Source organism: Devosia aurantiaca (assembly GCF_011058215.1).
GTDB classification, from domain to species: domain Bacteria; phylum Pseudomonadota; class Alphaproteobacteria; order Rhizobiales; family Devosiaceae; genus Devosia; species Devosia aurantiaca.
The window spans coordinates 901,037-1,127,992 of sequence record NZ_JAALFG010000002.1 but is presented as its reverse complement, the minus strand read 5'-3'; the positions used below and the strand labels follow the sequence as shown (position 1 = coordinate 1,127,992).

At 62.3% G+C, this 226,956-nt stretch carries 215 protein-coding genes, 2 tRNA genes, 1 other RNA gene and 25 pseudogenes (2 of these 243 only partly in view); 108 read left to right on the top strand and 135 right to left on the bottom strand.

All coding sequences use genetic code 11. The features are described 5' to 3' along the window. Positions 1-219 carry the 3' portion of an ATP-binding cassette domain-containing protein gene (locus G5575_RS13345; protein WP_164534707.1) on the top strand. Its footprint begins 414 nt before the window's first position, so the window shows 219 of its 633 coding nt (coding positions 415-633); its start codon lies off the left edge, out of view; the stop codon is at positions 217-219. Here G5575_RS13345 and G5575_RS13340 read toward each other — a convergent pair. Both G5575_RS13340 and G5575_RS13335 read right to left on the bottom strand, forming a co-directional pair. Further along, positions 216-2,189, bottom strand: a complete 1,974-nt coding sequence (locus tag G5575_RS13340; RefSeq protein WP_164534706.1) for a hypothetical protein — start codon at positions 2,187-2,189, stop codon at positions 216-218. The two genes, G5575_RS13345 and G5575_RS13340, sit on opposite strands and share 4 nt — an antisense overlap. 46 nt (positions 2,190-2,235) lie before the next feature. Beyond that, a complete protein-coding gene (locus G5575_RS13335) occupies positions 2,236-3,525 on the bottom strand; it encodes an adenylosuccinate synthase (protein WP_164534705.1) in 1,290 nt (429 codons plus the stop codon). Positions 3,526-3,693: 168 nt separating this feature from the next. On the opposite strand from G5575_RS13335, the gene G5575_RS13330 reads away from it, so the two are divergent. Both G5575_RS13330 and G5575_RS13325 read left to right on the top strand, forming a co-directional pair. Beyond that, positions 3,694-4,632, top strand: coding sequence for a DMT family transporter (locus tag G5575_RS13330; protein WP_164534704.1), 939 nt, complete (start codon positions 3,694-3,696; stop codon positions 4,630-4,632). A gap of 67 nt (positions 4,633-4,699) precedes the next feature. After that, the gene (locus G5575_RS13325; protein WP_164534703.1) at positions 4,700-4,843 is read left to right on the top strand and encodes a lmo0937 family membrane protein; all 144 of its coding nucleotides are present in this window, start codon (positions 4,700-4,702) and stop codon (positions 4,841-4,843) included. A 67-nt stretch (positions 4,844-4,910) separates the two neighbouring features. On the opposite strand, the pseudogene serA reads toward G5575_RS13325, so the two are convergent. From serA to G5575_RS13300, 5 genes and pseudogenes are all read right to left on the bottom strand, one after another. Then, a pseudogene (gene serA / locus G5575_RS13320) lies at positions 4,911-6,493 on the bottom strand (phosphoglycerate dehydrogenase). A gap of 158 nt (positions 6,494-6,651) precedes the next feature. Next, positions 6,652-7,824, bottom strand: a complete 1,173-nt coding sequence (locus G5575_RS13315; protein WP_164534775.1) for a phosphoserine transaminase — start codon at positions 7,822-7,824, stop codon at positions 6,652-6,654. A 129-nt stretch (positions 7,825-7,953) separates the two neighbouring features. After that, the gene (locus G5575_RS13310) at positions 7,954-8,172 is read right to left on the bottom strand and encodes a hypothetical protein (protein WP_164534702.1); all 219 of its coding nucleotides are present in this window, start codon (positions 8,170-8,172) and stop codon (positions 7,954-7,956) included. A gap of 107 nt (positions 8,173-8,279) precedes the next feature. After that, positions 8,280-9,023, bottom strand: coding sequence for a Crp/Fnr family transcriptional regulator (locus G5575_RS13305; RefSeq protein ID WP_164534701.1), 744 nt, complete (start codon positions 9,021-9,023; stop codon positions 8,280-8,282). Then, positions 9,016-9,411, bottom strand: coding sequence for a response regulator (locus G5575_RS13300; protein ID WP_164534700.1), 396 nt, complete (start codon positions 9,409-9,411; stop codon positions 9,016-9,018). The genes G5575_RS13305 and G5575_RS13300 overlap by 8 nt, the downstream gene beginning before the upstream one ends. 228 nt (positions 9,412-9,639) lie before the next feature. Here G5575_RS13300 and G5575_RS13295 point away from each other — a divergent pair. Then, a pseudogene (locus tag G5575_RS13295) lies at positions 9,640-10,939 on the top strand (PQQ-dependent sugar dehydrogenase). A 75-nt stretch (positions 10,940-11,014) separates the two neighbouring features. Here the strand turns inward: G5575_RS13295 and G5575_RS13290 are convergent. After that, complete coding sequence (locus tag G5575_RS13290) at positions 11,015-11,746, bottom strand: hypothetical protein (protein WP_164534699.1); 732 nt, start codon at positions 11,744-11,746, stop codon at positions 11,015-11,017. A gap of 156 nt (positions 11,747-11,902) precedes the next feature. After that, the gene (gene glmM, locus G5575_RS13285; protein ID WP_164534698.1) at positions 11,903-13,246 is read right to left on the bottom strand and encodes a phosphoglucosamine mutase; all 1,344 of its coding nucleotides are present in this window, start codon (positions 13,244-13,246) and stop codon (positions 11,903-11,905) included. A 351-nt stretch (positions 13,247-13,597) separates the two neighbouring features. Between glmM and G5575_RS13280 the strand changes: the two genes are divergently transcribed. After that, complete coding sequence (locus G5575_RS13280) at positions 13,598-14,977, top strand: sensor histidine kinase (protein ID WP_164534697.1); 1,380 nt, start codon at positions 13,598-13,600, stop codon at positions 14,975-14,977. Between the two features lie 3 nt (positions 14,978-14,980). After that, complete coding sequence (locus tag G5575_RS13275; protein WP_164534696.1) at positions 14,981-15,346, top strand: response regulator; 366 nt, start codon at positions 14,981-14,983, stop codon at positions 15,344-15,346. A gap of 109 nt (positions 15,347-15,455) precedes the next feature. Here the strand turns inward: G5575_RS13275 and ftsH are convergent, their stop codons facing one another. The 3 genes from ftsH to G5575_RS13260 form a co-directional block, all read right to left on the bottom strand. Beyond that, positions 15,456-17,387 carry an ATP-dependent zinc metalloprotease FtsH gene (gene ftsH, locus G5575_RS13270; RefSeq protein WP_164534695.1) on the bottom strand — a complete coding sequence of 644 codons (1,932 nt, stop codon included), beginning with the start codon at positions 17,385-17,387 and terminating at the stop codon, positions 15,456-15,458. 226 nt (positions 17,388-17,613) lie between these two features. Further along, positions 17,614-18,483, bottom strand: a complete 870-nt coding sequence (gene rpoH / locus G5575_RS13265) for an RNA polymerase sigma factor RpoH (protein WP_164534694.1) — start codon at positions 18,481-18,483, stop codon at positions 17,614-17,616. Positions 18,484-18,709: 226 nt separating this feature from the next. Further along, entirely contained in the window at positions 18,710-19,738 is a 1,029-nt protein-coding gene (locus tag G5575_RS13260; protein WP_164534693.1) for an RluA family pseudouridine synthase, read from the bottom strand. Between G5575_RS13260 and G5575_RS13255 the strand changes: the two genes are divergently transcribed. Then, positions 19,737-20,081, top strand: coding sequence for a hypothetical protein (locus G5575_RS13255; RefSeq protein WP_164534692.1), 345 nt, complete (start codon positions 19,737-19,739; stop codon positions 20,079-20,081). The two genes, G5575_RS13260 and G5575_RS13255, sit on opposite strands and share 2 nt — an antisense overlap. A gap of 5 nt (positions 20,082-20,086) precedes the next feature. Here the strand turns inward: G5575_RS13255 and G5575_RS13250 are convergent, their stop codons facing one another. Further along, positions 20,087-21,256, bottom strand: coding sequence for a coiled-coil domain-containing protein (locus tag G5575_RS13250; RefSeq protein ID WP_164534691.1), 1,170 nt, complete (start codon positions 21,254-21,256; stop codon positions 20,087-20,089). A gap of 148 nt (positions 21,257-21,404) precedes the next feature. Further along, on the bottom strand, positions 21,405-21,980 hold the full coding sequence (locus G5575_RS13245) for a DUF1134 domain-containing protein (RefSeq protein ID WP_207633120.1): 576 nt from the start codon (positions 21,978-21,980) through the stop codon (positions 21,405-21,407). A 124-nt stretch (positions 21,981-22,104) separates the two neighbouring features. On the opposite strand from G5575_RS13245, the gene G5575_RS13240 reads away from it, so the two are divergent. The 3 genes from G5575_RS13240 (at position 22,105) to G5575_RS13230 (ending at position 23,757) form a co-directional block, all read left to right on the top strand. Beyond that, positions 22,105-22,566, top strand: a complete 462-nt coding sequence (locus tag G5575_RS13240; RefSeq protein WP_164534690.1) for a YHS domain-containing (seleno)protein — start codon at positions 22,105-22,107, stop codon at positions 22,564-22,566. Positions 22,567-22,631: 65 nt separating this feature from the next. Beyond that, complete coding sequence (chpT, locus tag G5575_RS13235; RefSeq protein ID WP_164534689.1) at positions 22,632-23,297, top strand: histidine phosphotransferase ChpT; 666 nt, start codon at positions 22,632-22,634, stop codon at positions 23,295-23,297. An 88-nt stretch (positions 23,298-23,385) separates the two neighbouring features. Next, entirely contained in the window at positions 23,386-23,757 is a 372-nt protein-coding gene (locus G5575_RS13230; protein WP_164534688.1) for a response regulator, read from the top strand. A 4-nt stretch (positions 23,758-23,761) separates the two neighbouring features. Here the strand turns inward: G5575_RS13230 and G5575_RS13225 are convergent, their stop codons facing one another. The 3 genes from G5575_RS13225 to ctrA all read right to left on the bottom strand — a co-directional run bounded on the left by G5575_RS13225 (position 23,762) and on the right by ctrA (position 27,183). Continuing rightward, on the bottom strand, positions 23,762-25,081 hold the full coding sequence (locus G5575_RS13225; protein WP_164534687.1) for an RNA polymerase sigma factor: 1,320 nt from the start codon (positions 25,079-25,081) through the stop codon (positions 23,762-23,764). A 94-nt stretch (positions 25,082-25,175) separates the two neighbouring features. Continuing rightward, the gene (locus tag G5575_RS13220) at positions 25,176-26,354 is read right to left on the bottom strand and encodes a coiled-coil domain-containing protein (protein WP_164534686.1); all 1,179 of its coding nucleotides are present in this window, start codon (positions 26,352-26,354) and stop codon (positions 25,176-25,178) included. Positions 26,355-26,475: 121 nt separating this feature from the next. Beyond that, complete coding sequence (gene ctrA / locus G5575_RS13215) at positions 26,476-27,183, bottom strand: response regulator transcription factor CtrA (RefSeq protein WP_164534685.1); 708 nt, start codon at positions 27,181-27,183, stop codon at positions 26,476-26,478. A 425-nt stretch (positions 27,184-27,608) separates the two neighbouring features. On the opposite strand from ctrA, the gene fliI reads away from it, so the two are divergent. Together fliI and fliJ are read left to right on the top strand one after the other, a co-directional pair. Next, positions 27,609-28,937: a flagellar protein export ATPase FliI gene (gene fliI, locus G5575_RS13210; RefSeq protein ID WP_164534684.1), complete on the top strand. Its 1,329-nt coding sequence runs from the start codon at positions 27,609-27,611 to the stop codon at positions 28,935-28,937. A gap of 58 nt (positions 28,938-28,995) precedes the next feature. Beyond that, positions 28,996-29,406: a flagellar export protein FliJ gene (gene fliJ, locus G5575_RS13205; protein WP_164534683.1), complete on the top strand. Its 411-nt coding sequence runs from the start codon at positions 28,996-28,998 to the stop codon at positions 29,404-29,406. Between the two features lie 410 nt (positions 29,407-29,816). Here the strand turns inward: fliJ and G5575_RS13200 are convergent, their stop codons facing one another. The 4 genes from G5575_RS13200 to G5575_RS13190 all read right to left on the bottom strand — a co-directional run bounded on the left by G5575_RS13200 (position 29,817) and on the right by G5575_RS13190 (position 33,103). Further along, a complete protein-coding gene (locus G5575_RS13200) occupies positions 29,817-30,938 on the bottom strand; it encodes a PRC-barrel domain-containing protein (RefSeq protein ID WP_164534682.1) in 1,122 nt (373 codons plus the stop codon). A 360-nt stretch (positions 30,939-31,298) separates the two neighbouring features. Next, the gene (locus G5575_RS13195) at positions 31,299-31,757 is read right to left on the bottom strand and encodes a GNAT family N-acetyltransferase (protein ID WP_164534681.1); all 459 of its coding nucleotides are present in this window, start codon (positions 31,755-31,757) and stop codon (positions 31,299-31,301) included. Between the two features lie 219 nt (positions 31,758-31,976). Then, positions 31,977-32,171 carry a putative zinc-binding metallopeptidase gene (locus tag G5575_RS21825; protein ID WP_328766050.1) on the bottom strand — a complete coding sequence of 65 codons (195 nt, stop codon included), beginning with the start codon at positions 32,169-32,171 and terminating at the stop codon, positions 31,977-31,979. A 26-nt stretch (positions 32,172-32,197) separates the two neighbouring features. Then, positions 32,198-33,103: a zinc-binding metallopeptidase family protein gene (locus tag G5575_RS13190; RefSeq protein ID WP_328766048.1), complete on the bottom strand. Its 906-nt coding sequence runs from the start codon at positions 33,101-33,103 to the stop codon at positions 32,198-32,200. A gap of 66 nt (positions 33,104-33,169) precedes the next feature. On the opposite strand from G5575_RS13190, the gene G5575_RS13185 reads away from it, so the two are divergent. Beyond that, positions 33,170-33,364, top strand: coding sequence for a DUF2934 domain-containing protein (locus tag G5575_RS13185; RefSeq protein ID WP_164534680.1), 195 nt, complete (start codon positions 33,170-33,172; stop codon positions 33,362-33,364). A gap of 82 nt (positions 33,365-33,446) precedes the next feature. Here the strand turns inward: G5575_RS13185 and flhA are convergent. The 6 genes and pseudogenes from flhA to fliF form a co-directional block, all read right to left on the bottom strand. Next, positions 33,447-35,572: pseudogene (flhA, locus tag G5575_RS13180) on the bottom strand (flagellar biosynthesis protein FlhA). A 7-nt stretch (positions 35,573-35,579) separates the two neighbouring features. After that, positions 35,580-36,944 (bottom strand): annotated as a pseudogene (flbD, locus tag G5575_RS13175) (sigma-54-dependent transcriptional regulator FlbD). 13 nt (positions 36,945-36,957) lie between these two features. After that, positions 36,958-37,245 carry a flagellar motor switch protein FliN gene (gene fliN, locus G5575_RS13170; protein ID WP_235936009.1) on the bottom strand — a complete coding sequence of 96 codons (288 nt, stop codon included), beginning with the start codon at positions 37,243-37,245 and terminating at the stop codon, positions 36,958-36,960. 35 nt (positions 37,246-37,280) lie between these two features. Continuing rightward, positions 37,281-37,946, bottom strand: a complete 666-nt coding sequence (locus G5575_RS13165) for a FliH/SctL family protein (RefSeq protein WP_164534678.1) — start codon at positions 37,944-37,946, stop codon at positions 37,281-37,283. 3 nt (positions 37,947-37,949) lie between these two features. After that, complete coding sequence (gene fliG / locus G5575_RS13160; RefSeq protein ID WP_164534677.1) at positions 37,950-39,020, bottom strand: flagellar motor switch protein FliG; 1,071 nt, start codon at positions 39,018-39,020, stop codon at positions 37,950-37,952. Between the two features lie 5 nt (positions 39,021-39,025). Further along, positions 39,026-40,654: a flagellar basal-body MS-ring/collar protein FliF gene (gene fliF / locus G5575_RS13155; RefSeq protein WP_164534676.1), complete on the bottom strand. Its 1,629-nt coding sequence runs from the start codon at positions 40,652-40,654 to the stop codon at positions 39,026-39,028. Between the two features lie 181 nt (positions 40,655-40,835). On the opposite strand from fliF, the gene G5575_RS13150 reads away from it, so the two are divergent. Beyond that, positions 40,836-41,456, top strand: coding sequence for a glutathione S-transferase family protein (locus tag G5575_RS13150; RefSeq protein ID WP_164534675.1), 621 nt, complete (start codon positions 40,836-40,838; stop codon positions 41,454-41,456). Between the two features lie 214 nt (positions 41,457-41,670). Here the strand turns inward: G5575_RS13150 and sciP are convergent, their stop codons facing one another. The 4 genes from sciP to G5575_RS13130 all read right to left on the bottom strand — a co-directional run bounded on the left by sciP (position 41,671) and on the right by G5575_RS13130 (position 44,404). Then, positions 41,671-41,949, bottom strand: coding sequence for a CtrA inhibitor SciP (gene sciP / locus G5575_RS13145; RefSeq protein ID WP_035085775.1), 279 nt, complete (start codon positions 41,947-41,949; stop codon positions 41,671-41,673). Positions 41,950-42,139: 190 nt separating this feature from the next. Next, entirely contained in the window at positions 42,140-42,832 is a 693-nt protein-coding gene (locus G5575_RS13140) for a flagellar hook assembly protein FlgD (RefSeq protein WP_164534674.1), read from the bottom strand. Then, on the bottom strand, positions 42,819-43,253 hold the full coding sequence (locus G5575_RS13135) for a flagellar hook-length control protein FliK (protein ID WP_164534673.1): 435 nt from the start codon (positions 43,251-43,253) through the stop codon (positions 42,819-42,821). The genes G5575_RS13140 and G5575_RS13135 overlap by 14 nt, the downstream gene beginning before the upstream one ends. Positions 43,254-43,312: 59 nt before the next feature. Continuing rightward, a complete protein-coding gene (locus tag G5575_RS13130; RefSeq protein WP_164534672.1) occupies positions 43,313-44,404 on the bottom strand; it encodes a hypothetical protein in 1,092 nt (363 codons plus the stop codon). Positions 44,405-44,641: 237 nt separating this feature from the next. On the opposite strand from G5575_RS13130, the gene mnmA reads away from it, so the two are divergent. Continuing rightward, positions 44,642-45,793 (top strand): tRNA 2-thiouridine(34) synthase MnmA, encoded by a 1,152-nt coding sequence (gene mnmA, locus G5575_RS13125; RefSeq protein WP_164534671.1) that lies wholly within the window; start codon positions 44,642-44,644, stop codon positions 45,791-45,793. Between the two features lie 345 nt (positions 45,794-46,138). Here mnmA and G5575_RS13120 read toward each other — a convergent pair whose 3' ends face one another. Further along, entirely contained in the window at positions 46,139-46,324 is a 186-nt protein-coding gene (locus tag G5575_RS13120) for a hypothetical protein (RefSeq protein WP_164534670.1), read from the bottom strand. A 201-nt stretch (positions 46,325-46,525) separates the two neighbouring features. Between G5575_RS13120 and G5575_RS13115 the strand changes: the two genes are divergently transcribed. Genes G5575_RS13115 through G5575_RS21815 form a run of 3 tightly spaced genes read left to right on the top strand, consistent with a single transcriptional unit; the run spans position 46,526 to position 48,980 of the window. Beyond that, entirely contained in the window at positions 46,526-46,978 is a 453-nt protein-coding gene (locus G5575_RS13115; RefSeq protein WP_164534773.1) for an RNA polymerase sigma factor, read from the top strand. Further along, the gene (locus G5575_RS21820) at positions 46,975-48,036 is read left to right on the top strand and encodes a von Willebrand factor type A domain-containing protein (protein ID WP_328766035.1); all 1,062 of its coding nucleotides are present in this window, start codon (positions 46,975-46,977) and stop codon (positions 48,034-48,036) included. Before G5575_RS13115 ends, G5575_RS21820 begins: the two co-directional genes overlap by 4 nt. Further along, complete coding sequence (locus tag G5575_RS21815; RefSeq protein ID WP_328766033.1) at positions 48,000-48,980, top strand: vWA domain-containing protein; 981 nt, start codon at positions 48,000-48,002, stop codon at positions 48,978-48,980. Before G5575_RS21820 ends, G5575_RS21815 begins: the two co-directional genes overlap by 37 nt. 29 nt (positions 48,981-49,009) lie before the next feature. On the opposite strand, the gene G5575_RS13105 is transcribed toward G5575_RS21815, so the two are convergent. From G5575_RS13105 to G5575_RS13075, 7 genes and pseudogenes are all read right to left on the bottom strand, one after another. After that, a complete protein-coding gene (locus tag G5575_RS13105; RefSeq protein WP_164534669.1) occupies positions 49,010-49,174 on the bottom strand; it encodes a hypothetical protein in 165 nt (54 codons plus the stop codon). Positions 49,175-49,324: 150 nt separating this feature from the next. Continuing rightward, entirely contained in the window at positions 49,325-50,245 is a 921-nt protein-coding gene (locus G5575_RS13100; RefSeq protein ID WP_164534668.1) for a FecR domain-containing protein, read from the bottom strand. A gap of 150 nt (positions 50,246-50,395) precedes the next feature. Then, positions 50,396-50,472: transfer RNA gene (locus G5575_RS13095), tRNA-Met, on the bottom strand. Between the two features lie 64 nt (positions 50,473-50,536). Further along, the gene (locus G5575_RS21810) at positions 50,537-51,979 is read right to left on the bottom strand and encodes a UdgX family uracil-DNA binding protein (RefSeq protein WP_328766110.1); all 1,443 of its coding nucleotides are present in this window, start codon (positions 51,977-51,979) and stop codon (positions 50,537-50,539) included. A gap of 7 nt (positions 51,980-51,986) precedes the next feature. Continuing rightward, positions 51,987-53,221 (bottom strand): annotated as a pseudogene (locus tag G5575_RS13085) (putative DNA modification/repair radical SAM protein). 155 nt (positions 53,222-53,376) lie between these two features. Next, positions 53,377-54,895, bottom strand: a pseudogene (locus tag G5575_RS13080) (PQQ-dependent sugar dehydrogenase). Further along, positions 54,888-55,301 (bottom strand): DUF2231 domain-containing protein, encoded by a 414-nt coding sequence (locus G5575_RS13075; protein ID WP_164534667.1) that lies wholly within the window; start codon positions 55,299-55,301, stop codon positions 54,888-54,890. The pseudogene G5575_RS13080 and the gene G5575_RS13075 overlap by 8 nt, the downstream one beginning before the upstream one ends. A gap of 180 nt (positions 55,302-55,481) precedes the next feature. On the opposite strand from G5575_RS13075, the gene G5575_RS13070 reads away from it, so the two are divergent. Next, entirely contained in the window at positions 55,482-56,432 is a 951-nt protein-coding gene (locus tag G5575_RS13070) for a ring-cleaving dioxygenase (RefSeq protein WP_164534666.1), read from the top strand. 42 nt (positions 56,433-56,474) lie between these two features. Here the strand turns inward: G5575_RS13070 and G5575_RS13065 are convergent, their stop codons facing one another. After that, complete coding sequence (locus G5575_RS13065; RefSeq protein WP_164534665.1) at positions 56,475-57,230, bottom strand: Crp/Fnr family transcriptional regulator; 756 nt, start codon at positions 57,228-57,230, stop codon at positions 56,475-56,477. Positions 57,231-57,373: 143 nt separating this feature from the next. Between G5575_RS13065 and G5575_RS13060 the strand changes: the two genes are divergently transcribed. Then, positions 57,374-57,649, top strand: a complete 276-nt coding sequence (locus G5575_RS13060; RefSeq protein ID WP_164534664.1) for a DUF6894 family protein — start codon at positions 57,374-57,376, stop codon at positions 57,647-57,649. Positions 57,650-57,655: 6 nt separating this feature from the next. On the opposite strand, the gene G5575_RS13055 is transcribed toward G5575_RS13060, so the two are convergent. The 10 genes and pseudogenes from G5575_RS13055 to G5575_RS21805 form a co-directional block, all read right to left on the bottom strand. Then, a complete protein-coding gene (locus G5575_RS13055; RefSeq protein ID WP_164534663.1) occupies positions 57,656-59,362 on the bottom strand; it encodes a hypothetical protein in 1,707 nt (568 codons plus the stop codon). Further along, on the bottom strand, positions 59,359-60,495 hold the full coding sequence (locus G5575_RS13050) for a protein-glutamate methylesterase/protein-glutamine glutaminase (protein WP_164534662.1): 1,137 nt from the start codon (positions 60,493-60,495) through the stop codon (positions 59,359-59,361). The genes G5575_RS13055 and G5575_RS13050 overlap by 4 nt, the downstream gene beginning before the upstream one ends. Positions 60,496-60,502: 7 nt before the next feature. Next, complete coding sequence (locus G5575_RS13045) at positions 60,503-61,369, bottom strand: CheR family methyltransferase (protein ID WP_164534661.1); 867 nt, start codon at positions 61,367-61,369, stop codon at positions 60,503-60,505. 12 nt (positions 61,370-61,381) lie between these two features. Then, positions 61,382-61,840: a chemotaxis protein CheW gene (locus G5575_RS13040; RefSeq protein WP_164534660.1), complete on the bottom strand. Its 459-nt coding sequence runs from the start codon at positions 61,838-61,840 to the stop codon at positions 61,382-61,384. Positions 61,841-62,003: 163 nt separating this feature from the next. Further along, positions 62,004-64,088, bottom strand: coding sequence for a HAMP domain-containing methyl-accepting chemotaxis protein (locus G5575_RS13035; RefSeq protein WP_164534659.1), 2,085 nt, complete (start codon positions 64,086-64,088; stop codon positions 62,004-62,006). Next, positions 64,085-64,579 carry a chemotaxis protein CheW gene (locus G5575_RS13030; RefSeq protein ID WP_164534658.1) on the bottom strand — a complete coding sequence of 165 codons (495 nt, stop codon included), beginning with the start codon at positions 64,577-64,579 and terminating at the stop codon, positions 64,085-64,087. The genes G5575_RS13035 and G5575_RS13030 overlap by 4 nt, the downstream gene beginning before the upstream one ends. After that, on the bottom strand, positions 64,576-66,546 hold the full coding sequence (locus tag G5575_RS13025) for a chemotaxis protein CheA (RefSeq protein WP_164534657.1): 1,971 nt from the start codon (positions 66,544-66,546) through the stop codon (positions 64,576-64,578). The genes G5575_RS13030 and G5575_RS13025 overlap by 4 nt, the downstream gene beginning before the upstream one ends. Beyond that, entirely contained in the window at positions 66,543-66,911 is a 369-nt protein-coding gene (locus G5575_RS13020; RefSeq protein ID WP_164534656.1) for a response regulator, read from the bottom strand. Before G5575_RS13020 ends, G5575_RS13025 begins: the two co-directional genes overlap by 4 nt. Positions 66,912-66,923: 12 nt before the next feature. Further along, entirely contained in the window at positions 66,924-67,244 is a 321-nt protein-coding gene (locus G5575_RS13015) for an STAS domain-containing protein (protein ID WP_164534655.1), read from the bottom strand. Between the two features lie 406 nt (positions 67,245-67,650). After that, positions 67,651-68,699 (bottom strand): annotated as a pseudogene (locus tag G5575_RS21805) (HD domain-containing phosphohydrolase). 113 nt (positions 68,700-68,812) lie between these two features. Here G5575_RS21805 and G5575_RS13005 point away from each other — a divergent pair. Further along, positions 68,813-69,996, top strand: a pseudogene (locus tag G5575_RS13005) (TIGR03862 family flavoprotein). Here G5575_RS13005 and G5575_RS13000 read toward each other — a convergent pair. The 4 genes from G5575_RS13000 to G5575_RS20510 all read right to left on the bottom strand — a co-directional run bounded on the left by G5575_RS13000 (position 69,984) and on the right by G5575_RS20510 (position 73,364). Further along, on the bottom strand, positions 69,984-70,955 hold the full coding sequence (locus G5575_RS13000; RefSeq protein WP_164534654.1) for a cation diffusion facilitator family transporter: 972 nt from the start codon (positions 70,953-70,955) through the stop codon (positions 69,984-69,986). The pseudogene G5575_RS13005 and the gene G5575_RS13000 overlap by 13 nt on opposite strands. Positions 70,956-71,176: 221 nt before the next feature. Next, complete coding sequence (locus G5575_RS12995; RefSeq protein WP_164534653.1) at positions 71,177-71,488, bottom strand: ArsR/SmtB family transcription factor; 312 nt, start codon at positions 71,486-71,488, stop codon at positions 71,177-71,179. Further along, entirely contained in the window at positions 71,488-72,927 is a 1,440-nt protein-coding gene (locus G5575_RS12990) for an ABC transporter ATP-binding protein (protein WP_235935944.1), read from the bottom strand. Before G5575_RS12990 ends, G5575_RS12995 begins: the two co-directional genes overlap by 1 nt. Continuing rightward, entirely contained in the window at positions 72,816-73,364 is a 549-nt protein-coding gene (locus G5575_RS20510) for a hypothetical protein (RefSeq protein ID WP_235935943.1), read from the bottom strand. The genes G5575_RS12990 and G5575_RS20510 overlap by 112 nt, the downstream gene beginning before the upstream one ends. A 95-nt stretch (positions 73,365-73,459) precedes the next feature. Here G5575_RS20510 and G5575_RS12985 point away from each other — a divergent pair, with 95 nt between their 5' ends. Further along, entirely contained in the window at positions 73,460-73,831 is a 372-nt protein-coding gene (locus tag G5575_RS12985; protein WP_164534652.1) for a VOC family protein, read from the top strand. Between the two features lie 83 nt (positions 73,832-73,914). Here G5575_RS12985 and G5575_RS12980 read toward each other — a convergent pair whose 3' ends face one another. From G5575_RS12980 to ilvA, 3 genes are all read right to left on the bottom strand, one after another. Further along, positions 73,915-74,616, bottom strand: coding sequence for a pyrimidine 5'-nucleotidase (locus G5575_RS12980; RefSeq protein ID WP_164534651.1), 702 nt, complete (start codon positions 74,614-74,616; stop codon positions 73,915-73,917). An 81-nt stretch (positions 74,617-74,697) separates the two neighbouring features. Further along, positions 74,698-75,921 (bottom strand): hypothetical protein, encoded by a 1,224-nt coding sequence (locus tag G5575_RS12975; protein WP_164534650.1) that lies wholly within the window; start codon positions 75,919-75,921, stop codon positions 74,698-74,700. A 171-nt stretch (positions 75,922-76,092) separates the two neighbouring features. Next, positions 76,093-77,610 (bottom strand): threonine ammonia-lyase, biosynthetic, encoded by a 1,518-nt coding sequence (ilvA, locus tag G5575_RS12970; protein ID WP_164534649.1) that lies wholly within the window; start codon positions 77,608-77,610, stop codon positions 76,093-76,095. A gap of 203 nt (positions 77,611-77,813) precedes the next feature. On the opposite strand from ilvA, the gene G5575_RS12965 reads away from it, so the two are divergent. Further along, positions 77,814-79,304, top strand: a complete 1,491-nt coding sequence (locus tag G5575_RS12965) for a DHA2 family efflux MFS transporter permease subunit (protein ID WP_164534648.1) — start codon at positions 77,814-77,816, stop codon at positions 79,302-79,304. A 53-nt stretch (positions 79,305-79,357) separates the two neighbouring features. Here the strand turns inward: G5575_RS12965 and argB are convergent, their stop codons facing one another. Then, positions 79,358-80,260 carry an acetylglutamate kinase gene (gene argB / locus G5575_RS12960; protein WP_164534647.1) on the bottom strand — a complete coding sequence of 301 codons (903 nt, stop codon included), beginning with the start codon at positions 80,258-80,260 and terminating at the stop codon, positions 79,358-79,360. A 154-nt stretch (positions 80,261-80,414) separates the two neighbouring features. Here argB and G5575_RS12955 point away from each other — a divergent pair, with 154 nt between their 5' ends. After that, on the top strand, positions 80,415-80,966 hold the full coding sequence (locus tag G5575_RS12955) for a sigma-70 family RNA polymerase sigma factor (RefSeq protein WP_164534646.1): 552 nt from the start codon (positions 80,415-80,417) through the stop codon (positions 80,964-80,966). Then, complete coding sequence (locus G5575_RS12950) at positions 80,963-81,667, top strand: anti-sigma factor (protein WP_164534645.1); 705 nt, start codon at positions 80,963-80,965, stop codon at positions 81,665-81,667. The genes G5575_RS12955 and G5575_RS12950 overlap by 4 nt, the downstream gene beginning before the upstream one ends. On the opposite strand, the gene tilS is transcribed toward G5575_RS12950, so the two are convergent. From tilS to G5575_RS12925, 5 genes are all read right to left on the bottom strand, one after another. Then, entirely contained in the window at positions 81,664-82,938 is a 1,275-nt protein-coding gene (gene tilS, locus G5575_RS12945) for a tRNA lysidine(34) synthetase TilS (RefSeq protein ID WP_164534644.1), read from the bottom strand. The genes G5575_RS12950 and tilS overlap by 4 nt on opposite strands. After that, positions 82,923-83,858 (bottom strand): tol-pal system protein YbgF, encoded by a 936-nt coding sequence (gene ybgF, locus G5575_RS12940; protein WP_164534643.1) that lies wholly within the window; start codon positions 83,856-83,858, stop codon positions 82,923-82,925. The genes tilS and ybgF overlap by 16 nt, the downstream gene beginning before the upstream one ends. A 135-nt stretch (positions 83,859-83,993) precedes the next feature. Continuing rightward, entirely contained in the window at positions 83,994-84,446 is a 453-nt protein-coding gene (pal, locus tag G5575_RS12935; RefSeq protein ID WP_164534642.1) for a peptidoglycan-associated lipoprotein Pal, read from the bottom strand. Between the two features lie 232 nt (positions 84,447-84,678). After that, positions 84,679-85,704 (bottom strand): peptidoglycan -binding protein, encoded by a 1,026-nt coding sequence (locus G5575_RS12930; protein WP_164534641.1) that lies wholly within the window; start codon positions 85,702-85,704, stop codon positions 84,679-84,681. 3 nt (positions 85,705-85,707) lie between these two features. Next, entirely contained in the window at positions 85,708-86,469 is a 762-nt protein-coding gene (locus tag G5575_RS12925) for a flagellar motor protein MotA (RefSeq protein WP_328766015.1), read from the bottom strand. 51 nt (positions 86,470-86,520) lie between these two features. Between G5575_RS12925 and G5575_RS21800 the strand changes: the two genes are divergently transcribed. Continuing rightward, entirely contained in the window at positions 86,521-86,649 is a 129-nt protein-coding gene (locus tag G5575_RS21800; RefSeq protein ID WP_328766013.1) for a hypothetical protein, read from the top strand. Between the two features lie 253 nt (positions 86,650-86,902). On the opposite strand, the gene G5575_RS12920 is transcribed toward G5575_RS21800, so the two are convergent. From G5575_RS12920 to G5575_RS12900, 5 genes and pseudogenes are all read right to left on the bottom strand, one after another. Continuing rightward, complete coding sequence (locus G5575_RS12920) at positions 86,903-87,697, bottom strand: inositol monophosphatase family protein (protein ID WP_164534640.1); 795 nt, start codon at positions 87,695-87,697, stop codon at positions 86,903-86,905. A 12-nt stretch (positions 87,698-87,709) separates the two neighbouring features. Then, positions 87,710-88,951: a tetratricopeptide repeat protein gene (locus G5575_RS12915; protein WP_164534639.1), complete on the bottom strand. Its 1,242-nt coding sequence runs from the start codon at positions 88,949-88,951 to the stop codon at positions 87,710-87,712. Beyond that, entirely contained in the window at positions 88,948-89,532 is a 585-nt protein-coding gene (locus G5575_RS12910; protein WP_328766108.1) for a thiamine phosphate synthase, read from the bottom strand. Before G5575_RS12910 ends, G5575_RS12915 begins: the two co-directional genes overlap by 4 nt. 174 nt (positions 89,533-89,706) lie before the next feature. Next, positions 89,707-90,734 (bottom strand): annotated as a pseudogene (locus tag G5575_RS12905) (class I fructose-bisphosphate aldolase). 81 nt (positions 90,735-90,815) lie between these two features. Beyond that, complete coding sequence (locus tag G5575_RS12900; protein ID WP_328766011.1) at positions 90,816-92,018, bottom strand: phosphoglycerate kinase; 1,203 nt, start codon at positions 92,016-92,018, stop codon at positions 90,816-90,818. Positions 92,019-92,981: 963 nt separating this feature from the next. Between G5575_RS12900 and G5575_RS12895 the strand changes: the two genes are divergently transcribed. From G5575_RS12895 to G5575_RS12885, 3 genes are all read left to right on the top strand, one after another. Continuing rightward, positions 92,982-93,659: a hypothetical protein gene (locus G5575_RS12895; protein WP_164534637.1), complete on the top strand. Its 678-nt coding sequence runs from the start codon at positions 92,982-92,984 to the stop codon at positions 93,657-93,659. 329 nt (positions 93,660-93,988) lie between these two features. Further along, positions 93,989-94,288, top strand: coding sequence for a hypothetical protein (locus G5575_RS12890; protein WP_164534636.1), 300 nt, complete (start codon positions 93,989-93,991; stop codon positions 94,286-94,288). Positions 94,289-94,319: 31 nt separating this feature from the next. Beyond that, on the top strand, positions 94,320-94,901 hold the full coding sequence (locus tag G5575_RS12885; RefSeq protein ID WP_164534635.1) for a DUF6680 family protein: 582 nt from the start codon (positions 94,320-94,322) through the stop codon (positions 94,899-94,901). Between the two features lie 240 nt (positions 94,902-95,141). Here G5575_RS12885 and G5575_RS12880 read toward each other — a convergent pair whose 3' ends face one another. From G5575_RS12880 to tkt, 3 genes and pseudogenes are all read right to left on the bottom strand, one after another. Continuing rightward, entirely contained in the window at positions 95,142-95,666 is a 525-nt protein-coding gene (locus tag G5575_RS12880) for a putative glycolipid-binding domain-containing protein (protein WP_164534634.1), read from the bottom strand. 343 nt (positions 95,667-96,009) lie between these two features. Next, positions 96,010-97,016: pseudogene (gap, locus tag G5575_RS12875) on the bottom strand (type I glyceraldehyde-3-phosphate dehydrogenase). A 47-nt stretch (positions 97,017-97,063) separates the two neighbouring features. Beyond that, positions 97,064-99,036, bottom strand: a pseudogene (gene tkt / locus G5575_RS12870) (transketolase). Between the two features lie 236 nt (positions 99,037-99,272). On the opposite strand from tkt, the gene G5575_RS12865 reads away from it, so the two are divergent. From G5575_RS12865 to G5575_RS22270, 4 genes are read left to right on the top strand one after another with little or no spacing between them, the layout of a single operon-like run. Continuing rightward, positions 99,273-99,563 carry a DUF4164 family protein gene (locus G5575_RS12865; RefSeq protein ID WP_164534633.1) on the top strand — a complete coding sequence of 97 codons (291 nt, stop codon included), beginning with the start codon at positions 99,273-99,275 and terminating at the stop codon, positions 99,561-99,563. After that, on the top strand, positions 99,564-99,935 hold the full coding sequence (locus tag G5575_RS12860) for a cell division protein ZapA (RefSeq protein ID WP_164534632.1): 372 nt from the start codon (positions 99,564-99,566) through the stop codon (positions 99,933-99,935). 48 nt (positions 99,936-99,983) lie between these two features. Next, entirely contained in the window at positions 99,984-100,247 is a 264-nt protein-coding gene (locus G5575_RS12855; RefSeq protein ID WP_164534631.1) for a type II toxin-antitoxin system ParD family antitoxin, read from the top strand. Between the two features lie 2 nt (positions 100,248-100,249). Beyond that, complete coding sequence (locus G5575_RS22270; RefSeq protein WP_164534630.1) at positions 100,250-100,534, top strand: type II toxin-antitoxin system RelE/ParE family toxin; 285 nt, start codon at positions 100,250-100,252, stop codon at positions 100,532-100,534. Between the two features lie 4 nt (positions 100,535-100,538). Here G5575_RS22270 and G5575_RS12845 read toward each other — a convergent pair whose 3' ends face one another. Continuing rightward, positions 100,539-101,438 (bottom strand): lytic transglycosylase domain-containing protein, encoded by a 900-nt coding sequence (locus G5575_RS12845; protein ID WP_164534629.1) that lies wholly within the window; start codon positions 101,436-101,438, stop codon positions 100,539-100,541. Between the two features lie 91 nt (positions 101,439-101,529). Here G5575_RS12845 and ssrS point away from each other — a divergent pair. The 4 genes from ssrS (at position 101,530) to G5575_RS12825 (ending at position 103,922) form a co-directional block, all read left to right on the top strand. Then, positions 101,530-101,687, top strand: a non-coding RNA gene (gene ssrS, locus G5575_RS12840) — 6S RNA. 15 nt (positions 101,688-101,702) lie between these two features. Then, the gene (locus tag G5575_RS12835) at positions 101,703-102,290 is read left to right on the top strand and encodes a 5-formyltetrahydrofolate cyclo-ligase (RefSeq protein ID WP_164534628.1); all 588 of its coding nucleotides are present in this window, start codon (positions 101,703-101,705) and stop codon (positions 102,288-102,290) included. Continuing rightward, the gene (locus G5575_RS12830) at positions 102,287-103,108 is read left to right on the top strand and encodes a TIGR00282 family metallophosphoesterase (RefSeq protein WP_164534627.1); all 822 of its coding nucleotides are present in this window, start codon (positions 102,287-102,289) and stop codon (positions 103,106-103,108) included. The genes G5575_RS12835 and G5575_RS12830 overlap by 4 nt, the downstream gene beginning before the upstream one ends. A 67-nt stretch (positions 103,109-103,175) precedes the next feature. Next, positions 103,176-103,922, top strand: coding sequence for a YebC/PmpR family DNA-binding transcriptional regulator (locus tag G5575_RS12825; protein ID WP_164534626.1), 747 nt, complete (start codon positions 103,176-103,178; stop codon positions 103,920-103,922). Positions 103,923-103,966: 44 nt separating this feature from the next. Here G5575_RS12825 and G5575_RS12820 read toward each other — a convergent pair whose 3' ends face one another. Then, entirely contained in the window at positions 103,967-104,665 is a 699-nt protein-coding gene (locus G5575_RS12820) for a GGDEF domain-containing protein (RefSeq protein WP_164534625.1), read from the bottom strand. A gap of 478 nt (positions 104,666-105,143) precedes the next feature. On the opposite strand from G5575_RS12820, the gene ruvC reads away from it, so the two are divergent. The 7 genes and pseudogenes from ruvC (at position 105,144) to G5575_RS12785 (ending at position 109,519) form a co-directional block, all read left to right on the top strand. Continuing rightward, positions 105,144-105,650: a crossover junction endodeoxyribonuclease RuvC gene (gene ruvC / locus G5575_RS12815; protein ID WP_164534624.1), complete on the top strand. Its 507-nt coding sequence runs from the start codon at positions 105,144-105,146 to the stop codon at positions 105,648-105,650. Continuing rightward, positions 105,647-106,264, top strand: a complete 618-nt coding sequence (gene ruvA / locus G5575_RS12810) for a Holliday junction branch migration protein RuvA (RefSeq protein ID WP_164534623.1) — start codon at positions 105,647-105,649, stop codon at positions 106,262-106,264. Before ruvC ends, ruvA begins: the two co-directional genes overlap by 4 nt. Then, positions 106,261-107,297 (top strand): annotated as a pseudogene (gene ruvB / locus G5575_RS12805) (Holliday junction branch migration DNA helicase RuvB). The gene ruvA and the pseudogene ruvB overlap by 4 nt, the downstream one beginning before the upstream one ends. Next, positions 107,294-107,791, top strand: coding sequence for an NUDIX hydrolase (locus tag G5575_RS12800; protein ID WP_164534622.1), 498 nt, complete (start codon positions 107,294-107,296; stop codon positions 107,789-107,791). Before ruvB ends, G5575_RS12800 begins: the two are co-directional and overlap by 4 nt. Beyond that, positions 107,788-108,183 (top strand): tol-pal system-associated acyl-CoA thioesterase, encoded by a 396-nt coding sequence (ybgC, locus tag G5575_RS12795; protein ID WP_164534621.1) that lies wholly within the window; start codon positions 107,788-107,790, stop codon positions 108,181-108,183. Before G5575_RS12800 ends, ybgC begins: the two co-directional genes overlap by 4 nt. Positions 108,184-108,366: 183 nt before the next feature. Continuing rightward, positions 108,367-109,068, top strand: a complete 702-nt coding sequence (tolQ, locus tag G5575_RS12790; RefSeq protein WP_164534771.1) for a protein TolQ — start codon at positions 108,367-108,369, stop codon at positions 109,066-109,068. Position 109,069: 1 nt separating this feature from the next. Continuing rightward, positions 109,070-109,519, top strand: a complete 450-nt coding sequence (locus G5575_RS12785; RefSeq protein ID WP_164534620.1) for an ExbD/TolR family protein — start codon at positions 109,070-109,072, stop codon at positions 109,517-109,519. A gap of 41 nt (positions 109,520-109,560) precedes the next feature. Here the strand turns inward: G5575_RS12785 and G5575_RS12780 are convergent, their stop codons facing one another. Next, a complete protein-coding gene (locus tag G5575_RS12780) occupies positions 109,561-109,791 on the bottom strand; it encodes a hypothetical protein (RefSeq protein ID WP_164534619.1) in 231 nt (76 codons plus the stop codon). A 381-nt stretch (positions 109,792-110,172) separates the two neighbouring features. Between G5575_RS12780 and G5575_RS12775 the strand changes: the two genes are divergently transcribed. The 4 genes and pseudogenes from G5575_RS12775 (at position 110,173) to G5575_RS12760 (ending at position 113,509) form a co-directional block, all read left to right on the top strand. After that, positions 110,173-110,781: a hypothetical protein gene (locus tag G5575_RS12775; protein WP_164534618.1), complete on the top strand. Its 609-nt coding sequence runs from the start codon at positions 110,173-110,175 to the stop codon at positions 110,779-110,781. A 60-nt stretch (positions 110,782-110,841) separates the two neighbouring features. Next, a complete protein-coding gene (gene tolB, locus G5575_RS12770) occupies positions 110,842-112,152 on the top strand; it encodes a Tol-Pal system beta propeller repeat protein TolB (protein WP_164534617.1) in 1,311 nt (436 codons plus the stop codon). A gap of 195 nt (positions 112,153-112,347) precedes the next feature. Further along, a pseudogene (locus G5575_RS12765) lies at positions 112,348-113,236 on the top strand (SDR family oxidoreductase). Positions 113,237-113,245: 9 nt separating this feature from the next. Beyond that, a complete protein-coding gene (locus G5575_RS12760; protein WP_164533783.1) occupies positions 113,246-113,509 on the top strand; it encodes a hypothetical protein in 264 nt (87 codons plus the stop codon). A 15-nt stretch (positions 113,510-113,524) separates the two neighbouring features. On the opposite strand, the gene G5575_RS12755 is transcribed toward G5575_RS12760, so the two are convergent. The 12 genes and pseudogenes from G5575_RS12755 to G5575_RS12705 form a co-directional block, all read right to left on the bottom strand. Further along, entirely contained in the window at positions 113,525-116,668 is a 3,144-nt protein-coding gene (locus tag G5575_RS12755; RefSeq protein WP_164534616.1) for an efflux RND transporter permease subunit, read from the bottom strand. A gap of 3 nt (positions 116,669-116,671) precedes the next feature. Beyond that, positions 116,672-117,871, bottom strand: a complete 1,200-nt coding sequence (locus G5575_RS12750; protein ID WP_164534615.1) for an efflux RND transporter periplasmic adaptor subunit — start codon at positions 117,869-117,871, stop codon at positions 116,672-116,674. Between the two features lie 110 nt (positions 117,872-117,981). Further along, on the bottom strand, positions 117,982-118,587 hold the full coding sequence (locus tag G5575_RS12745; RefSeq protein WP_164534614.1) for a class I SAM-dependent methyltransferase: 606 nt from the start codon (positions 118,585-118,587) through the stop codon (positions 117,982-117,984). Then, positions 118,584-119,285, bottom strand: coding sequence for a PIG-L deacetylase family protein (locus tag G5575_RS12740; RefSeq protein WP_164534613.1), 702 nt, complete (start codon positions 119,283-119,285; stop codon positions 118,584-118,586). The genes G5575_RS12745 and G5575_RS12740 overlap by 4 nt, the downstream gene beginning before the upstream one ends. After that, complete coding sequence (locus G5575_RS12735; protein ID WP_164534612.1) at positions 119,282-120,364, bottom strand: acyl-CoA dehydrogenase family protein; 1,083 nt, start codon at positions 120,362-120,364, stop codon at positions 119,282-119,284. The genes G5575_RS12740 and G5575_RS12735 overlap by 4 nt, the downstream gene beginning before the upstream one ends. Continuing rightward, positions 120,354-121,349, bottom strand: coding sequence for a glycosyltransferase (locus G5575_RS12730; RefSeq protein ID WP_164534611.1), 996 nt, complete (start codon positions 121,347-121,349; stop codon positions 120,354-120,356). Before G5575_RS12730 ends, G5575_RS12735 begins: the two co-directional genes overlap by 11 nt. Positions 121,350-121,529: 180 nt before the next feature. Beyond that, positions 121,530-122,183: an MFS transporter gene (locus G5575_RS21795; RefSeq protein WP_328765999.1), complete on the bottom strand. Its 654-nt coding sequence runs from the start codon at positions 122,181-122,183 to the stop codon at positions 121,530-121,532. Beyond that, positions 122,168-123,070, bottom strand: a complete 903-nt coding sequence (locus tag G5575_RS21790) for a DHA2 family efflux MFS transporter permease subunit (protein ID WP_328765998.1) — start codon at positions 123,068-123,070, stop codon at positions 122,168-122,170. Before G5575_RS21790 ends, G5575_RS21795 begins: the two co-directional genes overlap by 16 nt. A 1-nt stretch (position 123,071) precedes the next feature. Then, entirely contained in the window at positions 123,072-124,190 is a 1,119-nt protein-coding gene (locus G5575_RS12720) for an HlyD family secretion protein (protein WP_328765997.1), read from the bottom strand. A gap of 4 nt (positions 124,191-124,194) precedes the next feature. After that, complete coding sequence (locus G5575_RS12715) at positions 124,195-124,707, bottom strand: MarR family winged helix-turn-helix transcriptional regulator (RefSeq protein ID WP_164534610.1); 513 nt, start codon at positions 124,705-124,707, stop codon at positions 124,195-124,197. Between the two features lie 78 nt (positions 124,708-124,785). After that, a complete protein-coding gene (locus G5575_RS12710; RefSeq protein ID WP_164534609.1) occupies positions 124,786-126,123 on the bottom strand; it encodes an HlyD family type I secretion periplasmic adaptor subunit in 1,338 nt (445 codons plus the stop codon). Between the two features lie 2 nt (positions 126,124-126,125). After that, positions 126,126-128,201: pseudogene (locus tag G5575_RS12705) on the bottom strand (type I secretion system permease/ATPase). Between G5575_RS12705 and G5575_RS12700 the strand changes: the two are divergent. Further along, on the top strand, positions 128,085-128,369 hold the full coding sequence (locus G5575_RS12700; RefSeq protein WP_164534608.1) for a hypothetical protein: 285 nt from the start codon (positions 128,085-128,087) through the stop codon (positions 128,367-128,369). The pseudogene G5575_RS12705 and the gene G5575_RS12700 sit on opposite strands and share 117 nt — an antisense overlap. A gap of 4 nt (positions 128,370-128,373) precedes the next feature. Here the strand turns inward: G5575_RS12700 and G5575_RS12695 are convergent, their stop codons facing one another. The 3 genes from G5575_RS12695 to G5575_RS12685 all read right to left on the bottom strand — a co-directional run bounded on the left by G5575_RS12695 (position 128,374) and on the right by G5575_RS12685 (position 132,073). Continuing rightward, entirely contained in the window at positions 128,374-130,125 is a 1,752-nt protein-coding gene (locus G5575_RS12695; protein WP_164534607.1) for a hypothetical protein, read from the bottom strand. Between the two features lie 17 nt (positions 130,126-130,142). Next, positions 130,143-130,409: a hypothetical protein gene (locus G5575_RS12690; RefSeq protein ID WP_164534606.1), complete on the bottom strand. Its 267-nt coding sequence runs from the start codon at positions 130,407-130,409 to the stop codon at positions 130,143-130,145. A 95-nt stretch (positions 130,410-130,504) separates the two neighbouring features. After that, entirely contained in the window at positions 130,505-132,073 is a 1,569-nt protein-coding gene (locus tag G5575_RS12685; RefSeq protein ID WP_164534605.1) for a hypothetical protein, read from the bottom strand. A gap of 424 nt (positions 132,074-132,497) precedes the next feature. Here G5575_RS12685 and G5575_RS19435 point away from each other — a divergent pair, with 424 nt between their 5' ends. The 8 genes from G5575_RS19435 (at position 132,498) to G5575_RS12650 (ending at position 139,638) form a co-directional block, all read left to right on the top strand. After that, positions 132,498-133,055: a hypothetical protein gene (locus G5575_RS19435; protein WP_207633118.1), complete on the top strand. Its 558-nt coding sequence runs from the start codon at positions 132,498-132,500 to the stop codon at positions 133,053-133,055. After that, positions 133,028-133,300 carry a response regulator transcription factor gene (locus G5575_RS12680; protein ID WP_328765993.1) on the top strand — a complete coding sequence of 91 codons (273 nt, stop codon included), beginning with the start codon at positions 133,028-133,030 and terminating at the stop codon, positions 133,298-133,300. Before G5575_RS19435 ends, G5575_RS12680 begins: the two co-directional genes overlap by 28 nt. After that, positions 133,297-133,782, top strand: a complete 486-nt coding sequence (locus G5575_RS12675; RefSeq protein ID WP_407924854.1) for a hypothetical protein — start codon at positions 133,297-133,299, stop codon at positions 133,780-133,782. Before G5575_RS12680 ends, G5575_RS12675 begins: the two co-directional genes overlap by 4 nt. A 99-nt stretch (positions 133,783-133,881) precedes the next feature. Then, positions 133,882-134,694 (top strand): AfsR/SARP family transcriptional regulator, encoded by an 813-nt coding sequence (locus G5575_RS12670; RefSeq protein ID WP_164534604.1) that lies wholly within the window; start codon positions 133,882-133,884, stop codon positions 134,692-134,694. Positions 134,695-134,814: 120 nt separating this feature from the next. Further along, a complete protein-coding gene (locus G5575_RS12665; protein WP_164534603.1) occupies positions 134,815-135,414 on the top strand; it encodes a carbohydrate-binding domain-containing protein in 600 nt (199 codons plus the stop codon). Positions 135,415-135,509: 95 nt separating this feature from the next. Continuing rightward, positions 135,510-136,979 carry a UDP-glucose dehydrogenase family protein gene (locus G5575_RS12660; protein ID WP_164534602.1) on the top strand — a complete coding sequence of 490 codons (1,470 nt, stop codon included), beginning with the start codon at positions 135,510-135,512 and terminating at the stop codon, positions 136,977-136,979. A 7-nt stretch (positions 136,980-136,986) separates the two neighbouring features. After that, a complete protein-coding gene (locus tag G5575_RS12655) occupies positions 136,987-138,477 on the top strand; it encodes a glycosyltransferase family 2 protein (protein ID WP_164534601.1) in 1,491 nt (496 codons plus the stop codon). A gap of 21 nt (positions 138,478-138,498) precedes the next feature. Next, positions 138,499-139,638 (top strand): NAD-dependent epimerase/dehydratase family protein, encoded by a 1,140-nt coding sequence (locus G5575_RS12650; RefSeq protein WP_164534600.1) that lies wholly within the window; start codon positions 138,499-138,501, stop codon positions 139,636-139,638. Here the strand turns inward: G5575_RS12650 and G5575_RS12645 are convergent. From G5575_RS12645 to G5575_RS12615, 7 genes and pseudogenes are all read right to left on the bottom strand, one after another. Beyond that, positions 139,635-140,663, bottom strand: coding sequence for an endo-1,4-beta-xylanase (locus G5575_RS12645; protein WP_164534599.1), 1,029 nt, complete (start codon positions 140,661-140,663; stop codon positions 139,635-139,637). The two genes, G5575_RS12650 and G5575_RS12645, sit on opposite strands and share 4 nt — an antisense overlap. 268 nt (positions 140,664-140,931) lie before the next feature. Then, positions 140,932-141,200 (bottom strand): annotated as a pseudogene (locus G5575_RS12640) (DUF2312 domain-containing protein). Positions 141,201-141,509: 309 nt separating this feature from the next. Continuing rightward, a complete protein-coding gene (locus G5575_RS12635) occupies positions 141,510-141,935 on the bottom strand; it encodes a hypothetical protein (RefSeq protein WP_164534598.1) in 426 nt (141 codons plus the stop codon). A gap of 10 nt (positions 141,936-141,945) precedes the next feature. Further along, complete coding sequence (locus G5575_RS12630) at positions 141,946-142,149, bottom strand: hypothetical protein (protein ID WP_164534597.1); 204 nt, start codon at positions 142,147-142,149, stop codon at positions 141,946-141,948. Positions 142,150-142,556: 407 nt separating this feature from the next. Next, positions 142,557-142,633, bottom strand: a tRNA-Arg gene (locus G5575_RS12625). 126 nt (positions 142,634-142,759) lie between these two features. Beyond that, positions 142,760-144,184, bottom strand: a complete 1,425-nt coding sequence (locus G5575_RS12620; RefSeq protein WP_164534596.1) for a sensor histidine kinase — start codon at positions 144,182-144,184, stop codon at positions 142,760-142,762. 42 nt (positions 144,185-144,226) lie between these two features. Continuing rightward, positions 144,227-145,654 (bottom strand): FAD-dependent oxidoreductase, encoded by a 1,428-nt coding sequence (locus G5575_RS12615; RefSeq protein ID WP_164534595.1) that lies wholly within the window; start codon positions 145,652-145,654, stop codon positions 144,227-144,229. Positions 145,655-145,879: 225 nt separating this feature from the next. Here G5575_RS12615 and rpmH point away from each other — a divergent pair, with 225 nt between their 5' ends. From rpmH to yihA, 5 genes are read left to right on the top strand one after another with little or no spacing between them, the layout of a single operon-like run. Further along, the gene (rpmH, locus tag G5575_RS12610; protein WP_164534594.1) at positions 145,880-146,014 is read left to right on the top strand and encodes a 50S ribosomal protein L34; all 135 of its coding nucleotides are present in this window, start codon (positions 145,880-145,882) and stop codon (positions 146,012-146,014) included. 14 nt (positions 146,015-146,028) lie between these two features. Beyond that, positions 146,029-146,226 (top strand): hypothetical protein, encoded by a 198-nt coding sequence (locus G5575_RS20500; RefSeq protein WP_235935939.1) that lies wholly within the window; start codon positions 146,029-146,031, stop codon positions 146,224-146,226. Beyond that, the gene (locus G5575_RS20495; RefSeq protein ID WP_235935938.1) at positions 146,223-146,426 is read left to right on the top strand and encodes a ribonuclease P protein component; all 204 of its coding nucleotides are present in this window, start codon (positions 146,223-146,225) and stop codon (positions 146,424-146,426) included. The genes G5575_RS20500 and G5575_RS20495 overlap by 4 nt, the downstream gene beginning before the upstream one ends. Before the next feature lie 3 nt (positions 146,427-146,429). Next, on the top strand, positions 146,430-148,286 hold the full coding sequence (gene yidC / locus G5575_RS12600; RefSeq protein WP_164534593.1) for a membrane protein insertase YidC: 1,857 nt from the start codon (positions 146,430-146,432) through the stop codon (positions 148,284-148,286). Between the two features lie 53 nt (positions 148,287-148,339). Next, positions 148,340-148,984: a ribosome biogenesis GTP-binding protein YihA/YsxC gene (gene yihA, locus G5575_RS12595; protein WP_164534592.1), complete on the top strand. Its 645-nt coding sequence runs from the start codon at positions 148,340-148,342 to the stop codon at positions 148,982-148,984. A 75-nt stretch (positions 148,985-149,059) separates the two neighbouring features. Here yihA and G5575_RS12590 read toward each other — a convergent pair whose 3' ends face one another. The 6 genes from G5575_RS12590 to G5575_RS12565 form a co-directional block, all read right to left on the bottom strand. Beyond that, positions 149,060-149,767 carry a type 1 glutamine amidotransferase gene (locus tag G5575_RS12590; RefSeq protein WP_164534591.1) on the bottom strand — a complete coding sequence of 236 codons (708 nt, stop codon included), beginning with the start codon at positions 149,765-149,767 and terminating at the stop codon, positions 149,060-149,062. 62 nt (positions 149,768-149,829) lie between these two features. Next, positions 149,830-150,000, bottom strand: coding sequence for a hypothetical protein (locus tag G5575_RS12585; protein WP_164534590.1), 171 nt, complete (start codon positions 149,998-150,000; stop codon positions 149,830-149,832). A 60-nt stretch (positions 150,001-150,060) separates the two neighbouring features. Continuing rightward, positions 150,061-150,540: a peptide-methionine (R)-S-oxide reductase MsrB gene (gene msrB, locus G5575_RS12580; RefSeq protein WP_207633145.1), complete on the bottom strand. Its 480-nt coding sequence runs from the start codon at positions 150,538-150,540 to the stop codon at positions 150,061-150,063. Positions 150,541-150,720: 180 nt separating this feature from the next. Continuing rightward, positions 150,721-151,281 carry a fasciclin domain-containing protein gene (locus tag G5575_RS12575; RefSeq protein WP_164534588.1) on the bottom strand — a complete coding sequence of 187 codons (561 nt, stop codon included), beginning with the start codon at positions 151,279-151,281 and terminating at the stop codon, positions 150,721-150,723. Between the two features lie 105 nt (positions 151,282-151,386). Then, entirely contained in the window at positions 151,387-152,757 is a 1,371-nt protein-coding gene (locus G5575_RS12570; protein ID WP_164534587.1) for a sigma-54-dependent transcriptional regulator, read from the bottom strand. Beyond that, positions 152,754-154,589 (bottom strand): ATP-binding protein, encoded by a 1,836-nt coding sequence (locus tag G5575_RS12565; RefSeq protein WP_164534586.1) that lies wholly within the window; start codon positions 154,587-154,589, stop codon positions 152,754-152,756. The genes G5575_RS12570 and G5575_RS12565 overlap by 4 nt, the downstream gene beginning before the upstream one ends. 186 nt (positions 154,590-154,775) lie before the next feature. Between G5575_RS12565 and G5575_RS12560 the strand changes: the two genes are divergently transcribed. The 3 genes from G5575_RS12560 (at position 154,776) to G5575_RS12550 (ending at position 157,796) form a co-directional block, all read left to right on the top strand. Beyond that, a complete protein-coding gene (locus G5575_RS12560; RefSeq protein WP_164534585.1) occupies positions 154,776-155,756 on the top strand; it encodes a tripartite tricarboxylate transporter substrate-binding protein in 981 nt (326 codons plus the stop codon). A 225-nt stretch (positions 155,757-155,981) separates the two neighbouring features. Then, complete coding sequence (locus tag G5575_RS12555) at positions 155,982-156,287, top strand: tripartite tricarboxylate transporter TctB family protein (RefSeq protein ID WP_164534584.1); 306 nt, start codon at positions 155,982-155,984, stop codon at positions 156,285-156,287. 3 nt (positions 156,288-156,290) lie between these two features. Beyond that, the gene (locus tag G5575_RS12550) at positions 156,291-157,796 is read left to right on the top strand and encodes a tripartite tricarboxylate transporter permease (RefSeq protein ID WP_164534583.1); all 1,506 of its coding nucleotides are present in this window, start codon (positions 156,291-156,293) and stop codon (positions 157,794-157,796) included. 137 nt (positions 157,797-157,933) lie between these two features. Here G5575_RS12550 and G5575_RS12545 read toward each other — a convergent pair whose 3' ends face one another. The 7 genes and pseudogenes from G5575_RS12545 to fgd form a co-directional block, all read right to left on the bottom strand. After that, positions 157,934-158,935 carry a TIGR03842 family LLM class F420-dependent oxidoreductase gene (locus G5575_RS12545; RefSeq protein WP_164534582.1) on the bottom strand — a complete coding sequence of 334 codons (1,002 nt, stop codon included), beginning with the start codon at positions 158,933-158,935 and terminating at the stop codon, positions 157,934-157,936. Positions 158,936-158,998: 63 nt separating this feature from the next. After that, positions 158,999-159,406: an ABC transporter ATP-binding protein gene (locus G5575_RS21185; RefSeq protein ID WP_207633117.1), complete on the bottom strand. Its 408-nt coding sequence runs from the start codon at positions 159,404-159,406 to the stop codon at positions 158,999-159,001. Then, positions 159,403-159,786 (bottom strand): ATP-binding cassette domain-containing protein, encoded by a 384-nt coding sequence (locus G5575_RS21180; RefSeq protein WP_207633116.1) that lies wholly within the window; start codon positions 159,784-159,786, stop codon positions 159,403-159,405. Before G5575_RS21180 ends, G5575_RS21185 begins: the two co-directional genes overlap by 4 nt. Then, positions 159,783-160,540, bottom strand: a pseudogene (locus G5575_RS19420) (iron chelate uptake ABC transporter family permease subunit). The gene G5575_RS21180 and the pseudogene G5575_RS19420 overlap by 4 nt, the downstream one beginning before the upstream one ends. Then, positions 160,432-161,850 (bottom strand): ABC transporter substrate-binding protein, encoded by a 1,419-nt coding sequence (locus G5575_RS12530; RefSeq protein ID WP_207633115.1) that lies wholly within the window; start codon positions 161,848-161,850, stop codon positions 160,432-160,434. Before G5575_RS12530 ends, G5575_RS19420 begins: the two are co-directional and overlap by 109 nt. 4 nt (positions 161,851-161,854) lie before the next feature. Then, positions 161,855-162,667 (bottom strand): coenzyme F420-0:L-glutamate ligase, encoded by an 813-nt coding sequence (gene cofE, locus G5575_RS12525; protein WP_164534581.1) that lies wholly within the window; start codon positions 162,665-162,667, stop codon positions 161,855-161,857. Next, entirely contained in the window at positions 162,664-163,656 is a 993-nt protein-coding gene (gene fgd, locus G5575_RS12520) for a glucose-6-phosphate dehydrogenase (coenzyme-F420) (RefSeq protein WP_164534580.1), read from the bottom strand. Before fgd ends, cofE begins: the two co-directional genes overlap by 4 nt. Positions 163,657-163,766: 110 nt before the next feature. Here fgd and G5575_RS12515 point away from each other — a divergent pair, with 110 nt between their 5' ends. The 9 genes and pseudogenes from G5575_RS12515 to G5575_RS12475 all read left to right on the top strand — a co-directional run bounded on the left by G5575_RS12515 (position 163,767) and on the right by G5575_RS12475 (position 172,144). Next, positions 163,767-164,717: a nucleoside hydrolase gene (locus G5575_RS12515; protein WP_164534579.1), complete on the top strand. Its 951-nt coding sequence runs from the start codon at positions 163,767-163,769 to the stop codon at positions 164,715-164,717. Between the two features lie 319 nt (positions 164,718-165,036). Beyond that, on the top strand, positions 165,037-165,963 hold the full coding sequence (gene ytfQ, locus G5575_RS12510) for a galactofuranose ABC transporter, galactofuranose-binding protein YtfQ (protein ID WP_207633144.1): 927 nt from the start codon (positions 165,037-165,039) through the stop codon (positions 165,961-165,963). Positions 165,964-166,038: 75 nt separating this feature from the next. Next, a pseudogene (locus G5575_RS12505) lies at positions 166,039-167,555 on the top strand (sugar ABC transporter ATP-binding protein). After that, the gene (locus tag G5575_RS12500) at positions 167,555-168,550 is read left to right on the top strand and encodes an ABC transporter permease (RefSeq protein ID WP_164534765.1); all 996 of its coding nucleotides are present in this window, start codon (positions 167,555-167,557) and stop codon (positions 168,548-168,550) included. The pseudogene G5575_RS12505 and the gene G5575_RS12500 overlap by 1 nt, the downstream one beginning before the upstream one ends. Next, positions 168,547-169,515 (top strand): galactofuranose ABC transporter, permease protein YjfF, encoded by a 969-nt coding sequence (yjfF, locus tag G5575_RS12495; protein ID WP_164534578.1) that lies wholly within the window; start codon positions 168,547-168,549, stop codon positions 169,513-169,515. Before G5575_RS12500 ends, yjfF begins: the two co-directional genes overlap by 4 nt. A 43-nt stretch (positions 169,516-169,558) precedes the next feature. Beyond that, on the top strand, positions 169,559-170,287 hold the full coding sequence (locus tag G5575_RS12490) for a FadR/GntR family transcriptional regulator (RefSeq protein WP_164534577.1): 729 nt from the start codon (positions 169,559-169,561) through the stop codon (positions 170,285-170,287). Between the two features lie 113 nt (positions 170,288-170,400). Beyond that, a pseudogene (locus G5575_RS12485) lies at positions 170,401-171,413 on the top strand (acetylxylan esterase). Further along, entirely contained in the window at positions 171,406-171,897 is a 492-nt protein-coding gene (locus G5575_RS12480; protein WP_164534576.1) for a YciE/YciF ferroxidase family protein, read from the top strand. The pseudogene G5575_RS12485 and the gene G5575_RS12480 overlap by 8 nt, the downstream one beginning before the upstream one ends. A 25-nt stretch (positions 171,898-171,922) precedes the next feature. Beyond that, a complete protein-coding gene (locus G5575_RS12475) occupies positions 171,923-172,144 on the top strand; it encodes a DUF2934 domain-containing protein (RefSeq protein WP_164534575.1) in 222 nt (73 codons plus the stop codon). Positions 172,145-172,291: 147 nt separating this feature from the next. Here the strand turns inward: G5575_RS12475 and efp are convergent, their stop codons facing one another. Next, positions 172,292-172,861 (bottom strand): elongation factor P, encoded by a 570-nt coding sequence (gene efp / locus G5575_RS12470; RefSeq protein ID WP_164534574.1) that lies wholly within the window; start codon positions 172,859-172,861, stop codon positions 172,292-172,294. A gap of 125 nt (positions 172,862-172,986) precedes the next feature. On the opposite strand from efp, the pseudogene epmA reads away from it, so the two are divergent. Together epmA and G5575_RS12460 are read left to right on the top strand one after the other, a co-directional pair. After that, a pseudogene (gene epmA / locus G5575_RS12465) lies at positions 172,987-174,044 on the top strand (EF-P lysine aminoacylase EpmA). Next, positions 174,041-175,078: a lysine-2,3-aminomutase-like protein gene (locus tag G5575_RS12460; RefSeq protein ID WP_164534573.1), complete on the top strand. Its 1,038-nt coding sequence runs from the start codon at positions 174,041-174,043 to the stop codon at positions 175,076-175,078. The pseudogene epmA and the gene G5575_RS12460 overlap by 4 nt, the downstream one beginning before the upstream one ends. Here G5575_RS12460 and G5575_RS12455 read toward each other — a convergent pair. From G5575_RS12455 to G5575_RS12435, 6 genes are all read right to left on the bottom strand, one after another. Beyond that, positions 175,075-175,278: a hypothetical protein gene (locus tag G5575_RS12455; RefSeq protein WP_164534572.1), complete on the bottom strand. Its 204-nt coding sequence runs from the start codon at positions 175,276-175,278 to the stop codon at positions 175,075-175,077. The two genes, G5575_RS12460 and G5575_RS12455, sit on opposite strands and share 4 nt — an antisense overlap. Before the next feature lie 51 nt (positions 175,279-175,329). Next, on the bottom strand, positions 175,330-175,971 hold the full coding sequence (locus G5575_RS12450) for a glutathione S-transferase family protein (protein ID WP_164534571.1): 642 nt from the start codon (positions 175,969-175,971) through the stop codon (positions 175,330-175,332). A gap of 153 nt (positions 175,972-176,124) precedes the next feature. Then, complete coding sequence (locus G5575_RS20485; RefSeq protein ID WP_235936000.1) at positions 176,125-176,706, bottom strand: flavin reductase family protein; 582 nt, start codon at positions 176,704-176,706, stop codon at positions 176,125-176,127. A gap of 182 nt (positions 176,707-176,888) precedes the next feature. After that, entirely contained in the window at positions 176,889-177,833 is a 945-nt protein-coding gene (locus tag G5575_RS20480) for a Rieske (2Fe-2S) protein (RefSeq protein WP_235935937.1), read from the bottom strand. A 180-nt stretch (positions 177,834-178,013) separates the two neighbouring features. Continuing rightward, positions 178,014-178,910 carry an aromatic ring-hydroxylating dioxygenase subunit alpha gene (locus G5575_RS12440; RefSeq protein ID WP_164534570.1) on the bottom strand — a complete coding sequence of 299 codons (897 nt, stop codon included), beginning with the start codon at positions 178,908-178,910 and terminating at the stop codon, positions 178,014-178,016. A 77-nt stretch (positions 178,911-178,987) separates the two neighbouring features. Beyond that, the gene (locus G5575_RS12435) at positions 178,988-179,764 is read right to left on the bottom strand and encodes an SDR family NAD(P)-dependent oxidoreductase (RefSeq protein WP_164534569.1); all 777 of its coding nucleotides are present in this window, start codon (positions 179,762-179,764) and stop codon (positions 178,988-178,990) included. A gap of 330 nt (positions 179,765-180,094) precedes the next feature. Here G5575_RS12435 and G5575_RS12430 point away from each other — a divergent pair, with 330 nt between their 5' ends. The 4 genes from G5575_RS12430 (at position 180,095) to G5575_RS21175 (ending at position 186,283) form a co-directional block, all read left to right on the top strand. Further along, positions 180,095-181,948, top strand: a complete 1,854-nt coding sequence (locus G5575_RS12430; RefSeq protein WP_328765984.1) for an autotransporter assembly complex protein TamA — start codon at positions 180,095-180,097, stop codon at positions 181,946-181,948. 42 nt (positions 181,949-181,990) lie between these two features. Then, positions 181,991-182,701 (top strand): hypothetical protein, encoded by a 711-nt coding sequence (locus G5575_RS20475; protein ID WP_235935936.1) that lies wholly within the window; start codon positions 181,991-181,993, stop codon positions 182,699-182,701. A gap of 175 nt (positions 182,702-182,876) precedes the next feature. Continuing rightward, entirely contained in the window at positions 182,877-185,855 is a 2,979-nt protein-coding gene (locus G5575_RS21785; RefSeq protein ID WP_328766104.1) for a translocation/assembly module TamB domain-containing protein, read from the top strand. Further along, positions 185,786-186,283, top strand: a complete 498-nt coding sequence (locus G5575_RS21175) for a translocation/assembly module TamB domain-containing protein (protein ID WP_164534566.1) — start codon at positions 185,786-185,788, stop codon at positions 186,281-186,283. The genes G5575_RS21785 and G5575_RS21175 overlap by 70 nt, the downstream gene beginning before the upstream one ends. Before the next feature lie 146 nt (positions 186,284-186,429). Here the strand turns inward: G5575_RS21175 and G5575_RS12415 are convergent, their stop codons facing one another. The 6 genes and pseudogenes from G5575_RS12415 to G5575_RS12390 all read right to left on the bottom strand — a co-directional run bounded on the left by G5575_RS12415 (position 186,430) and on the right by G5575_RS12390 (position 192,886). Continuing rightward, positions 186,430-188,280, bottom strand: a complete 1,851-nt coding sequence (locus G5575_RS12415; protein ID WP_328765983.1) for an extracellular solute-binding protein — start codon at positions 188,278-188,280, stop codon at positions 186,430-186,432. Positions 188,281-188,313: 33 nt separating this feature from the next. After that, positions 188,314-189,924, bottom strand: coding sequence for an ABC transporter ATP-binding protein (locus G5575_RS12410; protein ID WP_164534565.1), 1,611 nt, complete (start codon positions 189,922-189,924; stop codon positions 188,314-188,316). Continuing rightward, positions 189,921-190,385, bottom strand: a complete 465-nt coding sequence (locus tag G5575_RS12405; RefSeq protein WP_164534564.1) for a type II toxin-antitoxin system VapC family toxin — start codon at positions 190,383-190,385, stop codon at positions 189,921-189,923. Before G5575_RS12405 ends, G5575_RS12410 begins: the two co-directional genes overlap by 4 nt. Continuing rightward, the gene (locus G5575_RS12400) at positions 190,385-190,657 is read right to left on the bottom strand and encodes a hypothetical protein (RefSeq protein ID WP_164534563.1); all 273 of its coding nucleotides are present in this window, start codon (positions 190,655-190,657) and stop codon (positions 190,385-190,387) included. The genes G5575_RS12405 and G5575_RS12400 overlap by 1 nt, the downstream gene beginning before the upstream one ends. A gap of 34 nt (positions 190,658-190,691) precedes the next feature. Further along, positions 190,692-191,786, bottom strand: a pseudogene (locus G5575_RS12395) (ABC transporter permease). Beyond that, on the bottom strand, positions 191,783-192,886 hold the full coding sequence (locus G5575_RS12390; protein ID WP_164534562.1) for a microcin C ABC transporter permease YejB: 1,104 nt from the start codon (positions 192,884-192,886) through the stop codon (positions 191,783-191,785). Before G5575_RS12390 ends, G5575_RS12395 begins: the two are co-directional and overlap by 4 nt. A 244-nt stretch (positions 192,887-193,130) precedes the next feature. Here G5575_RS12390 and G5575_RS12385 point away from each other — a divergent pair, with 244 nt between their 5' ends. The 22 genes and pseudogenes from G5575_RS12385 to uxuA all read left to right on the top strand — a co-directional run bounded on the left by G5575_RS12385 (position 193,131) and on the right by uxuA (position 214,657). Next, a complete protein-coding gene (locus tag G5575_RS12385; protein WP_164534561.1) occupies positions 193,131-193,382 on the top strand; it encodes a hypothetical protein in 252 nt (83 codons plus the stop codon). Positions 193,383-193,487: 105 nt separating this feature from the next. Next, complete coding sequence (locus G5575_RS12380) at positions 193,488-194,135, top strand: AprI/Inh family metalloprotease inhibitor (RefSeq protein WP_164534560.1); 648 nt, start codon at positions 193,488-193,490, stop codon at positions 194,133-194,135. A gap of 176 nt (positions 194,136-194,311) precedes the next feature. Further along, a pseudogene (gene zapE, locus G5575_RS12375) lies at positions 194,312-195,441 on the top strand (cell division protein ZapE). 134 nt (positions 195,442-195,575) lie between these two features. Then, the gene (gene mdh / locus G5575_RS12370; RefSeq protein ID WP_164534559.1) at positions 195,576-196,538 is read left to right on the top strand and encodes a malate dehydrogenase; all 963 of its coding nucleotides are present in this window, start codon (positions 195,576-195,578) and stop codon (positions 196,536-196,538) included. Positions 196,539-196,628: 90 nt separating this feature from the next. Further along, positions 196,629-197,828 carry an ADP-forming succinate--CoA ligase subunit beta gene (sucC, locus tag G5575_RS12365; protein WP_164534558.1) on the top strand — a complete coding sequence of 400 codons (1,200 nt, stop codon included), beginning with the start codon at positions 196,629-196,631 and terminating at the stop codon, positions 197,826-197,828. 24 nt (positions 197,829-197,852) lie between these two features. Further along, positions 197,853-198,763: pseudogene (gene sucD / locus G5575_RS12360) on the top strand (succinate--CoA ligase subunit alpha). A gap of 423 nt (positions 198,764-199,186) precedes the next feature. After that, positions 199,187-202,186: pseudogene (locus G5575_RS12355) on the top strand (2-oxoglutarate dehydrogenase E1 component). 23 nt (positions 202,187-202,209) lie between these two features. Beyond that, positions 202,210-203,517, top strand: coding sequence for a 2-oxoglutarate dehydrogenase complex dihydrolipoyllysine-residue succinyltransferase (gene odhB, locus G5575_RS12350; protein WP_164534557.1), 1,308 nt, complete (start codon positions 202,210-202,212; stop codon positions 203,515-203,517). 144 nt (positions 203,518-203,661) lie between these two features. After that, complete coding sequence (locus G5575_RS12345) at positions 203,662-204,108, top strand: hypothetical protein (protein WP_164534556.1); 447 nt, start codon at positions 203,662-203,664, stop codon at positions 204,106-204,108. 41 nt (positions 204,109-204,149) lie between these two features. Beyond that, positions 204,150-204,542: an MAPEG family protein gene (locus G5575_RS12340; RefSeq protein ID WP_164534555.1), complete on the top strand. Its 393-nt coding sequence runs from the start codon at positions 204,150-204,152 to the stop codon at positions 204,540-204,542. 83 nt (positions 204,543-204,625) lie between these two features. Then, entirely contained in the window at positions 204,626-205,258 is a 633-nt protein-coding gene (locus G5575_RS12335; RefSeq protein ID WP_164534554.1) for a LysE family translocator, read from the top strand. 21 nt (positions 205,259-205,279) lie between these two features. Continuing rightward, positions 205,280-206,689: a dihydrolipoyl dehydrogenase gene (gene lpdA / locus G5575_RS12330; RefSeq protein WP_164534553.1), complete on the top strand. Its 1,410-nt coding sequence runs from the start codon at positions 205,280-205,282 to the stop codon at positions 206,687-206,689. Between the two features lie 181 nt (positions 206,690-206,870). Further along, positions 206,871-207,851: a TRAP transporter substrate-binding protein gene (locus G5575_RS12325; RefSeq protein WP_164534552.1), complete on the top strand. Its 981-nt coding sequence runs from the start codon at positions 206,871-206,873 to the stop codon at positions 207,849-207,851. Between the two features lie 53 nt (positions 207,852-207,904). After that, positions 207,905-208,429: a TRAP transporter small permease gene (locus G5575_RS12320; RefSeq protein ID WP_328765981.1), complete on the top strand. Its 525-nt coding sequence runs from the start codon at positions 207,905-207,907 to the stop codon at positions 208,427-208,429. Between the two features lie 5 nt (positions 208,430-208,434). Then, on the top strand, positions 208,435-209,715 hold the full coding sequence (locus G5575_RS12315) for a TRAP transporter large permease (RefSeq protein WP_164534551.1): 1,281 nt from the start codon (positions 208,435-208,437) through the stop codon (positions 209,713-209,715). A 4-nt stretch (positions 209,716-209,719) separates the two neighbouring features. Further along, the gene (locus G5575_RS12310) at positions 209,720-210,463 is read left to right on the top strand and encodes a FadR/GntR family transcriptional regulator (RefSeq protein ID WP_164534550.1); all 744 of its coding nucleotides are present in this window, start codon (positions 209,720-209,722) and stop codon (positions 210,461-210,463) included. Between the two features lie 9 nt (positions 210,464-210,472). Beyond that, complete coding sequence (gene kduI, locus G5575_RS12305) at positions 210,473-211,297, top strand: 5-dehydro-4-deoxy-D-glucuronate isomerase (protein ID WP_164534549.1); 825 nt, start codon at positions 210,473-210,475, stop codon at positions 211,295-211,297. After that, positions 211,297-212,057: pseudogene (gene kduD, locus G5575_RS12300) on the top strand (2-dehydro-3-deoxy-D-gluconate 5-dehydrogenase KduD). Before kduI ends, kduD begins: the two are co-directional and overlap by 1 nt. A gap of 3 nt (positions 212,058-212,060) precedes the next feature. After that, positions 212,061-212,396: a cupin domain-containing protein gene (locus G5575_RS12295; RefSeq protein ID WP_164534548.1), complete on the top strand. Its 336-nt coding sequence runs from the start codon at positions 212,061-212,063 to the stop codon at positions 212,394-212,396. A 56-nt stretch (positions 212,397-212,452) separates the two neighbouring features. Further along, positions 212,453-213,070: a trimeric intracellular cation channel family protein gene (locus tag G5575_RS12290; protein ID WP_164534547.1), complete on the top strand. Its 618-nt coding sequence runs from the start codon at positions 212,453-212,455 to the stop codon at positions 213,068-213,070. Continuing rightward, positions 213,067-213,414, top strand: a complete 348-nt coding sequence (locus G5575_RS12285) for a DUF4326 domain-containing protein (RefSeq protein ID WP_164534546.1) — start codon at positions 213,067-213,069, stop codon at positions 213,412-213,414. Before G5575_RS12290 ends, G5575_RS12285 begins: the two co-directional genes overlap by 4 nt. Before the next feature lie 29 nt (positions 213,415-213,443). Then, positions 213,444-214,657 (top strand): annotated as a pseudogene (gene uxuA / locus G5575_RS12280) (mannonate dehydratase). A 212-nt stretch (positions 214,658-214,869) separates the two neighbouring features. On the opposite strand, the gene G5575_RS12275 reads toward uxuA, so the two are convergent. From G5575_RS12275 to G5575_RS12260, 5 genes are read right to left on the bottom strand one after another with little or no spacing between them, the layout of a single operon-like run. Beyond that, positions 214,870-215,604 (bottom strand): ABC transporter permease subunit, encoded by a 735-nt coding sequence (locus G5575_RS12275; protein ID WP_164534545.1) that lies wholly within the window; start codon positions 215,602-215,604, stop codon positions 214,870-214,872. After that, positions 215,604-215,744: a hypothetical protein gene (locus tag G5575_RS19415; RefSeq protein ID WP_207633114.1), complete on the bottom strand. Its 141-nt coding sequence runs from the start codon at positions 215,742-215,744 to the stop codon at positions 215,604-215,606. Before G5575_RS19415 ends, G5575_RS12275 begins: the two co-directional genes overlap by 1 nt. Continuing rightward, a complete protein-coding gene (locus G5575_RS12270) occupies positions 215,681-216,415 on the bottom strand; it encodes an ABC transporter permease subunit (RefSeq protein ID WP_207633113.1) in 735 nt (244 codons plus the stop codon). Before G5575_RS12270 ends, G5575_RS19415 begins: the two co-directional genes overlap by 64 nt. A 48-nt stretch (positions 216,416-216,463) precedes the next feature. Further along, positions 216,464-217,216 carry a transporter substrate-binding domain-containing protein gene (locus G5575_RS12265; RefSeq protein ID WP_164534544.1) on the bottom strand — a complete coding sequence of 251 codons (753 nt, stop codon included), beginning with the start codon at positions 217,214-217,216 and terminating at the stop codon, positions 216,464-216,466. 60 nt (positions 217,217-217,276) lie between these two features. Next, positions 217,277-218,074: an ABC transporter ATP-binding protein gene (locus tag G5575_RS12260; RefSeq protein WP_164534762.1), complete on the bottom strand. Its 798-nt coding sequence runs from the start codon at positions 218,072-218,074 to the stop codon at positions 217,277-217,279. A 146-nt stretch (positions 218,075-218,220) separates the two neighbouring features. On the opposite strand from G5575_RS12260, the gene G5575_RS12255 reads away from it, so the two are divergent. Both G5575_RS12255 and G5575_RS20460 read left to right on the top strand, forming a co-directional pair. Then, complete coding sequence (locus G5575_RS12255; RefSeq protein WP_235935933.1) at positions 218,221-218,748, top strand: YdcF family protein; 528 nt, start codon at positions 218,221-218,223, stop codon at positions 218,746-218,748. Further along, positions 218,691-219,008 (top strand): YdcF family protein, encoded by a 318-nt coding sequence (locus G5575_RS20460; protein WP_328765980.1) that lies wholly within the window; start codon positions 218,691-218,693, stop codon positions 219,006-219,008. The genes G5575_RS12255 and G5575_RS20460 overlap by 58 nt, the downstream gene beginning before the upstream one ends. Before the next feature lie 54 nt (positions 219,009-219,062). Here the strand turns inward: G5575_RS20460 and G5575_RS12250 are convergent, their stop codons facing one another. Both G5575_RS12250 and G5575_RS12245 read right to left on the bottom strand, forming a co-directional pair. Further along, positions 219,063-219,227 carry a DUF1328 domain-containing protein gene (locus tag G5575_RS12250; RefSeq protein WP_046142315.1) on the bottom strand — a complete coding sequence of 55 codons (165 nt, stop codon included), beginning with the start codon at positions 219,225-219,227 and terminating at the stop codon, positions 219,063-219,065. A 114-nt stretch (positions 219,228-219,341) separates the two neighbouring features. Continuing rightward, complete coding sequence (locus G5575_RS12245; protein WP_164534543.1) at positions 219,342-220,136, bottom strand: response regulator; 795 nt, start codon at positions 220,134-220,136, stop codon at positions 219,342-219,344. A 156-nt stretch (positions 220,137-220,292) separates the two neighbouring features. Here G5575_RS12245 and G5575_RS12240 point away from each other — a divergent pair, with 156 nt between their 5' ends. From G5575_RS12240 to G5575_RS12225, 4 genes are all read left to right on the top strand, one after another. After that, positions 220,293-220,514 carry a NepR family anti-sigma factor gene (locus G5575_RS12240; RefSeq protein ID WP_207633112.1) on the top strand — a complete coding sequence of 74 codons (222 nt, stop codon included), beginning with the start codon at positions 220,293-220,295 and terminating at the stop codon, positions 220,512-220,514. A gap of 3 nt (positions 220,515-220,517) precedes the next feature. Continuing rightward, positions 220,518-221,072 carry an RNA polymerase sigma factor gene (locus G5575_RS12235; protein WP_164534542.1) on the top strand — a complete coding sequence of 185 codons (555 nt, stop codon included), beginning with the start codon at positions 220,518-220,520 and terminating at the stop codon, positions 221,070-221,072. A 150-nt stretch (positions 221,073-221,222) separates the two neighbouring features. Then, on the top strand, positions 221,223-222,638 hold the full coding sequence (locus tag G5575_RS12230) for a sensor histidine kinase (protein ID WP_164534541.1): 1,416 nt from the start codon (positions 221,223-221,225) through the stop codon (positions 222,636-222,638). Position 222,639: 1 nt separating this feature from the next. Then, positions 222,640-223,539 (top strand): diacylglycerol/lipid kinase family protein, encoded by a 900-nt coding sequence (locus G5575_RS12225; RefSeq protein ID WP_164534540.1) that lies wholly within the window; start codon positions 222,640-222,642, stop codon positions 223,537-223,539. Here G5575_RS12225 and G5575_RS12220 read toward each other — a convergent pair. From G5575_RS12220 to G5575_RS12195, 6 genes are all read right to left on the bottom strand, one after another. Continuing rightward, positions 223,536-223,964, bottom strand: coding sequence for a hypothetical protein (locus tag G5575_RS12220; protein WP_164534539.1), 429 nt, complete (start codon positions 223,962-223,964; stop codon positions 223,536-223,538). The genes G5575_RS12225 and G5575_RS12220 overlap by 4 nt on opposite strands. A 2-nt stretch (positions 223,965-223,966) precedes the next feature. After that, positions 223,967-224,356 carry a DUF883 family protein gene (locus G5575_RS12215; RefSeq protein ID WP_164534538.1) on the bottom strand — a complete coding sequence of 130 codons (390 nt, stop codon included), beginning with the start codon at positions 224,354-224,356 and terminating at the stop codon, positions 223,967-223,969. A 179-nt stretch (positions 224,357-224,535) separates the two neighbouring features. After that, the gene (locus tag G5575_RS12210) at positions 224,536-224,694 is read right to left on the bottom strand and encodes a DUF3309 family protein (RefSeq protein ID WP_164534537.1); all 159 of its coding nucleotides are present in this window, start codon (positions 224,692-224,694) and stop codon (positions 224,536-224,538) included. A gap of 33 nt (positions 224,695-224,727) precedes the next feature. Further along, entirely contained in the window at positions 224,728-224,895 is a 168-nt protein-coding gene (locus G5575_RS12205) for a hypothetical protein (protein ID WP_164534536.1), read from the bottom strand. 98 nt (positions 224,896-224,993) lie between these two features. Next, positions 224,994-225,872 (bottom strand): transglutaminase family protein, encoded by an 879-nt coding sequence (locus tag G5575_RS12200; RefSeq protein WP_164534535.1) that lies wholly within the window; start codon positions 225,870-225,872, stop codon positions 224,994-224,996. Positions 225,873-225,876: 4 nt separating this feature from the next. Next, positions 225,877-226,956: the end of a circularly permuted type 2 ATP-grasp protein gene (locus G5575_RS12195; protein ID WP_164534534.1), read on the bottom strand. Its footprint extends 1,332 nt past the window's final position; 1,080 of the gene's 2,412 nt are visible here — the last part of the coding sequence; its start codon lies off the right edge, out of view — the gene reads right to left on this strand; the stop codon is at positions 225,877-225,879.

Genomic DNA, 226,956 nt, shown 5'->3' with positions numbered 1-226,956 from the left:
GCGCGCACTCTGTTGCGCAATCGTCCGGTGCTGCTGCTGGACGAACCGTTTTCGGCGCTCGATGATGAAACACGCGGCACGGTGCGGACGCTGGTCGGTGAGCTGAGCAGGCGTCACGGCTGGCACACGGTGCTTGTCAGCCACCATGCTGACGACATTGCCGCCTTGGCCAGCCGTCATTATCGGATCGTGGACAAAAGGCTAAGCGACGCCGCTTAGCTCCGCCACGCCGTCAGCACACGGTCGAACAGGACTTGGGCATCCTCGTCCTTTTCAAGGGTGAGAATGGCATTGCGGCCGGTGCCGTAAACCACGGCCAGATCGAGCCAGCGCTGGCTGTCGAGAAGGCCGGTATTGGTGGCGACATCTTCTTCCGAGGCGCTCAAGGCGAAGAGGAAGGAGTTGCCGACAACCCGGGCGGCGGCGCCCTCAAGGGCCGTGCCCGGCACCAATTCCTCGTCCTTGAGCAGGACGCCTGCGAGAGTCGCAATCGAGCCGCCGATGAAGGTATCGGGGACGTCGAAGCTGATTTCCATCAAGTGGCTGGCGGGCAGGACCGGATCGTTGTTCTTGCGGATGGTGATCGAGACGCCAAGATTTCGCGCTGGAATGCTGGCTTCGCCGACCAGGGTCGGGGCGCCGATCTCGTCGGTGCCTTCGGTCCAGTCGACCGTGCCCGAGAACGGTACGGCGCCGCTCTGGCCATCGGCCGAGGCCTCGAGCAGCAGCGACTGATTGCCGGCGAGATTGACCGGATTGACGCTGGCTGCCGGATCGTCGGTGGCAGCGATCGTCGTGTCGGCGCCAGAGAGGCGCTCTTCCGACTTGGTTTCGCCATTGAGCGAGGGCATCACGGTTTCGGTGCCGGTGGGGACGACGGGCTCGGGGGACGGCTCGAGACGATCGTCGGTTTCGAGGCCTTCGAGGGCTGCCGTGGGCTCATTGGCCTGGGTCGTGGCTGTGTTGCCCGGACCGGCAGCGCCCTCGTCGCCGACCGTGGTGTCGGCAACCGTCGTGTCCATGGTCGGCACGACGGGATCGGTGACCTGCGCCTGTTCGGTGACCGTCGGCGTGCCACTGCCGAACATCTGGTCTAGATCGACAAAGCCTTCCCGCCAGGCCCAGAAACCGGCGCCACCGACGCCGACGAGCAGCAAGGCAAAGACCACGAGGAAAATGGTGAGACCCGCACCGGAGCGCGTTTCGGCATTTGCAGCAGCGAAAGCGGCATCTTCCGGTCGCTCCGGCACAGCGTCAGCTTCTGCTGGCGCCGGATCGTTGCGCTCGGGCAGGGGCTCGGCAAACTCACCGCGGGCTTCGCGATCCAGAGTTTCGATGGCGCGTTCGATGGCGCCTTCGGCTTCCTTGGCTTCGTCGTTTTCAAGGTCGACTTCGCGGACGCTCGACAATGCCGGCTCGGCCGGCAGCGGCGGCGAGATTATGACCGGCTCGGACGCCGGCTGGCGCGCCAGCGCGGTGCTGCCCAAGGTGGACTCAAGGCGCGAGGCGCTGGATGCAGGCGGGAAGGTTATGGCTGCCGTGTTCGCGACGGCGGGAGGCGGCGTTTCGCGGCGCGAGAAGAAGGACAAGCGGCCCGGCTTAGGCTCCGGCTTGGTCTCAACCAGTGGAACGACGGCGGGCTGTTCGGGTTCGGGAGGCGCGTTGACGGAAGCCGCCTGCGCGATGATGTCTTCGATCGACGTTGCTGGCGGCTCTTCCGCCACCGGCGGTTCAGGCTCGGGCTCAGGCGTCGCTTTGGCGACCGGCACTGGCTCCGGCGCGACTTGCACCGGCTCCGGTATCGGTTCGATCACGACCGGGTCAGGCGCCGGTTCGGGTTCGGCAATCGCCTCGGGCTCCGGCTCTCGGACCGGATCGGGTTCGGGCTCGACGACAGGTTTTGGCGCAACGGGTGCGGGTCGGGGCGTGAAGGCCGGCCGGGCAGCGGCCTGGCCCTCACGGCCAAGGCTGATCACGGCTTCGCTGGCTTCCTGCTCGACCTGGCGGATACAGTCTTCGAGCTGCAGGCGGTGCTGGGTAATGTCGCGGGCGGGGAGGGGAGGATTGATGGCCCGCAACTGGCCAACCAAAGCCGTGCGTGCCTTCTCGTAGACCGCGCGCCGCGCAGCCCCGTTGTTCTCCGGCAGCGCCGAGATGGCTCGGCGCAGCAACTCCCTATAATCCGCCATCAGCTACTCGGTACTCACTCTTGCAGCGTAGTTGTAACAAAATTTCTCAATCTTGGAATGGGTCAACGACCAGGATCGTGTCTGCTCGTTCCGGACTGGTCGACAAAAGCGCAACCGGCGCGCCGATCAGCTCTTCGATATAGCGAACATATTTGACGGCCTGGGCCGGCAATTCTGCCCAGGAGCGCGCCCCTGCCGTGGTTTCCGACCAGCCCTCAAGCGTTTCGTAGATCGGCTTAACGCGCGCCTGTGCTCCCATTGAGGCAGGCAAATAATCTATGCGTGAACCATCGAGTTCGTAGCCGACGCAGACCTTGATCTCCTTAAGACCATCGAGCACGTCGAGCTTGGTGAGGGCAATACCGGTAATGCCGGAGGTCTTGACGGTCTGGCGCACCAGCACCGCGTCGAACCAGCCGCAACGACGCGGGCGGCCGGTATTGACGCCGACTTCCTTGCCGACCGTTGCAAGATGACGGCCGATCTCGTCGTCGAGCTCGCAAGGGAAGGGGCCTTCGCCGACGCGGGTCGTATAGGCCTTGGTGATCCCGAGCACATAGCCGATGGCGGTGGGGCCAAGGCCCGAGCCGGCGGCAGCAGTGCCGGCGACGGTGTTGGAGGAAGTCACGAAGGGATAGGTGCCGTGATCGTTGTCGAGCAGAGCACCCTGCGCGCCTTCGAAGAGAATACGGGCGCCAGCCTTGCGCTTGTCGTCGAGCACGCGCCAGACCTGGTCCATGAAGGGCAGAATCTGGTCGGCGATCGAGATCAGTTCGTCGTAGATGGTCTGCGCTTCGATCTCGACGAGGCCTATGCCGCGGCGCAGCGCGTTGTGGTGTGTCAGCAGCCGCTCGATCTTGGGCATGAGCGTATCGGGTTCGCTCAGGTCGATCAGGCGGATGGCGCGGCGGCCGACCTTGTCCTCGTAGGCCGGGCCGATGCCGCGGCGGGTGGTGCCGATCTTGAGCCCGGCGTTGGCGTCTTCGCGGATGCCGTCGAGCTCGCGATGGAGCGACAGGATCAGCGGCGCATTGTCGGCGATGCGCAGGACCTCTGGCGTGATCTTGACGCCCTGACCGCGCAGCTTTTCCATTTCGGCGACGAAGTGGTGCGGATCGACGACGACGCCATTGCCGATCACGGAAAGCTTGCCCTGGACGAGGCCGGAGGGCAGCAGCGCCAGCTTATAGCTTACGCCATCGATGACCAGGGTATGGCCGGCATTGTGACCGCCATGGAAGCGCACGACGACATCGGCGCGCTCCGAAAGCCAGTCCACGATCTTGCCCTTGCCCTCGTCGCCCCATTGCGAGCCGACGACAACCACATTCGCCATATTTCAGTCTTCCCCAAAGAGGCTGCATCGCGTGTGGATGCGCCACAGGTCTGGCTCAAGGAGCCGCACCCAGCCAAGCTCAAGACTAACCCTTCGGCCAAGATTGTCGGGTAGGATTGCGGCCGAATAACTGTTAAGTCGGACTGTCCTTACATCACACCGGCCACGATGACAAAGCCGCAAGACCACCAAATTCGCGGCAAAAGCGCCGGTCTGCTGGATCAACCCTATCTGCTGTTGGTTTTGGCGCCGCTTTTCTGGGGCGGAAACGTGGTTGCGGCGAAGCTCGTGGCAGGTGAGATCGACCCGTTTTTACTTTTGGCCTGCCGTTGCGTCCTCGCGACGGCCTTCATCTTGCCGTTCGCTGCTAGACACTTGCGCACAGACTGGCCCGTCGTGCGCCGGGCCTGGCCGGCGCTGATGGCCTTCGGCATCGTCGGCTATGCGTTGTTCAACGCCTTCCTTTATGTGGGTCTGCAATATACGACCGCGGTCAATTCGGCGATCGAGCAGGCCTCCCTGCCCATGCTGATCCTGGGCGCCAACTTCTTGTTCTTCAAAGTCCGCGCGACGGTGTTGCAGATCGTGGGCGTGATCCTTGCAATTTCCGGCGTCATCCTCACGGCAACCCACGGTGAGCCGCTGCGCCTTTTGACCATGGACATCAATATCGGCGACGGTTTCGTCATTCTGGCCTGCCTTGCCTATACCGGCTACACCCTGGCGCTGCGCTTCCGGCCCAAGGTGCACATTATGAGCTTCATGGCCGTAAGCTTTACCGGGGCGGCCATTTCGGCTCTGATCATGCTGGCACTGTTTGGCGGTGGGCTGGGAGAAGTGGCGAGCCTTGGGAATGCTTCGCCGACCGTCTGGGCCGTCATCGCCTATGTCGCGATTTTTCCCTCGATGTTCAGCCAGGTCGCCTATGCGCGTGGCGTCGAGCTGGTCGGTCCCAATCGTGCCGCGCCGAGCCATAATCTGATCCCGGTTTTCGGCACGTTGGGCTCGGTGCTGATCCTTGGAGAGGTCCTGCAGCCCTATCATTTTCTGGCAGCGGCAATCATCGTCAGCGGCATCGTACTGGCCGAGTGGGCCGCGCGGCGCTGAAGCCCGGAACAATCAGACGTTCCGATCATTCCTCTGCTAGTATTCAGTTGTTGATTGGAACAGGCCGATGCTTTGGACGATTGCGGTTATTCTTCTGGCGCTTTGGGCGATCGGCTTGGCCTTCAAGGTTGCCGGCGCGTTGATCCATCTTCTCTTGGTGCTGGCCTTGATCGTGGTGCTCTATAATCTCTTCATCAAGCGCAGGGCTTGAGCCGAGCTAAGGGCACAAATGAAAAAGGCGGCCGCGTGGCCGCCTTTTTGCGTTTCGCGGATGCAGTTTAGAAGCGCAGCGCCTTGGCCTGCTTGACGCCTTCGAGCTTGGCGATCTGGCGGAGTTGTTCTTCAGTCAGCGTGCCGTCGATGGCGAGAAGCGCGATGGCATCGCCGCCCACTTCAGCCCGACCGAGGTTGAAGTTGGCGATATTGATGCCCAGGGTGCCGAGGAGGGTGCCGAGCCGGCCGATATGGCCTGGCTTGTCCTCGTTGGTGACATAAAGCATGGAGGGGGTCAGTTCGGCCTCCATGTTGATGTCCTTGAGCTGGATGATGCGCGGCTTGCCATTGGCAAAGAGCGTCCCGGCAATGGCGCGGGTCTGCTTTTCGGTGGTGAGCGTCAGGCGGATATAGCCTTCATAAGCGCCCTGCTGGTCGCGGTTGGTGGTCTCCACGACGATGCCGCGATCCTTGGCGATCTGGGGCGCCGAAACCATGTTGATGTCGCCCAGCGAGGGCTTGAGCACGCCATTGATGGCGGCAGCAATCATCGGCTTGGTGTTGAGTTGGGCGACACTGCCCTCGAACTCGATCTTGATGCCGGTAATGGCCGTTTCAGTGAGCTGGCCGGCAAAGGAGCCGAGGGTTTCGGCGAGCTTGACCCAGGGGTGAGAAGCGGGGCCTCTTCGGCCGAGATCGAGGGGAAGTTCAGCGCATTGGTGATCTCGCCCGTCATCAGGTAGGCCGAGATCTGCTCGGCGACCTGGAGCGCCACGTTTTCCTGGGCTTCGGTGGTGGAAGCGCCAAGATGGGGCGTGCAGATGACGTTGGGTAGTTCGAACAGCGGATTGTTTTCCGCAGGTTCCTGCAAGAACACGTCGAGCGCCGCGCCTGCGACCTGGCCGGACTTCAGCGCCTGGTAGAGCGCGTCTTCGTCGATCAGGCCACCACGGGCGCAGTTGATGATGCGAACGCCCTTCTTGGTCTTGGCGAGGGTTTCGGCATTGAGGATGTTGCGCGTGGCGTCGATCAGCGGGGTGTGGAGCGTGATGAAATCGGCGCGGGCCAGGAGATCGTCGAGCTCGACCTTTTCGACACCCATGGTCTGGGCGCGCTCTGGCGTCAGGAAGGGGTCGTAGGCAACAACCTTCATCTTGAGGCCAACGGCGCGGTCGGCAACGATCGAGCCGATATTGCCGGCACCGATCAGGCCGAGGGTCTTGTTGGTGACTTCGACGCCCATGAAGCGGTTCTTTTCCCACTTCGATGCGCGGGTCGACGCGTCGGCTTCCGGAAGCTGGCGGGCCAGGGCGAACATCATGGCGATGGCGTGCTCGGCCGTGGTGATGGAATTGCCGAAGGGCGTGTTCATCACGATGATGCCCTTCTTGGTCGCAGCGGGAATGTCGACATTGTCGACGCCGATCCCGGCGCGGCCGATGACCTTGAGATTGGTCGCGGCAGCGATGATCTTTTCGGTCACCTTGGAGGCCGAGCGGATGGCGAGCCCATCATACTGGCCGATGGCTTCTAGGAATTTTTCCTTGTCCTTGCCGAGATCGGGCAGGTAGTCGACCTCGACGCCATTGTCCTTGAAGATCTGGACGGCGGTGGGGCTCAGTTTGTCGGAAACGAGAACTTTGGGCATGGCGGGAGTCCTGGAATGTGTGTGTGGGAGAAGGCCCCCACCCGGCCTGCCCCATAAGGTGGGGGAGGGGTGGCTCCGAGTGTCTGGCACGTTCTTGCCAAGCGCTCGATCTGCTCCTCCCCCCTAATGCAGGGGAGGTTGGGTGGGGGTTCTAAGTTTTAGGCAGCGATCTTGAGCGCGGCTTTTTCTTCGGCGAAGGCCCAGTCGAGCCATGGCGTCAGCGCCGCGAGGTCCGAGGTTTCAACTGTAGAGCCAGCCCAGATACGCAGGCCTGCCGGAGCGTCCTTGTAGGAGCCGAAGTCATAGGCGACGCCGAGCTTGTCGAGGCGGGCGACGATGGCCTTGGCGAAGGCTGCCTGTGCCTCGTCGTCAAGCGCGGTCACGGCCGGATCGGTGATCGAAAGGCAGACCGACGTGTTGGAGCGCTGGTCGGCGTTTTTGGCGAGGAACTCGACCCATGGGGTCTTGGCGACCCAGTCGGACAGGACCGTGAAGTTGGCGTCGGCGCGGTCTTGCATGGCCTTGAGGCCGCCGATGGAAAGTCCCCACTTCATGGCGTCGATCGCATCTTCGATGCAGAGCATCGAAACGGTGTTGATGGTTTCGGCCTTGAAGATACCTTCGATCAGCTTGCCGCCTTTGGTCATGCGGAATATCTTGGGCAGCGGGCGATCGGGCTTATAGGTCTCGAGGCGTTCGACGGCGCGGGGCGAGAGGATCAGGATGCCGTGCGCGGCTTCGCCACCGAGCGCCTTCTGCCAGGAGAAGGTGACGACATCGAGCTTGCTGAAGTCGAGCTTCTGGGCGAAGGCGCCGGATGTCGCGTCGCAGATGGTGAGGCCTTCGCGATCGGCCGGGATCCAGTCGGCATTGGGCACGCGGACGCCCGAGGTGGTGCCGTTCCAGGTGAAGACGACGTCGCGGGTGAAGTCGACCTGGGTCAGGTCGGGCAGTTCGCCATAGGAAGCTTCGAGGACGCGGCAATCGGCAAGCTTGAGTTGCTTTTGGACGTCGGTGACCCAGCCGGCGCCAAAGGATTCCCAGGCCAACATGTCGACGCCGCGGGCGCCGAGGGCGCTCCAAAGGAACATTTCGACGGCGCCCGTATCGGACGCGGGGACGATGCCGATGCGATAGTCGGCGGGAACTTCGAGCAGTTCACGCGTCAAGTCGATGGCTTCCTGGATGCGCGCCTTGGCGGGCTTGGCGCGGTGCGAACGACCAGTCAACGCATTGGCGAGCACATCCACCGTCCAGCCTGGACGCTTGGCACATGGACCCGACGAAAAATTGGGGTTAGCCGGTTTGACCGCCGGTGCGGTTGGGGGCATTTCAGCCATCTTCAGCGGCCCTCCCAGGCCTATGCGTCTCGCGTTAGGGCGAGATGTCCTGAGGCGGGAAATACGCCCGGGGAGGGGTCGGCGTCAATGGGGATGTTGAAGGTGGGTTGGATTGGCCGCTCAGCCGTGCTGTTGAGCGACCGTTGTGTAAAGGCGGACCATATTGGTGTTGTTCGCATCGTCCCAGTAGACGCGGCAAACAAGGCTACGCGCATGTCCGGAGCGGACGAGCTTGAGGCCCAGCGCATTCTCGGCGGCTTGTTCAGGCGAACGGGCTTCGATCTTGAGCTCAGGCTCGACAATGCCGGTTCGTAAATCGATGACTCTAAATGTTGGCAATGAACTATCCTGTCTGAAGGAAAATCCTAACATGGCCAAATCGGCTTGCCCCTAACTTGGGTTAATGAGCCGTCGCTTTGATGCGCGAAAGGACACGGCGGCAAACATCAGGCTTGAAGGCTCAGGTAAGCGGGGTCGAAGCCTGCCAGGGCGGTGAGTTTTTCGAGGTCGCGGATCCACACTTTGCCGCTTTGAAGGCTGATCGCGCCGGTGCGACGGAGGCTCTGGAGCGTGCGGTTGACGTGCACGGTGGAAAGGCCCACCGCGGCGCCCAGTTCGGCCTGCGTCATGGGCAGGTCGTAGCTGCCTTCGGCCGATGTTAGGCCGATTGCCGACAGGCGAAACCAGAGTTCGCACAAAATGCTTGCCAGCCGTTCGGCTGCGGTGCGGACGCCGAGGCTGATGATGCGTTCGCGTCCGATCGCGGCATCAACCGCGGCGGCGCGTTGGCTGGCCCGCAAAAGCGCGGGAAACTGGAGCGCGAGCTTACCGAAAGCCCGAGTGCGGATGCGTCCGATCTGGCTATGCGCGGTGGTGACGCATTGAAGGCTCGAGACGGTGCCGACAAGGAAGCCAAAGTCGACAAAATCGCCGGGCACCACCAGGGTGGTGATCTGCCTCCGCCCATTGCCGAGCAGGCGGAAGTGACAAATCCAGCCGCTCAGCAGCACCGAGACGTCTTGAAGGGCGTCGGGCTGCAGCTCTTGCAGTGGCGGGATCAACGGTCCGCGATTTATCGATCGCCGCACAGCGTCGCGCGCTTCCGCGTCGAGCGGCTCGAACAAGGACAGACGGTGCAGGAAGCGCTCGACAGGATCGTTGCCGAGCAGGGTGCCGGCAAAGTTAGACACGCTGGCTGGCACTCCGCGCGTCAAGACTGGCGCATAAGGCCGAGCATAGATCGCTGGCATTGGCGGGCTTGGTCACCCATGGAATATGGGCAAAGCGATCGGGTCGCTCTTCGGGCCCATAGCCACTGGCGATGGCAACCGCTAGGCCTTTCTCTTCCAGCAAGGGAATGATCTCGTAGGCCTCGCCATCGGCGAACTGGATGTCCAGCACGGCAGCATTGGCAGTGGACTGATCGGAAAGCAGCACAGTACGCAGCTCGGCAAGTTTGCCGACGGTGCCGACGACCTCGGCATCAAGCGCTTCGAACTGCTGCGCCATATCCATGGCCAACAGGAACTCGTCGTCGCAGATGAGAACTCGAAGGTCGCGGCTAGTCGTCTGTGTCAAAACATGAATCCCCTAGCAGCAACGTTATTGCCTGGGGAGAATGGGCCCTATCACATAAGTTAACGGTGAAGAACGATTGTCGCTTATCGATGTGAACTAAACGTGAACAAATCTTCTTTGCGAAAGCCGTTCAGCGTTGAATGTACAGGTAAAATCATGCCGCTAGCACTAGGCGGGGAGTGCAAACGCTCTAGCGTGCGGCAGCATTTTTCTTGAGTGGACTTCGTGATGACCGACAATTCGCTTTTCGCCCGCTTCGTGGCCCTTGTCGGAGGCGCTGCCGTTGCCGTGCGCCATGCGGGCGATGGACCGCGACCGCCGGCCTATGGCACGGCGCCAACGATTCCCGGCCCTAAGCCGCAAGGAAAAATTCCGACGCTCAAGATGCCCACAGCCATGGGCTGGCAGGGCGACCACAAGCCGACGGCTGCGCCCGGCCTCAAGGTCAATGCCTTTGCCAAGGGCCTGACCCATCCGCGCAACATCTACCTTTTGCCGAACGGGGATGTGCTGGTCGCCGAATCGATGGGCGAGGAGGGCAAGCCAAGCACTGTCTTCGACCATGCCATGCATGCCACCATGAAGCGGGCGCGTGCCTCTGGGACCAGCCCCAACCGCATCATATTGCTGCGCGACGCCGACGGTGACGGCATGGCGGAGGAACGTCACACCTTGATCGAAGGGGTGCGGCAGCCCTTCGGTATCGCCCTGATCGGCTCGACGCTTTATGTCGGCGCCAGCGATGCGGTGCTGGCCTATCCCTATGAGGCCGGCGCAACCCGCATCACTGCGCCCGGCCGCAAGCTGATGGACCTCATTCCCGGCGGCCACTGGACGCGAAACCTCATCGCTAGCGCCGACGGCAGCAAGCTTTATGTCGCCGTGGGGTCGCTCAGCAATATCGGCGACCACGGCATGGCGGCGGAAGAAAATCGCGCCTGCATCCACGAGCTCGATCTTGCAAGCGGCCAGTCGCGGATTTTTGCCGGTGGCCTCAGAAACCCTGTCGGCATGGCTTGGGAACCCGTCGGTGGCATGCTGTGGACCGTGGTCAACGAGCGCGACGGTCTGGGTGACGAAACGCCCCCGACTACCTGACTTCGGTTGCGGACGGCGCCTTTACGGCTGGCCCTATAGCTACTGGAACCGGATCGTCGACGATCGCGTGCCGCAGGACGCAGCCAAGGTCGCCAGCTCGACCCAGCCGGACTTTGCTCTGGGCGGACATACCGCGTCGCTCGGACTTTGCTGGCTACCCGAAGGCACGTTGCCGGGCTTTTCCGCCGGCATGGCCATCGGCCAGCATGGATCCTGGAACCGCTCCAAGCTGTCCGGCTATCGCGTCGCCTTCGTGGAATTCCAAAACGGCAAGCCCGTCGGCACGCCGCGCGAGATCCTGACCGGTTTTCTGTCCTCGGACGAAAAATTCTCGTTTGGGCGGCCGGTCGGCGTGGCGCTGGCAAGCGATGGTGCCGTATTGGTTGCCGACGACGTGGGCGATGTCATCTGGCGCGTGACTGCGGCCTAACGAAAAGGCCGGTGTCGTTCTGAGACCGGCCCAATCGATTAGCTCTGGCGGATGTGGCGGTCCGCCACGCCCGGATCAGTTGAAGCGGTAACGAACCGTGCCGCGGACTTCGTGGACGAAGTTGTCGTCGATAAAGTAGGGGGCAGCGGCCTCCGAGTTCTGCAGGCCGTTGATGTAGAGCGCGCGGTAGCCGACGTCGGCGACGACCTGACCGAAGTCGTAACCAACGCCGACCATGCCGGCTGCGGCAAAGCTGGTATTTTTGGTGCGGGTGTCAGCAGGGCCAGGGCCATTGGTGATGAAGTCGTTGAAGGCGACACCGGCACCGGCACCGACATAACCGAAGGCACCCCCAGCAGCGCCGTAGCCGTCGTTGCCGAGAGCGAAGTCATAGTATGCGTTGGCAAGAATGATGGTAGAGCGGAGCGACAGCGTATGTACGCCTGGGGTGACGCCAGTCGTGCCAGCAGGAATGGTGACGCCCATGCCCTCGTTGTTGAGAAAATCAACAGTACCGTCAACGCGAAGACCAGTACCGGTTTCGAAACCTGCGCCAGCACCGACAGAATAACCATAGCCGTAGCGATCGATCGGGAAGAAGCCTGGAGTGGCTTCCGGATGCACGACCCGGGGTGCCCACATCAGGTTGCCGGCGGCGCTGCCACGCAGGTAGAAAGAGCCCGAAACGCCGTAATCGACATCAGGGATTTCGATTACAGGCGGATAGTAAGGCATGTCGGCCGCGATTGCGGAGCCGGCAATAAGAGTGGCTCCTGCCACCAGCATTGCTTGCGTAAGCTTGCGCATTAAGAAGTTCCTTTGGTTGCCACGACACCAGTCGATTGCAGCCAATATCAAGGAAACTTGTTAAAACGCGCTTAACCACGCTGTTTAACCCTAACCTCCGTGGAAAATATTTGGTTACTGAAGTCTTACTTCATCCATGCGGTATATTCGGAATGATCAGGCAACCTGCTTGATGGCCGCCTCAACCTGAGACACCACGGTTTCGACCAGGACCGCATCATCGGCCTCGCCCATGACGCGGATGACGGGCTCGGTGCCCGAGGCCCGCACAACCAGGCGACCGCCATTGCCGAGCATGGCCTGACCATCGGCGATGGCCTGCATGACCTGCTTGTGCTCGAGCGGCTTGCCGGACTTGAACTTCACGCTACGCAGAAGCTGCGGCACCTTTTCGAAGCGCGAGCAAATCTCGGAAATCGGGACGTTCTTCTGTTTCAGTACGGCAAGCAGCTGCAAGGCGGCCACAAGGCCATCGCCGGTAGTGGTGAAGTCCGAGAGGATGATATGGCCGGACTGTTCGCCGCCGACATTAAAGCCCTTGTCGCGCATCGCCTCCAGCACATAGCGGTCGCCCACCTGGGTGCGTTCGAGTGTCAGGCCAAGCTTGGTCAGGTGCCGTTCAAGGCCGAGATTGCTCATGATGGTCGCGACAATGCCGCCACCCTGGAGCATCTGCCGCTCCATCCAGCTTTCGGCGATGACGGCCATGAACTGGTCGCCATCGACCACATGGCCTTTTTCATCGATGATGATGACGCGATCCGCGTCGCCATCGAGTGCAATGCCGATGTCGGCACGCACTTCCTTGACCTTGGCGGCAACCGCCTCGGGAGCCGTCGAGCCGACCTTGTGGTTGATGTTGAAGCCATCGGGCTCGGCACCAATGGTGAAGACTTCGGCGCCAAGCTCCCAAAGGGCGATCGGCGCGACCTTATAGGCAGCGCCATTGGCGCAATCGAGCACCACACGGAGCCCAGCAAGGTCGATGTTCCGGGGCAGGGTGCGCTTAGCATATTCGATGTAGCGGGTACGTGCTTCTTCGTCGCGATGGGCGCGGCCGATTTCCTTGCCCTTAGCCAGATGGCGCGACATGTCGCTGTCGATCAGGCCTTCGATTTCAAGTTCGATCTCGTCGGAGAGCTTGTAGCCGTCGGGACGGAAGAGCTTGATGCCGTTGTCTTCGTAAGGGTTGTGAGAGGCCGAAATCATGACGCCAAGATCGGCGCGCAGCGAGCGCGTCAGCATGGCGACGGCGGGTGTCGGCATCGGCCCGAGAAGATAAACGTCCATGCCCACGGCGGTAAAGCCGGCGGTCAGGGCCTGCTCGATCATGTAGCCGGAACGGCGGGTATCCTTGCCGATGACGACGCGGTTGCGGTGATCGCCGCGCACGAATTTCGTGCCGGCCGCCATGCCCACCTTAAGCGCCAGTTCGGGCGTGAGCTTGTCGCCATTGGCGAGGCCGCGGATGCCATCGGTGCCAAAATACTTCCTGACCATCGCCGACCTCGGTTCACTGGTTGTCTTGGGATAATACCATTTTTCGCTGCAATAGCTGAAGGGGCGCTTAAACGGAAGGGTTAGCGGCTGGGCGGTGAGGCGCTCAGTGAGCCACACAGTGATTTATCTTGACGAGAAAGCCTGCTTCCTCGAACAACGAGCCGACTCTTTGACTTGGATATGGAACATGCACGCGATGTCCCGTGATGGTTTGGTGGGCACCTCTCCGGAGACGACGTTTCTGGCTGGTGGTGGGCAACTGGGGAGTTGATCCGGAACTATGATTGGACCTCCACGCCGCTTGGTGCTCCCGCGACCTGGCCAGGAAGCTTGCGAACTCTGGTGCAGGTGATGCTGACCTCCCAACAGCCCATGTTCATTGCCTGGGGTCCAGACCGGACCATGCTCTACAACGATGGTTATGCACCCATGTGCACCAATCGTCACCCCTGGGCTCTGGGCAAGCCGTTTGCCGAGGTCTGGGCGGACATCATCGCCGATGTCGGGCCGATCATGGATGCCGCCTATGCCGGTGTTCCGACCTATATGGACGACATCGAGTTCCAGATGGTGCGGCACGGGCGCACGGTCGAGACGCATTTTTCCTTTGGCTATACGCCGGTGCATGACGAAAACGACCAGGTCGCCGGCATGTTCTGTACGGCGCTCGAAATTACCGCCGAGGTGGTTGCGGCGAAGTCCAGGACGCGCGAGCTCGATCGCCTGCGCGCCCTGCTGGAAAAAGCGCCGAGCTTCATGGCCGTGTTGCACGGCCCGGAGCATCGCTTCGAAATCACCAATGCGGCTTACCGCCAACTGATCGGCCATCGCGACGTGATCGGCAAGACCGTGCGTGAAGCACTGCCCGAGATCGAGGGTCAGGGCTTTTATGAGTTGCTCGATGGCGTTTATAGCACCGGCCAGACCTTTATCGGCCGCAGCATGGAGATCGACCTGCAGCAAACTCCGGATGGTCCGCTGCAGAAGGGCTTTTTGAACTTCGTTTATCAGCCCATGTATGACGACGCTGGTCAGATCACGGGCATCTTCGTCGAAGGAAACGACGTCACCGATCTCAAGGGAGCGGAGTTGGCGCTGCGTGAAGCGATGTCGGTGCAGGATACGCTGACGGGTGAACTGCAGCATCGGATCAAGAACAGCCTTGCGATGGTGGGCGCCATCGCATCGCAGACCCTGCGCGGCGAGGATATTGCGGATCGACGCGCCTTGTTCGACTCTCGCCTCAGCGCGCTGGCGACGGCCCATGACATTTTGACCAACAGTACCTGGACGACGGCATCGTTGCGCGATGTGGTCGAGGGTGCATTGGCGCCGCACATACCGTCCGAAGATCGCGTCACGCTTGAGGGCATCGAGATCGACCTCAATCCCAAGCAGGCGCTGTCTATGGCTTTGGCCATCCACGAGCTTGCGACCAACGCTGCCAAATACGGCGCGCTTTCAACGTCTGAGGGCCGGGTGCTTATCAGCTGGGAGTTTGATCCGGCGGGTGAGAAGCCGGTGTTCCTGTTCAAGTGGGCTGAAAGCGGCGGGCCTCCTGTGGTGGTGCCGAGCCGAACCGGGTTTGGTTCGCGTCTCATCACCAAGGTGCTGGCAGCGGATTTCGAGGGCAAGGTCAGCGTCGAATATCGGCCGGAAGGTCTTCTCTGCGTGCTCCGCTCGGACACAGGCTGTGTCACGCCTGACCAGAACCTGGCAAAGAGGGCGTAGAGAATGGCTCACTCCAAACCCATTGTTCTGGTTGTCGAAGATGAAGCACTGGTCCGCATGGCCATCGTCGATCGCCTCGAGGAAGAAGGCTTTCTGGTTCTCGAAGCCGCCAATGCCGATGAGGCGCTCAAGATCCTGGTCAACAATCTCAATGTGCGGCTGGTGTTTACCGATGTCGACATGCCCGGCACGATGAACGGCATCAAGCTGGCAGCAGCCGTTCGCGATCGCTGGCCGCCGATCAAGATCGTCGTTACCTCCGGCTACAAGCATGTGAAACTCGATGAAATTCCGGCACAGGCCGAGTTCGTGCCCAAGCCCTATAATGCGGATCGGCTGATCAACGCTTTCCGGCGACTAACGGACTGATCAGGCGGCAAGGCCACGGTAGCTGCTCTATACCGAAATCAGAGGCACAAAGAAAAACCTCCTCCCTTGAACAGGGAGGAGGTTTTGTTCTGAGCAGTAAAACTGCAGATCAGCTTTCCGGCTGCGGCTCGAGGCCCGGCTCCGGCGGGGCATCTGGGCGCTTCTTGCCGGACTTGCCAGCAGAAGGGACTCCGGAGGCCTTCGGCGCCGACGGACCACTGTCTTCCGGACGAACCGGCTGCTTGCCATCCATCAGCGCGCGCAACTCGTCACCGGTAAGGGTTTCAAACTCGAGCAGCGCTTGAGCAATTGCCTCCCACTGATCGTGGTAGGTGGTGAGGATGTCGCGGGCCGACGCTTCACCATCTTCGATGAGCTTGCGCACTTCCTGGTCGATGATCTTGGCCGTGTCGTCGGACATATGCTGCGACTGCGTCACGGAATGGCCGAGGAAGACTTCCTGGTCATTGGACTTGTAGCGCACGCGGCCGAGCTTTTCGCTCATGCCCCATTCCATGACCATGGAGCGCGCCAAGGAGGTTGCCATCTGGATATCGCCAGAAGCGCCCGATGTGACTTTGGCCGGGCCAAACTTGATGATCTCGGCCTCGCGGCCGCCGAACAGCATGGTGAGACGCGCCAGGGCCTTTTCGCGGCTGAACGAGTACGTGTCGTTCTCGGGCAGGGTCATAACCATGCCAAGCGCACGGCCACGGGGGATGATGGTAGCCTTGTGGATCGGGTCGATGCCGGCAACCTTGAGCGCGATGATGGCGTGGCCCGCTTCGTGATAGGCAGTCAGCTTCTTTTCGTCATCGGTCATGGCCATGGTGCGGCGCTCGGCGCCCATCATGATCTTGTCCTTGGCGTCTTCGAATTCCTGATGCGTGACGAAGCGCTTGTTCTTGCGCGCGGCCATCAGGGCCGCCTCGTTGACGAGATTCATCAGATCCGCACCGGAGAAGCCGGGTGTACCGCGGGCCAGAACCTTGAGGTCGACGTCGGGAGCAAGGGGGACCTTCCGGACGTGGACCTTGAGCACCTTTTCGCGGCCCGATACATCCGGGTTGGGCACGACGACCTGACGGTCGAAACGGCCGGGACGGAGGAGGGCAGGGTCGAGAACGTCGGGACGGTTGGTCGCGGCGATCAGGATGATGCCTTCATTGGCTTCAAAGCCGTCCATCTCGACGAGGAGCTGGTTGAGGGTCTGTTCGCGTTCGTCGTTACCCCCTCCGAGACCGGCGCCACGCTGGCGGCCGACGGCGTCGATTTCGTCGATGAAGATGATGCACGGCGCATTCTTCTTGGCCTGTTCGAACATGTCGCGGACGCGGCTGGCGCCTACACCGACGAACATTTCAACGAAGTCAGAGCCCGAAATGGTGAAGAACGGCACATTGGCTTCGCCGGCAACCGAGCGGGCGAGCAGCGTCTTACCGGTACCCGGAGGACCAACAAGCAGCACACCGCGCGGGATACGGCCGCCAAGGCGCTGGAACTTGCCGGGATCGCGCAGGAACTCGACGATTTCCTCGAGGTCCTGCTTGGCCTCGTCGACGCCGGCAACGTCTTCGAACGTCACCTTGCCCTGAGTTTCGGTCAGGAGCTTCGCGCGCGACTTGCCAAAACCCATCGCGCCGCCACGACCCCCACCCTGCATCTGACGGATAAAGAAGAACCAGACGCCGATGATGACGATGAACGGCAACCAGGAGGAAAGAAGGATCGACCAGAACGGGCTCGATTCCGGCGCGCGTGCCGTGATCGCGACGTTGCGATCTTCAAGGCGCGTGATGACATCGGCGCCATCTGGAATGATGGTCTCGAAACGGCTGCCATCGTTGAGCTGGCCAGAGACGATATTGTTGGTGATGGTGACGGCGGAAATTCGTCCCGCATCAATGTCGGTGACGAATTGGCTGTAGCTTTTCTCGGCGATCGAAATCGAACGCGTAGACGACTGGAAGACCTGGAACAGGCCCATCAGCATGAAAAGGACGACCAGCCAAATGGCAAAGTTGCGGAAATTTCCGTTCATCAATCCTGTCCCGGAAGGAAGAGGCCGCGCAAAGCGACGCTAGTGGCCCAGATGTAAGCCCCGCAATAGGGCGTTACAAGGGCAAGGCCTCGCCTGTTCGGCCGGCCTCGTCCAGTCATTATGTCGCGCGGGGTTAATGCAGGGTGAGGGCGGATAGATGCATCGGCCCGGCGCAAAATAAAACGCCCAGGCGCGTGGCCGGGGCGTTTTGAAGACCTTCAACGATTTAGTTGGTGCGAGCCGCTTGCTGCACGGCATCCTGCACTTTTTCGAAGGCGCGCACTTCGATCTGGCGAATGCGTTCACGGCTGACGTCGTATTGCTGCGCCAGTTCCTCAAGCGTTGCCGGGTTGTCCTGGAGGCGGCGGGCCTGGAAGATGGCGCGTTCGCGTTCGTTCAACACATCCATGGCAGTATTGAGCATGCCCATGCGCTCGGAAAACTCTTCGGTTTCACCCAAAGCGGTTTCCTGGTCTGGCGTATCGTCAACCAGCCAGTCCTGCCATTCGGAAGAGCCTTCGTCAGCGCGCATGGGCGAATTAAGCGAGGCATCGCCAGAAAGGCGGGAATTCATCGAGACCACGTCTTCTTCAGTCACGCGAAGAGTGGTGGCAATCTGCTTGATCTGGTCGGGATGAAGCGAGCCATCGTCAAGCGCCGCGATCTGGCCCTTCACCTTGCGCAGGTTGAAGAACAGACGCTTTTGCGCAGCGGTCGTGCCAATCTTGACGAGGCTCCAGGAGCGCAGAACGTATTCCTGGATGGCAGCACGAATCCACCACATGGCATAGGTTGCAAGGCGGAAGCCTTTATCGGGCTCGAAGCGCTTGACGGCATGCATGAGGCCGACATTGCCTTCGGAGATTACCTCGGAAATGGGCAGTCCGTAGCCGCGATAGCCCATGGCGATCTTGGCGACGAGACGCAGATGCGAGGTGATCAGCCTCTGCGCCGCGCCAGGATCGGCGTGTTCCTTGTAGCGCTTGGCAAGCATAAACTCTTCGTCCGGCTCCAGCATCGGGAACTTGCGGATTTCCTGCAGATAGCGGGACAGGCCGCCTTCGGACGAGAGAATGGGAAGATTGGACTGGGCCATGGACGCACCCCCTTTGGGTTTCCCCCGCAAAGTGCGGGCGGAACGTCTCTCACTGTCCATGAAGGCACAGTGACAGACGATCATCATATAGGTTGCAATTAGGCGATTTTAAGAGGCCAAGCTCGCTTCAATGCAGAAGAAAAGCTTCGGTTCCATCCAGATCGCCGGATTATTCATCGGCATAATACGATAGATGGGACAAAAGTTCAAACACGAGGGTGTGAGTCTATCGTGCTGCCGCACGATCGAATGGTTCGAGCGCGTCTTCGAGAGCCTGAAGATCGTCGGGCAGGTCGGCTTCGAACATCATCTCCTCGCCAGTGGTGGGATGTTCGAAGCCCAGCTCGGCAGCGTGAAGCGCTTGGCGCCCGAGGTCTCGGATCGTTTGGGCAAGATCGGCGGGGAGCTTGTTGATCTTGGTGGCAAAGCCGGGCGCATAGAGAAGGTCGGACACGAGCGGGTGGCCGATATGGGCCATGTGAACGCGGATCTGGTGGGTGCGACCCGTTTCGAGCTGGCACTGAATGCGCGTAAGGTCCCAGCCCTCCCCGCCATAGCGGGCTTCGACATTGTAGTGAGTGATTGCTTCGCGGCCCTGCTTGAGCACGGCTTGCTTGAGGCGGTTGCCGGGGTCGCGGCCTAGCGGCGCGTCGACGGTGCCCATCCCCGATTGGGTCATGCCCCAGGCATAGGCCGTGTAAGCGCGATGCAGCGGGCCGGTACGGCCGTGGTCAGCGAACTGGGCCGCCAGATGCTTGTGCGCCTTTTCGGTCTTGGCCGCGACCATGACGCCAGATGTGTCCTTGTCGAGGCGATGAACGATGCCGGGACGCTTGACGCCGCCAATGCCCTGAAGGCTTTCGCCGCAATGGAAAAGGAGTGCATTGACCAGCGTGCCGTTGGGTGAGCCGGGGGCAGGGTGCACGACCATGCCGACGGGCTTGTTGATGACGATAAGCTGGTCGTCCTCGTAAAGAATATCGAGCGGGATATCTTCAGGTTCGGGCTCTGCATCTTCGGGCGGTGGGGCAAGAAGGACGATTGTCTCGCCGGTCTTGAGACGATAGTTGGGTTCGGCGACGGGCTTGCCGTCCACAGTGACGGCGCCGGTCAGGATCAGGTCCTTGAGGCGGCTGCGGCTGAGGACGTCATGGGCGCGGGCCAGGGCTGCATCGAGCCTTGTGCCGGCCAGCGTTTCGTCGACAACAACCTCGATGGGCTCGCCCTCGAACAAGAGATCGGTATCGTCGGCCATGAGCAATCCTGAACCAAATAAACCCGCCGAGGCTGAGGAACTCACGCCGGAAGCGCGGGTATTGCTGGGAAGAGCGCGGCGCTCGTTCGGTATTTCGATCGGCATCCTGCTTTTGGGCTTTATGGCGATTGGCTTTGCGCTTGTCTATCGCGTGATGCGCGACCGCCCGCCAGAAGTCGTGGCCGAAAGCGTGATCATTCCCGCAGGAGCCGAAGTGGTGTCGGCGCTTAATCTCGATGGGCTGGTGCAGGTGACCTATCGAGCAGGAGGTGCCGTGGTGCTGGCAGTATTCGATCAGGGCACGGGCGCGCTGGTAAGAACCGTGCAGATCAGCGCAGAGTAGGGGCGTCAGCGCCCCTGGATTTCCTTGAGCGCCTGTAGCCGGTCGGAGACCTTACCGCGGCCGTTATTGGCGGGCGCGGGCATGACCTCTGCGCCTTCGCCATCGTCGGCGAAGCGTTGGACACGGTCGAAGAGGCTTTCTTCGGCGCCGGAAGTGGGCTTGCTGTCGGTGTCGACGGCATAGACCAAGCGCGAAACGCTGGCGGCGATGTCGTTTAGCTTTTCGCGAAGATAGGCTTCTTCGAAGCGCTCGCTTTCCCAATCAGCCATGATACCGGCTTCCACATTACCGACCTTGGCGCGCAGGGTTTCGAGCTCGTCTTCCATCGAAAGCTTGTCGGCAAGCAGTTGCTCGACGCGGCCCTCGCTGCGCTCGACCGTGGCCGATGTTTCGGCAAGAAGGGCGTTGAGGCGATTTTCGGCGCTGGCAATGCGCGCTTCGGCAGCGACGAGTTCCTGCCGCTCGTCTTCCCGCTGGCGATCGCGACCAGCCAGAGCATCGCGCATCTGGGCAATGGCGGCCGTCGCCTCGGCGCTGCGGCGGTCCGAGCTTTCCAGGCGCGTGATCAGGCTATTGGCCTGTTCTTCGAGGAACGCCGCGCGCTTGCGCTCGATGGCCAAAGCGGTTGTGAGGTGATCGATGTCTTCGTCATAGGTGCCGGAAAGCGAGAGGCCGTCGATCTTGGTGGCGGCAGCAAGGCCGCCGCGCAGCGAATTGCGCAGGGCTTCGATTTCTTCGGTGCGCGTCTCGACCTCGCGGTCGCGCTTGCGCAGGCGCTGCGCAAGATCGGCGCCTTCTTTTTCAAGTTCGAGGATGCGGGCGCGCAGCTCGACTTCGCGGCTTTCGAGTTCGCTGACGATGGCGAGGTGCTTTTCGCGTTCAGCCTTGAGCGCGCCCAGATCGGTGCGCTTCTGATTGACGTCGCCCAACTGCTCGGCAAGGCGCTTGCGCAGGGTCTCGACATTCATCTCGAGGCGACGGGTGGATAGCGCAAACTCGGCGCGCAGCTGATCCTTGTCGGCGCGGAACTCGGCCATGGTGATCGGGGTGGCAGCCTCGATGCGGCGCTTTGTGAGGCGCACGGCGCGCTTCCAGACGGCCGGCATGACCACGAGCGCAACCAGCCCTGCGACGAGCAGGCCCAGTGCGAAATACATCATGTTCTCGATCAGCATCGAGCGAACTCCGGCGGCAACAGGGCCACCTTATACCGAGCGAGTTCGATATTTGCAGCAAAGAATGGGAAGGGCTGGGTTTGAGAAAGATTAACCCTAATGCATGCGCCCAACCCAAAGGGGATCAAGGTAGCAGACGTTTGTAGCGTCAGAAGGGGTTCCAGGTCGGTTCGGCCGTGAAGTTCAGGTAGCCGACATTGATGCCGAGACGCGCGCCAACCCCGGAGCGGATGGGAACGACAATGACGTTGGCACGCTTGGTGACGGTCATGCCGACCCCGCCGATGACATAGGCGGAACCGTCGACGCCGGGATAGCGGCCCAGGATGTCCTGTATCGAGGTCAGATTGTAGACCAGCATCATGACCTTGGAGCCATCGCCGCCGATATCGAGCCCTATGCTGGGACCCTGCCAGTAAATCGAAAACTGACCGGCATTGCGGGTGTAGAGCGTGCCTTCACCGTATTTCGCGCCGATGAAGAGGGCGCCGCCTGCTTCTTCGCCGAGAATATAACCGTTGGGCTGGCCGTATTGGCTCACCGCACGTTCGACCACCGAGGCGAGGCCTTGGGCGGCGGAGCCGAAAAATTCCTGCCCGTTGTTGATGATCTCTTCGCCAGAGAAGGTGTCGGTCAGGGAGCCGCCCTGCTGGGCCATTGCCGGCGCGGCGGGCATTGCCAGAGCAAGCACGACGCCTAAAAGCTGTGCGATCTTTTTCAGCATGGTTCGATCTCCCCTTGGTACCAGCCTGCTTAGGAAGACCTTAGGTCTTGCGCGCCACAATGAGCGCATCGGCAGCCGATCACTGGCCTGGATCATGACGCAAACCTCTAAACAAATCTTAACCATGATCGCCGTCTTGCTGCCGCTTTTCGGACTAGTTGCCGCCAACGGTGTAAAGGCGCAATCAATCGTTAGCTGGGTCGAAGCCGATCCGCTGACCGGGCTGGCGATCGGCGGCATGGATCCGGTGAGCTACTTTACCGAAGATGCACCGCTGCCGGGAAAGCCGGACTATGAAGTGGTGTGGATGGGCGCGCCCTGGCTTTTCGCCAACAAAGCCAATCGCGACGTGTTCGAAAAACAGCCCGAAATCTATGCGCCGCAATATGGCGGTCATGGCGCCATGAGCATGGCACGCGGTTTTGTTTCCGATGCCGATCCGCTGATCTATGCCGTTTATAAACAGCGGCTCTATCTCTTTTATTCTGCCGCCAATCGCGAAGCCTTTCTTCTGGCGCCAGATGCGGCGGCGCTGCGGGGACAGGAGCATTGGCAGGTCTTGTCCAAATCGCTCTCGACCCGGTAGTGCCGCATTCAAAGCCGCTTTATTGTCCCTTCAACTGATTCCCTTGCCCTTCGGAGACCAAGCCCATGGACGTTATCGAGCTCAAGGCGACCGACCTTGCCGCCATGTTGTGCTCGCGGGTTTGCCACGACCTGATCAACCCCATCGGCGCGATCGGCAACGGGCTCGAAGTGCTCGATGATCCGAACCAAAGCGAAATGGCGGAAGGGGCGCGTGACCTGATCGCAAGCGCCGCCAAGCAGAGCCGCGCCAAGCTTGAATTCGCCCGCCTGGCCTATGGCGCGTCTTCGACCGCCGGCACCGATATCGATACGCGCGAGTGCGAGCGCGTCGCGCGCATCCTGTTCGAGATCGAGAAGGCCGACCTCGAATGGGATGTGCCGCTGATCCTTTTGCCCAAGCACAAGGCCAAGCTGTTCATGAACATGCTGCTGATCGCAGCCGGTTCGGTTCCGCGTGGCGGCGTCGTATCGGCCAAGATTTCCGGCCCAGCTGGCGAGGAAAAGTTCGAGTTCAGCTCCAAGTCCGATCCTGAAAAGCGGCAGCGGACGCTGGTGCCCTCCGGCTCGGCAGGGCTCCTTTCCGGCATGCCGGAGGAGGGCGCGGTAGACGCACGGGGCATCCAGCCCTTCTATACCGGCCTCCTCGCGCGCATGACCGACATGGAAATCGCCATCGGGCTCGAAAACGAGCGGTTCTTCTTCACAGCCACGCCCAAGGCGCAGGCGTAATTCGCCGAATAGACACATTGCCGTAACGATTTCCGAACCACTGGTCCGGCATAGTCGGACCAGTTTTGTTTGTTCGGGGCCCGCTGCCATGCCGACCTGCCTCATCGTCGACGATTCCAGCGTGGTGCGCAAAGTGGCGCGGCGTATTCTCGAGGATCTCGACTATACGGTGGACGAGGCCGAAGACGGCCAGGAAGCCATGGACAAGTGCCGGCTGGCCATGCCGGACGCGATCCTGCTCGACTGGAACATGCCGATCATGAGCGGGCTAGAGTTCTTAAAACTCCTGCGCAGCTATATCGGCGGCGAAACGCCTCGCATCATCTATTGCACGGTCGAGAACGATATTGGCGCCATCGCCCAGGCGCTGAAATCAGGTGCAGATGACTATATGATGAAGCCGTTCGACCGCCAGGTGCTGGAGCGCAAGTTCGACGTCGGGACGCTGAAGGCGGCCTGACCTTTTATTCTGTAAGCTCCGCTGCCCTTCCCAAAAGGAAGGTTCGTTCCCGTTCGTTCTTGGTAAGTCCAGCAGCTTTTCTGAACTGGTCGTTGGCTTCTTCGTGGCGCCCAAGCCTGCGCAAGAGATCGCCGTGAACGCCATAAAGCAGGTGGTAGTTTTCCAGCGCCTTGCCGGTTCGCAGCTTCTCGACAATGGGTAGCGCGGCCTCAGGGCCTTGAGCCATGGAGACGGCGACGGCACGATTGAGCTCGATGACGGGAGAGGGCGTGACCTGATTAAGGAGCCCGTAAAGGGCGGCGATCTGGTTCCAGTCGGTGTCTTCGGGTTTTTTGGCCCGGGCGTGGCAGGCGGCAATGGCGGCCTGGAGCGTATAGGGTCCAGCGATACCGCCCAGATTTTGCGCGCGGGCCAGTCCATCAAGACCACGGCGGATCATCAGCTGGTCCCAAGTCGCGCGGTTCTGGTCCATCAGCAGAACCGGCTCTCCCTTCGCATTGGTCCGGGCGCGAACGCGGGAATGCTGGATTTCCATGAGCGCCAGAAGGCCATGCACCTCAGGTTCATTGGGCATCAGCTGGGCTAGCGTGCGGCCCATGCGCATCGCCTCTTCGCAGAGCTGAGGGCGCATCCAGTCCTCGCCGGCAGTGGCCGAATAGCCTTCGTTGAAGATGAGGTAGAGGACGCCCAGCACCGAGGCAACGCGTTCCTCTCGTTCTTCGCCGCGAGGCACTTCGAACGGGACACCTGCATCGGCAATGGTTTTTTTGGCGCGGACTATGCGTTGGCCGATTGCTGTGTCCTGGGCCAGGAAGGCGCGCGCGATTTCCTCTGTGGTTAGGCCGCCGATGAGGCGCAGGGTGAGCGCGACGCGGGATTCCGGCGGCAGGATCGGGTGACAGGAGGTGAAGATCAGACGCAGGAGATCGTCGCCGACATCGTCGTCGAGGGCGTCGTGGAGGGCGATTTCGGTGTCAGGCACCTCCTCCTCCATGGTGCGGCCGACTTCTTCGAGCTTGGCGGTGGCCATCTTGCGGTGGCGAAAATAATCGATGGCTTTGCGCTTGCCGGTCTGCATCAACCAGGCGCCTGGGTTGCGGGGTACACCGGTATCCGGCCAGGAGCGAAGAGCGGCCATCAGCGCTTCCTGCGCCAGTTCCTCGGCCAGCGAAATGTCGCGCACCATTCGGGTCAGGCTGGCAATGACGCGTGCCTGCTCGACGCGCCAGACGTGGTGATGGCGCGATCGGTCTCCCGCCGATCGCGCAAAGTCGTGTCGCTCATGAGATTGTTCTCTTCGAACATAAGACAGAGGAGAGAACATCAAGCCTCGGCTGCAATCGTCAAGTGGCATCGTGGTGACGATTGGAGGGCAGAGGGTTCGACACAAACGAAAGCGGCGCCGAAGCGCCGCTCTACTATTCTGCCGTTTCGGGTTCGACCCGGTCGAAGCGGAGGCCGGTTAATGGGCAATCGGCTGCTTCCCCGATGGTGAAGCCGGTTTCGTCCTGTTCAAGCGGGCAGGTCATGGGGAAGGTGGCGTTGCCGAGGCGACCGCTGGCGTCGGAAAGAACCAGTTCGTCCTGGGAGAGAGTGTAGGACCCCGTAACCGTGCGGTTGATGCGATCGCGGAGTTCAAACGTTTCATCGTCATTCAGGGTCAAAGAAAGACCGCGGGCAGGGCCTTCCGCGCCGACGCTGTAGATGGTGCCAACCTGGGTTGAGGAAGTTTCCGTGTCCGGGATAGCCACGGACCGGGCGATCTCTGTTTCGACGTTCTGGAGTTCGCTCGAGCGCTGCGCCAGCGTGGCGGTCAGTTCTTCGACCTGTGGCTGCAGGATCGTGAGCTGTTCCTGATAACCGTTGACGTCGTTCTGCAACTGAGCCTGACGCGCCTCAAGCTCCGCGGATTGCGCATGGAGGTCGGCAACCTGCGTACGAGCAGCTTCCGTCTGGGCGCTGCTGTCGGCCAGCTCCTGCTGAGCGGTGTTCAACTCGTTGCGCGATGACTGGAGCTCCGACTGTGTCTCGGCCAAGCTTGCCGTAGCGGCGGCGGCTTCCTCGGCAATCTTGGCAAGACTGGCAGCGGCGGTCTCTTCCTGGCGGCGCGCTTCTTCAAGACGCGTGCCGACGTCCAGCAATTGCTGGTTCGAGCTAGAGATTTCGGCCTGAAGTGCAGCTTGGCGCGCAGCTAGCTCTTCGGTCTGTGCGGTCGCAGAGGCAAGATCTTCTTCAAAGGCGCCGGCTTCCGAGCGTCGCGTGGCAAGATCCTGGGTGGTGGTGTCCAGTTCGCTGCGGCGCGCATCAAGATCGGTGTTGGCGGTTTCGAGCGCAGCGGCGGCTTCGTCGCGCTGCTGCTGAAGAGTCGCGAGTTCGGCTTCGACATCGGCGAGGGCGCCGTCGGACTGCTCGCGAAGAGTGAGGTCACCGCGCAAGCTGTCGCGTTCGCTGGTCAGGGTTGAGACCTGGTTCTGGAGATTGCTCGACTGGCCCGAGCTATTGATCCAGACGGCAAGGAAGGCCAGCCACCCGGCGATCGCAAGGACAAGAATAGTCAGGACCAGCGGTTCGCGCAGGCGCTGCGACATGTTCGGCATAGCAAAACCCCCAAAAGCTCTAAGGGCAGAACGTGGCGCTTGTGCCGGTGGTTCCGGGGCTCTCAAACGAAAACCCCGCGCTTGCGGCGCGGGGTTTTTAAGGAGCATCAGCTCGAAAGGCCTAGGCGACCTTATCGTTGTAGGTCTCGTTTTCGTCTGGTTCGCGAAGCACATAGCCACGACCCCAGACGGTTTCGATGTAGTTCTTGCCACCAGTAGCGACCGAAAGCTTCTTGCGGAGCTTGCAGATGAAGACGTCGATGATCTTCAGTTCCGGCTCGTCCATGCCGCCATAAAGGTGGTTGAGGAACATTTCCTTGGTGAGGGTGGTACCCTTGCGGAGCGAAAGGAGCTCCAGCATCTGATACTCCTTGCCGGTGAGGTGCACGCGCTGGCTCTGCACTTCGACGGTTTTTGTATCAAGGTTTACAAGGAGATCGCCTGTCGAGATGACGGACTGGGCATGGCCCTTGGAGCGGCGGACGATGGCGTGGATGCGGGCCACGAGTTCGTCCTTGTGGAAAGGCTTGGTCATGTAGTCGTCGGCGCCAAAACCGAGACCGCGGACCTTGTCCTCGATGCCGGCAAGGCCGGACAGGATAAGAATTGGCGTCTGCACCTTAGCAACGCGCAGCGTGCGCAAGACTTCGTACCCGCTCATATCGGGCAAGTTCAAGTCGAGCAGAATAATATCGTAGTCATAGAGCTTACCGAGATCGACGCCTTCTTCACCAAGATCGGTGGTGTAGACGTTGAAACTTTCGGACTTGAGCATCAACTCGATGCTCTGCGCCGTGGCGCTATCGTCCTCAATAAGGAGTACCCGCATTATATTCCCCTTGTCATTCGTTCCTGCTGGAACCCGCGAGAAGCAAGGCCAATTGCCTCTATCGCTCCAACCCTACTGGATATGATCAAAGCCTAAGCCCGATTAGTTAACAAAGTTTAATTCCGATCCGCAATACGCAAACTGCGGTAAGGTGAATTAAGTTTAACTTGTTGAAAATGCTTGTAAAACTGGCCGAAAAAATCTTAATGCAATACATTAAGAAGCGCCTCCAAGCGACTCTGCGGACTCAAGCATTCTGCGGAAATGTGGGGGTTTTTGGATGGCCGAAACGCATGGCGCATTTCGCCGATCATCATCGTCGTTAAGGCATTTCGGTTAACGATCGGTTACCATCCGATTCGATTCGACGGTGGCCCGGAAACCATAACGGGCAGTCCTGGACCCCTTTGATGAACGTATCCTGAATGAAAGCGCTGATCTCCGCCATCGACGCCATAGAAGACGTCGAAGTCTTCGGCCGCGTCAAATCGGTCCAGGGCCTCCTCATCGAAATCGTGGGCCCGGTGCGCGAGCTGCGCGTCGGTGGACGCGTGATGATCGAAGCAACCGACGGACGAGACCTCGCGGCTGAGATTATCGGTTTTCGCGATGGTCACGCGCTGTGCTTGCCGTTCGGCGAATTGGGCGGGGTGCGGCTCGGGTGCCGGGCGGTGTTCCGGCGCCACGACGGATCGGTTAATCCATCCGAGGCGTGGCTGGGGCGGGTTGTCAACGCCAATGGCGAGCCGATCGATGGCAAGGGACCATTGCTGCGCGGCGCGGTGTCATACCCGCTACGGCAGTCGCCGCTGGCGGCGCATGACCGCACGCGAGTGGGTGAGCCGATCGAGCTTGGGGTAAGGTGCCTCAACACGTTTACGACCATGTGCGAGGGGCAGCGCATGGGCATCTTTGCCGGCTCGGGTGTCGGTAAATCGGTGCTGATGTCGATGCTGGCTCGGAATACCGATGTGGACGTCTCGGTGATCGGCCTGATCGGCGAGCGCGGGCGCGAGGTGCACGAATTCATCCAGGAGTATTTGGGTGAGGAGGGCCTGGCCCGGGCGGTTGTCGTCGTCGCCACTTCGGACGAAGCGGCGCTGATGCGGCGGCAGGCGGCCTATATCTCGATGGCGCTGTCGGAATTCTTCCGCGACCAGGGCGAGCGCGTCCTTTGCATGATGGACTCGTTGACCCGCTTTGCCATGGCGCAGCGCGAGATCGGGCTGGCCATCGGCGAACCGCCCACGGCCAAGGGATATCCGCCCACGGTTTTCACAGAATTGCCACGATTGTTGGAACGGGCCGGTCCGGGCATGCCAAATTCGGGCTCCATTACCGGTCTCTTTACCGTTTTGGTGGAAGGTGATGATCACAACGAGCCCATTGCCGACGCCGTGCGCGGTATTCTCGATGGGCACATTGTGATGGAGCGCGGTATTGCCGAGCGGGGACGCTACCCTGCCGTCAATGTGCTCCGGTCCATCTCGCGGACCATGCCAGGGTGCGTTCCGGACCATGTCCGGCCCACTCTGTCGCGGGCGCGGGAACTCATGTCCCTATTTTCGGACATGGAGGAGCTGATCCGGCTGGGGGCTTACCGGAAAGGGTCAGATCCGAACGTGGACCGCGCCATCGCCATCTACCCAAAGCTCGAGGGTTTCCTCGGTCAGCGGCGGGACGAGACGACGACGATCGGAGAGGGCTATGCCGTGCTCGCTTCGATCATCGCCGAGGCGGATGCGGGGGCCTGATGGAGTGCGCTGTGTATTGGCGGCTCCGGACTGACTTGGTGTGTAAGGAGTACAGGTCGTGAAATCGCGCAGCGAGAGCCTTATCCGGCTTAAGAAGTTCCAGGTGGACGAAAAGCGCCGCCAGGTCATGCAGATCGAAATGATGGTGGCCGACTTCGAGCGCATGGCGTCCGAACTCGACCAGCAGATCGAGATCGAGCACACCAAGACCGGCATTTCCGATGTCGCCCACTTTGCTTACTCCACCTTTGCCAAGGCGGCCTTGACCCGGCGGGATAATCTTCTCGCGTCGGCCAATGACATGAAGAGCAAGCTCGAGGCCGCGCAGGACGCGCTGGCGGAAGCGCTCGAAGACCTCAAGAAGGTCGAGCTTCTGGATCAGCGCGAGCATCAGCGCGAGAAGGACGAGCAGAGCAAGCTGGAGCAGGAGGGCTATGACGAAGTGGCTCGACTGCGGTTTCGGCGGTAGGCTGGCGCAGGAGTTGCTGCTCGTGCGTACATGCCCATCCTGTCTCCGCTAAGTCTGGCGGCTAAGCTTCGCTTGCCCCTAAAAGGGACCGTTCAGTTTGGACGCTCTCTTGATCAAACTCGTCGGTTCCGGCCCTCCCCTGAAGGGGAGGGTAGCTAAGCCTGGCCGGCAGGGCTTGCGCATCTGGATGGGGTGCGGCTGGAGCACATAAGTCAGAAGGTTTGGCTCCACCCCACCCTCATTTCCTCCCCATCAAGGGGAGGGAGGCGATGAACAAGCACATCGTGCGTCAGCTCTGAACATTGCCACTTAAGAAGGAAATGGCACCGTGGCTAAGTTGGTTTTGTATCGTCATGATCGTAATAAAAAGGCCCGCCGAAGCGGGCCTTTCGTTTTTCGGCTAAAGCCGATTACATGTCGGTCGCCCGCATTGCCGGGGTGGTGGCGTAGGTTGCTTCGTCGTAGTCGGGCAGGGCTTCGAGCTGCTCGCGGGTAAAGTCGCTGTAGATCACGATGTCGCCGCCTTCGTTGGAGGCAAACTCGAGGTTGTCGAGGGCAACAGCAACGGTTTTCTGGCCGATGCCGAGGAAGCCACCGAAGTCGACGAGCATGGCGTCGATCTGGCCATCCTGGGTGAGCAGGAGGTCTTCGACTTCTGCGATGTCTTCGCCGTCCGGGCCGATGACGGTTGCGCCATCGAGGTTTTCGGCAGTCAGGGCATCACGTTCGATCGTGTTGTAGCCTTCGCGCGGCATCATGCCGGTGGTCATGGCGCCATCAGCAGGGGCAGTTGCCGGGTTGGCAGCCGGCGTTTCGGAGACAGCGCCCGGATCAGCGGGAGCCATTGCCGGGTCAGCAGCGGGGGCCATTGCGTCGCCAGCCGGAGCCATTGCACCGGTGTTGGCTGCGTCGGCAGCGGCGGCGTCAGCCGGGTCTTCCCAGACGAAATCCGGAGCGGCAGTCAGGGCTTCGGCAGTGGTCGGCAGCACCCAACGCATGGTGTTGTCGGCAGCCATCTCGTAGGTCATTTCCGAGAAGTCGATGGCGACGTTCTTTTCGCCGATGCCGAGGAAACCACCGACGCCGATCACAACGGCGAGGACGTCACCGTCAGCGGACAGGACCAGATCATTGACGGTGCCGATTTCTTCAGCGTCGTCTGCAGCGCTCGAATAGATCGGGGCGCCGAGAACTTCGGAGGCAATGGCGTCGCCTTCACCAGCGGTATAGCCAGTTGCGATGCTGGTCGGGGTGCGGGTCGGAGCGGCCGTGGTGGTCGTGTCGGTGGCAGGAGCCATCGCATCGCCAGCCGGAGCCATTTCATTGGCAGGGGCCATTTCATTAGCCGGCGCCATTTCGTTGGCCGGAGCCATCTCATTGGCCGGAGCCATCTCGTTGGCGGGGGCCATTTCGTTGGCTGGAGCCATCTCGTTGGCAGGGGCAGTTTCGTTGGTGGTCGCAGGGGTCTGTGCGATCGCGGCAGTGCCGAGGGCCAGCGCAATTGCCGTGCTAGTCAGAAGCGTGCGGATCATAGTAGGCTCCAAAGGTTCATCGTTGCGGTGAACAGGGCCATGCGGCGCAAAACTTGCCGGTCGCGCGCCGTATGGCCCCTTTGATGACTGCTCAACGCGATCAAACGCGAAGGTGTTCCGCAGCTTTTTTGAGCAGTCTGCAAAAGCGAAATCAAAAGGCCGGCTTCCGCATTTCTGCAGAGCCGGCCTTTTTCGCCTCCCCATTGTTGGGGTTATTTTTTCCAGCGCGCCCGATCAGTGCCCGGCGCTGCTTTGTTGCCTTGGCGCGCGGCATGGGACGCGCAAATTGGCTGACGACAGGACAATAGCGCAGTTCTGATGGCAGACCAGTGCCGGCCGGGTTAATGGCTTAACGCAGGATTAATCGACGAGGCGCGCGGTTGCCTTGTCATAGTCGCGCATGGCGCGATGCGGCATGCCGCCGTCCGAAAATTCCGGGCCAAAAGCGACAAAGCCGAGCCGCTCGTAGAACTCGAGCTTGTCGGACTGGGCGGTGAGGTAAAAGCGGTTTTGGCCATTGGCGTGGGCGTGTGCCATGGCAGCGGCGATCAGCTTTTTGGCGACACCGCGGCCCCGGAACGCCTGGCGCACTGCGACGCGGCCGATCTTGACGTGCTCAGGCTGCTCGATCAGCCGCAGCGTGCCCACGACCTCACCGGCCAGGATGGCCACGAAGTGGGTGGCGGTGAGATCATAGCTGTCATTTTCTTCCTCTTCAGGGACCTTTTGCTCCCAGACGAAGACTTCGCGGCGTAGGGCGAAGGCGGCGTTGCAGAGGGTGGAAAAGACGGGGACGGGGAAGATGGCTGGCTCGGTCATGAGCGGGGTTTTAGTTGGTGGGGGTCGGGTTGAAAACCCAAGTTTTGCGCGTGTTGCTCCACCCCACCCTTGGTCCCTCTCCATCAAGGGGAGGGAGACGATGAACATGGGCTTCGGGGGTGTTGAAGAGACCCCCACCCGGCCTCCCCTTCAGGAGGGGGAGGAGTTGGGGCGGTGGGTTTGGCGAGTAAAGCTGCTCCCACGTCTTTCAGACGGTGGCTAGGCTTCCGCCGCTTCGAGTTCTGCCAGTTTGTCCAGAGCGGGGGCCTGGTGGACGAGGTCGTTGATGAAGCTGAGCTTTTCGATGACGGGCGGGCTGAGGATGAAGGGGTAGGCGTCGGGTTGGCCGACGGCGCGATTGAGGTTGTTGATGAGGCTGGAAAGCGGGATCCAGTTGTCGATGATGGTCGACATATCGGGCGCCATATAGGGGTCGAAGGTCACCGGGGGATGGCGAGGTTTTCGTCGCCGGTGCGTGGGCGGGCGCGGATGCCGTAGGCGGCAGCCATTTCGACGGTATCGACGATGTGGAGATAGTGCGCCCAGCTTTCGGCGAAATCCTCCCACGGATGGGCGGTGGCATAGGCGCTGATATGGGTGTTGTACCAGCCGTCGGGGGCGCCATTGGCGTAATAGGTCTTGAGCGCTTCGCCATAATCGGCGCGTTCATCGCCGAACAGCTGGCGATAGCGGTCAAGGCTCGGCTTGTTGTCGACGAGGAGGTCCCAATAATGGTGGCCGATCTCGTGGCGAAAGTGGCCAAGCATGGTGCGATAGGGCTCGCCCATCTGCGTGCGACGGCGTTCGCGTTCGGCGTCGTCCGCTTCTGCGAGCGAAATGGTGATAATGCCGTTTTCGTGGCCGGTCATAACCGGAACGGTCTGATCATCGGCGAGGAACCGGAAAGCAAGGCCGTGCTGGGGGTCTTCGACCCGATTTTGCAGCGGCAGGCCGAGACGGATCAGGGAATACATGAGGCGCTTCTTGGCGCGCTCGATGCTTTGCCAGTGCAGAAGGTTTTCGGGGTTGGAAAGATCGGGAACGATCTCGTTATGCCGGCAGGCGGCGCAATAGGCCTCGCCGCCCTCGGGCACGAGCCAGTTGCAGGCGGCGTGTTCGGCATTGGCGCAATACACCAGCCGTTCGCCGGGCAGGGCCGGGCTGGTCCAGGCGCCGCTGTCCTCGGTCAGCGAAACAAGTGCATTGGCTTGCGGCGCATAGCCCAGGGCGTGGCCGCAGCGTTCGCACACCGCGTTTTCGAAATAGATCGTATTGCCGCAGTGATCGCAGGAAAAAGTCGCATAAGCGCGCCCCCAAAAGCCAAGCGGAACAACGCGGGCAGTCACAAGCCCGTTCCAGCGCAACTCCGTTGTGATCGGTGCGTTTTCCGTCCAACAGCAAGGGAGGAAGCCATGCGTGTAGACGAAGCCAAAATCCGCGACCGGGCCTATCAGCTTTGGGATCAGGCTGGGCAGCCGGACGGGCGCGACCAGGAATTCTGGCATGATGCCGAACGCGAGCTAGCCGAGGAGGAAGAGGTCGATATTTCATCGGAAGCCGCCAAGCTCGACCTGCCGCCGACGGTGCCGGGCGGGCTGCCGATCTGACCTTGGTGCCACGCCCTGATCCTTCGAGGCTGCACTTTGTTTCGCACCTCAGGATGAGGGCTGCTTTAGATCCCAGAGAGCCCTAGACGCTGCCGACCGTCTTGAGGCGAATGCGCGGGTGAACCTCGTTCTGGCTCATGACCACCGTTTGCGGGCGGAAGCGCTCGATGATGGAGCGGACATGGGGGCGGATCGAGGGCGAGGTGATCAGCACGGGGAGTTCCCCTGCTGTGCTGCGCGCTCGAAACCGTGCTGGATGGCGCCGATGAATTGCTGGAGCTTTGATGGCGCCATGGCGAGGTGACGGTTTTCGCCATCGCCGATCATGGCTTCGGCGAAGTCGCGTTCCCATTGCGGAGAGAGGGTGAGGAGCGGCAGGTTGCCGTCGGGGCCGAGATTGGCGGCGCAGAGTTGGCGGGACAGGCGGGCGCGGACGTGTTCGGTGATGGTTTGCACCGAGCGGCCGGAGCCGGCGATTTCGGCGATGCCCTCGAGGATGGTCGAAAGATCGCGGATGGAGATGCGTTCGGTGAGCAACGCCTGAAGGACGCGTTGGAGGCCGGAAACGGTGATCTGGCTCGGGACGATGTCCTCGACGAGCTTTTGCTGGTCCTTGGGCAGGCCGGTGAGGAGGCTCTGGACGTTGGCGTAGCTTAAAAGATCGGCGACGTTAGCCTTGAGCACTTCGGTGAGGTGCGTCGAGATGACGGTCGAGGGGTCGATGATCGAGAGGCCGCGCAGTTCGGCTTCGTCGCGCAAGGCCGGTTCGATCCAGGTGGCGGGAAGGCCGAAGGTGGGCTCGGTGGTGTGGTGGCCCGGCAGGTCGATCTGGTTGCCGTAGGGGTCCATGACCATGAGCTGGTTGGCGTAGATCTGGCCGGAGCCGGCTTCCACTTCCTTGATGCGGACCTTGTAGTCGTTGGGCTCGAGCTGCATGTTGTCGAGGATGCGCACGGGCGGCATGACGAAGCCGAGTTCCAGCGCCAGCTGGCGGCGCAGGGCCTTGATCTGCTCGGTGAGGCGATCGGAGCCGTTTTCGTCTTCCTTGACGAGGCTGAGGAGCCCGTAGCCGAGCTCGAGCTTGAGATCGTCGATCTTGAGGGCATCCGTGATCGGCGGTTCGGCCGGCTGGGCGGCGGCAGCAGGTGCGCTCTTGGCTAGTTCTTGGGCGGCTTCGGCGACTTGCCGGACCTGCTTGCTTCCGGTGGCGCGCCAGGCGAGGTACCCCACACCGGCGGAGAGGGCCATGAAAGGGATGAAGGGCATGCCGGGGAGGAAGGCGAGGGCGCCCATGACGGCGGAGCTCATGCCCAGGGCGCGCGGATAGCCGGTGAACTGGCGCGACAGGGCCTTGTCGGCGGCACCGGTGACGCCGGACTTGGAGACGAGGATACCGGCGGCGGTGGAGACGATCAGCGCGGGGATTTGGGAAACGAGGCCGTCGCCGATGGTAAGGAGAGTATAAACGTTGCCGGCTTCCTGGACCGAGAGGCCTTCCTGCATGATGCCGATCAGCATGCCGGCGGAAACGTTGATGAAGGTGATGATGAGGCCGGCGATGGCGTCGCCGCGCACGAATTTGGAAGCACCGTCCATGTTCCCGAAGAAAGCTGATTCGCCTTCGAGTTCGGCGCGGCGCTTCTTGGCGGTGTCTTCGTCGATGAGGCCGGCTGAAAGGTCGGCGTCGATGGCCATCTGCTTGCCGGGCATGGCATCGAGGCTGAAGCGGGCGGCGACTTCGGCGATGCGGCCGGAACCCTTGGTGATGACGATGAAGTTGACGATCACCAGGATGATGAAGATCACGATCCCGATCACGAAATTGCCGCGGGTGATGAAATTGCCGAAGGCTTCGATGACGTGGCCGGCAGCATCGGTTCCGTTGTGGCCCTCGCCGAGGATCAGGCGCGTGGTGGCGAGGTTGAGGCCCAGCCGCAGCATGGTGGCGATCAGCAGGACCGTCGGGAAGGCCGAGAATTCGAGCGGTTTCTGGATGAACAGTGCGGTCATCAGGATCATGACCGAGAAAACGATCGAAATGGCCAGCAGCATGTCCACAATGATTGCGGGCATTGGGACGATCAGGATGACGATCAATCCCATGACGCCAGCAGCTAGGGCAATGTCGCCCGAGCGCAGGGTTGCGCTCACCTGACCGAAGGTGGGGAGCTTGAAGCCGGGCCGGCTGCTGGTCGGGAGGTCGGTCATCTAAGGCCTAGGCCACCGCGCGGCGTTCGCCGGGTTCGGGCACATGGGTGCCTTCGTCAGCATATTGGTTGAGCTTGTTGCGCAGGGTGCGGATGGAGATGCCGAGGATGGTCGCGGCATGGGTGCGGTTGCCGAAGGTATGGTCGAGAGTGTCGAGGATAAGGTCGCGCTCGACATCGGCGACGGTGCGGCCGACGAGGGCGCGGTTCATGGCCTCGGCGGTTTGCGCGGCCATCATGGCAGGCGAGGTGGCACGGGCGGCTTCGGCGAGGCCCATGCCGTCGGGCAGGACAATGGCTTCGGTGCCGATGGTGTCGCCGGAGGAAAGCAGCACGGCGCGGTGGAGGGTGTTTTCCAGTTCGCGCACATTGCCCGGCCAGGGGCTTTAACCAGCGCATTGCGGGCTTCTGCGGAGAGCGCGCGCGGCGGATGCCGTTGGCCTTGGCGTATTTGGCGACGAAATGCTCGGACAGGGCAATGATGTCACCGGGCCGTTCACGCAGGGCGGAAGCTTCAGGTTGACGACGTTAAGCCGGAAAAGGAGGTCTTCGCGGAAGCTGCCTTCGCGCACGGCCTCGTTGAGGTTGCGGTTGGAGGTGGCAAGGATGCGGATGTCGACGGGCACGGGCTTGGTGCCGCCAACGCGGTCGATGACGCGTTCCTGGATGGCGCGCAGGAGCTTGGCCTGGAGACGCACGTCCATTTCGGAAATTTCGTCGAGCAGGAGCGTGCCGCCCGAGGCCTCCTCGAACTTGCCGATGCGCCGGGCGACGGCGCCGGTGAAGGCACCCTTTTCGTGGCCGAAAAGCTCGGATTCGAGCAGTGCTTCCGGGATCGCGGCGCAATTGACAGAGATGAAGGCTTTCGACGCGCGCTTGGAGCGGGCGTGAACGTATTTGGCGACGACTTCCTTACCCGTGCCCGACTCGCCGGTGATAAGGATCGAGGCTTCGGAGCCGGCGATCTGCTCGGCCATCTTGACGACGCGCTCCATGGCGGGGTCGCGATACAGAAAGTCCGAGCTTTCGCGGGCAACGGCGGCAATGACGGCAGCAATCAGCTCGGCGTCGGGCGGCAGGGGGATATATTCCTTGGCGCCGGCGCGGATGGCGTTCACGGCTGCGGCGGCATTGGTCTCAACGCCGCAGGCGACGACCGGCACGGCGATGCGCTCGGCTTCGAGCCCGGCAATGAGGCCCGAGATGTTCATCATCACGTCGACGAGCAGCAGGTCGGCCCCCTTGCCGGCGCGGAGGGCGGCGAGGGCAATTTCGATCGAGGGGGCATGGGCCACCTTGGCGCCGCCGTCCATGGCCATCTTGGTTGCGGTGGAGAGCTGGCCTTCGAGGGCTCCGATGATGAGCAGACGCATGATCAGTTCTCCCTCACTGCGGCTTGATGATTTCGGTCATGGTGACGCCGAGCCGGTCTTCGACCAGCACGATTTCACCACGGGCGACCAGGCGGTCGTTGATGAAGATTTCGACCGCTTCGCCGACTTGGCGATCGAGTTCGATGACGGTGCCGGCATCCATCTTGAGAAGGTGGGAGACCGGCATCTTGGTGCGGCCGAGGACGACCGAAACGCGCACCGGAACGTCGAACACCGCTTCAAGATCGGCGGCAGTCTTTTCGACATAGTGTTCCTGCCCGCTGCGTTCGGGGGCAGCCATTTCGTCGAGGCCAAAGCCTTCGTTTTCGGCACTCATCAGCCGTGCTCCTTGGCGTGGTGTGCGGCAGCGGCGCCTTTGGAGCGCGCGGCAAGGTAGGTGGCGATCTGGCGATCGATGTTCTTGGAGGTTTCGGCGATGTCGCGAACGAGGCCGCCATCGACCCATTCGAACCGGCCATCGCCAAGACGAATATCGGGATCACCCATGACGACGAGACGGCCGGCAAAGCCGGCATGGGCCATTTGCGCGGTAGCGGCTTCGCGGATGGCGTCGGCAAGGTCGGGGTGGCAGCGGATAACGAGGTGCGGCACGCCATCAAGGCTCGGGAGACACTCGCGCACCAGAGCTTCCAGTTCGGTCAGCGGGTGCCGGGCAACGAGATGGAGGGCAAGCTTGCGGCCGACGGTGACCGCGAGGTCCACGGATTCGCGATGATTGCTGTCGCGCGCTTCGTCGAGTGCGGCCATCAACTGGGCGGTCTGCGTCGCCAGCGTTGCCGAAGCCGCGGCGATGGTTTGCGCGGCCATGGCGGAGGCGTTCTGCTCGCCGGCGCGCATGCCTTCGGCATAGGCTTCCTGGCGCGCATTGGCGACGAGCTGGGCAACGACGTCTTCGGGGATGGTCGGCACCGGTGGCGCGGACACGCGGCCGGGGCGGTGCTCCATGTTGAGATCGAAAAGGAAGCGGGCAGGGGCGGCCATGGGTTACGCCACCATCTGATCGTCGGACTTGGACTTCATGATCAGGATTTCGCCCTTGGCGGCGAGGTCCTTGGCGGTGGCGACGAGGCGGGTCTGGGCTTCGTCGACGTCCTTCAAACGCACCGGACCCATGCCGGCCATGTCGTCCTGCAAGAGCTTGGCGGCGCGGCCCGACATATTGGAGAAGAAGCTTTCCTTGACCGTTTCGTTGGCGCCCTTGAGGGCCAAGGCGAGGTCGCGCTTGTCGAGCTTGGAAAGCAGCGTCTGGATGGCGGAAGTTTCGAGCTTGGCGAGATCCTCGAAGGTGAACATCAGCGCCTTGATGCGCTCGGCATCGTCGCGATTGAACTCTTCGAGATTGGTGATGAAGCGCGCTTCGGTCTGGCGATCGAAGCTGTTGAAGATTTCGGCCATCTGCTCGTGGCTGTCGCGGCGCTTGGAATGATTGAGCGTCGACATGAATTCGGTGCGCAGTGTCATCTCGATCTTTTCGAGAATTTCCTTTTGCACCGGATCGAGCCCCAGCATGCGCTGCACGACGTCCATGGCGAGTTCTTCAGGCAGGACGGCGAGGACCTTCGAAGCGTGGTCGGTGGCGATCTTGGAAAGGACCACGGCAATGGTCTGCGGGTATTCGTTCTTGAGGTAGGCGGCGAGAATATCAGCCTGCACGTTGGAGAGCTTCTCCCACATGTTGCGGCCGGCCGGTCCACGGATTTCTTCCATGATGGCGTCGACCTTATCCTGGGTGAGGAAGCTCAGGAGCAGGCGCTCGGTCGTGTCGGTATTGCCTGAGAGCGAGCCATTGGACGAAATCGTGGTGACGAATTCGATCATCAGGTCGTCGAGCATTTCCTGGGTGATTGGCCCGAGGCGAACCATGGCGCGGGAAAGCTGCTTGATCTCGAGTTCGTCGAGTTCGTCAAAGATCGGCTTGCCGTAATCGGGACCGAGCGCGAGGAGGAGCGCCGCTGCCTTTTCGTCGCCCTTGAGCAGGCGATTTTCGCCACCGACCTGAAGCTGGGCGCCCAGGGGTGCAAGGGAGGCATCGGGAGACTGGGAGATCAGGGACATGGCGGTTACGCTGCGCTCCCCAGCCAATCACGCACGATCAGCGCGGCCTGCTTGGGGTTTTCTTCAACCAGGGTGCCGACGGTCTTGAGGGTCTGGAGCTGGGTTTCGCCCATCGACTTGGCATTCTGGACCCAAGCAGGAGTTTTGTCCCTCGGTTCGTCCTCGACGATGACCTCGACCAGGCGCCCATCGGCGCCGACCACGCCATTGTGGCCAAGTTCGGCGGCGACCGGCAAAGCCAGCGGCTTCGGTTCGGGCGAGAGAACCTTCTTGAGGAGCGGCCGCATGACGAAGAAGACGAGTGCCAATGCGATAAGGAGAGTCACCGCCATCTCGGCGCCATCCATGATGTCGTCGCGGGTGAAATCGAGGAGGCCAGCGCCCGAGTCGGTGCCGGCAATGGCCAGGTCCGGACGCTCGGCAAACTGCATGTTGACCACTTCGACGCTGTCACCACGATCGGCGGAATAGCCGACGGCCGAGCGCACGAGCGCGAGGATCTGCGCGACTTCATCGGCGGTGCGGGGCGTATAGGTGAGGTTGCCGGCGCCATCGTCAGTGTAGACGCCATCGACCACGACCGCGACCGAGAGGCGCTTGAGGGCGCCGGCTTCGGTGATGTTGGTCTGGGTGGTCTTGGAAATCTCGTAGTTGACGGTTTCGGAATTGAGGGTGCCCTGTTCGGTCGCCGTGCCGGGGGCGTTGGAGGCGCCCGGCAGTTCGTTGGCGACGCTGACCTGGCCGTTGGCCGCGCCGGTCACGTTTTCGGTGTCGCTGGTCTGGGTCGAGCGAACGACCTGGCCTTCGGGATCGAAGCGCTCTTCGGTGACAGTGGAGCGGTTGAGATCGAGCTCGGCCGAAACCTCGACGCGGGCTCGGCCGGCGCCGACGACATTGGCCAGCATGTCTTCGAGGCGCGTGCGCAGGCGGTTTTCGTAGCCAAGGGTGCGCTCGTCGGCCTGGGCCGACATGATGCCGGCTTCGTCCTGGCCGGTGCCGGAGGCTAGGAGATTGCCCTGGTCGTCGACGATGGAAACACGGCTGGGCGAAAGGCCTTCGATGGCGGAACCGACGAGGTGCTGGATGGCGCGCACTTCGCCATTGGAGAGTTCGCCACGGACCGACAGGACGATCGAGGCGGAGGGATCCTTGCGTTCGCGGCGGAAGAGCTCGCGTTCGGGCAGGACGAGGTGGACGCGCGCCGACTTGATGCGGGTGAGGGACGAGATGGTGCGGGCCAGCTCGCCTTCGAGGGCGCGAACATTGTTGATGTTCTGGACGAAGCTCGTGGCGCCCAGGGTGGATTGCTGGTCAAAGATTTCGTAGCCGACCTGGCCGCTGGTGGGCAGGCCTTCGCTGGCCAGCGACATGCGCAGGGTCGTGATCTGGTCGCGGGGGACGAGGATGGTGTCGCCGTCGCCACGCAGTTCGTAGGGGATGGACTGGGTCTGCAGCTCGGTGAGGATGGCCGAGCTGTCTTCAAGGCTTAGGCCCGAGTAGAGCGGAGCAAGATTGGGCGTCTGGCTGCGCATGATCAAAAAGCCAAAGAAACCCAGCATGAGCACGGCGACCATCACCATGGCGGCGATGCGCGGCATGCCGATCCGGTTAATGAGGTTGCTTAGACTTTCCACGCCGTCACTCTGGTTTCGTGGCCGCGCACCAGGCGCCCCACTCTCGTCTCGGACACCGGCGTGTGTTGGCCCACAAACCAGTGGGCAAAAATTACCTAGCGGATGGTAAACATTGTCTTAACTATCGGCTGCAGAATGCTAATTGCGGCAGAAATTGCCGGGCTTGACGAGGAGGAATTTGATGGTTCGCGTGCTGGGCCGGGTGACGTCGATCAATGTGCGCAAGGTGCTTTGGGCGCTGGACGAGATCGGCGAGCCTTATTTGCGGGAGGATTGGGGATTGCCGGGGCGTGATCCGAAGGTGCCGGAGTTTTTGGCGCTGAACCCGAACGGGCAGGTTCCGGTGCTGATTGAGGACGACGGCAGCGTGCTCTGGGAGAGCAACGGGCTGCTCGTTTATCTCGCGCAGACGCGGGGAGCGCTGTTGCCGGAGGATCGGCGCGCGCTGGGGCTGGCGCTGCAATGGCTGGGTTGGCAGGCGAGCGAGCTCAATCCATCCTGGGGCTATGTGGTGCCGGGATTGTTGCGGCGGATGCCGGGATATGACGATCCGGACAAGATCGCGGAGGCGATCGGGCGCTGGACGGGGACGATGGGGATTTTGGAGAGGGAACTCGAAAAGGGGCGGCCGTTTCTGGCAGGCGAGGTGTTTTCGGTGGCGGATATCGCGGTGGGCCTGAGTTGTCACCGCTGGTTCAAGACGCCGTTCGAGAAGCGGGAGTTTTTGGCGGTGCGGGAGTACTACGAGCGGCTGCGCGGGCGAGAGGCGGGGGCGCGGTGGATGCCGGAGGACTATGGGTGAGGCAGGCCCCACCCGGCCTCCCCTGTTAGGCGGGGAGGAGTTCGATCGGGGTTGGGCAGAGACTTCCGGATTCCCAAAGCAACAAAAGGCCCGCCGGATTGCTCCAGCGGGCCTTCTTTTCACACAAGGCGGCTACCAGCCCTTCGCAAGGCTCAGGGCGTTCGAAGCTTAAATTGCTCCACTGGAGCAATTTATCGGGCAAGCCCGCCGCTTCTCACCCTTCGCGGTAATGCTGGATCCACGTTGTCCGCAGTCCGGCAAGGCCGTGCTTGTCGATGGCGGCCTGCCAGTTGAGGAATTCGTCGACACTGAGCGTGTAGCGCTCGCAGGCTTCTTCAAGGCTGAGGAGGCCACCGCGGACTGCGGCGACGACTTCGGCCTTGCGCCGGATAACCCACCGGCGGGTATTGGCTGGCGGGAGATCCGCGATCGTCAGCGGACTTCCATCCGGGCCGATAACGTACTTCACGCGTGGACGCATCTGGACGGTCATTCTACTCACTACTCAAACCTGACCATGGCTTGGAGCGTAGCCGAACGGGCTTAAAAAACCCTCAAGGGGAAACTTACAACAGGTTAAGAATGAAGGAGAATTTTGATCACTTTGGCATGGGCGCGGCCAAAGGGGTCACCCCTCCCAACATGTGCGGGGAGGGCAAAGCTTACAGCGGCGATTGCCGGGCTTAGCTGCCGGAGCCGGTGGACGGAGTGGTGGTGGCCTGCAGGCGGACGTCGGTGACGTCGGAAAGGGCGACCTTGTTCTTGCCGACGGTGAGCATGGGTTCGGTGCCTGAGAAATCGACGGCGGTGACGGTGCCGATGGAGGAAGTGGAGACTGCCACTTCCTTGCCCGAAAGGTTGGTGCCCTTGATCTCGATCGTATAAACCCCATCCGGCTTCTTGTTGCCGTCCGAGCCCATGCCGTCCCAGAGGAAATTGCCCGGGCCCTGTTTGAGCGCACCGTTTTCGGTGTAGACCGTGTTGCCCTTGGCGTCCTTGATGGTGACGGTGGCGTTGGCGACGTTGGCATCGGCGGTATAGGCCCACATGGCCCCGCCGTCCTTGAGCTCGCCGGTCTTGCCCGAGGCGGTGACCTGTTTGCCGATATAGCTCACGGCATCGGCGCGGAAACCGTTCTGGGTATTGAGCAGCAGCGCTTCGAGGAAGTCGTTGGTCTTTAGCTGTTGCTCGACGCCGGTGAACTGCACCAGCTGCTGGGTGAACTGGTTGGTGTCGAGCGGATCGAGCGGGTTCTGGTTCTTGAGCTGCGTCGTCAGGATCGACAGGAAGGTATCGAAATTGTCGGCAATGGTGGAGCGGGAGAGATTGCTGACGCCGGATGTGGTTGCGGCGCCGCCGACGCTATCGATGGCCATCAAGGGTCTCCCTAAGCGATGATGTTGACGCCGCGCGCTTGCAGCGTGCCGCGATAAAGGTTGACGGTGGGCGTGGGCTCGGGCGTTTCGTCGACTGGCTTGCCATTGTCATTGGCCGTGCCGTAGCCGGTGTTCTGGCCCTTCTGGCCATCCCCATGCCGGGCTGGCCGGCGAAGGGGTTCTGCTTCAGCGAAAATTCGAGATTGGTCTTGCCTGCGTCGACGCCGGCCTGCTGCAGGGCGCGTTCGAGGCCGCGTTGGTCGCGCTGCATGAGGTCGAGCGTTTCGGCTTTTTCGACCGTGAGGCGGGCACTGACGGAGCCGGCATTGTCGATTTCGAGCCGCACGTCGATGCGGCCAAGTTCGGGCGGATCGAGGCGGATCTGGAAGCGGGTATTGCCGCCCTCGACCTGGCGGGCCATTTCAAAGGCGATTTGCGGCAGGTTGAGCTGCTGCTGACTGGTCTGGTAGCCGGGCTGGGTTACGACGCGGGTGGTGGCGGCGGAATCGATGCGGGGCGTTGCGGATTGCTGGCTGGCCTGTGGGTCGACAGGCGCTGGCTCGTTTGCTGCTGGCGCAACGAAGGCCTGGGGATTGGCGGGTTCGCGGCGCGCTTCGACGCGGTCGCGGGGGCCGGATCTGCCGGTTGATCGGCTTTAGTTTCGGGTTTTGGCGCGGCCTCGAGTGGGTCGCTGAGCTTGGCGGCTGGAGTTGGAGCTTCCGCTGTCTCGGCGGTCTTTCCGGCCAGCACCGGCTCGGTGAGTTTCAGTGCCGGAAGGGCAAGCTCGGGTTCCTGCGGCACCTCGGCGCTGGCGAGGCCTGCGGCGAAGCGTGAAAGGGCTTGTTCGATTTCGGCAGAGGCAGGCTGGCCCGGAGGCATGCCGATGGCGGCGAGCTTTTCGTCCGGGACGGCATCGGCCTCGAGCGCCGCAAGCATGGCGCCAAGCTTGTCGCCGATCTGCTTGAGCTTGGCGAGAGCGGCCGCTTCGCCGGTGATCGACACAGCATCGTCGGCCTTGCTCGCGACGGCGATGGATTGTGCCAGCGGCGCCAGAAGCTGGGTCAGTGCACCGGCGAGGCCGGTATCTTCGGCGCCGGTTTCGAGGAGGGCGGCAAAATCCTCGGGGACGGGGAGGGTCGCGAGATCGAGCCCCAGCGCATCGGCCAAGCCGGTGAGCGCCGTATCGACTTGTTTCAGGAGATCGGGATCAAGCGGCTGGCCGGCATCGAGGCTGGCCTTAAGCGTGCCCAAGGCTTCGACGAGATCGAGGACTGGCGCCGGGTTGGCGACCATGACGGGCGCGGCAACCGGATCGGCGGTTATGTCCGGCTGTGCCTCGGCCTCCGGCTCGCCAGCCCCTGTTTCCAAGCCGAGCGCAAAAACGTTGCCAATGGCGCTGTCAAGGGTGACCTGGCCCGTCGGGGCCGCAGCTTCCGGCGCGGTATTGCCGAGCAGGGCGGCAAAAAGGCCGAGCGCGTCGTTGCCGGCGGTGGCGGCTTGCGGCGCAGAGCCGGGCAGCACCGAAAAGGCGTGCGAGGCGGCGGGGCTGATAACGGTCAGGTGTGAAGCCACGATGGGCATCCTCGGACAAACTTATTCCCCATCAGCGATGCAAGTGGCTTGCCAGTTTCGATTTGTAAACGTCGTCAAAGGGTTGGCGGTTAGGGGTGACGCTCAGTTGCCGTCATGCGGTCATCCCTGCCGCCCTCTCGGCAAAAGCTGCCGGGCGGTGGACAGGCTTCCCTTGGCAGCGTAAAACGCCCGCACATCGTAGCCGCTGGCCCTTGACCCCAACCGGATACCCAGGAAATGCTGAATTCGCTTGATATCGCCAAGCGCCCAGAGGACACGCGCGTTGTTGTCGCCATGTCCGGGGGCGTGGACTCGTCCGTCGTTGCCGGCCTCCTTGCCAAGGAAGGCTATGAGGTGGTCGGCGTCACCCTTCAGCTTTACGATCATGGCGAGGCGACGCACCGCAAGGGCGCCTGTTGCGCGGGCCAGGATATCCACGACGCCCGCCGCGTCGCGGCGAAGCTGGGCATTCCCCATTACGTGCTCGACTATGAAGAGCGCTTCAAGAATGCGGTGATCGAGCCCTTCGCCAATGCCTACCAGCAGGGCGAAACGCCGGTGCCCTGCATTGCCTGCAACCAGAGCGTAAAGTTCGTCGACCTGATGACGGTGGCGCAGGAGCTGGGCGCCGACGTCTTGGCCACCGGCCATTATGTGCAGACGCGGCTGGGCGAAGACGGTCGGCGGCACCTATTCCGGCCGGTCGATAACGACCGCGACCAGAGCTATTTCCTGTTCGCAACGACGCAGAGCCAGCTCGATTTTCTGCGCTTTCCGCTGGGCGGCATGAGCAAGGCAATGGTGCGCGAGCATGCGCGCGAAATGGGGCTCGAGATTGCCGAAAAGCACGACAGCCAGGACATCTGCTTCGTGCCGCAGGGCAAATATGCCGACATCATCCGCAAGATGCATCCCGAGGCGCTGGCCACGGGCGAGATCGTGCATCTCGACGGCCGCGTGCTCGGCACGCATGAGGGCATCGTTCATTATACGATCGGCCAGCGTAAAGGCCTCGGGGTCGCGGCGGGCGAGCCGCTTTACGTGGTCAAGCTCGAGCACAAGACCGGCCGCGTCGTGGTCGGTCCGCGCGAGGCGCTGAAGACGCACACGGTGCGGCTACGGGATGTCAACTGGCTGGGCGCCATGCCCCTGGCGGAGGCGGCGTCGGGCAACGGCGCGCCGGTTGAGGTCAAGGTGCGCTCGACCCGCGGACCGCAGCCGGCAGTAATTCAGATGGTGGGCGGCCAGGTGTTCGTGACGCTGGTCAGCGGCGAATATGGCGTGTCGCCGGGACAGGCCTGCGTGTTCTACACCGATGACTCGGCGACCAGCGAAGTGCTGGGCGGCGGATTTATCGCCGAGGCCGTGCCGCAGGCGCTCGTGGCTTGATGTCTATGGGGCCTCGTGGAGGGCTCGTTGAATCATGGGGCCGGGCTCACTGACACTCGTGGCTGCGACCTCGTCCTTCGACAGGCTCAGGATGAGGTCTAGGAAGGATTAGTAGTTCGGCCCTTGTCCGCCGTTCGGACCCATTTCCCGAGAGGCCTCTGTTTATAAAAGACGCGCGATGTGCTTGTTCATCGCCTCCCTCCCCTTGAGGGGAGGGATTGAGGGTGGGGTGGGGCCGCGCCCTGGTGTTTTTGCCCCACCCCACCCAGTTCCGCTAAGCCTGACGGCTAAGCTCCACTACCCTCCCCCTCAAGGGGAGGGAGGGCCAGAACTGATGGCTTTGCCCTAGTTCCCGCCGAGCTGTTCCGCCGTTGGATTTCTCGCGGCATTGGAGGCTTCCTTGAGAGCGTTGTAGTCGCCGAGGCCGCCCAGCATCATCGATACGGTAATGAGCAGAACCAGCGCGCCCATGCCGAGAAGGAAAATGCGGGTGCGGTTGAGGCCGAAGGGGCCTTTGGGGTCGTCGGTCATCTGGGCCTCGAATTCTTTTGCCGGCCACCCAAAGGAAGGGGTCGGCAGCGGCGTCTTAGGGTAGAATAGCCCTTTGAGCCAACAAGCGCATGCACCAAGTGTTGGGACTGACCGCCGCACCCCCAAGACACGCCGACGCGCCGACGCAGGCGCTGATCGAGGCGCGCGCGCCGCGGCGACGGGGCGGCGTTCGGCGCGCTCCTGGCGGGGCATTATGATCTGATCTATCGGGCGGCGTTTCGCTGGTGCGGCAATCGCAGCGATGCCGAGGATATTGCGCAGGATGTGTGCGTCAAACTCGGTTCGGCGATTGCCGGTTTCGATGGGCGAAGCGCCTTTTCGAGCTGGGTTTATCGCATCACGCTCAATGCGGTTCGCGACTTTCAGCGCGCCAGCAACCGCCGTGGGCGGCATGCGGAGGCGTTTGCGGATGTTTCTACCGGCGATCAGGCGGCGGAACAGGAAGCTTCGGCAACCAATCGGCAGCTTTGGGATGCGGTGCGGCGATTGCCGGAAAAGCAGCGCGACGCCGTGCTGCTGGTTTATGCCGAAGAGCTCAGCCATGCCGAGGCCGCCACCATCATGGGCATCAAGGAAGCCACGGTCGGCTTTCATGTGCACGAAGCCCGCAAGACCTTGAGGGGGCTGCTATGAGCTTTCCCGAAGACCACGATCCCTTTACCGACTTGCGCGGTGCACCGCAGGTACCGAGCGAAGATGCGCGCCAGCGTGCTCTCACGGCCGGGCAGGTCGCGTTCGAAGCAGCGCAAAAATCTGCAGAAACGGCCAAAGAAAGGGGTTTTGGCGCGCGTCTAAAATCCATCATCACGTCCCTCAAAAGGATTTCGATCATGGAAATGCGTGTTCCCGTCGCGACCGCCGCTGTCGCGCTTTTGCTGCTGCCGGTTGGCTGGCAGTTTTACCATTCGACGGCGCTGACGCCGGTGGGTGGGGCTGGGCAGCAGTTGGCGGTTCCCGAGGCCGAATTGCCGGCGATTGCGCAGCAATCCACAACGGCGTCTGAGCCGATCGCCGAGCCCATGGCGGAAGCGGAAGCGGCCACGAACAGCGCCGCGGATAGTCTCGCCTCCGAAGCGCCGCCGATGCCCGTTGCTCCGGCGCCTGCGCTGGCGCAGCGTGCGCCGGCGATGGAACAATTTGCGGCACCGATGCCTGCCGTTCCGAGCGTCACGGCTAAGGAGAGTGGCGCTTATATGCCGCCGGCACAGGCCACCGAACCGTCCGGCGACAATTTTAAGCGTTTTGACGAGCAGCGTTTAAAAATTGCGGCTGAGGAGCCGGTTTCGACTTTTTCGATCGATGTCGACACGGCAAGCTATTCCTATATGCGCCGTATGCTGGAGGACGGCTTTGTGCCCGAGCCCGATGCGGTGCGCATCGAAGAGCTGATCAACTATTTTCCCTATGACTACCCCGCGGCGGCGAGCGCCGATGCGCCGTTTCGTCCGACCGTCAGCGTTTTTCCGACGCCCTGGAACAAGAAGACGCAAATCCTCCAGATCGGCATCAAGGGGTTCGAGCCGCCGGTGGCCGACACCAGGAGCAATCTGGTGTTTCTCATCGACACATCGGGATCGATGGACGAGCCGGACAAGCTGCCGCTGTTGAAGCGCGCCTTTGCCTTGCTGCTCGACCAGCTGGGGATGACGATACGGTGTCGATCGTCGCCTATGCCGGTTCCGCGGGCGTAGCGCTGGAGCCGACCGGGGCCAATCAGAAGGCAAAAATTCTTGCCGCGCTGGACCAGCTGTGGGCCGGTGGCAGCACGGCGGGCGCGCAAGGGATCGAGCTGGCCTATCGCCTCGCCGAAGAGGCGCGGATCGCGGAAGGCACCAATCGGGTGATTCTTGCGACCGACGGCGACTTCAATGTCGGCATCGACGATCCGGAGGCGCTCGAGGATTTCATTGCCGGCAAGCGCGCCAGCGGCATCTCGCTCTCGGTGCTCGGCTTCGGGCGCGGCAATCTCGATGATGCGACCATGCAGGCGCTGGCGCAGAATGGAAACGGCAATGCCAGCTATATTTCGAGCTTTGCCGAAGCGCGGAAGGTGCTGGTCGAGGAGATCGGCGGCACGCTCCATACCATTGCCAAGGACGTAAAAATCCAAGTCGAGTTCAACCCGGCGGTCGTGTCGGAGTACCGGCTGATCGGCTACGAAACGCGGGCGCTGAACCGTGAGGATTTCAACAATGACGCCGTGGATGCAGGGGACGTCGGCGCTGGGACGACGGTGACGGCGCTCTACGAGATCACCCCGGTGGGTGAAGGGCAGGTCGATCCGCTGCGCTATGGCGAAACGGCGGCGCCACAAGGCTCGGACGAGATCGCGTTCTTGAAGATGCGCTTCAAACTACCGGACAGCGAGGTCAGCCAGCTGATCGAAGTGCCGGTCACGGCAGACGTGGTCTATGACGATATCGCGGATGCGGGTGTCGATGCGCAGTTCGCGGCAGCGGTCGCGGCCTTTGGGCAGAAACTCAGGGGCAGTGCTTATGGCACGGCGATGCGTTGGGACGAGATCGAGGCGCTGGCCCGGGCAGGACGTGGCGCGGACGCGGCGGGGTATCGGGCGGAGTTCATCAGGCTGGTCGAGACGGCGAGTTTGTTGAAGCCGGACGTCGAAGGTCAATAGTAGAAGACCCCGAATTTCGGGGTCTTTAATCAAGCACTCGGGACGTCGAAGCCGTTTGACCAGGCGTAGCGTCGCCAGTTGTTGGCATTGCGCCAGTATCGTTCGGCGGTGATGTGGTCTTGGCGCTGGGTGTAGTAATTGGCGGCGGCGACGGCGGCGTGGTAGCTGGAAATCACGAAATGACGAGCGTTCATGGCGACCTCTCTTACAATGCTCAGTGCCTTAAGCAGCTGATTTTGAGGCGATAAACGCAGCGTTTTCAGATCGCGATCCATTGCGGGAACAGATTTTCTTCTGTTCCCGAATAAAAACTTTTGATTGTAGACGCGACTGCTTTGGACTCATCAATCGTCGTCGCAGTCATCTTCATCGTCCTCGTCGTCACATCCTCCCGGCGTCGGTACTGTCACGACAGGCAAGGGTATCGCCGGAGGGATGAGGTCGGGAAGCGTGATCACAGGCAAGGTGACCACCGGGAGAGTGATGCCCGGGAGAGTAATCGTCGGGGTCGGTATTGTTACCGGTTGGAGTGGGTTCAATGACGGTGGGGCGGCTTGCGGCGGTAGAGGCAGCCCTGAGGGAGGTGCCTCGACTTCTGCCACCGACGACGAAGAGGAATTGGAGACCAGGCTCTCCGCCACGGTCTCGGATGGGGCGGGCTCCAGTGACTGGGGTGCGTTGGCTGCCGGTGGTGTATCGATTGTTGGTGGTGAGGCAGGCTGATTGACTGCGGTGGGAACCGCGGGCCTATCCCCTCCGGCTTCGACTTGCTCGCCTGCGGTCACACTCATCTGTTGGCCGAATTGCGTGTCTTCGACTAGCACGATGCCACGCGTCACGCTTAGTGTAGAAGTTGCGGGGCCGGCGGTGACTGAAAACGCCGTGCCCTTCACCACGGCTGCCAGATGCGGCGTGACGACGGAAAAATGGTAGACGTTGCGCGCGTCGACATCGAAGGAAACGGAGCCTTCATGACCCACGACGGTGGTGTAATCGCGCCCGGTCTTGTCCATGATCTGGATCATCGAGTTGGTGGACAATTCGACCACCTCATCGTTCCGCTGGAACCTGGCCCGCCCATTGAGCGACTTGATGATGCGGTCGTCCGAGACGATGTCACCGCGCGAGAGCTTCTGCCAGGCGCCGTCTTCAAGGTGCAGAACCGTGCCTCTCAGCCTCACCACGTGCCAGTCGTCGGCGATCGCGGGGACCGACGATGTCGCTAGCAGGACTGCAAGGACGAGCTTTTGAGAGATACGCATCATTGGCCTTCGGGTTGTGGCCGGATGCTAACAGCGAGGCGTTACGCCCGATTTATTCGTTTGCCGATATCGAGATTGTTGGTCTACGGCGCGTTAACTTGGGTTACTTCGCCCAAGCGACATAACAAAAACCCCGGTTTCCCGGGGTTTGATTGGTAGCGAAGCCCAGATTTGAACTGGGGACACACGGATTATGATTCCGCTGCTCTAACCAACTGAGCTACTCCGCCATAAGGCTGATCGGGTTTTGGCCGATGAGGGTGATTTAGTTTTGGCGGCCAACACTGTCAAGCGTTACGGCGTTTTTTCCAAGGCGGCGATGGCCTCGCGGACCATGACGAGATCGGCTTCGAACTTGGCGCGTTCGCGGGCCTTACCTTCGGCGTCGGGGATGCGGAGCAGGTAGGAGGGGTGGTTGGTGATGAAGAGGACGGTGCCGTCCTCCATCTGGATGGGCGCGCCGCGCATCTTGCCGATGGTGACGCTGGCTCTCCCGAGTAGAGACTGGGCGGCGGTGGCGCCAAGGGCGACGATGACTTTGGGCTTGACGTATTCGACTTCGAGATTGAGCCAGAATTTGCAGGCCTGAACCTCGCCGCCATCGGGGCGCTGGTGGATGCGGCGCTTGCCGCGAGGCTCAAACTTAAAGTGCTTTACGGCATTGGTGACATAAACGCGCTTGCGGTCGATGCCGACTTTTTCGATAACCGCGTCAAGCACTTGTCCAGCGGGACCGATGAAGGGCTTGCCGGCCAGATCCTCCTGATCGCCGGGCTGTTCGCCGACGAACATGACCTCGGCGTGCTCCGGACCTTCGCCAAAGACGGCTTGCGTCGCGTGCTCGTAGAGGGGACAACGGTGGCAGGATTGAACGGCCTCGCGGGCTTGGGCGAGCGAGGTAATCTCTCCAATTTGCTGGGGTTCGGGCTTGCGGGCCTCGCGGCGCATGTGATGGGCCGGGGGCTGGGTGGCGGCGCGCTCGATCATGTCCTGCCCCATCGCCTTAGCGTTGCGGATCAAAGGAGCAATGTGTTCTGCTTCGGGCAGGTTGCGCCAATACTTGACCGGCATTTCGGATTTCATCATCGAGACTTTAAGGCGGGCCGGATTGAAGATTGAGGCGTAGTAGGTCTTCCAGTCGTCCTCGACGGCGTCTTCGGCGGGAACGTCGGACTTGCGGCCGCCAGGGCCGAAGCTCAGATTTTCCCTGTCCCACCAAACACTTGAGTAGGGGGTCACGATGCCCCAATTCATGCCGGCAAAGCGCCGGGCGAAGAAGGGGGCGGTGCCTTCGAGGACGTAGTGGTCGGGCTCGAACCAAGCAATGAAGCGTTCCGTTTCTTTCTCAAAAACGGAGCGGAACCGCACAAATGCTTTCATCTTATGGGCGTCTCGCCTCACCGCAGACGCCATATGTGCTAGCAGACTGTTATCCTTGTCGCCGGCATTGGAGAGCAGTTGATGGTCCTGCTGCAGGCGCCAGAGCACGCGATAAAGATGGGCGAAGCGTTCCGGATCGGAATGCTGGATAACGCCGGCGGCGAGCTCCATGAATTGGCGGGGGACGGTGCCGACTGGACCGTCCGGGGTGGGGAGCATTTCGTCGCCGCCTTCGAAAAGGCCATTCTCGTCCGAACCGGTGCGCCAGACGATCTGGCTCGGCGCCATGCCGGCGGCAAGCAGGCGGCGAGCCTTGCCGCGCCATTCGTCGAGATCGTTGAGCTTTTCGAGACGGATGGCCGCATCAAAAAAGGGAGAGTTGCTTGGGCTGCGGCGTCAGCTTCTGGCGGAGGCGTTGATCGTCAATGGCGCCGCCGGGGACCAGTCACCGGTGACGATGAAGGGGCGGACCTTATCGATGGAAGCGGTCATGCGCGCGACATCGGCTAGGGTTAGGCGATGGTGGCGGCGCGAGCGGATGATGCGATCGACGGCGTTGATGCCGAGGCCGGGGACGCGCAACAGCATTTCGCGGTCGGCGCGGTTGACGTCAACCGGGAAGCTCTGGCGTTGCTTGAGAGCCCAGGCGAGCTTTGGATCGATGGCAAGATCGAGATCGCCATTTTCGCCGCCCTGGACGATTTCGGGAACATCGAAGCCATAGAAGCGGATCAGCCAATCGGCCTGGTAGAGGCGATGCTCGCGCATCAGCGGCGGTGGCCGCAGCGGCAGCTTGGAGCTGGCATCGGGAATGGGCGAAAAAGCGGAATAGTAGACGCGCTTGAGGTTATAGCCGGAGTAGAGGCCGGCGGCGCGGGTGAGAATGGCGGAATCGTTGGCGGCATCGGCGCCAATGATCATCTGGGTCGATTGGCCGGCGGGCGCGAATTTTTGCGGCTTGGCCTTCGGCTTGCCCTCGGGCTTGGCTTCATCGAGCTTGCCGCGCAGGCGGGCCATGGCGGTGCGGATTTCCGCTGGACGCTTTTCGGGCGCGAAGTGCTCGAGCGCCGTATCTGTGGGAAGCTCGATATTGGTGGACAGGCGATCCGCCCAGCGACCGGCTTCGGCCAGCAGTTCGGGGCTGGCATTGGGGATGACCTTGAGGTGAATGTAGCCCTGAAAGAGGTGCACTTCGCGCAAGGTTTGGGCGACGCGGACCATTTCTTCCATCGTGTGATCGGGCGACTTGATGATGCCTGACGAAAGGAAGAGCCCTTCGATGTAATTGCGGCGGTAAAAGTCGAGGGTGAGCTGTACGACTTCGTCGACGGAAAAGCGGGCGCGCTGCACGTTGGAAGACGAGCGATTGATGCAATAAGCGCAGTCGTAGATGCAGAAATTGGTCAGCAACAGCTTGAGCAGACTGATGCAGCGACCGTCGGGCGCGTAGGAGTGGCAAATGCCGCTGCCTTCGGTCGAGCCGATGCCCTTGGTGCCGGCGCTGTTGCGTTTTTCGCTGCCACTTGACGCACATGAGGCGTCGTATTTGGCGGCGTCGGCCAGAATCGCGAGTTTTCGCGTGAGTGTGAGAGCTACCATCGTTCGTCCTTTGTTCTGTGTTTAGGACATGAAGCAGGGGATTGCACATCACAATGTTGAACGGAGAGGAGAGAGGCCCCAGTTGCCGGAGAGACCCCCACCCGGCCTCCCCTTTAGGAGGGGGAGGAGTCAGATTGGGGGTGGGGAGGGGGTGGCTATTGTGTCGGAGGGGTGGGGGCGCCGTCTTCGGGGCCGACGGCGGGGGCGATGTCGGTTTGGGGTGGCTCGGGGTGCCTTCGCTCGGAGCGGCTGGGGTTGCGTCCGTAGCCGGAGCAAGAGCGGGGGCTTCAGCGGCCGCAGGGGGCGGGGTCACGCGGTCGGTGGGGATCACTTCGGCAATGGCGGTGCCGCCTTCGGCAGCGACGCGCCAGACCGTGTTGCCGGCGTCGTCGGCGATGAGGAGGGCGCCGGTGCCGTCCATGGCGAGGCCGACGGGACGGCCGCGGGCGTTGTCGCCATCGAGGAAGCCGGTGACGACGTCGATCGCGGGGCCGGAGGGCCTGCCGTCGGTGAAGGGCACATAGATGACCTTGTAGCCGTTGAAGTGATCGCGGTTCCAGCTGCCGCGGTTACCGATGAAGGCACCGTTGAGATACTGTTCGGGCATGGCGCTGTCGTCGGTGAAGGCGAGACCGAGGGCGGCGACATGGCTCGAGAGCGCGTAGTCGGGCTTGATGGCGGTTTCGACGAGATCGGGACGTGGCGGGGAAACGCGCGGATCGACGTTCTGGCCGTAGTAGCTATAGGGCCAGCCATAGAAGCCCTCTTCCTGCACCGAGGTCAGGTAATCGGGCACCAGGTTGGGTCCGAGTTCGTCACGCTCGTTGACCACGGTCCAGAGCTCGCCCGTGTCCGGGTGGAAGTTGAGACCATTGGGGTTGCGCAGGCCGGAAGCGAAGACGCGCGAGGCGCCGGTTTCGCGATCGATCTGCCATATGGCGGCGCGGCCCTTTTCGGCCTCGATGCCGCGCTCGGCGGCGTTGGAGTTCGAGCCGACAGAGGCATAGAGGAACTGCCCGTCAGGGCTCAGCGCCAGATCCTTGGTCCAGTGGTGATTGATTGGGCCGCCGGGGAGGGGAGAGAGGATTGTGGGTTCGGCAGTAATCTCGGTATCGCCCAGGGCGTAGGGGTAGGAGAGGACGGCATCGGCTGCGGCGACATAGAGCGTGTCCTCGTACCAGGCGACGCCGAACGGCGAGGTCAGGTCACGCAAAGGTCGAAGCGCTCGTCTATCGTGCCATCACGATTGGTGTCTCGCAGCAGGGTGATGAGATTGGTTTCCGGAGGCGGTTCGCCGCCACCGCCGCCCGAGGCGATGGACATGATGAAGTCGCGAATGATGTCCTTTGGGCGCTCGACCGGCTTGCCGGGAGGGGCCTTGGACTGGACGACGAGGATGTCGCCATTGGGAAGGGTGTGGACGGTGCGCGGATTGGCGAGGTCCTGCGCATAGGCGGTGACCACGAGGCCTTCGGGCACAGTCGGCGTCTCGCCGTCCTGCCAGCCGACAACTTCGGCGACCTTGAGATCGGGCAGGAGGGGCTGTTCCGGGGCTGGCAGAACCGGATCGGCACCGATCTGCGAGGCGGTGTCGAAAGGTTCGCTGCTGCAGGCTGTGAGCAGGGTCGCGGTGCCGACACCAAGAACGAGGGTGGATGCAAAGCGCTTAAGCATGGATTTCGCCCTCCCGGCCAAGCCAGGCGGTCAGCAGCATGGCCAGAACCGTGGCAGCGGACAGCGTCAGGCCCATCGGCACGACGGCGGTCCAGCCATCGGCGGTGTGAACAAGATTGTTGATGAAGGCGAGAACGAAAATCACGACGCCCATCAAGACGGCGGGCCAGGCGGGGCGCAGCTTGCGGACCGGCAATTCGATGAGGCTCAGCAAGAGATCAAAGCCGACGCCGACAATGCCGACCAGCAGCAGCCACTCGGAAAAATGCAGCCAGAGCAGGTTCGAGGTCCGCACATAAGCAATGTCGGTTGCCAGAGCCATGGTGAAGGCCGTTATCGGCACGGCGCGCAGGAAACCATGCGCCAGCCGCAACAGCCAGGTTGAAAAGGATATGTGTCTCGCCATCCGCGCCCTCCCCACGTGATGTCAGAAAAAGCGCCGTTCGGTATTTTGGTTCCAAGCTGGAGCAAGCTGTTCAAGGATCGGCACCAATCCGTTGTGATTAGCGTGGTATCTCGCCCGCCGCTTCTGCCCTACATTCCACTCGAACACGGCGCCCATTGCGCCGCACGAGGAGATTTCCAAATGACCCTTGAACTTGGCGGCATCCACCATCTGACGGCTGTGACTGCCGATGCGCCGCAGAACCTCAAGTTTTATACGCAGACGCTGGGCATGCGGCTGATCAAGAAGACGGTGAATCAGGACGACACCACGGCCTATCACCTGTTCTATGGCGATGGCGTTGCCTCGCCCGGCGCGGACCTCACCTTTTTCGATTTCGACACGCTGCGGGAAAAGCGCGGCAATCACACGGTGGGCCGGACCGGCTTGCGGGTGGACAGCGAAGAAACGCTCAATTGGTGGAAGGAACACCTTCAGACCAACAATGTCGGCACCAGCGCCATCAAGGAGCGCAATGGCCACCTTTCGCTCGATTTCGAGGATTTCGAGGGCCAGCGCTTCCGGCTGGTGGTCGATCCGGCCGGCAAGGTCGTGCCGTGGGCGAAGTCGCCGGTGCCGGCCGATAAGCAGATCGTCGGGCTTGGTCCCATTACGCTTTCAGTGCCCAAGCTCGAACCGACCGAGGCGATGCTGACGCGGGTCATGAACATGCGGCAGGTGCGGCATTATCCGGCGCGCGAACGCAATGGCGAAACCTTCGTGTTCGAGATGGGTCCGGGCGGTCCGGCAGCCGAGCTTCATGTCGTGGTCGACCCAACGCTGGGCCGCGCCAGCCCCGGAGCGGGTGGCGTGCACCATGTCGCCTTCCGTACGCCGGACCAGGACAGCTTGCGCGAATGGGTACGCCACGTGAACAGCTTCGGCATTCGCTCGTCGGGCGAAGTGGAGCGGTTTTACTTCACCTCGCTTTATTTCCGCGAGCCAAACGGCATTCTGTTCGAGATCGCGACCGACGTCCCCGGCTTTGCGGCCGACGAGCCGATGGAAAGCCTGGGCGAAACACTGTCGCTGCCGCCATTCCTCGAAAGCCGGCGGGCGCAGATCGAGGCCAATTTGAAGCCGCTGGTCTGATCGAAGACTTAGCCGTCACCCGGATGATCCGGGTGGCGGTCTTTATGCGGCGGACTGGCCTTCTTGCAGGAGACGCGGCGCACGCAGGTAGATGGGGTCGAATTCCGCGATTTCGACCAGCCGATCCCAATCGAGGATAGTGATCTGGTCGCGCTCCCAGCGTATGACGTTTTCCTTGCGCAGAACCTGCACCACGCGATTGGTGTGCACGGTGGAGAGCGCTAACGCTTCGCTGAGGAGGGTCTGCGTCAGCGGCAGCTGGAACGTCCAGCCGTCGGTGAGGTCGACCTGCTTAAGGCGAAGGTAGAGTTCGCAGATGAGATGGGCGAGCTGTTGGTGGCCCTGGAGGCTCCCGAGTGCGACGGCCCATTTGCGATGGATGCCGCCATCGATCACGGTGCTAAGCCAGAGGATACGCGTGAGATGCGGCTGCGTTTCGGTGATGCGGGTCAGGGCCGTGTGTGGCACGACGGCGATGCGGCAGGGCGTCAGCGCGACGATGCTGTGATCCATGGGGCGCATCAGGAAGCTGTGGAGGTCGACGAAGTCGCCTGAAATATGGACGGCGGTTATCTGGCGGCGGCCATCGGCGGTCATGTTGTAGCGGGCGGCATAGCCGCTCAGCAGCAAAGTGCTGTGATCGGGAGATTCGCCCTCGACCACCATGTCCTGATTGATGTCGATGTCGCGGATGGCTGAGACAGCGGATTCAAGAACCTGCTCTTCTTCGCGCGAAAGTGCCTCGTATTCGCGAAGCTTGGCCGCAAGCGGCTGAGTGGCAGAGGTGATGGAAGCCATGGTGTTTTCCGATTTAGCCAAGAAGCAACGCAGCTGTTTCCTACTCGCTCCCACTTACACATACCCATATGGCAGCGGAACGGAAGTGGGAGGCAACTTCCCGCTTAAAGCGCCGTTGGCGCATGGCAGGAACGGAGCCAAAAATGCCGAGGTATTTCTTCCACGTGGTCAATGGCGAGTTTCTTCCCGATGCCGAGGGGATGGAAATCGACGCGCTCGATCGGGTCAAGGCGGAGGCTATCCGCGTTGCGGGAGAGATGATCCGCGACCAGGGTTTCAAGCTTTGGCAGACGGGGCGCTACGACATGTATGTGGTGGACGAGCAAAACCGGACGCAGCTCAAGCTTTCCTTCGAAGCCGAGGACCTTACCGGGGAGCTCAGCGGCGAGCCGGACACGGCGATGAAGGGCACGGGGTGACGTTCCTCAAAGCATGAAATCGGAGAGGTCGTCCTCCGCTTCGCCGCCGTTTTCATTGGCAGGAGCCGCGGCGATGACCTGGCCGAAGAGCCGGGCATGGACCTGGCGCTCGGCTTCCATGGTATAGGTCTTGCGCAGGGTTTCGAGCAGGGCGTCGAGGCTGGGTGAAAGCTCGGTGGGGAGCGGGGCATCGGTGAGGCCGGCGATGCCGAGAGCGATGTCGTCGAGCGTTTCGGCGAGGGCTGCCTGGCCAGAAAGACTGCGCTCGGCGGTTTGCAAAAGGGTGATGACCTTGGGGCCATCGGTATTGAGCTTGCCCAGGGCCGCGGCGATGGTCTGATCGAGCTTGCCGAGGATTTCGAGCGCTAGATTGGCCTGATCCTCCAGCGCGCCGACGGCCGAGTTGTCGCCGGCCGAGGCGAAGGCGCCGGCGAGGGCTGCCGATTGATCGAGCTGGCGCATGGCGGCTTCCGCGGCGACCACGGTCTGGGTGGTCAATTCGCGCAGCTGCTGGGCGATGACGGTGAGCGAGGCGCCGCGGGGGCCGAGCTGGGCGCAGCGGACGGCAGCGTTAAGGCTCACGAGGCGCATATTGTATTCGATTTCCTGCACCGCCTCGACGTGTTCGAGGAGAATACGGACCGTGCCTTCGACGGCGCTGGCGACGGTTTCGAGCTTGCCGCGCTCGGCTTCAAAATCCTTGAGGATGGTGACGGCGGCGCGCAGCTGGGCATTGAGGCTGGCGATGGCGGAGTTTTTGGCTCCGTCCCTGCCATGAAAGTCCCGGCTGCGGGACATGATGGTGCCAGCGTCGGCTGCGAGCTCGCCGACGGCATCATCGGCGAGGGCGACGTCGTGGAGGAAGCTTGTGGCGGTTTCGCTGAGCTGGCTTTGCTCGAGCGTCACCAGGGCTGCGATGGCGGCGGGGAGGTCGTCGCCGTCATAGGTGCCGGCGGCAAGATCGGCGAGGCGGGCAAGGCCGGTTTCGACATGTTCGAGGCGCTGACGGGTCGCGTCGCCGACCTGGAGGGCCATAACGGCGTTGCCGATGCGGCCGACGATCTGGCGGGAGATGCGGCCGGTTTCGGCGCTGCTGTCGACGGCGGCGCTGCGTTGCTGGGCAATGGCGCCGATGGTGTCGGCAAGGCTTTGCGCGAGGCCGGTGAGGGTGTGCGCGTGGGCCGCCTCGAAGCGGGCGCGCTGGGCGGCGGCGCGATCGACCTCAGTGGTCAGTTGGCGATAGACCTGGGCAAAATCCTGGATGGTGCGGCTGGCACTATCGGAAAGCGTCGCGATATCGGTGGTGAAGACGGCAAAGTCTTCGTTGTCGCCGACGATGCCGGCGGCGGTGACGCGGGCATTGACCGAGACAATGCCCATCATCTTGACGGTGCGGCGGAGGTCCGAGATCGGCGAGTTGGCGGCAGCGACGACTTCGGTGAGCTTTTGAAGGTCGGCTTTTTCCTGCGCGAAGGTGTCCGACAGAGTGGCGGCACGGGTGGCGACGGCGCGGAGATGTTCGACGGCTTCTTCGACCTCGCTGCCCTGAAGGGCGGTGGGGAGCGCATCGAAGAGCTTGCTCAGGGTGTTGAGCATGGCGGCGCCTTCGGTGAGGCGGGCGCCGACGGAAACGAAGGCGTTCTCGATGGCTTCGCGCGGGCGGGCAAGGTCCTCAAGCAGACGATGAATGCGGGCGGGGTCGATTTCGGTCATGCCGTGGCTCCCAGGGCGGCGCGGCGGCCGAAGGTGGTGATTTCGGCCGCCATCTTGCCCAGCGGTAGGGTGCGGGAGGCGGCGCCGCGGGCGATGGCTTCCTTGGGCATGCCGAAGACGACGCAGGAGGCTTCGTCCTGCGCGAGCGTGGGACTGCCCATCTGGCGCATTTCGAGGAGGCCGCGGGCGCCATCGTCGCCCATGCCGGTAAGGATCATTCCAAGCGCATTGGCGCCGGCGGCCTGCGCGGTGGAGCGGAAGAGGACGTCAACCGAGGGGCGGTGGCGCGAGACGTGCGGGCCATCGGTGATTTTGACGGTGTAGCGCGAACCGTTGCGGACCAGGAGCATGTGAAAATTGCCGGGGGCGAGTAGCACCTGGCCTGGCTGAACCAGATCGCCGTCTTCGGCTTCCTTGACGCGGACGGCGCAGGTGCCATCGAGGCGGCGGGCGAAGGCGGAGGTGAATTTTTCCGGCATGTGCTGGACGATGAGAATGGGCGGGCTGTTGGCGGGGAGCGCTTCGAGCACTTCGCGCAGGGCTTCGGTGCCGCCAGTCGAGGCGCCGATGGCGACGATCGGATCGGTGACCGGCATGCGGGCAATGAGGCTCTGGCGGCGGTGCTCGGAGAGAGGCGGCAGGATTTCGTCGGCGCTGAGCTTGGCTTCGACCTTGAGATCCGCGGTCGGGACCGGCGCCTCGCGCTTGACGCCACGCATCCTGGCGTGGGCAGCGCCCTTGGCGGCGTCGCAGATGCGCATGCGAGAATCCTGGAGGCGCTGGGCGGTGTCGATGCGCGGCTTGGCGACGACATCGACGGCGCCGGCTTCGAGCGCCTGCATGACGGTGTCGGAGCCTTCCTGGGCGAGGCTGGAGCAGATCACGACCGGGATGGGTCGCTGCGACATGATCTTCTTGAGGAAGGTAATGCCGTCCATGCGGGGAAGTTCGATATCGAGAAACATGACGTCGGGCACTTCCTGGCGGATGCGCTCGACGGCGATATAGGGATCGGCGGCGGTGCCCATGACTTCGAGGTCCGGGTCCGAGCCGATGATGTCGCTGAGGGTGGTGCGCACGGAAGCGCTGTCGTCGACGATAAGGACGCGGATCTTTTTGCCTGAACTGGTCATGGCGAGCTCAAATCTTCTGGAACACGGCCGGCGCGATCTGCCGCATGGTGATCGACGTGCCGATCATGGACTCCGAATGACCAAGAAGAAGATAACCGCCGGGTCGCAAATGGCCGACAAGGCGGGTAATGACCTTGGCCTGATCGACCTTGTCGAAATAGATCAGCACATTGCGCAGGAAGATGATGTCGACGTCGCGGTCGATGCCGTAGTTTTCGGCCATGAGGTTGAGGCGCTGGAACTGGACGAGACGGCGGAGTTCCGGGACGATGCGCACTTCGGGGCGGTTCCCCTGGCGGCGCGCGAACATCAGGTAGCGCGACTGCATGCCGGGTGGGACCGGGGCGATCAGTTCGGCGGGGTAGACGCCGGTGCGGCCCTGTTCGAGCACGTCGGTGGAAATGTCGGTGCCAAGGACGGCGAAGCGAAAGTCGCGGCGCTGGGCGGCCTGGTCGGCAAGGACCATGGCAGTGGTGTAGGCTTCGGCACCGGTGGAGCTGGCGGCGCTCCAGACCTTGATCAGTGGATTGCGCTCTCGTCTTGAAATCAGCTCGGGCAGCAGCAGCTTTTCGATGATTTCGAAATGCTCGGGCTCGCGGAAGAAGTCGGTCTTGTTGGTGGTGACGGCGTTGATCAGGAAGGGCAGTTCGCTGTCGAGCCCACCCTTGCGGAAGAGGTAGTCGCCGTAAGCGCCGAGATTTGCGAGCTTGAGCGTGCGGACGCGCTTGCGCAGGCGGCCCTCGACCATCAGCCGCTTGGCTGGGGGCAGGCGAATACCGACTTCGCTGCCGATCAGCGCCGAGATGCGGTTGAAATCGGCAAGGCTCAGATGATCGTCGTCGGTGTCGGTCAGGGTGCGGGCAAGGGCGGTCACGGCAAACTCCGGTCAGGCGGCGGCGAGGCCGGGCATGTCGCCCAGGAGACGATCGAGGTCGAGGACGGTGACGAAGGCGCCATTGCGGCGGCCGATGCCCAGGATGCAATGGTTGCTCCAACTGGCGCTGACCGCGGGCGGCGGATCGAGCGCGTCGCTATCGAGCACGGTGACCTCGTAGACGCGATCGGCACGGAGGCCGAGGGTCACGGGATCGACGGGGCCATTGACGGTCAGGACGACGATGCGGGTGTTTTCCGTGTCGGGCGCATCGGGGAGACCGAGGGTCTGGCGCAGATCGAGGACCGGAACGCCCTGGCCGCGGACGTCGATCATTCCAAGGAGGTTGCTCGGCGCGCGCGGCAGGCGGGCGATCGGCTGCATGTCGAGGATTTCCTGGACCTTGCTGACCGGGGCGGCGAAGAGCTCACCGGCGACGCCGAGGGTCACGTATTGAGTGTGTTCGGGCATGTTTGTTCCCTGTTGGCGCTGCGTATTCGGTATGGGCTGGCTGCTTCCTCACCCGCGATGTCATCCCCGCGCAGGCGGGGATCCATCCTGAGATCTCAGGATGGGCCCCGGCCTTCGCCGGGGTGATACGCGGTGGGGGGAAGCTGGCGCATCCCTACAGGTTCTAGGCCGAGCGGCGGGTGAACTCGCTGTCGAGGTCGTCGCCGTCGCTGCCCAGATCGAGGTCGAAGCCGCCGCCGGTTGCCATTTTCGGCTTGCCGCTCTTGCGCGGCGCCATGTGCGGGGCCTGGGCGAAGATGGCGCGCTTCAGATCGTTGGCGGGCTTGTCGACGATGGCTGCGACCGTGGACGATGCCGAGGCATCGGTGCGGAAGTAGCTGATGGCGGACTGGAGCTGTTCGGCCTGGCTCGCGAGCTCCTCGGAGGTCGCCGACATTTCCTCGGCAGCCGAGGTGTTCTGCTGGGTGACTTTGTCGAGCTGCTGGATGGCGGTGTTGATCTGCGCCGCGCCGGCATTCTGCTCACGCGAACCGGCGGATATTTCTTCCACCAGTTCGGCTGTGCGCTGAATGTCGGGCACGAGCTTGGAGAGCATTTCGCCCGCGGACTGGGCAGCCTTGACCGTGGTGCCGGAGAGCGTCGAGATCTCGGCGGCAGCGGCCTGCGACCGTTCGGCGAGCTTGCGCACTTCGGAGGCAACGACCGCAAAGCCGCGGCCATGTTCGCCGGCACGAGCGGCTTCCACCGCAGCGTTGAGCGCGAGGAGGTCGGTCTGGCGGGCGATTTCCTGCACGACCATGATCTTTTCGGCAATGGTCTGCATGGCGGTAACGGCGTTGGTCACCGCTTCGCCGGAGGCGATCGCATCGGCAGCGGACTGGCGGGCGATCTTTTCTGTCTGGGACGCATTGTCGGCCGACTGCTTGATGGTCGCGGCCATTTCTTCCATCGAGGCGGAAGCCTCTTCGGTGGAGGATGCCTGTTCGGTCGCGCCCTGGGAAAGCTGTTCGGCAGTGGCGGACATTTCCTGGGAGCCGGCGGCGACGTTGCGGGTAGCGGCGGTGACTTCGCTCACCACTTCGCGCAGCTTGGTGGTCATGGCGTTGAGCGCCTTGATGAGGTCGGTGACTTCATCGTCGCCCTTGACCGAAGCGGTGGCAGAAAGATTGCCGTCGGCCACTTCGTTGGCGAGGCGCACGGCGCTCGACATGGCACGGGAGATGGAGAGGACGATCCAGGTGGCGGCGATGGCAGCGAGGACGGCGGAGCCCACCAGAAGCGCGATCAGCAGCATCATGGACTGGTTGTAGAGCGCGTCGGCCTCGGTGTCGGCTTCCTGCAGCAGCTCCTTGTTGCGCTCGACCATGGAGTCGAGCAGATCGTCGGCGGCGGTGCGGATGGTGGCGGCTTCATCGGCCAAGACATTGGCGTTGTAGTCGGACTTGGTCAGGGCGACATCAACGGCCTTGTTCATCGCAAGGACGAGGTTTTCGTAAGCGGACTTCGCATCGTTGAAGAGCGCCATTTCGCCCATGGGCATGGCCCGCTGCAGCACCGGAAGCGCTTCGTTGATGCTGGCAAGGCCGGTGACATAGTCGGCGTGCCACTTGTCCTGGAGTTCGGGGTCGTTGGCGGCGAGCAGGATGTTGCGCTGCTGGCGGAAGATGTCGGTCATGGTGAGGAAGCTGTCGGTCGCCATCTGGTAGGCGAGGAAGGCTCCTGGTTCGCCAGCGGTGGCGCGGGCGGCAAGGGCGGTCTTGAGAGTGCCCATGGTTTCTTCGACCTGCCCCAGGGCATCGCTGCCTTCCGAGCGGGAGATGGCCAGCGAAACGGTATCGCTGTTCTGGACGGTCAGTGCCTCGATCTCCGGGATCATGGCGCTATATTGATCGAGCTTGAGCTGGAAATCGGCAAACTGCTGGCGCACCGTGGGATCGGCAATGTTGCCATCGATCTGGTCAACCGTGGTGGCAATGGTCGAGAGCGTGCGATCGATGACCGCCTTCTGCTCGGTCATGACGTCGACGTCATTGGTGATGATCATGGCGCGGAGACGCGAGCCGACGCTTTCGAGCGAGGTCTGCACATCGGACATGGCGATGGTATTGGCGGCGCGCACATCGACGATGGTGCCCAGCGAGTCATTGAGCTTTCCCAGGCTCTGGATGGCGAGGAACATGCTCGCGCCGGAAAGCGCGACGACAACGGTGAACACCGTCGCCAATTTTGCCTTGATAGTCAGTCTCACGATGCAGACCTTTCTTCTGATGCTGCTGCGGGCGCGCTTCTGCCGCCTTGTGTTTCGAAAATTCGTCCCAGATCGGGGATGATGATGAAGCCGCCATTGCGCTTGCCGATGCCGCGAACGAATTCGGGGCGCCAGCGCATGCCGACCTTGGGAGCTTCCTCGATGGAGGCGGACTCAATGTCGGTGACGTCATGGACCTTGTCGGCGAGGATGCCGGCGATCATGGGCTCGCCGTCGAGATCGAATTCCATGACGACGATGCGGGTGTCTTCGTCGGGCTCGGGCTGCGCCATGCCGAACATGACGCGCAGATCCGCGAGCGGCACGACGCGGCCGCGGACATTGATGAGGCCGCTGACGAAGGGCGAAGCGTGCGGCACTTCGGTGACCGGCACGAGATCGAGGATTTCGCGGACTTTGGAGGCTTCGACGGCGAAAAGCTCGTCTTCGAGGCGGATGGTCAGCGCCGTCATGGGCGCGGCGGCGGTCATGCGGCTTTCCCTTCGATGGTCCGATCGACATAGGACTGCCCGGAAGCGACCAGATGGGCCGTATCGAGGATGAGGGCGACGGTGCCATCGCCGAGGATGGTGGCGCCGGAGAAGGACTTGATGCCGGAGTGAAGCCTGGAGAGCTGCTTGATGACGGTCTGATTGTTGCCGATGATTTGATCGACCACGAGACCGACGCGACCTTCGCCGGAGGAGACGATGACCACCTTCTGGTGCAGTTCGGCGGGACCGGGGGTGGCGAAGACTTCACGCAGGCGAAGATAGGGGACGAGGCTGCCGCGGATATCGAGGAAGTTGCGGCCCCTGGCATGAGCGGCGGCGTTCTCCGGAAGCTCGACGCATTCTTCGACGGCGGCGAGAGGAATGGTGTAGCGGCCCTTGCCGACTCGGACGAGCATGCCGTCGATGATGGCAAGGGTCAGCGGCAGGCGCAGGGTTGCGGTCGTGCCCTGGCCGGGGACGGTCGAAAGTTCGATCGTGCCGCGCAGGCCATCGATGGTGCGCTTGACCACGTCCATGCCGACGCCGCGGCCGGAAAGCGAGGTCACTTCCTTCGCCGTGGAGAAGCCGGGGGCGAAGATCAGCTGATAGAGTTCTTGCTCGGTGAGCTTGGTGTCGGCGGTGATGAGGCCGTTTTCCTCGGCCTTGGCGCGAATGCGGGCGGTGTCGAGCCCGGCGCCGTCATCGGAGACGGAGATCGCGACTTCGGCGCCGGAGTAAACGGCGGAGAGGCGGACGGTGCCCTTGGCCGATTTGCCGGCGGCGGCGCGGCGGTCGGCGCTTTCGAGGCCGTGGTCGACGGCGTTGCGGATGAGGTGGACCAGCGGATCGGCAAGGCGCTCGATCATGGTCTTGTCGAGTTCGGTGTCTTCGCCGGTGGTAATGAATTCGATTGGTTTGCCGAGTTCGGCGGAGAGGTCATGGACGAGGCGCCGGAAGCGGGAGAAGAGCGTGCCGATGGGCACCATGCGGATGCCCATCGTGGTGTCGCGCAGGCCGGAAGAAAGGCGTTCGAGCTCTTCGGCGATGGTCTTGAGCGCGGTGTCGGAGCTAAGGGCCGCGATCTGGCTGAGGCGGGCCTGGGCGATCACCAGTTCGCCGACGCGGTCCATGAGCTCGTCGAGGCGTTCGGCGGGGACGCGAAGCGAGGTGGCGGCGGGGCGCTCGATGGCTTCGGGTTTTTCGATGAGCGGCCTGGGTTGCGGAGCAACGGGTTCGGGCGCGACTTCGACGATGGGTTCATCGGTCGCCAACTCGGTGAGCTTCAGTTCCATGTTGTCGCGCAGAAACAGGAAGACGTCATCGATGGCGGCTGCGGGATCGTCGGCGACGATATCGACCTGCCAGCCGATATGGGGGACCTCGGGGTCGAGGCTTTCGAGCACCGGCACGCGGTCGGTGAGGGCGGTGATGGTGCAGGGGCCGATCTGCGCCAGCTCTTCGAGCAGCAGCAGGGGATTGGTGCCGTAGATCAGGGCATCGGCGGGGAGGAAGAAGACGAGGCGCCAGGTCTTGGCGGCGGAAGCGGGCTGTTCGCTCTTTGCCGGAGCTGGCTTTGCGGCTGGAGCGGGTGTGCCGCCATCGACGACGATGCGCAGGGCCGCGAGGATTTCGGCGCCACCGGCGATATGGGCTTCGGGCGTTTCGATCAGGCGGTGAATGTGGTCCTTGGCGTCGAGGGCAATGCCGATCAGCGCCGTATTGGCCTGGCTCTGACCCTTGCGGACGCGGTCGAAGGCGGTTTCGAACTCGTGCACGAATTCGGCGACGGCGGTGAAGCCGAACATGGCGCCCGAGCCCTTGATGGTGTGGAGGGCGCGGAAGGTCGAGTTGATGAGGCTCGAATTGGACGGGTCCTGTTCGAGATCGAGGAGGCCGGCTTCGAGCTGGTCAAGCAGCTCGCGCGCCTCCTGCCGGAAGGTTTCGGTGGGGTCGGCGATGTTCATGCCCCGGTGACCTTCTTGATGATGGCGAGGAGCTGGTCCTGCTTGAAGGGTTTTACGATCCAGCCGGTGGCACCCGCTTCCTTGGCCTGGCGCTTCAGGTCCTCGTCGGACTCGGTAGTGAGGAGGATGATCGGGATACCCTTGGAGGAGGGGTGCTGGCGGTATTTCCTGATGAACTCGATGCCGTTGAGGACGGGCATGTTGAGGTCTGTCAGGACCGCATGGACGGTGTTGGCCACGGCCTTGTCATAGCCATCGGCGCCGTTGACGGCTTCGATGACCTCGAGACCCGCGCCGGTCAGCGTCATGGCGACCATCTGGCGAATGGAGGCGGAGTCATCGATGGTGAGGATGGTCTTGCTCATGCGATAACGTCCCTATGCATGGTCTGAAGATGCGGCCCAGAAGGCGCGATGTGGCTGTGCCGGCGCGAGAAAGCCTGCGGCGTTAAGGATCGAGCGCAGGGGCGGTCCGAGCGGAGCGAGAAGAGAGAGCGTCTTGCCGGCGGCTGCGGCACTGGCACGGGCGGAGAGCAGCGATTGCGCCGTGGTGAGGTCGGCGGCGGTCAAAGCCTGCGTGTCGATCTCGATGTGATCGTGCGCGGCGAGCGCCTGCTTGAGGCTCAAGGCGATCTCGGCGGCGGATTTGATGCTGCCATCACCCGAAAGGACAAGGGTATGCGGTCTTGTACCGGCCATGGCTATGGCCTTAAGTAAAGTACTAGGGGGACATAAGGTGGTCTCTACCGAGAACGAGATACTGGGAAGCGGTAGGCGAAAATGTTATCGCGGAGCGCAGCTCACTATGCTGGACATCATCTAATGACTTCGCCGTATTCCCATCCGGCTTAGTATCTAGAATGGCATCTTCTATTTAACCGATGGTTACGCTGACACTATTTGTGTCAGGCTTGAGTGCTGGAGCGTCAGTTATACTGAGCGAGTAGATCAGGTGCGGGCAGGCGTGATTCACAGGGTGCGTGAATCGATTCTCGGGCGCACTGAATCCTCGCGCGATGACTCGGAGTCATCGTGAAAGATCAGGGCGGCGAATACTGTTTGATTGATTATCGCTGTCGGCAAAGAGCTAGCGGAAAACCTGCGGCTAGAAGCCGACAGCTTGCCTTGGCTGTTCAGCCTGCATGATTCGGCTTATTTCTGGCCATTTGCCGCGAAATGCGGCAACGCACGCGGGATCGAAATGGTTGCCACTCGATCGAATTATTTCTGCATAGGCTTTCTCGATGGGCCAGGCAGGTTTGTAAGGACGCTCGGAGCAAAGGGCGTCGAAGACATCGGCAATGGCGACGATGCGGGCCTCGATCGGGATATCGGTGCCGGATAGCTGGTCGGGGTAGCCGCTGCCGTCCCACTTTTCGTGATGGCTCTGGGCGATCAGTTCGGCCGTGCGGATCAGGTCGGAGCCGCCTTGTTCGAGAATGCGGGCGCCGATGGTGACATGCTCTCGCATCACCGCCATTTCGCCGTCGGTCAGCTTGCCGGGCTTGGAGAGGATGGCATCGGCAATGCCGATCTTGCCGATGTCGTGCAGCGGCGCGGCGAGATAGATCATGCGGCAGCGATCGGGCCCGAGGCCGATGCCTTCAGCGATCAGCTGGCTGATCTGGGCGACGCGGGACACATGTTCGCCGGTGCCGCCGTCGCGATATTCGATGGCGCGGGCGAGGCGATCAATGATCTCTTCTTCGCGGGCGAGAAGGTGGGCGGTGGCGCGCTCGACTTCGCGGGTCAGCCAAAGGGCACGATCGGCCAGCTCGACCTGAGCCTGGCGGAGGGCGAGGAGATTGGCGACGCGCGCCTGCAGCTCGGTGGCGTCAAATGGCTTGTGCAGGAAGTCGGTGGCGCCAGCCTTGATGGCTTCGATGCGCACATTCTTGTCGCTGTCGGAGGTCACCATGATGACCGGCACGGTGCGATAGGCTGGGCGGGCGCGGAGGGCGGCGGTGAAATGGACGCCGTCCATTTCGGGCATGATGTGATCGACGACGATCAGGTGGAACTGGGTATCGTCGCAAAGCTCGAGGGCCTCGATCGGGTTAAGGCAAAGCTCGACCTCGCCGCTCACCGTTTCCCGGACGATGGCGCCGATTAGGCAAGGCTCGATCGGCTGTCGTCGACTATCAGCACGCGCATTGCAGAAAACCCTCGCCCGTGATCGGCAAGGTTAGGCCACAGGTCTTATCCGAAGCTTAACTTCTGGTCGCGGGCGCAGCGCTGGGCTATGCGAGGCGAAACGGAGTTTATTCATGGGCCAAAGCCGCATCGGCATTATCGGAGGCGGACCGGCCGGGCTGATGGCGGCCGAGGCTGCGGCGGCGCAAGGTGCCAAGGTGGTGGTGTTCGACGCCATGCCGACTGTGGGCCGCAAGTTCTTGATGGCGGGCAAGTCGGGGCTTAATATCACCCATGGCGAAGAGCATGCGCTTCTGCGCGGCCGCTTCGGGGTTGCAGGCGAACGGCTGCATGCGGCGCTGGATGCGTTTGATGGCGCGGCATTGCGCGAATGGTGTGCTGGGCTTGGAATCGAGACCTTTGTGGGGTCGTCGGGCCGCGTCTTTCCCAAGCAGATGAAGGCGTCGCCGCTGTTGCGGGCCTGGCTGGCTCGGCTGGCGGAGCAGGGCGTCGAGATCCGGACGCGCTGGCGTTGGGCTGGGTTTGCGAGCGACGACCTGGTGTTCGAGGGCGGAAAGCAGGAGCGGTTCGACGCGGTGGTGCTGGCGCTGGGTGGCGCGAGCTGGCCGCGGCTGGGATCGGACGCGTCCTGGGTGCCGTGGCTGCAAGAGCGGGGCGTCCTTGTGTCGGCGTTCCGGCCGGCCAATATCGGGTTCGAGGTGGACTGGAGCCCGGTCTTTGCTGAGCGCTATGCGGGCGAGCCGGTCAAGGCGGTGACAGCAAACGGGGTGACGGGCGAGTTCGTGGTGACGCGCTGGGGCATCGAGGGGAGCCTCGTTTATGCCCAATCGGCAGCATTGCGCGATGCGCTGGAACAAAGTGGAGCGGCGGCGCTGACGCTCGATCTTGTGCCGGGGCGGACCGTGGAGCGTTTGGCCAAGGATTTAGGGCGGCAGCCGGCTAAGGCAAGTTTCTCCAACAGGCTGCGCAAGGGGCGGGGCTCGATGGCGTGAAACTGGGTCTGGTGCGCGAGCTTTTGCCGGACGCGACGGGCATGAGCGCCGATGCGCTGGCGGCGGCTGTAAAGGCGCTGGTTTTGCCGGTAGCGCGGCCGCGGCCCATTGCGGAGGCGATCTCATCGGCAGGGGGTGTCGACTGGGCCGGGGTGGACGAGCGCTTCATGCTGAGGGCATTGCCAGGCGTCTTCGTGGCGGGGGAAATGCTGGATTGGGAGGCACCGACGGGTGGGTATCTGCTCACGGCGTCGTTTGCGACCGGCCGCGCCGCAGGCCTCGCGGCTGCCGCTCACGCGGGGTGAGCGGAGACCGGACCGGGGCAGCCGGCACAGGCGCCGGACCAATCGATCTCGATCGTGGCGTGGCTGATCTTTTCAGCCTCTAACGCCGAGCGGGTCTGCGCGGTGACCTGGGCCGGATCGGCGCCCGGTTGCAAAGCGATGTCGAGCGTTGCCATGGCCTGGCCCGAGGACAATGACCAGACATGGAGGTGGCCGACGCCAGCGAGGCCCGGCACGGCGGCAAGCAGCGTGTCCCGCAAAGCGGTGGGTTCGACGCCTTCGGGTGCGCCTTCCATCAGAATGTTGAAGGTGCGGGTCAGGAGCGCCCAGGCGCTGCGCAGGATGAGGAGGCTGACGACCAGCGAAAGGATCGGGTCGATGGGCATCCAGCCGGTGAGCCAGATTATTGCGGCAGCAACGATGGCGCCGACCGAGCCTAGGAGATCGCCGAGCACATGGAGCAGGGCGCCGCGAATGTTGACGTGATCCGCATCGGCGCTCGAAAGAATACGGAAGACGAGGAGGTTGATGACGAGGCCGATCACCGCAACGACCAGCATTGGACCGGCAAGCACTTCCTCGGGCCGGAAGAAGCGCTGGACGGCTTCGTAGGCGATCCAGCCGACGAGAGCGAAAAGGCTGAGGGCATTGATGAGGCCGGCGAGCACTTCGAGGCGGGAATAGCCAAAGCTGCGCCGTGCGTCGGCGGGTCGGCGACCGAGGCGAAAGCCGAGCCAGGCGAGGAAAAGGGCGACGGTGTCGGTCAGCATGTGACCGGCATCGGCGATCAGGGCAAGCGAGCCGGAGAGTACGCCGCCGAAGACTTCGGCCACCATGAAGGTGCCGGTAAGCACGAGACCGATGAGGACGGCGCGTTCGTTGCTGGCGCTGACCGATGGGGCGTGGCTGTGGCCGGCATGATTGTGATCATGGTCGGCATGATCGTGATGGCCGTGATCGTGTATGTGGTCGTGCGCCATCGTGGTCCTCAAGTGGGAGGATATATGAACATGTATTCATATGAGGGTCAAGGCTGATCGAAAGGTGTTTGCGAAAGCGGCTCCCCCTCCACCGCCTTGTAGGCGGTCCCCAGCCATTCGAGCGTAGCTCTCATGGCCTTCTCTCCTAAAATTGTTCCACTGGAGCAATTTTGCCTTCGGCCGGCTCGAAGCCCCGCAGGCGGGGGAGGAAAGAAAGAGGGCTAGTCGTCGTCGGCTTCCCCGTCTTCCATGGCGTGGGCGACCATGTCGGTGAGCATGCGGGCGATGTGTTCGTCGGCGGCTTCGTAGAAGACTTGCTTGTTTTTGCGGGTGCCGCGGACGAGGCGAGCGGCTCTCAGCAGGCGCAGGTGGTGGCTGACGAGGGATTGGCTGGCACCGGTTGCCTTGGCGATGTCGCCGACGGCGATTGGGGCTTCGAGGCAGGTGAGGAGGACGCGGAGGCGGGTCGGATCGCCGAGGAGACGGTAGGTCTCGGCGATGACGGTGATGTGGTTGTCTTCGGGCAGCGCCATCAGCGGTATCCTGCAGCTTGCAGTTCGAAGAGTTCGGCATAGCGGCCGCCGAGCGCAAGCAGTTCTTCGTGGCTGCCGGCTTCAAGGATCGCGCCGTTGTCGAGGACTAGGATGCGATCGGCCATGCGCACGGTCGAGAAGCGGTGCGAGATGATGACGGCGGTCTTGCCGGCGGCGAGGCCCTTGAAGCGGGCGAAGACTTCGGCCTCGGCCTTGGCGTCGAGGGCGGCGGTGGGTTCGTCGAGGATGATCAGCTCGGCATCGCGCATATAGGCGCGGGCGATGGCGACCTTTTGCCATTCGCCGCCGGAAAGGTCGCGGCCCTGCTTGAAGAGTCGGCCGAGCTGCTGGTCATAGCCTTGCGGCAGCTTGTCGATGACGTCATCGGCAAGGCTCTGCTCGGCGGCGCTTTCGATGCGGGCCTGGTCGTCCTTGGCCTCGATGCGGCCGACGCCGATATTGTCGCGGGCGGTGAAGCTGTAGCGGATGAAATCCTGGAAGATGACGCCGACATGGCGGTGGATTTCGTTGGCCGTCATGCTCTTGAGGTCGACGCCATCGACGGTGATCCGGCCTTCGCTGGGATCGTAGAGGCGGGTCAGGAGCTTGACGATGGTGGTCTTGCCGGCGCCGTTCTCGCCGACCAGCGCCAGGGTTTCGCCGGCTGCGAGGGTGAAGCTCAGATCGCGGACAACCCAGTTTTCGGTTTCGGGATATTTGAAGCCGACGCCTTCGAAGCGGATGCCCTGGGTGATGGGCGCGGGGAAGGGGCTTGGGTTGGCGGGAGCCAGGATGGTGGGCTCGATCTCGAAGAAGGAGAAGAGATCGTCGAGATACATGGACTGGCCGGCGATGGCGGTGAAGCCGAGGAGAATGCGCTGGAATAGACCGTTGAGGCGCAGGAACGAGCCGGAGAGAAAGGCGAGATCGCCGAGGGTGAATTCGCCGGTGATGGTGCGCCAGACAATATAGGCATAGGCGGCATAGTAGGCGACGCTGGCGATGGCGGCAAAGACCGAGCCCCAGGTGGCACGCAGCGTCGTGACGTGACGATTTTCAAGGTAAATGGCGTGGGCCAGGGACTTGAAGCGGGTGATGAGGTAGTCGCCGAGGCCAAAAAGCTTGACCTCCTTGGCGGTTTCGGCGCTGGCGCCGATGTGGCGGAGATATTCGAGTTCGCGCCGCTCCGGAGTGCGCCAGCGGCTCATCATATAGGCGAGGGTGTTGAAGCGGGTTTCGCCCCAGATCGAGGGAATGAAGCTCAGCGGCAGCAAAAGGATCAGCCAGGGCGCGTAGACGAAGAGGCCGGCGGCGAGCGTGGCGACGGTTAGGATGTCCTGCGCCTGGCCGAACATCTGGCTGAGGAGCGCATTGCGACCGGCGGCCTGGCGGCGGGCACGCTCGAGGCGGTCCTGATATTCTGCCGATTCGAAATGCATGAGGTCGAGCTTGGCCGCGTGGGCCATGAGTTCGACGCTGACCTGATTGAATGGAGCTCGGAGAGGATGGAGTCAACGAGGCCGGTGACGCGCGCGATGACGTCGTTGGCGAGCACCAAAGCGAATTCGAACAGCAGCAAGAGCAGCATGTGTTCGAGGAGGCCAGCATTCCACCAGTCGAGGATGGAGGGGCCGGGGGCTTCGAGCGCGGTGAGGCGGACGACTTCGTCGACGATCAGCTTGGCAGCGTAGAGCACGGCAACGGGCTGGAAGGCGGCGACCACGCGAAGGCCGATGGAGGCCGCGGTCAGCGGGCGGCTGGTGCGCCAGATCTGCGCGACAAGGCGTCCGAGATGGCGCAGGTTTTCGAGGCGCTCGCGGAAAGTTGGGGTGCTGTCGGGAGTTGGCGGCGGACGGCGGCCAGGAAGATCGGTCATGAGGACAATGTAGTGCGCGCAAGGGTCGGCGGGAATAGGGTGCGGTTGCAACGCGCTGAATGGGCGGGCGTTCATCTTCTTTGAGGAGAACGAAGGTGCTTAAGGACAAAGACAGTGCCGCAATCGTGGCGGTGAAGGACCTGGCGCGGGCTAAGGCGTTTTATGCCGACGTGCTGGGGCTTGAGCAGGTGAACGGGCAGGACGAGCAGGTGGCGGAGTTCCGCACCGGGAAAACGAGTCTTGTCGTTTACGTCTCGGACTTTGCCGGGACCAACCAGGCCAATGCGGTGGTGTGGGGCGTTGGCGAGGAGATCGACGCGATCGTTGTGGCGCTACGCGAGAAGGGCGTGCGGTTCGAGCAGTATGAGGGGATGGACTTTGCCGATGGCATTCACAGCAGTGGCGGGTTCAAGATGGCCTGGTTCAAGGACCCGGACGGTAATATTTTTCATCTGAATAATATGTAGGGGGCGGAACCTACCCCTCCCTAGCTTCGCTAAGCCTTCGGCTAAGCTGCGCTACCCTCCCCTCAAGGGGAGGGTGAAGAAAGTCAGGGCAGGTTGCGGAGGAAGCCGGCGAGATCGGCGGTGATGTGATGGACGTGGGGGCCGGTGGAGCGGCCGAGCTCCCATGAATCCACCTGGTCGTGGAGGAAGCCATCTTGGGGGACGACCTGGACGGTGGACATGCCCACTTCGTGCGGGACGACGAGGTTCTTTTCGAGATCGTCGAACATGGCGGCGCGGGTGGGGTCGATGGCGTGCTTCTGGAAAAAGCCGTCATAGGCTTCGCGGTGCGGCTTGGGCACGAAGGTCATGGCGCGGATGTCGTGCACATGCTCGAAGAGATGGTCGCCACCGAGGCGCATCAGGACGTTGCGGGCGTGGCCCACATCGCCATTGGTGAGGATGAACTTGCGGCCGGGCAGGGCGGTGATGGCGTCGATGAGTTCGGGATGCGGCGCGACCGGGGTGTAGTCGATAGCGTGCACGGTATTGAGGAAATGGTCGGCGTCGATCTCGTGCCGATGCATGAGCCCGTTCAGCGTCGTGCCGAAGTCGCGATAGTAGCCCTTCTGCAGGTCGCGGGCGGCGGCGAAATCGAGCTTGGTGACGTCCATCACGTAGTTGGTGATCAACGTGTCGATCTGCGCGAAGAGATTGCATTCACGCGGGTAGAGGGTGTTGTCGAGGTCGAACACCCATTCGGTGACGTGATCAAAGCTGGAGCGAGGCAGGGGCAGGGCGGTCATAGGGCGACCATGCCAGAAAAAAGTGAAGGCTTCATCTGCTTGCCAAAAGAGTGAGGGCCCATCGCCGGGCCCCCATCAGGATTACTGGTTGGCGGTGACCGTGAGGCCCAGAGCCTGGATCAGGCCAGCCGGGTTGGCGGCGGCGGCAGCCAAGACGAGGAAGCTCGTGGGCGAGGCCGGAGCGACGGCAACCTCGAAGCTCTGCGGATCGTCGAGGAAGGCGTTGACGGCCGGCACGATGAGATCAACCAGCGCAGGGGCGTTGAGGTCGGCCATCATGGCGGGAACGACAGGCTTGATGGCTTCGACGAAAGCGGCGCGATCGATACCGGACTGGGCGGCAAAGAGGTCGAGCAGCTTGGGCGCAAGGCCGGCATCGTCATAGCGGATATCGGCGCTGGCGATGGAGAGGGCCTGCGCCATTTCCATGCCCATCATCATCTGCTGGGCCTGACCTTCTTCGGTGGTCGGGTCGATGTCGCTTGCGTTCATCGCGTAGATCTTGTCGAGCACCGCGGGGGTGAAGCCCAGGATATCGAATGTAAAGTTGAGCTTGCCGATGTTTTCGAAGTCCATCACCGACTCGGTCAGCGCAAGGCGACCGTCGGAAAGGGTCCAGGTGCCGGCCTGGCTGATATTGCCCTTGATCTCGGTGAGGCCAAGGGACTCGATCACGGCGCCGGCTTCGGGCTCTTCTTCGCCGACGGTGGAAAGATCGGCCCAGATATTGGAAACGGTGAACTTCGAGTTGACCGACTCAAGCGCGTCGTCATCGGCGTAGCCGAACTCAGAGGAGTAATCGAGGCCGTCATAGCGCACGACTTCAGCGCCATCGCGGCTGACGACCAGCGGGCCGGTGGCAACGCGATCAACGGTCTGCAGCAGGTTTTCGGCGCTATATTCGTCTTCCGGCGGCAGCCAGAGGCCTTCAGCGACAATGCCAGTGACTGAAAGATGCCCGACCGGATCGGAGGCGAATTCGGTATCGATATCGGGCACAGTCAGCTGCTCGGCAAAATAGCTGCCGTCTTCGTTCTCGACGACGCCGGTAAAGGTCAGCTCGGTATCGAAAGTGGTGGGTTCTTCTTCGGTGCCGGCAAAGCCGACGGTGACGCCATCGACGGTGATGGTATCGCCGTCGAGGGTTGCGGTACCGAAATCGAGTTCATAACCCATGACCGCGTAGACGGCCTCGAAACGATCGATGAAAGCCTGCGCTTCGAGCGCGGAAGCGGGCTGCATCAAGGCGAGTGTCGTCAGGCCGCTAGCAAGCATCAGGCCGGCGGTCTTGGTGGTCCGGATCATGTTTTTCTTTCCCTTTATTTGTAGATTTGCGCCCCTGGTGCACCCCAAAGGCCGACGATCAATGCAAATTGCTCCACACCCGACCAATTGCAATGGGTTCGGGGCGGAAATACGTCAGGTGGTGTAGATGCCGTTTATTTCAGAATGAAGTCGCCCCCGTTTGGGTGGGGATTATTCGCGATCAAGGAACTGCCGATAGGCGGGATTGTCGGTCTCGTTCCAATAAGGAAAACCGATGGCATCGATGTGGGCAAAGAAGTCCTCGCGCGTCTCTTCCGGCACCTGGATGCCGACCAGGACGCGGCCATAGTCGGAGCCGTGATTGCGGTAGTGGAACAGCGAAATGTTCCAGGCATCGTTCAGCCCTTCGAGGAATTTGAGCAAGGCGCCTGGCCGCTCCGGGAATTGGAAGCGGAAGATCATCTCGTCCCGGAGGCCTTCGACGCGGCCGCCGACCATGTGGCGGACATGGAGCTTTGCGACTTCGTTGTCGGTCATGTCGGTGACGTCGAGACCGTTGCTGGCAAGGAGGTCGATGATCTCGCGCTTTTCGGTGTCGCCGTTGCCGAGCTTGATGCCGACGAAGATGCGGGCGCTGTTGCCGGGGGCGAAGCGATAGTTGAACTCGGTGATGGCGCGGGCGCCAAGGAGGCGAATGAAGGCGCGGTAGGAGCCGGGCCGCTCGGGGATGGTGACGGCGAGGAGCGCCTCGGCGCGCTCGCCGATCTCGGCACGCTCGGCGACGTAGCGCAGGCGGTCGAAATTGACGTTGGCGCCGGAGTTGATGGCAATCAGGGCGCCATCGGGCGCGGTGCCGTTGTCGATGTCACGGCGGAGGCCGGCAAGGGCGAGGGCGCCGGCGGGCTCGGTGATGGCGCGATGGTCATCAAAGATATCCTTGATGGCGGCGCAGATTTCGTCGGCCGTAACGGTGATGATGTCGTCGAGGAGGTCGCGGCAGAGGCGGAAGGTTTCTTCGCCCACCTGACGCACGGCGACGCCATCGGCAAAGAGGCCGACCTGGTCGAGCGGCACCGGCTTGCCGGCTGCAATGGCGGCCTTCATCGAGGCGGCTTCTTCGGGCTCGACACCGATGATGCGGATTTCGGGGCGCAAAAATTTTACGAAGCTGGCGATGCCGGCGGCGAGGCCGCCGCCGCCGACGGGCACATAGATGGCGCCGATCGGCTCGGGGTGCTGGCGCATGATTTCGAGCCCGACCGTGCCCTGGCCGGCAATGACATCGGGATCATCGAATGGGTGGACGAAGACATAGCCATGGCGCTCCGCAAGGATCGAGGCGTGGGCGCGGGCTGCGTCGAAGCCGTCGCCGAAGAGCACGACTTCGCCGCCAAGGCGGCGCACGGCATTGACCTTGATCACCGGTGTCGTCGTCGGCATGACGATGACGGAGCGGATGCCGAGGCGGCTGGCGGACAGGGCAACGCCCTGCGCGTGATTGCCGGCCGAAGCGCAGATAACGCCGCGGGCGCGCTCTTCGGCGGTGAGATGGACGATGCGGTTATGGGCGCCGCGGATCTTGAAGGAAAAGACCGGCTGAAGATCCTCGCGCTTAACCAGGATGTCATGCCCAAGCCGGGTGGACAGCAGTTCCATGCTGTCGAGCGGGGTCTGCTCGGCAACGTCGTAGACCGAGGACGTCAGGATCTTTTTGACATAGTCGGTCATGGCGGTGCTCCAGATTTTGCGGTGATGGACGCCTGCTGACAGGAAATGTCAACCGAGCCGATCAGCATGGGCGATGTGATCAGAGGGCACCGGTCGGCGCCATTGCGTGGCTTGATTGTGCGCAAAAGGAGGCGCACAAACCCCGCGCGTTTCTTGCCGCTCCGGTTCGCCTCAGCCGCACGCATCTTTCGAGGAAATTTCCCATGTCCACTTTTGCGGCCGAAACGGCCACTCCACCCGATCCGCGCCGCTGGCTGTCGCTGTTCGTTCTTTTGATCGCCAATTTCATGAACCTGATCGATGTCACCATCGTCAATGTGGCGCTTCCTTCGATGCGCGAAAGCCTGGGCGCCACCGACAGCCAGATCGAATGGGTGGTCGCCGCCTATATCCTGGCCTTTGCGCTGGGGCTTTTGCCGTTCGGCCGGTTGGGCGACATTGTGGGGCGCACGACGCTCTTCCTTTGGGGCGTTGCCGGTTTCACGGCAGCTTCGGCGCTTTGTGGTCTGGCGCCGAACATCGAGTTCTTGATCGTCGCCCGTATCATCCAGGGCCTTGCCGGTGCGATGATGACGCCGCAGGTGCTGGCGATCGCCACGGTGACCTTTCCGCCGCAGGAACGGGGACAAGCGTTTTCGCTGTTCGGTCTGTCTGCGGGCCTTGCTTCGGTCTGCGGCCCGATTCTTGGCGGCGTGCTGATTTCGGCCAATCTTTTCGGCCTCGAATGGCAGCCGATTTTTCTCGTCAACATCCCGGTCGGCATTGCCGCGGTGGTTGCAGGTTGGTTCCTGATCCCGCGTCTGCCGGGTCATGCCGAGCTCAAGAACGACTATGTCGGCATCGTCCTGTTCGGCCTCGGCATCGTCATGCTGGTGTTTCCGATCGTCGAGGGGCGTGCCTATGACTGGGCGCCGTGGATTTTCGCCATGATGGCGGCGGGGATCGTGCTGATCGCGCTTTTCGTGTTCTGGACGCGCAATCGCGCCAAGGACGGGCAGCCGCAGCTTCTCAATTTCGACCTCATCACCAATCGCCAGTTCATGTTCGGCGCCTTCGTCACCACCGTCTTTGCCTCGGGCATTCCGGGCATGTTCATGGTGATCTCGCTGTTGCTGCAGGGCGGCTTCGGGTTCACGCCGCTTGAATCGGGGCTTACCAACACGCCGTTTTCGGTGGGTGTCCTGATCGCATCGGCAATTGCGGGGCGGTTCGGGTCTCACTACCTGCGCTCGCGGCTGGCGCTTTCCGGCGCGCTTCTCGTCATCGGCATCGGCTGGATGCACTTCTATATCGAAGGCGTCACCGACATGATCGATCACTGGGCGCTGTTGCCGCCGCTCTTGATCGCCGGTGTCGGGCTTGGCCTTGGCTTCTCGTCGCTGTTCCAGCTGGTACTGGCCAATGTGCCGCCGCGCGATGCCGGTTCGGGCTCGGGCGCGCTGCAGGCCTTCCAGCAGGTGGGTGGTGCGCTCGGCGTGGCCATTATCGGGCAGATCTTCTTCACCAATCTCGGCAATGCGTTTGCTGCAGGCTCGGCCCCGCATGCCGCCTTCTCGCATGCCTCGGCGCTGGCGCTTTGGTATGTGGTCGGTAGCTTCGCGCTGGTCTTGCTGATGGCGCCGCTGTTCCGGCGGCCCAAGCCACCGGCCTATGGGCAGGGTGCACCGGCCCAGCCGGCGCTGGTCGAAGTCTAAAACACGAAGGGCCGCCCCGAGGGCGGCCCTTTTCATTAATGTCGTTGGCACCGTTAGCGGACGATGAGGGTGCCGGCGCCAAATTCGGTGAAGAGTTCGACCAGCACCACATGCGGCTGCTTGCCGTTGAGGATGACGACGCCTTCTACGCCGTTGTCGAGGGCTTCGAGGCAGGTCTCGACCTTGGGGATCATGCCGCCCGAAATGGTGCCATCGGCGATCAGGGACTTGGCTTCGCGGACCGAAAGCTCGGGGATGAGCTGGCCGTCGCGATCAAGGACGCCGGGTACGTCGGTGAGGAACAAGAGGCGCTTGGCGCCGAGCGAGCCGGCTATGGCGCCGGCAAAGGTATCGGCATTGATGTTATAGGTATTGCCGTCGCGGCCAGGAGCGACCGGGGCGATGACCGGGATCATTTCGGAGCGGGCCAGAAGGTCGAGCAGGGTGCGGTCGACTTCGACGGGCTCGCCCACAAAGCCGAGATCGAGCACGCGCTCGATGTTTGAGCCGGGGTCGCGGACGGTCTTTTCGGCCTTTTTGGCGAAGACCATGTTGCCGTCCTTGCCGCAAAGGCCGATGGCCCATTCGCCTTCGGCATTGATCAGGGCGACGATTTCCTTGTTGATCGACCCGGCGAGGACCATTTCCACCACTTCCATGGTGCGCTGGTCAGTAACGCGGAGGCCACCTTCGAACTTGGATTCGATGCCGAGATTCTTCAGCATCGAGGCAATCTGCGGGCCGCCGCCGTGGACGACGATGGGATTGACCTTGGACTGCTTGAGCAGGGCGATGTCGCGGGCAAAGGCCTGGCCGAGCTTCTGGTCGCCCATGGCGTGGCCACCATATTTCACCACGACGGTCTTACCCTCGTAGCGCTGCATATAGGGCAGGGCCTGGGCCAGGATGCCGGCATCATGGCTGAAGCGGTCAGTCTCGGAGGCGTCGTTGGACATGGGCGGGGAGAGCTCCGGTTGGTGGCCGCGGGGGTGAAAGCGATCTAAAACATTTCGGGCGTGGTTGAAATCGTCTTTGCCGACATTTTCAAGGCGGGATGATCCCTTTTTGCGCCCGATGCGTTATGCTCGATATCCGGGAGGGCAATCCCACATGCCAACGTCATCCGCCAGCGCGGATATCGCTGACCTTATCTCGCGTTGTTCGCTGCGCGATCGCAATGCTTTCCGCACACTCTATGACCGCACCAGCGCGAAACTTTTCGGCGTAGTGCTCCGTATTTTGAGGGACAGAGCGGAAGCCGAAGAGGCGATTCAGGAAGTCTATGTCAAAATCTGGCAACGCGCGGATCGGTTCGTTGCCGGCAACTACAGTCCGATCAGTTGGCTCGTGGCGGTGGCGCGCAATCATGCGCTCGATATCGTGCGGGCAAGACGGCCGGCCAGCCAGGAGCTCGACGAGGCGATGGAAATCGCCGACGAGGGGCCAAGTCCGGAAACGCTGGTGGGTGCCAGCGAGGATGGGCAGCGAATCGAGGCCTGCATGGCTCAGCTGGAGCCGGAGCGGGCAGAGGCCGTAAAGGGTGCTTACCTTGACGGCTATAGTTATGAGGAATTGGCAGAGCGCTATGCTGTGCCCTTGAATACGATGCGAACCTGGCTGCGGCGCAGCCTAATCAAACTGAGAGAGTGTCTGACGGCATGAGCGACGAGCGTGGTATAGACCGGGACGAGGAGCGCCACACAATGGTGGCCGAATACGTCCTGGGCCTGCTCGGGCCGGAAGCGCACCGGCGCGCCGAGCGTCTGATCGAAGCCGATCCGCGGCTGATGGCGGAGCGCGATTTCTGGACGGCGCGGTTTTCGTCGTTTGATGCGGATTATGATGAAGCTGCGCCACCGTCGCGGGTGATCGAGCGGATCGAGAGCCGGTTGTTCGGCGCTGAGCGCAAGGCCTCGTGGTTCGACAATTTGATGCTTTGGCGCGGGCTGGCTGCGGGTGCGCTGGCGGTTGCAATTCTGGCGGTTGGCATCAATGTGTTGGAGCCGCGCCAGGATGTTTCGACGCTGACGACGCAGCTGGTTGCGGCCTTGCAGGCCGAGGGCAGCGACGTGCAGTTCGTGGCGCTTTACGATGGCGCCGGCACGGTGCGGTTGACGGCGCTTTCGGGCGAACCGGTGGATGATCGGGATCTCGAGCTTTGGGCGATCCAGGGTGGCGGCAACCCCATTTCGATGGGTGTCATTCCGGTCAACCAGCGCTCCTCGGTTCCGTTGAGCGAAAACGTGCTTTCAGGCTGGGGCGAAGGTTCGGTGCTGGCGATCACGCTCGAGCCCAAGGGCGGCGCGCCTGCCGGTGTTCCCACCGGCCCGATCGTTGCGTCCGGCGAAGTGCACCAGATCTAGTCGATCAGAAGCTCGACTTTAACCCGTTCATCGAATGACCAGCCGCCCAGCGCCAGCATGCCGCCTTCGGCGTCACGGACCAGCGGCGCTGTGCGGATGGCTTCGGCTGGCGACGTGACCTTGAAGCCCAGCACGTCCTCAAGCCGGTGACGCGGCAGGTGGTCGGCGGCGGCAGCCGTGAGGCCGATTTCGTTCGACGTGTTGGTGATGAGGAAACGCTGGTCCCAGACAAGCTGGCTGCCCGGGGGCAGGGCGGCGTCGGAGGGGAGGGCGCGCCCGGGCTCGCGTGAAACGACGATGTGGTCATCCTTGAGCCGGGTTACGGCGCCGAGCAGCGTGGCGGCGCGAAGGAGATCGTTGCCGAGGATCTGGTCGTAGAGGCGCTCCACCTGACCGAGAGCGCGGGGCTTTTGTCGGCCGCCAACGATGTTGAGCACGCGGCCGAACACGCGTCGGCCGATGGCGGGGCTGAGCGCGGCAAAGGTGTCGCGGGGGAGGGAGGCAGCGCCGAAACCGTCTAGCGTCACCATCTGCGCGAAGGCGAGATCGGTGACCTGGGCCAGCGCGGCATCGGCTTCGGCCATGCGGGTGGCGAAACGGGCCAGGGCGGCGCTATCGAGACCTTCTGCGGCAAGAGACGGCAACAGCTGACGCCAACGGACACGTTCATAGGCGGGATCGTCGTTGCTGGGGTCACGGGCGGGGGTGAGACCCGCAGCGTCGACGATCGCCGCAAGGGCTGAGGGCTCGACGTCGAGCAGCGGGCGGAACATGGGCACGCCTTCTACCGTCGAGCGCGCCGTCATCGCCTTGAGGCCCTCGATTCCGCTGCCATGAGCGAGACGCATCAGCACGGTTTCGGCTTGGTCGGCGCGATGATGTGCGGTCAGCAGCAGGGTGGCGCCGTCTGCAGCCATGGCGTCGCCGATCAGGCGATAGCGCGCCTGGCGGGCAGCCTCCTGGAAGCCGGTCTGCGGCTTTTCGCCGACCCATGCCAAGCCACGGGCGGGGATGCCGAGTGACGCTGCAATGTCGAGGACCATGGCAACTTCGTCGCGCGCTTCGGGGCGGAAGCCATGGTCGAGGCTATAAACGAAAAGCTTGGGTGGACGGTCGAGGCTGGATGCCCAGCCATGGGCAAGGAGCATCAGCGCTAGGCTATCGGCGCCGCCAGAGACAGCAAGGCCGATGGCCGGCTGGTTTGCGGCTGGCGCGAAGAGGCGCGCCAGCACATCACGGTCCCCTAGGTCGGGCGTTAGGCTGGCGGGCATTCGGCCTTGGCCTTTTCCTCGGCGAGGCGGGCTTGGAAGGCGGGGATGATATCGGGGTAGCGGGTGCCGACTTCGGAGAAAGTGCGGCATGCGGTTTCCCGCTCACCCACGCCGGCCAGCGAGATGCCAAGCTTCATCAGGATATCGGGTGCACGCGGATGGTCCGGCGCTTTTTGATAGGCTTCGACGAGAACATCGGCGGCTTCGGCATAGGAGGACTGGGCGATCAGCGCCTCGCCGCGCCAGTTGGCGGCGTCGACGAGCTGCGCGCTATCTGGGTAAAGTTCCATGAATTGGCCGAACTGGTCGTCGGCAAAAGCGTAGTCGCCCGCGACCAAAGCTTCATAGCCGGCGCGAAACTGCGCATCGGCGTCAGCATTGCCGCTGGCATTGGCGGTGGGGTCATAGGCGAGATCAAGCGGTTGGCCGGTGGCAAGATCAACGCCGCCTGCGGCATTGGTGCCGACCAGCGGGTCGCCAGACTCAGCAGAGCCATCATCGAAGGTTGGATCGAACTCGGCTTCGCCGGGAAGAGGTTGGACGCCCTGCGTCGGAATTTCCGTCGCTGGAGCGGCATCGTAGGCGGTGGCTGGGGTCGCCGGCACGGCAGCAGGCGCAGCCGCGCTGCTCTCCTGCAGGCGATTGAGAATTTCCTGCATCTGGGTCATCTGGAAGGTCAGGCCTTCCATTTGCCCGTTTAGGGAGCGGATCTGCTCTTCGAGCTGCTGCACGCGCACCATCAACTGGGCGCTGTCGGCCTGGGCAACAAGAATGCGGTCACTGTTGGTGAAGGTCAGGCCACCAAGTTCGCCTGGGGGCAGGGAGGTCTGGGCGAGTGTTGCCTGGGCACCGACGCCAAAGGCCATGGCCAGCGCGCACAAGGCGGCGCGGCCCTTTCTTGCGAGAGGATTTGCGATCAAGCCGGCCTCCGGAGTTGCTGATCATCAGCAGATGGGTGTTCGGCGTTCGGCGATAAAGAGCAATCAAGTCAAAAAGAAAGCGCCCGGGCCATTTTGTGGCTCCGGGCGCTTGGTTCCAGCGAAGCTGAGGGACGCTTACTGGACGACGGTCACAGCGCGGCGGTTCTGGCTCCAGCAGGAAATGTCGTTGCAGATGGCAACCGGACGTTCCTTGCCGAAGGACTGGCTGGTGATACGCTGAGCATTGACGCCGCGCGAGGTCAGGTAGTTGACGACGACCGAAGCACGGCGGGCGCCAAGGGCAATGTTGTATTCGCGGGTACCGCGTTCGTCGGCATGGCCTTCGATCATGATGCGGTAGTTACCGTACTGGTTCAACCACTGAGCCTGCTTGTCGAGAGTGGCCATGGCTTCGGTGGTGAGCGAGCTCGAATCGGTGGTGAAGAAGACGCGGTCACCGACCGAGACGATAAATTCCTGCTGGCTGCCGGGAGTGCCGGCGCCGGTATTGCCGACGCCGGTCATGCCGACCTGATCGGTGGATGCGCTGCGCGAACAAGCAGCAACAAACACGACAAAGAACATCATCGCGACAGCGCGCAAAACGGTATTGAGGGGGCGGGGAGGACCACGTGCGGCTCCATAAAGGCAACAATCTTAAGCGCAGCATTTACCGCGCTTAATCTTAAGGCCCGGTTTGCCAGGATGGTTAATCTTGCCTTATTGGGGCGCGGGTGTGGCCGAAATCCGGGCTTTTCTGTGACGTAACGTTTCGGCCACAGTAAGCAGGAGCGATCACGTTAAGGTTAAGTGAGCCGGGTCAACCCTCGGTTAGCTTGAACTCGATGCGGCGATTGCGGCGGTAGGCTTCTTCCGTGTTGGCCGGATCGAGTGGTGCGAATTCGCCAAACCCTGCCGCAACGAGACGGGCCGGTGCAACGCCGCGGCTGACGAGATATTGGGCCACGGAGATGGCGCGTGCGGCTGACAATTCCCAGTTCGAGGGGAAGCGGGCATTGCTGATCGGGCGGACATCGGTATGGCCATCGATGCGCAGCACCCAGTTGATGTCGTCCGGGATTTCTTTCTCCAACTGGAGGATTGCATCGGCAAGCGCATCGAGCCCCGGCAGGCCCTCCTGGGTGATTTCAGCCTGACCGGGGTTGAACAGAACTTCGGACTGGAACACGAAGCGATCGCCGACGACGCGGACGTCGGCGCGGTTTTCGAGGATCTGCCGCAAGCGGCCGAAGAAGTCGGAGCGGTAACGCGACAGGTCCTGCACACGCTGCGCCAAGGCGAGGTTGAGGCGGCGGCCGAGGTCGGCGATCTGCGTGCGCGACTCGCTGTCCCGAGATTCCGAGGCTTCGAGGGCGGATTCAAGGGCGCTGATCTGCGTGCGAAGGGCAGCGAGCTGCTGATTGAGCAACGCGACCTGGGCATTGGCTTCGTCGGAGAGGCTTTCGGCGGCGAGGAGTTGCGACTCGAGCCCCGAGATCGTGGCATCCCGATCGCCGAGACCCGCCCCGATGCCGGCAAGCTGGCCGGCAAGATCATCGTTCTCAGCTTCAGCGCCCGCAAGCGTCGCCGTCAGCGAGGCCAACTGGGAGGTGAGGTCATCGGAATTTGCGCGTTCGAGCTGCAGCAGGTCGGTCAGCTCGGCGATCTGTGAGTTGAGGCGGGAAAGGGCAGTATCGCGGCCTTGCAGCTCCTGACCCAGGAAAAACTGGGTAAGCATGAACAGCGACAGCATGAAGATGATGACGAGCAAAAGGCTCGACAGGGCGTCGACGAAGCCGGGCCAGTAATTGGCCTCTTGCCTGCGGCGGGAGCGGGCGCCCGGCATAGGTCAGTTCCGCCGCTCGTTATCGGCTTCGTTAAGCATGGCCTGGATCAGGTCGCGCAGCTTGCGATTGGTTTCGCCCTGCTCGTTGATATGGGCGCGCAGGTCGTCCTGCTCGGTGCGGATATGCTTGACCAGGCCGTCGATGCCACGGGCCAGCTCGGCCATGGCGCGAATGGCGTTCTGGCTCGAGTTTTGGTTTTGCATATTGGCGCCGAGCTTTTCGATGGCAGCCGTCATGTCTGGCCCGCCGGCATTGGCCTGCATGGCGCTGACCGGATGATCGAGCTCGGTCATCGAGGTCATCCAGTCTTCGAGATCAGTATAAAAGGCGTTCTGCGCCTGGCTGGTCTGGAGATCGAGGAAGCCCAGAATCAGCGAGCCGGCAAGACCGAAGAGCGAGGACGAAAAGGCGGTGCCCATGCCGGCCAACGGCGCGGCAAGGCCTTCACGCAGGCTGGAAAACTGCGAAGCCGTGTCACCGGCAGACACATCGAGCGCGTTGATGACGCCGGCAACGCTGCTGACGGTTTCGAGAAGGCCGTAAAACGTGCCCATGAGGCCCAAGAACACCAGAAGGCCGGTGAGGTAACGCGACGTGTCCTTTGCTTCATCGAGGCGATTGCCCACGGAATCGAGGATAGAGCGCATGGACGAAGGCGTGATAACCGCTTCGCCGATGCGTTCGCGCAGGAGGCCGGCGACAGGGGCAAGTAGGACGGGGGGCGAACGTTGGAGACGTTGCCGTCCTGTAGCGAGTTCACCCATTTGACTTCGGGAAACAACCGGTAGAGCTGGCGGAAGCTGAGGAAGATGCCGATGGCCAGGGCAAAGAAGATCATCGAGTTGATGAACGGGTTGGCCCAGAAGAAGGTGACGATATTGGTGAACAAGATGGCGGCGACGAGCCCCACCAGCACCAGGAAGATGATGATCTTGACCAGGTAAACGGACGGGGTCGCGAGATGGTAGGGATCGTAGCCTTGCGTCATCGTCTTTGCGTGTCGCCCTTGGTGCGGCAAATCATGGGGCGAAGAGTAGAGGCGGGCGATTGGCGTGACAATGGAAAAGGTTAACGTAGGCAGATGTCACGGCTGTTGAGACGTCGGGCCCCACCCCGCCCAGCTTCGCTAGGCCTCTCGGCTAAGCTTCGCTACCCTCCCCATCAAGGGGAGGGAGGGGATGGAGCCGGAGGTCGTGTTTATTGGATGGGCCGCAGAGCCTTGAGCAACTGGCTTTGAAGGGTTTCGTTGCCGGCAACAATCTGGCCGTTCCACACCGAGCCCTGCGCGCCGGCGAAGTCGGTGACGACGCCGCCGGCTTCCTTGACGAGAAGCTGGCCGGGCGCCACGTCCCAGGGCTTGAGGCCAGCTTCCCAGACGCCGTCGAAACGGCCGGCGGCGAGCCAGGCCATGTCGAGGCAGATCGAGCCCGAGCGGCGAATGCCGGCGACGGCGGGGTTGATCTCGGCAAGCTGGCGCAGCTGCAGCGTATCGTTGGCGGTGCCTTGAGTCTTGATGCCGGTGCAGATCACGGCGTCGGAGAGGTGGCGGCGGTCGGCAACGCGCAGGCGCTTGCGGTCGGCCAGCCAGGCGCCACCGCCTTTTTCGGCGGTAAAGAGTTCGTCCATGATCGGGTTGAAGACGACCGAAGCCACAATGTCTTCGCCGCGCTGCAGGGCAATCGCGACGGCAAAGAGCGGAATGCCGTGGAGGAAATTGGTGGTGCCATCGAGTGGGTCGATGATCCAGGTATGCTGGCCATCGGTGCCGGAGACCTCGCCGCCTTCTTCCATGAGGAAGGCGAAGGTGGGGCGGGCCTTGCGCAGCTCGTCGAAAACGATCTGCTCGGCGCGAAGGTCGGCCTTGGACACGAAATCGGCCGGACCCTTTCGCGAGACCTGAAGATTTTCGACTTCGTTGAAGTCCTTGGACAGGGAGCGGCCGGCCTTGATGGCGGCATTGACCATGACGTTAAGAAGGGCTGACCGTGCCATGATGAGTGCTCGCTAGCTCATGCGGCCCAACGAGCGCGGCGTGTTCCGCTGCCCGCTTGCATGGAGCCTGGCTCCGCCGCTGGATTGATGTGTGGCGGGCTTATTGCCCCAGATGCGGTTGCGGTTCAAGGGTCTTGGACTGCGGGTTCCTCTGGCGGAAGCTCTGCGGGTGCGGCAGGCGCCGTTTCGGCAGCGGTCCCCTCGGCGGGGTCGACCACCTGGCTTGGCGCATTTTCGGGATCGACCGGGGCGGGCAGAACTGGTCCCTCGACCGGCGCGACGCTTGGCACCGTGGCAACGGTTTCGATGTTGAGGGGCGTCGATGGCCAGAAGCGCGCACGCTCTTCGGCACGCGCCAGCGTCTCGGGGGATGGAGACCAGGAGGCGATCGAGGTCCGGATCGACGAGACCCTGTCGGCGGGCAAGGGCGCGCCACATGGCAGCATCTTCAAGGTTCGCCTCGATGCCTTCGCCGACGGCGAGGAGCTTGGCATAGCGGTTTTGCGCCACGGCGCTGCCGCTTTCGGCGGCGCGGCCGTACCAGAGGGCGGCGTCCTCGACGTTCCGCTCAACGCCCTGGCCGAGATAGAGCAGGGTCGCGAAATCGACCTGCGCGTCGGTTAGGCCCTGGCGGGCGGCAAGTTCGATATAGCGGGCGCCTTCCGCATTGTTGGGGGCAACGCCGGCGCCTTCAAGCAGCATCGAGCCGTAGTCGTATTGCGCTTCGGGAAGCTCGGCGTCTGCGGCTTCCCGCATCAGGGTGGCGGCCGTGACGAGGCTGGGCTCGGCATAGATGCCTTCGACGTGGAGCAGCGCCATGTTGTATTTGGCGGGAACGTAGCCGGCGTCGGATGCGGCCTTGAAGAGCTCGGCGGAGCGTTCGCGGCTTTTGGGGACGCCGAGGCCGGCCTGGTAGAGCATGCCGAGTTCAAAGGTCGCGAGGCGGTCGCCGTTGCGCGAGGCCAGTTGGTACCAGCCGGCGGCGCGCTCGTGGTTTTCAGGAACGCCCAGCCCCTTGGCGTAGATTTCGGCGATCAGCGTTTGCGCTGCCGCATCGTTCTGTTCAGCGCGGGGCAGTGCCAGTTCGAAGGCGGTGAGGTAATAGCCGCGCTGGAAGGCGCCGAAGGCATAATCTACGGGCGCGCGCGGTCCGAGCACTTCTGCGCTGATCTGTTCGGCAGGCGTGTCCTGCGCCAGGGTTGGCAAGGGGGCGAGGGCGGCCAAAACTGCGAGGAGGCGCAGGGGGCGGATCATGCCGCTTCCTTAGCTGCGCGGTCAAAGGCAGCCATCGTGGAAACTGGGTCCGAGGTGGACCAGACGCAATCGGACACGGCGAGGAATTCCGTGGCGAGCTTTGTGGTTTCGGCGACGTCGGCGTCGGGATCGGAGAGGACGGCGGGGACTTCGAAGGTTTCGGCCCACCACTGGGCGAGTTCGAATGCCTGCGGATCGCGCTTGCCGCCGAGGGGACCAAACATGACGTAGTCGACGTCGAGTTCGCCAAAGCTCATGGCGTCGTGGCGGGAGGTGATGGCACCCGCGCCGACGATGCCGTCGGGCTTTAGGGCTTCGATGGCGACGCGGAGGGCCTTGGCGCCGCCATTGGTGACGTGGACGCCGTCTGCGCCGGCGCGGCGGGCGAGGGCGACGTCGTCTTCAACGATAACCGCGGCACCGGCGGCCTGGCCGATCTGCACGAGACGTTCGACGAAGTCAGCGTAAGCAGTGTCGTCCATGTCGCCGCGGCGGACCAGGAGGGCGGCGACTTCGGGGCCGGTCAGCACGGCCATCAGTTGGCGCGGGAAGCGCTCGAGATCGGGGTCAGCCGGAGTAATCAGATAAAGCTGGGGGCCATGGCCGTCCTATGCGTCGACGCGTTGCTCCCTATGAGCGGATTTTGGCGACAAAGGGACGGACCTCAATAGGGCGCCGGGGCCATGGCTGCAAGAAGAGACGCGCGCCCCGGTGGAGGCGCGCGTCGTTGCGACGTTGGGAGCGTCGGAAAGGCTTTAAGCGGCGCGGTCGACCGCGTTGGTCCATTCGCCGGTGGCGGCGAGGGAATTCATGTGGGCGCGATGGGCGAAGGCCTGGCGGGCCTGAGGGAAATTCTCGCGGCGGCCGGCCCAGGTGCGCAAGGCAACGTTCTGGAGGGCGCGGCCATAGGAGAAGGTCAGCGGCCAGGGTTTGCCAGGAATGCGGTTCATCGCCGAAAGGTGCGCGGTGGCTTCCTCGTCGGTCTGGCCGCCGGAAAGGAAGGCAATGCCGGGGACGGCGGCGGGAACGTGTTCCTTGAGCACGGCAACGGTGCGCTGGGCGACTTCCTCGACGGTGGGGCGGTCGCGGGAGTTGACGCCGGGGAGCACCATGTTGGGTTTCAGCAGCATGCCGGCCAGGTCGACACCGGCGAGGCGAAGTTCCTTGAACACGTTTTCGAGCACATCACCGGTGACTTGGGCGCAGCGTTCGAGCGAGTGGTTGCCCGGCTCGCCATCGCCGACGACTTCAGGCTCGACGATGGGGACGATGCCGGCTTCCTGGCAGAGCATGGCGTAGCGGGCCAGGGAATGGGCGTTGGCGCGGATATTATTGCGGGTGGGGGCGATGTCGTTGATGGTGATCACGGCCCGCCACTTGGCAAAGCCGGCGCCGAGATCGGCATAGGCGGCGAGGCGCTGGCGGAGGCCATCGAGGCCTTCGGTGATCTTTTCGCCGGCTTCGCCCGGCATCGGGAAAGCGCCGCGGTCGACCTTGATGCCCGGGATGACGTCGGCATCGGCGAGGATCGCGCGGAAGGGGTGCCGTCGGCGGCGGATTGTTTCAGCGTTTCCTCGGTGAGGATGACGCCGGAAATATACTGGCGCATGGCGTCAGTGGCGCCAAACAGCATCTCGCGATAGTCACGGCGGAGATCCAGCGTGTTGGGCAGGCTGATTTTGTCGAAGCGCTTGCCGATCGTGCCTTCGGACTCGTCGGCAGCAAGGATGCCCATGCCGGGGGTCATCAGTTTTTGGGCGATGGCATTGAGCGACTTGGTCATCGAGGTCCTCGGGGGTTAGGACCCGACCTTAGACTTTCGTCACCGTGCTTTCGATTATACCTCCGATTATAATACGAAAGTTTACTTCTTGAGTGCCTGGACGCCGGGAAGGGGCTTGCCTTCCATCCATTCGAGGAAGGCGCCGCCGGCGGTGGAGACGTAGGTGAGCTGGTCCTTGACGCCGGCATGGGCGAGGGCACCGACGGTGTCGCCGCCACCGGCGACCGAGACGAGATGGCCATCATGGGTGCGCTTGGCGACGTGCTTGGCGATGGCGACGGTGCCGGCATCGAAGGGCGTCATTTCAAAAGCGCCGACCGGGCCGTTCCAGACAACGGTGTGAGCATCGTCGATGGCGCCATTGATGCGCTCGATCGATTGCGGGCCGATATCGAGGATCATGCCATCGGGGTCGATGCTATCGACGCCGTAAAGGCGAGTTGGGGAATTGGCCTTGAAGTGCCAGGACACGACGGCGTCGACCGGCAGGATAATGGCGCAACCGGATTTATCGGCCTTGTCGAGAATGCGGCGGGCGGTGTCCGCAAGATCCTTTTCGCAGAGCGACTTGCCGACCCCATAGCCCATGGCGAAGAGGAAGGTATTTGCCATGCCGCCGCCGATGACGAGGCCATCGACCTTGGTGACGAGGTTTTCGAGGAGGTCGATCTTGGACGAGACTTTGGCGCCGCCAACAATGGCGACGACGGGCTTTTTCGGCTTGCCGAGACCGGTTTCCAGCGCCTCGAGCTCGGCCTGCATGGCAAGGCCGGCGGCGGAGGGCAGGAGATGGGCAAGGCCTTCGGTCGAAGCATGGGCGCGGTGCGCGGCGGAGAAGGCGTCGTTGATATAAACGTCGCCGAGGCTGGCCATGAGCTTGGCGAGGTCGGGATCGTTCTCTTCTTCGCCGGGATGGAAGCGGGTGTTTTCGAGCACGAGGACGGAGCCGGCCGGGGCTTCGTCGATGGCCTCTTTGGCGGCCGAAACATCGACCCAGTCGGTGGCAACGAAGCCGACCGGGTGGCCGGTGGCGTCGGCAATGGCGGAGCAGACCTGTTCGAGCGAGAATTCGGGATCGACCTTGCCCTTGGGGCGGCCGAAATGGCTCAGAAGAATGACCTTGGCGTCGTGCTTGACGATTTCGCGGATGGTGGGGACGAGGCGCTCGATGCGGGTGGCATCAGTAACCTTGCCATCGGCGACGGGCACGTTGAGATCGGCCCGCAGGAGGACGCGCTTGCCGGAAAGGTCCAGTTCGTCGAGGGTCTTGAAGCTCTGGCTCACGGGTTTGTCCTCCGGCGGTGTTGGGCGTTCCCGTGGGGTAGCAGAGTGGCAAAGCGGGTGGAAGCGGGGACCCATTAAAAAGAGGGCGTGCGGAGGCGCCGCCCGGCCGAATCGGCGGGGCGGTTGGGCACGGTGAGAAGCGGCTTTCGCCCCGGAAAGTTGGTAGTGAAGAGGCGAAAGCCGCTTCGCACGATCGGGATTTTTTGCGCACGCCTCGGGCGGCCCACATAGTGGGTGACGGCGATCGTTTTGGTCGCTAGGCGGGTGCGCGAGTTCCCATCTCCTTGCGCCATAACGCTCCCCTGGCCGGCGTCGGCATCCACGCACTCCCTCAGGCGACCCCGAAAGACCCGTCCCCCGCCCGATGCTTCGTCGGCACCGCGTGTCTGGCGGAGATGGGGGAGATTAGCGGAGGTTTTGGGGGTGGGGATAAGGGGGATAAGAAGGGTCGGCTTCAACTCCTTTGCGGTCAAACTACCTCATCGATAGTCAGCAAAAGCGGACACAATAACTCGCAGATGAGCCCAAAATATTGCTAGCGGCGCCGTTGGTCAGCTATTAACAGAATTGCTCACTGCGTGGTTCGCAGGCAGGGAGAACATTGTTGTCACCTCAAACACTAAAATCTCCCCAGCAATGGCAGACGTGGTGGATTGTGACCGGCCCCAAACTCCCTGTTTCTGAGTTTCGATTTACGGACCGTATTTTTCTTGCACCATTATCTGAGGAAGATTTTCAGGACGCGAAGAAAAGAAGACCTCCTGTCTTACAGATGGCGGCTTCGCTCGACTCTCAAGTTATTGCGTATCCGCCACGGGACGAGGTTCAAAGCCGCCATCGACTCCAGATCGACGTGGAGGCTGAGAACATTGACGAAGCGTCTAACATTGCACAGCGCATCGCCGATAGATTGCTACTAGCTCTAAGCCTGTCAGTTCCTGGTAGGCGATATCATGCACAGAGTTGCGTATACTCCGGCGCGTCGGCGAGCAACAAGAAGTTACTGCTTGGTCGCAGACAGCCAATATTGCGATGTTCTACGAACCGGAACCTCTGACAGAAAATGATCTGACCGGCGCTAGAGCACTTTTCAATATTATTGAGACGGATTCCGTTGCCGAGAACGCATATATTCATTTGCTAACCGCTTGGCAGCTACAAAGCACGGCTGGTGCGAAGCCGCTACAACGTTCGATACTCCAGCACTACGTGCTCTGTATTGAATCGATAGTCACTGGTGTGATGGCCTCGATACGCCGGGAGCGCGCAGACGCTATCCGACTGGAGGAGCGGAAATTCGCTGCGGATTTTGCTGACACGCTTTCAAAACGAGCCAACAAGCCAGACGCCATTCGGGAAGCGTCAACGGAACTTCGCAATATTGGACTGATCAATATGCTTCCGTCAATTGCAGTGGTTTCGTCCAAGTTAGCGCTAGATGATGCCGTAAAAGATCAAGCCGTGAAATTATATCGCTTTCGTTCAAGTAATCTCAGTCACCCTGGCAAGGACAAGCCAGCGGCGTTCAAAGAATGGTTGTCCGGCGGACCTAGTGTTGATCAGTTCTGCCAAGCGGATACGGTCGCGCGGAGTTTCTTAGTAGCGTACTGCAAACAAATCGCGGGGACCGGGAAATCTTAGCCTGAAGCTGTGCTAAGCGATCGGAACCACGTCGCTACAGGCCGTAAACATTTGATAACACGTCTCGCCCATTAGGCCGCTAGTCCAAAAGCTACATTACCGCAGCTGCGCCGTCTTCGATCCAACTGGAATGCCGAATACCCAAAGCCGCTAGGCGCTGCTCTACCCACGGCCGCGGCAAGGTCCATCTACGCCGCCGCTAAGCTGGAAATGACAACCTGATGGTTTCGTACGAAACCTGTCGACAAAAACTGTATCCTTGAGACCGCTCAGGCCGAATCTTTTATGTTTATCCAAGGTGTGTAAGCCCAATACTTGGAGCTAAGTGGATGGATGGATTTTATGCGGTGTATTACACCGGACAAATTGGGTTCGGTCACGCTGTTTTAGTTCTGCGCGAAGGTACCATAGCCGGAGCGGACGTGGTTGGTGGCGTCTATGATGGCTTTTACAAGAGTGAGCCAGACAATACTATCATGGTCGATATTATCTTGACCGTCCCTGCGGGAACAACCCTTGTAACTGGGCAAACGTTAACTGCGCCCCACAGCCAGAACATCAAAGCGAATGTCGCGGCAACTTTCGCTAACGGTCAAACGGTCGCGCTTAACACCCCCTTGGCCCAGTGAATGCCATCTTCAAAAAACTTCGCGACCTGCCATGAACGAAGGGTTTGACTGGTTTGCTGTCGTAACGGCAGTTGCTGCGATTCTTGGGCCCCTTATTGCCATCTTTGTTACTCGGCTGTCCGATAATCGTAAGGAAGTGCGCGATCGGCAGATGGCTATTTTCCGCACGCTTATGCGCACGAGACGGCTGCCGATACATATCGAGCACGTGGGGGCGCTTAATCTTGTCGAAATTGAGTTTGTTGCAGAACAAGCAGTTCTTAAAGCTTGGCGGGAGTACTTAAAGAATCTTAGCGAGCCCTACCCCTCTCAGGCTTCTGAGCAAATACAATCGCAATTTCAGCAGCGTCGAGATCTGCTGCTAACAAAACTTATCTCTGAGATCGCGAAGGCTCTGGATTTCCATGTTGAGCAGATCGATATATTTGAAGGGAACTATATCCCTCAAGGATGGAATGACGACGATTTCGAGCAGCGGCTGATACGCAAAGGACTTATTGATGTCCTACATGGACGTCGACCCTTGCTGATGCAGCCGTTTGTTGCGCAACAGAGTCCCTACCCACCCGCTCCAGTCGTTTCAGCCGAGGCATCCGACAAAGCAAATGGGTAAGTCGTGGAATTTTTAGCGGCGAAATGTGCAGCAGAAGTGCCAGGTTTGGAATGGTCAAGTGCAGGATTGAAACCCGTATTTGGATATGGATCTAGGGCGACATGTACCTTAGTCCAAAAGCTGCAAATAATTTGCGGTCCTCAGTCTACCGGTCGCGCAATGCTGCTGTTCCAACCGGCAATTTAGCTGCGAGTATGCGCCTTCACTCCAATCTGGCCAATCTGGCCGCCGCTTACCTCCCTATACCTCAACGACAAACAGCCCCGGATAGTCCGTCACCAGCCCATCCGCATCCACCGTCAACACAGCCTCGAAATCTGCGGATTGGAAGCGGAAGTGGGTGGCGTCGAGTTTGGTGTAGATCTGTTCGGAGCGCTTGAACTTCAGGGTCGTGGCGTCGATCCAGGCCATGGCGAAGCGGGTGGGTTGGTCGGTCCATTCGGTGCGCCAGATGGGCAGGGAATTGGTCATCGGGGTGGGCCAGATGTCGACGTCGATGCAGCCGCGTAGCGCCGGGATGGGTTCGGCGCGGTCGTCGGACCAGGTGCCGGCGCCGTCGGAAAAGAGTTCGAGCACCTGGCCATCGGCGCGCTCGATGCGGACCGAGCGGGTGTGGGCGTTTTCATCGAGTTTGAGACGATAGAAGAGGCCAAAATCGGGGCCGATGATGGTGCCGCGAATGTGGGTGTTACGGCCATCGACGATGTGGGCGTGTTCTAGGGTCTTGAGGTCGAGGCCTTGCCAGCGGATGGAGCGGTTGAGCATGGGGGTGTCTTTGATGAGGGACGCACGATGCATCAACAGACGCCGGCTGTCACCCCGGCGTAGGCCGGGGCCCAGGTTGAGATCTCAGGATGGGCCCCGGGTCTAGCCCGGGGCGACATCGAGTGTGGGGAAGTGCGGGGTGCCCGACCTCGTGGTTCGAGGCTGCGCTTGCGCTTCGCACCTCACCATGAGGTCTCAGAGGAATGAGGCCGGTGGGTAGCGGAAGTGCGGGGTGCCCGACCTCGTGGTTCGAGGCTGCGCTTGCGCTACGCGCTTCACCATGAGGTCTCAGGGGTGTGCTGTGAGGCGCAAACAGAAAGGGCGCCTTGCGGCGCCCCTTGATTTACAGCGTGGCGGCGAAGGCGACGGTGGTGTCGAGCATGCGGTTAGAGAAACCCCACTCGTTGTCGTACCAGCCCATGATGTTCACGAAATTGCCGTCGAGGACCTTGGTCTGGTCGAGGAGGATCGTGCAGGAGTGGGGGTCGTGGTTGAGGTCGCTCGAGACCAGGGGTGATGGGTATAGGTCATCACGCCCTTGAGCTTGCCATCGGCGGCGGCGATCAGGGCGTCGTTGACTTCCTGTGGGGTGACGCTGCGCTTGGCGACGAATTTGAGGTCGACCAGCGACACGTTGGGGGTCGGCACGCGGATCGAGATGCCGTCGAGCTTGCCCTTGAGCTCGGGCAGGACGAGGCCGATGGCCTTGGCGGCGCCGGTCGAGGTCGGGATCTGGCTGAGGGCCGCGGCGCGGGCGCGGTAGAGATCCTTGTGCATGGTGTCGAGCGTCGGCTGGTCACCGGTATAGGAATGGATGGTGGTCATCATTCCCTTTTCGATGCCGACGAGCTCGTTCATGACCATGGCCATGGGGGCAAGGCAATTGGTGGTGCAGGAGCCGTTGGAGATGACGATGTCATCCTTACCGAGCGTGGCATGGTTGATGCCGTAGACGATGGTCTTGTCGGCGCCATCGGCGGGGGCGGAGACGATGACCTTCTTGGCGCCGGCCTGGAGGTGGGCCGAGGCCTTTTCCTTGGAAGTGAAGATGCCGGTGCATTCGAGCACGATATCGACGCCCATATCGCGATGCGGCAGTTCGGCCGGGTTCTTGACGGCGGTGACTTTGATGGTCTGGCCGTGGGTCTTGATCACGTCGCCTTCGACCACGACCTCGAACGGGAAGCGGCCATGCACGCTGTCATAGCGCAGCAGGTGGGCATTGGTTTCGACCGGGCCGAGATCGTTGATGGCCACGACTTCGATGTCGGTGCGGCCGGACTCGACGATGGCGCGCAGGATGTTGCGACCGATGCGGCCAAAGCCGTTGATGGCGACGCGAACTGCCATGGTTATTCGCTCCTAGGAGGGGAGGGGGAAGGGGAGGCAGCGGTCTCTTACAACTGCGCGGTGACAGCTTCAACAACGGCCTTGGGCGTAATACCAAAGTGTTCGTAAAGCGCATCGATCGGGCCGGAAGCGCCGAAGGAATGCATGCCCACAAAGCGGCCGCGATCGCCCAAGAGCTTGTTCCAGCTCATTTCGATGCCGGCTTCCACCGCAACGCGGGCCTTGGCGGAGCCGAGCACTTCGGCCCGGTAGCTGTCGGACTGCTTGGCGAAAAGCTCCATGGAGGGCACGGAAACGACGCGGGCGGAGACGCCCTGTTCGCTGAGTTGCTTCTGGGCCTCGACGGCGATGGCGACTTCCGAGCCGGTGGCGAAGATCACGGCGTCAGCGTCGGCGGGGCCGAGGAGGGTGTAGGCGCCCTTGGCGGACTTGTTTTCGTCCGAATATTCGGTGCGAACGGCGGGCAGGTTCTGGCGCGAGAGGGCGAGGATGGCGGGGTGCTGGGCTTGCATCGCCAGCTCCCAGCACTCGGCGGTTTCCATGGCGTCGGCCGGACGGAAGACGAGGAGATTGGGAATGGCGCGGAGGGCGGTGAGGTGTTCGACCGGCTGGTGGGTCGGGCCGTCTTCGCCAAGGCCAATGGAATCGTGGGTCATGACATAGATGACGCGCTGTTCCATCAGGGCCGATAGGCGAATGGCGGGGCGGGCATAGTCGGTGAAGACCATGAAGGTGCCGCCATAGGGGATGAGGCCGCCATGGAGCGCGACGCCGTTCATGGCCGCGCCCATTTCGTGCTCGCGAATGCCGTACATCATGTAGCGGCCGAGGCGATTATCGGCCTGGAAGGGCAGGGTCTCGGGCGTGTTGGTGAGGTTGGAATGGGTGAGGTCGGCGGAACCGGCAAGGGTTTCGGGCACGGCCTTGTTGATGACTTCCAATGCCATCTGCGAGGCCTTGCGGCTGGCGACCTTGGGCTTGTCTTCGGCGAGCTTGCGCTTGTAGTCGGCCATGGCCTGGGCGAAATCGGCCGGGAGCTTGCCGGATATGCGGCGGGTGAACTCGTCCTTCTTGCCGTTGGCGGCAAGGCGGGCTTCCCATTCGCCGCGCAGGTTCTGCGAGCGGGTGCCTGCCGCGCGCCAGGTGTCGAGAATGGCTGAGGGGATTTCGAAAGCGGGGTAGGTAATGCCGAGGGCGGCCTTGGCACCGGCCAGCTCTTCGCTGCCGAGCGGGGCACCGTGGACCTTTTCGGTGCCGGCCTTCTTGGGCGCGCCGAAGCCGATCGTGGTCTTGGCGGCGATCAGGGTCGGCTTATCGGTCGAGGCCTTGGCGTCGTTGAGCGCTTTTTCGATGGCGTCCTGGTCATGGCCGTCGATTTCGATCGTGTTCCAGCCAACCGCCTTGAAGCGGGCGATCTGGTCGGTCGAGTCGGCATTGGAGACCTTGCCGTCGATGGTGATGTTGTTGTTGTCCCAAATGACGATCAGCTTGTTGAGCTTGAGGTGACCGGCCAGGAGATGGCTTCCTGGGAGATGCCTTCCATGAGGCATCCGTCACCGGCCAGCACAAAAGTGTGGTGATCGACGATGTCGGCGCCGAATTCGGCGGCGAGCTTGGCTTCGGCGACGGCAAAACCCACCGAATTGGCAAGGCCCTGGCCGAGCGGGCCGGTCGTCGTTTCAATGCCGGTGGCGTGGCCGAATTCGGGGTGACCGGCGGTCTTGGAGCCGATCTGGCGGAAGTTCTTGACCTGATCGATGGTCATGTCCTCGTAGCCGAGGAGGTAGAGCGAGGAATAGAGCAGCATCGATCCGTGGCCGGCCGAGAGGATGAAGCGGTCGCGATCGGCCCAGTAGGGGTTCGCGGGATCGAACTTCATGATCTTGGTGAAGAGCACGGTCGCGATATCGGCGCAGCCCATGGGCAGGCCGGGGTGACCGGAATTGGCCTTTTCGACCGCGTCCATGGAAAGGGACCGGATGGCATTGGCCAGGTCATTCTGCTGGGCGGTGTTGGTCATTGGCGGCCACTCTTTCTCAGGCTGAAAACGTGAGGAGTTGCCGGCTCGCGGCCTCCTCCCAAAGGCGGGTTACGGCATAACAGGTTCGGATTGCCTGTCAATCACGGCAAGCCCGCAAGCGGTTCGGCGGGAGCCCGATTTCCGGGGCCTGCCCGCCGGATGCGGTTGCATTGGCGGGGCGGCTGGGGCAGGCTTGCACCGCTTCATATCGAAGCGTCTTGAGGGCAGTAGTGGCCATGAGTGAGACGGAACATGAAGACCCACTGGGCGCAGCCTCTGCCCGGTTCGACCGGGCGATAGCGCGGCTCGATACGAGCCTGCGCGAGCTTGCGGCGCGCCAGGCGCGGCATCAGCGCATCGAGGTCGACACGCAGCGGCTGATCCACGAACGGTCGCGCCTTGCCACCGAGCTCGACAAGACCGCGGCCCGTGCAAAGCGGCTCGACGACAGCGCGCATGAAGTGTCGCGCCGGCTGGTGGAAGCCATGGAAACGGTGCGCTCGGTGTTGCAGAAGGCGGAGAATTAAATGCCCGAGGTCAATGTCGAGATCAATGGACGCAAATATCGCATGGCCTGCGAGGAGGGGCAGCAGGGGCATCTAATCGGGCTGGCCAAGCGGTTCAACGAACAGGTCGAAGGGCTGAAGGGTGCGGTCGGCGAGATCGGCGACAACCGGTTGACGGTGATGGCGGGCATTGCCGTGGTGGATGATCTCGCCGCCGCCGAGCGGCGGATCGCGGAGCTCGAAGCGCATGTGGCTGAGCTGACCGAAGCGGGACACGAGATTGCGGCGGAGCTGGAAAGCACCGAGGCGGCTTTCGCCAAGAAGCTCAACGACGCGGCGAAGGTGCTGGATAGCGTGGCTGAGACTCTGGATCAGACATCGCCGCTGCCGTGATTGGCAAAGATTGGCAAAGTGTGCCATGATCGGTTCAAGGAGATCGTTATGGCCACGATGAATATCTCGCTTCCCGACGCAATGAAGGACTGGGTCGAACAGCAAGTCGCCACCGGGCGCTACGCCAACAGCAGTGATGTGATGCGTGACCTGGTGCGCCGCGAGCAGGAGCGAGCAGGTCAGCTGGAAGATATTGGCCGCGTCGCCAAAGCGGCCCTTGCCCGGGGGCGCCTGAAAATGACCCGCGAGGAGTTACTTGATCACATGCAAAGGATCAGGGAAGAGGCGATCAAGCAGCAAATGGCATCGTAAGCGTGTGGATCCTGACGCCGGATGCTCTAGAGGATCTAGAGTGGATCGTCGCTGAAGGCACACGACAGTTCGGTGCAAAGCAGGCTGCTCGATACGAACTCAGCCTTGTTGAGGCGTTCGAGACCCTCGATGCCCACCCCATGATGGCGCCAGCGCACGAAGTCGATGGATTGCACCTGCGGCTCTTTCCATGTGGGCGCCACCATATCCTCTACATTGTCGATATCGACGACGTCGTCATCCTCCGCGTCCTGCACGCGCGACAAAACTGGCAGGATCTAATTTAGGCATTCAGGTGCCATTGCGCTGGACGATACAACTGCCGCCAGCCTCGAGAAGCTTGTTGCAGAAGGATTGGGCCTCGTTGCGGGTGGGAAAGCCGACCTGGGCGGAATAGCGCAGGCGGGTTCCCATGCTGAGGTTGCGTACGGTGACCAGGAGCAGCGGGCGGTCGGCGAAAAGATTGGGATGCCGCGATTGCGCGCGGTCGAAGGCGCTGCGGGCGATGTCTTGCGAAAAGTTCTGGGCGATCAGCACGCCCCAGGGTTGCCACGCCCCGGGCTCCGGTCCGAATTCGGGCATGGGTGCGGCACTGGCCATGTCGATGCAGGCCTCGGCAAAGGGCTTTTCCTTCGAGAGCGTGTAGTCGGCTTCGGCAATTGTGTCGCTGGTCCAGCTGTCCACCGGGCGGCCGGTGACGATCGAGACATAGGCGCGGGTTTCCCCCGCAAGTCCGCCCGTGCCGGCGAGGTAGCGGCTGACCTTGCCTTCGCCGCCATTATAGGCTGCGGCGGCAAGGCCGAGATTGCCGTATTTGAGCTCAAGTGCCCGCAGGTATTCGGCCGAACGTTCGAGGGCTTCGGCAGGGTCGAAGGGGTTGCGCAGTGCGCGCAGAGCCGCCGTGCCCGGCATGAACTGGGCGATGCCTTGTGCGCCGGCGGGGCTGATGGCTGCCGGATCGAAGCGGCTTTCCTGCCAGATCAGGCGGGCAAAATAGTCGGGCGGGAGGCTGTAATGGGAGGCATAGCGCTCGATGGCGGCACAGGTATCGGCGAGATAGCTGCCTTCGGCGATACAGATTGGATTGTCGTCGAGGTCATGACAGTATTTCCGCTCTTCCTCGGCGGCGGACGGGGCCGCGACGAGCAGCAGTGGCAAAGCCAGAACGGCTGTGAGGAAGCGCAACATCATGGCGCATCCTAGCTGACAGGCGCATTCGGGAAAACATCACAGGCGAAGTGATCGAGCGGTCTTTGCAGGCGGCTTCGAACAGCCTATATCTCCTTTGCTGCCCGGCGCGTGAGGACTCACATATCCCCGGGGCCTTAATCGATCCTAAGGGAGCTGTCCCTGACCAGGCCCGTGGGCTTGGACATACGGCGCCCACCTACGAAAGTAGGTTCCCGGGATCGCATGTCCCACGGCCAGGGCGGCGCTTAATTCCTTCGAGGGCAGATGGCGGATACGGCAGCGGAACAAGAAAAGGCCGAATTGCGCCGCAAGGCCCATGCGGCACGGGCTGCGCTTTCCGATGACTTTCGCGCCGATGCCGCGCGCGCCGTGGCCGGCCACTTTTTCGACACGGTGAGCTTTGCGCCAGAGGATGTCGTTGCCTGCTATTGGCGCATTCGCGACGAACTCGATTGCACGCCCATCTTGGTGCGGCTGATGGATAGCGGACAGGCCGTCGTCCTGCCGGTCGTTGTGGGCAGCGAAGGGCCGCTGGAAATGCGGGTTTGGGAGGCTGATGCGCCGCTTTACGAAGCCGGCTTCGGCACCATGGCGCCGGCCGATCATGCGCCGCGCGCCGTGCCCGACCTCGTGTTGATGCCGCTTTTGGGCTTTGATCATAGGGGAACGCGGCTCGGCTATGGCGGCGGTTATTATGACCGGACCCTTGCCGCCTTGGATCGCAAGCCGCTTCTCGTGGGCCTCGCTTTTGCGGCCCAGGAGCTTTCCCATGTCCCGCGGCAGGAACACGACCTACCGCTCGATGCCGTTGTCACCGAGACCGGCGTTCGCTTTTTCGAGCAGTCCGCATGAAGCTACTTTTCTTAGGCGACGTCATGGGCCGAGCCGGCCGTGACGCTGTCGCCGAACGCCTGCCGGGCCTGATCGCCACCTATGGTTTTGATTTCGTCGTGGTGAATGGCGAAAATGCCAGCCATGGCAAGGGTCTGACCGAGGGCCATTTCCGGGGGCTTCGCGACGCCGGCGCCGATATCGTGACGCTGGGCGATCATGCCTTCGACCAGCGCGAGGCGCTGTCCTATATCGAGCGCGAAACGACGCTGGTGCGGCCGATCAACTACGCGCCGGGCACGCCGGGGCGCGGCGCGATGATGGCTGAGGGTCGCAATGGGCACCGGGTGCTGGTGGTCAATGCGCTGGGCCGCGTGTTCCTGCCGCCGATCGACGATCCGTTCCGGGCGGTCGAGACTGCGATTGCCGCTTGCCCGCTAGGCGAACAGGCCGATGCAGTGATCGTCGATTTTCATACCGAAGCGACATCCGAAATCCAGGCAATGGGTTATTTCCTCGATGGAAGGGCCACCCTGGTCGTCGGCACGCATACGCACATCCCGACCTCGGACCACCGCATCCTGCGCGGCGGCACGGCGCTGATGGCGGATGCCGGCATGTGCGGGGATTTCGACTCCATTATCGGCACCGATTACGAGGAGCCGCTCAACCGCTTTTTGACCGGACTGCCGAACGGCCGGTTTTCGCCGGCCGAGGGCGAAGCCACGCTTTGTGGAGTGGCGGTCGAGACCGATCCACGCACCGGGCTCGCGCGCCATGTCGTGCCGGTGCGGGTCGGTGGTGTCCTGGCGCAGGCGCTGCCGGATTTTCCCGCCTAGCTTCCCTTTCCCCGAGCCGCCCCCTATAAGCGGCGCCGAAAAACAAAAATCTCGCTAGAGGTCCCCCATGGCAGGCCATTCACACGCCAAGAACATCATGCACCGCAAGGGCAAGTCGGATGCGGCGCGCTCCAAGGTGTTTTCCAAGCTCGCGCGCGAAATCACCGTGGCGGCCAAGATGGGCCAGCCCGATCCGGCGTTTAACGCACGCCTTCGTCTTGCCGTGACCAATGCGCGCTCGCAGTCCATGCCCAAGGACAATATCGACCGTGCCATCAAGAAGGCATCGGGCAGCGAAAGCGAAAACTATGACGAGATCCGCTATGAGGGCTATGGTCCCGGTGGCGTGGCCGTCATCGTCGAGGCTTTGACCGACAATCGCAATCGCACGGCGTCGAATGTGCGCTCGTATTTTTCCAAGAATGGCGGCGCGCTGGGTGAAACCGGTTCGGTCGGCTTCATGTTCGACCGCGTCGGCGAAATCACCTATCCGGCAACCGCCGGCACCGAAGACAAGGTGATGGAAGCGGCGATCGAAGCGGGCGCCGACGACGTCGAGAGCGACGAAGACGGGCACTATATCTATACGAGCTTCGAGGCCATGGCCGAAGTGGCGGCGAACCTCGAAAAGGTCTTGGGCGAAGCCGAGTCGGTGAAGGCCATCTGGAAGCCGCAGAACGAGACGCCGATCGATGCCGAAAAGGGCGCGACGCTGCTCAAGCTGATCTCGACGCTGGAAGAAGACGACGACGTGCAGAACGTTTATTCGAACTTCGACATGAGCGACGAAGACGCGGCAAAACTCGCCGGCTAAGTTTCACAAACGCTCGCAAGATCCCCGCTCCGGCGGGGATTTTTTTACGCGATGCGCCGCAGGTCGATGGGGGCTTCGTCCATCACTTCTTCGATGTTGGACGTGTTGCGGCCCGCATTCTTGGCGCCATAAAGATACTGGTCGGCGAGCCGGAACAGTTCGGAAAATTTGGTGCGGTTTTCAAAAACGGCGCCGCCGATGCTGACGGAAAGAACGCGCTGTTCGCCATCGGGCATGAAGACGGCGAGGTTGACCGAGCGGCGGATGCGGTCGGCGATCTGGAGCGTCTGCTTCTTGTTGACCCCGGGGAGAAAGACGGCGAATTCCTCGCCGCCCATACGGCCGACCAGGTCGCCATTGCGGAGCACGGCGCGAATGGCACGGGCGATCAGGGTCAGCGCTTCGTCGCCCTGGTCGTGGCCGTAAAGATCGTTGATGGCTTTGAAATTGTCGGCGTCGATCATCAGCAGCGCGCCGGCCGGGGCATGGGTGGGATCGCGCAGCCAGTCGCTGACCTTGGTGGTAAAGGCGCCACGGTTGAGGCAGGCGGTGAGGCTATCGGTGCGGGCGACGCGGCCAAGGCGGGCATTGGCGATGGAGAGGCTGCGCACCTTGCTGCTGAAATAATAAAACAGCGGCACGCCCAGGATGACAGGGAGGACAATGGAACTGATCATCACCCGCAGCCGCACGTCGTCGGCGTAATCCTGCAGCATCCAATGGTTGAAGCTGATCGATGCCAAGACGCACCCTATCGGCCCCAGCAGGGTCCAGCGACGAACGCTTTTCCAGGTGTTAAGGGGGCGAAGTTCCTCGAATGTGTCATGGTGGACCTATGCTGTTTCGAGAGAAGCCGAAGCGTGGATTTTACGGAGTGGCGGTTCCTGGCTCTGTAAAAACCCCAACGGCGCGGAAGCAGTCCTGGTCGTGGTAGGGCGACGTTAATGATCGGAGTAAGGTGAAGCGAGTGTGAACGGCGCTCCATCGGTTAAGTAATTGATTTTGAAGAGTAGCAGGAGTCGTCGCTGGACGTGTCTGACGCGTCTTGTCCATGTTGCCCTCGATGTCGTGCATTCCCGGGGAGGACGCTAGGTGCGTCGTCTCAACGAGTGGTTTTCCGAATCCGTGCAAATTTAGCGAGTGCGTTAAAAGCTGTAGTTGTTGCCGGTTTGTTCACTTTGGTCTTGGTAGGGAGAGATGGGCCCGCTAAAAGGTTGAACCATGAGCAAACGCGTACGAATCATCGGCATCGATCCAGGGCTGCGGCGATGCGGCTGGGGCGTGGTCGACGCCATGGACAATCGCCTGAGTTTTGTTGCCGCCGGGACGGTGACGCCACCGACGGATGGGGCGCTGGCCGAGCGGCTGGTAGCGCTGGCGGCGGGGCTGGCCGAGGTGCTGATGGAGCATCGGCCCGATGAGGCGGCGGTGGAAGAAACCTTCGTCAATGCCGGACCGCGTTCGGCGCTGATCCTGGGGCAGGCGCGTGGAGTGGCGCTGGTGACGCCGGCGCAGCATGGCCTCCATGTCGCCGAGTATGCGACCAACCTCGTCAAGAAATCCGTGGTGGGCACGGGCCATGCGGAAAAGAACCAGGTCGAGCTGATGGTGCGCACGCTGTTGCCGACCGCCCAGTTCAAGGGTGCCGACGCCGCCGACGCCCTGGCGGTGGCGATTTGCCATGTGCATCACCGGGTCTCGCTCAAGCGCATGGGAGCCTATGCATGATCGGCAAGCTCAAGGGCATGGTCGACAGCTTCGGCGACGACTGGGTGCTGATCGACTGCGGCGGGGTTTGCTACGAAGTGTTCTGCTCGGGGCGCACGCTGCAGGCACTGCCGCGCGTTGGCGAGGTGGCGGTGGTGTTCATCGAGACCATTGTGCGCGAGGACCTGATCCGGCTTTACGGCTTTGCCAGCGAGGCGGAGAAAAGCTGGTTTAATCTCTTGACCACGGTGCAGGGCGTGGGGTCGCGGGTGGCGCTTTCCATTTTGTCGGTGATGAGACCGTCGGAATTATCGAGCGCGGTGGCTTTGCAGGATAAAGCCATGGTCGGGCGCGCCAATGGGGTGGGGCCGAAGCTGGCGGTGCGCATCGTCACCGAGCTCAAGGGCAAGGTGCCGGCGATCGGCGGGATCGATGCGGGGACGCTGGGGCTGCAGACGGCGCTGGGCGAGGGTGTCGCGACCAGCAATGTGGCCGATGCGGTTTCGGCGCTGACCAATCTTGGCTATTCGAGTGCGCAGGCGTCGGCAGCGCTGGCGCGGGTCGTGGCCAAGGAAGGCGAGGATGCGGCGACGGAAAAGCTGATCCGGCTCGGACTTAGGGAATTGAGCATTTGACCGATCTTACCTCTGCCGCTGCCGGTCGCGACGAACCGCTCGACGTCGCGCTGCGCCCGTCCGGGTTTTCCGAATTTGTCGGACAGGCCGATGCGCGGGCAAATCTCGAGGTCTTCATCGAGGCAGCCAAGAAGCGCGGGACGGCGCTGGACCATGTGTTGTTTGTCGGGCCGCCGGGTCTGGGCAAGACGACATTGGCGCAGATCATTTCCAAGGAGCTGGGCGTCGGCTTTCGGGCAACGTCGGGTCCGGTGATCGCCAAGGCGGGTGATCTTGCGGCGCTTTTGACCAATCTCGAAGAGCGGGACGTGCTCTTTATCGACGAAATCCACCGGCTCAATCCGGCGATCGAGGAAGTGCTCTATCCAGCGATGGAGGACTTTCAGCTCGACCTCATCATCGGCGAGGGCCGGCGGCGCGGTCGGTGCGGATCGATCTGGCAAAGTTCACGCTGGTGGGGGCAACGACGCGAGCGGGGCTGCTGACGACGCCGTTGCGCGATCGCTTCGGCATTCCGGTGCGGCTCAATTTTTATACGCCGCAGGAGCTGGTGCAGATCGTGACGCGCGGCGCGCGGCTCATGAACATGCCGATGGCGCCTGACGGGGCGCTCGAAATTGCCCGCCGTTCGCGGGGCACGCCGCGTATTGCCGGGCGGCTGCTGCGCCGGGTCATCGATTTTGCGACCGTGGACGGTGCATCGGAGATCGACAGCAAGCTGGCCGACAAGGCGCTGCTGCGGCTCGATGTAGATGCGCGCGGGCTCGATCAGCTGGATCGGCGGTATCTGACGACGATTTCGGACTTCTACAATGGCGGGCCGGTGGGGATCGAGACCATCGCGGCTGCACTGAGTGAGCCGCGCGATGCGATCGAGGAGATCGTCGAGCCCTATCTCCTGCAACAGGGCTTCATCCAGCGTACTCCGCGCGGCCGCATGCTGACGGCCATCGCCTTCCAGCATCTGGGCAAGGTGGTGCCGCAGGGATTTGTGGGCATGCAGGCGAGCCTCTTCGAGGAAAGCGAAGAGTGAGCGCGCGTCACGTCATCAGCTTTCCGATCAATGGCACGCGCTTCAACTATCGCGTCGCAGCGGTGATCATCGCCGAGGGGCATGTTCTCGTGTGCCGCGAGGCCGATGACGACTATTGCATGCTGCCCGGCGGGCGGGTGGAGCTGGGGGAAGACAGCCGGCTGAGCCTTGTTCGGGAGATCGAAGAAGAGCTGGCGCTTCCGGCCGAGGTCGGGCCGATGCTGGCGACGTCGGAGAGTTTTTACGAGCGCGAAGGCGAGCAGTTTCACGAGCTCGGCTTCTTTTACCGCGTGACCTTGCCCGGTCAGGGGTCGGATGGCCGGTCGCCCTGGCTCAAGCGCCGGGACGAAGGCCATGAGCTCCAGTTTCATTGGTTGCCGCTGGAGGGTGTGGAGCTGGAAGCGTTCAACCTCGTGCCGCGCTTCCTGCCAGCCTTACTTCGCGATCTGCCGGCTGGCCACACCCATATCGTTCATGACGAGCGCGGCGCGTGAGTCAGCACATTCTTCCCGTCCGCATCTATTACGAAGACACCGACTTTTCCGGCAATGTCTATCATGCGGCCTACCTCAAGTTCTTCGAGCGGGGCCGCACGGAGTTTTTGCGCGATCTGGGCATCCATCACTCTGAACTTGCCGAACAGGGAATCGCCTTTGCCGTGCGGACGATGGAGCTCGATTTCGTCGCTGCAGCGCGCATCGATGATCTGCTGACCGTGACGACCGAGGTCGTCGAAAATTCCGGTGTGCGGCTGACGCTGGCACAAAGCATCTATCGTGCCGACACGGTGCTGACGCGGGCCCGCGTGGTGGTGGTGGCCATTAAAACAAGCGGCGGGCCGGCGCGCCTGCCGGCCGATCTTCGGGCCAAGCTCAACCGCCCGTGATCGGTGCGGAATCTTTTTCTTAACCTCTTGGTGACCATAAACACGGCAAAGGCAAGTTTGCCGGACACAGGGTCGTCAACGCCCGTGGGTGCGGGGAATTTCTCTTAATTTGAACAGATTTGGGCTCCATCGCACCTCGACGGGGCCGCGCATGGCCGGACTAAGGATCACGACATGGAAACAATGGATGCAGTTGCGGCGGCCGCTCCGCATGCGGACCTTTCCATCTGGGGCTTGTTCTGGGCGGCCGACTTCGTGGTCAAATCGGTGATGCTCGGCCTCCTTGCCGCATCGGTCTGGTGCTGGGCCATCATCATCGACAAGACCATTGCCTATCGCCGCAGCCAGGCGGAGATGAACCGTTTCGAGCGCACCTTCTGGTCCGGGCAATCGCTGGAAGAGCTTTACCAGCAGCAGTCCGAAAAGCCATCGGGCGGGCTGGGCGCCGTGTTCGTCGCGGCCATGAAGGAATGGAAGCGCAGCCACGAGCAGAATGCGGCAAGCTTCGTGGGCATGCAGCAGCGCCTCGATAAGGTGCTCGATGTCGCTATTTCGCGTGAAAGCGAGTTTTTGGAAAAGCGTCTCGGCTTCCTCGCGACCGTCGGGTCGGCGGGTCCGTTTATCGGTCTTTTCGGCACGGTGTGGGGCATCATGAACGCCTTCACCAATATCGCCGCGTCCTCGAACACCAACCTTGCCGTGGTCGCCGGCCCGATCGCCGAGGCGCTGTTTGCGACTGCGATCGGCCTTGTTGCCGCTATTCCTGCGGTTATCGCCTATAACAAGCTTTCTGCCGATGCGGGCAAGATGATCGGGCGCCTCGAAGGCTTTGCCGACGAGTTCTCGACCATCCTTTCCCGCCAGCTCGAAGCGCGGAACCGCTAAGATGGGCATGGGTGGACCAAGCGGCGGTGGAGGCCGGGGCGGCGGTCGCGGTGGCCGGCGCCGCGGCAAGCGCGGTGGCGTCATCAGCGAAATCAACATCACGCCGATGGTCGACGTCATGCTGGTGCTGCTCATCATCATGATGGTGGCAGCGCCAATGATGACGGCCGGCGTGCCGGTCGATTTGCCACGCACTTCGGCTGGCGAATTGCCGAGCCAGACGCAGCCGATCACCGTTGCGGTGACGCCGGACGGGGCGATCTTCGTCGACGAGACGCCGGTGGACGAGACGAGCCTCATCACGACCGTTGGCGATCTGGCGACGGTTGAAGACCGCATTTACCTCCGCGGCGACACGACATCGAACTATGGCACGGTGATGCGCGTCATGGGCCTCCTGTCGGCGGCAGGCTACACCAAGATCGGGCTCGTCACCGAGCGCGAACAGTAGGCCCGGCGCATGCGGACGGGCGTTGCGGCTTCCATTGTTGCTCACGTGGCAGTGCTGTCGATCGGTCTCATCACCCTGGGATCGACCGAGCCGATGACGCCTGTTGTCGAGTCCATTTCGGTGGACCTCGTGCCGATCGAGGAGTTTGCCAGCCTGCGTGCCGGCCAGCTCGATAGCGAAGTGGTGGAAACCGAGACGCCATCGATCGTCGAAAGCGAGCAGGAAGCGCAGCTGGCGCAGCCGACCGGCAATACGCAGGAAAACCAGGTCACGCCATCGCCGGCCGATACGCCGACGCCTGCACCGGTGACGCAGACCGCGCCTGCGCCCGAGCAGCAGCCGGACCCGGTAGACGAGCCTGTGCCCGAACCCGAGCCTGAACCTGCCCCGGAGCCGGAACCAGAACCGCTGCCAGAGCCCGAACCCGTGCCGGAGCCGACCCCTATCGTCCCGGCGCTCCGACCAGCCGGCCCACGGACCTGGCGCCCACACCCGAACCGACGCCGGAACCCGAGCCCGTTCCGGAGCCGACACCCGAGCCTGAGCCGGTTCCGGAGCCGACCCCGGAACCCACGCCAGAGCCCACGCCCGAACCAACACCCGAGCCGACGCCGGAGCCCACCACTGAGCCGCCGCGGCAGGTCAATGTCGCGATGCCGACGTCGCGTCCTGCCAATCTTGAGCAGATACGAGAAGAAGCGCGTACCGCCGTGGCGCAGCGCGCCGAGCGTGAAAAGGAAGAGCGGGAACGGGAAGAGCGCGAAAAGCGCGAGCGGGAACAGCGCGAACGTGAGCAGCGCGAGACGGCGACGGCTGCGGCCGAAGCTGCACAGCAGCCGCAGCCGAGCCAGTCCAACACCGATGCAAGTGAATTGGCGGACCTCGTCAATGACCTCATCAACAATGCGCCGACAACCGGCGCGACGACGGGGCAGGGCGGTTCGCCAACCCTGGGCGATGTCGGAGGCACTTCGGCAACGTTGAGCCAGACCGAAATCGGCGCCTTTATCGCGGCCATCAAGCGGTGCTGGAACCTGCTGCCGAATGAGCAGGTGCCGGGGCTCGAGGTTGCGGTAAATGTCCGGCTCAATCAGGATGGATCGCTCGCCGACGTGCCGCGGCTCATTTCGCTGAGCCATCCGGAACTGAGTTTCGTCGCGCAGAAGGCGCTCAGCGCCGTGGCCGGTTGCGGCCCCTACAATATGCTTTCCGCCGCCACTTACGATCAGTGGCAGAACATCAACGTCACGTTGCGTCCGTGACCAAATTCGCCGCCTTTGCTCGCTAGAAGATCGAGCAAGGCCCACGACTTGGAGACCGAAATGACCCTTATTTCCCGGCGCAACGCCCTGCAGCTCGGCCTTGCCGGTGGCCTGGCGCTCGCTTTCGCGCCTCGCGCTTTTGCCCAGCTCAACGTCACGGTGGAGGGCGCGACCTTCCGGCCGCTGCCGATTGCCATTCCCAATTTCTCGTCGTCGGACCCAAGCTTCGGCGCCGAAATTGCCGGGATCGTTCGCAACAACCTGCAGCGGTCCGGGCTGTTCACGACGCTCGATCCATCGGGGCTGCCGCTCCAGGTCGGCGATCCGAATGCGACGCCGGATTTTACCACCTGGCAGACGGTCAATGTCGATGCCCTGGTGATGGGCAATGTCGAGCGCGGCGGTAGCATCAATTCGTCGGTTCGTGTCTGGGACACGCGGGCGGGAACGCAGGTGGTCGGCAACAGCTATTCGACCGATCCGAACTCGGCGCGCCGCATTGCCCACATCGTTTCGGACGCGATCTATACGGCGCTGACCGGCGGCTCGGGCTATTTCGATACGCGCGTTGCCTATGTGGCCGAGAGCGGTCCCAAGGCCAACCGCACGCGGCGGCTTGCCATCATGGACCAGGACGGCGCCAATGTGAGCTATCTTACCGATGGCTCGTCGATGGCATTGACGCCGCGCTTTTCGCCGCGCGGCGATCTGCTTACCTACATGAACTTCGTCGACGGCAATCCGCAGGTTTACCTGCTGCAACTGGCGACAGGGGCGCAGCAGCGCCTCGCCAATGTCGGCGCCATGACTTTTGCGCCGCGGTTTTCGGCCGATGGCGGCACGGTGGCGTTTTCGGTAGAGCAGGGCGGTTCGACCAATATCTATGCCGTCTCGACCGGTGGCGGGCAGCCGATGCAGCTGACCTCCGGCGCGGCGATCGATACCGGTCCGTCCTATTCGCCGGACAGCAGCCGCATCGTTTTCGAAAGCGATCGTGGTGGCTCGCCGCAGATTTATATGATGGGTGCGGGCGGCGGCAATGCGCAGCGCATCAGCTTCGGCGAGGGCAGCTATTCGACGCCGGTGTGGGCGCCGACGGGCGATTTGATCGCCTTTACCCGGCAGTCGGGCGGGCAGTTCCATATCGGCGTCATGAACCCCGATGGCTCGGGCGAACGCCTCCTGTATTCGAGCTTCCACGCGGAAGGCCCGACCTGGGCGCCCAATGGCCGCGTCATCATGTTCTTCCAGGATCCGGGTGGCAATGATGGCCCGCGCCTGATGAGCGTCGATATTTGGGGCCGCCAGGCGCAGAGCATTTCGACGGACAGCTTCGCCTCGGACCCGGCCTGGTCGGGCCTGCGGAGCTAGGCTTGCACTGAACCTTGGCTCCCTCCCCCTTGAGGGGGAGGGCGGGGTGGGGGTGATCTGTGGCACACGGATGGACCCCCTCCCTCGGTCCCTCCCCTCAAGGGGGAGGGAGGCGCTCGGACCAGCGCCAGCTGTCTGAATTAGGAACGCTTGCCGACGGAAATGCATTGGCTCTCCAACAGAATGGAGACACCGATGTCCGATCGTTTGCGCATGCAGGACCCGCGCCACCAATATCCCGAGCCGCCGTTTCCCGAGCAGCCGCAGCCGCGTCCCGGCCTCGTCAGCAAGATGGAGCCGGCGCCGGACCACGGCGAGGTATGTCGGCTACGGACGGCTCAAGGGCCGCAAGGCGCTGATCACCGGCGGTGACTCGGGGATCGGGCGCGCCGCGGCCATCGCCTATGCGCGCGAGGGCGCCGATGTCGCCATCAACTTCCTGCCGGATGAACAGTCCGACGCCGACGAGGTCATCAAGCTGATCGAGGCGGCGGGGCAGAAGGGTTTTGCAATGCCGGGCGACGTCACCAGCGAAGCAACCTGCAAGCAGATCATCGCCGATGCGGTCGAAAAGTTGGGTGGGCTCGATATCCTGGTCATCAACGCGGCGCGGCAGCAGGCGCGCAAGTCGGTGGCGGAAGTCACGAGTGATGACTTCGACAAAACCATGAAGACCAATCTTTATGCGCTGCACTGGCTGACGCAGTCGGCGGTGCCGCATCTGCCGGCGGGGGCTTCGATCATTAACACGGCGTCGATCCAGGCCTATGAGCCTTCGGCGCAGTTGCTCGATTACGCGACCACCAAGGCTGGGATCGTGGCTTACACCAAGGCATTGGCGGAGCAACTGATCGAGAAGGGCATTCGGGTCAATGCCGTGGCGCCGGGGCCGTTCTGGACGGTGCTGCAGCCGAGCGGCGGGCAGTTTCCGGAAAAGGTCAAGACCTTTGGACAGGACAGCGCCTTTGGCCGTCCGGGCCAGCCGGTGGAATTGTCGCCGGTCTATGTGCTGCTGGCCTCGCAGGAAGGCAGCTACATAACCGGGGAAGTGTTCGGCGTCACCGGCGGCAAGGGCATCGCGTAAGGAGCCAACATGAGCATCAGCGGCGAACAGCTTCGAGCCGATATCGATAGTGGCAAGACCGGGGAGAAGGTCGGCTATCCCGATCCGGCAACCGCGCCGCTGGGCACGGATGACGAGGCCGGCGGCGCGCGCGCCACGGCTTATCCCGAGGAACAGCGCGAGGTCAAACTCACGCCCCGGCGGCGGCACGCGCGAGGGCTGGCAATGTTTCTGTCGCTGGGCTTTGCCGTCGACTTCTGCATCTTCGTTTCGGTACTGCTTGGCGCGACCTGAGGGTCGCGCCAGCTTTTATTCGGCAGGCTTTACTTCCGGCTCGTGATGGGCGTCGTCCGGCGCCTTGGGCAGGAAGCGGCGGGTGAAGGCCGAGAAGCTGTCGATATAAGTCAAGAGAACTGGGACGACGACCAAGGTCAGCGCGGTCGAGCTGATGAGGCCGCCGATCACGGCATGGGCCATGGGCGCGTTTTCGCCGCTGCCGGCGTGAAGGTTCAGCGCCAATGGCAGCATGCCGAAGATCATGGCGAGCGTGGTCATAATGATCGGGCGGAAGCGGGTGGCGCCGGCTTCCACAAGGGCCTCGTAGAGGTTCCAGCCGTCTTTCACGTGCTGGTTGGCGTTGTCGACGAGGAGGATGGCGTTTTTCACCACGAGACCCATCAGCATGATGAAGCCGATGGCGGAGAACATGTTGAGGGTCGAGCCGCCGACCAGAAGGCCGACCATGACGCCGATCAGCGCAAGAGGGAGCGAGCCCATGATGGCGATGGGCTGGAGGAAGCTGCCGAACTGGGAAGCGAGGACCAGGTAGATGAAGATGACCGCAAGCAGAAGAGCGGAGCCGACGGCGGCACCGGTCTCAGCGATCTGCTCGACATCGCCACCGAGCGATGTGCGATAGCCGGGCGGCAGGTCGAGACTGTCGACGGCGATCTGGAGCTGGGGCGAGATGGAGCCCAGTTCGATACCTTCGAGATAGGCCTCGATGGTGACGCCGCGCTGCAGGTCCTGGCGGTTGAGGGTGGCGGGGCCCACGCTTTCGACCACCTGCGCCACCTGGGCGAGGGTGATCATCTCGGCGGAACCGGTGGCGCCGGACTGGGCGATGGGCAGGTTGCCGATGGCATCGACATCGTTGCGCATGCTTTCGGGCAGGCGGACCACGACGTCATAGACCTGGCCATTGGGAGCGGTCCAGTTGGCAACTTCCTGGCCGCTGATCAGCGGGCTAAGCGTCGTGGCGATCTGGTTCATGGAGACGCCCAGATTGTCGGCCAAATCACGATTGATCTGGATGCCGACGACCGGTTGGGCCTTGTCGAGGCTCGAGGTGATGTCGATCAGGCCGTCGATGTTTTCGAGCTCGGCCTGGAGCTGGTCGGAAAGGCGGCCGAGGACGGAAAAGCTGTCGCCATAGAGCGTGACCGACACCGGGGCGCCGCTTCCGCCGCCGAGACCGGAGGCCGCGGAGACCTGGAATATGGCGCCGGGAATGGCTTCAAGGGCGCGGCGGATGCCTGGCATGAACTCTTCAGGGGTGACGGCGCGCTGGCTTTTGTCGACCATGGTGACGGTCAAGGTGCCGCTGTTTGCGCCCGATGAGGCAAGGCCACCGGCGACGGTCGAATAGGTGCGTTCGACTTCGGGATAGGCACGGATGACGGTTTCGGCCTGCCGGATCTTAGCGGCGGTGGCTTCCTTGGTCGAGCCGGCAGGTGTCTCCACCGAAACGGTGAAGATGCCATTGTCGGTCACGGGCAGGAACTCAACGCCGACGCGCGGGAAAAGGAAGAGGCTGCCGACGAAGGAAAGGAGGGCAATGAAGAGCACCGTCTTGCGGAATTTAAGGCTGAGGCGGATGAGGCCGCGATAGCCGTCGGTGATCCACTCGAATAGGCGATCGAACTGGTTGATCAGACGGCCGATCGGACCGCGCTTGACGTTGGGGTTGGCGGCGGGATCGTACCAGACGCTCGACATCATGGGGTCGAGGGTGAAGGCGACGAAGAGCGAGATCAGCACGGCGACGGAGACGGTAACGCCGAACTGGAGGAAGAAGCGGCCCATGATGCCGTCCATGAAGGCGACGGGCAGGAAAACCGCAACGATCGAGAGCGTCGTGGCCATGACGGCAAGGCCGATCTCGTTGGTTCCGTCGAATGCCGCCTGGCGGTGAGACTTGCCCATGTGAAGGTGGCGCGTGATGTTTTCGCGCACGACGATGGCGTCGTCGTCGATGAGGATGCCGACGGCGAGCGACAGGGCCAGCAGCGTCATCATGTTGAGGGTGAAACCCAGAAAATTGAGCGCGATCATGGTGCCGATGATCGAGATCGGCAGGGTAAGGCCGGTGATAACGGTCGAACGCCAGGAATTGAGGAACAGGAAGACGATGACGACGGCGAGGATGGCGCCTTCGATCAGCATGTTCTGGACGGCGTGGAAGGAGTTTTCGACCGGCTCGGCATTGTCGACGACGACTTCGATGTCGACGCCTTCAGGCAGTTCATTGGCGACAAGCTGCGCGACGGTGGTGCGGATCTGCTCGGCGACCCCCACCGTGTTGGCGCCCTGGGTCTTGAGCACGTCGATGGCAAGTGCCGGCTGGCCGTTGAGGATAGCCAGGCTCGTGGCTTCGCCGGTGCCGTCGACGATGGTGGCGACGTCACGCAGGGTGACGGGCTGGCCGCCCTGGTTGCCGACTGTGACGTCGTAGAAATCCTGTTCGTCTTCGAGCCGGCCAAGCACCTGGATCGACTGAACGATGGAGTTTTGGGTGATGGAGCCGGCGGCAAGATCGCGGTTGGCGGCCTGGAGCGCCTGAACGACCGCGCTGGGGCTGATGTTGAAGGCGGCAAGGCGATCGGGATCGATCTCGATATTGAGCTGGCGCGGCACGCCGCCGACAACCGTGGCGCTGCCGACGCCATTGATGTTGGAAAGGCGGGTGGCGATGACGTCTTCGGTCAGCGCCGTGAGATCGCGCGCGGAAAGCGTCGAGGAACTCACCGCCAGCGACAAGAGCGGCAGGTCGGATGGATCAAAGCGCAGGATCTGCGGGTCGCCGGCGCCTTCGGGCAGGTCGGCGCGAACTGGGTCGATCTTGTCGCGCACTTCCTGGATCTTCTCGGCCGAGCTCGATTCAAGATCAAAGATCATCACCACCAGGGCTTGGCCAGACTGAGCCGTGGACTGGATGGTATCGAGGCCGGCAATGGTGTTGACGGCGTTTTCAAGCGGTTCGACGATGTCGACTTCCACCGCTTCCGGGGAGGCGCCGGGATAGCTGACGACGACAGCAACGACCGGGAAATCGACGTCCGGCAGCTGTTCGATCGGCAGGCGCTGATAGGAGTAGATGCCGAAAACCATGATGGCGACCATGATCATGGTCGCAAACACGGGATGATTGACGCTGATGCGGGTCAAAAACATGGATCAGCCCTCCACCAGCGCGAAGCGCTCGCCGGGCTGAAGCTCCGTGAGCGCGGCGGCGACGATTACATCGCCTTCGGCAAGTCCCGACACCTGGATCAGACTGCCGCGGTTCCACTCGCGCGTGACCTCGACAGGCTTGCGGATCAGGGTCTCGCCGTCGAGCACGAGGACGAATTGCCCTTCGGCATCTTCGCGCAGCGCGGAGGAGGGGACGGCCATGGCGCCGGCTTCTTCGAGGACCGTGATGTTGCCGGTGGCGAACATGCCGCCGCGGAGGGCGCCATTGCTGTTGTCGAGCTCGATATAGATGGGCACGGTACGGGTGCCGGTGAGCGCGACCGGATTGACGCGCGAGACCTCGCCAGTGAACTGCTGACCCTCGAGGCCGGTGACGGTGACGGAGGCGGATTGTCCGGCACTGACCAAGGCGCTGGAATTGACCGAGGCGGCCGCCTGGAACTCCATTTCGTCGAGATTGACGACATTAAAGAGCGGCGTGCCAGCCTGGATGGTTTGCCCGGGCTCGACGGAGCGCGACGCGACGACGCCGGAGAGGGGCGAGGTGACGGTGGCATTATCGAGCGCCAGCGCAGCGGTGTCGACGCCGGTCTGCAGGGCATCGAGCTGCGATTGCAGAGCGGCAGTGGCGGAACGGGCTTGTTCGAGTACGGAGGAGCTGGCAAGGCCCTGGGTTGCGAGTTGCTCGGTGCGCTCAAGCTGCTGCTGGGAAGATTCGAACTGGGCGCGGGTGGCGCTGGCGGTGGCGCGCTGCTGATTGAGCTGGAGCTCGAGCGCGGCGCGGTCGATCTGGGCAAGCACATCGCCTTCGTTGACGGTATCGCCAGGCCGCACCAGAACGGCCATGACGCGGCCGGAGGCCTGCGAGGCGACGTCGGAGAGCTGGGCGGGCACCAGTGTGCCGGTGACCTTTACAGTTTCGCGCAGCGTTGCGGGCGCAAGCGTCGCGGTTTCGGACTGGCGAATCTGCCGGACCACGACTGGTTCTTCGGCAGCGACCGTTTCGACCGGCGCGGGCGCGGGATTGAGGAAGATATAGGCCGCGACAGCGGCGACGATCGCCAGCACGATGATCCAGGGCCAGATGCGGCGCCTGGGTTTGAGGCCCTGTGCGACGCGCTCGGCATTGCGCTTTTCGCGCCGGCTCTGTGCCCAAACCGGCTTTTCGTGTGCGCTGCTCATCCCCGCATCCTCTCGCATCCGCCGGCCGACCCAGGCCCGCTCACCATGTCGCATTTTGTGTGCGAATTGGAAGATGACAAGACTTTAAGGTTGTTGCGTGACGCTTTGACCTAGGTCGCGGACGCCACTCGAAGTCGGGGACGCTGAAAGGCGCTGACTTTGAAGCGGCCATGCGGCGCGTCGATCAGCTTGCGAAAACGGCGGCCAAGATAGGTATTGGCTCGGTCCTGTGCCATGCGCGGGGGCACGGAAACGTCGTCAAAGGGGATGACATGGTGGAGGCAGACGATCCTGCCGCCGGGGGCAAGCGCGTCGGCGCAGAGACGGAGGGTTTCGTCGAGGTCGTGGCGCTTGAGGTAATAAAGCAGTTCCGAGATGACGATGAGATCGAAGGGGCCGCGTGGCATGTCTTGCGGCAAGAGGGCCTGGAGGACTTCGACATTAGACAGGTGGCGGGTGCGGTCCCGGGCTGTCTGGGCGGCAGTTTTCGAGCCATCGACGGCGAGAAGTTTGAGGCAGAAGTTGGCGAGCATCTTGGTGGTTTCACCATTGGCGCAGGCAAGCTCGAGGCCTCGGCCATAGAGGCGCGATCCGCAGGCGCGTCTCAGGACGCCGCGCTTATAGGCCTCGAATGCCGAAGCCTCGTAGTTCCAGGGATCGCTATTGTCGCGGAACTTGGCTTCGAAGCCATGGATGTCGATGGGGCGTTTGCTCATGCCTGCCAGAAGATTTCGACCGGACGGATCAAGCGGTCGAGCGTGGCCGGGGTAAGATGAAAACCATCGGGGTCGTCGGTGATCAGGGTCCCGAGCTGGGAAGCATGCGCGGCGATGGCGCGTCGTTTCACCGCGACGATTTCGGGGTCGGAGAAGGTGAACTCGGTGACCTCGCCGGGGACCGGGAAATCCTCGGGAGCGCCGAGTTCGTCGAGCCAGATCGTATATTCGAGGACGCGGGAAGCGATTGCGGTCTGCGCGAGCACATGGGTGATCAGCGACCAGGAATCGCGGTGGTCGCAATGGGGATCGCGGCGCCAGGGAACGAGCACGAGGTCAGGTTTAAGGTTCCGGACCAGGGTCGCAAGACTTGAGACGGCGTCGGCGTGGCCCTGTGCGCCCGGCTGCGGCATGGCGGCATCCTTGAGGGCCATGAAGGTGCGCGGCTGGTTGCCGGCGCCGAGCGCTGCAAGCGCAGCCGCCGCCTCGTGCTGACGCTGCTGGGCGATGCGGTCGGCGGGCCAGGTCGGTGAGTTGCGATGCGACGAGGAGCCGTCGGTGACAAAGACGGTGTGCACCAGTTTACCGGCAGCAGTGGCGGCGGCGATGAGCCCGCCGCAGCCCAGAGTTTCGTCATCGGGATGGGGCGCGATGACGAGGATGGGACCTTTGATGTCGTCAAGTAGCAGTTGGCTCATTTGGTCACACCCAGCATCATGGGTTGCCACTCCCCGGCGACGACCGCGCCGGCAAAGGCCGAGGCGGCACCGTCGGGATTGGGCTGGCGCAGATAGGTGCGGAGGTCGCGCATGACGCGCTCGAAAGGATGGGGCGCGATCATGCCGGCGGCTCCGATGGCCTGTTCGGCGAAGGTCAGGACATCGAGGGCGCTGCGTTCGACGACGCCGCGGGCGGCGTTGACGCTGGCGAGGAGCTTGGCGGCGCTCTCCGGTGTTGTCTGCTCTTTGGCTTCCGCCCAAAGATCGGCGCAGCGGGAGAGCCAAAGCAGAGCTGTTTCGACAGCGTCGGCCATGCGGGCAATGCGGTGGGCCTGAAAGGGGTTTTCGGCGCGGTTGGTTTTGGTGAGATGATCGAGAGCGATGGTGAAAACGGACTTCACGCCGCCGGTCTGCACGGCAAGGAAGCGCAGGGCGCCGGCAGAAAACCAGGGCTGGGCGATGTAGTCGTTGGGACTGCCGATGCGGAAGTTGTCCTCGACTGCAAGGCCGGTAAAATCGACGACATGGCTGCCGGAGGATCGCATGCCGACGGGTTTCCACCAGGAGCGGTCGACAGGGAGGCCGTCGAGGGGCGCAAGGATCATGTGGCGGGCGTCGTCTCGTGTGACGGTGACGATGGCGTGGGAGAGGCCATCGACGCCGGAGGCGAAGTTCTTGCTGCCCTGTAGGTGATTGTCGTTGAGTTCGAGCGGATTGCGGGGCAGGTCGGTGTTCCAGACACCGAAGATGCCGCCGCCGTCGAGCGCCTTGCGGGCGATTTCCCGGGTTTGGCGGGAGCCATAGGTTTCGACCAGCCACACGGCGTTGACGTGGCCCTCATAGATTCGACCGGCATTGAGGTCGCCCTGGCCGATTTCTACGAGGAGCGCGAGGAGCTCCTTGATGTCGCCCAGGGGCGGGGTGCGGAGGAGGCCGCGGCGCCCAAGTTCGGCAAAAGCTTCGGCGGGGAAGCTGCCATCCTTGTCGTGGCTTGGTGCATATCGGGCGAGGATGTCCGCAAGCCCGGACGTGTCGGTCAATTGCCGCTCAAGCAGCATTGCGCTGCTCCGTGAGCTCCAAGATCATGGATCGAAGGATTTCGGTTGCGGCTTCGATCTGGATCGTGCCCAGGGCATCGAGGCCGGTTTCGAGCTCAAGCAAGCGCAGGCGTTCGCCTTGGGCAAGGTCTGGGCGGTGGCGGATGGTGCTGCGCCGGTGAAGGCGCGCGAGAATGTCTGCTGGCGCCTCGACGAGGATCGGCTTGCCGGCGTTTTCGTCTTCGACCCAGGTGCGGACGCAGTCGGCCATGCCGCCCGGTGCGCGGCCGACGGTGCGGGCGGAGACAGTGACGGTGACGTCCTGGGGGTGAACGAGGCGATAGCCGGCGCGAACGACGGCTTCGACGAAGGCGATGTCTTCGCGGAAGGGAAGGGCGGGAAGGCCGCCGACGGCGCGGTAGACATCGGCGCGCACGGCAATGCTGCCGCCGGTATGGTCCTGATGACGGGGCCAGGGATCGTGCTCGATGGGGTCGACGAGGGAGGCCAGTTCGTCGGAGAGGGCGGCGTAGCGAGCGTATTTTGCTGCGCGAGTTTGGAAGCCGGCGCCCAGCGCTGCTTCTTCTGCTTGATCGCCGATTATGCGTCCGCCGACGATGTCGGCGCCGCGGTCGATCGCTGCGAGGTTCTTGCTCACCCAGTCGGGAGAAGGAGCGCCATCGGCATCGGTGGTGAGGATGACGCCCTCGGCGCCGACCAGCGAGGCTGCCAATTCCATCGCCAGGCGCCGTGCCGAGCCGACATGGGCGTCCTTGGGCTCGAAGGCAACTTCGACGATTTTGACGGAAAGCCGCTTTAGCGACGGGGTGAGTTCGGCGACAACTGCAGCCGAACCATCGGTGGTGTTGTTGAGAACCAGAACCAGCTGAAGGGGTGTCGCGGCGGAAGCGTAATCCTGATGGTCGAGCGCCCGAAGCAGGCGCGGCAGGCGGTCGGCTTCATTCCGCGCCGGAATCGCAATGACAGGATGAAGAAGATTGGGCATCGCTGATCCAGCTGGAAACAACGCCACAATCGTTCGAAGGCCAGGAAGTTCCTGATCTATGTTAAGAAGAGCCGGCGATCCCGCCAGCTCTTGAAGACAAGCGGATGCTTATTGAGCCGCTTCGCTCGCCTCGGCAATCAGCTCGGCCATGCGATGTTGGCACGAACAAGAGGCGCAGCGTTACTCCGACATCATATGCGCTGGATCGGGCTTTTCAGTTCTGGCTGGGCGGCGCAGCAGGAAGACGATTGGCAGCGAGGCGAAGGTTATGACCATCATCAGCCAAAAGTCATCGAGGAAGGCCAGCATGGCCGCTTGCTGAGTGACAAGCCCGCTCAATGAACCGGCGATATTGGCAAAACCGCCGTGCGATGCCGCGAAGTCGCGTAGCGGACCGGAATCGAGCGTCAAACGCGATGCCAGTTCGCCATAGTTGACCACCTGCATCTGCGCGAGCACCGTGGTGACCAGTGAGATGCCGACGCCCTGGCCGACATTGCGGACCAGGCTGAACATGGACGTGGCATCGACCCGGTATTTCGGGGCGATGGTGGCGAAGGCCAAAGAGTTGAGCGGCACAAAAACGAAGCCCATCCCCACACCCTGCAAAAATCCCGACAGCATTATGGGATTGGTGCTCATGACGATGTCGAATTGCGTCATCATGTAAAGCGAATAGCCCATCAGCAGCGTCCCGCCGACAATGAGGATGCGCGGATCGTATTTGGACACCAGGCGGCCAACCAGGATCATTGACACCATCGTGCCGATACCGCGTGGAGCCATCAGGATGCCGGTTTCCACCACCGGAAAGCCCATCAGGTTCTGCAGCATTGGGGGCAGGAGGGCGAGGCCCGAAAAAGCGTGATGCCTGTTGCCAGGATCAGCACGAGGCCGGTCACAAAGTTCCGGTCGCGGAACATCGCCATGTCGATAAAGGGGTTGCTCGCGGTGAGGCAGTGGACGGTGAAGACCCAGAGTCCGGAAATGGAGAGCAGGAGATAAAGCCAGATTTCCGCAGACTCGAACCAGCCGACGCCCTGGCCGCGGTCGAGCAGCATCTGCAAGGAGGCCACTGCCAGGGCCAGCATGCCGAAACCGAAGAAGTCGAACTTGCGGACTTTGATGATCGTGTCGGGCATCAGCACGAAGAGCATGACGAAGGCCAGTATGCCCACCGGCAGGTTGACCAGGAACACGGCGCGCCAATTGAAGGTTTCGGTCAGCCAGCCGCCCAGGGTAGGCCCGATGATCGGCCCGAACATGATGCCTGCGCCGAAAATGGCCATGGCCTGGCCAAGCTTTTCGCGCGGATTGATGTCCATCATGGTTGCCTGGGCCAATGGCACCAGCATGGCGCCGCACATGCCCTGAACGATGCGGAACAGCACCATCTGCGTCAGGTTTGCGGCCAAGCCGCAGAGCAGGGACGCCGCGGTAAAGCCAACGACCGCGCCCAGCAAGAGCCGCCGCCGACCCAGCCGATCAGCCACCCAGCCCGTCAGCGGCGTGGCGATTGCGGAGGCGACGATATAGGAGGTCAGCACCCAATTGATCTCGTCCTGCGACGCGCCAAGACTGGCGCGCATGTGGGGCAGGGCGACATTGGCGATGGTGGTGTCGAGCACCTGCATCACCACGGCCACCATGATCGCGGCGGTCAGCAGGCCCTTGCTTTTGACGATGACGGCAGGCGCTGACACCGCAGCAGGTTCGGCCATGTCAGGAAGCCGCCCCTTCGGGCTGGGTATCCACCTTGACCGCGGCGCTCATGCCGGCGCGCAGTTTGTCGCTGTCGCCGCCGTCCAGAACAATGCGCACGGGAATGCGCTGAACGACCTTTACCCAATTGCCGGTGGCGTTCTGTGCGGGAATGAGGGCAAATTCGGCGCCGGTTGCGGCGCCGATCGAGTCGACATGGCCGGCAAGAGCCAGACCCGGATAGGCGTCGACACTGATTTCAACAGGCATGCCGGTGGCAAGACCGGTCAACTGGGTTTCCTTGAAGTTGGCTTCGACCCAGGTGCGCTCGGTTTCCACCAAGGTTGCGATGGTGGAGCCCATGGCAACAAACTGGCCGACATTGAGGCTGGCGACCTGGCTGATGATGCCGTCGGCCGGCGCCAGGATCGTGGTCTTGTCGAGATTGCGGGCAGCATTGTCGCGCGCCGCTATGGCAGCAAGAACCGCTGGATGCTGGTCGGTTTCAATCTCCGGATTGCCGCCGAGAGCAGCTGTCGCGCTGGCGACATCCTGTTCCTCGAGCGCCACGGTGCTCTGCGCGGTCTGCAGGGCAAGGCGCGCATCATCGAGGCTCGACTCTGCGGTCACGCCCTGGTCTCGTAGCGCTTGCTTGCGGTCCCAGTCCTTCTGGCGAATGTCGAGGGTGGATCGTGCCGCATCGAGCTTTGCCTGCGCGACAGCGAGACCGACGCGCAACTGCTCGACATTGACACGCGCGCTCGCAAGAGCCGCATCGGCTTGGCTCAGCGCAATGCGATATGGCTCCGGATCGACGGTAAAGAGAGCATCGCCGGCGTGGACCGATTGGTTGTTGGCCACCGCAACCGAGACAATGCGGCCAGCCACGTCCGAGGAAATCGAGACTTTGGACTGCTGCACATAGGCGTTGTCGGTGTCGATGTAACGTCCGCCGGTGAGATAGAAATATGCTCCGCCACCCAGCAGCAGGACAGGAACGCCCGCCATCAAAAGAAAGCGCAAAGGGTTGCGCTTCTTCTTGGCCGGGATAGTCGCCGCGGCGATATCGGTCGCACCTTCGACGGGCAGGCTCACCCTCTGGCTGGTCTGAGGGTCGGGGTTCTCTACGCGTGTATTCACTTTATCAATCCTCGGACGCGGTCGTCTGGCCGGTCAGGTTTTGCTGCATCTGCCGCAGCACTTTTTCCGCAACTGCGACGTCGTCTTTCGAAATTCCGGCGAGCGCGGCTTCATACATTTCAGCGCCCAAACGGCGAGCAAGCTCGAGCCGCTCGGCCCCTTTTGGGGTCAATTGCGTCAGCTTGGCCCGGCTATCGGCCGGATCAGGCTTACGGCTGATCAGGCCGTTCTTTTCGAGCCGGTCCAGCACACCCGAAATGGTCATCGGATCAGTGTCGAGGGCACTGGCCAGCGCAGACTGACTGATGTCTGCCTTGTCGGCCACATGGGCCATGGCTCTCCACTGCGGCAAGGTGATCTCGTGCATCCTGGCCTCATTATCAAGACGGCGCTTCATCAAGCGCGCCAGGTCGTGCACGAGGTAGCCAAGCGGGATGCGCTGACGAAACTGTCCATGTGGAGAGCTGGATTTCATAAGTGCACATATAATATGTCTGCTTAGGATATCAATGTGCAATCTTGGCGCCGGCGCCGCTTAGGCAAGCACCGAGAGCTCAGAGCCTAAAACCCAACTTCTGACGACAGATGTCCGCAACTAGTACTCGCGGAAAGCGCGGCTCATGCTGTCGGTGATGGGCTTGCTGAGATATTCGAAGAAGGTGCGCTCGTGCGTCTGGATCAGGATTTCGGCGGGCATGCCGGGCGTGGGCGTGAAGCCGCGGACCCGGGCAAGCTGCTCGGGGGCCACACTGATCCTGGCGATATAAACCTCCGATGCGGCGGCGCCGGTGCCTTCGGCAATGGCGTCGGCCGAAACATAGTATACCTTGCCTTCCAGCATCGGCGTCGTGCGCTGGTTGAGTGCGCTGAGCCGCACGCTTGCCACCTGGTCCTTGTGCACTTCATCGATCTGCATGCGCGGGATCTGCGCTTCGATGATCAGCGGCACGTCGGATGGCAGGATTTCGAGAATTGCCTTGCCGCTTTCGATGACCCCGCCGGCGGTGTGGTAATACATGCGCACGATCGTGCCCGAGACCGGGGCCTTGACCGTGGTGCGGCTCAATACATTGTCCGCCTGCCGGATCTGTTCGCGCACGGCGTCGAACTCGGCTTCGATGCTTTGCATTTCATCGAGCGCCGCCTGCTTGGCGGTGTCGCGCGCCTGGTCCATTTCGCGGCGAAAGCGCATGATCTGTGCGTCCGCGGTTTGCACCTCCGACTGCAGCCGGGCGATATCGCCATCCGCGTCCGCCATGGCGCGCTGCAAGACATTGACCGCCGATCGCGTCACGAGGCCGCTGGCCAAAAGCGTGCTTTGACGCTCGTAGTCCTCCGCCAGAAGATCACGCTGCTCCTGCATGGAGGCGATCTGGGCATTGCTGCCGTTGCGCTGATATTCGAGCGCCGCAATATTTTGCTCAAGGACGCCGAGCTGGGTTTCGAGCTTGGCGCGCGACGATTTGAAATTGTCGGCCTGGCTGTCGTTGATCGACTTGATTTCGGGGTCGGCAAGCCCGGCCAGGATCGAGGGAGGCGGAATATAGGTTTCGAGCCCGTGCGATTCCGCCTTGAGCCGCGCCATGATCCCCTCGAGACGAAGACTGCGCAAGAGCATCTGCCTTGCATTGGCGCGCGCGGCGGTCTCGTCCAGTTGCACGAGGTCCTGCCCCTCGACCACAGTGTCGCCCTCGCGCACCAAAAGTGCCTGGATGATCCCGCCCTCGAGGTGTTGCACGATCTTGTTTTCGCCGGTCGCAACAAAGCTGCCCGGCGCGATTACGGCTGCAGCCAGAGGCGCAAGCATTGCCCAAAGGCCAAAGCCGCCAAAGAGCGTTACCACCAGCACCAGTCCGCCCAGCGTGTGCTTGCGGATCGAACGCGGAACGTCAGCATACCATTCGAGTGTTGGGGCAGCGCCTACCAGCGACATGGCTAAGCTCCTTCAGAAAGTTTTTGCGACCCTTGCGTCGGGTTCTGCCCCGATTTGGAAAGCGCCTGCATCACTTCGGTGCGTGCCCCCATCATCGAAACGGTGCCGTTGTTGAGCACCATGATCTTGTCGACGCAGTTGAGCAGGGAAGGGCGCTGGGTGATGGTGACGACGGTGATGCCCTGCTTTTTGGCATGCATGATCGCTCGGGCCAGCGCCTGCTCGCCCTGGCTGTCGAGATTGGAGTTGGGTTCATCCAGAACCACCATCTTGGGGTTGCCAAAAATGCTCGCGCCAGGGCGATGCGCTGTTTCTGGCCACCCGAAAGCGGGGCGCCGTCGGCCGCGACAAAGGTTTCATAGCCTTGCGGGAACGAGGCAATAAGCTCGTGCACGTCGGCCAGTACCGCCGCTTCAAAGATGTCCTTGTCGCTGGCGTCCTCGCGCATGCGGGCAATATTTGCCTTGATCGTTCCGGGAAAGAGCTGCACGTCCTGGGGCAGGTAGCCGATGCTTTCGCCGAACTGGCGCTGATCCCAGTTGCGAAGATCCATCAGGTCGAGCCGCACGCTGCCCGACGTGGGCAGGATGGAGCCGACGAGCATCTTGCCCAGCGTGGTTTTGCCGGCGCCCGAATTGCCGATGACCGCTAAAGACTCTCCGGGCATCAGGGAGAAGGAGATGCCGTTGAGGATCACCTTCTTGGCCGGCGGCGGCACGAAGAGCAGCCGCTCGACGTCGAGCCGGCCTTTGGGACTGGGCAGCAGCAGACGCTCGAAGTTGAACGGCGATGTTTGCAGCAGGCTGCGAATGCGCTGAAACGAGGCGCGAAACTGGATGAAGCTGTGCCAGCCTCGATTGCGCCTTCGATCGGGGTCAAGGCGCGGGCCGCGATGATCGAAGCGGCGATCACCATGCCGCCCGTCATCTGCCCTTCGATGGAAAGGAAGGCGCCCCAGCCCAGCATGATGACCTGGGTCAGGAGGCGAACCAGCTTGGAACAGGTGGCAAAAACGATGTTTCGGTCCTGCGCCCGGACTTGGGAACGTAGCGAGAGGGCGGTGTCCTTGCCCCAGATACGCACAGCTTCGGGGATCATGGCGAGGGCGTTGATGATCTGGGAATTGCGCGACATGGAGTCGAGATGGAGCGTTGCCCGGCTCAGAAACGCATTGGACTCGGCGAAGGGCTTTGCCGTCATGCGCTGGTTGACCGTGGCAATGATCAGCAGCAACAGCGACGCGGCGACGACGATGAAGCCCAGATGCGGGTGGATCAAAAACACTGCCAGAAGGAAGATGGGGGCCAGCGGTGCGTCGAGAAAGGATAGCAGCGTTCCCGAGGTGATGAAGGCGCGCAATTGCTGGAGGTCCCCCAGCGTCTGATATTCCCGCCCATTGCCGTTGAGCGAAGCGCGCGCCGCTGCGCTCAGGATCGGTGCGCCCAGTTGGACTTCCACCTCGACCGCCGTTCGCATCAGGATAAAGCGCCGGACGGCATCGAGCGTCGTTTGCAGCAAGACGGCGCCGATCACGACAATGGTCAACATGGCCAGCGTGTCGAGGGATCGGCTGGTCAGCACGCGATCCGAAATCTGGAACAGATAGATGGGAATGGCGAGCACCAGCACGTTGATCACCAGCGTGAAGGCCATGACCATCGTCAGATTGTGCCGGACGGCCCTGACGCCGCGCTGATAGCTTTCGGCAAAATTGGGCATCTCGGCGCGTTTGTGAAACGAGCTGCCCCCGCCACCACTCCCCCGCCGCCATTGTCGCGCGTGGGCGGGGCATTATTTCCACGCTCCGAGGGCGGCGATGGCGATTTCAGCGGTCCACGATCCGCCTCGAGGATCGGTCCGACCTTTGCCTCTGCTTGTCGTTGCGGGTCCGGCCAAGGTGCCTCCGACCGCAGCGGAGGTTCGGGCGATGGACGGACGGGCGGATCGAGGCGAGGTTCAGCTTGCGGCTGGCTGGCAACAATGACTGGTCGCACTGGGCGAGGTTCGGGAATCCGCTCGGATGGCGCAACGTCGACTTGTGCCGCATCGCGCTGGCGGATGGCCTCTTCTTCAGCCATGCTCTGAAGCTTGGCGACTGCCTCGTCGATCGCGGTCATGGCCAGGTCGACATTGCTCTGTGCAGCAATGGAAGCTGGAGCGGAGTTGTCACGCCGCACGGCATTGGAAGGGTTCAATTTCAATTCCAGAGTCACGGATTGCGCTCACTGCTGCGGCCGTCGGGATGAAGATTTAGGCGAGGACCGACTGCATCACGTCCACGCTCGGGCCATCGGACATGGGCACGATGGAATGGTCGGCCTCGGTGGGACCGGGGTCGACGAAGTCGATGTCGAGAAAGGCGATGACTTCGTTCACCAGCGCGTCGTCCCCCACGGGAGCGGCGTCGCTCCCAGCCATCAGGTCGGCCTGGATCAGGATCGCGTCCGAATAGATCTGCCCGCCCACATGGACGTCACTGCCCACCGAGTCGTAGTCGACGATGGTCGCGAGGTTGAGGAGGGCATTGGAGCCGGTGCTGATGCTCCAATCGGGCGAGGCCGCGTCGGCCAGCAATTCATCCTCATAGAGGGCGACGAGGTCGGCATCGCCCATGACGTTGACCTGCTGGATCGACTGAAGGTCATAAAGGTTGCCGGCAACGTAAAGGACACGCAGCCCGGCAAAGCCTTCGAACATGCCATTCTGGGCTACGCCGTCGGGCATGGAATAATCGCCGGCGCCGAGCAACGAGGCAGCCTGGCTGAAAGCATCGGGCAATCCCGACGAAACATTGCCGGCACCGATATTGAGGATGCTTGCGCTGTTCCAGAGAAGGTTGCCGCCGGTGGAAACCGAGCCGTCCTCGATCGCGCCCGACAGCATGGCGAGCATGTCATTGTCGTAGAGCACGTTGGTCTGGATGATGAAATTGCCGTCGTAAAGGCTGCCGCCGACGATGATCAGGTCGTAGTAGTGCCCCAGATTTTCGAACGACACACTGTTGAGCCCCAGGTTCTCACCGCTGGTGATCGTGGTCGTCGTGCCAATCGCCGTCAGCACATGGGTGTCGCTGTCGGTGGTGAAGCTATATTGGGTGATCCAGTCGAGAAAAACGAGGTCGCCCTCGACCACCGAAACCTGCCAGTGAAGGGGCATGGTTCCGGGGTGCTTTTCTGCCATCACCGCCGCGTTGTCGCGCAGCTCACTGGCAAAGACGGCCACGTTGAGCGCATTGGTCACGTCCGCACTATTGGCCGCTGACCCCGGCAGGCGAGTGTCGATCATATCATTGTCGCTATAGACGTTGGTCTGGATGATGACATTGATCGAATGGTAGTCGCCGACCACGGCCATGAATGTGGCTGACAAGCCTGCATTGACGATGATGGCCTCGTTGACCACCATGTTGGCTCCGCTTTCGACTGTCATGGTAACGTCGTTCGGGTCGATCGTGAGCACTGGGCCAGTAGACGGTTCTGGCTCGGTCACGGCTTCCTGCAGCTGATGTGGCAAAAGGTCGAAGAGGCTCGGCGCCGTGGTGGTGAGCGCACCATCCACATAAATGCCCTCGATGGCGGGGCCCACGACCGTCGTGGTGGTGCTGGTCAACGTGGCAGTGGTCTCGACAAGGGTGGCGCTTGTCAGCACTGTCCCATCGCTGCCCATTGCCGTTTCCACCATGTGGATGGCCGAGTGCATCGAGGCGAAGAAATCGGGTATGGCCGCAGTATCGGCAGGGGCTTCGATGCTGGCAAAAGCCTCCGACACCGCAAGGGCGCTGGCCAGCAAGGCCGACATAGGCGCGGCATCGGCGAGAAAGTCGACTGTGCCGACCTTGATGCTGCCCAGGACGATGACGTCATTGTCGTCCATCAGCATGACCTGATTGGCAGACAGCATGACCGAACCGGGCTCGCGGCCGAGATGGATGATTTCGCTGTCACCCGTGCCATGTGCAAAGAACGGCCAAGGCAGTGCCTGCGCCATCCAGTGCAGCGTCATCGGCAGATCGGGATAATCTAGACGTATTTCGCTTCGGGAGAGGCTGGCTTGGCCGTCGATTGGCTCGGCATGGGGGCGATAGCGCACGCCCGGGCTGTAGAGCTCCAGATCGAGCAGTTGAAAAAGCCGGGCGTGATGTGCTCGATCGGACCCGAGCGGGGCACGGCCTGTTCGCGAAAGAATTCTTCATAGGCGTGCCGCATGCGGATCTCGTCGACGCGAATCTCAAAGCACCCGATGAAGTGCGCGATGACTTCGGAAATGTTGTCGCTAGGCACAAACACCGCGACCCTCCCTGTTTGCCGTCCGCATCATTTCGCGTGACGGATGGGCCTGCGCGCCGTGGCGCGCAGACCGGCTTGCCGATTGGAGGTCGGAACTAGTGGTGTTCGCTCGAGTCGGTGATGTCGTTGTCCATGCCGCCGCCGACCACGGTCACGTCGACCGCGTTCTGCTGCAGGTTGGCACCGAGCACGATGTCGAGGTTGAACGCCGAGCCGCTGACCGTGGCATGAGCATCTGCAACCGCCGTCACGTCGCCGCCGATGCCGTCCCAGGCACTGCTACCTGCTGCGTCCAGCGTTGCTTCCGCGGCATTGGCATAGAGCTGGAAATTGCCGCTGTTGGACTGCGTCACGCCGGACAGCGAGTCATTGTCCACGATATCGGCGACCTGGTTGAAGGCGAAGCCATTGCCGTCGCCGTCGCCGCCAAAAGCCCCGTTGAAGACGTTGTCGAAGTCAACGTCGATGCTTCCAAAGCTCGTGCTCGAGTCATTGAAGGCGTCCGAGATTTGGCTGTTGTCGTCGCTCGAGTTGAAGGCGTCCTGGATGTTGGAGTCGATATCGACATTGATATGCTCGGAACTGTCGTTCATCGCATTGTCGATCGAGTGATCCGAGCCGTCGTTGAAGGCATTGTCGTAGGACGTCGACGAGTTGTCGTTGCCCGAGTCACGGGTGGAGTTGTCGTTACCCGAGTCCGACACGGTATATTGCGAATTGTCGTTGCCGGAGTCGTGGACTGAATTGTCGGAGTTGTCCGAGTTATCGGAATTGTCCGAGTTGTCGGAATTATCGGAATTATCCGAGTTGTCGGAATTATCCGAATTGTCCGAGTTATCGGAATTGTCATTGCCGCTATCGGAAATGTCGTCGTCCGAATTGTGCGAGTTGGTGGTGTCGTCGTCGCTGTTGAACGAATCCGTTGCCGAGGCATCCCAGCTGAAGGTTTGCTGGTTTTGCCAGGTCTTGGAATTGTCGTTGCCGCTGTCGGTGACTGAGTTGTCGTTGCCGCTGTCGGCGACATAGGACGAATTGTCGTCGTTGTCGGTGTAGCTCGAATTGTCGTTCCCGGAGTCGGAGACGGTCACATCGACATCGGTCGAGTTGTCGTTGCCCGAGTCCGCGACATAGGACGAATTGTCGTTGCCGCTGTCAGAGACGGAGTTGTCGTCATTGTCGGTGTAGCTGGAATTGTCGTTCCCGCTGTCGGCGACCGAGTTGTCGTCATTGTCGGTGTAGCTCGAGTTGTCGTTGCCACTGTCGGTGACCGAATTATCGTCGGTATAGCTCGAGTTATCATTGCCGCTGTCAGCGACGGAATTGTCGTCGTTGTCGGTATAGCTGGAATTGTCATTGCCGCTATCCGACACAGACCACGAATTGTCGTTGCCACTATCGGACACCGAATTGTCGTTGCCACTGTCCGTTGCTGAATTGTCGTCGGTATAGGTCGAGTTGTCATTTCCGCTATCAGTGACGGAATTGTCCTTGGTGTAGCTGGAATTGTCGTTTCCGCTATCGGACACCGACCAGGAATTGTCATTGCCGCTGTCGGATACCGAGTTGTCGTTGCCGGAGTCCGTCGACGAGTTATCCTGCTGGTTGGAGCTGGAATAATCGTTGAAGGCGTTTTCCGGCATGTAGTTGTTATTCTTTTCAGACATTTCAGAGTGCTCCTGTTGAATGGAGCGAATGTGGCCAGCCTCAATACATTTCCAACAAGGCTTTTGGCAGATTCGCCCGATACTTCCGCAACTCGGGAAGCCGCTGCCAGATTGCTTGCGGAACTATCGCGACATAAGACAATACTTGGAGCTAGGCCGCGCGCCTTGATCTAATCCCATGATCGCTCGACGAGCTAATGCCGCGGTATGGCCGGGCACGAAAGCGTTGCTAGAATATGGACTTGGAAGGATCGCGGCTGGACCCTCAGTGTCGGAGAGGCGAGATGTCTTTTGCTTTAGAACGACTTTGGTCACTGCGTTATCACGCCCGCGTAACGGCGCAGTCACGCCCCCGGTGTTAACGCTTTATTAACGGCCTAATCCCTGCAGCTTTTGCGGGGGATGCGGCAACCGGAGGTCAAGGATGATTACTTCTCCCTATCTAGTAGCAGGCGGCAATCGTGCGGCCACGGAGACAACGCCAGGCACAATCATCTTTTGGGCGAGCCAGGGCGCCATGCACCAAGGGCTGGTGCAAGCCATTCGGGCCTATCTGCCTGCCTATCAGGTCATCCTCGTCGAACAGCTGCCCGATCCAGCCAGCACGCCATCGCTCGTAAGCCTTGTGTTGCTGGACCTTGGTCCCGAAGCCGATTGCGCGGACGCCGTAGCGCTCTCAAGGAAGCAGTTTCCCGACAGCGCTCTCGGCCTCGTCATGCGTTCCTGCGATCGCGAAGGCTCCAAATGCGATACTCTGTTTGAACACAACGAGATCCAGGGCCTGCTGCCGCTCGAGCTCAAGCTTGAAGTGTGGCTGGCCGCCTTGTCGCTCCTGGTCCAGGGCGGTGAATATTATCCCCCGCCTTTTCGCGCCGCGCACATCGTCCCGACGAAGGCGACAGGGCCGACATCGCGGCTCCGCCTAGTGTCACCCTCGAAGAGCCGGCAAAGCCGGTGCCGCCAGGTGGCAGCGTTTACCTGACGCCGCGCGAACGCCAGGTGCTCGAACTCTTGTCTGAAGGCTATCAGAACAAGCTTATTGCCGATCGCATGGCGCTGTCCGAACACACGGTCAAGGTCCATGTCCATAACCTCATCACCAAACTGCGGGTGACAAACCGGACGCAGGCGGCAGCTGCCTTGCGGGCGGGCAAATTGGCGCCGCCCTTGTCGGTGCGCGAACGGCGCAGCTTTCGTCCGCTGCAGCTTGAAGGCCGCCCCTCGTGAGCCGCATCGAAGTTCTGCTCCCCATGATCGGGAAGCTGAACTATTGCTGGACCAACACGGAAAGCCTTCTGATCTATCTGATCGTCTACCTGATGCAGTGCAGCAAGGAAGCCGCGATCATCGTCTTTCTGACCCTCAACACCACGAGGGCTCGTCTCGATCTTGTGGAGCGCCTCGCCAAGATGAGTGCCACTGCGGCGAGTGACCGGACCGCCGTGCTCGACCTTACGGCGCGACTAAAGCTTGAGGGAAAAATCCGTAACAAATACAATCACTCCATTTTCGATTTCGACGAGAACGGAGAGCTTGAGAGTACCCAATTGATGCGGATCGCCGAATTCGGCGACGAGATCAAGTATGGGAAGCTCGAGGAAGTAGACAATCTGGAGATAGAAAAGCTGGCCAAAACGATCGACAGCATCATTGTCATAAATCAGGAATTGTGGCGCTTTATTCGGGTGGCCGGAATCAAGAAAATATAAGCATCAACAATTTAGAAAATTACTAACCTACTTATACAGGTCGGACCGTATATTCCATATAAGCATTTTCTCCAGTAGTGTTGTGTAAAGGAGGAAACGATGCCGCGGTTGAGTATCGGCGTCTTGGGCAGTTGCCGGGTGGTTCTGGATGACCGGGTCGTGTCCGGTGCGCCCTCGAGCCTCTTCCGCCTGGCATCCTTCGTCGCCCTTTCCGGGCAGAAACTGGCAGCCTCGCGCCAACGTCTGGGAAGTGTGCTCTGGCCCGATGTCGATCACTCCAAGGCTGCCGCCAATCTGCGCCAGGCACTTTCCCGCAGCCGCCACTTTCAGGACAGCCATGGCTTTGTGTTCCTTGAAAGCAATTTCTCCGCCGTCTTCATCGATAACCATAGCCAGGTCGCCTTCGACCTCCTGTCCTTGCTGGAACTGCTTGCCAGCCCGTCCCCGCAGGCTGCCGTTGACCTTTGCTCGGTTTATACGGGCGAGTTGCTGGCTGACCTCCCCGACTCCGGCAGCGAGTTCGAAGAATGGCTGGCGCAGCAGCGCGAGATCCTGAGGAACCGTTGCGCCGATCGGCTGAGTGCCGCGATTTCGCCCAACAGCGCTCTCTCCGAAGAGGCGCGGGTGATCTGCGCCCAAAAGGCCATCGAGCTCGATGCCTGCAATGAGGAGGCCTATTGCTGCCTCATGACCCATGCCGCCATGCATGGAAACCGCTCGCGATTCGAAGCTCTCTACGAAAGCTGCCAGCGCCAGCTGATGCGCGAACTGGGTGTGCGACCATCCTCCAATACGCAGCGAGTCTTTGCCGATCTGGTCGCCCGCTTCGAAGCGCCGCCGACTTTGCCGATCCAGATCAACCGTTCGGGTGATCTTGGGCCGGTATTTGCCACGCACCCGCCAAAATCCTAGTCATCCAGAATTAGTTCCTTGTATTGCCTATCCAATAATACTGATCGCTCTCAATATCTGTAAACCGCTGAAGCAATTGAGCGGATTAGATTTAGATAGCGGATCGGTGGATGCGATGGATTGGGCAATCCAAAACTATGTTCGGTGGGGTTTACTGCAGCTCTGCTCTCGGGCGCACCGGCACTTGCCGACGCCACCATCAAGCTTTCGCTGGCTGGAGAGGCCTTCGATGGCCCGCCCAAATTCGAACTTCGCCTCGATGGCAAGGTTATCGGCTCGGGCGTGCTGGATAAGGCGATCGACACTGGCGAAACCGGCCGGCTCTTCGCCAATGCCAAGCCGCGCAGCTACCTGCAGGAATTCGAGTTCGCCGTTCCGGAAAGCCAGTTCCGCAAAGATGGCGAGATCAGCGTCATCCTCACCAATGACAAATATCTCGATGAGGAAGTGGGGCGGGACCGCAATCTCTTTGTCGATGCCATCACCGTTAACGGCCTCGAGATCGTGGCAGCAGACCTCAAGCTTCTCAATGGCGATAAGCTGCAGCTGCTGGACTACCAGGCGGGCCTGATGCCGATCTACGAAAGCACCAACATGGCAGTGGCCGTGCCGCCCGCAACCGGATGGCCCGCAGAACAGGTCATCGACCTGCCCGAAGCCACGCCTGTCGCTCTTCCGGTCAAGCTCACGCCCAAGCCCGTGGTTCCGATCGCGCGCTAGCCCAACAGCAGTGTTCAACTTTTGCCTCAGCCGGCCCCAGCGGGTCGAGCTTCGACTTGTCACGCGACTAAACTTTGAATGAAGGACTTTTCGAAATGCGCCTGGTCGTCGTCGGATGCGGATATGTGGGCCTGGTGTCGGGAGCGTGCCTCGCAGAGCTCGGTCACGACGTCGTCTGCGTCGATACCGATGCGGCGCGCATCGAGGCGCTCAATGCTGGAGCGGTGCCGATTTTCGAGCCCGGGCTCGAACAGATGGTTGGCCGCATGCTGCATGCCGGTCGCCTCAGCTTTGCTTCTGCGATCCCCCAGCTTGGTAACGACATCGATGCTGTCTTCATCGCCGTCGGCACGCCGCCGAGCAAGAACGGTTTCGGCGCCGACCTGACCTATGTCTATGCCGTGGCAAGAGAAATTGCCGACCGGGCTGGCCAGAAGCTGCTGGTCGTCACCAAATCGACAGTGCCGGTCGGCACCGGAGACATGATTGAGCGTATCATTCGCGAGCGGCGCCCCGACCTCGATCTGCACGTCGCCTCCAACCCTGAATTCTTGCGTGAAGGCAGCGCTCTTCGCGACTTCATGGAGCCAGACCGGATCGTCCTCGGCTGCAATCTTGCCGCGCCGCTCAAGACGCTCCAGGCCATTTACGATCCGATCACCCGGTTCGGCGTGCCGATCCTGGCGACGGATCGAAAAGCGGCGGAACTGATCAAATACGCAGCCAATGCCTTTCTGGCCGTCAAGATCACCTTCATCAACGAGATTGCCGATCTCTGCGAAGCGATCGGCACCGACGTCAACGATGTCGCGAACGGCGTCGGCCTGGATCGGCGCATCGGCCGGGCGTTCCTCCAGGCTGGTCCGGGCTATGGCGGTTCGTGTTTCCCCAAGGATACGGCTGCGCTGATTGCCACTGCGCAGGATTGGGCCGTCAACCTGCGCCTCGTCGAAACCACGATTGCCACCAATGAGGCGCGCAAGCGCTCCATGGCGCGCCGCGTCATCTCTGCCATGGGCGGCAACGTCTTCGGCAAGACCGTCGCCATCCTCGGCCTTACCTTCAAGCCCAATACCGATGACATGCGCGACGCCCCATCCATTGGCCTCGTCAGTGCGCTCCAGCATGCCGGTGCCAAAATTAAAGTCTATGATCCCGAGGGCATGGAACACGCCAGGACCATGCTGGCCGGCGTCGACTATGCCATCAATGCCTATGACTGCGCCGAGCATGCCGACTGCATCGTGGTGATGACCGAGTGGGAAGAGTTCGCTTCCCTTAATGCTGCGCAACTGGCCGACCTCGTGCGCACGCGCCTCGTGGTCGACATGCGCAACGCGCTGGATCCCGAGCAATTGCGAGCCGCCGGCTTTACCGTCTCAGCCATCGGCCGGCCAGCCGATGGGCGGGTGCCTACACCCATGCCGCTTCCGGCATCTGCACTTGCCGAACCGCTCATTCCGGTGCGCGCACGACGCCGTAAGGCGAATGGAAAGCCGCTGCCGCGGCCGCCGATCGCCGGGCATATCCAGCTGCCCACGATCGCACCGGCCTTCCCGGAGTGACCTCGACATGGCAATCCCCAACGACCTTTTAAGCGCAGCCTTGATCGGCCTCTTCGGCCTGACCCAGATCGCCTATTTTCTGACCTTCGTGCTCGACCTCTATTTTTTTACCCGGCCTGTCGATTGGGTGGATACGCGTGAGGCCGGGACCCTGCCGCGCGAGGAGTATCCGTTCATCATCCTGTTTTATCCGGTTCTAAAGGAACTCGAGGCGACGATGCGCACGACTTTTTTATCGCTGGCCCGTCTCGATTACCCGACCGACCGTTATCGGGTCGTGGCCATTCCCAATGCCGACGACACCGAAACCGTCGCCAGCCTCGAGCGCCTAGCGCAGGATTTTCCCTTTCTGCAGATCCTGCGCGTTCCGCCCACTACGCATTCCAGCTGGCAGGTGGTGTGGGATGCCTGGACCGCCACCGATAAGGCCTATTGGTGGCATCGCGGGCGACGGGCGTTCAATCGCGATCTGCCACCCAAGAAGACGCGCCAGCTCATCTACGCCTTCTACAACATGGCCGATGCGCTGATCGAATATGGCGACTTCCTGGTCAACTATATCGACGCGGATTCCTGCCCGCCGCCCGATCATTTCCTCGCTGCGGCGGCCGGGATGCGCCACTATGATGTGCTGCAGGCGCAAAATATTGCCGGCAATCTCAATACAAGCCTCGCCGCTAGTTGGCATGGCTTCGACCATATGGCCTGGGACGGCTCGAAATATCCGCATCTGTCGGCCCACGGGCGCCACCCCTATTGGGTCCTGGGGAAGGGCTTGTTCTTCAAGGCCTCGGACCTTCTGGCGCTGGGTGGCTTTCACCCCTGGCTCACCATCGAAGATCCCGAGGTCGGCATGCGCTTTTGGACCAATGGCAAGCGCATCGGCATTATTGAGAACCCCTTGATCGAGGAAGTGCCGGTCACCTTTGCCGAAGGTATTACGCAGCGCAAACGCTGGGTTGCCGGCTTCTTCCAGAGCCTGGGAAGTCCGTTGCGGGACATGGGCATGCCCCGCGCTGCCCGCATAAAAGCCTGGTTCAATTTCCTGCCCTGCCTCTCGCTGTCGCTGAATTCTCTCGGGCTGCCGCTTGGTGTCTGGGCAATCATCGGCAGCCTCAACGATCAGCAGATCCTGCCTGGCTGGATGCTGCAGCTGTCGCTGCTCAACCTCACCCTTTTCCTCTCGAGCACATCGGCGCTCTATCTGCGCATCTGGCGCCGCAGCAAGCTGGTCCTGCCGCGCAAACGCGACCGCGCCTGGTATCTCCTCCGCATCAACCCGGTTTCGCTGCTGATCTGGTGGACGCTCTGGCTCATCCCCATCGTCATCGGCTTTCGCATGTATCTGCGCGACGAGGGCCTCGTGTGGGAACGCACCGAAAAGCGCGACGCCAACCACGCGCTTGTTCGCGACACCGAGCGCGGCGTCGCGCTGGAAGCCCCCGCTGCCGCGCAAGCGGTTCCGTCCACCATTGCCGATTTCGGGCGCGTCGCCTGACTGTTTTAAGGAGTAAGTGCCATGACTAAAGGTCACGTCCTCATCACCGGCGGCGCCGGCTTCATCGGGTCGCACCTCGTCGATACCATGCTCAGCCGCGGTTTCGAGGTCAGCGTGCTCGATTGCCTGATGCCACAGGTGCATGGCGATGCCGATCTCGATGCGGATGGCTGGCCCGTCTATCTCAATGCTGGGGCCCGCAGGATCAAGGGCGACATACTCGACGACGGCGTCTTCGCCGCCAGCCTTGATGGCGTGACCCATCTGGCCCACCTCGCCGCCTCGGTGGGGGTGGGGCAGAGCATGACCAACATCGTCGATTACACCCGCAACAATGCGATGGCGGCCGCGATCATGCTGGAAATTCTGAGCAAGGGACATCATCAGGTCCGCCGCATGGCCGTGGCTTCCTCCATGTCCATTTACGGAGAGGGCGAATACCGCTCCCTCGCCAACCGGGAAAATGTAACCCCGACCCTGCGCAGCCATGAGCAACTGGCCCGCCGCGAGTGGGAGCTCAGCGACAATGGCGCAGAGCTCGAGCCGGTACCGACACGCGAAACCAAACTGCTGCAGCCGGCATCGATCTACGCCGTCAACAAGCGAGACCACGAGGAAATGTTTCTCGCCGTCGGAAGAGCCCTCGGCATCCCTACAGTGGCTCTGCGCTTATTCAACGCCTACGGATCGCGTCAGGCCTTGGGCAATCCCTATACCGGCGTCGCGGCGATCTTCATTGCGCGGCTCCTCAATGACCAACCCCCGCTGGTCTTCGAGGACGGCGAGCAGAAGCGAGACTTCGTCCATGTGCTCGATGTTGCCAATGCTTTCGCGACGGTTCTCGAAAATGACCAGCAAGTCTGGGAAATTTGCAATGTCGGCAGCGGCCAGGCAATTACCGTCAACGAGATCGCCCTGACGCTGGCGCGGCTCCTCAAGAAGAACATCGCTCCCGAAATTCTCGGTAAGTACCGGGTCGGCGACATCAGGCACTGCTTCGCCGACATCACCAAGCTCGAACAGTTGTTCGGCGCGCGACCGCAGCGCCAGTTCGAAGAGGGCATGCGCGAACTGATCGATTGGGTGGCGACGGCGCGCAAGCCGGTGGACCGCAGCGCCACCAGCATGGCCGAGCTCGCTGGCAATAAGCTCGTGGTCTAGCGGCGCAGCGCCTGTTGGTTTTGTCCAATTGCGTCCTGCAACGCCACATGCATCGGCTTGGGACGAAGGTCGCTGTCGAAGGGCAGCCCGCGATTGGGCGCGGCCGACCCGAAGCGCTCTGGGTCGACCTGGTCACCCCGCTCCACCTGGAGCCAGGAATGGCGATCGGTAACGCCCCAGGTCGTCACGCTCTCGACCGCCGGTTGCGTCAGGGCGATATCGAGATAACGCCGCACCTCGTCGGAGACGCGCATGTCGCGTTCCGCGATCGTGGCGCGATAATCGCGCTCCTTGACGTCGAGCTCGGTGATGAGGATCGCGAGGCCCATATCGGCAATGGCCTGCAAGAAATCGGCGACATCGCGCGCCGGGATCGGCCCCTTGCCGAGATCGAGATGGGCCTGGATGCCTACGGCATGGAGCGGCACGCCCTGGTCGAGCAGGCGTTGCAGCAATGAGAGAAAGGCGGCGCGCCTCTCCACCTCGACATAGTTGTCGTATTCGAAGCCATATTCATTGAGCAGCAGGCGCGCCTGTGGCGCCGCTTCATGGGCGGTTTCAAGCGCCCGCTCTATATAATTCGAGCCAAAGACCTGCTGGAAGGTGTTGCGGCGCAGGCCGTTCCTGCCGTTCTGGGTGTCGATCGGCTCGTTGACGACATCCCAGTCGCCAATGACGTCCCGGTAGCGGCCCATGACGCGATGGATGTGGCGCTCGACGAGTCCCCAATCCCCATCGCGGCGCAGCTGATGCAGAGCCCAATCGGGCGTGCTCTGCTCCCAAATGAGGGCATGGCCGTGCACGCGCTGCCCATTGCGCTGCGCAAAGGCGATCAGGCGGTCGACCGGACCGAACCAGAACTGGCCTTCCTTGTTTTCCACCGAGTTCCATTTGAGATGGATTTCGGGCGTGACCGAGCTGAACTGCGACGCCACGCAGGCAGCCAGTTCAGCATCCTGCTCGATCTGATCGATACGAGCGCATGCGCCAAGCAGACGCCGTTCGGGGCGAAGCGTCTCAGCCACGACAGTTGATGGCAGGGACGTGCCAATCAAGGGGAGAGCGGCCAGCCCGGCCAAAACCTGACGACGTGAGGGCATGAATCGAAGGCACCGTTGCTTTGAAAATCAAAGCTGCGGCCTAAGCAATAAGATTGTGTTACAAAGTGAGCGCTGTTTGCGCTCACTTGAGACCGGCGCTGGGCGCGCAGGTCATGTGTGCTTTCGGGAAAGCGAGGGCTTGCTGACTAGCCGGGATGGCGCGCCGAGCTGCTGTTAGCCCAGCGCATCCCGGTCATGCTGCCTGCGCTTGCTCTTCCGCGGGGGCGCTATCCATTGCCTTCATGTAGAGGTCGAGGAGCGTCTCCTGTTCGTCGCGCTCGTCCTGATCCTGCTTGCGGAGCTTGATGATCTCCTTGATCACCTTGACGTCGAACCCCTCGCCTTTTGCTTCCGCGAAGACTTCCTTCTTGCCCTCGTTGAGGTCGGCGATCTCGGCTTCGATGTGCTCGATACGTTCAACGAACGAGCGGATGCGCCCCCGGCAATACCAGCGTCACTCATGGCAGCTCCTTTTGCTAAAGATGCCTGCACTGTCGTGAAGCCGGGTTGATGAAGCGTAAACCATCTCACCGCTTCGTCGGTACTCCACATCTATCAAGCCAGGCTGCAGGGTAGGGTCATCCTGGGCAGCTAACGCTGCTTTAAAACCGGCGACACGATGTGCGCATAAAGATGATCGTGCGTCACTATTCGTTAGCGGGCGCATCAGTTGAGTTCTCCACGTCGGCTGCCATTCCAATCGTTCAGAGACTGGAAGGCTGCCGAGAGACCGTATCCGCTGCGAACTCAATTGGCCGAAGAAACTTTACCTTACCAAGGCTCACAAACAGCCATGTCGCCGATGACAAAACTTCCGACGGCGTCAAGTTCTCGCCCTGTCTCGCCCCCTAGACGCCCACCAACAAAGAACACCTCGGAACCTTCAACAAAGTAGCTGCCGCCCGTGGTGTGATCCAAATCGGTGTAAGTGCCATCAGCTGATGCGATGAACCCCAAGCCGGCAAGCACCTGCGATCCATTCCCATAACAAGCGTATTCACCCTCTTGAAGGGCTGGCGCGCCGCGTCCGCCTGCATTTGCCGCGCTCGATCCGCCGGTCCAGATTATGCTGCCGTTCGTTATGATGGGGGAACCGAAACTGGCGGCGACAGTGCCGACCAGCGTCGCCGTACATTCAGTCCGTGGCATGTTCCCGGAGCATTCTGATCGAGCCTGCGCAAGATCGGTCGAGTTCATCGATGGCCCGTCAACGTAGATGTAGAGGGTCGCGCGCTGCAGGAGTATTGCAATAGAGGCTTTCGGCTTGAGCTCGGTTGATGACGCAATCTAGTTCAACTTCCTGACCTACCAGCGCGGGGAAGTCTCCAATGACTTCAGCAACGCTTGCTGCCGCAGCTGGCTGAGTCAGACCGGCAAAAATTGCGACTCCAAGTGAATAATACTTCTTCATGCCATCCCCCATACTGCCCAGTGCGGCCTTCTCCCAGCATTAGTGACACGTGAGAGGTTCTGCTGCATTTCAATTCTTGGGCGTCGGAGAACAGCGCTCAAAACTTGCGTGGGAAGAAGGGAAGCAGCCTGCGATCAGCTTGATCACGACGCTTGCCTTTAAGTGGAAAGAGCAGCTGCCCGACCTCATCGCCGCCGCCCGTGTCGCTTAGATTGGGCGGATCGTCGGCGAAACCGGAATTAACGAGTGCCTCGAAAAAATGGCCGGCTAGGTCAAAGCAGTCTTTGCCCGTGCATTATCACAGCGTCCGGCTGTCTCGCATAAGTGGGAGGTGGCCAAGCATCGGCTAAGCCTTCATCGGCACGCCGGCGATGCGGCCCGCACCGATTAAAATTGGCGAGATGGAATGGCGCGCCCGAAGAGATTCGAACTCCTGACCCCCAGATTCGTAGTCTGGTGCTCTATCCAGCTGAGCTACGGGCGCGCATTGCCGATGGTGTCGGCGGGTTCAGGAAGCGGCGGAAACGCTCAACTGCCTGAAGCGAGGCATCCCATACATGGCACTTTCCCCTATTGCAAGCGCGGGTGACGCAAATTCGTCATCAGGCTCTCAAAGCTGTGGACGATGAAGCGGCAGGGTGATGTCAAAGCGCGTGCCGACGTCGCTTTCGCCCAGGGCAAGCGCGCCGCCATGGGCTTCGGTGATCTCGCGGGCGATGGCAAGGCCAAGGCCGGTGCCGCCGGAGCGGGCGGAGCCTTCGAAGGCAACAAAAAGATTGTCGCGGGCACGGGGCGGCAGGCCCGGGCCGTTGTCGATGACCGAGATAATGACCTCGGCGTCGCTCGTTTGCGCTTCGACGGCGATCCGGCCTTGAAAGCCCTCGCGCGAATAGGCTTCGAGCGCTTCGCGCGCGTTTTTCATGAGGTTGACGAAGACGCGGCCGAGTTGGCTGGGATCGGCTTCGAGTTCGAGCTCTTCGGGAACGCCGTTTTTCCAATCCAGCATGGGATTGCCGGCGGCGCGGGCATCAAGGGCTGCGTCTTCGACCAGCTCGTGCAGCATGACCGGCGCAAATTTTGGGGGTGCGGTGGCTTCGCGGCCGAAGTCTAGGACGGATTGGGCAAAGCCGATGGCTTTGTCGAGTGTCGTGACGAGGCGGGGCGCGAGGCGTTGCACCTTGGGATCGTCGAGGGTCGCCACCTGATCGGAGAGCAGCTGTGCCGACGTGAGGGTGTTGCGCAGGTCGTGATTGATCTTGGCGACGGCGAGGCCGAGATCGGCAAGGTGCCGGCGTTGGCGCAGCATGGAGAAAAGGTCCTGCTCCATGGCGGAAAGTTCGCGCTCCAAGATGCCGATCTCGTCGCGGCGGGTGGAGGGCGACAGAATCAGGGAACCGTTTTCCGGCGCTTTGCGGAAGCGCAGCATGTTGTTGGTGACCCGGAGGATCGGGTCGAGGAAGAGGGTGCTGACCAGCATGTAAAGAACGAAGGCGGTGACCGCGGCAATGCCGAAGGAGACGAGGATGATGCCTCGCGAATAATCGATCATGTCTCGGCGCAGCGGATTTTCCGGCATCAGCAGTTCGACAAGGGCTTCATCGTTATCGCCTTCGCCGACGATGCGCAGGGTGCGGCCCGGTCCGGCAAACAGCGTGTCGAGCGCGCCCATGACCTGCGAACCGAGATCGGTTTGACGCAGATCGGCGGTGACGACGCGCTCGGGCATCACCGGTTCGGTGCGCTCGATCAGCTGGCTTTGGCCTTCGCGGCGATAAACGATGGCGTCGGCGCCGGCCGAGCCAAGGAGCCGGTCGGTGAGGTTTCGCGGCAGCGCGAGGACATCGGGCACGGCATCGAGGACACGGGCGGCCACGACGCCAACGCGCAGGCGATCCTGCAGCCAGGTGGTGCGGAAGCTCGCCAGAGAGGGGAAGTAGATGACGATTTCGACCAGCAGGATGACGCCGATAATGGTGGCGATGAGCTTGTAGGAGAGGCCGGAGAAGCGGTTTTTCGTGACGTTGGGGGCTTTCATGTCCGTCTCGATCCTCGGCCAGGCCTCAAGCCTTGTCAGTCCCTAGAGCGGGATGATGCGGCGGAGCGCACGACGCCGTGCCGCCCAGGGTGAAACGGGACGAGTGGCCAGATAGTTTGCTCCAAGCTCGGAAATGGTTGTCATCAGACTCGGATGGGGCAGCGACAGCTGCGCCAGTTTAGCCAAGGACAGCCCCTGTTCCATCGCCAGCGCCAGAACAGCAGCCATGTCCGCAGCGCCAGGGCCGACGATACTGGCGCCCAGGATCGTGCCATTGGGACCGGTCAAAACTTTAACTAGCCCCTGGCCCTGATTGGTGGCGAGCGCTGCGGGGTTTTCGGCAAAGCTGGCGCGGAAGATGCCGCTGCCGGGGCGCAGTTTCTCGGTGTTTGCCGTCGATCGCCCGATCTGGGCCAGTGGCGGATCGGTCAGGACGAGAAGCGGTTGCGGCGGGAGCCTGGTTGCTGCTGCGCCCAGCACGGCATCGACCACGGCGCGGCCGTGACGCTGGGCGTGGTGCCACTGCGTAATGCCGGAAGCGGCCCCGACGAGGCGGATGCGACGATTGGCGGTTTGGCCGAGATCGCCGGTGACCAGGGCTGCGCCATCGCGCTTGGGCTGAATGCGGGCAGCAGCAGGATCGAGCGGCTGCAGATCCGCCGTGCCGCCCATGGCCACAAGCACATGGGAGATATCGAGCGACTTCTGTTCGCCGGACGGAAGATCAACGACGGCGCCAGTGCCCTGCGATCGTGGCTGGATGGCAGAAACGCTACCGCCATCCAGGATCGCGATGCCTTCGGCTTGCAGCTGTTGCAGCAGAATGGACGCCGTCTCGGGATCAAAGCCGGGCAGGGCAGGGCCCTGGGGGACGATGGTCACGTCCGAGCCGAGCCGCGCGAAGACCTGCGCCAGGGCGAAGGCCGAAGCATCGTTGCCGATAACGAGAAGGTGGCTGAGCTTGCGCGTGGAAGAGAGAATCGACTCGGTGGTGAAGGCGCCGATCCGGTCGAGACCCGGAATGGCGGGAGCGGAGGGCGTGGCGCCGACCGCGAGGATAGTTGTGGCGGCCTTTATCTGTGTTTCGCCGACAACAAGGGTTTGAGCGTCGGAAAACCGCGGCTCGCCGCGCCGGATCTCGATACCGAGCGCGCCGAGGCGCTCGGTGCTGTTGGCCGGGGCAAGCTGGGTCAGCAGCGCCTCGATATTCTCCTGGATGGCGCGAAGATTGATCTTGGGCTCTGATGCGGAAAGGCCGAAATCAGCACCGCGGCGCGATGCTTGGGCGCGGGCGGCAATCGCTTGAAGGCGGGCAAGGCGCAGGGCGTTTTCCGATGCGTCGCCCGGTTCGGTCGCGCCACGGTCGACCAGAACGACCTCGGCGCCAAGGCGTCGCGCATGTTGCGCCAGATCGATCCCCAAGGCGCCGGCGCCGACAATGCAAAGATCGGGTCTAAGAAGTTCAGCCATATCCGCTAGGAGCTTGGGAAAAGTTGTGCACTTATGGGCGGGAACGGCGGCCTTTACAACTCTGGCGCAAAGGCTGCGACATTGGCTGACGTGCGTTGACTTGGGGTCTGCTTTTCCCTATAGACCGCACCAACCCGAAGGCGGCGCGGCTTGCCCGCCACCATGATTATTTCTGCAATTTTGCAGCAGCATTAAGAGGAACCGTGCCAAGCGCGGTTTGATGACATGAAGCGTACATACCAGCCCTCCAAGCTTGTGCGTGCCCGCCGTCACGGTTTCCGTGCCCGCATGGCGACCAAGGATGGCCGTATCATTTTGAACCGCCGCCGCGCGGTCGGCCGCAAGAAGCTCTCGGCCTAAGGATTTTTGGCCGGATGACGGCCGAACAGCCCACGAGCAAAGCCCAATTGCGCCGCCTCAAGCGGCGCGCGCAGTTTACCAAGGCCGCCCGGGGCAATCGCGCCGGGCGTTCTGCATTTGGGCTGCAGGCGGTTGCCGTCGATGCGCCCGATGCCGGCGTCGGCTTCACAGTTACCAAAAAGTCGGCAATTCGCCCGAGCGCAGCCGAATGAAACGGCGCCTGCGCGCTGCTGCGGCAGCATGCGCGCGTGACTTTGTGCCCGGACATGACTATGTGCTGCTGGCGCGACGCGAGGCCTTGAGCCTGCCCTTCGCCAAACTCGTCGCCGACTTGGGCGGCCTTATATCCCGCGTGCATGATGAAGCCGCGGGCAAACGTCCATCTCCTGGCCGCGGCCAACGGAACGCATGACCGATGAAATCTGACAATCGCAACATCATCCTTGCCGTCGTGCTCAGCATGCTGGTGCTGTTCGGCTGGCAGTTCTTTGTTGCCGGCCCGCAATTGCAGCGCGCCCAGGAACAGGCTGCCGCCCGCGACGCCGCAGCCGCTGCTGCCCAGGCTCAAACAGAGCCGCTGGCCGTGCCGACCGTCAATGCCGATGGCACGACGTCGACGCCGGCTGCGACCGCGCCCGCCGATGCTGCCAGCCAGACCTTTGCCGATCGCGAGAGCGCTCTTGCTGCCAGCCAGCGCGTGACCATTTCGACCGCCGACCTCGAGGGCTCGATCAACCTCACCGGCGCGCGCATCGATGATCTGCAGCTCAAGAATTACCGCGAAACGGTGGATCCGCAGTCCCCGATCATCACCCTGCTCAAGCCTGCAGGCCTCACGGACGCTTACTTCATCGAGCAGGGTTTTGCTGCATCCGGCAACGCAGTTGCCGTTCCCGATGCGCAGACCGTTTGGGCCGTGGAAGGCGCGAACACGACGCTTAGCGCCGAAACGCCCGTGACCCTGGTGTGGGACAATGGCGCGGGCCTTGTTTTCCGCCGCACCATCGCGGTCGACAATTTCTATCTTTTCACCGTCACGCAGACTGTCGAGAACCAGGGCGCTGGCGACGTTGCGCTCTTCCCCTATTCGCGCGTCGTTCGCCACGGCAATCCCAAGGTCCAGAACTTCTTCATCCAGCATGAAGGCCCGATCGGCGTTCTGGGCAACAACAATTATGTGTCGCGCAAGTATGGCGACCTGCAGAACGAAAAACAGGTCGACTTCGCCTCGACGACGGGGTGGCTGGGTATCGCCGACAAGTATTGGGCGACCGCCGTGCTGCCCAAGCCGGGTACCGGCATCAATGCGCGCTTCGCCTATTCGGCGCCGGCGGGCACCAATGTGTTCCAGTCCAACTATGTGGAAACGCAGCCGGTCGTCGTGCCGGCGGGCGGCACCGTCAGCCATGAATCCTACGTCTTTGCGGGCGCAAAGGAAGATCGCGTCATTGCGGGCTACCAGGAGACCTATGGCTTCGATCGCATCGAGCTCTTGATCGACTGGGGCTGGTTCCACTTCCTGACCAAGCCGATGCACTGGGCGCTGGTCAATCTTTATGCCCTGCTCGGCAATTTCGGCCTCGCCGTCCTTGCCGTGACCATTATCGTCAAGGCCATCTTCTTCCCGCTGGCCAACCGCTCCTATGCCTCCATGGCCGCGATGCGTCGCGTGCAGCCGGAAATGAAGGCGATCCAGGAGCGGCTCAAGGACGACCGTCCGGCCCAGCAACAGGCGATGATGGAGCTTTACCGCAAGGAAAAGATCAATCCGCTGAGCGGCTGCTGGCCGATCCTGATCCAGATTCCGGTGTTCTTCGCGCTCTACACCGTTATCTTCATCAGCCTCGAAATGCGTCATGCGCCGTTCTTCGGCTGGATTCAGGATCTGGCGGCGCCCGATCCCACCAATATCTTCACGCTGTTCGGCCTGATCCCGTGGAATCCCACGGTCCTGCCGGTCATCGGTTCCTTCCTCCACCTGGGCGTCTGGCCAGTGATCATGGGCATCACCATGTGGGTGCAGATGCGCCTCAATCCGCCACCGCCGGATCCGACGCAGCAGATGATCTTCAACTGGATGCCGGTGATCTTCACCTTCATGCTGGGCACGTTCCCGGCAGGTCTGGTGATCTACTGGGCGTGGAACAATACGCTGTCGATCGCGCAGCAGTGGTTCATCATGAAGCGGCATGGTGCCGAGGTGAACCTCTTCGGCAACATCATGAGCAGCTTCAGGCGCAAGCCGAAACCGGTCGAAACGACCAAGAGCTGATCCTTCGGGCCCGCCGCTCCTTCCGGCGGGCCTTTTCGTAAAAGGGGGCCCCTGTGAGCCAGCCTGATTTTCCCACCGACATTATCGAGCGCGGGCGCCTGTTGTTCGCGCGGCCGTTCCTATTCACCAAGGGCTGCGTGTCGATCAAGGACCTGCCGGAGCCAGATCGGCTCGAGATCGCCTTTGCGGGACGATCCAATGTCGGCAAGTCGAGCCTCATCAATGCGCTGTGCGGCACGTCGGGCCTGGCGCGTACCTCCAATACGCCGGGGCGGACGCAGGAGCTCAATATCTTCGAGTCGCAGAGCGAGCCTCTGCGCATCGTCGACATGCCAGGCTATGGCTATGCCAAGGCGCCAGAGCCCAAGGTCAAGGCCTGGACGAAGTTGGTGCACCAGTACCTTACCGGCCGCGCCACGCTGCGGCGCGTCTATGTGCTGGTGGATAGCCGCCATGGGCCCAAGGACAACGACCTATCGGTGATGAACGAGCTCGACCGGGCGGCGGTGAGCTATCAGGTGGTGCTGACCAAGGTCGACAAGCCGTCGGCGACGGAACTCGAGAAGGTCATCGCGTTGACCAAGCAGGCGATTGCCAAGCGTCCGGCGGCGCATCCCGATGTGATCGAGACGTCGAGCGAGAAGAATCTGGGGCTTGGGCACTTGCGATCGGAGATCGCGCTGCTGTTGGCGAGCTGAGAAGCAAACCAGAGCCACACCCTCGTCCTTCGAGACGCTTCGCTCCTCAGGATGAGGGCTACTGCGACAGTGGCGCTACCGCGTGCTGTCGAAGAAGTTGCGGATGATGGCGCGGAGTTTTTGCGAGTCGGACGGCGTCTGCATCGAGGTGAGCGCGGCGTCGATGACCGTTTCCGGCGCCTTTTCGCGGCGCATTTCGACGAGTGCGGTGGCGTAGGCGTCGTCGAATTCGGGATGGGGCTGGACGCTCATGGCGCGGCCGTTCCGATAGACGAGGCCGGCATGCGGGGCAAAGTCGGAGGCGAGTAAGACGTCTGCCGATGGAGGCACTGTAAGGACCTGATCCTGGTGCGAACAGGCGACGGACAGGGTCGCCGGTGCGTCACCCATGAAACCGGGGCGGCTCTCGATCCGGTAAGTGTGGCGTCCGAGGCCCCAGCCTTTTTCGGACTTGCGCACATCGCCACCCAGGGCATCGGCCATGATCTGATGGCCGAAACAGACGCCGAGCATGGGCGTGCCATTATCATAGGCGCGGCGGATGAAATCGCGGAGGGGTGGTAGCCAGTCGTGGTCTTCGTAGACGCCGGCGGGTGAGCCGGTGATGACGATGCCTTCGAGGTTTGCGGGGTCGGGCAGGCGGCCGGATCGGGCATCGGCGTCATCGAAGCTCAGACCTTCGCCGGTGGTTTCGAACATCTGCCGAAACATCAGCGGATAATCGTTGAACTGCGGCTGGAGGTGGGCCGGGACGGCGCCGGTCTGGACAATGGTGAGCTTCATGAGGGGCAGCCTGGTGGATCTGCCCCTCACCTAAAGGCAATAACGGGCGCTTTCAATCGCGCTTAATTGGAACCGTTGTTCGGGCGGGCCTTGTCGCCGCCTTCGCGCGTGTCCTTGGTCTTTGCATCGGGGGTCTGACCGAAATCGGTGCCGCCCAGGTGACCGCCGGCATCGACCTTGTCGAGCTGCGGATCGGCCTTGGAGCCTTGGTCTTTGGTGCTGTTCTGGGACATTGGAAATCCTCCTATAATGAGCGGGACCAATGATCCCGCCCCGGTGAGGTTCCCGAAAGATCAGGCAGCGGCGAAGCGCAGGGCGACGCCGTTGATGCAGTAGCGGAGGCCAGTCGGCTGCGGACCGTCTTCGAACACATGGCCCTGGTGGCCACCGCAATTGCTGCAATGGACTTCGGTGCGGGTCATGAACAGGGATTCATCGACCGATGTACCGATCGCGCCATCGATATAGGTGTAAAAGCTTGGCCAGCCCGTGCCGCTATCGAATTTGGTTTCGGAGGCAAAGAGCGCCTGATCGCAGCCGGCGCAATGGAAAGTGCCGGCGCGGTGCTCGTCGTTGAGGGGCGACGTATAGGGGCGCTCGGTGCCTTCGTGGCGCAGCACGTCATAGGCCGCTCCATCGAGCTTGGCCTTCCATTCGGCATCGGTGAGCTTGAAGGGGAAATTGCCTTCCGCAGCGGTAGTCGCGCGGTTAAGGCCGAGCGCGGCGACGAGGCCGGCAACGGCGCCTGAAGCAAGCAGGGTGCGGCGAGTCATGGTCATGGGTCTCTCTCCCGTTAAAAGAAAAACCCGGCGCCGTCCGGCACGGAGCCGGACGACACTGGGCGAAAGACGCGTCCCGCCAAACGCGAGGGCAACGCTGGGGTCGCGCATCGGTCTTGCCGGCGGGCGGCAAGACCTCCTTCACTGCGCCATTCGTTGTGGCGCGGTGATTGGTTACATCTTCGGCGTCAGGACGGCGTCGATGACGTGGATCACACCGTTGGACTGGATGACGTCCGGGATCGTGACGTTGGCAACGGTGCCGTTTTCGTCGGTCACGGTGACGTTGCCGCCTTCAGCCTTGAGGGTCAGCTTGCAACCGCCGACGGTGTCGACAACATGCTCGCCGCCATCGGCTTCAACCATCGAGACGATGTCGGTCGACAGAGCGCGAGCCGGGATCACGTGGCAGGTCAGGATCTGGGTCAGCTGATCCTTGTTCTCGGGGAGGAGAAGGGTGTCGACGGTGCCGGCCGGGAGGGCTTCAAAGGCAGCGTTGACGGGAGCGAGAACAGTGAACGGACCTTCACCCGAGAGGGTTTCGACGAGGCCGGCGGCCTGCACGGCAGCAACCAGGGTGGTGTGGTCAGCAGAGTTCACGGCGTTTTCGACAATGTTCTTGTCGGCATACATCGGAGCGCCACCAACTTCGGGGTTTTCCTGAGCGTAAGCAACGCCGGACAGGGCGCCAAAGCTAAGAACGGCAGCGACAGAGAGAGCACGAATGGAGATCATTGGGAGTTCCTTCCTGTTTAAATCTTGGTCCCGTCTTGCTTGGGACAACGTGAGATACGGAAGCTTCTTCTCGCCAGTTTCGCGCAAAAAGCAGATATTTATTGTTTAATTGGCGGAACCTTTTGCCAAATCGCGTCGCACACCAAGCCTGGTCATCTTCTCAGCCAAGGTGCGTCGCGGCACCTGCAGAGCTTCGGCTGCGGCAGCGATGGAATCCTGATGGCGGTCGAGTTCGGCTTCGATGAGGTGGCGTTCGTAAGCGGCGAGACGATCGCCCAGGCTTTCGCCGGATGATGAGGGCGCGCGCTGGCCGATGATGTCGCCGATCGAGCGCCCTGTCGCACCAAGCCCTAAGGCGAAGCGATCGGCTGCGGCCTTGAGCTCGCGCACATTGCCGGGCCAGGGGTGGGAGAGGAGCGCGCTGATGTCGGCCGGATGCAGATTGGGCACGGGTCGGCCAAAGCGGCGGGCAGCGTCGGCCAGAAAGTAGTGGAAGAGGATGACGCTGTCATCACCACGATCCCGCAAGGGCGGCAGATGCAGTTCGGCGAGGTTGAGACGATAGAAAAGGTCGGCGCGGAAGCGGCCGGCTTTGCTTTCGGCGGCGAGGTCGACCTTGGAAGCGGCAATGATGCGCAAATCGAGCGGGATCTGCCGGTTCGAGCCCAGCCGCTCGACCACGCGCTCCTGGATGACGCGCAGCACTTTGGCCTGGGCCAAAAGTGGCATGGACTCGATTTCGTCGAGCAAGAGCGTGCCGCCATTGGCATATTCGAACTTGCCGATGCGCTGCCCGCCAGCACCGGTAAAGGCCCCGCTCTCGTGGCCGAAGAGTTCGCTTTCGATGAGTTCAGCGGGAATGGCGGCGCAGTTAACGGCGACGAAGGCCCCTTTGGCCCGCGGCGAAAAGTCGTGAAGGCAGCGGGCAACGACTTCCTTTCCCGTCCCGGTTTCACCCAGGACGATGATGTCGGCCGGGATCGAGGCCAGCTCGAGAACAGAGCGGCGGAGTTCTTCCATAACGCGGGACGAGCCGACGAGGCGGGTGGCCAATTCGGTTTCGCCGCCATCGAGCTTGCGGCGCAGATCCGCCAGCTCCCGCTTGAGCCGTGCCTGTTCTGCGGCCCGGCTGATGGAGGCGACAAGCTGATCCGGCACATAGGGCTTTTGCAGGAAGTCGAAGGCGCCGGCGCGCATGGCTTCGACGGCCATGGGAACATCGCCATGGCCGGTGATCAGGATCACCTCGGTGGGGAGGCCGCGCTCGTTGATGGAGCGCAGGAGGTCGAGGCCCGAGAGGCCGGGCATGCGAACGTCGGTCAGCACCACATGGGGATGCCTGTCGTCAATCACGGTCATGGCTTCGCCGACATTGGCGGCCGTGGCCGTGGCAAAACCGGAGAGGCGCAGCCATTGATCGAGCGCCGTGCGCACCATTTCTTCGTCGTCGATGATCAGGACGGAAGGCTCGGTCATGCGGATACTCGTGTGGCGGCAGAAAAGGCCGTGGGCAGGGATATGGTGAAGGTCGATCCCTGGCCGGGAGAAGAGCGGGCCGTGATGGTGCCGCCGCTGTCGCGTACGAGGCCATAGGAAATGGAGAGGCCAAGGCCGAGGCCCTTGCCGGCAGGCTTGGTGGTGAAGAACGGATCGAAGAGGGACGAGAGATCCGATGCGGTGATACCGGTGCCGGTATCGGTCACGGCGATTTCTATGTGGCCGTCGCGATCGGTGACGCCGATCGACAGCACCCGCAGCGGCGTTTCGGCCATCGCATCGGCGGCGTTGGCGATGAGGTTGATCAGCACCTGCTCGAGATGGACCGGGTTGGCGGCCACGGCGAGCGGAGGGCGTGGCCGGCGATATTCGATATCAACGCCAACCTGGCGGAGGCGGTGGTCAGTGAGGTCGAGCGCATTGGCGATGGCAGAACCGATGTCGGCCTCCATGGCCACAAGCGTTTCCTTGCGCGCAAAGGTCTTGAGGTGACCGGTAAGCGTTGCGAGGCGTTCGACGACCTTGTCCATGGCGCCGATGATGGGGCCGAGTTCACCCGTGCCGCGCCGCTGCTCGATCAATCGCGCGCTGGCAAGATGAGTGGTGAGCGCCGCGACGGGCTGGCTGACTTCATGGGCGACCCCGGCCAGTGCCTGGCCAAGGCTTGCCATCTTGGCTGCTTGTACAAGGCCATGCTGGGCCTCGCGCTCGGCCCGTTCCGCCCGCACCCGGTCGGCGATTTCAGCGCGGAGCTGCTCGTTGACGGCATGCAGATCCTCGGTGCGTTCCGCCACGCGCTGTTCCAGCCGCTCGTGATCGGCAAGCCGCTGTGCCACGAGCCGGCGTCGCTGTTCGAACAGGACGAGGATCAGGAGCAGCGCCGCGCAGGCGAGTGACGCCGCGCTGGCCATAGTGAGGGCACCGCCATAAAGCGGCGACAACGGTGTCAGGGAGAGGAGCTTCCAGCCGTGCTTTGGCAGGCGGAGTTCGCGCAGCACGAAGTAGCCGGAGGTTTCGGGATCGTTACCGGACAGGAGGGCAAATTCGGCACCGCGCGAAAACCAACGATCGGTGATGATGCCGGTATTGTCGACGCCGTTTTCGCCATAGCGCTGCTGGCTCGAAATGCCGGCGAACTGCGACCGGGGGATGGTCTGAAGGGGACGGTAGCGCCAATCGGGACGTGTGGAGAGGATCACCACGTCGTTGATGTCGGTGATGCCGATAAGCTCGCCCGATTGCCACCAGGTGGCTTCGATCTCGCCGAGGTTGATCTTGGTGACCGCGACACCCATCGGGCCGTCGGGACCATCGACCCGTTGCGACAGGAAGTAGCCTGGGACGCTCGTCGATATGCCGAAGGCATAATACTCGGTTCGGCCACGCTCCATCGCATCGGCAAAGTAGGGGCGGAAGGAATAATTGGTGCCCACGAGGCTCGTCAGCGTCCACCAATTGCTGGCGGCGACGACGCTCCCATTTTCCTCCATGAGGAAGATTTCGCCAGCGCCGGCAGTTTCGTTGAGCTTGCTCAGATAGCCATTGGCCGCTTCGACGGCGGCAGGGTCATCGGGGCGCTCGAGCGCTGCCCGGCTTTCGGGTGCCTGCGAGATGGCGACGGGAAGATAATGGAAGCGCTCGATGATGGCTTCCAGCGTGCGATCGAAGAGCGTCAGCCGCCGCTGCGCACCTTCGCCAGCACTGCGCACGGCGGCGCTCAGGGTCACTTCGAAGACGACCCAAAAGGTCAAAGCGACGACCGCAAGCCCGACGGCCGTGAAGGTCAGCTGACGACGTCGAAACTTGAGCATGGCTCGTATCAAATGCGCGATCCTGGCAAGATTTCGCCAAGGCGCAGAGTGGCGCAGGCAAGTTCTTGCCAAAAGTTTTAACACGCTGCGCGGCAAATGCATATCTGCCTTGCGTTTCGAACTTGGCACGAGCTTTGCAAAGCTCGGTCCAGCCCTAATGGGCCAACCTTTTGGGAGGACAACATAATGAAATCCATCGTCACCAAACTCGCGGCAGGCCTCGTCGCCGTATCGGCACTTACCGGCATAGCCCTTGCCCAGGAATATCCCAGCCAGCCCGTCACCATCGTCGTGCCCTTCGCCGCCGGCGGTCCGACCGACACCGTGACCCGCCTTGTCGCCGCCGCGATGAGCGAAGATCTGGGCCAGCAGGTCGTGGTACAGAATGTCGGCGGCGCCGGCGGTACGCTTGGCGCTGGCCAGGTCGCAGCTGCAGCCAATGACGGTTATACGCTCTTGCTGCACCATATCGGCATGTCGACCGCGCCGGCGCTTTATGCCAGCCTGCCGTTCGATCCGGTGACCGACTTTGCGCCCATCGGCCTTGTCACCGAAGTGCCGATGACCGTCGTGGCCCGCAAGGATCTCGAGCCGGCCGATATTGGTGCGTTGATCACCTTCATCAAGGAAAACGGCGAAAACATCACCTATGGCAATGCCGGTATCGGTGCTGCCAGCCAGCTCTGCGGCCTGCTGCTGCAGGATGCGCTGGAGGTCAAGATGACCGAAGTGCCGTATCAGGGCACCGGTCCGGCCATGACCGATCTTTTGGGCGGCCAGATCGACATGATGTGCGACCAGACCACCAATACGACGAGCCAGATCCAGGCCGGTGAGATCAAGGCCTATGCCGTGACGACCCCGGAACGCGTCGCCATTCTGCCTGACCTGCCGACCCTGGCCGAAAGCGGCGTGCCGGACTTCAACCTCTCCGTCTGGCACGGGCTTTACGCTCCGGCTGGCACCGATCCGGCGATCATCGAACGGCTGACCGCATCGCTCCAGGCTGCCCTGGCCGATGAAAGCGTTGCCAACAGCTTTGCCGAACTGGGCACCGCGCCGGTCGCCGCCGACCAGGCGACGCCCGAAGCGCTCGCGGCACAGCTCGAAAGCCAGATCGGCCTTTGGGGCGAGGTCATCTCGGCGGCCGGCGTTTCGGCTCAGTAAGCACAATAAGGCGGGCGCCGCTCACCGGCGCCCGTTCCATTCCGGTCTTCGGGAGGAAGACATGGCCGTCAATGTTTCGCGGAACGATCTTGCCGCGGGGGCGATGTTTGTCGCCTTCGGCAGCTATTTTGCGATCGAAGCGCTCAAATACGAATTCGGTACGCCGTTCCGCATGGGCCCAGGCTTCATGCCGGTGCTGTTGGGCGGCATTCTCGTGGCCTTGGCGTGGCAGTGGCTGCGCAGGGGCTGCGAAAGGGCGCGGACGATGCAGCGCCGCCCTGGCCGTGGCGCGGCTTTGTTCTGGTGCTGGGCACGATCCTTTTCTTTGCAGCGACGGTTCGCGGCCTCGGCTTTCTGCCCACCGTCACCATTGCGACCTTTGCCGTCGCCATGTCGAGCACGCGCAATTCGGTGCTGTCCTCGCTGGTCATCGCGATCGGGCTTTGCGTGCTCTGCTACCTGATCTTCGTCGTGGGGCTCGGGATGATCATCCCGCTGGTCGGACCCTGGCTGCAGTTTGGAGGCGCTTGAGCCATGGATCTCTTCTCATCGCTTTCGCTCGGCTTTTCGGTCGCGCTCGATCCGTTCAACGTCCTTTATTGCTTTCTTGGCGTGTTGCTGGGGACGCTGGTCGGCGTGCTTCCCGGCATCGGTCCGACGGCGACCATCGCCATGCTGTTGCCGATCACCTTTTCGCTCAATGCGGAAACGGCGCTGATCATGCTCGCCGGCATCTATTACGGCGCCCAGTACGGTGGCTCGACCACCGCCATCCTCATCAACCTGCCGGGCGAATCCTCGTCAGCCGTGACCGCCATCGACGGCTATCAGATGGCGCGCAAGGGCAGGGCGGGTGCGGCGCTGGCAACGGCCGCCATCGGCTCCTTCTTCGCCGGCTCTGTCGCGACCTTTATCCTTGCCGCCTTTGCACCACCGCTCGCGCGTGCGGCTCTCAATTTCGGGGCGCCGGAATATTTCTCGCTGATCGTCCTGGGGCTCCTGGTCTCGATCGCGCTGGCGCATGGCTCGATCCTCAAGGCGCTGGCGATGATTGTGCTCGGGCTGTTGCTCGGCATGGTCGGGCAGGACATCTATACCGGCACGCCGCGCTTCACCTTCGGCGTCCGCGAAATGTTCGGTGGTCTTAACTTCGTCGCCGTGGCGGTGGGTGTGTTCGGCATCGCCGAAATCCTGCGCAATCTCGAAAACGAGACCGAGCGCGAAGTGGGGGTAAAGAAGGTCACCAACCTGTTCCTCACGCGCGAGGATATCCGCCGCATTATCGGGCCGATACTGCGTGGCACGGGCCTCGGCTCGATCCTCGGCATCCTGCCGGGTGGCGGACATATTCTTTCGTCTTTTGCCTCCTATTCGGCGGAAAAGCGGCTCTCCAAGCACCCCGAAGAGTTCGGAAAGGGGGCGATCGAGGGCGTGGCGGGACCGGAATCGGCGAACAATGCCGCGGCGCAGACAAGCTTCATTCCACTGATGACGCTGGGTATTCCAGCGCATCCGGTGATGGCGCTGATGATCGGGGCATTTATTCTCCAGGGCATTACGCCCGGCCCGAACGTCATCAACGAACAGCCGGCGCTGTTCTGGGGCATTATCGCCTCGATGTGGATCGGCAATCTCCTGCTCGTCATCCTCAACCTGCCGCTGGTGGGACTGTGGGTGAAGATGCTGTCGATCCCCTATCGCGTGCTGTTTCCGGCGATCGTGCTCTTCGCCTGTATCGGGACGTTCTCGATCAACCAGAACATCTACGATATCTACGCCATCGCCTTTTTCGGGCTCGTTGGCTACCTGCTGATCCGCTTCGGCTGCGAACCGGCGCCGCTGCTGCTCGGCTTCGTGCTCGGGCCGCTGCTGGAAGAGCATCTGCGCCGCGCCATGATCATCTCGCGCGGCGATCCGATGATCTTTATCGAGCGCCCGATCTCGGCGACGCTGTTGGGGCTGGCTGTCGCGGCGGTGCTGATCGCGGTGCTGCCCTCGATCCGGCGCAAGCGCAAGGAAGTGTTCGTCGAGGACGATTGAGGGGCTGAGGAAGGCCCCTCACCCGCCGCTTCGCGGCGACCTCTCCCCCGGAGGGAGAGGTCGGAGTGCCAAACGCCGCGGAGCGGCACCTCTCCCTTGGGAGAGGTCGGCCGTAGGCCGGGTGAGGGGGCCTTAACTTACCGGAACGCCGGGATCACATGCCGGCCGTAACCGGCGATAATTTCTTCTTCGTCGCCGCTGTCGAGGTAGATGTTGAACTGCGTTACGCCGGCGGCTTCCAGTGCGTGGATCTTGCTGATGTGCTCGTCCGGTTCGCCGAGGACGCAGAAGCTTTCGACGACGTCGTCGGTGATGAAATCGAGATAGGGATTATCGGCCTGGCCGTGCTTCGAGTAGTCGTAGCCGCGGCGTTTTTCGATGTAGCTGGTGAGGCTTTGCGGGACCTTGTCGCTGTCGGAGCCGTATTTTTCGACGATATCGGCGACGTGATTGCCAACCATGGCCGGAAACCACTTGACCTTCTCGATGGCGCGCTTCTTGTCGCCGAAATAGGCGGGGGCGGCGGCCATGGAGCGGTAGTTGCTCATGTCCTTGCCGGCCAACTGGCCGGCTTCGATGCACTGGTCGGTGAACCACTTGCAGAGCCCCGGATCGGCGATCTGCAACACCACGCCATCGGCGCTTTCGCCGGCGGTCTTAAGGGCTAGTGGGCCGTAGGCGGCGATCCAGCTTGGCATGTCGTGACCGACCGCCCAGGGGAATTGCACGGCAGCGGGAATTTCGCCGTAGGAGACCTCTTCGCCGCGGACCATGGCCTTGGTCTTGTCGATGAATTCGGCGACGCGCTTGAGGGTCGCGGGCTTCTTTCCCATGACGCGCATGGAACTATCGCCACGGCCGACCGCGAGGTCGAAGCGGCCGCCGGATTGCTTGGAAAGCGAGCCGAAAATCGAGGCGGCGACGGACCAGTCGCGCACGTCCGGGTTGGTGACGAGGGGGCCGAAACGCATGTCTTGCGTGTGTTCCATGCACATGGCGATGGCGGCGTAGCAGTCGCGCCAGAGGATGTGGCTGTCATAGAACCAGCAATAGGAGAAGCCGGCATATTCGGCGGCGCGGACCAGGTAGCGCGCGCGATCCGCTTCGATAAAGCCCTTGAAGGTAATGCCGAATTCCATGTTTCCCCTCACCGTCAAAAATTTGACCAGTCGATCAAAATTTGTGCGGCGGCACGGCGATTGTCAATCGGGATTCGGTGCAGCGTCGTCGAAGACGATGAGGGGCCTGAGCGGGTCTTTGCTGTCACCGAGGTGAGCATGGACGCCGTAAACCGAGAGCATCAGCGCGGATGTGAGCACAATGTGCGGTGGCCCCTCGGCAATAAAATGACCGTTTGCCAAAACGACGAGATGATCGCAGTAGCGAGACGCGAGGTTGAGGTCGTGGAGCGCGAGGACGATGGTCGTGCCGGTTTCGGCTTTGCGCCGCAAAAGCGAGAGCAGTTGCAGCTGGGCGCGAATGTCGAGGTGGCTGGTGGGCTCGTCGAGGAGAAGCAGGCGCGGCTCTTGCGCCAGCGCACGGGCGAGGTGGACGCGCTGCTGCTCGCCCCCGAAAAGAGTCGAGAAGCGGCGGTCGGCGAAGGCGGTCATGCCGGTTTCGACGAGAGCGGATTGATGATGGCCTCGTCCGCCGGCGAGGGCTCGGCCTGCCAGGCGGGCTCGAAGGGGATGCGGCCGAGGGCAACGACGTCGCGGACGGTCAGGCGCTCTTCGGTGGAGGCGGATTGCTCGACATAGGCGACGAGGCGGGCGCGATCGCGCCGGTTCAATTGGGGGAGGTCATGCTCGCCGAAATGGGCGGTGCCAGTTGCGGTGGTTTGACCCAGCAGAGCCTGGAGCAGCGTGGATTTGCCGGCGCCGTTGGGTCCGATGAGGCCGGTAACGGCGCCAGTGGGCGCGGAGAAGCTGACGCCCGAGAGAATGGGCCTGCTGGATTTGTTGACGGAGAGGTTTTCGACGCGGAGGCTCACGTGACTCTCCGATAGCGGAGGAGGATGAGGAGGAAGATCGGCGCGCCGAGAAGCGCCGTGATGATGCCGACGGGGAGTTCGCGCGGGTCGAACAGGGTGCGGGCGGCGGTGTCGGTCCAGAGCATGAAGAGGGCGCCGACCAGCATGGCTTGCGGCAGCAGCAGGCGGTGGCGGGCGCCGAGCACGAGGCGGACGATGTGTGGCACGACGAGGCCCACGAAACCAATGGCGCCGCCGATCGACACCATGATGCCGGTGAGGAGGGCGGTGGCGGCCAGCAGGGTCCAGCGCAGGCGCGGGACGTCGATGCCGAGAGCGGCGGCGGCGCTGTCGCCAAAGGCAAAGGCATCGAGCGCGCGGGCATTGAAAAGGATGACCGGGGCGCCGAGCAGCAGGGCCACGCCGACGAGACCGGCATCGGACCAGAGGGCGCCGGAAAGCGAGCCCATGAGCCAGCTCAGGATTTCACGATAGCTGTCGCCGGTGGCAGACCAGAAGATCAGGAACGAGGTCGCGGCAGTCGCCAAGGCTGAGATGCAGATGCCGGCAAGGATGGCGCGTGAGGGGTGGCGCCGCCGAGCAGGCGAGCGATGGCAAGGGCGAGAAGGAGGGCGCCAAGGCTGCCGAGGAAGGCTCCGACCGGCATCAGAAGCGACGCACCGGCGAGAAGAAAGAGCACGGCGCCGAGGGCAGCACCTGAGGAAAGGCCGAGGAGATAGGGGTCGGCCAGAGGATTGCGGGTGAGCGCCTGCATGACCGTGCCGGACAGCGCGAGGCCGGCACCGGTGGCCATGGCGACGAGGACACGGGGAGGCGCAGTTCCCAGATGATGGCGTCGCGGAGGCGCGAGGCGGGGGCGTCGGCGAGGCCGATGTGGTGGAGGATGGAGGTCCAGACTTCGGCAGGGGTGATATCGGCGGGGCCGATGGTGACGGCGAGGAGGGCGCTAAGAATGAGAAGGAAGGTTAGGAGGGCGGGTTGGGTGGCGCGGTTCATCGATGAACCGTGTTTGAGGTGAAGACCCCACCCGACCTCCCCCGTAGGGCGGGGAGGAGCCTGCTGGTGGGTGGGGACAGATCGAGCCAAAAACAGCGATCTGCCCCTCCCCCGCCTTACGGGGAGGTTGGGTGGGGGTTTTTGGTCATTGAGCGAAGCTGAGTGCAGCAAGCTGCTCGGCCATGTCCATCGCGGCCGGGATGGTGCGGACGCCGGCTTCGGAGGCGGGGAAGGGGATGATGAGGTAGCGCTCGTTCTTGACCGCTTCGAGTTCGCGCGTGATCGGATTTTCGGCGAGGAGCTGTTTTTTTGGGTTGCTGAATTCCAGGCGGCATCGACGAGGATGATGACATCGGGATTGGCGTCGACCACGGCTTCCCAGCTTGCGGAAATCCAGCCCTCGTCGACGTCGCCAAAGATATTCTCCAGGCCCAAGAGCTCCATGACCATGGCAGGGGCATTGTTGCCGGCGCCAACATAGGGAGCCTTGGTGCCCGACGAATACCAGAGGGCGGTGTGGCCTTCGCCGCGCGGTTCGATCCGGCCGAGCATTGCGCGCTGGCCCTCGACCAGCACGTCGGCATCGGCATCACGGTCGAAGATGTGGCCCATTTCGCGGAATTCGTCGAACAGCACGTCGGTGGTGAGCTTGGGTGGCTTGATCGAGCGGCAGGCGGCTGGCGCCACATAGGTGTTGACGCCGAGTTGCTGGAGCGTTGGGCGTTCTCCGGCGCCGTCGGCGGCAAAATTGCTTTCCCAGCCGCCATAGATGAAGTCGGGTTCGGTTTCGAGAATGACTTCCTGGCTGGGGAGCTTGTCGGAAAGCACCGGCAGACCGGTCTCAAGCGCTTCCGGCAGCGGCCCGTCCTGGAAGCCGACGCCGACGATACGATCGGCAAGGCCCAGCGACAGCAGGAGTTCGGTGGCGGTCGACTTGATGGCGACGGCGCGCTCGGGGGCAGCGTCGAAAGTGACGCTCGTGCCGCAATTGTCGATCGTCAGCGGATAGGTGGTTTGCGCCAGGGCAGGCGTGCTGAGCAGCAGGAAGGCGAGGGCGGCGAAGCGCATGGGTTTAGTCCTGACGCTGCTTGGATGCGGCTTTGAGCTCGGCCAGCGCAGCCTGGTAGCCGAGGCGATAGGCTTCGGCGGAGCCAAAGCGAAACATGTCATCGTCGCCGGTGCGGGTCAGGGTCCGCGCGCCAGGAGCGTCGAGGCCCTGCACGTAGCGGCCGAGGCCGCGAACGACGGCAACGGGTATGTTGCTGGTCTTGCCTTTGACGAGGTCTGCGGCGCCGGCGATCTCATCGGCGATGACGGCCTGCGTCACGTGCAATGGGCGGCCATTGGCGTCGACGGCGCCGCGCAGGTCGTCGGTCAGTTGCAGGCCGGCGGCGCCGATCGCCATATCGGTCTGGCCGACGCGCCAGGCCCGGCCGATAGTGTCGGTGATGATGATGGCGATGTCGATGCCAAGCCGCTGGCGCAGACCGGCGCAAAGACCGAGCGCGGAAGCGTCGGGATCGAGCGGCAGGCGCAGGGCCGTGCCTTCGGGCACATTGGACATGTCGATGCCGGCCGCGGCCATGACGAGGCCCTGGCGGGTTTCGACGATGCGAAACGTGCCGCCGGGATGGACGCGTTCTGCGACGACGCGAACGGTGTCTTCGGCGATGGCGCGCTCGCGCTCGGCGGCAGGCACCTGCATGCCTTCCGATTTCGAAACGATCTTCGAGGTAACGACGAGGATGTCGCCGGTTTGGAGGGCGAGGTCCGGGTCGGTTTCGGCCTGGCCGGCGACGGCATCGGCGATCAGCGCGACGAGGTCGTCACCCGCGGCAACTTCCGGGATGCCGGTAATGCCCCAGACGGAAAAACGGGCAGTCATTTCCGCAGCCTCGGTAGGATCTCCCGGGCGTAGAGATCGAGGAAGCGGCTTTGGTCGGGGCCGGGGGCGTGGAAGACCAAATGGTCGAAGCCGTAGTCGATATAGGTCTGGATCCTGGCGACGTGTTCGTCCGGGTCGGAGGACACGATCCAGCGCTTGGCGACGCGCTCGATCGGCAGGGCGTCGGCGAGACGTTCCATTTCCTCGGCATCCTGCACGGAGTGTTTTTCCTCGGCGGAGAGGGAAAGCGCGGCCCAGTGGCGGGTGTCGTTGAGGGCGCGATCGGCATCGGTGTCGAAGGAGACCTTAACCTCGATCATGCGCTCGAAGGGTTTCGTCTTGAGTTCGCTTTCGGCGCGGCCGATTTCGACATTGGGCAGGAGTTCCTGCGTATAAAGTTCGGCGCCCTTGCCCGAGGTGCAGATGAAACCGTCGCCGGCGCGGCCTGCATATTTGGCGTTGAGCGGGCCGCCGGCGGCGATGTAGATTGGCACGGGCTCGGCGGGCTTGTCATAGATCGTGGCGTTGACGGTCTTGTAGTATTCGCCTTCGAAGGAAACGCGATCCTCGCTCCAGAGCTTGCGGATCAGCCGGACGGCCTCGCGCAGGCGGGCCGAGCGTTCCTTGAGTTCGGGCCATTCGATGCCGGTGGCGGGCACTTCGTTGAGGCCCTCGCCGGTGCCGACGCCGAGGATCACGCGGCCGGGGAACATGGCGCCCATAGTGCCAAAGGCGTGGGCCACGACGGTGGGATGAAGCCGAAACGTCGGCGTCAGCACGGAGGTGCCGAGCACGATTTTTTCGGTGCGCGCGAGCACTGCAGACATCCAGCCCGGCGCAAACGGCGCATGGCCGTCGGTGTGCTTCCAGGGCTGAAAATGGTCGGAGACCCAGACGCTATCGAAGCCGGCCTGTTCGGCCTCGACGGCGAAATGGAGGAGATCATTGGGGGCGAATTGTTCCGCCGATGCCTTATAACCGAACCGCATGCCGTCCCTCCGCTCGATATTTGATCGTTTGGTCAAAAATTGTCGATAGTCAAGCGGGCGCGTGCTAGGGCCAAGGGCAACAAGAGCTATTCTAGAAGATGGACAGAACGATGAAAGTGATTTTCGACACCGATCCCGGCATCGACGATGCGATGGCGCTGCTTTACCTTAGCAAGCTGCCCGAAATCGAACTGCTCGGCATCACGACGGTGGTCGGCAATGCCAGCATCGAGAAGACGACGCGAAATGCGCTCTATCTGCGCCAGCGATTCGGCATTTCGGCACCTGTGGTGCAGGGCGCCGGCGAAACGCTTGACGGCGTCAAGAAGCAGGAGCCGGCGATTGTTCATGGCGACGACGGACTTGGCAATATCGACATTCCCGAGGTCGACCGCAGCGGGCTCGACAGGCGGGTGGCGAGCCAGTTCATCATCGATACGATCAAGGCCAATCGGGGCGAGGTGACGATCATCGCCGTGGGTCGCATGACCAATCTGGCGCTGGCGCTGCGGGCCGAGCCGGGCATTGCAAAACAGGTCAAGCAGGTCATCATCATGGGCGGCGCCTTCGGCTACAAGGGCCGGAGCGGCAATGTCACGCCGCTGGCGGAAGCCAATATCCATGGCGACCCGGTGGCGGCGGACGAAATGTTCGCGGCGGAATGGCCGGTGGTCGTGGTGGGGCTCGACGTGACCCATGACATCGTCCTGGACACGGACTATCTCGCCGCGTTGTCGCGCGATGTGGGCGCCAATGGCGAGTTGCTGGCTAAGATGAGCGAGCATTATGCCCAGTTCTACAACAACATCATGGGCATCAATGGCGTGGTCGGGCACGATCTTCTGGCGGTGACCTATGCGCTGCATCCCGAATGGTTCGAGACCCGGCGCGGGCCGATCGTGACCATTACCGAGGGCCTGGCAACCGGACAGACGGCGCAGATGCCGGAAACGCGCAAGGGTGGCGACCCGGCCTGGTCCAGCCGGCCGGTGCAAACGATCTGCACGGAAGTGGACGGGCCCAAGGTGCTGGAGCATTTTCGGGCGACGGTTGCGGGCTAAGGTTCCGGCGCCGCGGAGCTTTCATGGTGAGGTGCGAAGCGTAGCGTAGCCTCGAACCACGAGGGCGGGTGGCCAGGATCGTGCCACGCCTCGCCCTTCGAGGCTACGCGTGCGCTCCGCGCCTCAGGATGAGGCTACTGGGGCAAAATAACGGCTCATCAGAGTGCTGCGACCACGCCGCACGAAGCCACTTTACATATAATAGTACTTTATGTAGCGTCCTCCCACTGCCGGAAGCGAAACGCCCGGCGGTTTTTGGGAGGACTTCATTGTGAGCATCATCACCAAGCTTGCCATCGCGGCAGGCCTCGCTACCGCCTTGTCTACCGCTGCCTTCGCCCAGGCCGACCTGAGCGGCAAGGTCATCGGTTTCTCGCAGATCGGCTCGGAATCCGGTTGGCGCGCTGCCGAGACTTCGGTCACCCGTTCGGAAGCCGAAGCCCGCGGCGTTGACCTCAAGTTTGCCGACGCGCAGCAGAAGCAGGAAAACCAGATCAAGGCGATCCGCGGCTTTATCGCCCAGGGCGTTGACGCGATCCTGGTTGCCCCCGTTGTCGCCACCGGTTGGGACGACGTTTTGACCGAAGCCAAGGAAGCCGAGATCCCCGTCGTGCTGCTCGACCGCGGCGTCGATGCACCGGAAGATCTCTATCTGACCTCGATCGCGTCGGACCAGGTCCTCGAAGGCCGCGTCGCCGGCGAATGGCTGGTCGATGCCGTTGCCGGCGAAGACTGCAACGTCGTTGAACTGCAGGGCACCGTGGGTTCGAGCCCGGCCATCAATCGCAAGCAGGGCTTTGAAGAAGGCATTGCTTCGGCCTCCAACATCAAGATCACGCAGAGCCAGACCGGTGACTTCACCCGCGCCAAGGGCAAGGAAGTCATGGAAGCCTTCCTCAAGTCGTCCAATGGCGGCGCCGATATCTGCGCGGTTTACGCCCATAACGACGACATGGCGGTTGGCGCCATCCAGGCGATCAAGGATGCCGGCCTCAAGCCTGGCACCGACATCAAGGTGGTCTCGATCGACGCCGTCCCGGATATCTTTACCGCCATCGCGGCCGGCGAAGCCAATGCCACTGTCGAACTGACCCCGAACATGGCCGGCCCGGCTTTCGACGCCCTGGCTGCCTACTGGGCCGACGGCACGGAACCGGAAAAGTTCATCATCACCGAGTCCAAGCTCTACACCGCCGAAAACGATCCGCAGGGCGAATACGAGCGCCGCAAGGGTCTCGGCTACTAAGCCGTCCTCAACTCACGCATGGTGTCATCCCCGCTCGAGTGGGGGTGACCTTCGTTTTACGCTTTGGAGGGGGCGATGGGCGAGCAGTCTTACGCGCTGGAAGCGCGCGGGATCGTCAAGGTCTTCGGCAATCACGTCGCACTCGACAATGTCAATTTCGGCCTGCTGCCCGGCGAAGTGCATGCACTTTTGGGCGAGAATGGCGCGGGCAAATCCACGCTGATCAAGATCCTGACCGGCGCTTACCAGCCCACGGGCGGGCAGGTATTGGCCGACGGGGTGGCGGTGACACTCGACAATCCCCAGCATGCCCAGAAATACGGCATCGGCACGGTTTACCAGGAGGTCAATCTCCTGCCCAATCGCTCGGTCGCGGAAAACCTCTTCCTCGGTCACCAGCCTACCCGCTTCGGCTTCGTCGATCGGCGCAAGATGGAGCGCGACTCGCGCGAAGTGCTGAGGCGCTATGGGCTTGATCTCGATCCGGCGAGCGAGCTTGGCGCCCATTCGGTGGCGGTGCAGCAGATCGTGGCCATTGCCCGGGCCGTCGAGCTTTCCGGCAAGGTTTTAATCCTCGATGAACCCACGGCCAGCCTTGATCGCAATGAGGTCGAGCGCCTGTTCGAGATCATTCGCGACCTCAAGGCGCGCGGTCTCGCCGTCGTCTTCATCACACATTTCCTCGACCAGGTTTTTGCCATCGCCGACCGGGTCACCATCCTGCGCAACGGCAAGCTGATCGAGACGCGGACGCTGGATGGCACGACACGCACCGATGTGGTGCGGCTGATGCTGGGCAAGGATGTCGCTTTTTCCGGCGCTACCGGCGTCGAGGATGCGCGGCCGCTCGGCGAGGTCCTGCTCGACTTCAAGAATTATGGCAAGAAGCGCAGCGTGCATCCGTTCAACCTCACCATCCACAAGGGTGAGGTGGTCGGCGTCGCAGGCCTCCTCGGTTCCGGCCGTACCGAGATGGCGCGCATCATGTTCGGTGCCGATAGTGCCGATGAAGGCACGGTTACGGTCAGCGGCAAGCCGGCCAATATTTCGCGGCCGACCGATGCGATCGCCAAGGGATTTGGCTTTTTGCCGGAGGACCGCAAGGTCGAGGGCATTTTCGGCGACCTTTCGGTGCGCGAGAACATCGTCATCGCGCTCCAGGGAAAGCTGGGCTGGTTCAGTGCGCTCAGCCGCGACGAGCAGCTCGAGATTGCCGGCCGCTTCGGCGAGAGCATGGATATCCGGGCGGCGTCGCTCGACATGCCGATCAAGCTCCTGAGCGGCGGCAATCAGCAAAGGCAATCCTGTCGCGCTGGCTCGCGACCGATCCGACATTCCTGATCCTCGACGAGCCGACGCGCGGTATCGATGTCGGCGCGCATGCGGAAATCGTGCGCACCATCAACCGGCTGCGCGACGAGGGCCTGGCGCTAGTTGTCATTTCTTCCGAGCTCGACGAGGTCGTCGCTTATTCGACCCGCATCGTGGTGATGCGCGATCGCGAGCTCGTGGCCGAACTCTCCGGCGAAAACATCAATCCCGGCGTCATCGTCCAGGCGATCGCCAACCATCGCGAAGGTCCACCGGCATGATGCGCCGCGTCGTTTCCACGCTCGCCAGCCCGCAGCTCCTGGCGCTGGCCGGCGTTCTGCTGATCAACTGGTTCCTGTTTCCCCCATTCTTCCGCATCACCTGGCAGGACGGCCGTCTGTTCGGCTCGCTGATCGACGTGCTCAATCGCGGCGCGCCGGTGGCGATCCTTGCCATCGGCATGGCCGGGGTGATCGCCACCAAGGGCGTGGACCTTTCGGTCGGAGCGATCATGGCCGTCGCCGGAGCGGTGGCGGCGACGATGGTGGTGGCAGGGTATCCCGCGCCGGTCGCCGTAATCGCAGCGCTGGCGGTCGGGCTGGTCTGCGGCTTGTGGAACGGTTTCCTCGTCGCCGTGCTCGACATCCAGCCGATCATTGCCACCCTGGTGCTGATGGTTGCCGGTCGCGGTATCGCCCAGCTCATTACCGAGGGCTTTATCGTCACCTTCACCGATCCGCTGCTGATCTTTATCGGCACGGGCTCTTTCCTCGGCCTGCCGATGGCGGCGGTGATTGCCTTGGTCCTGATGATCGTCGTGACGATGATCATCCGCCGCACCGCGCTGGGCCTCTTTATCGAAGCCGTGGGCGTCAACCGGGCGGCCGCAAGCCTTGCCGGCATTCGCAGTCGCATGCTGCTGTTCCTGGTCTATGGGCTGTCGGGCTTCTGTGCTGCCGTTGCAGGCATCATCGTTGCCGGCGATATTCGCGGCGCCGATGCCAATAATGCCGGTCTCTGGCTCGAACTCGACGCCATTCTTGCGGTGGTCATCGGCGGCACGTCGCTGCTCGGCGGGCGTTTTTCGGTGCCGCTGGCCGTTGTCGGCGCCATCATCATCCAGGCCATGAATACCGGCATCCTCGTCTCCGGCTTTCCGCCCGAGTTCAATCTTATCGTCAAGGCGGGGCTGATCTTTATCGTGCTCATCATCCAATCGCCGCTCGCCACCCGTCTCGTGCCGGTGCGCTTGACCAAGGCGGAGGCGCGCAAATGAGCCGCTCGCTTCGTCCGCTCGTCGCCACGGCGGTGATCTTTGCCATCGCCTATGCTCTGGCGGTGTTCCAGTTCCCCAACATGTTCTCGACCCGGGTGCTGGGCAATTTCCTCACCGACAATGCCTTTTTGGGTATCACGGCTGTGGGCATGACCTTTGTCATCCTGTCCGGGGGTATCGACCTTTCGGTCGGCGCAGTAATCGGCTTTACCGGCGTTCTTATCGCCGTGCTGATCTCGCTGGCCGGCTGGCATCCGCTAGCGGCCTTCGCACTGGCGCTCGTAATCGCGGCAGCCTTTGGCGCGATCATGGGCTTGGCGATCCATTATCTCCAGGTGCCTGCCTTTATCGTCACCCTCGCCGGCATGTTCCTGGCTCGCGGCGGCGCTTCGGTCATTACCCGCGATTCCATTCCGGTAAACCACGACTTTTATAGCTGGATCTCGGAGCTGACGATCCGCCTCCCCGGCGGTGGCCGCCTGAGCTTTATCGGCCTCCTGATGGTCGCGATCTTCATCATCGGCGCGCTGGTGGCGCATCGCACCAAGTTCGGCTCCTATGTCTATGCTCTGGGCGGCAACGAAACCTCGGCGTCGCTGATGGGCGTGCCGGTGGCCCGCACGACCGTCGGCGTCTATATGCTGTCCTCGGTGCTGGCAGCCTTGGCGGGGATCGTCTTCTCGCTCTACACCTCGGCTGGCTACCCGCTGGCAGCGGTGGGCGTCGAACTCGATGCGATCAGCGCCGTGGTTATCGGCGGCACCTTGCTGACCGGCGGCTATGGCTTTGTCCTCGGCACGTTTATCGGGGTCATGCTCCTGGGCCTCGTGCAGACATACATCATCTTCGACGGCACGCTTTCGAGCTGGTGGACCAAGATCGTCATCGGCGGGCTCCTGTTCCTGTTCATTGTGTTGCAGCGGCTCATCTTTGCCGCATCGACACCGGGAGACAAGTCGTCCTAAGACGATGGGCGAGCCGGGTGCGGCTCGCTCCAGAAGGGCTTAAATGAGCGAGACCGGCAGCCTTATCCGTTCCCTTTCCGGGCGACGTGCTGCACGGAATTTCCACACCTTCGTCATCAACGAAATCGGCCATGCCATTGTCACCGGGCAGTTTGCGATCGGCTCGGTGCTGGCCAGCGATGCGGTGATGATGGAGCAGTATGGCGTTTCCCGCACTGTTTTGCGCGAGGCGCTGAAGACGCTGGAAGCCAAGGGCCTGGTCGAGGCACGGCCGAAGGTCGGGACCCGCGTCTCCCCGCGCAGCCGCTGGAATTACTTCGACCCTCAGCTTTTGGCCTGGCATTTCGATGCGCCGGCCGACCAAGCCTTCTACCAGAGCCTTTTCCGCGTTCGCACCTTGATGGAAACGCCGATGGTGGAACTGGCCGCCCTGCACCGCACGGCAGAGCAGGTGCGCTTGCTCAAATATTGGGTGCACCAGATGGAAACGGCGGGCGACAGCATCGAGCAGTTCGGTCTGGCATGCCTCGAAGTCCATGCCGTGATCGCCGATGCCGGGCACGATCTCTTGCTGCGCTCGGTGCTGGGAGTGGTCGAACTGACCCTGGCGCTGGCGCTGACACGGGACAAGGCGCTCGCTGGCGCGGCCTATCGCGAGCAGTCGGCTGTGCTCTTCAACCAGCTCACGCGCGCCATCGAGGGCGGCAAGCCGAGCGATGCAGCCGCGGTGCTAGCGCAAATCCGGGGGCTCGACCAGGGCCAGTTCGCTTAGGGCTGGACGGCGACGAAAGCGCAAGCCACTCTCGAAAAGAGACTATTGCGCCGGAGTTCGCCTTGCCTTTTCCCGATCTCGTTCACCCCGCCATCGACACCTACGAAAGTGCGGTGCAAACCCCTGCCGATTTCGTCCAGTTCTGGGCCTCGACCATTGCCGAAGCTCGTGCCCTGGGCGGCGAGGTCAGCATGGTGCCGGCTCAGACGACGCTCAAGCTCGTTGAGGTGTTCGACGTGACCTTCCCCGGCTTCGGCGGGCACCCGGTCAAGGGCTGGCTGATGCTGCCCCGGGAGCGCAGCGGGAAGCTGCCGCTGGTCGTGCAATATGTGGGCTATGGCGGCGGCCGCGGCTTTGCGCATGAGGGGCTGCATTGGGCCGTGTCCGGCTTTGCTTATTTCCGCATGGACACGCGCGGGCAGGGGAGCGGCTGGAGCACCGGCGCGACGCCGGACCCCGTTGGCAGCACCGGCCAGATCCCCGGCGTCATGACCAAGGGCATCTTGGATCGCAACGATTACTATTACAGGCGCCTCTTTACTGACGGCGTTCGGGCTGTCGATGCGCTGATCGACCTCGATTTCGTCGATGCCGAGCGCGTCGCCGTTTGCGGCGGTTCGCAGGGTGGCGGCATTTCGCTCGCCGTCGCGGGCATCGATGATCGCATCAAGGCGGTCATGCCCGACGTGCCGTTCCTCTGCGACTTTCCTCGCGCCATCCGCGTTGCCGGACGCGACCCTTATCTCGAGATCGTTCGCTTCCTCGCCCAGCATCGCGAGAAGGCGCAAACCGTTCATGAAACGCTGCGCTATTTCGATGGCGTCTGCTTTGCACGCCAGAGCAAGGCGGCGGCGCTTTTTCGGTGGCGATGATGGACGATGTCTGCCCGCCTTCCACTGTCTATGCGGCCTTCAAGGCCTTCGCCGGCACCGAAAAACCATGGTGGAATACGAGTTCAACAATCATGAAGGAGGTGGGCCATTCCAGGATCGGCAACAGATGGAATGGCTTAGCCAGCGCTTCCTTTAAGCGGCTGATTCTCTTTACGGCGCGCGCGGAACCTCGCTTGGTGCGCGCCGTTGCTTGCCAGCGTCAACAAATTTTCCGGAGTAAAGACAATGGCTGAAAAGCAACTGGACGACCTGTTCCTCGATACGCTCAAAGACATCTATTACGCCGAGCGCCAGATCCTTAAAGCCCTGCCCAAGATGGCAAAGGCCGCGCAGTCCCCCGAGCTTAAGGCCGGCTTCGAGCAGCACCTTGCCGAAACCGAGCATCAGGTCGAGCGCCTGCAGCAGGTGTTCGAGCTGATCGGCAAACCTGCGCGCGGCAAGACTTGCGACGCCATCCTCGGCATTATCGAGGAAGGCAAGGAAATCATGGAAGAATACGAGGGCACGCAGGCTCTCGACGCCGGCCTGATCTCTGCCGCCCAGGCTGTCGAGCATTATGAAATGGCCCGCTACGGCACCTTGGCCACATGGGCCAAGCAGCTTGGCCACACCGAGGCGCTGAACCTGCTGCTCGAAACGCTCAAGGAAGAAGAAGCGACCGACGAGAAGCTTTCGACGCTTGCCAAGTCGTCGGTCAATCTGGAAGCTGCCGAATAAGGTTTTCCGACCGAGCGTTTGGGCTATGCAGAAAAACACCGCTGTCGCAGAGCAGATCCGGCAGACCGCCTATTTCCTTTGGGAACAGGATGGTCGGCCGGAAGGCCGGGCAGTCGAGTACTGGCTGCGCGCCAAGGCGATGCACCAGCGTCGCATAGCCTTCGACCGCTGGCTGGCGGAAGGAACGCCGCCCGACCGGTGGGAAGAAAACTGGCGCGAGGCGGGTCGGACGCTGGACGAGAGCTGAAATGGAAACGGGCCCAGACGGGCCCGTTTTTTTGTGACCCCCACCCGGCCTCCCCTTCAGGAGGGGGAGGAGTGCCGCCGGGAGGCTGGGCTCGATCGAGCTCCTCCCCCCGACTTACGGGGAGGTTGGGTGGGGGCTACCCCGATGTCAGTCCTTCGCGCGTTCGACGTACGAGTTGTCTTCGGTCAAGATAACGATGCGAGTGCCTGCGTCGATGTGCGGCGGGACCATGACGCGGAGACCGTTGTTGAGCACGGCAGGCTTGTAGGAAGACGAGGCGGTCTGGCCCTTGACCACCGGCTCGGTCTCGGTGATTTCGAAGGTCATGCGCTGCGGCAGTTCCATGGAGAGCGCGATGCCCTCATGGGTCATCAGGTGCACCTTCATGCCGTCGGTGAGGTAGGCCTTCTGGTCGCCGATGACGTCGTCGCCCACCACGAGCTGCTCGTAGTTTTCGGGCTCCATGAAGTGGTGGCCTTCGCCGTCGGAATAAAGGTAGTCGTAGACGCGGTCATCGACATCGGCCTTTTCGACCATTTCCACGGTGCGCCAGCGGCCGATCACCTTCACGCCATCGGAGATGCGGCGCATGGTGACGTTCGTCACCGAATTGCCCTTGCCGGGGTGGACGTTTTCGGCCGTCAGCACGACATGCAGATTGCCATCCTGCTCGACCACATGGCCTTTACGCAGGGACGAGGCGATGACCTTGACCATATTTCTTCCTTGTTCCAAGTGCTGGCGCGGTCTAGGCAGAGCCAACCGGGCGCCGAAATTCGTTTCGTGACGGGCCCGATACAGTATTCCGCGCCCTTTCGCCAGACCGGACCGCAAGAAACCCCATGAACCAGTCCAACGCATCGGCGGAGACGCCCTGGTGGCATCCGCATCGCCATGCCGATCGTCGGCCGGCCCTCTTGGCGCGGGCGCGCTTCGAGATCAACGTGCGCAAGTGGATGCTGGACAATGGCTTCATCATCGTCGATCCGCCGGGGCTCGTGCGGTCGCCGGGCAACGAGACCCATCTTCATGCCTTCGAAACGGAGATGATCGGCAATGACGGGGTGGGGCAGGCAATGTATCTCCACACTTCGCCGGAATTTACGATGAAGAAGCTCTTGGCAGCGGGCGAAACGCGCATTGCCAGCCTCCAGCATGTGTGGCGCAACCGGGAGCGGTCGGCGCTGCATCATCCGGAATTCACCATGCTCGAATGGTATCGGGCTGGGGAGCCATACGACCGCATCATCGAGGATGTGCTCGAGCTGATCCGCATCGCTGCGGCAACGACGATGACCGAACGCTTCGGTTTTCGCGGGCGGGAGTGCGATCCGCATGCGCCGGCCGAAAGGCTGAGCGTTGCCGATGCTTTCCAACGCTTTGCCGGCGTCGATCTTTTGGCAACGATGGACGAGGATGGCGTGCCCGATGGCGAGGCGCTGGCGGCGCAGATGACGGCGGCGGGCATGCGCGTGCCGGAGGATCGCAGCTGGAGCTATCTCTTTACACAGATCCTGGTCGACAAGGTGGAGCCCGAATTGGGCAATGGGCGCGTCACGGTGCTCGACCGCTATCCGGCATGCGAAGCGGCGCTGGCGCGGCGGGTGCCGGGGACCGGCGGGTGTCGGAGCGGTTCGAGGTCTATGTTTGCGGCGTCGAGCTGGCCAATGGCTTTGGCGAGCTTACCGATGCGGGTGAGCAGCGGCGGCGCTTCGAGGCGGAGATGGCAGAGAAGCAGCGCATCTATGGCGAGCGCTATCCGATCGACGAAGAATTCTTGCAGGCTCTCGACTTAATGCCGGAAGCGAGCGGCGTGGCGCTGGGGTTCGACCGGCTGGTAATGCTGGCGACAGGTGCGCAGCGGATCGAGGCGGTGCTGTGGGCGCCGGTGGCGGAATGACCGTGGCGATCAAAAGCGTGGACGCGCTGCGCAACGCCGGGCTGGTGGACGATGATCCGGCGCTCGATGCCGTCGCGCAAAAATATGCCGTCGGAATCACGCCGGCCATGCTGGCGCTGATCGACCCGGACGATCCCGATGATCCCATTGCCCGCCAGTTCGTGCCGACAGCTCCAGAGCTGCTGACCACCCCGGACGAGCGGGCGGACCCGATTGGGGATCTCAGTCATTCGCCGGTGGAGGGGATCGTCCACCGCTATCCCGATCGGGTGTTGCTCAAGGCGGTGCATGTCTGCCCGGTCTATTGCCGCTTCTGTTTCCGCCGCGAAATGGTAGGCCCGCAGGGGTTGGGGACGCTAACGCCAGCGGAACTGGACGCAGCCATCGGCTATATCGCGGCGCACGAAGAAATCTGGGAAGTGATCCTTACCGGCGGCGATCCGCTGGTGCTGTCGCCGCGACGGCTACGCGCCATAACCGAGCGACTGGCGCTGATCCCGCATGTCAAAATCGTGCGCTTCCACACCCGCGTGCCGGTGGTCGAGCCCGAGCGCATCGATGCCGACATGATCGCGGCGCTCAAGGCCAGCGGCAAGACCACCTATCTTGCCGTGCACGCCAACCATCCTCGCGAGTTGACCGAAGCCGCGACGGCGGCATTCGATCGGATGATCGAAGCCGGGGTGATGCTGATCAGCCAGACGGTGCTGCTGCGTGGTGTCAATGACAGTGTCGAAACGCTGGCGGCGCTGATGCGCGGTTTCGTCGAAAACCGCATCCGGCCCTATTACCTGCACCACCCGGATCTTGCGCCGGGTACGGCGCATTTCCGCCTCGGCATCGAGGAAGGACAGGCACTGGTGTCAGCGCTGCGAGGCCGGATTTCTGGCCTTTGCCAACCTGTCTACGTGCTCGATATTCCCGGGGGCCACGGCAAGGCGCCGATCAACGCCGCCAATGTCCGTGGCGGCGATGGCTGTTTTACCGTGCGCGACTGGCAGGGTGGTGAACACCCTTATCCGCCCACCGATTAGTCGGACGGGCCGCTGAGCCCGCCGACGCGATTGCCGAAGCCGGGCTTGACATCTTCGCCGTTGAATTCGGCATCGGCGGCCTCGTTAACGTCCTGAATGGTTTCGGCTTCTTCCGGCTTGGTCCAAGGCACCGTACCGCCCTTGTTGAACTCGCGGTTGGCCTCTTCATTGGCTTCGGTGGTCTCGTTGCGGTCGGTCATGGGCAACTCCTCTACTGACCAGACCAACGAATGCGCCTTTGGCGGGTTGCTTTATGACAGTGCCCGCCCTGCCGGAAAAATGCCGGACATGACGATGAAGCCCGGCACGCGGCGGACGCGGTCGGTCCAGCGGCGGAGGGCTGGGTAGTCCTGGCGGGCGATGCCGCCTTCTTCCGAGAGCATCACATAGGGAAAACAGGCGATGTCGGCGGTGGTTGGGTGCGCGGGTGAACAAAGCCAGTCGCGGCCCTGTTTTTCGCCGAACCACAAATGCTCGTCCATCAACCGGAAGATGCGGTGCGCTTCGCGCTGAGCGCGGGGAATGTCGTAGTCGTGCCCATAGCTCAGCGCCAGCCTGGCGGCAGCGGAGCTGCCGGTGATGCCATCGGCAATGCCGTGCCAGCGGAGCACTTCGGCGGTGATGGCCGGATCGTCCGGAAACCATTGGCCGCTGGCATCATACTTTTTGGCCAGATAGGCGAGGATGGCGCCGCTATCGGCGAGCACCAGATCGTCGTCCTTGAGCACCGGCAGCTGGCCAAACGGATTGAGGCGCAAGAACCAGTCGGCCCGGTTCTCGCGACCCGGAAAATAGTCGACCGGGACGATGTCATAGGACAGGCCGAGGATGCTCATCAGCAAGCGCAGCTTGTAGCAATTGCCGGAGAGTTCGAAGTCGTAAAGGGTGATCATAACGCCGCTGCCAACAGTATGCGCCTCCCTCCCCCTTGAGGGGAGGGAACGAGGGTGGGGGTGATTGCGTGGTCCGCTGATGGACCCCCACCCCCAGCCCCTCCCCTCAAGGGGAGGGGAGGGATAGGCCTGTGCCGTCAAACTGCCAAAGCATCAGATATCCAGCACCAGCCGCTCGCCCTTGGCGCGGCTGACGCAGGTCATGATGCAGGTGTTGGAGGCTTTCTCGCTTCTGTTGAGATAAACGTCCTGGTGGTCGACTTCGCCTTCGATGACGCCGGTGAGGCAGGTGCCGCAGGCGCCCTGTTCGCAGGAAGAAGCGACGGTCAGCCCATTGTCGCGCATGGTTTCGAGGATGGTCTTGCCGGCGGGGACATGGAGCGTCATGGCCGAGCGGGCCAGTTCCACGTCGAAGGCCGATGAGGCGTCGACCGGCTTGGTGTTCTGGAAATATTCGAAGTGGATTGCCTCGTCGGGCCAGCCGAGAGCGGTTGCCGTTTCCTGCACCATTTCCAGCATCGAGCCGGGGCCGCAGATATAGACGTGGTTGGCAAATTGATAGGGGCCGAGCAGTTCGGCAACCTTGGCTTTGACCAGCTCGCGACCGAGCCCGACATGGGTATCGACGCGGCCGTGCAACACTTCGAGCTCGCTTTGGAAGGCGACGGTGTCGCCGTTGCGGACGAAGTAATGGAGCTCATAGGGCAGGCTGGACTTGTCGAGAAAGCGCGCCATGGAGAGGAGCGGCGTGATGCCGATGCCGCCGGCGATCAGCAGCGTGCGGGTCGCGTCGCGGCGGAGCGGAAAATTGTTGCGTGGCTCCGAAATGGCGAGCACGTCGCCTTCACGCACGGTCTCGACCAGAATTTTGCTGCCACCCTTGGAGGCGCTCTCCTGCTTGACGCCGATGACGTAGCTTAAAAGATCGCCGGGTCCGTTGGTGATCGAATATTGGCGAACAAGACCATTGGGCAGGTGGACGTCGATATGGGCGCCGGGCTGGAAGGTCGGCAGGTGCTTGCCGTCGCGATCGGCCAGTTCAAAGCCGATGACGGCATCGCCCGACTGCCACTTGCGCTTGACGACGACATTGAGCGTGTTGCCGCGCGGTACGGCGACGTCGGGCATGGTCGAGAGTTCGACCGAGACTTTTTCGTAAGTGGGCTCGAGCGGTTTGGGCGCAGGTTTTTCGCGGCAGCGCGCTCCAGGCGGTCGCGCAGCTTGCTCAGCATTTCATTGTAGTGCCGGAGGGTGGTGATCTCGTCAGCGGGCTGTTCGGGCAGGAGGCCACGGATCACGGAGCGGTCGGCATCGACGGGCTGGACGAAGAAAATGGCGCTGCCGAGCTTTACGGCAAGGTTGGGCAAGATGTCGGCGGGCTGATCGTCGGGGGCAAGGCGCATCAGGCCGGCAACAACATCGTCGGGCGTCGCCGTGACAGGGATGGGGCGCAGGGCGAACCAGCTGTGACCTTCGGAACCCTCGAACGGCGAAAAGGGCTGGTCGTCATTGGCGGCGGACCAGATCAGGCCGAAGGCTTCACGCACTGGATATTTGCGGTTTTCGATGCGGCGGGCCGGCGCGTCAGCCGGGTGGGCGGGGATATAAGTGCAGCCGGCGGAGCGATTGGCATAGCGCCAGCCGTGATACTGGCACTTGAGCTCCTGGCCCTCGTTGATGCCGATGGAAAGGCGCACGCCACGATGAAGGCAGCGGTTTTCCCAGACATTGACGTTGCCGTCATCGGCGCGCCAGACGGCAAGCTCGCGGCCGAGCAGCTGACCCTGATAGACATGACGAAACGGCAGGTCATCGCTTGAAGCGATGGGGTACCAGGCGGGGTCCGAGAGGCTGAGGGGCATGTCGATCAGATCCGAAGAGTTGGATCGCGCCACGATCTCTTTAGTACAACTCGTCGCCCTGGCGTACGGGGCGATGCGATGCTTTCAAGACCTCATCCTGAGCCTGTCGAAGGAGGAGGTCGGGCACTCCGTGGCTGCGACCTCGTGGTTCGACAAGCTCACTATGAGGTCTTGGTTCATTTAACTCGCGACCGGGATCACCCCATATGTGATCCCCTTCTGGCTGAGCCAGCGGCGGTAGGCGATGGCAGATTTGTCGGCGCGGATCGGAGTTTCGGAGCGCGGGTCGAGCGGCAGCTTTTTGGGGTACTGGTTCTCGAGGATCGGCTTGTCCTGGCCGAAGATCGTCTGCTGGAAGCGGCGCAGATCGGTGATGGTCGAGGTGGAATCGATCATCGACTGCAGGAGATGTGCGCGGCAGCGTTCTTCGGTCATCGGCTGGAGGAAAATGCCGATGACGTCGCGGCGGCTTTCGTCTTCCGGGCAGGATTTATAGAGCACCGAGCAGAAGGGATGAGGCACCCGATAAACGTATTCAACTTCCATCGCCGTGGTCGCGGACTTTGCGGCACGCGGCTGCATGAAGCGGCATTTGGTGGCCAGAACCTCGTCGCGTTCCTCGGACACCTCGACGTCGTATTCCTTGACCTCGGTATGTGGTTCCGAGCCGAGGATGTCGGTGTGGACATAGGGAAAATGCCCCATGTCGAGAAAATTCTCGACGGCGCGCGGTGCCGAAACATGGATGGCGATCGAGCCGCAGCTCATGTTGACGCGATCGGGTTCGGCAAATTCGGGGATCGGGAAAAGCGCGGCTGGCGCCGTGCCGAGGCAGGTCCAGGTATAGCCATAGGCGGTGCGCACCGGCAGGCGCTCGAGAACCGTTTCGGCATCGATTTCGTCGCCATTCTGCTCGTCGCTGCGCAACCAGACCACCGGCTCGCCATCGATACCGCGCGTCAGTGCCAGCGGCGTATCGAGGAGGAGCGTAGTTTCGACGAGGCCGATGCGCAGCTCGTCGGTGGCGGCAACGACATGCCAGAGATTGCGGGTGATGGTGTCTGGAGCTTGGGGCATGGTGCTACAATAATGCGGGCTCACCCTGACGCAAAACACAAAGTTGCGGCTTTCCAATGCACTGGCTGCATGGCGGCCTATTTTTCGCGATGGATATCGAAGGCGCCGATCGCCTGGGTGGTGGCCATCAACTGGATCTTGTTGACGTTGACGTGCTCGGGGAGCGAGGTGGCCCAGAAGATGGACTCGGCGATGTCCTCGGCGGTCATCGGCTTGGTGCCGCTATAAACATTGTTGGCCTTCGTCTCGTCTCCGTTGAAGCGCACGACCGAGAACTCGGTCTCGGTCAGACCGGGCTCGATATCGGTGACGCGGACATTCTTGCCCTGAAGATCGGAGCGGATGGCGAGGGCAAAGTGCTTCACGAAGGCCTTGCTGGCGGCATAGACGGAAGCGCCGGGATAGGCGAATTCGCCGGCGACGGAGCCCAGCGTCACCACATGGCCGCCGCCACGGGCGATGAGGCCGGGAAGCAGGAGGCGGACGGTATAAACCAGTCCCGACACATTGGTGTCGATCATGGTCTGCCAATCGTCGAGACTGGCTTCCGCCGCCGGACCGATGCCGAGGGCAAGGCCAGCATTTGCAAGCACGATGTTGATAGCGTCGAAGGGCGCGGGGATGGCGGCGATCGCCGCTTCCATCTGGTGACGGTCTCGCACATCGAGCGCAATGATGTGGCAGTTCTCGGCACCCAGCTCGTCGCGCAGTTGTACCAGCCGGTCTTCGCGCCGGCCGGTGGCGATCACCTTGCCGCCAGCGGCCACATAGCGGCGGGCAGCGGCAGCGCCGAAGCCGGATGTTGCGCCGGTGATGAAGACGACGAAGCGGCTGGGATCGAGCAGCGAATACATGGGGATAACCTGGGGGTCTAAGCGAACGACCAAGGGTGAACCGGCGCCCTTGTCGCCGTCAAGCTCCGTTGCCGATCGGCCACGATCCACAGCGCATTTGCCCAATTGGGGCATTAGGGGTGGGCGCGGCGGCACGCTCGCCCTAAACTTGCCACCACAAGGTGGGGCTCGCCGTAAGCTTGCGGCAAGCTTAACACTATCTTTCCGCCCCCTGGGCAATCATCACCTCAGCCCGGTTTGGTTGATGTGTAAAAGGGCAGGATGAGACCACTGCTAAGCGTGCGTTTGGTTACAAGTATTGGTGCCTTGAGCATTGCTGCGGCTTTGGCCGTGACAACCGTTCCGGCTGCCGCCTTCGAGCTGTTCGGGGTCAAGTTTTTCGAAGACGAGGCCGATCGGGACGCCGAGGCGGTGATCGCCGATCCGCAGCCCTATTCGGTGACGTTCAGCGCCAGCGAAGGCGGCGCCGCCGAAAATGCGGTGCGCAACGCATCCTCCCTGCTTGCCGACCAGGAACGGCCGGCGTCGGGCGCGGCCGGGCTGATCGCCAAGGCGCGTGGCGACTATCGCCGCATGCTCGCCGCGCTTTATGGCGAAGGCTATTACGGCGGCGCCATCAGTATTCGCATCAATGGCGTGGAAGCGGCCAACCTTGCGCCGGACACGCGGCTGCCCAAGCCGGCCGATGTGGTGATTTCGGTCAGTGCCGGGCCGCTGTTCCGCTTCAGCGACGTGGTTATCCAGAACCAGGCGCCGCCGACCAGCGATCCCGACGATCAGGTCGACCTGCCGGCCGTGCGCGGCTTCGGCATCGGCGAAGTGGCGCGTTCGCCCGTGATCCTGCGGGCCGAACAGTTGGCGCTCGATGCCTGGCGGCAGCAGGGTTATGCCAAGGCCGATATCGTCAGCCGCGACGTGGTTGCCGATCATGCGACCAACACCGTTGCTGCGACCATCGTCGTCAATCCAGGGCGCCTGGCTGCCTTCGGCCCGATCGCCGTCAGCGGCACGGAGCGGATGAATCCGGCATTCGTGGCCCAGCAGACTGGCCTTGCCGTGGGTCAGGAATATGATCCGGACGACATCCAGCGGGCGCAACGGCGTCTCGACCGGCTCGAAGTTTTTCGCGCGGCGCGGCTGGAAGCGGCCGAAAGCATCGGCAGCGACGGCTTGCTTCCCTACAATCTCATCGTCGATGAGCTTCCCGGCCGCCGCTATGGCTTTGGCGCCAGCTATTCCACCGTCGATGGCCTGGGCCTTGAAGCCTTTCACCTTTGGCGTAATCTTTTCGGCCAGGCCGAGCGGCTGCGGCTCGATGCGCGTATCGCCAGCATTGCTTATCCGGTCGACACGGCCCAGTTCGACTATTTCGTCGGTGGCACTTTCACCAAGCCGGGCTTTTACCATCCCGACGTCGACCTCGTCGCAACGGTTTCGGCGGAGCGCACGATCTATCCGACCTATACCGAAACCTCGGCCGGCGGACGGCTGGGGCTCACCTGGTTCTATACCGATGACCTGACCTTCGAAGGTGGCGTCGGCGCCAAGCGCTCCCGTTTCGACGACGTGTTCGGCACGCGCGATTTCGCCACGGCAAGCGCCTATGCCGGCGTGATCTTCGATGGCCGCGACAATGCGCTCGATGCCACCGAAGGCTTTTACGTCGCCGGCAATGTCGAGCCCTATTACGACTTCATCTATGGCAAGCCGGGACTGCAGGTGGTGGCTGAAGGCCGCACCTATTTCGGCTTCGGCGAGGACGATGCCTTCGTGCTGGCCGGCCGCCTCAAGGGTGGTGCGCTGCTCGGGCCGTCGCTCGAAGAAATTTCGCCGGATAAGCTCTTCTTTGCGGGCGGCGGCGGTTCGGTGCGCGGCTATGGCTACAAGAGCATCGGCGTCGACAATGGCAATGGCGTCGTCACCGGCGGCCGTTATCTGCTCGAAGCGTCGATCGAAGCGCGGGCGAAGGTGACCGAGGATATCGGCGTCGTCGGTTTCGTCGATGGCGGCTATGTGGCGGCCGACGTGTTCCCTGGTCTTGAAGACCTTCGGCTCGGCGCCGGTATCGGCGTGCGCTACAATACTGGTCTTGGGCCCTTGCGCCTCGATGTCGCTATTCCGCTCAACAAGAAGCCGGGTGATCCCGATTACGCGATCTATGCCGGCATAGGGCAGGCCTTCTGATGCGGCGCTTTTTCCCCAAGACTCGCCGCATGCAGTTTTTCTTTGTCTGCGCTTTTGCTCGCACCCGCCGCCGTCCCCGTGACGCTGGTTGCGCAGGACATGAGCAATGAAGAGCAAAAGGGTTTCCTGACCAATTTCGTCGAGGACCGGCTGTCGACGCCGGAGCGGCAGATCCGGCTGTCCAACATTGATGGCGTGCTGGGCTCCAATGTCTCGATCAACGAGATCACCATCTCGGACGCCGAAGGCGTCTGGCTGCGCGTCAACAATGCCAGCCTCAACTGGAACCAGGCGGCGCTATTCCTGGGGCGTCTCGAGGTCAACTCGCTGCGTGCCGAATCCATCGAATATGTGCGCAATGCCATTCCGGTGGAAGGTGCTGTGGATTTGCCGCCGCCTGAGGCGGGAACATTCGAGATTCCGGAATTTCCGGTCGCAATCCAGATCGGCGAGCTCGCTGTGCCCTCCGTTCGTTTTGGCGAAGACGTCTTTGGCCTCGGCTCGGAAATCTCTCGCCGGTTCGCTGGCGCTGGAAGGCGGCAATCTCGATGCCGCGCTCGATATCGTCCGTCTCGACGGACCCGGCGGCACGCTCGACCTCGACGTCGCCTTCAGCAACGAAACCCAGATTTTCGATCTTGGCCTGTCACTGGTCGAGCCGCCCAATGGCGTCATCGCCAATCTCCTCAATATCGAGGGCCGCCCGGCGGTGCAGCTGACGCTGGACGGGCAGGGGCCGGTCTCCGATCTTGAAGCGCAACTGCGCCTGCTCGCCAATGACCAGGAAGCGCTGGCGGGCACCGCCTCCATCGCCCAGCAGCCCGGTGGCTATGGCGTGTCCGTCGATCTCGGCGGTCCGCTTTCGACCCTCGTTGCGGAGCAGTACCGGCCATTCTTCGGCGCCGACACGCGGCTTGCGGCCGAGGCCATGGTGCTCGATGTCGGTGGCGTCGAAATATCGAGCCTGACGCTGAATGGCGGGCAGCTCGATCTTTCTGCCAGCGCATCGACCACGGCGGACAATTTCTTGTCGCGGCTCGATCTGTCCGCTGCGATAGTTGATCCCAACGGCGGTCGCGTGACCTTGCCGGCGCCGGGGCTCAACACGGTGCAGTCGGCACAATTGCAGATCCGGTTCGGCACCGATGCGAGCGACCAGTGGTCGAGCACGCTGGCGATCGATGATTTCGAAACGGCCGGCTTCGCGGCGGACACGCTGGCGCTCAATATCGGCGGCGTGGCGCAGAACCTTCAGGACGCCGCCACCCGCATGGTCACCTTCAATGGCGACGGCACGCTTGCCGGCATCAGCGCCGATGAAGGCGTGGAAGCGGCGCTAGGTGACAGCGTCGGGCTCGGCATTGCCGGTGTATTTAACGCTGGCCAGCCCATCGAGCTCGCGCAGTTGCGCATCGTCGGCGAAGCGCTGACGGCAGGGCTGGCGGGCACGATCGACGGCACAGATTTCGACGGCCGCATCGAGATCGAGACCGACAATATCGCGCCGTTCTCGCTGCTTGCCGGTCGTGACCTGACCGGTGCCCTAAGCCTTGCCGCGACCGGGCAGATCATGCCGCTGACTGGCGGCTTCAATCTCGACTTCGACGGCACCGGCACGGACCTGACGGTCGACGACGCCACTGCAGATGCGCTGCTGGAAGGCACCGTGACGCTGTCGGGCCGCCTCGCCCGTACGACGGCAGGCATCAGTGCCGACGATTTCGTCATAAGCAACGAGCAGGTGCAGTTTACCGCCGATGGCGCTTTTGCCAGCGACGTCGCCGATTTTGCCATTGCCCTCGATTTGGCCGATCTGGCGCTCTTGTCCGACCAGGCCAGCGGCGCGCTTTCGGTGCGCGGTTCGGCCCGCTCCACGGCGCCGGACGCGCCTTTGGAACTGGTGCTCGATGCCGAGGTGCCGAGTGGGAGTCTCGCCGTTTACACCCTGCGCGACGCGCAGATCGGCGTTGCTGCCAATCTTTTGGATGGCGACATCAGCGGCGATGTCACCGGTGTCGCCATGCTTGATGGCAACCGGGCAACGCTTGATACGCATATTGAAACCGACGACCTGCAGCAGGCGCTGTCCGGCATTAGCTTCGAGATCGCCGGCACGCGCCTCACCGGTGCGGTCAGCCGCGCCGTGGATACTGGATTGCTGGATGGCCGGCTCGAGGTCACGTCTTCGGACGTGTCGCTGGCCGCTGCCATGCTGCTGACGGATGCCGCTGGCGCCATCGATGCCGCGGTCACGCTGACGCCGGAGGGCGAGACGCAGGCTGCAAGCATCACCGCCGATGCCACGAACCTGCGCGTCAACGACATCACAGTCGGGCGCGCCGATGTTACAGCCGCGATTGCCGACCTTTTCGGCGTGCCTGCGATCGATGGCACGGCAACCGCGAGCAATGTCTCAGCGGGCGGCGTCGATATCCAAACGCTCGCCGCAACGGCCAGCCAGAGCGGCGACACCACTAACTTCGATGCAAGGGCGCGCCTTGCCACCGGAACGGATGTCGATCTTGCCGGCGCGTTGAGCCCCGTCGAGGGCGGCTATCGTTTGGCGCTCAATCGCGCCGATCTGGTGCAGGGCCAGCTTTCCGCTCGTCTTGCCAATCCCACCGCCCTGGTGGTCGGCGGCGACAGCGTTTCGCTGGATGCCATCCGCTTCAATGTCGGTTCGGGAAGCGTTACGGCGACGGGTACGGCGGGTGAGCAACTCAACATTGTTGTCGACATCGCGCAGCTGCCGCTGTCGATCGCCAATGCCGTGTCGCCCGACCTGGGTCTCGCGGGGACCGTCAACGGCCGGGCGACCATTTCTGGTGCCGCCTCCGCTCCGCAGGTGCGTTTCGAGGCGCAGGCGAACGGGGTAAGTGCCAGCGCAATCAGCAGCTTCGGCATCGCGCCCTTGTCGCTTTCGGCTGCCGGTGGCTATGCCAATGGTGCCGTGTCGCTCGACAGCATCAGCGCGCAGGGCATTGGCGGACTGTCGGTTTCCGGCTCCGGACGCGTGCCGCTCGATGGTGGGCCGCTGGCCGTATCGCTCAACGGCTCTGCGCCGCTGGCCCTCGCGAACCGTTTCGTTTTCGATCGTGGCGGCGTTTTCTCCGGTACGGCCAGCTTTGACGCCAATATCAGCGGCTCACTTTCTGACCCGCAGTTCGCTGGAGCCGTCAGTACTTCGGGCGCCGGCTATGTCGATCCGGAGCTCAATCTCCGCCTCACAGACATTGACGGACGCGTGTCGCTCAACGGCAGCACTGCGACAGTGGAAACGCTGCGCGCCAATCTTGCGACCGGCGGCAGCATTTCCGCGCAGGGCACGGTGGGCCTGAGCGACGGCTTGCCGGCCAATCTCCAAGTCAACATCAACTCGGCCCGCTATGCCGATGGCGAGATCTTCGTGGCGACCCTTTCGGGTGCGCTCAATCTCACCGGACCGATCACGGGCTCGCCGTTACTGTCAGGCCAGGTCTTGATCGAAGAGGCCAATGTAGCCGTGCCGGAAGGCTTCGGCGGCGGTGCGCCGCTGATCGAGGTCGAACATGTTCGCACTCCCCGTCCGGTGCAGGAAACGCTCAACCGCGCGCGCATCAATGCCCGCACGGGCAGCACGGGCGGCGGCTCGTCCTCGCAGCTGCAGCTCGACCTCACCATAAACGCCCCCAACCAGATTTTCGTGCGCGGCCGTGGTCTTGATGCCGAGGTCGGTGGACAGGTGCGGCTTACCGGCACGATCAGCAATATTCAGCCGGTTGGTGCCTTCTCGCTGCTGCGGGGACGGCTCGACGTGCTCGGCCAACGCCTCGATTTCGAGACCGGTACGGTCACCCTTTGGGCGACCTCGATCCGCAGCTTTATTTCGTGGCGCGCACCGAGGGCGACGGCATCACCGTTTTCGTAACCATTGCCGGCCGTGTCTCGGAACCCGACGTGACCTTTACCTCCAACCCCGACCTGCCGCAGGACGAGGTGCTGAGCCGGTTGATCTTCAACCGCTCGATGGGCGAGCTTTCGCCGCTGCAACTCGCGCGTCTGGCTGCGGCTGCGGCGGAGCTGGTTGGCGGAGGCGGCGGTGGCGGGCTCGTGGATGGACTACGTGGCGCTGCGGGCCTGGCCGATCTCGATGTGGTCACCGACGACGCCGGCAATGTCGGGGTGCAGGCGGGGACATACCTTCAGGACAATGTCTATCTCGGCGTGACCGCAGGCTCGGGCGGACAGTCCAAGGTGACGATCAACCTCGATGCGACCGACGACCTGACGATCAAGGGTTCCGTCGGGGCGGATGGCAATTCCAGCGTCGGCGTATTCTTCGAGCAGGATTATTGAGGGGCTGAAGACCCCCACCCAACTTCCCCCTTAAGGGGGAGGGGTCCCATCATGCATGTGGCTGGATCGTAGCCCGCCCGCCGGCCGAGCTCCTCCCCTTCTGCAGGGGGAGGCAGGGGTGTGGGTGCCTCTGAGCAAACGCCCTTCTAAAGCGCTCCGCCCGTCTTTTCCGCCTTGGCCTCGTCCCACCACCAGATGGTGGGAAACCCTGAGGAAAACTCTGGCAGATTCTCGGGGTGGCTGAAGCGATCCCAGCGGGCCGAGCGGGTGGTGCGGAGCGTATAGGCGGGGATTACGAATTGCTGGGCCAGAAGGGCCCGGTCCAGCGCCTTGGTGACCGCTTCCTGGGTCTCTCGATCATCGGCGACGATGAGCTTTTCGATCAGGGCGTCGATGCCGGGATCGGCAAGGCCGGCATAGTTCTGCGCGCCTTCTTCATTGGCGGTCGAGGAGGCAAAGAAGAAGCGCTGTTCGTTGCCGGGCGAGAAGCTCTGCGACCAGCCCGAATAGATCATGTCATAGTCGAAGCTGCGCGCGCGGTTGATGAATTGTGGGCTATCGACCGTGCGGATCGTGGCCTGGATGCCGATCAGCGCCAGGTTGGTGACGAGGTTCTGCGCCACGGGTTCGATAGTCGCGCCATTGAGCAGGATTTCGAAGGTGAAGGGCTGCCCGTTAGGCTGGAGCATCTGGTTGCCCTCCAGCCGATAGCCGGCTTCGGTGAGCAGGCCCACGGCCGTGCGCAGATTTTCGCGCAGCTTGGCTGGATCGCCGCTAACCGGATTGGTGTAGGGCGTATCGAAAACCTTGGCAGGCACGAGGTCGCGCACGCTTTCGAGCACTTCGAGTTCTTCGCCCTCTGGCAGGCCGGAGGACTTAAACGGCAGGCCGAAGAAGAAGCTGTCTATGCGCTCATACTGGCCGTAAAAGAGGGTGTTGCTGAGCTCTTCGAAGTCGAAGGCATAGTTCAGCGCTTCGCGCACACGCGGATCGGCGAACTTGTCGCGGCGCAGGTTCATGACGAAGCCGACCATGACGCCTGAGTCGTTGTAGTCCTGCGGGAAGAGTTCCTGGATGACGCGACCGTCCTTGACGGCTGGGAAGTCATAGGCCGTGGCCCAGCGGCGGGCCTGGTTTTCGCTCCACCAGTCGAACTGGTCGCCCTTGAAGGCCTCGAACTGGACGGTGAGGTCGAGAAAGTACTCGATCTGGTAGGTGTTGAAATTGTTGTGGCCGACCTGGGTGGGGTGGTCGAGGCCCCAATAGTCCTCGTCGCGCTCATAGGTGATGGTGCGGCCGGCATCAAAGCTTGCCAGACGGTATGGCCCCGAGCCCAGAGGCGGTTCAAGCGTCGACTCGGCGATATTGCGCTGGTTGCCCTCGGCGTCCGTGCCTTCCCACCAATGCTGCGGCAGGACCTGTATTTGTCCCAGGATCAGCGGCAGTTCGCGGTTGGTGCTGTTCTTGAAGGTGAAAGTGACTTCGCCGGGCGCGGTGACTTCGGCCGAGGTGATGTCGGCATAATATTGGGCGCGGTCCGGATTGACCTCGATCAGCTTGTTGAAGGTCCAGACGACATCTTCGGCCGTGACCGGCTCGCCATCGTGCCAGCGCGCATCGGCATTGATGCGAAAGGTCACGGCGCTGTAGTCCGGCGCGATCTTGAGGCCTTCGGCGAGACGACCGTAATAGGTGCCGACCTCGTCGGAGGAGGGGACCAGCAAGGTTTCGTAGATCAGCCCGATGCCGCCAGCGGCTTCGCCCTTGGGCAGGATCGGATTGAAGGTGTCGAAGCCGCCCATGTCGCCAAGCCGCACGCGCCCAGCCTTGGGGGCATCGACGTTGACATAGTCGAAATGGGTGAAGTCGGGGCCGTATTTGGGCTGGCCCTCGAGCTGGAAGGAGTTCGACCAGGTGTCGACCGGCGTTTGCGCCAGGACAGGGGACGCAAAGGCCAGCGAGGCGGCGAGTAGGGTTTGGGCAAGAAAGAGCTTCACGATGACGGCTCCTGAATGGTGGTTGGCGTCAGTCTAGTCAGCATCGGGTGGCGGCGACAATGGTGCGCTGTTGCTGAAGGCAGCGGTGAGGAGTTCACTTGTATAGGCGTGCTGCGGCGCGGCGAAGATCTCGGCGCTCTTGCCCTGTTCGACGACAACGCCGTGGCGCATGACGATTAGGCGATGCGCCAGGGCGCGCACGACGCGCAGGTCATGGCTGATGAAGAGATAGCTGAGATTGCGCCGCGCCTGCACCGCCCGCAAAAGGTCTATGACCTGCGCCTGGATGGAGACGTCGAGCGCCGAAGTCGGCTCGTCCAGAACCAGGAAGTCGGGCTCCAGCACAAGGGCCCGGGCGATGGCCACGCGCTGGCGCTGGCCGCCGGAAAATTCATGCGGGTAGCGGATGGCGGTGGCCGGATCGAGGCCTACTTCGCGAAGGGCATCGCCGACGCGGGTTTCCCGTTCGGGCTGGGTCAGCTTGGGCATATGGACCCGCAGGCCCTCTTCGACGATCTCACCGACCGACAGGCGCGGACTGAGCGATCCGAAGGGGTCCTGGAAGACGATCTGCATATGCTTGCGCAGCGGCCGCAAGCTGCGCCAGGAGCGTACCTGCACATCCTGGCCCAGAAAGACGATGCGCCCAGTCGAAGGGATGAGGCGGAGGAGGGCGTAGCCGAGCGAGGATTTGCCGGAGCCGCTTTCTCCCACCACGCCCAACGTTTCGCCGCGGTTAAGGGTAAGGTCGACGCCATCGACGGCGCGGATGTGTCCCACCGTTCGCCGCAGCAGCCCGCGCCGGATCGGAAACCAGACCTTAAGGTCCTTGGTCTCAAGAATTGGAGAGCTATCGACGGGAGGCGTCGGCGGCTCGCCACGCGGTGCCGAGGCGAGGAGGTGTTTCGTATAGGCGTGCTGCGGCGCACCGAAGATGGTCTCCACCGGCCCGGTTTCGACGATCTCGCCCCGGTTCATCACCGCGATCCGGTCGGCGATCTTGCGCACCACGGTAAGGTCATGGGTGATGAACAGCATCGCCATGCCCATGTCGCGCTGCAGCTTCTTGAGCAGATCGAGGATCTGCGCCTGCACCGTCACGTCGAGGGCGGTGGTCGGTTCGTCGGCGATCAGAAGCTTGGGCTCGTTGGCCAGTGCCATCGCGATCATGACGCGCTGCCGCTGTCCGCCGGAAAGCTGATGCGGATAGTCGTCGAGCCTGCTGGCTGGGTCGGAAATGCCGACCGCATCGAGCAGTTCAATAACCCGCTTGCGCGCGGCCGTGCTGCGCAGGCCCTGATGCAGCGCGAGGGTTTCGCCGATCTGCCGGCCAACCGTATGCACGGGATTGAGCGAACTCAGCGGCTCCTGGAAGATCATGCCCACGCCATTGCCGCGGACGCTCCGCAGCTGCTGAACGGATGCCGTAACCAGGTCCTTGCCATCGAGCAGGATTTGCCCGCTGAGCGACGCCGACGGCGGCAAGAGCTTTAGAACCGAAAGCGCCGTCACCGACTTGCCCGACCCGCTCTCCCCCACCAGCGCAAGGGTTTCGCCAGGAGCAATGTCGAAGCTCACCCTCTTGACCGCCTCGAAGGCGCCAAAACGGATGGTGAGATCGCGGACGGAGAGCAGCGCGGTCATCGAAATTCGAGACGAGCAGAGAGTTGTGCTAGTCCGTCTTGGTCAGGTCTAACAACGTCGATGTTTGTTGCCGCTCTGAAGTCTAAATCTTCAGTTAGAAAAATCTCACATTGATAGAGAGTAGCTGTTGCCAAGTGTATCGCATCAGGAAGCTTGAGCTTAGAAGTTGCTCGAAGGCGCGCTGCCTCGATCAGAATGCTCGCTTGGATTGGCACAGTGTCGATCCAAGCGTTGTGCTCGCCCAGTAACCACAAATAATCTTCCTGCCGTTCTTGGTTTCCATCTCGAATCGGATGGACCAGGACTTCAGCGAGTGCCAGCTGGCTTGTGACAATGGAACTTCGAGCTGAAGCGTTCGAAGCTATCAAAACATCTAGCAGGTACTTGGCCACATCGTCGTGGTCCCGGGCCTCAAACATGCGAATGATGATGTTGGTGTCGAGATATATATGCAAAGGCACTAATCGCCCCACTCATCTCGAAGTTCGCGAACTCGTCGAACAGCCTCTTCAGCGGTCACGCCACCGCCGTTCTCCATCGAACGCTGCTGTATTGATCTGAGCCTAGCGAAGGTTTCGTCTAGGGAGAGTCTTGGCTTGTCTCCAGAGTGAATGAATGGCTGCGCTGGCTCGGAAAGTACTGAAACCGTCACCGCCTCGGCGTCCGGGAAATGCTCGCGCAAATCCTCAGGCAGCTTTTCGACGGGATAATGCTGCCGCACTATTCTGTTCATGGCACGTCTCCTTCAGCCCTGAGCATAGCATAACTCATCGGAACGTCTTTCGGGGATCGAAGGCGTCGCGGACGGCTTCGCCGATGAAGACGAGGAGGGTCATCATGATGGCGATAGTGAAAAAGCCGGTGAGGCCGAGCCAGGGGGCCTGGAGGTTGTTTTTGCCTTGCGCGAGGAGCTCGCCGAGAGATGGGGAGCCGGGGGCAGGCCGAAGCCGAGGAAATCGAGCGAGGTCAGGGTTGCGACCGAGCCCGAGAGGATAAAGGGCATGAATGTAAGGGTCGCGACCATGGCGTTGGGCAGGAGATGCCGCCACATGTGATCATGCGATTGAAAAACCCAGTGCCCTGGCGGCCGTGACATATTCGAAGTTGCGGGCGCGCAGGAACTCGGCGCGGACGATGCCGACCAGCGACACCCAGGAAAAGAGCAACAGGATGCCGAGCAGCACCCAGAAGCTGGGGGCGATGACCGAAGAGATAATCAGAAGCAGGTAGAGCGCCGGAACCGAGGTCCAGATCTCGATCAATCGCTGCGCGATAAGATCGACCCAGCCGCCGAAATAGCCCTGCACCGCACCGGCGACGACCCCGACCACGGACGAGATGATGGTGAGGATGAAGCCGAAAAGCACCGAGATGCGAAAGCCGTAGATCAGGCGCGCCAGTACATCGCGGCCGCGATCGTCGGTGCCCAGGTAATGGAAGTTGCCGGCGTGGCAGTTCGGGTCGGCACTGCCTTGGGGATAGCGCTGGCAGAAGATTTCGCGGGTCAGAAGCCAGCTTGGTGGATTGGCACCCGGAAAGCTCACATAGCCATCGACCGTGCCATAGGAGAAGCGGACCGGTGGCCAAAGGGCCCAGCCCTTGGCGGCGATCTCGTCGGCGATGAATGGATCACGGTAGTTGGTCTCAGCGAGAAAGCCGCCAAAGGTCGATTCCGGATAGTCCACAAAGGCGGGAAACAGCAGTTCCCCATTATAGGAGACGAGGATCGGCCGATCGTTGACGATGAACTCGGCGCCCAAGGTCAGGACGAACAGCACGAGAAAGATCCAGAAGCTCCACCAGCCGCGCTTGTTGGCGCGGAAATTGGCGAGGCGCCGGCGATTGAGCGCGGAAAGCGTCATACGTCGCGGCTTTCGAAATCGAGCCGCGGATCGACCCACATATAGGCAAGGTCGGAGACGAGTCCGATGATCAGGCCGAGCAGGGAGAAGATGTAGAGTGTGGCAAAGACCACCGGATAATCGCGGTTGGCGACGGCTTCGAAGCCGAGCAAGCCCAGACCATCGAGGGAGAAGATGGTTTCGATCAGAAGCGAGCCGCCGAAGAAGACGCCGACGAAGGCTCCAGGGAAGCCGGCGATCACCAGCATCATGGCGTTGCGGAAGACGTGGCGATAGAGCACCTGCGTTTCGCTCAAGCCTTTGGCGCGCGCGGTGGTGACATATTGCTTGCCGATCTCGTCGAGAAAGGAATTCTTGGTGAGGAGCGTCGCGGTGGCAAAGGCGCCGAGGCCCATGGCGATGATGGGCAGGACCAGGTGCCAGAAATAATCGAGGATCTGCCGCCACCAGGGAAAAGCGGCCCAGCCGGGCGAGGTGAGGCCGCGCAGCGGAAAAATCTGCCAGAAGGAGCCGCCGGCCAAAAGCACGATCAGGGCGATGGCGACCAGGAAGCCGGGCACGGCATAGCCGATGATGATGACCGTCGAGGTCCAAACATCGAAGCGGGAGCCATCCCGTACGGCCTTGGCGATGCCGAGCGGAATGGAGATGCCGTAGGCGATCAGCGTCATCCAGAGGCCGAGCGAGATCGAGACCGGCATTTTTTCGAGCACGAGGTCGATGACCGAGATGTCGCGGAAATAGCTCTCGCCGAAATCGAAGCGCAGGTAATTGCCGATCATCGAAAAGAAGCGCTCGAGCGGCGGCTTGTCGAAGCCGAACTGGCGCTCGATGCGGTCGACGAGTTCGGGTGGAAGCCCCTGGCTGCCGCGATACGTCGAGCGGCTTTCGCCGGTTGGAGCTTGCTGCACGCCTCCCAGATCGCCGCTTGCGCCGCCGGTCACGCGTTCGGTCAGCGATACGTTCTGGCCCGAAAGATTGGCCAAAGCCTGTTCGACCGGGCCTCCGGGGGCGAACTGGGTGATCAGGAACGACACCGCCATGATGCCGAAGACGGTCGGGATCATCAGCAAAATACGGCGGATGATATAGGCGCCCATGGCGTCTCCCGGCGGACCCGCGTGCCGCAAATCGGCTGGCATCGCTTTGGTTTAATGCAACATTTCAGTGACAGCTTGGCAAGCCATGCACGCGGCTGTGTTTTCCTGAGATGTCGACCTTGCCCCTTCGCATCGGTGGCCACCTCCCCTTAAGCGACCGAGGCGGGGGACCGGCTACCTGCATTTGAACGACTTGCACTTTTGCTGAAGCTTGCCCACCATCGTTTCAACTCAAGGAGACTTCATGCGCTTTGCCCCCGTCGCCCAGGTTCGCGACACTTCCGTTGCCCGCGTGCTGCTTGTTGCCCTGCGGGCGCATGGCTTTCATCCGCTCGATCTGCGCGAAGGCGGGCTGCCGGGGGTGCCAAACCTGTTTGGTCCGGATGGCTTCACCATCGAGGTGCCGGAAGAGGAGGTGGCGGATGCAACCCTTCTCGTGGGTGATCTCTTGAAGAATATGGAGCCGCCGGCCCCTAATCCGGCCACAATGGTGTGAGACGGCCACGATTGCGGGATGGGCGGTTGAACCTGGCAGCGGCCTCGCGTTATATGCTGCCACAAGTGTTAATGTCCCTTAAGCCTTTGATGGCAGGAGTGATCAATGCAGGATTGGAAGCGCGGCGCTTCATCCATCGCGGGCCTGGCGGCCATTGCCCTTCTGGTAGCCGCCTGTTCGCCCACGAGCCGGACCAATACGGCAAATCTCAATGTCGTCGGCACAGCGCCCCAGGCAGCAGCAGTTCCGAATTCCACGGTGCAGACCGGCTCCTTGCCGCCCCTCGGCGGCGCAACCGGCACGCCGGCTCCGGGCCTTTCCGGCAATCCGGTTCTGGGTGGGCAAGTCTCGTCCACGTCGAGCCTGCCGCCGATCGGCTCCAGCACCCAGGTTGCCGCGACCACAACCACTGTCGGCACCAATATTTCGGGCAACAGCTCGATCACCACGGTGGGCGCACCGATGGCGACCGGCGTTTCCTCGGGTCCAGAAGGCGCCTGGAACGTGGTGGCGGGCAGCGCAACGTGCCGCCTCAACCTGCCGCTTACGGCCAAGACCGGCACGAATTATTACCGCGCCTCGGCTCCGGGTTGCACCGTGCCGCAGATCGCGTCGGTCACCGGCTGGCAGCAGGTCGGTTCGCAGCTGCAGCTTTATGATGATAACGGCAATATCGCTGCCTTCCTTGCCCCGAGCTCAGGCCGCTACATCGGCACCATCAGCGGCGGCCAGGCCGTTTCGATGGCCCGCTAAGAATTGAAGAAGCCGGTCCGATGGGCCGGCTTTTTCTTTGCGGCTGTTGACGTCCAATAGCTCTTCGCGCATGTCCCAGAGACCTCATGGTGAGCCTGTCGAACCACGAGGTCGAGCGCGTGAAGCTATCGTGTTCCCGCCCTCGTCCTTCGACAGGCTCAGGATGAGGTCTCTTCTTGGCCGGTTCAAAACAGCAAGCCGTCCGCGCCGCTTATGACGATCTGGTTGCCCGCGGCGCGCTGACGCCTGACCCAGCCCAGCGTGATGCCGCCGCCGAGCTCGACCGCGTGCTGGCCGATCTTCTTGCCCACAAGCCCCGGACGGGCCTCCTCAGCTTCTTCGACAAGCCCAAGCCGGTTCTTGGTCTCTACCTTTTTGGCGATGTCGGGCGCGGCAAAACCATGCTGATGGACCTCTTTTTCGCCGCAGTGCCATTTGCGGAAAAGCGGCGCGTACATTTTCACGAGTTCATGGACGAGGTTCATGCCGGCATTGCTGCGTTCCGCAAGTCGGCGAAAGGGGACGATGCCGATCCGGTGGAAGCGGTGGTCAAGCCCATCCTGCGATCGGGTCTGCGCCTTCTTTGCCTCGATGAATTCCACGTCCACGACATCACCAATGCCATGTTGCTCGACCGCCTGTTCGGCAAGCTTTTTGCGGGCGGCGTCACCCTGGTCGCGACCTCGAACGTGCCGCCCGACGGGCTCTACAAGGATGGGCTCAACCGGCAACTATTTTTGCCGTTTATCGCGCTCCTCAAACAACAAACCGTCGTCGCCGACCTGCCCTCTACCCAGGATTACCGTCGGCTGAAATTTGCCGGCCAACAGGTTTATGTCTTTGGCACGGGCCCGGACGTTACCGCCGCCATGGACCGGCTATGGCTGCGCTTGACCGGGGAGAGCAGGGGTCTCCCGGCGTGGTCGAAAGCATTGGCCGCCAGATCCCGGTGCCGCTGACGGCGATGGGCGCCGCCCGCTTCCGCTTCGCCGACCTCTGCGAAAAGCCGCTTGGTACGCGCGACTTCGTTCGCATCGCGCATCAGTTCGACTCGATCCTGATCGATGCCATTCCGCAGATGGATCGCACCAACTCCGATGCGGCGAAACGCTTCATCCTCCTGATCGACAGCCTCTACGATCGTGGGGTCAAGCTTGCCGCATCTTTTGCCGTTCCGCTCGAGCAGCTGGGGGATGACGACAAGACCGCCTTCGAATTTCAGCGCACCTTATCGCGCCTCACCGAGATGCAGTCTGAAGAGTACCTGGCTAAGGGCTTGCGCGAAACGGTGTCGACTTCCGTCTGACTTGCCCGTCCGGCACTGCCCCATCGCTCTTTGGCAAGGGGCAAATGGTCCTTAAGACGAAGGGTTCACTTGCCCCTCAACACCGACAAGGTTAAGAGGTGCGCCAATTCAACGCAGTTACGGGATGAGGCTTCATGGCGCGCAAGAAAATCGCCCTTATCGGTGCAGGTCAGATCGGCGGCACGCTCGCCCTTTTGAGCGCACAGAAGGAACTCGGTGACGTCGTTCTGTTCGACGTCGTCGATGGCGTGGGCCCCGGCAAGGCGCTCGATATTGCGCAGTCCATGCCGGCCCAGGGCTTTTCCGCCAACCTTAAGGGCACGTCCGAATACAAGGATATCGAAGGCGCCGACGTCGTGATCGTCACCGCCGGCGTGCCGCGCAAGCCGGGCATGAGCCGCGATGACCTCCTCGAGATCAACCTCAAGGTCATGGAACAGGTCGGCGCCGGCATTGCCAAATATGCCAAGGACGCCTTCGTTATCTGCATCACCAATCCGCTCGATGCCATGGTCTGGGCGCTGCAGAAGTTTTCCGGCCTGCCCGCCAACAAGGTGATCGGCATGGCTGGCGTCCTCGATAGCTCGCGCTTCATCCACTTCATCGCCGAAGAGCTCAACGTTTCGACCGAAGACGTTTCCGCCTTCGTGCTCGGCGGCCATGGCGACACGATGGTGCCGCTGACCCGCTATTCCACCGTTGCCGGCATTCCGCTGACGGACGTCGTCAAGATGGGCTGGATGAGCAAGGAAAAACTCGAAGAGATCGTGCAGCGCACCCGTGACGGTGGCGCCGAGATCGTCGGCCTGCTCAAGACCGGTTCGGCCTTTTATGCGCCCGCCGCTTCCGCCATCGCCATGGCCGAAAGCTACCTCAAGGACAAGAAGCGCGTGCTTCCCTCCGCCGCCTACCTCAACGGCGAGTATGGCGTTTCCGGCACCTATGTCGGCGTGCCGGTCGTGATCGGCGCCGGTGGCGCGGAAAAGGTCATTGAGATTGCACTCAACTCCGCCGAGCAAAAGGCTTTCGACAAGTCGGTTGCGGCCGTCGAGGGCCTGATCGAGGCCTGTAAAAAGATCGCGCCGAAGCTGGCGTAACGCATTCCGAGCCGCTGGTTTCGCCAGCGGCTTCTTCCTTTCCGGCCTCCAGAAACGTCCGGTTGCGACTGCCCACCCAAGGGGATTTGAATGAACATCCATGAACACCAGGCCAAAGAGCTCTTGAAGAGCTATGGCGCGCCGGTTGCCGAAGGCGTTGCCATCACCTCGGCCGACGAGGCTGAAGCTGCGGCGAAAAAGCTGCCCGGCCCGCTTTACGTGGTCAAGTCGCAGATCCATGCCGGCGGCCGCGGCAAGGGCAAGTTCAAGGAACTGGGCGCCGATGCCAAGGGCGGCGTGCGCCTCGCGCGTTCGGTCGAGGATGTGGTCACCAACGCCCGCGAAATGCTGGGCAATACGCTCGTGACCAAGCAGACCGGCGATGCCGGCAAGCAGGTCAACCGCCTTTATATCGAAGACGGCGCCGACATCGCGCGCGAACTCTACTGCTCGCTCCTCGTCGATCGCGCCACCTCGCGCGTGAGCTTCGTGGTCTCGACCGAAGGTGGCATGGACATCGAGGCCGTGGCCGAGCACACGCCCGACAAGATCATCACTGTCGCCATCGATCCGAGCGCCGGCGTCACCGACGCCGATGTCGCCAAGATCAACGGCGCCCTGGCGCTGGACGGCGCTGCCGCCGACGACGCCAAGACCCTGTTCCCGATCCTCTACAAGGCCTTCACCGAAAAGGACATGAGCCTCCTCGAAGTGAACCCGTTGATCGTCATGACCGACGGTCGACTGCGCGTCCTCGACGCCAAGGTGAGCTTCGACAACAATGCCGCCTTCCGCCATGAAGAGCTCAAGCCACTGCGCGACTTGACCGAAGAAGATGCCAAGGAAATCGAGGCGTCCAAATACGACCTCGCCTATGTGGCGCTCGACGGCAATATCGGCTGCATGGTCAATGGCGCGGGCCTTGCCATGTCCACCATGGACATCATCAAGCTCTATGGCGCCGAGCCTGCCAACTTCCTCGACGTTGGTGGCGGTGCTTCCAAGGAAAAGGTCACCGCGGCGTTCAAGATCATCACTGCCGATCCGGCCGTGAAGGGCATTCTGGTCAACATCTTCGGCGGTATCATGCGCTGCGACGTGATCGCCGAAGGCGTGATCGCTGCGGTCAAGGAAGTCGGCCTCGAAGTGCCGCTGGTCGTCCGCCTCGAAGGCACCAATGTCAAGGAAGGCAAGGCCATCCTCGACAATTCGGGCCTCGACGTCATTTCCGCCGACGACCTCGACGATGCCGCGCAGAAGATCGTCGCTGCCGTCGGCAAAGCTGCCTAAGACCCGCCAGAAGAAAGAAACCCAATGTCTATTCTCGTCAACAAAGACACCAAGGTTCTCGTGCAGGGTCTGACCGGCAAGACCGGCACCTTCCACACGGAACAGGCGCTCGCCTATTACGGCACTCAGATGGTGGGCGGCGTGAACCCCAAGAAGGCCGGCGAAACCTGGACCTCCTCGCTCGACGTCACCGCACAGCTGCCGGTGTTCGCGACCGTTGCCGAAGGCAAGGAACGCACCGGCGCCAATGCCTCGGTCATCTATGTGCCGCCTCCGGGCGCCGCTGCCGCCATCGAGGAAGCGATCGACGCGGAAATCCCGCTGATCATCTGCATCACCGAAGGCGTGCCGGTCATGGACATGGTCCGCGTCAAGGCAAAGCTCGAAAAGTCCAGGTCGCGCCTCATCGGGCCGAACTGCCCGGGCGTTCTGACGCCGGAAGAATGCAAGATTGGCATCATGCCGGGCTCGATCTTCTCGAAGGGCTCGGTGGGCATTGTTTCGCGCTCCGGCACGCTTACCTATGAAGCCGTGTTCCAGACCACAAATGAAGGCCTCGGCCAGACAACGGCCGTCGGCATCGGCGGCGATCCGGTCAAGGGCACCGAATTCATCGACATGCTCGAAATGTTTCTCGCCGACGAAGCCACCACAAGTCGATCATCATGATCGGCGAAATCGGCGGTTCTGCCGAGGAAGACGCAGCCCAGTTCCTGATCGACGAGGCCAAGCGCGGCCGCAAGAAGCCTATGGCTGGTTTCATCGCCGGCCGCACCGCACCGGCCGGCCGGACCATGGGCCATGCCGGCGCCGTGATTTCGGGCGGCAAGGGCGGCGCTGAAGAAAAGATCGCAGCCATGGAAGCGGCTGGGATCAAGGTCTCGGCGTCCCCGGCCCGGATTGGCGCGACCTTGGCTGAGGTCTTGCGCGGCTAAGGAAGGCACTCCCTTCCGAGCTTCGCTAAGCCTTCGGCTAAGCTCCGCTTGCCTTCCCCTCTGAGGGGGAAGGTGGGCGCAGGTGGCCGAACAAACACCCTCTTCACCCTCCCCCTCAGAGGGGAGGGTGCCGAAGCTAGGCCGCGAGGCCGTAGCGCAGGTAGGGAGGGGGTGACTGCGTTAGTTCAGCCTAGACGGAAAACTCCCATTGCGACCCTTCGGTCGCTCTTCTGACACGGTTTGGCCCTAAGCCGAATCCATGACCATCAAGTGAGCCGCGGTGCCACGGCGGGCGCCGCAAGTCTTAACAAGATACAAAGGAAACGCGGTCAATATTCGCCCCACTTGGATGACCGCTTTTAACCAGCTTCGGCCGGTTCGTTGAGAAGGATGGCAGGGCGAGAAAGTCCTGCGACACAAGCGATGACACGACAGGAAAAGAACGACACGTTCTTGCTGACCTCGTTCCTCTATGGGGGAACGCCGACTACATCGAACAACTCTATTCGCGCTTCAAAACCGATCCTTCCAGCGTCGACGCGACCTGGTCGAGCTTTTTCGCCCGGCTCGATGATGCCGATGGCGTCGCGGCGCAGAACGCAGAGGGCCCGAGCTGGGGCCGCAAGGACTGGCCACCGGCGGAAGCGGGTGAATTGGTCAGCGCGCTCGATGGCGATTGGGGCCAGGTGGCGCTGAAGACCGAAAAGGCCGCGGTCAAGAAGGCAGCTGCCGAAGGCAAGCCTGCCCCGGCTGCTGCGGACGTGCTGCAGGCGACGCGCGACTCGATCCGCGCCATCATGATGATCCGCGCCTATCGCATGCGCGGGCACCTCCATGCCGATCTCGATCCGCTGAAGCTCAAGTCCGACGAGCCGGCACCCGAGCTCGATCCCAAGAGCTACGGCTTCACCGATGCCGATTATGGCCGCAAGATCTTCATCGACAACGTTCTGGGTCTTGAATACGCAACCATCCCGGAAATGCTCGCCATCCTCCAGCGCACCTATTGCGGCACTGTCGGCATCGAGTTCATGCATATCTCCGATCCCGAAGCCAAGCAGTGGATCCAGGAGCGCATCGAGGGTCCGGACAAGGAAATCACCTTCACCGCCGAAGGCAAGAAGGCGATCCTCAACAAGTTGGTCGAGGCCGAAGGCTTCGAGAAATTCCTCGACGTCAAGTATACCGGCACCAAGCGCTTCGGCCTCGATGGCAGTGAAGCGGCGATCCCGGCGCTCGAGCAGATCATCAAGCGCGGTGGCGCCCTGGGCATCAAGGACATCGTCCTCGGCATGGCTCACCGCGGGCGTCTCAATGTCCTCACCCAGGTGATGCAGAAGCCGCATCGCGCCCTCTTCCACGAGTTCAAGGGCGGCGCCTTCTATCCGGAAGACGTGGAGGGCTCAGGCGACGTCAAGTACCACCTCGGCGCGTCCTCCGACCGCGACTTCGACGGCAACAAGGTTCACCTGTCGCTGACAGCCAATCCGAGCCATCTCGAGATCGTCGATCCGGTGGTGCTCGGCAAGTCGCGCGCCAAGCAGGACCAGCACATTTCACCCGAGCACAAGCTTGTCGACGTCGCCGTTGAAGGCAAGCCGGACCGCTCCATGGTCCTGCCGCTCTTGATCCATGGCGATGCCGCTTTTGCCGGGCAGGGCGTCATTGCCGAATGCCTCGGGCTTTCGGGCCTCAAGGGTCACCGCACGGGCGGGTCGATCCATCTGGTGATCAACAACCAGATCGGCTTCACCACCTCGCCGATGTATTCGCGCTCCTCGCCTTACCCGACCGACGTCGCCAAGATGATCGAAGCACCGGTATTCCATGTGAACGGCGACGATCCGGAAGCCGTCGTGTTTGCGGCCAAGGTTGCCGTCGAGTACCGCCAGAAGTTCGGCAAGCCTGTCGTCATCGACATGTTCTGCTATCGCCGTTTCGGTCACAACGAAGGCGACGAACCAAGCTTCACCCAGCCGCTAATGTATTCCAAGATTCGGTCGCACAAGACCACTTTGGAAATCTATGCGGAAAAGCTCGTCACCGAAGGTCCGTGAGCCAGGCCGATGTCGACCAGCTCAAGGGCGACTGGAAAGCCAAGCTCGAGACCGAGTTCGAGGCTGGCCAGGACTATCGTCCGAACAAGGCTGACTGGCTCGATGGCCAGTGGAAGGACTTCAAGCCTGCCGATCAGGAAGGCCCGCGCCGTGGCGAAACCGGCGTGGCGCTCGACCGCCTCGTTGAAATCGGCACCAAGCTGACGCAGGTCCCGGCAGACTTCAACGCCCACAAGACCGTCAAGCGCTTCATGGACAATCGCCTCGGCGCCATCGAGGCCGGCGAAGGGATTGACTGGGCGACGGCGGAAGCCCTGGCGTTCGGCACGCTCGTGACCGAAGGCCATCCCGTACGCCTCTCGGGCCAGGACGTCGAACGCGGCACCTTCAGCCAGCGCCATTCAGTGCTCAACGACCAGCAGGTCGAGAACAAGACCTATACGCCGCTCAACAATCTCGATGCCGGCCAAGCGCGCTACGAAGTCATCAATTCAATGCTGTCGGAAGAAGCGGTGCTTGGTTTCGAATATGGCTATTCGCTGGCAGAGCCGAAGGCACTGACGCTTTGGGAGGCTCAGTTCGGCGACTTCGTCAACGGCGCGCAGGTTGTCATCGACCAGTTCATCTCCTCGGGCGAGCGCAAGTGGTTCCGCATGTCGGGCCTCGTGATGCTGTTGCCGCATGGCTATGAGGGCCAAGGCCCGGAGCACTCCTCCGCGCGTCCGGAGCGGTTCCTCCAGCTCTGCGCCGAAGACAATATGCAGGTCGCCAACTGCACGACGCCGGCCAACTATTTCCACATCCTGCGCCGGCAGCTCAAGCGCGACTTCCGCAAGCCGCTGATCCTGATGACCCCCAAGTCGCTGCTGCGGCACAAGCGGGCAATCTCGGGTCTTGTGGAGCTTGGCCCGGACAGCGTCTTCCACCGTCTCCTCTGGGACGATGCGGAAGCCCCGGCGTGCCGAAGACCACGACGCGCCTCGTGCCGGATGCCCGCATCCGCCGCGTCGTCCTCTGCACCGGAAAGGTCTACTACGACCTCCTGGAAGATCGCGAGAAGAAGGGCATCAACGATGTCTATCTCCTGCGCGTCGAGCAGCTTTATCCGTTCCCGGCCAAGGCCCTGCTCGACGAGCTCAGCCGCTTCCCCAATGCCGACGTCGTCTGGTGCCAGGAAGAGCCGCGCAATATGGGTGCATGGACTTTCGTCCAGCCCTATATCGAGTGGGTATTCGATCAGATGGGCCGCACCAATGATCGCGTGCACTATGTCGGCCGCAAGGCTGCCGCCTCGCCGGCAACCGGCCTGATGCGCACCCATCTCGCACAGCTCCAGGAATTCCTGGACGAAGCCTTCGCCAAGTAGCCCCAAGAACCAAGGACAAACTCATGTCGACTGAAATCCGTGTCCCGACCCTGGGCGAAAGCGTTACCGAAGCCACGATCGGCCAGTGGTTCAAGAAGGTGGGCGACACCGTCAATGCCGACGAACCCATCGTCGAGCTCGAAACCGACAAGGTGACGATCGAAGTGCCGGCCCCGGCTTCGGGCGTGCTCGAAGCCATCGCCGCCAATCCGGGCGACACCGTTGACGTCAATGCCCTCCTCGGCGCCATCGGTGGCGGAACAGGTGCCGCCGCTTCCGCCCCGGCCGCAACTCCCGCTCCGCAGCCTGCTCCCAGCCAGCCTTCTGCAGCGCCGCAGGCTCCTGCTGCCACCGACCGCGCTCCCGCCCCGTCGGCGCAGAAGCTGATCAACGAAAACGGCCTCAACGCCGCCGACATCAACGGTTCGGGCAAGTCGGGCCAGGTGCTCAAGGAAGACGTCCTGGCGTCGATTTTGCGTCCTCAGGCTAACGCTCCCGCGGCGCAGCCGGCACAGGCGCTCGATACCGCGGGCGCGCCCAAGCTCTACAACCCCGCACCGGCTTCGGCTCCTGCGGCAAAGCCTGCCGAAGCGCCCAAGGCTGCGCGGTCGCCCGTCGCCGCCGATGATGCCTCGCGCGAGGAACGGGTCAAGATGACCCGCCTGCGCCAGACCATCGCCCGCCGCCTCAAGGATGCGCAGAACACCGCCGCCATGCTGACCACCTTCAACGAGGTGGACATGAAGCCGGTGATGGACCTGCGCAACCAGTACAAGGAGCTCTTTGAGAAGAAGCACGGCGTCAAGCTTGGCTTCATGGGCTTCTTCACCAAGGCCGTGGTTCACGCCCTCAAGGAAATCCCGGCCGTCAATGCCGAGATCGATGGCGATGACCTGATCTACAAGCAATACGCCCATATCGGCGTCGCCGTCGGCACCGATAAGGGGCTCGTCGTTCCGGTCGTGCGCAATGCCGATGGGATGTCGATCGCCGAGATCGAAAAGGAAATCGGCAATCTCGGCAAGAAGGCGCGCGATGGCCAGCTGTCGATGGCCGACATGCAGGGCGGCACCTTCACCATCTCCAATGGCGGTGTCTATGGTTCGCTGATGTCGACGCCGATCCTCAATGCGCCGCAGTCGGGCATTCTGGGCATGCACAAGATCCAGGAGCGCCCGGTCGTCGTTGGCGGCCAGATCGTCGTCCGCCCGATGATGTATCTTGCGCTGAGCTACGATCACCGCATCGTCGACGGCAAGGAAGCGGTGACCTTCCTGGTACGCGTCAAGGAATCGCTCGAGGCGCCCGAGCGCCTGGTGCTCGATCTCTGATCGCCACAAACATGATCTTGTTGAGGGCTCGCTTCGGCGGGCCCTCTTCGTTCACGGCTTTCTCATCGGCGTGGCTGCAAACGCTAACAGTCTGTTAGCACTTGAAGCTCTTATGACAAGGCTGGAATAATCCAGGAGAATTCAGTGCGACGTTTGACGATAGCCGGCACCGTTTTCAGCCTTCTCGCTCTGCCCGTCTATGCACAGGATGCTGCCGATCCGACCCTTGTCGGCGAGCTCATGGCCTTTCACGGCTCGGCGGCCATCGTCGATGTGATGACCACCCATTGCTACGAAACCACCGGCCTTGACCCGGCATTCCAGGAAGCCTCCAAGAACTGGTACCTCCGCAATATCAGCTACTTAGACCTGGCCGACCGCGTCATCGCCCGCCTCGGCGGTAGCTCGGAAGAAGAACTGGAAGCGGCGGAAACCTATGGCGGCACGCAGATCATGACCGCCTACAACCAGTCTGCCGACAAGAACGTTTTCTGCCGCACATTTCTCGAACAGGTCGAGGCCGGCAGCCTCGATATCGACAAGCAATTGCCCGAGGTGCTGAAGCGCGCCCAGGAAATTTCCGCCTCCTGATCGGCCCGTGCTAAGGTGCTCGAACGCAACAAGGAATCGCCATGAGCGTCGAGCTGACCTATGTGATCTGGAGTGCTTTTTTGGGCCTGATCTACCTTGGCGTCCAGGCCATGCTGTTCCGGCTGGACTTCGGCTTCCGCTATGCCAATACCCAGCGCGACATCGATCCGCCACCGCCCAACAAATGGAACAAGCGTGGCCAGCGGGCGCTCGCCAATTTTCTTGAAACCTATGGCGTCTTCCTCGCCCTAGCCCTCGCCACCGAACTTTCGGGGCGCTCCGATAATCTTACCGTCTGGGGCGCGCATATCTGGTTTTGGGCGCGGGTCGCGTTTTTGCCGGCCTATTTCATCGACATCAATCAGCTGCGCTCAAGCATCTGGACGCTCTCGCTGATCGGTCTCCTGCTCATGTTTATCGGCGTCGCGTTCTAGGCATGGCCGCTTGCCGGGCGGCGCATTGCCGCTTTGGGTCATAAGGTGTAACGGTTTGGCCGCTTCGTTTGAGTGGTGCGGCCATGAGCTTTCCCTGGTTCGAATTTTTAGGCCTGATGCTGGCCTTCGGCATCAATGCCGTCATTCCAGGCGCCGATTTTGCCATGGTGCTGCGCCAGTCGGTCGTCCATGATCGCCGTGCGGCGCTTTTCACATCCGCGGGCATTGCCACGTCGATCCTCGTCCATGGCACCTATACGCTGCTCGGCGTCGGCGTCATCGTCGGGCAGTCGCTGCTGCTGTTCAACATCCTCAAGTGGCTGGGCGCGGCCTACCTTGTCTGGCTCGCCATTGCAGCGCTGCGCAGCCCGCCCCCGCAGCCGCCTGTCGTTGCCGAGGGTGTCGAGACCAAGCGCGGCGACATGGCCGCTTTTGCGCTGGGTTTTCTGATCAATCTGCTCAACCCTAAGGCCGTGTTGTTCTTCCTCGCGCTTTTTACCTCGCTGGTTTCGGTGCATACGCCGGGCGACGTCAAGGTCATCTATGTCGCGAGCATGAGCATCATGCTTTTTGCCTGGTTCGCATTGGTGTCGTTCTTCTTTACGACGCCTTCTGTGCGGCAGGGATTTTTCCGTTTCGGCCGCTGGTTCAACCGCATCACCGGCATCACCTTCCTGGCGTTGGCCGTACGCGTCGCGCTGGCACAGCAGCGCTAACTTCTAAGGGCTCGAGAGACCATGGCAGACCAATTCGACCTCACCATCATCGGTTCAGGGCCGGGCGGCTATGTCGCTGCGATCCGCGCCGCGCAGCTGGGCATGAAGGTTGCCGTGGTGGAAAAGTGGGCGACGCTGGGCGGCACCTGCCTCAATATCGGCTGTATTCCCTCCAAGGCGCTTCTGCATGCCTCGGAGCTGTTCGAGGAAGCCAGCCACGGCTTCAAGAACCTGGGAATCGATATCCCGACGCCGCAGCTCAACCTGCGCCAGATGATGGTGCACAAGGCCGATACGGTGGCGTCCAATGTCGGCGGCGTGGATTACCTTTTCAAGAAGAACAAGATCACCGTCTTCCGCGGTATCGGCTCGATCCCGGCGCCCGGCAAGGTGCTGGTGACGCCGCAATCGGGCGGGCAGACCGAGATCGTTACCAAGAACATCGTCATCGCCACCGGTTCGGTCTCCGCATCGCTGCCCGGAATCGAAATCGACGAGAAGAAGGTCGTGACCTCGACCGGCGCGCTCAACCTCGAAAGCGTTCCGCGCCGGTTGGTCGTCATCGGCGCCGGTGTGATCGGGCTTGAGCTCGGCTCGGTCTGGATGCGACTTGGCGCCCAAGTGACCGTGGTGGAATTCCTTGACCGCATCCTCCCCGGCATGGACAGCGAAGTGGCGCGCCAGTTCCAGCGCATGCTGCAAAAGCAGGGCATGGAGTTCAAGCTTTCGAGCAAGGTTGCCGGCATCGACCGCGCCGAAGATGGTTCGCTCAAACTCCGCGTCGAGCCGGCCAAGGGCGGCGAGGCGGAGGTGCTGGAGGCCGAGGTTGCGCTGGTCGCCATCGGTCGCAAGCCGTTCACCGAAGGGCTAGGGCTCGAACTTGCCGGCGTGGCGCTCGACGAGCGCGGCCGCGTCCGCGTCGATGCTCACTACAAGAGCTCGGTCGATGGCATCTACGCGATCGGAGACGTGATCGTCGGGCCGATGCTGGCGCACAAGGCCGAGGACGAAGGCATTGCCGTGGCAGAGATACTGGCGGGCCAGGCGGGTCACGTGAACTACAAGGCCATACCCGGCGTGGTTTATACGAACCCGGAAGTGGCGTCCGTCGGCAAGACCGAGGACGAGCTCAAGGCTGAAGGCATCAACTACAAGATCGGCAAGTTCCCCTTCACCGCCAACGGTCGCGCCAAGGCCATGGTCGCTACGCAGGGTTTTGTGAAGATCCTTGCCGATGTCGAAACCGATCGTGTGCTGGGGGCGCATATCGTAGGCAAGAATGCCGGCGAGATGATCCATGAGCTGGTGACGCTGATGGAATTCTCTGGCGCGGCCGAAGACCTGGCACGCACCACGCATGCCCATCCGACGCTTTCGGAAGCCATTCGCGAAGCGGCGCTTTCCCTCGGCGACGGGGCGATCCACATCTAGGGGGCACGACGAAAAGTCATCATACAACTCCTCTAGGTTTGTATGTTGACTTGTCTTTGGAACTTCCATACCAGTTTTGTCCAAGGCACCTGATTGCTATCAATCGGGTGCCGGGCAGGGCCGTGAGCCACTGCTGCAGCTGGAACAACCAGCTGCTCGAGGACATAATGGGAGGATCACCATGTTCCATCTGCCTAAGATGGCGGCTATGGCCGTCGTCACGACCAGCCTTATGATTTCGGCGGCCAGCGCCCAGACGGTGCTGCGCTCGTCCGACACCCATCCCGATGGCTACCCGACCGTCGAAGCGGTCAAACAGTTCGGCGAATTGCTGAACGAGAAGACCGATGGCCGCTATTCGGTCGAAGTGTTCCACTCGGCCCAGCTTGGCGCCGAAGCCGACACGATCGAGCAGACCCAGTTCGGCGTCATCGATCTCAATCGCATCTCTATCGGCGCCTTCGGCACCCAGGTGCCGGCTGCAACCGTCACCCAGCTGCCCTATATCTTCCGCTCGGCCGACCACTTCCACAATGTGCTGGATGGCCCGATCGGTGAAGAAATCCTCGCTGCATTCGACGCCGTGGATGTTGTTGCCCTTGCCTTTTACGACGGCGGCTCGCGCTCGTTCTACAACAGTTCCAAGCCGATCACTTCGCCCGAAGACATGGCCGGCATGAAGTTCCGCGTCATGCAGTCCGACATCTTCGTCGACATGGTCGGCGCGCTCGGCGGCAACGCCACGCCGATGCCTTATGGCGAAGTCTATTCGGGTATCCAGACCGGCGTTATCGACGGCGCTGAGAACAACTATCCGAGCTATGACACGGCCGGCCACGCCGAAGTCGCCAAGTTCTATTCGCTCGACGAACACCTTATGGTTCCCGAAGTGCTGGTCGTGTCCAAGATCGTCTGGGACGGGATGAGCCCGGAAGACCAGACCGCGATGCGTGAAGCAACCAAGGAATCGGTGGCGATCCAGCGTGAGCTTTGGGCGGCAAAGGAAGTTGAATCCAAGGCTGCCGTGGAAGCGCTCGGCGCGACCATCAACACGGTCGACAAGCAGCCCTTCATCGATGCCATGAAGCCGGTCTACGACAAGTATGTCACCGACCCGGCGCTGCAGGACCTGGTTGCCCGCATCCAGGCCACTGAAGGCTGATCTTTCCCGGGCTGGCTTTGGTCAGCCCGGTCTTTCCTTCCGGAGTACGTTTCGTGAGACAGTGGCTCTTGCCCGTCAGCGCCGTTCTGCGCGCCACAGCCAATGCCGCTTTGTGGATTGCCGGCGTGGGCCTCGTCGTCATGACCTTGATCGTGGCCTACCAGGTCTTCATGCGCTACGTCGTCAACGCCTCCCCATCGTGGACGGAAGGCACCGCCATCCTCCTGATGAGCTGGTTCATTTTCCTTGGCGCGGCGGTCGGTGTTCGCGAGAACTTCCATATGGGGTTCGACGTCTTGATCTACGTGCTGCCCAAGGGCGCCAAAGGCGTGCTGCGCACGATCAGCGACCTCGCCGTCTTCGCCTTTGCCGCCGGCATGGTTTATTATGGCGGCACGCTCGCCGTCCGCGGCTGGGGCGTCACCATTCCGGTCCTGCATATCCCGCAGACCATGACCTACCTCCCCATCGTCATTTCCGGCTTCATGATGTGCCTTTATTCGCTCGAGCGCATGCTGCTGCGCCTCGCGGGTGAGCCCGTCGACGAGCCGCCTGCTGAACTTGTGACCGAGGCCTGATCGCCATGGAATATTGGATCCTTTTCGGCGTCTTTACCGTCCTCATGATGGTCGGCACACCGATCGCCTTCTGCCTCGGCATCGCCAGCTTTGCCACCATCGTTTATCTCGGCCGCCCGGCCATGGTGGTGTTCCAGCAGCTCAATTCGGGCCTTGCCGGCTTCACGCTGCTAGCCATTCCCTTCTTCATCTTCGCCGGCGACCTCATGATGCGCGGCGGCATCGCGGCCCGCATCATCCAGTTTGCCGGGGCCGTTATCGGCCACGTCCGGGGTGGCCTGGGCCAGGTCAACGTCGCCGCCTCGACGCTCTTCGGTGGCATCTCCGGCTCCGCCGTTGCCGAAGCGGCAGCGGTTGGCGGCATCATGATCCCGCAGATGAAGGCGCGCGGCTATGGCGCCGACTATGCGGTCAACGTCACCTCGATGGCTGCTCTGATCGCGCTGTTGCTCCCGCCCAGCCACAACATGATCATCTATTCGCTCTCCGGTGGTGGGCGCATCTCCATCGCCGACCTCTTCACTGCCGGCATCATTCCGGGCCTGCTGCTTGCCGTGGCGCTGAGCATCACCGCCTATATCGTGGCCGTGAAGCGCGGCTACCCGACCGAGCCGTTTCCAGGCTTTGCCAAGGCGTTCCAGTATCTCCTGATCTCGATCCCGGGCTTGATGCTGATCGTCATCATCTTCGGCGGCGTGCGCTCGGGCATTTTCACGGCGACCGAGAGCTCCTGCATCGCGGTCATCTATGCGCTCCTCGTAACGCTCCTGGTCTACCGCTCGCTAAGCTGGAGCGAGTTCGTCCACTCGGTCATGGGTGCCGTCCGCACCACGTCCATGGTCTTGTTTATCATCGGCGCAGCGGCCTCGTTCGGCTGGCTGATGGCCTATCTGCGCGTTGCGCCGATCCTCACCGATCTCATCTCCAACCTGACGCAGGACCCGTTGCTGGTGCTGCTGCTGATCAACGTCATGCTGCTGTTGCTCGGCACCTTCATGGATATGGGCCCGTTGATCATCATCACGACGCCGATCTTTTTGCCCATGGTGCAGCAGTTCGGCGTCGATCCGGTGCATTTTGGCGTCATCATGATCCTCAATCTCGGCATCGGCCTCAACACGCCGCCCTTGGGACCGGTGCAGTTCGTGGCCGCTGCGGTGGGAAAGATATCGATCTGGACGGCGATGCGCAGCGTTTGGCCGTTCTACCTTGCCGGCATCATCGTGCTCGGCCTCGTCACCTACATTCCGGCGCTGTCGCTGTGGCTGCCGGCGCAGTTCAAGTAGCGCCATGTCCTTGCTCGATGCGTCACCGGCGCCGACACGAAAGCCCAAACTTGCCGAATTGGTCGTCGATGCGTTGCGCAAGCGCATCGGGGCCGGCGAGTTCGCTCCCGGCGAGAAGCTGCCGACAGAATCGCAGATGACCACGCATTTCGGCGTCAGCCGGACCGTGGTGCGCGAGGCGATTGCGGCGCTTGCTGCCGACGGCATGGTGCAATCACGCCAGGGCGCCGGCGTCTTCGTCATGGCCCAGCCCACCTCGGCCTTTACCGCAATCGCCGGCGAGCGCTCGAACAAGATTTCGGTCGCGCTCAATGTTCTCGAAGTGCGCATGGGCATCGAGATCGAGTCCGCAGGACTTGCCGCGCAACGGCACAGCACCAGCCAGGTGGCGGCGATCTACGAAAGCTGGAACGAGTTCGACCGTCTGCTCAAGCAGGGGACGCCGACCGGCAAGACCGATTTTGCCTTTCACCGGGCCATCGCCGCGGCGACCAACAACCCGTTTTACCTCGAAGTGCTCGACGCCTTGGGCAGCCGCACGATCCCGTGCGACGTCGCCTCGCCCTGGGGCACGGAGAGCGTCCTTACCTACGAATACCAGGTGGGCCTCCACGAAGAGCACCGCCGCATTCTCAATGCCATTTCCGCCCGCGACGCCGACGGCGCGCGCGAAGCGATGCGCGAGCATCTGTCCCGCAGCCAGGATCGTTATCGCGCCCGGCTGGCCGACCAGAACAAGACCAACTAGGACCTTTTCATGAGTACCGATTTCGACATCCGCTTTGCTATCGACCCGATCGCGGCTTCGGCCATGGGGACGGACGACCTGCGGGAAAATTTCCTGATCGAAGACGTGTTCGTGGACGGCCAGGTGTGCTGGACCTATACCCATTACGACCGCATGGCCGTCGGTGGTGCGGTGCCGACCGGCGCAGCGCTGGCACTTGAAACCATCAAGCCGACGGGCACTGCCAATTTCCTTGATCGCCGCGAGCTGATCGCCGTCAATATCGGCGCGCCTGGCACGATCTCGGTGGATGGCGCGGACCATGCCGTCGGCTCGCGCGACATGCTCTACATCGGCATGGGCGCCAAGGACGTCCATTTTGCCGGTGAGGGCGCCAAGTATTATCTCCTCAGCGCGCCGGCCCATGCCAGCCACCCGACCGTGCTGTTGCAGCAGTCGGGCGCCAAGCGCCTCGACATGGGCAGCGCCGAAACGGCGAACGAGCGCTCGATCTACCAGTACACCAACAGCCTCAAGAGCTGCCAGCTGGTGGTCGGTCTTACCCAGTTTGCACCCGGTTCGGTGTGGAACACCATGCCCACCCATGTCCATGACCGGCGCATGGAGGCCTATCTTTATTTCGACCTCAAGCCCGATGCCTTCGTCATGCATCTGATGGGCGAGCCGACCGAAACGCGGCACCTGATCGTGCGCAACGAGCAGGCGATTCTCTCCCCGCCCTGGTCGATCCATGCCGGTGCCGGCACCGGCGCCTACACCTTCATCTGGGCCATGGCCGGCGACAATATCGATTACACCGACGCCGAAAAGGTGCCGATGGAAGAGCTGCGCTGATGGACCTTTCGGCTTTCGGCCTTTCCGGCAAGACCGTGCTGGTCACCGGCGCCAATACCGGCATCGGGCAGGGCATCGCCCTTTCGATCGGCCGGGCTGGCGGCAAGGTCATCGGCGTTGGCCGCTCCAGCATGGAGCAAACGGCGTCGTTGATGGCGGAGCAGGGCGCTGAGTTTGTCGAGCTGCGCGCCGATCTTGGCTCGACGGCGGCGGCGCAGGCGATGTTCGAAACCGCTTGGGCGGAACACGGTCCGATTGACGGGCTGGTCAACAATGCCGGCATCATCAAGCGCGTCGATGCGGTGGAGTTCACCGAAGACGATTGGGACAGCGTCATGGACGTCAATCTCAAGACCATGTTCTTCCTGTGCCAGGCGATTGGCAAGCGGGCGATCGAGGCGGGGCGGCAGGGGCGCATCGTCAATATTGCCTCGATGCTGAGTTTTCAGGGCGGTATTCGGGTCGCGAGCTACACGGCGTCCAAGAGCGGCGTGCTCGGCATCACGCGGTTGCTCGCCAATGAATGGGCGGCCAAGGGCATCAATGTGAATGCTGTGGCGCCCGGCTATATCGAGACCAACAATACCGAGGCCCTGCGCAACGATCCGGATCGCTCGGCCTCGATCCTCGGGCGCATTCCGGCCGCGCGCTGGGGGTGCCGAGCGATATCGGGGATGCCGTGGTGTTTCTTCTCGCACCCGCTTCCAACTACATGCACGGCGCCGTTGTCCCCGTCGATGGCGGCTGGCTCGCGAGGTAATTGATGACTGAACGAAAATTCTTCGCCCAGCCCGATGAGACTGCCTGGACCGAGCTGGCTCCTGGCAATACCCGCCGTGTGCTGATCCATACGCCCGAGCTGATGCAGGTCGAGTTCGGCTTCGAAAAGGGCGCAGTCGGCGCGCTCCATAGCCACCCCCATATCCAGGTGAGCTATGTCGCCGAAGGCTCGTTCGAGGTCACCATCGATGGCGTTACCGAATTGGTGCGCCAGGGCGGCAGCTTCATCGTGCCGTCAGGGCTGCAACATGGCGTCGTGGCGCTGGAGAAAGGACGTCTCGTTGACGTCTTCACGCCCCATCGCGCCGATTTCCTCTAGGCTGCGGCGACCTTGAGGTCGTGCTAGGCTAAAGGCCGATATCGCGGAAATAGAGCATGCTGCTTATCGGTTTTTACATCGCCATCACCGCCGAGGCCATGACTGCGGCGCTGGCCGCCGGCCGGCGCAACATGGACTGGTTCGGCGTCTGCCTGATCGCCTGCGTGACGGCGCTGGGCGGCGGCACCATGCGCGATATCCTGCTGGATCACTATCCGCTGGTCTGGGTCGCCAATCCATACGTGCTGCTGTTGGTCTGCGGTGCGGCCCTGCTGACCATTCCCCTGGCGCGGCTGGTCGAGCGGCTGCGCTGGCCGTTCCTTTTGCTCGACGCGCTTGGGCTCGTCGTCTTCACCGTCATCGGCTGCAATATCGGCATCGAAGCAGGCGTGCACCCGATCATCGTCATCGTTGCCGGCATGGTAACGGGCACGGCGGGCGGCATCCTGCGCGACGTCTTGTGCAACGACATTCCGCTGATCTTCCAGGGCGAACTTTACGCTAGCGTCTCGATGATTGCCGGCATCGTCTACTATCTGGGCCTGACCGGTGGCGTGCAGCAGGACCTGATGGCCATTCTCGCCATGGTGCTGGGGTTTGCTCTTCGCGTCCTCGCCATCGCCTTCAAATGGGAAATGCCGAAGTTCGTCTATGACCGGAACATGCGCAGATGAGGCCGGCGCGGATCGTCTTGTCGCGCAAGGCGGGGTTCGATCTGCAAGCGACCTCGCGCGCGCTCAATGGCCTGCCGGCGCAGTCGGTGGCGCGGCCGGGGCCATGGGGCAATCCCTTCAGCGTGGATGCGGTCGCCGCTGAAACGGGGCTCGACCGGGATGCGGCGCAGGCCGAGGCCGTCGACCGGCATCGGCGCTGGCTGCTCGGCGAGTTCGAGGCCGATCGGGCACCACCTTCTGGCGACGACATCCGCGCCAAATTAGGCGGCAAGAACCTTGCCTGCTGGTGCCGGGCCGGCACGCCCTGCCATGTCGACAACCTTCTGGCACTCGCCAATCCCTGACACATACCATTCCTGAACGGAGACATATCTTGCGACAGACCTGGCGTTGGTTCGGCCCCAAGGACCTCACCAGCATCGACGACATCACCCAGGCCGGCGCCGTTGGCGTGGTCAGCGCGCTTCATCATGTGCCCAATGGCGTGGTGTGGACGCCAGAGGAGATCGCCAAGCGCCATGGCGAGATCGCCACGCGCAAGGATGGTTCGCCGTCCGGCCTCACCTGGGACGTCGTTGAGAGCCTGCCGGTCAGCGAGGATGTCAAAAGGAGAAGGGCGACTGGCGCGAGCATATTGCCAACTACAAGATCTCAATGCGGCATCTGGCGGACAGTGGCATCGAGACCATCTGCTACAATTTCATGCCGGTGCTCGATTGGACGCGCACCGATCTGCGTTGGACCGTGCCGCATGGCGGCTCGTGCATGCGCTTCGACATCAACGATTTTGCCGCCTTCGACATCCATATTCTCAAGCGCCCCGGCGCTGCGGCAGACTTCACCAATGCCATTGCCGACGAGGCTGCCCGGCGTGCCGATGCGATGAGCGAAGACGAGAAAAAGCAGCTCGCCCGCAACGTCACCATGGGGCTGCCCGGCTCGACCGAGTCCATGTCGCTCGAAGATGTGCAGAGCCATCTCAACGAATATGGCGCCATCAGCCGCGAGCAGCTGCGCGATCATTTCGTGGCCTTTCTCGAAGAGGTGGTGCCCGTGGCCGAAGACCTGGGGTTGCGGCTTTGCTGCCATCCGGACGATCCGCCGTTCGCACTGCTCGGCCTGCCGCGCATCATGTCGACGGCCGCGGACTACAAGGCGATCCTCGACGCGGTCGATAGTCCGGCCAATGGCATGACCTTCTGCACCGGTTCGCTTGGCGCGCGGCCCGACAACGATCTTGTGGCCATCGTCGAGCAATTCGCTCCCAAGATCCATTTCCTACACCTGCGCAATGTGAAGCGGGACACCGATGACGTAGCCGGCTCCTTCTACGAGGCCGAGCATCTGGGCGGTGATACCGACATGGTGGCAGTGATCGCTGCCGTGATCCGCGAAGAACGCCGTCGCAAGGACGAAGGTCGTGCCGACTGGCAGATCCCCATGCGCCCCGACCACGGACAGGACATCATGGACGACCTCGGCCGCCGCTCGCAGCCGGGCTATCCGACGATCGGAAGGATGAAGGGGCTGGCGGAGTTGCGCGGGGTGATGACCGCACTGGAGCATGCGGAGTTCGGGCTTAGGTAGAAGACCGAGTATGCTGAGGCGCCGACACCCCCTTCCGAGCTACGCTAAGGCGCGGCGCGCCTAAGCTTCGCTTGCCTTCCCCTCAAGGGGAAGGTGACATCGAATGTGTCGCACAATATTGCCCAGTTTACCGGGTTCACCTTCCCCCTCAGAGGGGAAGGCAAGCAGAGCTTGGTGAGGAACGAGCCTAGCGGCGCTCGGAAGGGGGCTCTTCACCGCATCCACTTTGGTGCCCAGCGCATCCTTGGTTGCGCCGGGAGGTGGCGCATGAGGCGGCTGTAGATCAGACCGAAAAGGAAGAAGATCACCAGCGACACGGCGAGGAAGTAGAGCGCTGCCACCGAAAAGTGGAGGTAGGTGTTGAAGTCGCGCTCGACCAGGTCCTTCGCGGTAATCATCAGGTCCTTCTGGCTGCCGACGACCGGCAGGGCGAAGTAGACGATGGCGGTGGCGTGGAACAGGAACACCACTTCATTGGTGTAGGCCGGCCAGGCGAGGCGAATGAGGTTGGGCCAAGTGACGCGGCGAAATTGCTGGGCTGGACTCATGCCATAGGCTTGCGCGGCTTCGATGGCGCCGCGCGGCACGGCGCGCAGGGCACCGTAGAAGATTTCGGCGGTATAGGCTGCGGTGTTGAGCACCAGGACCAGCGGACCGATAAAAAGCGGATGCAGCACGAAGCCGGAGACGCCCCATGGTTTCCAGAATGCCAGGTTCAGCGACAGCGCCAGCGAATAGAACATGAAGAACTGGATGAAGAGCGGCGAGCCGCGGAAAGCATAGATGTAGCAGCGCGACAGGCGATTGATGAGGCCATTGGGTGAAGCTTTGCCCAGCGCCAGAAACACCGCAAAGACAAAGCCGAGCGGGATCGAAACCGCGGCAAAATAGATATTGAAGAGAACTGCCGGCGCCATCAGCGACAGGTCGTTAAAGAAGCCGTCCATCAGGTGGTCGCCTCGCTCAGCATGCCGCGACCGGCGCGGCGCATCAGGGCATCGAAGGCGCGTTCGGAGAGCCAGGTCACCAGGATGTAGAAGACGAAGAGGACGAGGTAGTAGCGCCAGCGCCAATCGTCGTGGACCATGCCAACAGTCGGCAAAAGTTCGGCGCGCCGAGTCGGTCGGCCCAAAGGACGATGTCGGCGATCTGCAGCAGCGAGAGAAGCGAGGTAGCCTTGACCAAAAGCATCCACACATTGGAGAGGCCGGGCAGGGCATAGACCCACATTTGCCGTATGTGGACGCGCCACAGCACCTGGCTCGCGCTCATGCCATAGGCGCGAGCAGCTTCGAGCTGGCCGGCAGGCACTGAGCGCATGGCGCCGTGGATGACATTGGTGGCGAAGGCGCCATAAACGAGTCCCAGCGAAACGCTTGCCAGCATCAGGTATTCAAAGCTGCCTAGGAGCCAGTTGGCCTCGCGGCAAGGCGGCCAGGCAGCGGTTTGCGCCGCGATCGCTTCGGGCGAGCAGATTTGCGTTGCCACGAACCATTCCACGGTCTGCTCGAAGGCGAGGGGAAAGAACAGGAAGAAGAGGACGTCGGGAACGCCCCGGACGATCGAGGAGTAAAGCGTGCCGATCAGCCGAAGCGGCGGAAGCCGCGAATTCTTTAGGGTTGCGCCAAGGAGACCGAAGATGACCGCGAACGCTCCGCCGACGACGGCGGCAAAGATGGTGAACTGGAAGCTCGCATACCAGGCAAGGTGCTTGCCATTGGTGAGGTAGCCCAACCAGAAAGCGATGTCGTCGGTCATCGAGGCCCCTTTGGGGAGCTCCCGGCCTGGGACCGGGAGCCTTGGTCATTACTGGGCGTAGTAGGGGCCACGGCCTTCGAAGCGGGCTGCGATCAGCTTGTCGACGGTGCCGTCAGCCTTGAGGGCGGCCAGCGCCTCGTCGAGCTTGGCCTTGAGGTCGGTGTCTTCCTTGCGAAGACCCGCGGCCATGCCTTCGCCGATGAGGACATCGGGGCCGACATATTCGATCGAGCCGCTGGAGGCGGTGACGATGGGATCGACATAGGCGCCGTCTGCGAAGATCACGTCGACATTGCCGGCGGCAAGATCAGCTACGGCCTGGTCGGCGGTGGTAAAGGAAACGACGGTGTTGTTGGCGGCAAGTTCGGCCTCGGCATGGCCGGCCTGGATGGTGCCGCCCTGGACGCCGATGCGGACGCCCGAAAGATTGTCGAAGTCGATCTCGGTGCCGGCAAGGGCAACATAGCGGGACGGATCGGGCGGGAAATATTCGTCGCTGAAGGCGATGGTTTGGAGGCGCTCTTCGGTGATGTTCATGCCGGCCATGATGACATCGTAGTTGCCGGCGAGCAGGTTCGGGATGATAGAATCCCAGTCATTGACGACGAACTCGCAGGAGAGTTCGGCCTTTTCGCAGATGGCACTGCCGAGATCGATTTCGTAGCCATCGGGCTGGCCGGCGTCGTTGATAAAATTCCAGGGCGCATAGGCGCCTTCGGTGGCAATGCGTACGGTTTCCTGGGCGAAGGCTGGAGTGCCCAGCGCCAGGGCAGCAGTGGCGGCCAGCATGATCTTTTTCATTTCAGTCTCCGTTCTGATTGATTTTTAATAGCGCCCGGCGGTCGCGGCTGGACGCCGAGGTCAGCCATGATTGGCTGCATTGAGGAATTGCTTGAGGCGGGCGGAACGGGTGGCGCCGAAGATTTCGTCCGGCGTGCCCTGCTCTTCGATGAGGCCTTGATGGAGGAAGATGACCTGGTCCGACACGGAGCGTGCAAATTCCATGTCATGGGTGACCAGCACCATGGTGCGGCCTTCGTCGGCCAAGAGCTTGATGACGCGGAGCACCTCGACTTCGAGCTCTGGATCGAGCGCCGAGGTGGGCTCGTCGAAGAGCATCACGCGCGGGTTGATGCAGAGTGCCCGGGCGATGGCCGCGCGCTGCTGCTGGCCACCGGACAGCTGCGCCGGGTAAGCGTCGGCCTTGGCGCCGATGCCGACCTTGTCGAGCATGGCGCGTGCTTCGGCCTCGACTTCGGCGCGGGCGCGCTTCTGGACGATCAGCGGCGCTTCCATAACGTTTTCGAGGATCGTCATATGGGCCCAAAGATTGAAGCTCTGGAACACCATGCCAAGTTCGGAACGGATGCGGCGGATCTGGTTTTCGTCGCCGACGCGGCGCCGCTGGCCTTCGCCGGTCAGCGCGATGGCCTCGCCGTCGATCAGCACGTCGCCGCGATCGGGGACTTCCAGCATGTTGATGCAGCGCAAGAGCGTCGACTTGCCGGAGCCAGACGAACCGATCAGCGAGATGACCTGGCCTTCGCGCGCGGTAAACGAGATGCCCTTGAGCACTTCGAGAGCGCCAAAGGACTTGTGCAGATCGCGCAGTTCGACAACCGGCAATGGACCCGAAGGGACGGGTTCAGCGTGCGTCATGCTCACCATGGCCCGATGCGGGCATATTTAAACCGGCAATCGCCTCTTGATGGGCGATCTTGACCATTGGCCACAAAAACAGAAGCCGGTGATATAGCAAGCGAAAAACGGCCCGCTCAGGGTCTTACACGCAGTTGGGTACACGCATGTTTTTCTACCTCTCCAAGATTTTCTGGGCCTTGGCACAGCCGCTCAGCGTCATCTTGCTGCTGATCGCTGTGGGAGTGGTGTTGTCGATCATGGCCCGTCGGCGACTGGCGATTGTGGCGCAAGGTCTGGCAGGGCTTACCGTGTTGCTGGTTGGGTTCACGAGCCTTGGTTCGGTGCTGATCCAGCCGCTTGAAAACCGTTTCCCGCGGCAGGCAGGCCCGGAGCAGATCTCATCGATCATCGTGCTTGGTGGCGCGACGCAAAGCCGGATCGGCGGCGCGCGAGGGGTGACCGAGCTCAACGCGGCGGGGGACCGGATGACGGCGGCGCTGGTTCTGGCGCGACGGTATCCGGACGCGCCGCTCATCTTCAGCGGCGGGATTGGGACGATCATCTCTGAGGGCGAGACCGAAGCGGCTTCGGCACGGCGGTTTTTCTCGAGCAGGGTATCCCTCCGGAACGGCTGGTGCTGGAGGACCAGGCTCGCAACACCGACGAGAATGCGCAACTCACTGCTGGCTTGATTGCTGAACGACACGGACCGGCGATCCTTGTTACCTCCGCCTTCCACATGCCGCGATCGGTCGGCTTGTTCCGAAAGATGGGGGTCGATGTCGTTCCTTGGCCGGTCGACTATCGCAGCACGGGGCGAGAGGGATTTGGCTTCGACATTGCCAATCCGTTGCTTAATCTCCAGGTCACGGGTATTGCCGTGCGGGAATGGATCGGACTTCTGGCTTATCGGTGGAGCGGCAAGATCGACGAAGTGCTGCCTGGCCCATAGAAAAAGGCGGTGCCGAAGCACCGCCCTGTGCGCAGAGCTCTCGGAGGGAGGGGCCTAGGTTCTGCGGAACAGCCCGATGACCAGGGAAATCACCAGGAAGGCGAGGAAGAGGAAGAACAGAATCTGTGCGATGCCAGCGGATGCGCCGGCGATGCCGCCGAAACCAAGAACGCCGGCAATCAGCGCAATGACGAGGAAGACGAGTGCATAATACAGCATGGGAAGCTCCATGAATTCTATTTGGCTGATCAACGCCGCGTGAAGCCACAGAGTTCCGTCTAACAAAAAAGGCCAGTGGAGAACCGGCCTTTTACTTAATCGTTTGCTGCAGCCTCACGCGGCGGCGCGCGAGCCTTCGTCGAAGAACAGCGCCTGGCTGATCAGCGCCTTGACCATGTCCGGGTTGAACGGCTTGGTCACAAGGAAGGTGGGTTCCGGGCGTTCGCCGGTTAGAAGGCGCTCGGGGAATGCAGTGATAAAGATCACCGGCACCGAATGGGTGTTGAGGATGTCATTGACGGCATCAATGCCGGACGAGCCGTCGGCGAGTTGGATGTCGGCCAAGATCATGCGCGGCTGGGTCTGGTTGAAGAGCGTCACCGCTTCCTTGTGGGTGCGGGCAATGCAGACGACCTTGTGACCAAGGCTTTCCACCATCTGCTCGATGTCCATGGCGATCAGCGGCTCGTCTTCGATGATCATGATTTCGGTCGCGACCTGGCGCGAAATCTCGTTCGAAGCCTGGTCGAGAAGGCCGGCGAATTCAGTTTCCGAGATATCGAGAACTTCGGCGGCCTGGGAATGGGTAAAACCCTCGACTGCGACGAGCAGGAAGGCTTGACGCGGACGCGGCGAGAGGTTGGCCAGGTTTGCAGCGGCACGCTGCTCCCACACGAAGCTCGATGCCGGCTCCGGAACGCTTACGGCAGACGAAGAAAATAGAGCAGAGAAGAGCTTATAAAGAGCGATGCGGTCGCTCGAAGACTCGGGAAAGAGGCTGATATCGGAGATCAGGGTCTCCAGCGTGGCCGCTACATAGGCGTCGCCCGATGTCTGCGATCCCGTTACAGCCCTGGAAAAACGACGCAGATAGGGCAGGTGCGGCGCGATCCGCGTAGACAAAGACATAGACGCTATCTCCCAGAATGACGCTTGCGGTTTTCGATGCCGCAACGACCACCAACGGTGATTATCAAGAAAAGTTCCTGCGGGTGGAACTTTTCTTGCGCGAGCCGCATTTTGCGGCCTGAAGGTTGACATTGGTACTGATCGGTCAAGCAGAATATGACGAAAGACAACGGGGTGGGCCAGCACCGCACGCGCATGCAAGCGGGGCGGGCTGAAGAAGGACTGGGTCCAAACACGGACATCGGTTCGCGTCTGCGCGCACTATATGGCGCCGTGCAAGACGAGGGGGTTCCTGATCAACTTCTCGACCTTTTGGAAAAGCTCGACAGTGCTGAAATGGCGCAGACGGGCTCTCGTTCCAAGCGGACCGGGGAATAAACCATGGCCGCCGAGGGAACCTCGTTCAAGCGCGAATTGCTCGCGACATTACCCAGCCTGCGCGCCTTTGCCGTTTCGCTGACCGGCAAGCATGACAAGGCCGATGATCTTGTCCAGGACACCGTCATGAAGGCCTGGGCGAAGCAGTCCAGCTTCGAGATGGGCACCAATATCAAGGCCTGGCTGTTCACCATTCTTCGCAACGAATTTTATAGCCAGATGCGAAAGCGTGGCCGCGAAGTGCAGGACACCGATGGTGCCTTTACCGAGCGCCTTTCGGTGCATCCGTCGCAATATGGCTCGATGGATCTCGAGGACTTCAAGAAAGCCCTATCGCAGCTCCCGGACGATCAACGTGAAGCGGTCATTCTGATCGGCGCTTCCGGTTTCTCCTACGAGGAAGCGGCGGCAATCTGCGAATGCGCCGTGGGCACGATGAAAAGTCGCGTCAGCCGGGCGCGCTCGAGGCTGACCGAGCTGCTCAAGATCAGCGGCGAGTCCGATTATGGCCCTGACGCCGTATCGGCGCAGGTGACCTCCGGGAACCACCTCGTATAACAATCAAGGGCGTCCTTCGGGGCGCCCTTTTTCAAGGCGGGCATTTTGTTCGTTATCGCTCAGCTTTGCCTCAAATGCGCCACTGGTCATAGGCATTAACCCTATGACGCAGAACAGCGAATGGCTTTCTCATTCAGCATGGCGGGCAGAATGAGCATCCCCTTGGATCACGCGACGCGATTTGAGCAGACCCGACGGTCGCGGATTACGCTGCGCCGTCTCGCTATCTGGATCTCGCTTGGCCTCATCTGCCTTGCCGCCTTTTCGGCGCTGACGCTGATGCAGGGCATCGACCGGCAGTTGCGGGACGTGACTGAGACTTACGCCGTCCGTAACGTGGCGCGAGAACTCAGCCAGTCTTTAAGCCAGGCCGAGGCCAGCCAGCGCGGGTTCCTCCTGACGCAAAATCCCGAATTCCTTGAACCTTATCGGTTGGCCGTTTCGAGCATCGACCAGCGCGTCGAGGCTTTGTTGCAGATGACCGCCGACGATGTCGATCAGACCGGCCGAGTTCGGAGCATTGCAGGGGACATATCCGGCAAGATGGCCGAAATGGCCCGCACGGTGGCGCTTGTCCAGGCAGAGCGCGAGGACGAGGCGCAGAGCCTTGTGGCATCGGGCATGGGTGCGCGCCTGATGTCTGAAGTCAGCGAAACGCTCGAGGACTTCATTGCCGAAGAAGACCAAAAGCTCGAGGCGCGCAATCGGGCGATTGACCAGACCCGCGTTGGTCTCGTGGGGGCACTGATCGCCGCGCTTCTGGCCGCTGCGATCCTGGCCTATGCCCTGCTAAGCCGGGCGCAGCGGCAGGTCAGCGACCTGGCGCAGCGGCAGCGCGGTCTTGTGGGGCTCAACGAAGCGCTCGAGGCCGAGGTCGCCGAACGCACACGGGACATCGAGGAGGCACGCGCCCATGCCGAGCGCGAACGGCAGCGCGTCGAAACGCTGCTGCAGGATGCCAATCATCGCATCGGCAATTCGCTTGCGACCGTGTCATCGCTCCTGGCGCTGCAGATGATGCGGGTGCGATCGGACGAGGTGAAGGTGGCACTCGAGGCGGCGCGCTTGCGCGTCCATGCGATCGCGTCTGCCCATCGACGTTTGCGCTTGGGTGGTGATCTTGAATCGGCAAGTGCGGACGAATTCTTGCAGGCGGTTCTCGACGACATCAGCGCTACGCAGACCAACCAGCGCCGGGTTTCGATCATTGGCGAGATCGACGCCATCAATGTCAGTGCCCGCGACGCCACTACTCTTGGCATTCTCCTTGGCGAGCTGGTAACCAACGCGCTCAAGCACGCCTTCCCCGACAATCGCAAAGGCACGATCACGGTTCGTCTGAACCGAGACAACGCAGGCGTCGTAACGCTTACTGTTGCCGACGACGGTGTCGGCCTCGCGGCCGATCATGCTGTGAGCGAGAACGGCTTGGGCTCTGTCATCGTGCGGCAGCTGTCGGCGCAATTCGGCGGCGAGCCGGTATATACGGCTGGCGACCAAGGGCTGACCGTCAGCATAAAGCTTCCCAATCTCAGCCGGGCCCCCGCGGCCCCTGTGGAGCGCTAGCATGCGGTTCAGGGCCATTCTCAATCGCCACGGCGGCACGTTACGGACCATGGATCTTGAAGCGTTCGCCGCCGAGGCCAAACAGATTTTCGCCGATGCAGGTCAGGTTCTCGACGTCCATATCGTTGATGGCAGCGATGTCGCCGGCGAACTGAAACAGGCGGCAGCGGACGCCAATGTCGATGTCATCATTGCGGCAGGCGGGGACGGCACCATCTCTTCGGCGGCGACAGTGGCGTTCAAAAGCGGCAAACCCTTGGGTGTCTTGCCCGCCGGAACGATGAACCTTTTCGCCCGCGCGATCGGCATGCCGCTAGAGCTCAAGGAGGCGCTCAAGACGATTGCCCAGGGCAAGGTGCGCAAGATCGATATCGCTACCGCTAATGGCCGCCCGTTCGTGCATCAATTCGGTGTTGGCGTTCATGCCCGATTGGTGCGTATCCGCGATGGCATGATCTTTCGCAGCCGCATGGGCAAGATGATGGCTAGTCTGCGCGCCATCTCTGCTGCCGTGGTCAATCCGCCGCGCTTCGAGGTCGAACTCAATGGGCCAATCGGGCGCATTTCGCAGACCGCCTCTGGCATCATCATTTCCAACAACCCGCTGAACAATGCGCCTATTCCGGTCGCGGCGAGACTCGATAGCGGGCTGCTGGGCGTTTATGTGGCGGAGAGCGTCACGACCAACGAGATGCTGACGCTGGGCCTCGATGTCGTCATAGGGCGCTGGCGCGACAATGCGCGTGTCAGCGAATACGAAGTGCCGCGACTGACCTTGCGATTTCCGCAGCGAAAGCGCGGCGCACATGCGGTGGTCGATGGCGAATTGATCGCGCTGGAAAGGGAGGTCCGCTTCGAGTTGCATCCCGAAGCGCTCCAGGTTGTGGGAGCAGCGCCCTAGTTCTTGCTGTTGCCGCGCAGCAAGGTAAGGGCTGCAATCGCGGCGGCTGGCAGGCCAATCCGCAGCAACATCGGCGACCTTGCCAACATCGGCAGGGCAGTAATCGCCGCTGTCGAGAAGAACGCCCCGGCTTCGGTGGAGCGGCGTTTCTCTGCAGCTTCGCGTTCTTGCCGCCGGCGGCCGACCAGGGTGGCTATATAGAGCACCAGTGCTAAGAGAAGAAAGACGCCTGCGAACAGCAGTGCGGCGATGATCGGCGAGAGATACGCGGCAACAACGAGGTAGCCTGCAACCAGCAGGAAGATCAGCGCCAGCAGCAAAAACAGCGCCATAAGCCCATAAAGGGCAAAGGCCGATTTTGCGCGATTGACGACGCTGCCGACCTCGAGGCCGAGCAGCGCCGCAAGCGGGGCAAGCAAGCCCATGATCAATGCCGGGTCAGAAGGGCCAAAACGAAGCCGATGCCAACGGCAGTCGCCACGGCGGTCAGCGGCTTTTCGCGGATGGTGTCCTTGAGCTGCTGTTCATACTCCTCGGCCTGGCCCTGCGCATCCTCCAGAACGTGCTGGCCACGGCGCTTGAGCTGGCGAAACTCAGCACTCGCATACTCCTTGGCGCCTTCGACACGGTTCTCGGTCAGCTTGGCGAGCGTATGGGTAATAGACTTGAGATCGTTCTGCAGCTGAGCGACCTGCGCCTCAAGCTGCTCTTCGCGGGTCGATTCAACGGCGCTGTCGACTGCATTTTCGATGTCGGCGGCGACGCGGGCGCCGGCAGGCTTGCGGTTGGCGTTTGCGGTTTCATTGGTCGTGGCCATAATGACGCTCCTTATGGATTTGAACGAACGCGGCTACTAAAGCAGAGCCGGCGAACATCTCATGCAACCGCCCCAACAGACGAGATGCCTGCCGGGGCGTAGAGGACGACAAGTTCAGACTTGTCGATTGATTGGGCGTAAGCGGCAATAAGCGAGCCAGCCCACTTGGTCGGTGTTCGCTAGATGCGGCCGGTCAATACCAGGATCAGAACGATCACCAGCACGACGCCGAGGATGCCGGACGGGAAGTAGCCGAAGCCACGCGAGTAGCCCCAGTTCGGCAGGGCGCCGATCAGCAGCAGAACCAGAATGATGAGAAGAATAGTACCCAAAGTCATATGACCCTCCTAAGGTCTTGGACTGCTCTGACCCTAGAGCAATGCAAGCATGAGCGCCGTGGCGGCGGCCAGGATCAGCGAGGCGGGCAGCAAGGCCATGGCCATGTCGCTGAAACGGGAGGGGGTGTCGAAGATTTCGTTGTCCCACACTACGGTGGCACGACCAGCATCTTCGAGTGAGCGGATATCGACGTGGTTCACTGTTTACCCCTGCCAGCCCGGTTAGGCCCGGACCTTCCTGGCAGCCCAAGGCTGCGTGGCAGGAAAACGAACGTTGCCTTATTTGGTTCCGCTGCGCCTTATTCGACGCGCAATACGTCGACTGACTGCTTGGTCACGTGCGAACCATGGGTCTTGAGCACGCCGACGATAGGCGAAATATCGGCGTAGTCTCGGCCGTGGCCGATGGAAATATGGTCGGCGCCGGCGATCATCGCATTGGTCGGATCGAACTCCACCCAGCCCAGATGTTGACCGCACCATGCTCGCACCCAGGCATGCATGGCATCGGCCCCCTCGAGGCGCGGCTTGCCGGGAGGAGGATTGGTGCGCAGGAACCCCGAGACATAGCCGGCCGGAATGCCCATGGCCCGCAGTCCCGAGATCATGACATGCGCGAAGTCCTGGCAGACGCCCTTGCGCAAGGAAAAGGCTTCTGCAGGCCGGGTTTCCACATCGGTGGCTTTGGGGTCGTATTCGAAGTCCCGGTGAATGGCGAGGCAGAGGGTTCTGGCGATGGCCATCACGGTGGGCTGGCCTGCGGTCGCCTCGATCGCGTAGGCCGCGATTTGCGGAACGATCTGCACCAGCGGCGAGGGAGCCAGAAAATGCTGCGGGCTGTCGGGTTCGACGGACCAATAGCGCGCGATTTCACCGGCCAGTTGGTCGAGGCGAGGCGACAGGTCGGCGGGCGCGTGGAGGTCTTCGACCAGCACTCTTGCGGTTAAGCGGATGTCGAGCTTGTCATGCGGCTCGGTCATGATGATGGAAGTGACCGAGTTGCCGAAAAAATCGATGAAGCCGGTCTGGCGGTCCGGCTTTGGATCAAAGAACAGAGAGGCGGCGACGACGCGCTGCACGCCGGGCACTGTCGCGGGTGCGACGCGGATGTGGTGACGGCCGCCATGGACCGGGGCGTCGTAATCGTATTGAAGCGCCAAGCGAAGATCGTAAAGCATCGGATCAGCTGAAATAGGTCATGGCGATGAGGCTGGCGAGGCTCGAAATTTCGCTGGCGAGCGCATCGAGACGTTCGGGATTCATGTCGCTGGGCTCGGCGATCATCAAGGCGGTATGGAGTTCAAGAGCGGCCTTGGCTACAGGCGAAAGTTGACCATCCTCGATGCCGCCGGGCAGGGTTTCTACCTGCGTGCGCAGTTCGGTAAGCTGGAACAGGACGGAGCGCGGGTTCAGCGGATCAAGCACCAGAAGGTCGACGACGCTTTGAGTGCCCGCGCTTACCGAGTAGCGGCGACGATGCGACATGACGCTGTCGCCCACTTCGAGCAACACTTCGAGCGATCCGGCGGGGGCGTCAGAGGCGGTAAAGCAGCTGACCGCACGGGTGATCTGGATGGCGCGTTCCAGACGGCGGCCGATTTCAAGGAAACGCCAGCCGGCGAAGCGATACATGTTCTCGTGCACAAGACCGGAAAAGCCGGCCAGCTTGCGCAGCAGCACGGTCATGGCGCGGGTGGAATCGTCACCGGTCGCAATGCGCGTCGAAAAGCGTCGGGCGGTCTTTTGCAGGTCGTTGAGCGCCAGCCAGCCATCGGGCGAAAAGCGGTCGCGGATCTGACCGGCGCTGTGCACGGCGCTGTCGATGGAGGCCAGGAGGCCCTGCGGCATGGCCTCGGCGACATCGACATCAATGCTGTCGAGGAAGTCGGCGCAGTGCTTGAGAATGGGCAGGTCGGGCTTGGAGAGCTCGGCCAGGCGGACATTGTAGGCGCGCAGGATGCGAACCGTGGCTTCGCAGCGCTCGGCATAGCGGCCGAGCCAGACCAGGTTGTCGGCGGCGCGACTGGGCAGACTGCCCGGAAAATTGCGGACGAGCTTTTCACCCTCGCGCGGCAGAAGCGACACTTGCTCCACTGGTGCCGATGACATGACCCAGACGTCGGCGGCGTGGCCACCGCGCTGCATGTTGATCGCCGAGGTGTCGGCCGTCGAGCCGACGCGGGCAAAACCGCCAGGCATGATGGTCCAGCCATTCCCGGTACGCGCCGCATAGACGCGAAGGGTGATGGGGCGCGGTTCGAG

Coding starts and splice junctions, on each gene's coding strand:
- G5575_RS13340 (WP_164534706.1), bottom strand. CDS start 2,189: ATGGCGGATTATAGGGAGTTGCTGCGCCGAGCCATCTCGGCGCTGCCG.
- G5575_RS13335 (WP_164534705.1), bottom strand. CDS start 3,525: ATGGCGAATGTGGTTGTCGTCGGCTCGCAATGGGGCGACGAGGGCAAG.
- G5575_RS13330 (WP_164534704.1), top strand. CDS start 3,694: ATGACAAAGCCGCAAGACCACCAAATTCGCGGCAAAAGCGCCGGTCTG.
- G5575_RS13325 (WP_164534703.1), top strand. CDS start 4,700: ATGCTTTGGACGATTGCGGTTATTCTTCTGGCGCTTTGGGCGATCGGC.
- G5575_RS13315 (WP_164534775.1), bottom strand. CDS start 7,824: ATGCCCCCAACCGCACCGGCGGTCAAACCGGCTAACCCCAATTTTTCG.
- G5575_RS13290 (WP_164534699.1), bottom strand. CDS start 11,746: ATGCGCAAGCTTACGCAAGCAATGCTGGTGGCAGGAGCCACTCTTATT.
- glmM (WP_164534698.1), bottom strand. CDS start 13,246: ATGGTCAGGAAGTATTTTGGCACCGATGGCATCCGCGGCCTCGCCAAT.
- G5575_RS13280 (WP_164534697.1), top strand. CDS start 13,598: ATGCTGACCTCCCAACAGCCCATGTTCATTGCCTGGGGTCCAGACCGG.
- G5575_RS13275 (WP_164534696.1), top strand. CDS start 14,981: ATGGCTCACTCCAAACCCATTGTTCTGGTTGTCGAAGATGAAGCACTG.
- ftsH (WP_164534695.1), bottom strand. CDS start 17,387: ATGAACGGAAATTTCCGCAACTTTGCCATTTGGCTGGTCGTCCTTTTC.
- rpoH (WP_164534694.1), bottom strand. CDS start 18,483: ATGGCCCAGTCCAATCTTCCCATTCTCTCGTCCGAAGGCGGCCTGTCC.
- G5575_RS13255 (WP_164534692.1), top strand. CDS start 19,737: ATGAGCAATCCTGAACCAAATAAACCCGCCGAGGCTGAGGAACTCACG.
- G5575_RS13260 (WP_164534693.1), bottom strand. CDS start 19,738: ATGGCCGACGATACCGATCTCTTGTTCGAGGGCGAGCCCATCGAGGTT.
- G5575_RS13250 (WP_164534691.1), bottom strand. CDS start 21,256: ATGCTGATCGAGAACATGATGTATTTCGCACTGGGCCTGCTCGTCGCA.
- G5575_RS13245 (WP_207633120.1), bottom strand. CDS start 21,980: ATGCTGAAAAAGATCGCACAGCTTTTAGGCGTCGTGCTTGCTCTGGCA.
- G5575_RS13240 (WP_164534690.1), top strand. CDS start 22,105: ATGATCGCCGTCTTGCTGCCGCTTTTCGGACTAGTTGCCGCCAACGGT.
- chpT (WP_164534689.1), top strand. CDS start 22,632: ATGGACGTTATCGAGCTCAAGGCGACCGACCTTGCCGCCATGTTGTGC.
- G5575_RS13230 (WP_164534688.1), top strand. CDS start 23,386: ATGCCGACCTGCCTCATCGTCGACGATTCCAGCGTGGTGCGCAAAGTG.
- G5575_RS13225 (WP_164534687.1), bottom strand. CDS start 25,081: ATGTTCTCTCCTCTGTCTTATGTTCGAAGAGAACAATCTCATGAGCGA.
- G5575_RS13220 (WP_164534686.1), bottom strand. CDS start 26,354: ATGCCGAACATGTCGCAGCGCCTGCGCGAACCGCTGGTCCTGACTATT.
- ctrA (WP_164534685.1), bottom strand. CDS start 27,183: ATGCGGGTACTCCTTATTGAGGACGATAGCGCCACGGCGCAGAGCATC.
- fliI (WP_164534684.1), top strand. CDS start 27,609: ATGAAAGCGCTGATCTCCGCCATCGACGCCATAGAAGACGTCGAAGTC.
- G5575_RS13200 (WP_164534682.1), bottom strand. CDS start 30,938: ATGATCCGCACGCTTCTGACTAGCACGGCAATTGCGCTGGCCCTCGGC.
- G5575_RS13195 (WP_164534681.1), bottom strand. CDS start 31,757: ATGACCGAGCCAGCCATCTTCCCCGTCCCCGTCTTTTCCACCCTCTGC.
- G5575_RS21825 (WP_328766050.1), bottom strand. CDS start 32,171: ATGTCGACCATCATCGACAACTGGATCCCGCTTTCCAGCCTCATCAAC.
- G5575_RS13185 (WP_164534680.1), top strand. CDS start 33,170: ATGCGTGTAGACGAAGCCAAAATCCGCGACCGGGCCTATCAGCTTTGG.
- fliN (WP_235936009.1), bottom strand. CDS start 37,245: ATGGCTGCCCCCGAACGCAGCGGGCAGGAACACTATGTCGAAAAGACT.
- G5575_RS13165 (WP_164534678.1), bottom strand. CDS start 37,946: ATGGCCGCCCCTGCCCGCTTCCTTTTCGATCTCAACATGGAGCACCGC.
- fliG (WP_164534677.1), bottom strand. CDS start 39,020: ATGTCCCTGATCTCCCAGTCTCCCGATGCCTCCCTTGCACCCCTGGGC.
- G5575_RS13150 (WP_164534675.1), top strand. CDS start 40,836: ATGGTTCGCGTGCTGGGCCGGGTGACGTCGATCAATGTGCGCAAGGTG.
- sciP (WP_035085775.1), bottom strand. CDS start 41,949: ATGACCGTCCAGATGCGTCCACGCGTGAAGTACGTTATCGGCCCGGAT.
- G5575_RS13140 (WP_164534674.1), bottom strand. CDS start 42,832: ATGGCCATCGATAGCGTCGGCGGCGCCGCAACCACATCCGGCGTCAGC.
- G5575_RS13135 (WP_164534673.1), bottom strand. CDS start 43,253: ATGGCCCGCCAGGTCGAGGGCGGCAATACCCGCTTCCAGATCCGCCTC.
- mnmA (WP_164534671.1), top strand. CDS start 44,642: ATGCTGAATTCGCTTGATATCGCCAAGCGCCCAGAGGACACGCGCGTT.
- G5575_RS13120 (WP_164534670.1), bottom strand. CDS start 46,324: ATGACCGACGACCCCAAAGGCCCCTTCGGCCTCAACCGCACCCGCATT.
- G5575_RS21820 (WP_328766035.1), top strand. CDS start 46,975: ATGAGCTTTCCCGAAGACCACGATCCCTTTACCGACTTGCGCGGTGCA.
- G5575_RS13105 (WP_164534669.1), bottom strand. CDS start 49,174: ATGAACGCTCGTCATTTCGTGATTTCCAGCTACCACGCCGCCGTCGCC.
- G5575_RS13100 (WP_164534668.1), bottom strand. CDS start 50,245: ATGATGCGTATCTCTCAAAAGCTCGTCCTTGCAGTCCTGCTAGCGACA.
- G5575_RS13075 (WP_164534667.1), bottom strand. CDS start 55,301: ATGGCGAGACACATATCCTTTTCAACCTGGCTGTTGCGGCTGGCGCAT.
- G5575_RS13070 (WP_164534666.1), top strand. CDS start 55,482: ATGACCCTTGAACTTGGCGGCATCCACCATCTGACGGCTGTGACTGCC.
- G5575_RS13065 (WP_164534665.1), bottom strand. CDS start 57,230: ATGGCTTCCATCACCTCTGCCACTCAGCCGCTTGCGGCCAAGCTTCGC.
- G5575_RS13060 (WP_164534664.1), top strand. CDS start 57,374: ATGCCGAGGTATTTCTTCCACGTGGTCAATGGCGAGTTTCTTCCCGAT.
- G5575_RS13055 (WP_164534663.1), bottom strand. CDS start 59,362: ATGACCGAAATCGACCCCGCCCGCATTCATCGTCTGCTTGAGGACCTT.
- G5575_RS13050 (WP_164534662.1), bottom strand. CDS start 60,495: ATGACCAGTTCAGGCAAAAAGATCCGCGTCCTTATCGTCGACGACAGC.
- G5575_RS13040 (WP_164534660.1), bottom strand. CDS start 61,840: ATGCCCGAACACACTCAATACGTGACCCTCGGCGTCGCCGGTGAGCTC.
- G5575_RS13030 (WP_164534658.1), bottom strand. CDS start 64,579: ATGACCGCCGCCGCGCCCATGACGGCGCTGACCATCCGCCTCGAAGAC.
- G5575_RS13025 (WP_164534657.1), bottom strand. CDS start 66,546: ATGAACATCGCCGACCCCACCGAAACCTTCCGGCAGGAGGCGCGCGAG.
- G5575_RS13020 (WP_164534656.1), bottom strand. CDS start 66,911: ATGAGCAAGACCATCCTCACCATCGATGACTCCGCCTCCATTCGCCAG.
- G5575_RS13015 (WP_164534655.1), bottom strand. CDS start 67,244: ATGGCCGGTACAAGACCGCATACCCTTGTCCTTTCGGGTGATGGCAGC.
- G5575_RS13000 (WP_164534654.1), bottom strand. CDS start 70,955: ATGGCGCACGACCACATACACGATCACGGCCATCACGATCATGCCGAC.
- G5575_RS12995 (WP_164534653.1), bottom strand. CDS start 71,488: ATGGCGCTGCCCGAAGACAACCACATCACCGTCATCGCCGAGACCTAC.
- G5575_RS12990 (WP_235935944.1), bottom strand. CDS start 72,927: ATGCATTTCGAATCGGCAGAATATCAGGACCGCCTCGAGCGTGCCCGC.
- G5575_RS20510 (WP_235935943.1), bottom strand. CDS start 73,364: ATGACCGATCTTCCTGGCCGCCGTCCGCCGCCAACTCCCGACAGCACC.
- G5575_RS12980 (WP_164534651.1), bottom strand. CDS start 74,616: ATGACCGCCCTGCCCCTGCCTCGCTCCAGCTTTGATCACGTCACCGAA.
- G5575_RS12975 (WP_164534650.1), bottom strand. CDS start 75,921: ATGATCCGGACCACCAAGACCGCCGGCCTGATGCTTGCTAGCGGCCTG.
- ilvA (WP_164534649.1), bottom strand. CDS start 77,610: ATGACCGACTATGTCAAAAAGATCCTGACGTCCTCGGTCTACGACGTT.
- G5575_RS12965 (WP_164534648.1), top strand. CDS start 77,814: ATGTCCACTTTTGCGGCCGAAACGGCCACTCCACCCGATCCGCGCCGC.
- argB (WP_164534647.1), bottom strand. CDS start 80,260: ATGTCCAACGACGCCTCCGAGACTGACCGCTTCAGCCATGATGCCGGC.
- G5575_RS12955 (WP_164534646.1), top strand. CDS start 80,415: ATGCCAACGTCATCCGCCAGCGCGGATATCGCTGACCTTATCTCGCGT.
- G5575_RS12950 (WP_164534645.1), top strand. CDS start 80,963: ATGAGCGACGAGCGTGGTATAGACCGGGACGAGGAGCGCCACACAATG.
- tilS (WP_164534644.1), bottom strand. CDS start 82,938: ATGCCCGCCAGCCTAACGCCCGACCTAGGGGACCGTGATGTGCTGGCG.
- pal (WP_164534642.1), bottom strand. CDS start 84,446: ATGATGTTCTTTGTCGTGTTTGTTGCTGCTTGTTCGCGCAGCGCATCC.
- G5575_RS12930 (WP_164534641.1), bottom strand. CDS start 85,704: ATGCCGGGCGCCCGCTCCCGCCGCAGGCAAGAGGCCAATTACTGGCCC.
- G5575_RS12925 (WP_328766015.1), bottom strand. CDS start 86,469: ATGGGTGAACTCGCTACAGGACGGCAACGTCTCCAACGTTCGCCCCCC.
- G5575_RS21800 (WP_328766013.1), top strand. CDS start 86,521: ATGGCCAGGGCAAAGAAGATCATCGAGTTGATGAACGGGTTGGCCCAG.
- G5575_RS12920 (WP_164534640.1), bottom strand. CDS start 87,697: ATGGCACGGTCAGCCCTTCTTAACGTCATGGTCAATGCCGCCATCAAG.
- G5575_RS12915 (WP_164534639.1), bottom strand. CDS start 88,951: ATGATCCGCCCCCTGCGCCTCCTCGCAGTTTTGGCCGCCCTCGCCCCC.
- G5575_RS12890 (WP_164534636.1), top strand. CDS start 93,989: ATGGATGGATTTTATGCGGTGTATTACACCGGACAAATTGGGTTCGGT.
- G5575_RS12885 (WP_164534635.1), top strand. CDS start 94,320: ATGAACGAAGGGTTTGACTGGTTTGCTGTCGTAACGGCAGTTGCTGCG.
- G5575_RS12880 (WP_164534634.1), bottom strand. CDS start 95,666: ATGCTCAACCGCTCCATCCGCTGGCAAGGCCTCGACCTCAAGACCCTA.
- G5575_RS12865 (WP_164534633.1), top strand. CDS start 99,273: ATGAGTGAGACGGAACATGAAGACCCACTGGGCGCAGCCTCTGCCCGG.
- G5575_RS12860 (WP_164534632.1), top strand. CDS start 99,564: ATGCCCGAGGTCAATGTCGAGATCAATGGACGCAAATATCGCATGGCC.
- G5575_RS12855 (WP_164534631.1), top strand. CDS start 99,984: ATGGCCACGATGAATATCTCGCTTCCCGACGCAATGAAGGACTGGGTC.
- G5575_RS12845 (WP_164534629.1), bottom strand. CDS start 101,438: ATGATGTTGCGCTTCCTCACAGCCGTTCTGGCTTTGCCACTGCTGCTC.
- G5575_RS12835 (WP_164534628.1), top strand. CDS start 101,703: ATGGCGGATACGGCAGCGGAACAAGAAAAGGCCGAATTGCGCCGCAAG.
- G5575_RS12830 (WP_164534627.1), top strand. CDS start 102,287: ATGAAGCTACTTTTCTTAGGCGACGTCATGGGCCGAGCCGGCCGTGAC.
- G5575_RS12825 (WP_164534626.1), top strand. CDS start 103,176: ATGGCAGGCCATTCACACGCCAAGAACATCATGCACCGCAAGGGCAAG.
- ruvC (WP_164534624.1), top strand. CDS start 105,144: ATGAGCAAACGCGTACGAATCATCGGCATCGATCCAGGGCTGCGGCGA.
- ruvA (WP_164534623.1), top strand. CDS start 105,647: ATGATCGGCAAGCTCAAGGGCATGGTCGACAGCTTCGGCGACGACTGG.
- tolQ (WP_164534771.1), top strand. CDS start 108,367: ATGGATGCAGTTGCGGCGGCCGCTCCGCATGCGGACCTTTCCATCTGG.
- G5575_RS12785 (WP_164534620.1), top strand. CDS start 109,070: ATGGGCATGGGTGGACCAAGCGGCGGTGGAGGCCGGGGCGGCGGTCGC.
- G5575_RS12775 (WP_164534618.1), top strand. CDS start 110,173: ATGCCGACGTCGCGTCCTGCCAATCTTGAGCAGATACGAGAAGAAGCG.
- tolB (WP_164534617.1), top strand. CDS start 110,842: ATGACCCTTATTTCCCGGCGCAACGCCCTGCAGCTCGGCCTTGCCGGT.
- G5575_RS12760 (WP_164533783.1), top strand. CDS start 113,246: ATGAGCATCAGCGGCGAACAGCTTCGAGCCGATATCGATAGTGGCAAG.
- G5575_RS12755 (WP_164534616.1), bottom strand. CDS start 116,668: ATGTTTTTGACCCGCATCAGCGTCAATCATCCCGTGTTTGCGACCATG.
- G5575_RS12750 (WP_164534615.1), bottom strand. CDS start 117,871: ATGAGCAGCGCACACGAAAAGCCGGTTTGGGCACAGAGCCGGCGCGAA.
- G5575_RS12745 (WP_164534614.1), bottom strand. CDS start 118,587: ATGAGCAAACGCCCCATCGACATCCATGGCTTCGAAGCCAAGTTCCGC.
- G5575_RS12740 (WP_164534613.1), bottom strand. CDS start 119,285: ATGAGCCAACTGCTACTTGACGACATCAAAGGTCCCATCCTCGTCATC.
- G5575_RS12735 (WP_164534612.1), bottom strand. CDS start 120,364: ATGCTGCTTGAGCGGCAATTGACCGACACGTCCGGGCTTGCGGACATC.
- G5575_RS12730 (WP_164534611.1), bottom strand. CDS start 121,349: ATGCCCAATCTTCTTCATCCTGTCATTGCGATTCCGGCGCGGAATGAA.
- G5575_RS21795 (WP_328765999.1), bottom strand. CDS start 122,183: ATGCTGCAGAACCTGATGGGCTTTCCGGTGGTGGAAACCGGCATCCTG.
- G5575_RS21790 (WP_328765998.1), bottom strand. CDS start 123,070: ATGGCCGAACCTGCTGCGGTGTCAGCGCCTGCCGTCATCGTCAAAAGC.
- G5575_RS12710 (WP_164534609.1), bottom strand. CDS start 126,123: ATGTCGCTGGTAGGCGCTGCCCCAACACTCGAATGGTATGCTGACGTT.
- G5575_RS12695 (WP_164534607.1), bottom strand. CDS start 130,125: ATGACGCTGCACTGGATGGCGCAGGCACTGCCTTGGCCGTTCTTTGCA.
- G5575_RS12685 (WP_164534605.1), bottom strand. CDS start 132,073: ATGTCTGAAAAGAATAACAACTACATGCCGGAAAACGCCTTCAACGAT.
- G5575_RS19435 (WP_207633118.1), top strand. CDS start 132,498: ATGATTACTTCTCCCTATCTAGTAGCAGGCGGCAATCGTGCGGCCACG.
- G5575_RS12670 (WP_164534604.1), top strand. CDS start 133,882: ATGCCGCGGTTGAGTATCGGCGTCTTGGGCAGTTGCCGGGTGGTTCTG.
- G5575_RS12660 (WP_164534602.1), top strand. CDS start 135,510: ATGCGCCTGGTCGTCGTCGGATGCGGATATGTGGGCCTGGTGTCGGGA.
- G5575_RS12655 (WP_164534601.1), top strand. CDS start 136,987: ATGGCAATCCCCAACGACCTTTTAAGCGCAGCCTTGATCGGCCTCTTC.
- G5575_RS12650 (WP_164534600.1), top strand. CDS start 138,499: ATGACTAAAGGTCACGTCCTCATCACCGGCGGCGCCGGCTTCATCGGG.
- G5575_RS12635 (WP_164534598.1), bottom strand. CDS start 141,935: ATGAACTCGACCGATCTTGCGCAGGCTCGATCAGAATGCTCCGGGAAC.
- G5575_RS12630 (WP_164534597.1), bottom strand. CDS start 142,149: ATGAAGAAGTATTATTCACTTGGAGTCGCAATTTTTGCCGGTCTGACT.
- G5575_RS12620 (WP_164534596.1), bottom strand. CDS start 144,184: ATGAAAGCCCCCAACGTCACGAAAAACCGCTTCTCCGGCCTCTCCTAC.
- G5575_RS12615 (WP_164534595.1), bottom strand. CDS start 145,654: ATGGCTGAACTTCTTAGACCCGATCTTTGCATTGTCGGCGCCGGCGCC.
- rpmH (WP_164534594.1), top strand. CDS start 145,880: ATGAAGCGTACATACCAGCCCTCCAAGCTTGTGCGTGCCCGCCGTCAC.
- G5575_RS20500 (WP_235935939.1), top strand. CDS start 146,029: ATGACGGCCGAACAGCCCACGAGCAAAGCCCAATTGCGCCGCCTCAAG.
- G5575_RS20495 (WP_235935938.1), top strand. CDS start 146,223: ATGAAACGGCGCCTGCGCGCTGCTGCGGCAGCATGCGCGCGTGACTTT.
- yidC (WP_164534593.1), top strand. CDS start 146,430: ATGAAATCTGACAATCGCAACATCATCCTTGCCGTCGTGCTCAGCATG.
- G5575_RS12590 (WP_164534591.1), bottom strand. CDS start 149,767: ATGAAGCTCACCATTGTCCAGACCGGCGCCGTCCCGGCCCACCTCCAG.
- G5575_RS12585 (WP_164534590.1), bottom strand. CDS start 150,000: ATGTCCCAGAACAGCACCAAAGACCAAGGCTCCAAGGCCGATCCGCAG.
- msrB (WP_207633145.1), bottom strand. CDS start 150,540: ATGACTCGCCGCACCCTGCTTGCTTCAGGCGCCGTTGCCGGCCTCGTC.
- G5575_RS12575 (WP_164534588.1), bottom strand. CDS start 151,281: ATGATCTCCATTCGTGCTCTCTCTGTCGCTGCCGTTCTTAGCTTTGGC.
- G5575_RS12570 (WP_164534587.1), bottom strand. CDS start 152,757: ATGACCGAGCCTTCCGTCCTGATCATCGACGACGAAGAAATGGTGCGC.
- G5575_RS12565 (WP_164534586.1), bottom strand. CDS start 154,589: ATGCTCAAGTTTCGACGTCGTCAGCTGACCTTCACGGCCGTCGGGCTT.
- G5575_RS12560 (WP_164534585.1), top strand. CDS start 154,776: ATGAAATCCATCGTCACCAAACTCGCGGCAGGCCTCGTCGCCGTATCG.
- G5575_RS12550 (WP_164534583.1), top strand. CDS start 156,291: ATGGATCTCTTCTCATCGCTTTCGCTCGGCTTTTCGGTCGCGCTCGAT.
- G5575_RS12545 (WP_164534582.1), bottom strand. CDS start 158,935: ATGGAATTCGGCATTACCTTCAAGGGCTTTATCGAAGCGGATCGCGCG.
- G5575_RS21185 (WP_207633117.1), bottom strand. CDS start 159,406: ATGACCGCCTTCGCCGACCGCCGCTTCTCGACTCTTTTCGGGGGCGAG.
- G5575_RS12530 (WP_207633115.1), bottom strand. CDS start 161,850: ATGCGCTTCGCCGCCCTCGCCTTCCTGCTGCTCAGCACGCCTGCCCTG.
- cofE (WP_164534581.1), bottom strand. CDS start 162,667: ATGACTGCCCGTTTTTCCGTCTGGGGCATTACCGGCATCCCGGAAGTT.
- fgd (WP_164534580.1), bottom strand. CDS start 163,656: ATGCGGTTCGGTTATAAGGCATCGGCGGAACAATTCGCCCCCAATGAT.
- G5575_RS12515 (WP_164534579.1), top strand. CDS start 163,767: ATGAAAGTGATTTTCGACACCGATCCCGGCATCGACGATGCGATGGCG.
- G5575_RS12500 (WP_164534765.1), top strand. CDS start 167,555: ATGCGCCGCGTCGTTTCCACGCTCGCCAGCCCGCAGCTCCTGGCGCTG.
- yjfF (WP_164534578.1), top strand. CDS start 168,547: ATGAGCCGCTCGCTTCGTCCGCTCGTCGCCACGGCGGTGATCTTTGCC.
- G5575_RS12490 (WP_164534577.1), top strand. CDS start 169,559: ATGAGCGAGACCGGCAGCCTTATCCGTTCCCTTTCCGGGCGACGTGCT.
- G5575_RS12480 (WP_164534576.1), top strand. CDS start 171,406: ATGGCTGAAAAGCAACTGGACGACCTGTTCCTCGATACGCTCAAAGAC.
- G5575_RS12475 (WP_164534575.1), top strand. CDS start 171,923: ATGCAGAAAAACACCGCTGTCGCAGAGCAGATCCGGCAGACCGCCTAT.
- efp (WP_164534574.1), bottom strand. CDS start 172,861: ATGGTCAAGGTCATCGCCTCGTCCCTGCGTAAAGGCCATGTGGTCGAG.
- G5575_RS12460 (WP_164534573.1), top strand. CDS start 174,041: ATGACCGTGGCGATCAAAAGCGTGGACGCGCTGCGCAACGCCGGGCTG.
- G5575_RS12455 (WP_164534572.1), bottom strand. CDS start 175,278: ATGACCGACCGCAACGAGACCACCGAAGCCAATGAAGAGGCCAACCGC.
- G5575_RS12450 (WP_164534571.1), bottom strand. CDS start 175,971: ATGATCACCCTTTACGACTTCGAACTCTCCGGCAATTGCTACAAGCTG.
- G5575_RS20485 (WP_235936000.1), bottom strand. CDS start 176,706: ATGGCGCGCTTTCTCGACAAGTCCAGCCTGCCCTATGAGCTCCATTAC.
- G5575_RS20480 (WP_235935937.1), bottom strand. CDS start 177,833: ATGCCCCTCAGCCTCTCGGACCCCGCCTGGTACCCCATCGCTTCAAGC.
- G5575_RS12440 (WP_164534570.1), bottom strand. CDS start 178,910: ATGCCCCAAGCTCCAGACACCATCACCCGCAATCTCTGGCATGTCGTT.
- G5575_RS12435 (WP_164534569.1), bottom strand. CDS start 179,764: ATGTATTCGCTGCTCGATCCCAGCCGCTTCGTCGTCTTCATCACCGGC.
- G5575_RS21785 (WP_328766104.1), top strand. CDS start 182,877: ATGGTGCTCGATGTCGGTGGCGTCGAAATATCGAGCCTGACGCTGAAT.
- G5575_RS12410 (WP_164534565.1), bottom strand. CDS start 189,924: ATGACCGCGCTGCTCTCCGTCCGCGATCTCACCATCCGTTTTGGCGCC.
- G5575_RS12400 (WP_164534563.1), bottom strand. CDS start 190,657: ATGAACAGAATAGTGCGGCAGCATTATCCCGTCGAAAAGCTGCCTGAG.
- G5575_RS12390 (WP_164534562.1), bottom strand. CDS start 192,886: ATGGGCGCCTATATCATCCGCCGTATTTTGCTGATGATCCCGACCGTC.
- G5575_RS12385 (WP_164534561.1), top strand. CDS start 193,131: ATGCGCTTTGCCCCCGTCGCCCAGGTTCGCGACACTTCCGTTGCCCGC.
- G5575_RS12380 (WP_164534560.1), top strand. CDS start 193,488: ATGCAGGATTGGAAGCGCGGCGCTTCATCCATCGCGGGCCTGGCGGCC.
- mdh (WP_164534559.1), top strand. CDS start 195,576: ATGGCGCGCAAGAAAATCGCCCTTATCGGTGCAGGTCAGATCGGCGGC.
- sucC (WP_164534558.1), top strand. CDS start 196,629: ATGAACATCCATGAACACCAGGCCAAAGAGCTCTTGAAGAGCTATGGC.
- odhB (WP_164534557.1), top strand. CDS start 202,210: ATGTCGACTGAAATCCGTGTCCCGACCCTGGGCGAAAGCGTTACCGAA.
- G5575_RS12340 (WP_164534555.1), top strand. CDS start 204,150: ATGAGCGTCGAGCTGACCTATGTGATCTGGAGTGCTTTTTTGGGCCTG.
- G5575_RS12335 (WP_164534554.1), top strand. CDS start 204,626: ATGAGCTTTCCCTGGTTCGAATTTTTAGGCCTGATGCTGGCCTTCGGC.
- lpdA (WP_164534553.1), top strand. CDS start 205,280: ATGGCAGACCAATTCGACCTCACCATCATCGGTTCAGGGCCGGGCGGC.
- G5575_RS12325 (WP_164534552.1), top strand. CDS start 206,871: ATGTTCCATCTGCCTAAGATGGCGGCTATGGCCGTCGTCACGACCAGC.
- G5575_RS12315 (WP_164534551.1), top strand. CDS start 208,435: ATGGAATATTGGATCCTTTTCGGCGTCTTTACCGTCCTCATGATGGTC.
- G5575_RS12310 (WP_164534550.1), top strand. CDS start 209,720: ATGTCCTTGCTCGATGCGTCACCGGCGCCGACACGAAAGCCCAAACTT.
- kduI (WP_164534549.1), top strand. CDS start 210,473: ATGAGTACCGATTTCGACATCCGCTTTGCTATCGACCCGATCGCGGCT.
- G5575_RS12295 (WP_164534548.1), top strand. CDS start 212,061: ATGACTGAACGAAAATTCTTCGCCCAGCCCGATGAGACTGCCTGGACC.
- G5575_RS12290 (WP_164534547.1), top strand. CDS start 212,453: ATGCTGCTTATCGGTTTTTACATCGCCATCACCGCCGAGGCCATGACT.
- G5575_RS12285 (WP_164534546.1), top strand. CDS start 213,067: ATGAGGCCGGCGCGGATCGTCTTGTCGCGCAAGGCGGGGTTCGATCTG.
- G5575_RS12275 (WP_164534545.1), bottom strand. CDS start 215,604: ATGGACGGCTTCTTTAACGACCTGTCGCTGATGGCGCCGGCAGTTCTC.
- G5575_RS19415 (WP_207633114.1), bottom strand. CDS start 215,744: ATGGTCCACGACGATTGGCGCTGGCGCTACTACCTCGTCCTCTTCGTC.
- G5575_RS12270 (WP_207633113.1), bottom strand. CDS start 216,415: ATGACCGACGACATCGCTTTCTGGTTGGGCTACCTCACCAATGGCAAG.
- G5575_RS12265 (WP_164534544.1), bottom strand. CDS start 217,216: ATGAAAAAGATCATGCTGGCCGCCACTGCTGCCCTGGCGCTGGGCACT.
- G5575_RS12260 (WP_164534762.1), bottom strand. CDS start 218,074: ATGACGCACGCTGAACCCGTCCCTTCGGGTCCATTGCCGGTTGTCGAA.
- G5575_RS12255 (WP_235935933.1), top strand. CDS start 218,221: ATGTTTTTCTACCTCTCCAAGATTTTCTGGGCCTTGGCACAGCCGCTC.
- G5575_RS12250 (WP_046142315.1), bottom strand. CDS start 219,227: ATGCTGTATTATGCACTCGTCTTCCTCGTCATTGCGCTGATTGCCGGC.
- G5575_RS12245 (WP_164534543.1), bottom strand. CDS start 220,136: ATGTCTTTGTCTACGCGGATCGCGCCGCACCTGCCCTATCTGCGTCGT.
- G5575_RS12240 (WP_207633112.1), top strand. CDS start 220,293: ATGACGAAAGACAACGGGGTGGGCCAGCACCGCACGCGCATGCAAGCG.
- G5575_RS12235 (WP_164534542.1), top strand. CDS start 220,518: ATGGCCGCCGAGGGAACCTCGTTCAAGCGCGAATTGCTCGCGACATTA.
- G5575_RS12230 (WP_164534541.1), top strand. CDS start 221,223: ATGAGCATCCCCTTGGATCACGCGACGCGATTTGAGCAGACCCGACGG.
- G5575_RS12225 (WP_164534540.1), top strand. CDS start 222,640: ATGCGGTTCAGGGCCATTCTCAATCGCCACGGCGGCACGTTACGGACC.
- G5575_RS12220 (WP_164534539.1), bottom strand. CDS start 223,964: ATGGGCTTGCTTGCCCCGCTTGCGGCGCTGCTCGGCCTCGAGGTCGGC.
- G5575_RS12215 (WP_164534538.1), bottom strand. CDS start 224,356: ATGGCCACGACCAATGAAACCGCAAACGCCAACCGCAAGCCTGCCGGC.
- G5575_RS12210 (WP_164534537.1), bottom strand. CDS start 224,694: ATGACTTTGGGTACTATTCTTCTCATCATTCTGGTTCTGCTGCTGATC.
- G5575_RS12200 (WP_164534535.1), bottom strand. CDS start 225,872: ATGCTTTACGATCTTCGCTTGGCGCTTCAATACGATTACGACGCCCCG.